Source organism: Undibacterium sp. Di24W (genome assembly GCF_049340325.1).
Classification (GTDB): domain Bacteria; phylum Pseudomonadota; class Gammaproteobacteria; order Burkholderiales; family Burkholderiaceae_D; genus Undibacterium.
The window spans coordinates 288,357-519,042 of the sequence record NZ_JBMPOP010000003.1; the positions used below are offsets into that span (position 1 = coordinate 288,357).

Consider the following 230,686-nt stretch of genomic DNA (forward strand, 5'->3'; position numbering starts at 1 on the left):
TCGCTCTTTCTCCCGAATACATTTTTGCTGGTCTGGGCGGTTCCCCCGATCAGCGCGGCTTTGGCGTGTTTTGGGTCGATAGACGCTCTCTTGCGGCGGCCTATAATATGGAAGGTGCCTTCAATCAGGTGGCTGTGAGGCTGAGCCCCGGTGCAAGCGAAGGTGCGGTAATTGATCAGTTGGACCGTCTCTTGAAGCGCTGCGGCGGTACCACAGCACATGGTCGTGATTTGCAGATGTCCAATGCCATGCTTAGTTCGGAAATTTCTCAGCAACGGGTGATGGGCACTGTGTTGCCGACGATCTTTCTTGGTGTCGCTGCCTTTTTGCTTAACGTCGTGCTGGGACGACAAATTGCCACCCAGCGCGGGCAAATTGCGGCACTCAAGGCCTTGGGCTATGACAACCTCGCTATAGGTTGGCATTACTTGAAGCTTGTGTTGATTATTGTGGCCGTGGGCTTGGTGCTGGGGCTGGCCTTGGGCACCATCATGGGCAGGCTGTTTGTCGGCATGTATGAGGATAGTTTTCGTTTTCCTGACATGCGTTTTCGTTTGCGGCCCGATCTGGTGCTAGTGGCGGTAGGTGTGGCTCTGGTGGCAGCGGTTTTGGCCACACTTAACGCCATTCATGCCGTTGTAATTCTGGCTCCTGCCGAGGCCATGCGAGCACCATCTCCCGGGATTTTTAAACCCATGCTGATAGAACGCTGGGGCTGGCAAAAGTGGCTTTCACCAGCGCTGCGCATGGTTTTGCGCAGCATGACCCGGCGCCCTTTACGTACCAGCCTGACGGTGTTTGGCGTTGCCATGGCGATGGCCATCGTGGTGACGGGTTTGTTCATGCGCGATTCGGTGGCAGTGTTGATGGAAACCCAGTTTCATCAAGTATTGCGTGGCGATGTGGTGGTGTCACTGCTGGAGGCGACGCCTGCTAATGTCTTGTATGCAGCAGGCAGATTGCCGCATGTCAGTGCGGTGGAGGGGACTCGCAGCGTGTCGGTGCGACTGACGCACGATAATCACAACTGGCACGGCTTGATCATGGGCAAGCCTTTGCATCCACAGTTGCAGCGCATTGTGAATCTCCAAAATCAATTCTTTAGCACCCCTCGCGACGGCTTGCTCTTGACGGACCGCCTCGCTAGCAAGCTGCACCTGCAAGTGGGCGATATGGTAAGGGTAGAGGTCCAAGAGGGGGAGCGGGCTGTACTGGAATTGCCGATCACCGGTACAGTTCAAGAAATGCTAGGGATGAATGCCTACATGGAACGGAGTAGTCTCAACAGGCTGTTGCGTGAGGGGGATTTGGTCAACAGTTTTACACTCGCGGTTGAGCCCGGCTTTGAGTCAGTTCTGCTCGAACGACTCCGAGGTTTTCCAAGGATTGGCGTGGTCATCAGCAAATCAACCATGGCAAAAAATATTGAGGAAGTTACCGTCGGCAACCTTTTGATGGTGAGTTCGGTATTGACCGCCTTTGCCATCGTGATTGCGGTGGGCGTGGTGTATAACAATGCGCGTATTGCCCTAGCTGAGCGCGCTTGGGAGCTAGCCAGTTTGCGCGTGCTAGGTTTTACCCGGACCGAAGTCTCGGCCATTTTATTAGGTGAGCTGGCGATAGAGATTGTGTTGGCCATGCCAGTGGGTATGCTGCTGGGTTACCGGTTAGCAGCAGGCATTGTCAGTGGAATACAAACAGACGACTTTTATTTTCCTTTTGTGATCGCGCCAGCCACTTACGCTTTTTCTGCCATTTGCGTGAGCTTGGCAGGGCTTATCAGTGCCTTTATCGTGCGTCAGCGTGTCGATGGACTGGACATGGTCAGTGTGCTCAAAACACGTGAGTAATTGGCTGATCCGACACTACCCCGATCTCTGCCGACTGTGCATCAAACTAACTTGGATACAACATGACCGATAGCCCACCCCCAGTAAACGCAGCAGAGCCGGCATCAACTACTGACACTATATCGCCGCCGTCAGCAGTGCCGCCCTCGGGGGCGAACAAACCAAAATCCAAACTAAAACGCAATCTGCTCATTGCTGCTGGGAGCTTGTTGCTCATTGTGCTGCTGGTGTGGGCATTCAAACCCAAGCCGCTGAGTGTGGAAGTGGCCAAGGTGACTCAAGGGCGCTTTGAACGTGCGGTTCAGGAGTATGGCAAAACTCGCGTGCGTAACCGTTACATCATCTCTAGTCCACTGACCGGTCGGGTAGGGCGAGTACTACTCAAACAGGGCGATAGCGTCATTCAGGGTGACACCGTAGCAATACTGTGGCCTTTGGCACCAGTGCTGCTTGATGAACGCAGTCGTGCTGAGCAAAACGCCCGCGTTGCCAGCGTCGCGGCATTGCTGGCGCGCGCCCAAGCCAATGTAGTGCGAGCTATTGCGGCCAAAGAGCAAGCCCAAGCAGATCTAAGTCGCAGCGAGGCTTTGGCACGACAAGGCTTTGTATCACCGAACCAAAATGAAAGTGGTCGACTTAATTTGCGGCTGCGCATTCAGGAACAGGAAACTGCAAGGCAGGAAGAAAACGCTGCACGCCATGACTTGGAGCAGTCCCGCGCTGCGCTCAAACAGTTTGCGCAAGCGCCTTTGGGCGGCGCACAGCCTAGTTTTGCCATTAAGGCTCCGGTCAGCGGCAAGGTACTTAAGATCTTGCAACAAAGCGAAGCCACTGTAGCTGCAGGTACCGGTCTGCTTGAACTGGGAGACCCGAGCAAACTGGAAGTGGTAGTAGACCTGTTGACTGAAGATGCAACCCAAGTGCGTCCCAATGCTCCAGTACAGCTGTTGAACTGGGGCGGTGCAGGAGCAATCAACGGTCAGGTCCGCTGGGTAGAACCGGCCGCCTTTACCAAGGTGTCAGCCCTTGGCGTGGAAGAACAACGCGTGTATGTGCTCATCGACATTATCAGCCCCGTCTCGCAATGGCAGATGTTGGGTGATGCCTTCAAACTTGATGTGCGGGTGCTGGTGCAAGTGGTGGACAATGCCATCATGGTTCCGGTCAGCGCCTTATTTCCTATAGGTTCGCGCTCGAGCGTTTTTGTGCTTGAAAAAGACCATGCCATTCTGAAGGAAGTCAGTGTTGAAGCCCGCAATGGCGTCAGCGCTTGGGTTAAAGACGGGCTGACGGTCGGTACTCAGGTGATTGTGTACCCTGACAGCAAACTCAAGAATGCGGAAAAGATAAGGGTAAGGTAGCTATGTGTTGAAAGAGAATATGGGCTATGGCACAGACAAGTCGCAGACCGACCACCAGTACCAAGAATTGAAAGAGGATTGACGCTGAAGGATAAAAATCCGCAGAAAACCTAAAATCAAGGCAAAGCTAGGGCTTACTGGGCATTGCCTCCAGCGGTGCTCAGCAATGCCAAAACATAGCACGGTCGTTTTCTTGCCAATGGTAGATATAAAACTTTGCAAGCGCATGCGTAAGTCGTTGGCAAGCGGTCATCAAGTTATAAAACCTATTTACTATGATGTGTCAGAGTCACTTTGGTTGATAACAGTGCAGCAGTAACAGGCGGCGGAGCGGCGAAGTTCGAGCAGCGTTTTCAATGGAATCGTAGGCTCTATTTTCTGTTTTTTTTCATTACTTGAATAGGTATTCAAGAAGAAAGTAACTTTCCGGTCACATTAATTTGTTAACCTAAGGCGCTCGCATTTTATGGTTCGCAAGCAACTAAACCTATTGAAGATACTTAGAGAATGATTATGACTCATGATGTAGAAAACCGAAAATTCGAAAGATCTTCATTCTTTCTGGTACAGATTGAGCGAGATTTCTTGCCAATTTGGGTTTTTCAACCTCACGATGACAGTGCTGGGTTACTAGGCGTGCTGGTAGATGCAAGTGAAGGTGGGCTCCAGATACTCTTACAAAAAAATATTTTGGTTGTAGGGCAACAATTCGAAATGTTCATAATCAACCAAATTGGCGGGGATGACTTGCCTCTCCCGCCGGCTCATATTCAATTAGTTTGGAGCGAAGATATTGCCAACACTTATACCAAGTGCGGATTCACTTTCCAGTCATACAGTAGAGGCGAAATTCATCAGCTTCATGCGCAAGCCCATAGCGGCGAACACAAATTTTTGCGCTGCGTTTTACGAGAAGTTGAGCAAGTAACGTTAAGTATCGAGCAAGATTAAATCTAATTTTCTCGAGAGATATCTCTCAATCTGATCAGAAAAATCTACCTTTTGATTCGTTTTGGTTTTAGGCTCTAAGTCGAATTGAAAACATACTTGATTTATCCACATTATTCGACGTGCATTAAATCGATAATGTTATACCTTATACATTCCAAATTAGCGCATTCGTATAAATTGGTTGAAACCAGAAATATACTGATTCAATTGTTTGTTTTTTTAGTCACTTTCAACTCCGATTTCACATAGGTATTTATTCTGGTAATGAGTGGATATAGACCTCGCGTTCTTTTCAATATCCTTTTTCGCAAGGCTAGCTGGTAGTGGTGCATGTTAAAATCAACCACTCTATTAGTCACGCCATTAATGAGAAATAGAACGAATCATGATGCAAAATAAATTGACATCATTGTTTTCAAAATGGGGAACCGGGCTTTTGCTCTTGAAAAAGAGCTACCCTGCAATCCTAGTATGGCCGGCTATCTGTGTAGTGATCATAATTTCTATATGGATGTACACAAGCGCTCAACTTGCTCAAGAAAAAAAACAAGCTCATGAGGATGCTTTAAAAGACGCCGCCGCGCTCTCAAGGTCGTACGCCCAGTTTCTGAATAGATCTATTGAACAAATTGATCAAATTAGTATGCATGTCAAATACGATTGGGAGAATTCAGACAAGAAGTTTAGTTTGGAAAAGCTCAGAGCACAGGGAATGTTCACGGCCTCACAATTTGCAGTACTTGCTATTATCAACTCGAGTGGTAAGCCGATAACGTCCACAGTTCAGATCGACAACTGGCGAGACACAACGCTACAAACGCAGTTCAATTTTCATAAAAATAATATTTCCAGTGAACTGCAAATAAGTCTTCCGCCTATCGTCAATACTTCTGGCAATCCTGTGATTCATTTCACGCGTCGACTCGACAATATGGACGATTCATTCGCCGGCATGGTGGTGATTTCTATCTCGCCTAGTTACTTCTCCTCGTTTTACGATTTTCAGAGCTTAGGATTAAACGGTTTTCTTGCGATTATCGGCGACAATGGGAAAATAGGTGCTTCTCGTATCGGCGATAAAATTCCGTTTGGCCTGACACAAGCTGTGAAACGAGAACTGGAACTCAAATCGCTGGAAGGAACAAGACTATTTGAAAACGGCGAAATTTTTATCGATGAGGAATCCCGTTTCTTAGGCTGGCAGAAATTGGAATCTTATCCTTTTCTTGCTGTCGTCGGTCTTTCGGTGACCGAACAGATGGCCTCACACTTTGCCATCTTTGATCGTTACAGTAGCTCCGCAATTGAGGCGACAATTTTCGTACTTCTGTTTGGAATCATTGCAACGATTATGGCAACCCGCCTTGCTTGGAGAAACCATGAAGCGCGCGTAGTGAGCGATACCTATCGACTAGCCACTGAAGGAACTGACGAAGGTTTTTATATTTTGAATGGAATAATGGATAGAAAAGGAAACTTCGTCGATTATCAAATTGCAGACTGTAACGTTCGAGGAGCAAACTTTTTTGGACTAGGCCGAGAAGACCTTATCGGTATGAAAATATCGAGATTACAAGGTGAAAGCTACTTTAGTTCGCTCATGGAAATCTATTCAAAAGCAATGGCGACCGGGTTTTACGAAGATGAATCTAAGCTCCCTGAGAACAGCCCACTCAATATGGTCTGGGCTCGACGTCGACTTGCCCGGTCAGGTTTAGGCTTAGCCGTTACCATCAAGGATATCAGTGCAAAGAAGGAAGCGGAAGAACAGTTATCGGCACTGGCGAATCAAGATAGTCTGACAGGCTTAAACAATCGAAACTGGTTTTTGACTTACCTGCCAAAAGCGATAGAACGAGCCAAGCTCGAGCAATGTCGGTTGGCTCTGCTATTTATCGATTTGGATGGTTTTAAAAATGTCAATGACACACAGGGACATGCTGCCGGGGATCAGCTCCTCAAATCGGTGGCATCGAAACTACAGTCGGTTTTGCGCCCAACTGATAATGTTGTGAGATTAGGTGGTGACGAATTTGTAGTGCTTTTAGAGCCAGTGGTGGGCGAGAATAAGCCAGCCAAAGTTGCCGAGAGAATCACTGAAGCCTTCCGCCAACCCTTATGGTTAGGGGGGCAGAAGCATCTTATCGGTGCTTCTATCGGCATTAGCCTTTATCCGGACGATGGCGCCGATACTGAGACTTTATTAAAAAATGCAGACATCGCTATGTACTCGGTCAAAGCATCGGGGAAAGGACATTTCAATTTCTATAAACCAGAATTGTATGCCAAGATAAAGAGCCGATTTGAATTAGAACAATCGCTGGTTCAGGCGCTCGAACTTGATCAATTTGTTTTGCATTACCAACCAAGGGTTAATACTAATTCAGGTCGATTCACAAGTATGGAAGCCTTACTTCGCTGGATACACCCGAGCAAAGGCATAATTCCACCTTCTGAATTTATTCCTATTGCCGAGGACACGGGGCTCATCTTAAAACTCGGGGAAATGGTGATGGAAAAGGCGTGCCGGCAAATCAGTGAATGGAGATCTTTAGGACTACGACCAATTCCAGTTTCAATTAATGTGTCTGCTAAGCAGTTCCACGCGGGGGGATTGCAAAAAAAACTAATTCAATATTTAGAGAAATACGATATTCCTCCGAGTTTGATTGAAGTAGAAATCACAGAATCGGCCATGATGGGCGAAGACGGTACTATTATGGCAGAGCTGGCTGAAATTCGGTCTCTCGGTATTCAGTTGCTGGTTGATGATTTCGGCACTGGCTATTCGTCCCTTTCGCAATTACAGCGTTTGGACATGGATGTATTAAAGATTGATCGCGTTTTCACTAACGAACTGACCAATTCCAAAGAAGGCGGTATTTTCTTTAAAGCGATTGTCTCTATGGCCCATGCGTTGAATATGACCGTAGTTGCAGAAGGTGTTGAAACGCAGGAACAGCTTGATATTCTTCGCGAGTTACTTTGCGATGAAGTTCAAGGCTTTTTCGTTTCGCGTCCAGTTGCGCCTGACTTGATACCTGCATTAATCCACAAAGAGTTTCTTTTTTTATAGAATGCCGCGACGATATGAGCCGCTAGAATTTGGCCGACTCAGAACATCGTCTGGCTTGCCAGCACAGCCGACGACAGATGTAGACAGGCGCTGAACATAGTGAAACGCAAAATCGATTTTCAGCAGAGACCAAAGGGTCAACAACTCGGACTAACCTTTGTGAACTAAAGCTCGGTTTGACTTGATAGCTGATACTGCAAGGATCCTATTTTCGACGAATTATCGCAAATTCCTGTTCAATACGAAGAGAGAGTTTATTTGTTTTTCCCCGAAACAGTCATTACAAGTCTCAAACCTGCTCGAACTTTCGTCGTCGTGAAATGAAGCATCTTCATTGAAATGGATGTGCTGAGTTTGTTTATTTGATGCAGTTGAGGCGAAAATAAGGTGTCAGCTTACAAAAGAGAGAATTTCAGGGACACTCTCCTTTTTTAATTTATTCCAAGTAAAAATTTCATCAATTGGCTTTGGTTTTCCGATGTAATAACCCTGTGCAAAGTCTACGCCGAGGTCTTCCAATAGTTTTAAAATGTCGGCATTTTCGACAAACTCAGCTATGGTTATTTTCCCGGTTAAATGCGCAATTTCATTGATACTTCGCACCATCGCACAATCCACTGCGTCAGTCACCATATCTTTCACAAACTGTCCATCTATCTTCAGATAGTCGACCGAAAGATGTTTGAGGTACGCCATTGACGACATGCCGCTACCAAAATCATCGAGAGAAATTCGCGCACCGCGTTGATGTAATATCGCGATAAGTTCTGTTGCAATGTCCAAGTGCCCGATAGCGGCCGTCTCCGTAATTTCAAACGAAATTTTGTGTACGGGAATCTGTTCGCGATCAAGTATCTCAATTAAGAATTGATGAAAATCTTTATCGCCGATGGATTTGCCAGACAAATTGATAGCGATGGTATGTATATTGTCCAGCTTATCTGTATTTATTTTTATCCACTTAAAAACAGAATTAACAACCCAACGATCAACTTGCTGTGCTAATCCAAAGCGTTCAGCGGAAGGAATAAAAACGCCGGGCGACACTAAGGTGCCATTCGTCTCACGTAAGCGTAACAAGACTTCGAAATGTAGTCCTTGTTCAATACGAGCGCCCAATGCCATGATTGGCTGTGCAAAAAGCTCAAAACGATTTTCATCAATCGCTTGTTGCAAACGCGTTGCCCATTGCATCTGATTGTGTTGCGCCATGATTGTTCGATCTAAATCCACATACATATGAACTCGACCGCGGCCTTCATCTTTCGCCGCGAAGCAGGCGCCGTCGGCAGCCTGTTGCGCTGCCTGCGCATTCTCCCACCTTGCATCCAAAGGCACGACTCCAATGCTGGCGCCGATACGAAAAAAATTACCCCCGTGCTGAAAACGAATTTGTGCCACCTTTTCGCAAATTTGTTGAGTGATGCGTTGTGCTGCATTTAAATCACATCCTTCAAGCAAAAGCGCAAATTCGTCTCCACCTAAGCGGGCGACTAAGTCTTTGGCACGAACAGATTTAAGAAGTAAGGCCGAGACTTCTTTCAATAATGCGTCACCCGCTGAGTGGCCGCAACTGTCGTTGACAATCTTGAATTGATCCAGATCGATACAGCATAAAGCATGCGAAACGCCTGTGGAAATTGAAGATTCGAACATCTCAAACAGTACGCGTTCAAACTCCGCTCGATTTGCGAGCCCAGTCAAATGATCATGACTCGCCCGACGTTCAACTTCTTGCCTAAGGATTCTCTGACCAGTCACATCGCGAAAAACCATAACAACGCCGGTAATGACATTGTCAGTCGTAAAAATCGGTGCAGCAGAATCTTCCACCGCATATTCTTTGCCATCTTTGCTGATCAACACGGTGTCCCGCGCTAAACCAACGATTGCACGTTCATCCAAACAGTGCGCGATGGGGTTTTTTGCGACTAGCCTGGTATGCTGATTAACGATGTTAAAAACCGTCGTGATAGGCCTGCCTACCGCATCGCTTAATGACCAGCCAGTTAGCTGTTCTGCTATTGGATTAAGGTATTCGACTTCTTCGCGTTCATTGGTGGTTATGACGGCATCGCCGATAGAACTTAGCGTCACTCGTGTGCGCTCAAATTCATTCGATAGTGCAAGTTCTAATGCTTTTCGCTCTGTAATATCTTTGATATAGCCATGCCAAAGTGTGCTGCCATCGGCACGTGATTCTGGTGTTGCGTTGCCTTCGAGCCAGCGGGTACCGCGTTTTGGCAAAATCACGCGATATTGTAGATGCCAACCAGTAAGATTTCTCGCCGAAGCAGCAATCGTTTGATTCAACGCATCAAGATCATCTGGATGAATGCGCTTGAATACCAAGGTCGCATCTTTTTGTAGTTGGAGTGGGCTAAGCTCGTAAACGTTGCGCACCCCTTCACTTGCGTAGGGAAAACGTGAGCTGCCATCGGAACAAAGGAGAAATTGATAAATAGCGCCAGGTAATTGTTCCGTGGCTTTTTTTACTCGAAACAATTCATCTTCGAGACGCAGACGTTCGTTCATGCGAATAACTACGCATTCAGTAATTGCCTGACCATCAATTTCTCGTCGCACAGCATTTAAAATGACAGGAATTGTTTTGCCATTTGCTGCAGCGAGAAAAATTGCGATCTCTTCAACGTGCCCATGAATATGCAACATAGTCATCACTTGCATATGGAACATTAGTCGATTGGCAGACGTCAGCAAATCATCCAAACTTTTTCCATTGAGCTCGGCCAATGAAACCCCCAGCATGGTCGCCAAAGTTTGATTGGCTGCCACGAGCTTCAGGTCGCTGTCAAAGACAAACAATCCGCAAGGTGCTTCCTGAACATTAAATTTTGAAATATTCATTGCATGAGTCATTCTTCGACTAGCTAGAAAGGTAATTCTTCATTAGCTTAATCGTTTCGTCAGGGTGACTCATGTGAGGGCAGTGCCCGGTCGCTTTCATTTGTTGCAAAGTGCTATTTCGCAAATGTTGATGCAAGTATTCACCGACGGCTTGTGGCGCAACAGAGTCTTCCTGGCATTGAAGCAGCAAGCATGGTTTATCAAAATCGACTAAATCAGATCGATTGTCGGCCAAGAAAGTGGCTTCGGCGAAACGCTTGGCGATCGGTGGATCCATCGCACAAAAGCTCTCCTCCAGTTCTTGCGCCAACTCTGGTTGATCAGGATTTTTTGCCACAACACCAGCGAGATAACTCGCCCAGCCTGGTTGATTGCGGGAGATCATATCAAGTAGGCCTTCTATGTCTGCTCGCTCAAAGCCACCGACATAATCAGGTGCCTCGTTCAAATAGCGCGGCGAGGGACAAATCATGATTAATTTAGATATCCGGTCAGGTATTTTATTGGCTGCCAACAAGCAAATCATGCTGCTGACAGAATGGCCCACCAATACCGCATCATGTAAATCAAGCGCTTCGCAGACATCAACCACATCGCTAGCATAGCCTGCCAAACTTGAGTAACGCTCCATGTCGTATGCGTCAAGGTCAGACTTGCCTGCGCCTACATAGTCAAATACGACCACCTTATAGTCTTTCTCAAAGGATGGAATAAGCTTGCGCCACATCACTTGATCGCAGCCATAGCCATGCGCGAAAACGATCGTTTGGGAGCCTGTTCCGCTGATTTTGACGTTGTTTCTAGAAATGATATTCATCTTGCACCCTATATATCTGCCACATTAAACCAGTCACTTTTTTGTCCGAGGTATTGAATTGTTTGAAGCAAAAACATTATCTAGCCATTATGCAACATTCTGCTCTGAGTAAGGCAAAAACTGCATGCTGCGTCCATCTGTATAGCATTCAAGCGGTTACGCAGTTTTGATATTAAGTACATTTGTTTTTCCTTGTATTAACAATCGACCATGTAATCGATGAACGCTCTGATCTTTAATGGCAAATGTTTACCTGGTTGATACACCGCATAAACGGCACCTGAGTAGGGCTCAGTCAGTTCCCAGTCTGAGAGAATCTGTAATGCTGAACCTGCTTTGATGGCTTCGATTGCTGTGAATTCGGGAACCAAACCTATGCCAGCATCGGCCAATACGCTTGCTAAAATTGCGCTGCTGTTATTTATCGTGATGCGACTACTGACTTTCACTTTTTCAATTTGGCCATGATCTTTGTGTTGAAGTGTCCATTGCTCGCGAAATCTGGCGTATCCGAGATAGATACATTGATGGCTAGTGAGTTCATTCGGATTTCTTGGCGTGCCATGTTGTTTAAGATACTGCGTTGATGCAACCAAAATATAACGCATTGGACATAGTGGCCGTGCGGCTAAGCCGGGCGCCAATTCGCGCGCGATACGTATCGCCAGATCAATGCCTTCATCAATTAAATCGACGTTTCTGTCTATTAAAGTGAGTTCTATATCGACTTCCGGATATTTTTTGAGAAAACCGGGAAGCTTCGGTGCTAACCATACCTGTCCAAACACGACAGGCGCGGTGATTCGAATGACGCCATTGGGTCTGGTGCTATAGCTCCCCGCAAGCGCATGGATGTCGCGTGCAGTACTTAGCATACGAACGCAGGCTTCATGGACTTGTTGCCCCAATTCCGTTAGCGCAATAGATCGCGTAGTGCGTTGCAATAGTCTAGCACCCATGTGTTTTTCTAGGCGAGAGACATGGCGACTAACGGCCGAAGTAGTTAAGTCCAAATGCCGTGCCGCGGCAGAGAAGCCACCACTATCGACCACTTGCGCAAAGATTGCCATTTCTTTCAACATTTCCATAAAATCTTTCGAATCGATTATTGTTGATTTAGGTGCAATAATTCTTTGTTTTTTTGACTCATTGTGTTTATTTTAGTCTTAATTGATACTTCGTTCCATGCAAATCAAACCAAAATTGCGATTAATGTCTGCGAGGAAGATGGCGGCACTCTTGGAGGGCATTTTGATGCGAGTAAGCTATACCGGGAGCTTCTTAAAACCCGTTATCTCTAAAAATTTAGTAAGGAGTGGAAAATGAATTCGGAAAAAATGCAGCAAGGGTTAAATTCAGAGGCAATAGCGAATGGAAAAATTCAGATCGCACAACGCCAACTTGGAACACAAGGGCTTAGTGTTTCTGCCTTAGGTCTGGGCTGCATGGGGATGAGTGATGATGCCTATGGCCATGCGGATGAAAGTGAAGCGATTGCAACCATCCATAAGGCCATCGAACTAGGCGTCAATTTCTTTGACACAGCAGAGCAATATGGGCCCTATGAAAATGAACGCCTGTTGGCTCGCGCATTGAAAAACAAACGAGACCAGGTCGTACTGGCAACAAAATTTGGTTTTCGTATTGAGGACGGTGTAACGACTGGCGTAAATAGTCACCCAAAGTACATCCGGAGTGCGGTGGAAGGTTCCTTGCGTCGTTTAGAAACGGATTATATTGATTTGTTATATCAGCACAGAGTCGATCCTTTGGTGCCTATCGAAGACGTGGTTGGTGTGATGGCTGAATTGGTACAAGAAGGTAAAGTGCGTTTCCTAGGTTTGTCTGAAGCAGGAGTTTCGAATATTCGCAAAGCACATGCCGTTCATCCCATAAGTGCATTACAAAGTGAATATTCCTTATGGGAGCGTAATCTGGAGCAGGATGTATTGCCCGTATTGCGTGAACTTGGGATAGGATTAGTGCCGTTTGGCCCCTTGGGGCGTGGTTTTCTAACTGGCAGTGCGAAACGTGCGGAGGATTACCCTGAGTCAGACTTTCGTCATCTTGATCCGCGTTTGCAAGGAGCGAACTTTGATTTGAATATGCAAGCGGCCACCTTGGTGAAGCAGATAGCAAAAGAACGCAATTCGACACCGGGGCAAATCGCACTTGCTTGGGTACTGCATCAAGGTAAGGATATCGTACCGATTCCAGGCACCAAGCGCCGCACCTATCTTGAGCAGAATATGCAGGCTCTGAGCGTGTCTCTCGATGCAAACGAAATTCAGCAGTTGAATTTGGCTTTGTCACAGGTGGCAGGTAAGCGATACAACGATCAAAGAATGGCGATGGTAGATCGATAGTTGAATTTTCAGATGTGAGGACATAACGTCAAAGTCGTGCGGATATTCCCGGCGCTAAGTCGATAGCAAAGACTTATTTGTAGACTGTGGCTGGGAGTATAAAAAAGATGAAATTTTTCTTAAGAAAAACGGTCATTTGGACGGGGTATGCGGTTCAGATAGCTGCGTTCTATTCGTTCATGGTTTGGGTTCAGTTGAGTGATCCAGATTGTGTTCTTGAGACAATCAGCCTCGTTTCTCAGATTCGATTCTGTGACCCTAGATACAGTCCTGAGTTCGATCCACCTAGTTTGATTTTTCTTGTGATGATTTTGGCTGTATTTATGCTTGGGAGAATAATGGTCTATTGGGGCAAGACTCAACAAATAATGGATTAACATCAATCAAGTAATGCAAGGTCAGAATCCTAACGAGTTGTATTTTTTATCGGCAGTATTTTTTTGTAATTTTCGAAGGTCTTCTAACTGCTGGTAGAGCGCATGCGTCTTATTAAAAAAAGCGTGTTTTGCTTCTGGTTTTGGGTCTCCATGAAAAGATTGATACGGATATTTTGAGTGGCACTCTGAACGGGCTTTCATTTGCTCTAATTCGTTTGTACTAATCTCAATTTTTAGCTGCAATATGAGTTGTTCCCAAATTACTTTCGGTAATTCTTGATAGTTGATGAGCTGGAGCTGGTCAAGATCGCGCTGTTTAATCGCGGTAGAGTAAAACTGGTCAAGTACTCGCAAACCATAGCCGTCAAAGTCGCCAGGTGATAAATCTTTCTGATCTACTTTCAAGTTTCCCATGTCAACAAAGTTAGGAATCATTTGCGGCCCACGTTGGCGCTGATGTGAGGCGAGTACCTGTTCTGGATCTCGATATAAAAAAAGCATAGGCGTTTGCGGAAATGCTTGTCGAATAAAATCAAATCGTCCTAAATGCCAGCTATCCAATTTGATGAGGAAATGTCTTTCCGTAGCAAAGCGCCGCTGTCCTAAAGTGCCAATTAATTGTTGAAAGAGGCGGATGTTTTTCTCGGTAAGTTCGTTAAACTGACGAAAGAACGAGTCAATTACTGGCGGTTCGGATAGCACAATGCAATGTTGCAAAGTACTAAGTATTTGTGTCAGTAAAGTCGAACCACAGCGTGAGACATGAAATACAAACGCGCTCGGTTCGACGGAGTCAGTAAATTGAGCAAGTGTTGAAATAGGTGTCCTGCAAACGCGACGTTGATCTGGAGTTTGGTCATTCAATGTATTTTGAAAAAAAGAAGCATGAAATCTTTGTGCCCCCATGTCGCGCCAAAATATGTCCGAAGTTTTATCGCAGATGCTTACTGGATACCAGTTTTTTAGAGACGGGAGTTGCTGTGCATCTATCCATTCACCTCGAGCGAAAGAGCGTTCTTCCACTGCAAATCCATGTTGTGATTGCATAAAATAACTGAAGTGAAAATAATAAAAATTTTAACATTTTATCGGGTAAGACCTGTAATTTTTTCGTGAGTTCAGATAGCGCTATGAGCTATTTGGAGAGCGCACTTGGAGTGATTAAAATGCAACGGCCAAAAAATATTTTAAAAGATGCTTGCATAAACCACTGATTTTTTATACAGTGCCGACATGCAGTGATTTGAGCAGCTTTTAAAAAGTTGCCTCATATCCGAATTAATTTCAATGTCATTGGCATTTACTTTATTTGGCAATTACTTTAGTACTCACTTGGAAGAGATCATGGACGATAGAAAATCTGATAACGGCACCGATAAAAGTAAGGCATTGGCTGCTGCGCTTGCACAAATTGAAAAGCAATTCGGTAAAGGCTCCATCATGCGTCTGGCAGATGGCGCAACGGTAGAAGAAGTGCAGGTCGTATCCACGGGTTCTTTAGGATTGGACATTGCACTCGGCGTTGGTGGCTTGCCACGTGGCCGTGTTATTGAGATTTATGGTCCCGAGTCTTCAGGTAAGACAACCATGACCTTACAAGTGATTGCTGAAATGCAAAAACTAGGTGGTACTTGTGCGTTTATAGATGCCGAACATGCATTGGATGTCGGCTATGCGCAAAAATTGGGTGTTAACTTAAATGATCTATTGATTTCTCAGCCAGATACAGGTGAACAAGCACTAGAAATCACCGATGCCTTGGTACGTTCTGGTAGTGTTGATTTGATTGTTATTGACTCTGTAGCCGCTTTAACACCAAAAGCTGAAATTGAAGGTGATATGGGCGATTCTTTACCTGGTCTGCAGGCTCGTTTAATGTCGCAAGCACTACGTAAATTGACAGGCAGTATTAATCGTACCAACACCACAGTTATTTTCATTAATCAGATTCGTATGAAAATTGGCGTTATGTTTGGTAGTCCTGAAACCACAACAGGTGGCAATGCCCTCAAATTTTACGCTTCCGTCCGCTTGGATATTCGTCGCACCGGTTCAATTAAAGCGGGTGATGAAGTCATCGGTAACGAGACTAAAGTTAAAGTCGTCAAAAATAAAGTTGCACCACCATTTAAAGAAGCTCATTTTGATATTCTTTATGGAGCAGGTACATCTCGTGAGGGGGAAATCTTGGACCTAGGTGCGGATTGCAAGATTGTTGAGAAATCAGGTTCTTGGTATAGCTATAACGGTGAAAAAATTGGACAAGGGAAGGATAATGCGCGTAACTTCCTGATTGAACGTCCTGCTTTGGCACATGAGATAGAAAACAAGGTACGGGCGCAGCTAGGTGTGCCTCTCTTGCCGGCCTTGGCTGTAGAATGATTTTTTGTTGGATAGTGCTTCGATCCGACGTTGCGTTAAATAGATCACGGTAGTCTTAAGTCGACCTGCTTGGCAACAAGCGGTCGACTTTTTTTATGAGTTCAATACCTCCCTTCAATTTGTAGAGCCTATGATTAAACCAAAACTAAGTTTAAAGGGACGAGCTCTTCGTTATCTTTCTATGCGCGAGCACAGTCGACACGAGTTAGCGCGAAAATTGCTTGCTTACGTGCAAGAAGGTGATGATTTGGAAGCGCTCTTGAATTTTTTGGAAGACTCAAAATTCTTATCTGATCAGCGGTTTTCTGAAGCACTGGTGAATAAGCGTCAGGCAAGGTTTGGCAATCGAAAAATTATGGCTGAGTTACAGAGTCACAACTTACCCAAAGAAGACTTGGAAGATTTGAAGGATGTACTTCGAGATTCTGAAGAAAAGCGTGCGATTGATGTTTTACATAGAAAATTCTTGAATCCACCAATCGATCATCGCGAAAAAACGAAACAAATGCAATTCTTAGCACAGCGTGGATTTTCTAGTGGCGCGATTAGCACTGCGATACGTGCATCGCGTCTTTCAGCGGAAGATTTTGAGGGTTAATTTAAAGAAGATAATTCAATTGATTTTTATTTGTGACAACATTTTTCCTTCAAGTCCTCTATAAATCGACCATACAGGGATCTAGAGTCTGATCTCAAAATTCAATTTATGATTCGAATCGCAGAAATTGGTCTAACCAAAAAATGGAATTAGTCGTTGAGCTGTGCTAGAATCCACAGGTTTTTTGCAATGCCGCAAGAGCGGCTGTTACCGTAGAAGCTACGATAACGCACGCAATTGTGGCTTTTTATGTTCGAATTGCCGCCAGTAGGCATGATGCCCTTAACAATACTAATTACTTTTATTACTCAGATCTCTGAGTGTGAACATGCCATCCAAGCTGCAATGCGAGCTTTGGTAGTGCGTGTGTGTAATTGTCTGCATCGTGTTTTGGCTAGCACTCAGCTGGTACAAGCAGATCTTTTTACTGATATTTCAAACGTACGCTAACAAAACGTAACGCCAAAATTGTGGTTGTTGCGTTTTTTTGCATGGGCTTTAGTTTTTTTGTCAGCACTGAGAGTTTGTGGTTTCGCTTTATGAGTTGCTCTCGAGCTCAGCATTAATTTGTTTTGTTTTGTTCCTGTTTTGTTTTACTTTTTAACCAATACCTCAGTGTCTGAAGGGAAGTCGTATGAAAATCCATGAGTATCAGGGTAAAGAAATCCTCCGTAAATACGGAGTGACCGTACCGCGCGGTATCCCATGCATGTCCGTTGAAGAAGCAGTCAAGGCTGCAGAAACTTTAGGCGGCCCAGTATGGGTAGTCAAAGCACAAATTCACGCCGGTGGCCGTGGTAAAGGTGGTGGCGTTAAAGTTGCTAAATCCATCGAGCAAGTACGCGAATACGCTGATGCGATCATGGGTATGCAGCTGATTACGCACCAAACTAGTCCAGAAGGTCAAAAAGTACGCCGCTTGTTGATCGAAGAGGGCGCGGACATTAAGAAAGAACTGTACGTAAGTATGGTGACTGACCGTATTAGCCAACGAGTCGTATTAATGGCGTCTTCTGAAGGCGGTATGGACATTGAGGAAGTGGCTGAGTCACATCCAGAATTGATCCACTCTATCGCAATCGATCCGACAGCGGGTCTGCAAGACGCAGAAGCGGATGACATTTCCCGCAAAATCGGTGTACCAGAAGGTTCTATCGAAGACGCACGCGTTCAGTTAAAAGGCTTGTACAAAGCTTTCATGGAAACAGATTGCTCTTTGGCTGAAATCAATCCTTTGATCTTGACAGGCTCAGGCAAAGTGATCGCTTTGGATGCTAAGTTCAACTTCGACGCGAACTCATTGTTCCGTCAACCAGAAATCGTGGCTTATCGCGATTTGGATGAAGAAGATCCAGCTGAAATCGAAGCGTCGAAATTTGATCTCGCATACATCTCTCTTGACGGTAACATTGGTTGCTTGGTGAATGGTGCTGGTTTGGCGATGGCAACCATGGATACGATCAAATTGTTTGGTGGCGAACCAGCAAACTTCTTGGACGTAGGCGGTGGCGCGACTGCAGAAAAAGTGACCGAAGCCTTCAAGATCATGTTGAAGAATCCAGGTTTGAAAGCAATCTTGGTCAACATTTTTGGAGGCATTATGCGCTGCGACGTGATCGCAGAAGGCGTTATTACTGCATCCAAAGCTGTGTCCTTGCAAGTACCTCTGGTGGTACGCATGAAAGGTACAAACGAAGAAATCGGCAAGCAAATGTTGGCTGACTCAGGTTTGCCTATCATCGCTGCAGACACGATGGAAGAAGCGGCGCAGAAGGTTGTTGCCGCTGCTGCCGGTCAAGCTTAATTTTCGCAAGGAATCACTATGTCCATCCTGATTAATAAAGACACTAAAGTCATCACCCAAGGTATCACTGGCAAAACTGGCCAGTTCCATACACGTATGTGCCGCGATTACGCGAACGGTCAAAACTGTTTCGTTGCTGGCGTCAACCCTAAGAAAGCGGGCGAAGATTTCGAAGGCATTCCAATTTTCGCGAATGTCTCTGAAGCTAAAGCAGCAACAGGTGCAACGGTTTCTGTGATCTACGTTCCACCAGCGGGTGCAGCAGCTGCGATCTGGGAAGCGGTTGAAGCGGATCTAGATTTGGCGATCTGTATCACCGAAGGTATTCCTGTTCGTGACATGATGATGTTGAAAGACCGCATGGCAAAAGCTGGTAGCAAAACAAAATTGCTTGGCCCTAACTGCCCAGGTTTGATCACACCAGACGAAATCAAGATCGGTATTATGCCTGGTCACATTCATCGTAAAGGTCGTATTGGCGTGGTTTCCCGCTCTGGTACATTGACTTACGAAGCGGTTGGTCAATTGACTGCACTCGGCTTAGGTCAATCTTCTGCGGTTGGTATTGGAGGCGATCCAATCAATGGCTTGAAACATATCGACGTGATGAAGATGTTCAACGATGATCCAGACACTGACGCTGTGATTATGATCGGTGAAATCGGTGGTCCAGATGAAGCGAATGCTTCTTACTGGGTACGCGATAACATGAAGAAACCAGTAGTTGGTTTCATCGCTGGTGTGACTGCGCCTCCAGGCAAACGTATGGGCCACGCTGGTGCCTTGATTTCTGGTGGTGCCGATACTGCGCAAGCCAAATTGGATATCATGGAAGAATGCGGTATCAAAGCAACTAAAAACCCGTCAGAAATGGCGCGTTTGTTGAAAGCGATGCTGTAATTTTTTAAATGATTTGTAATAAATTAAAGAGGGAGCTTCGGCTCCTTTTTTAATTCCCGCGTGCTAGAGGTGAAGTGTGTTTATGTTGCCGTTGCGCTATTGAAACATAATTTTCTTATTGGAACGTCAAAATTTCCAGCAATAATGTTAAGCTAAAGTAGTTTCTGAAATTTTGCTTGTGGCACATATTAGTGTTTCACCAAAATGTCGGGCTCCTAGTTTTTTGTTGATTGATTTTTCGATTGTTTCTGATCGACACTACAAGAAGTTCTTTATCCATGTTTGTACAAACAGTTTTGGAATTTGCCAGTCATACCGATATAGGATTGGTGCGTAGTCACAATGAAGATGCTATCGAGATCAATGCAGAGATCGGTTTAGCGATCTTGGCTGACGGTATGGGCGGTTATAACGCGGGAGAAGTGGCTAGCAAATTGAGTGTCGACCTAGTACGCGAACAAATACTACAAAAACAAGCCGCAAGTTGGATGCCTAGATTGCCTTGGCAAACTTCAACCCCCGCTAAATGGATAAGTGAGGCCATCACATTCGCGAATCAGGAAGTGATAGAGCAGGCAAACAAGAACCCTGATAATTTTGGAATGGGTACGACTATCGTTGTTGCTCTTAGTTATTTCGATCGTTTGTTAATTGGACATGTAGGTGATTCACGCGCTTATCGTTTTCGAGATAACTTCATCGAACAAATCACACGCGACCATTCAGTTTTGCAAGCTCAAATAGATGCGGGTTTAATTTCCATTGCCGACGCACATCTTTCGCCAATTAAGAACCTAATCACACGCGCTGTCGGTTCTCATGAGGAAATCGATGTAGAAGTCCATGAGCATCAGATGAAAGAGGGCGATATTTATCTGCTTTGTTCAGATGGCTTGTCTGATATGTTGGATCAAATTCATATTCAAAGTGTGCTACGTGAGCAAGCGAATGATTTAGATACCTGCTGTAAAACTTTAGTTTATCTGGCGAATCGTCAAGGCGGGTCAGATAATATTTCTGTTGTTTTAATACGAGTCAAAGAATTGCACGAAAGACGCTTTATGGAGTATATTTTTGCTAGCTAAAAGACAATAAGAATAAATGTGAATTTTCCATGTGATACGGTTAATAGTCGAAAATTTGAAGAGCTGCTTCATACAATAGCTGTTTTTTATAAAATTCGAATCTCCTTGAAAAATATTTGGTTTTGGTGGGATTGATATGGCGAAAGTTGTGGTGATGTTTAATGGGCAAGCTCAAAAAGAGCAGGGCATAGATCGCGCGCGTTTGAACATTGGCCGCAGGCCAGGAAATGATCTAGTGCTTGATCACTTGGCAGTGAGTGGTCGTCATGCAGCCATCGATACGACCTCAGAAGGGTCTTTTGTTTTGGACTTGGGAAGTACCAACGGGACGTCGGTGAATGGCCAGCCCATCAAGAAGCATCTTTTGCAAAACGGCGATGTCATCGAGCTCGGTAAGTATCAACTAAAATTTGTTGTCGAGAATGACGATGATCAAATTTCTACAGATGAAACTTTAAAAATAGGCAAAATCAAGGTATTAACGGGTGCAAATGCAACTAAGGAGATGATACTTTCTAAGCCTGTGACTCTCTTGGGTAGTCCAGGGATTTTAGTTGTGTCGATTACTCGTGAGGGGAACCGCTTCAAAATCGCATTTGTTGAAGGTAAGGTATTTCCAAAAATCAATTCTGAGACAATTGATGCTCGCCCTCGCTTATTAGTAGATGGTGACGAAATTGATTTGTCAGGTACAAAAATGTCATTTTGCATTTATTGAAAAACATTTCCTATCTGATTTCTGTTGATTCCAAGCGTGCGAATGCCTAACACGCTTGCCGGGTTGGCATCCTCTAAGACACCTAAAGGACTGTTTGTTCGAATTACCCGGGTGTTAAATGACTGTGGTAGTGGTTCAGATAATTTACCAAGGTAAGTGCGACTACTAACTATATTGGTTTGAGCGTCTCTTCAGAAAGTGTGCTTACTTGTCTAAGTGCAGCAAGCTTGTCAAACGGGATCGCATTGGCCTTAATATAAGTCTCTTACTATCCATCTTCATCAGATGCGTACATGACATAGTTGATGACCACAGCCGTTGACGTCGTTTGAGATGCGGCACTTGGGCTTAACGTGCTGCTTGTTGCGCATAAATCGCCATTCGCTGAATTCCACAAATATTTTAAGGCTATTAATTGAGAGGATATCGTGTTTCCCCATAGGAACACGGTTCAGCTTAATTCAAAAAACCTATTATTCAAAGTCGTTTGAATTGAAACATGGCACGCTAATTGCGTGCTGGAGTTGAGTGATCACCGAATGATAAATTTTGGCGTCAACAAGATTTCATTTCAAAATAGGGCTAAAAATGAAAACAATTAAGATGTTTCAAAAGGCGCAGCAAGGTTTTACCTTGATTGAGTTGATGATTGTTGTAGCAATTATTGGTATTTTGGCAGCTGTTGCAATTCCTCAATATGCTAATTACACCTCACGTTCACGTGCGGCATCATCCTTGTCAGAATTAGCGCCATATCGGACAGCCGTTGGCTTGTGTGCGCAAGAAAAAGGTTCATTGGCGGGGTGTGGCAGCGGGGCTGGTGGTGTTCCAACGGCTGCTACATCAACTAGTAATACCGCTCTTGCTATTGCTGCGGGCGTCATTACTTTTACAAGTGCTGCGACTGATACTGCGGGTGTCGCATTAACTGGCGCTTATACGCCAACTGCACCAGCTACTTCTGATGCGCGTATGCCTTGGTCTATGACTGGTACAATTTGCAACATTACACGCGGTCTTAAAGGCACTGCAGGTTGCCCATAAATTGTCATTTGCGCAAAAAATTTTGGTTTCTATTCTGCTAAACGATTGAATGGCGTGGTCTCTAGGTAAACACGTTGTTAGGTTAATTCAAAAAATTGACTATTTGAATCTGTTTGAATTGAAGTGTGGTAGGGTGGTTGCTTCGGTTTATGCTGTTATGCAAAATGATGAATTTGGTATCAATAAAACTTTACTTTAAAACAGGTATTAAAATGAAGGCAGTTCAGATGTTTCAAAAGGCGCAGCAAGGTTTTACATTGATCGAACTGATGATTGTCGTGGCGATTATTGGTATTTTGGCGGCAGTTGCTATCCCTCAGTATGGCAACTACACATCGCGCTCACGTGCAGCAACATCATTGGCAGAGTTGTCACCGTTCCGCACGGCAATTGGCTTGTGCGCGCAGGAAACTGGTGCTTTGTCTGCTTGTGGTAGTGGTACAAATGGTGTTCCAACAGCTACTACGTCGACTAGCAATACTGCTCTTGCCATCTCAGCAGCCGGCGTTATTACTTTCACGAGTGCGGCGACTTCGTCCACTGGGGTAGCATTAACTGGTGCTTATACGCCAACTGCACCCGCAACGTCTGATGCGCGTATGCCTTGGTCTATGACTGGTACAATTTGTAATGTAACACGGGGTCTTAAAGGCACGGCAGGTTGTCCATAGCGAATGATTTGCCTTCCACGATTAAGTTTATCGGGTTGACAAAAAATGGCAAATTTTATTGAAACTGACAAAAAGTGTCGGTTTTCTGTGCGATATCGGGGTAATTGTTTAATTCGAGTTGTGGCATAGTAATTGCATTGGAAGTAGTTGCAGCGATTAGGTAGTAAATATAGGTATTAAAAGCGTTCTTAACTAACTGGAGTATGAAAATGAAATCAACTAAGATGTTTCAAAAAGCGCAGCAAGGTTTTACATTGATCGAATTGATGATCGTTGTTGCGATTATTGGTATTTTGGCGGCTGTTGCAATTCCTCAATATGGTAACTATACATCACGTTCACGTGCTGCAACTTCGTTGGCAGAGTTGTCACCGTTCCGTACAGCAATTGGCTTGTGTGCGCAAGAAACAGGTGCTTTGTCTGCTTGTGGTAGTGGTACAAATGGTGTTCCAACAGCTACTACGTCGACTAGCAATACTGCTCTTGCGATCTCAGCAGCGGGCGTGATTACTTTCACTAGTGCTGCGACTGATGCTGCTGGTACAGCATTAACTGGTGCTTATACGCCAACAGCACCAGCAACTTCTGATGCGCGCATGCCTTGGACTATGACTGGTACAATTTGCAATGTGACTCGCGGCCTCAAAGGTACTGCTGGTTGCCCATAATTGTATGAGTTTTACTGGCTAGGCATTCGTGCCAAGTTGAAGTAGTATGAAAATAAGGGCGCGTGAGCGCCCTTATTTCGTTTTGTTATATCGGTAATTTTTATTTATTTTATTTTTATTTAGATAATTTATATGAAAACACGATTAAAAGCCGCGGGCATTCATTTTTTATTAAGTCTTTTGATTGTTTCTGCTGTACTCTGTTTTTTTGCGTTTGTATGGTATTCAGCACCACTATTTGTGCTGCAAGATTTACATAAAGTGGTTATAACTTTGGTTGCTGTAGATATTGTTTTGGGCCCTTTGTTAACACTGATTGTTTTTAATCCTCAAAAGAAATCAATAAAATTTGATTTACTTGTTATTGGAATCATTCAAATTTCTGCACTTTCATACGGAATCTACACCAGCTATATTTCTCGTCCCATTTACGTGGTTTTTTGCGACGGCAGATTTAATAGTGTCACCGCAAACGAATACGCCTATTTAAATTTAAAGAAAATACCGCCAGATAATCCCTACTTGAAGCTTTCGGTAACAGGTCCATTGTGGCTGGGGGCGGTTAAGCCCGATAAGCTTAGCAAAGCTGATGAAATGGATTTGGATTTTGCGACGGTTTTGGGCGATGGATTGCGAGTTATGCCTCAGTATTACGTCCCATATGAAAAAGTTAAGTCCGACGTAATAAAAGCCAGTAAGCCAGCGAGCTCACTTGATTTGTCTGAGGAAAAGCTTATTGAACGCTTAAAGACCTCGAAAAAGCTTGAAAAAGGAGAGCCAAGTCTTGAGCAAGTGCGCTCCCTTAAACGATGGTTGTTAAAATTAAATCTTCCCTTAGAAAAAATTGGTTTAGTAACCATCAAGGGGCGTGAGAATTATGCAATAATTGCCGTTGATCTTGGTACTGCCCAAGTCATTGACTCTGTATCTATAGATCCTTGGTGGTATCAGTAAAGCTTGCACTTTAAAATGAATGGATTAAGTATTTGGAAAGAACACAAATACTTAGTCCATTTTTTACGGACAAAATTTGACTGGAGAAAACTTGTATAGGTATATTCTTCAGTTCCAAATACTAAATACATAGGGAATATTATGGGTTTGAATTGGTTCAATACGTCTGAGGAAGAAGCGTTCGCACAAACGCTAGCGGATATGGTTATTGCAGGGTTCCCAGGAAACGAGCGAAAGAATGCAAAAAAGAGCTTGTTGGCACGTGCTAAATTAATTGACAATATATTTTCAAAAGCAAGTGAGTATCAAAAAGAGAAAAAACCTAATTTTTATAAGAAAGCAAAGTTAGGTAACGTCTTTAGGTGGAAGCTTTTGGAGAATGATTTTGATGCCGAATTTGTCGACGATATTACCCATCAAATTTTGGTTTCCATGAAATAGATATTCTTCTCAAGATCTTGTAAATCACCCTATTTTTTTTCAAGGCATCGCTATGTTTGGCTTACTAAAAAGAGCACTAACCTCCCACCAAAATCCACCTCAAATTAAGAGGGTACTCAATGTTGGCGGTAATTCAAAAGAGATTCCGATTCCAAGCGAGTTTGATGGTTGGGATCATGTTTTATTAGATATTGACCCAAAGGGGTATCCTGATGTGGTTTGTGACGCGCGATTATTAACCACACTTGCTCCAGACGAATATGACAGTGTTTATTGCTCACATAATTTAGAGCACTATTATGCTCATGATGTGACTAAGGTTCTAAATGGTTTTTTGCATGTGTTGAAAAGTGATGGTTTTGCGTGTATCCGCGTCCCTGACATGGCAGAAGTCATGAAGAGATTTGTCAATGAGGGCCTGGACATTGAAGATGTTCTTTATCAGTCTCCTAGTGGCCCCATTACCATTAAAGACGTGATGTATGGTTATGGAATAGAAATTGAAAGAAGTGGTAATGAGTTTTATGCGCATAAAACCGGTTTTACTGAAAAATCACTAAAGGCTGTTTTACATCGAACTGGGTTTACACACGTCTTTATTGGCACGAGTCATTTAGAAGTCACTGCATTTGCGTTTAAAAATAAACCGACGGAAGAAAACTGTGCTTTGTTAAATTTATCGTTTGATAATTCTTAATTCAAAGTCTTTTATTCACTGATACTTACTGCATTTTTATTGCTGTTACATGAGATTTGAGATTGATGGTATGAGAAATTGGTTAAAGCGGGTTTTAGCTGGTAAGAGCAATATCACAGGTTCAAATCAAGAGTCGATATCAACAAGTAGTGTCGTATCTACCGTATTGGCTGACGCAGAAAATCTCAATAAAGCTGGAGATGATTTTTTTGAAAAGGCAGACTATGTCAATGCTGAAAATTATTATCGGCAAGCCTTGTCTCTTGATCCAAATTATTTTGACGCATACATCAATTTAGGTCTGTCGCTTGACGAACAAAAACGATATCAAGAGTCAGAAGTTTGCTTTAAGGACGCCATTGTCTGTAAACCAAATTCTGCATTGGCCAGATTCAATTTAGGTGTGTCATTAAAAAATCAACGACAGTTAGTCGAGTCATCTGAGGTGTTACGTCAAGCCATAGAGATATGGCCGATTTTTTTTCAGTGCCACAATGTACTGGGGGAAGTACTTCTTGCCCAAAATAAGTTAGATGAGGCAATAAGCTCTTTTAAAGAATCAATTCGCCACGCGCCTGAATATTCGCCTGCACATAGAAATTTAGGGGAAGTTTTTATTTTGCTTGGCAAACTTGAAGAAGCTGAATCTTGTTTTGTTCATGCAATAAGCTTGATGCCCACTTATGCTGAGGCCTATTTTAGTCTGGCGTCTTTGCAATCTTCGGCTAGACGCTTTGTAGAATCTGAAAAGAACTATCGACGTGCGATCGAACTGCGTAAAGATTTTTCCCTTGCCTACTGTAATCTTGCGCATGTTTTAGTCTGCGTAAGCCGTAATCATGAAGCCAAATTACATCTGAAAAAGGCGATTGAAATCGATCCTCTCTTGGTCGCTGCATATTGCAATCTCGGCATTATCTATAATGAGGAACAAAATTTTAAGGACAGTGACGAGTGCTACCAAAAAGCATTAATGATTGATCCAAACTCGGCTCACGCGCATTCCTGTTTAGGCGTGTTATTGATGCGAAAAGGGAAATTTGAACAGGCGATCGAAAGTTATAGGCGTGGTATAGAGCTTGCCCCAGATGACTTGGTTTCATATAGTAATCTGTTAATGACGCTTTCCTTTTACGGGAAATGCACGAAAAAACAATATCAAGATGAGCTGCAATTATTTGCACAGCAAGCCTTGAAAATCGCCAAGCCATATAGTAATTGGGTGGTTGCAACGGTGGATAAATCCAAACCTAAGATGAAGATAGGGTTTGTCTCCGGAGATTTTCAAATTCATCCTGTTGGCTTTTTTTTGGAAAGCGTTATATCCCAAATTGATTTAGAAAAATTTGAGTTATATGCCTACAGTAATCGACCACATGAAGACCGTCTGACGGCCAGAATTAAGAGATCCTTTAAAAAATGGACACAGAGCGTTTACTTGACGGATGAAGCCCTCGCTCAAAAAATTCAACAAGATGGTATCCATATACTCATCGATTTAGCTGGGCATACTGCTCACAACAGGTTGCCGGTTTTTGCATGGAAGCCTGCCCCGATTCAAATCAGTTGGTTGGGGTATTTTGCCAGTACGGGCGTACCCGGAATGGATTATGTTATTTCAGACCCTGTCGCGGTTCCCCCTGAGCACCATGATCAATTTACCGAGGCGATTTGGTATGTTCCCAATACAAGACTTTGCTTTACTGCTCCTGAAAATGCAGAAAAAATAAACGTGTCGGCCTTACCAGCATTGAAGAATGGCTTTATTACCGTTGGCTGTTTTCAAGGTATGGCAAAACTTACTGATGAAGTATTGGCCTTATGGGGTAAGGTATTTCAGCAACTACCCACTGCAAAATTAAGACTACAAAATAAATACATGGCGCTTGCTAGTGCCAAGGAAGAAATGCTGGCACGACTAGCTTTAGTGGGTATTGATGCTCATAGAGTCGAGTTGGTCGGGGCGGTAGATAGAGAACAGTATTTATTAGATCACGCAAAAGTCGACATGATTTTGGATACCTTTCCTTATACCGGCGGCACTACAACCTGCGAAGCCTTATGGATGGGCGTACCGACGTTGACACTCAATGGTTCAACGATGATTTCCAGACAAGGGACGAGTATGTTGACTTGCGCGGGACTAACAGATTGGGTTGCAGAGGATGAAGATGACTATTTAAAGAAAGCGTTAGGTTTTGCAAGCGATCTTCATCATTTGAGCACTTTGCGAGGTGGATTGAGAGAGCAAGTGTTGGCATCCCCTTTATTTGATGCAAAGCTGTTTGCCCGCAATCTAGAAATTGCACTGACCGAAATGTGGTTTTCGAAAAATCGTGAATAATTTCGTATTATTCAAAAAACTTCCTGAATAGTAAATCTATGCAAAATTGGATCAAGCGTCTTTTAAGATCAAAATTGGAAAATGCATCAATTCAAAACCAAATGGGTGATGAATTTTACGAAAAACTAGACTATGCCAATGCTGAAATTCACTATCGTAAAGCACTTGCAATTAAGCCAGATTATTTCGATGCATTGATCAATTTGGGTTTGTCTCTTGACGAGCAAAAACGATACCAAGAATCAGAGGTATGTTTCAAACAAGCGATTGCTTGCAAGCCAAATTCTGCATTAGCAAGATTTAACTTGGGCATCTCGTTGAAAAATCAATATTTCTTAACGGAAGCCGAAGACATGCTGCGTCAAGCGATTGACATTTGGCCTGTTTTTTTTCAATGTCACAATGTACTAGGAGAGATACTTTTATCTCAAAACAGAGTTGATGAGGCAATTGTATGCTTTGAAGAATCCATTCGTTTATCTCCAGAATACTCGCCAGCACACAAAAATTTGGGTGACTGTTTGATGCATTCTAGAAGATTTGATGAGGCGAAATTATGTTTTCTACGTTGCATCGAACTAACGCCTCATTATGCGGAAGCATTTTTTAGGTTGGGTTTTTTATATCTTTCCATTAATGATTTGTCAAACGCTGAAGAAGTTTACAGATATGGAATAAAATTGAAATCTGATTTTGCGCCAGCGTATTGCAATCTAGGTCTCATCTTAATGAAGCTACGGAAGTATGGTGAAGTTGAATACAATTTAAAAAAAGCAATCGCGTTGGATTCACTTTTTGTAGCTGCATATACAAATTTAGGCCTTTTTTATAATGAGGAAAAACGCTTTATTGAGGCAAGGGATTGTTTTTTAAATGTTATCGCTATTGATCCTAATTTCGCAAACGCCTATTCCGGATTGGGTGTTTCTTTAATGGATACTGGAAAAATAGATGAGGCAATTGAAAAATATAGAAAGGCGCTCTCGCTTGATTCAAGTAATCTCGTTGTTCATAGTAATTTATTGATGGCAGTCTCATCCCATAATGAAATTGGGCTGAATCATTATCAATATCAATCTGATCTAAAAGTGTTCGCGGAGGAAACGCATAAAGTCGCAAAGCCTTATACCAGTTGGGACCTTATAACGCAGCACAAGGATACTGGTAAATTAAGGATAGGGTTTGTTTCAGGAGACTTTCATATCCATCCGGTGGGATTTTTTCTTGAAAGCGTCATTGCACAGTTAAATTTAGATAAATTTGAATTATTTGCATATGCTAACCGTGATTACGACGACGCTTTGACGCACAGAATTAGACCTTATTTTAAAGAGTGGCGTCAAATTACTCGATTGGCAGATGACGCGGTTGCGCAAAGAATTTATCAAGATGGTATCCATATCCTCATCGATTTATCCGGACATACAGCGGACAACAGGTTGCCGGTTTTTGCATGGAAGCCTGCCCCGATTCAAGTCAGTTGGTTGGGGTATTTTGCCAGTACGGGCGTACCCGGAATGGATTATGTTATTTCAGACCCTGTCGCGGTTCCACCTGAGCATCATGATCAATTTACCGAGGCGATTTGGTATGTTCCCAATACTCGACTTTGCTTTACTGCTCCTGAAAATGCAGAAAAAATAAACGTGTCGGCCTTACCAGCATTGAAGAATGGCTTTATTACCGTTGGCTGTTTTCAAGGTATGGCAAAACTTACTGATGAAGTATTGGCCTTATGGGGTAAGGTATTTCAGCAACTACCCACTGCAAAATTAAGACTACAAAATAAATACATGGCGCTTGCTAGTGCCAAGGAAGAAATGCTGGCACGACTAGCTTTAGTGGGTATTGATGCTGATAGAGTCGAGTTGGTCGGGGCGGTAGATAGGGAACAGTATTTATTAGATCACGCAAAAGTCGACATGATTTTGGATACCTTTCCTTATACCGGCGGTACTACAACCTGCGAAGCCTTATGGATGGGCGTACCGACGTTAACACTCAATGGTTCGACGATGATTTCTAGGCAAGGGGCAAGTATGCTTACTTGTGCAGGATTAGCAGATTGGGTTGCAGAGGATGAAGATGACTATTTAAAGAAAGCTTTTGGTTTTGCAAGCGATCTTCATCATTTGAGCGCTTTGCGAAGTGGGTTGAGAGAACAAGTGTTGGCATCCCCTTTATTTGATGCAAAGCTGTTTGCCAGAAATTTTGAACTTGCACTAACCAAAATGTGGTCGTCAAAAAAAAGTGGGAGTGGCAGTCAATAAGCTTGCTGTTATGGTGTTTTTTTAGGCAATTTCAGCATGTTTTTTATATTTCGAACAAAGCTTGGTGCTCGAAATTCATTTAATCAGTCTCAATGACATCGTCACAAAAAATGTTTAATTTATCGCTGTTCGGGTTCCTGTTTTTAGTTTCCAATATTCTCTCAATTCACGTTCATCCATTTCGCACCTTTTACCACGAAGCTGCACTGGTTTTGGCAGTGCTCACTGTTTTGCTAGGGTTTTCTGGCTCGACAAGCCTCAAAATTCGTGTTCCTCAAATAGTAGTGATCCCCCTTTTTTTGATTACACTTCTACTGCTTCAGGCCGCGTTTAAGCAGACTCAGCTCCAATACGTTATTTACCCCGTGTTCTATTTTGCCTTGGCGGTGCTTGCACTAGTCATAGGGGCGAGTTGGGCTACACAACCAATAGGTGCAGAGAAGCTTTGCTTCATGTTTTCATCGACGCTGCTAATCGCTTCTGTGGCTTCCGTATTAATGCAATGCGTACAGATCGTTGGCATTGATCTAAGCCCAATGGTGATGTACATGACACATAACGCAGACACGCCCATGCGCGCTTTTGCAAATGTGGCGCAACCAAATCAACTAGCATTGCTGTTGTGCTTTGGGCTAGCCTCAATTTGGTGGTTAGTTCAAACGAAGCGTGTTAACGGATATATTGCTTTTGTTTCTTCACTCTTTTTATTGTGGGGACTGGCGCTAACGCAATCTCGGATTGCCTGGATTATTTTGCCTGTTTTTGCTCTGTTAGCTTGGTTAAGAGTGATTGGTGAGCTGCCTATACGTCGAGCTGTTTTGCTTCTATTTTTATTTGTTTATGTCGGCTTTGTGTGGTTTTTGCCTTCCATCGCAGAAACCTTAGGTTTTTCCAGTGCATCGATTGCGGAGCGAGTAGGTGGGCGATCCGAACGCAGCGGTTTATTACAACAAGCCTGGTTCATGATTAAACAGCATCCTTGGTTCGGTGTGGGTTGGTTTGGTTTTGGTGCTGAGCAAGTCAAAATTGCAGCTGATTTTCCGTCCACCATTTATGCCGAGCATTCGCATAATTTAGTGTTGAATTTGATGGCTGAGCTGGGTGTACCAGCTGCGGTGCTGATTTTTACGCTTTTGTCATTTTGGTTTTATCAGACTTGTGTCGCGCGTTCTGCTGCGAAAAACAATCAAATCGCGTTTGCCATGTTGAGTTTGATTGCCGTTGGTGTTCATAGTATGGTGGAATTCCCATTGTGGTATGCCTACGTTTTGCTCCCCATTGCGGTGCTTATGGGGATGCTACATCAGCTGCGTTGGCCGACTCAAACTCGGGTGCTGGTGCTCCCCCGAGCTGTACCAGCTGTGATTTCAGTGGTGGGTATGGCAGTGTTGGTAATGGTCACTTTGGATTATCAACGCGTTGTGCATGGCTTTAAAGCTTTTCGTCAGGCTGAGACGATAGCGACCGTGCCTCAAGACGCGATTGCTCGTCCCTCCTTTACTCTACTGCCTGATTATTTTGACTATTTTCAATTAATGAAAATAACGCCACAGGAAAAAATGTCGGCGCAGGAGATCGCTTTTGTTGAACGTATGAGCTTGCGTTTTGGGTATGTCCACGTACTCAATAAGCTGGCCGAAGTGTATATACTCAATCGACAAACGACGAAGGCGCAGCGTACATTATTGACCTTGCAACGTCTGCACCCAGTGGCTTATCCTGGTTATTTTGATTATTGGCAAAGTCTGGCGCAGCACGATGAGCGATTTGCTGCAGTGTTTCTCACTATGCCGAAGCGGGATGCGCAGTAATACACGATGTAGATCGAATTGCGCATCTAAGACATAGTTTTTATTGCGCTTGTCAGTCGATACTAATCGATTGTCGAAACCCAATCGCCCGATTTGCCACCATGCTTTTCTAAGACCCTAATGTCGCTCATGACCATGCCTCGGTCAACCGCTTTGCACATATCGTAGATGGTTAGTAAGCCGATTTGTACCGAGGTCAAGGCTTCCATTTCCACCCCGGTTTTGCCTATGGTTTCTACTTGCGCCGTGCAACTGATGCTGTGACTCTCTTCATGCAATTCGAAATCAACCGTAACACGTGTGATAGCAAGCGGATGGCAGAGGGGAATTAAATCGCTGGTGCGCTTACTCGCCATGATTGCCGCAATCTTTGCAATGCCTAGTACGTCGCCTTTTTTTGCATTGCCTTCTTGAATGAGCTTGAAAGTTGCAGCTTGCATACTTATCTTACCCTTGGCGAGGGCAATCCTATGACTGTCAGATTTCGCTGAAACATCTACCATGTGTGCTTGTCCGCTTTGGTCAAAATGGGTGAGTCCGCCATTGACGAGATCCTTGGTGTTGTTTGAAGTAGGGCTTGTCATAAAATGAACGCAGTAATAAATTGTGGGTTAAACTAGTTTTGTTTAAAAACCGAGTAGTGATGATATCACCGTGAAAAAAGATTTCCTGCAATTTCGTAAAAACTTGACGCAGTTCATGCTGATGACAACGCTGAGCTCGGTTGTCGCTTTGCCGCACTCTGTGTTGGCGCAAGGCGTAAAAAATAACCAAAGCTTACCGACTTTAGGCGATACAGCGCGTGGCGATTTGTCGCCCGTGATGGAGCGTAAAATTGGTGAGCAAATCATGAGCAGCGTACGGCAAGATCCAGATTATCTGGAAGATGGTCCGGTGATTGAATACCTGACCAAGCTCGGCAATAGTTTGCTCGATAAACGTCCCGATGCACGGGGTGAGGCAGTCTTTGAGTTTGAGTTTTTTGCGGTGCGCGATCCGGTGTTGAATGCGTTTGCTTTTCCAGGTGGGTTTATTGGATTTCATTCTGGTTTGATTTTGGCTGCACAGTCAGAATCCGAGTTGGCTTCGGTGATGGGCCATGAAATCGGCCACGTTTCTCAACGACATATTGCACGTATGCTGGGTAATCAAAAACAAGACTTCTTAATTCCGATTGCTGCCTTGATATTGGCGGCATTGGCTGCGCGCTCCAGTCCTGATGCTGCAATGGCGATGGTGATGGGTGGGCAGGGCTTGGCGATACAAAGGCAGTTGAGTTTTAACCGTGATGCAGAGCGCGAGGCTGATAGGATAGGTTTTCAAATCCTACGTGAGGGTGGTTTTGATACTGCGGGTATGTTGGCGTTTTTTGGACGTATGCAAAATGCTTCGCGTAATTATAGCGATAATGGTTTGTCGTATTTGCGTAGTCATCCTTTGACAAGTGAACGTATGGCGGATATTCAGGGACGTTTGTTTGGTGAGCGTTACCGTCAACGTACTGACGGATTGGATTTCTACCTGACGCAGGCTCGCGTTCGAGTGCTGCAAGATAGCAAAGCACAAGGACTGATTGATGCGACGACTTTCTTTGAGAGTCAGGCTAAAAATGGTAACGAAGAAGCGCGTTTAAGCGCAAAGTATGGGCTTGCATTTGTCGCCTACAAACGAAGTGATTTTATGACTTCAGAAAAATTGCTTAGTGAATTAGTTGCGCAAATTGGGCAATTACCGAATCAGAAAAAGTGGTTAAAAGAGACCAGTGCATTTGCCAGTTTAGCGATTGATATAGAAATGGGTAAGAAGCGACCTGATGTGGCGATGGCCAAAGCCAAAACCGCAATTCGTGAGTTACCTTTAGCACGTGGCCTGGCGCATCAATATGCGGAAGTCATGATTGAAGCGAAAAATTACTCTGACGCTGAACAATTCTTGCGCGAACAAATTAACCTGTATCGTCGCGAAGCAAAGCTGCAGCATTTGTTGGCCAAGACCTATGCGGCTTCAGGAAAATCAGCACTTCAACACATTGCCTTGGCTGAAGCTTATGCGATAGAAGGTGCTTTGCCAGCCGCTTTGCAACAATTGGAAATTGCCCGACTCGACCCTGATGTAAAGTATTATGATCTTTCAGTGATTGATGCTCGCGAGCGCGAATGGAAAGAGAAACATCGCGAAGAATTACAGGATGAAAAAAAGGGTAATAAGTAAACGCAGGCTTTAATTCATGTCGTCGAGCGTGGACGCGAACAATAATTTTCTTCGCGCATAAGCGCCTCTAAGCTGCTTTTTTCTAAGGTGAGCTGTTGACCTTGAATGCTGATTTGAATCCTGCAAGCGGTGGCCTTGTTATCCGACATATCCATGAATTCAAGTAATCGTGTATCCGAGAGTGCTTGTTGGTTTTCTCGACAATCTTCAATTAATAAACTTAAATCTCTGTCGTCTATTTGGCACAAATAATTCTCAGTCTTACAGATGATATTGCCATCATCCAACATCCAAACTTGTTTTACCTGCGACATGGTTCCGCCTGTGTGAAGCCGCCAGCTTTTGTCTGGTAAAAGCTGCGCGATGTAAGGCGTAGCGAGTAGATCGACATAGACCTTTTGTGGTCCATTTTGGAAGTACCAATTACCGCTTACGTCACATAGATAATTACGGTTGATAAAGCTAAGTAAAGTGGCATTGCGAATTGGGTCACCAGGCAAACTGAGTGCCTGAGCACGTTCATCACGCATGCGCCACACACCGCGTGCGTCGAGCGCTAGCCAGCCATAGCAATGCGGTACATTAGGCCATTTAGCCATCGCTGCTTTGACGATCTCGTCCATGAATTTTTAATCGCCTTTTATTTGTTACTAAGTAGCTATTTAGTAGTTGCTTAAGTGACCGATAATTCTGTTTGGTAGCCAATCGAGTGAGCCAGGAAAACTTCCTGTCGCAAAACCAACGTGTCCACCTTGCCTTGGAAAATCCAGTGTCACATAGGACGAAGCTGATTTAGGTAAAAAACGTGCTGGCATGAAAGGATCGTTTTGTGCATTCAAAACTAGACTGGGTACGCGAATGTCATTCAACACCAAACAGGCACTGGCGCGATGCCAGTAATCCTTGACATCGCGGTAGCCATGTAAGGGCGCGGTGACCACATCGTCAAACTCATACAGGTTTTTCGCCCTCAGCATACGCTCTTTATCAAAAAGTTTTGGAAACTGCTCAAGTTTGTGCAGACATTTTGGTTTGAGCGTTTGCAAGAAATTCTTGGTATAGATACGGTTAAAACCGCGCGACAAAGTAGCACCACTATTGGTCAGATCAAGCGGCGCGGAAACTGCGCATGCAGCATCGACCAGACTGGCTTCATGTTGAGATTCGCCTAGCCAACGTAGTAGCGCATTGCCACCTAATGAAACACCACTGGCGTAAAATTTTGCCTCTGGATATTTTGCCTTGAACTCGCTATGCAAGCGACGAATGATCCAATTGATCTCTTGCGTATCGCCCGAATGGTAAAAGCGTGGTGCCTGATTTGGTTCTCCCGAGCAGCCACGAAAATGTGGTATCGCCCCTGACCAGCCCAGTTGTTTTAGCTTCGCCATCAGCGCACGGGCATAGTGACTATCGCTGGAGCCTTCTAAACCGTGAAACAAAACCAGAAATGGCTTGCACGCATCGCCATCAAGAAAGTCAACGTCAACAAAGTCTTGATCCGGAGCAATCCAACGCTCCCGCCGCAGTTCGACGATCGGCTTTGCCATTAATGTTGCTGGATAAATTGTTTGAGCATGACCGCCAATCAGCCACCACGGGGATGAAAAATGCATTAGTGTAAAACGCTGGCTTTAAATGAGTCGAGCGGTGCCTGACCAGATGCTACCGATGCATGGTGTGCTGCGATGCGCCAGCCTCGCGGTGTTTTTACATAAATATTTGTCGCGATAATGTGTACGTCTTGATCGATAGCATCTTTTTGATGAAACTCTTCGATGACGTTATGCACAGCGGTCAGCAAATTGTGAAGAGCATGCAATTGTCGGATGTGAATGTGAACGCTGCCATTTTCAAAAATGGTTTCCCAAGACGCACGAATCTCCGCATGTCCGATCAGGCGCGAAGAATTGGGATGAACGCAAACAATCTCTTCATCTTCTGCCCACAGGGCCATTAAGCTATCTAGGTCGCCACGTGAAATCGCGTCGTAGAATGCGGCTTCGACTTCATCGGCACTGCCGTTGTGTTGTTTCTTAGCGGACATAATATGAGTGACTTCTAATCTGTCTTAACTTGTTCTTAAGTTCTTAAAGTGGCGATCACGGAAATTTAATGCGCTTTTAATACCGTCCCAGGTGCCAAGGTGTACACCGTTCCACAATATGAACAGGTGGCTGAGCCGCCATGTGATAAATCTAAATAAACTCGTGGATGTGAAGACCACAGCGGCATTGCCGGATTGGGGCAATGAGCAGGTAAGTCTTTTGCTTGTAATTCAACCGCGGGTGTAGTTGGCTTATTTGACATGATGCGCTCCTGAATGGAAGAATTTTTCATAGAGCGTGATTTTAACGGATTCCTTTCGGTTTGCGTGGGCTCTTAGAGAGACATTGATATCGATCACCCATGAATCATCAATGCGCTTTCCGCATTGGGTTCAGGCGCGATACAAACTTGCATTTTTACGTGCATTCTGCGCACTTCGACTTGGTTTTAAGTAAATATTGGCCTTGGGCAGTACAATATCGCTTTTACTTCGCGGCTCAAATGTGGGCGCCATTAAAAAACGCCACCTCTTTCTTCTATGCCCACTACGCGATCACTATGTTAAAAGACTGGAATTCTCCCCTTTATCGTGAAGGTTTCAAAGCTTCCGCACCTTCTTTATTCGGGATGGCGGCTTGGGGCATGGTGGTCGGTATCGCCATGATTAAAGCGGGCTTGAGTTTGCCTCAAGCTTTGGGTATGACGCTTCTGGTGTTTGCAGGTTCTGCACAGTTGGCGGCGCTGCCTTTGATTGTGGCTAATGCACCGATATGGGTGATTTTTGCGACGGCATTGATCGTCAATTTGCGTTTTCTGATTATGTCCGCTTTAGTCGCACCTCGATTTGCGCATTTGCCTTGGATGCATCGTACTTGTTTAGGTTTTTTGACTGGCGATATTTCGGCCCCTTTGTTTATGCAACGATTTCCAATAATGTGGCAAAACGCAGAGGAAGAGCGTGATCAAGTATTGTATTTAAAAGGCTTAATTGTACCGAATTGGTTTGTCTGGCAAGCAGGGTCAATTTTAGGAATCTTAGCTGGAAGCCAAGTGCCTATGCATTGGGGATTGGGGTTTGCTGGCACTCTTGCAATTCTCTGTATTTTGCTGCCATTGATGCGCAATCGTCCTGGCTTTATCGGTGTAGTCGTCGCAGGAGTTATCTCCGTAGTGGCGTATACGATGCCGTATAAATTAGGTTTGTTACTTGCAGTGTTGGTAGGTATGACTGTCGCAATGTGGGTGGAAGAGCATTTTGAACCCGTTGCTCCGGTGGTTCCGCAGGAGAAACACGATGAGTGATATTGAAATCTGGATCGTCATTATTCTACTGACGGTCGCGACGATTATTGATCGCAGCGCTTTTTGGGTAGTCGGCCACCATATTAATTTGCCAAAACGTGTGCAGGAAGCTTTGCGTTATGCACCTAGTTGCGCGTTGGCGGCGATTGTGGTTCCGGATTTTTTCATCAACGACAACCAACTTATCACCAGCTTGCATAATCCAAAGTTAATTGCCGGAATCGCCGCAGCTATTTTTTATCTGTGGAAGAAAGACATGCTACTGACCATTATTTTTGGTATGGGGATGTTTACCTTGGCGAGGCTGTATTTTTAACTTCGGCTATTTACTTAAAGAAATCTTGTTATAAGCCTTAGCTGGCACGTCGGACAATTATCATCAGATGTGAGCCTAGTAATAATGTGGCTTTTTTAATCATAATGATCCATACTCGCGACTTAAATAATCATTTTTCTCGTAACTTAGTAAAGGAGTCATCTTGGAAAATATCTATTCGGCACCCAACGCAGATTTATCAAACGCGCCTGAAGATGAAGATACTTATCAGCCTAAAATGTGGGCTTTATCTGGTCGTCTGGGACGAATTCGTTACCTTGCGTATTTGAACCTTACGATGATCATGTTAATGTTTCCAATTGGAATTCTCGCTTCGGTGATGCTTCCATCATTGGCCAGAAATGGTTCTGGTTCTCCGATGTTTATTTTCGCGCTATATATCCCGATCTTTGCTGTTTCTATCATTTACGCAAAACGCCGACTGAATGATCTTGATCATTCGGGGTGGTGGAGCATTTTGATATTTATTCCTTTAGTAAACATTCTTATCGGTTTGTATTTGGTATTTGGTCCAGGCACACCAGGAAGCAATCGCTTTGGAAAACAAGCGAACAAGAATCCGACTTGGTTATTTTTAGCGATCTTTTTCCCAATTATGTTGATCGGGGTTCTTGCAGCGGTCTCAATACCAGCTTATCAGAAATACACAGAGAGGGCGAAGGCAGCTGCAGCTCGGACGGAGATGCCCATGCCATCCAATCAAGGCGTACCGGAAGTGCCAGGAAATCGCTAATCTACGAAGTAAGAAACAAAAAGGCGCTAAAAATTAGCGCCCTTTTTTTACGTCTAGAGCCACCTACAAAGCACCACTTTCTTTAATCTCTAAGTAGCGGTTCACCAGACTGAAACTCAGCCGTTCCGGAAGAATATCAATCAGCTGGGTCGCACGCACCCCCAAACGTTTGATGGCTTGTTCCCGTTGTTGTAAATAATGTGTGCTTGCCGCAAAGCGTAAGGCATCAGGAAATTGCTGTACAGGCGTGCTTAAGGCCTTATCCAATGATTTTTCTCTTAAGCTCGCGCACAACACCAAATGCTTAGTTGAGAGTAGCTCGCAGGCAGTACGCATGGCTTGATCGTCTTCGTCGCGCAAATTGGTAATGAGTACGACGAAAGCGCGTTTGCTCAATTTATTTAACAGCGTACTTGCGGCCAAGGTATAGTCGGGCGCGACTTCACTTGCTTGCAGATCGTAAACGCCGGCCATCATTCTATCCAAACCCACGCGTCCTTTGTGAGGCGCTAGCCAACGAATGTCGCCACCAAAGGTCATCAGCCCAATTGCATCGCCTTGTTTTTGTGCGATAAAGCTGAGTGTTAGTATCGCATTGAGCGCGTGGTCAAAATGATTGGTAACGCCATCTTGTGCCAGCATGCGCCGCCCGGTATCGAGTAAGAAAATAATTTGTTGGTCACGTTCTTCCTGGTATTCACGACTGATCGGTTTTTGATAGCGCGCGGTTGCTTTCCAATCGATAGAGCGTTGGCTATCACCTTGGCGATAATCGCGCAATTGTCGGAAATCGGTTCCTTCGCCACGACGACGCTTGCGTATCGCGCCTACGGTCGGAGAGCGTCTATCAGTTGCGTGCAGGCTATTACCCAATAAATTAGAAAAATCAGGAAACACTTTGACAGCATGCGTTTCGCCGATGCGAAATTGGCGCTCCCATAATTGATAGAATGCGCGCACACGGACAAAGGGCTGGCCGAATTGGGCATTGCCCCGGCTATTTGGACGTAGCCTATACGTGATTGCAGTAAAGCTGTTAGCGGCGATCACGGTCGTATGTGGTAAACCTTCTAGCTGCCAAGCGGTCGGGTAATCATCGATGAGGTCCAAATGTACTTTGTACTGACTATGGTTGTGTATTGTTAAAGTGACGCTGTTCCAAACATCGACGGGCCAAACACCTTGTAAAGTACGAGTAATAGTTAGATCCGGCGCGCGCCTCAGCTCCCAAATATCGGCCAGTGTGTATAAAGTCAAAAGGCCAAGTGGTGCCCAGACATAAGTCGCGATTTGCGGTAACACTAGCTGAAAAAAGCCTAGCGCTACTAACGCAAAAAAGATCAACAATAAGCGACGTGAAGGCGTCATACGATAGGTCTTTCTACTTCTTTAGATTTTTTAGGCGCGCGGCGCAGGAATTTGTTCGATCAGATTGCTTAGAATATTATCGCTACTCAAACCGTCGAGTTCACTCTCTGGTGACAAGGCAACGCGGTGACGTAATACTGGCAAACAGGCTGTCTTAATATCATCTGGCGTTACGAAATCACGTTTGTTGAGCAGCGCGAAAGCGCGAGCAATACGGATTAAGGCAATACTGCCTCGAGGTCCCGCACCGATAGAAATTCCCGGACAATCGCGAGTCGCACGAACGATACGCACCGCGTAGTTGGCGACCGCATCGTCCACGCTGATTTGTGCCACGATTTGTTGGAGGGCGATAATGGTTTCTGGTTTGATGACCGTGCTCACTTGCTTGACGTCTAAGCCATCACCAATTCGCTTATGGGTGACAATATGTAACATCGCCAATTCTTCTCTTTCGTTAGGGTAGTCGATGTGGCATTTCACTAAAAAACGATCCAACTGCGCTTCCGGTAATGGATAGGTGCCTTCACTTTCCAGTGGATTTTGCGTTGCCAATACCATGAACGGTGCATCTAATCCATGCGATTCATTTTCTATTGTTACTTGGCGCTCTTGCATCACCTCCAGCAAGGCTGACTGTGTTTTGGCTGGTGCACGATTAATCTCGTCGGCGAGCAATAGATTGGTAAAAACTGGCCCTTTACGCACGCTGAAAGTCTGATTTTTAATATCGTAGATGGCATGTCCCATCACATCCGCAGGCATCAAATCGGGAGTGAATTGCACTCGTGAGAATTGTCCAGAAAAAGTCTTGGCTAAAGCTTTTACCAATAGAGTTTTACCTAAACCGGGTACGCCTTCCAATAAAATATGACCTCCTGCCAAGCAGCAGGCTAAGACTTGATCGACTACCTCATGTTGACCAACCACAGCGCGTTGTATTTCTTCGCGCATACGACTGACTATATCGCAAGCTTGTTGGTATTTTTCTGGTGCGATGCCTGAGGCATTTGTGGCAGCAGCGTTTTGGATTTCAACAGAATTAGGATTAATGCTCATAATGCGCTCTCAATTGTTGGAGGTGTTGAATCTGGCGGGTGAATAAATGCGGATTACTGGAAGCTGCATCGTGCCATGCATGTGCCAGGTGCTCATGATCGAGTTGGCAAATTTGCGCTAAGTGCAGTAGTTGATCGTTGACGGACAGGTTGAGTAATTCGGGGGCACGTTTTTTGAGCACCTGCATGGTGGATATTCGCACCGCCGTCAGCAATAAATCACGCCCAACTGCTGTGCTCCATGCCCAGCGACCGCTTGCTTCGATGTGTTCCATTAATGAGCGGCGTTCCCAATTTGTCTCAGGTAAAAGTGGGCCAAAGCGTGTGACTGCGCGCCAAAATAGGAGCGCAATTGCGACCACAAGTAAGCATAGTGCGACTGGGAATGCATTCCATAGCAATTCATACCAGCTAGGAATTTTTAGTCTCTGAACTATCGTGACGCCTGGATTTTTTTGATTCAGGTTTATTAAAGCTAAAAGTAATTCGGCATGGTCGTAATGCCGCAAGCCCTGCAGCTCAAAGATATTTTCGGAGAGCACTGCAATATGCCCTTTGCCGACGGCATAAACCTGTAATACATCGTTGTGCTCATCAGTAAATAATGGTGTGCGGCTATTGGCGCTTGATTTTAGTTTTAAGAAACTAGGCTTGCGCAATTTTAAAGGATACGAAACATCCGGTATGTTTACTAGGACGCTGTGAAAGTATTTAACGCCGGCCCGTTCGTCGTAGAAGCTAGAGACTCCTAAATAGTCACCTATCGGGTCGCGAATTAATGGCGTCGCTATCCGTTTACTTTTTTGATTTGAATTTTTTTCAGTTGCATCTTCTTGTGCATTTGGTTCTACTTCATCAGTTTTCTCAGGATCTTTTTTTGCATCGCTATGATTGTCCTCTTCATCATCTGGATCGATGTCCTTTCTTGCTTCCGCAGCAGGTTTAGGCACAGTTTGGGTCGACAACTTGGGAAAAGTAATTAAGGTATTTCCCTGCGCTATCCAGGCAAAGAGGGCGTTAGTTTGAGCCTTACTCATGTAGCCGTCGTTGTCCGCAATAATCAGTGTGCCTTTGCGCGCGCTTTTGATCAGATTTTCAGTCAAGACTGGCGCTAGCTGCACTTGATACTGACGCTTTTCTAGTAAGCGAGTTGCCGCAATCATAGGGTTTTTGATGAACTCGGTTGACGGGTTTTCTCGTGCGATCCAGGTTTTTTCTAGTGTCGATAACCACCATGCGATGCCACCAATGAGGATGGCAATTAAAATTATCCAGACAAGGCTTACCGCACTCATCCCATTCGATAGGCGCAACGATTTGAGATATTTACTCATATCGACACTCCGTTTTTTGCCGCTTGGTTAGGTGTGGTATGTTTCGAAAAATTCGTCTTGTTGGCCGCAAATTCTTGGTTCCAATCTTGGCAAAGCAAAGCAATATTATCTGGAAAACGATGTGCGTAAGCTGCACTCAGCCAGATTGCGGTGCAGGTCTCTGTGATCCGCAGTCGTGGTAGATCTAGCTCATGTAAGCTATGCGCTATTTTTGCTAAACGCAGGCAATCATTTTCGGTTGCGCCCTGACTAATTAGCATTCCATGTTCATTCACTAGACGTGACAGCGTGGCGCGATACAGAAGCGCAATAGCTGCACGCTGTTGCCCATTTTTCCAGAGATTCAGTGCACTGGAACTGATGTCGTCAGGCAGAGATTCTGGTCGAATATCTAAGCCACCGACTTCAGTGGCGAAGCGTTTTCGTTCAGGTAAAGTAAAGCCGAAAATTTGCGTACGATAACGAAATAAGAGCCAGCCAACAAAAAACAAGCCAGCGATAATCGCGATGTATTTAAGCACTATGGCGAGTAAACTAAGATCAAATTTGTCTCGCTTGGGTGCCGTTTTGTCGGGGCGCTTCCATATTTCTTGACACAAGTAAGGGCGCAACTCTTCCGCTTGATAGATCGTATCAATATCATTTCTGATCTCTTGTTGTTGTTTACTTTGTGGCTCGCCGCGTTCCCCCGAGCTTGCTTTCAGCCATTTTGGTTTTTCGCATTTTTCCGCAGAATTTGGTTTGCTAATCGTCGCTTGATCAGCTGCATAGACATCCTTAGGTGGTAGCAGTAAATTGGAAAAACAAAGGATCAAAATTCCTGCAAGTTCTTTTATGTGGGAGCTCTTTCTTTCAAGCTGAGGTGCTTCAATTTGTCGCAGCATGATTTCTATATCCCATGCTTCAATACATGCCCGACGATTCAAGTACAAAGTAAAGCTACAGGCGACAAACACAGGTCCTATGACGCCAGCTGAAATAGCATAAGCTGCAAAGCTTAAAAACAGCCATAGCGATGAGTTGGGGCCAGTTAGACTAGAAGTAAAGAAACTGAGTGGATTGACCATTTGATCGTCACTCATAAATAATCCAATGCAGGCAAATAGACCAAGCTGCAACAAAGCTTCAAAATGTGCGCAGGCGATACCAAACCAGGTTGCCGAGCCTATCGTTTTGTTGCCGATGATGCGAATGCGATTCGCCGCTACTTTTCCGCGCGCGCCTTCTAGTTGCCAGATTGGTTGATATAAGCCGCGACCGCCCGAGAATAGTCGCCACCATACTAATAAACGAAACCAACCACCGCCGCATTGACTTGGCCATGCCCTAAGCGCCTGTTGCCAGCTCACACTTTCGCCAAACACTCGACGCGACAATATGTACAATGGTGCGCGTTCCAGCAAAGGTCGTATCCACCAAGCGATCACCAGCCACCAGGCGCCACCAAAGAATCCTAAGTGAGGTATAAAGTAAGCCGCTAAACCACACAGGAAAATTGTCGGCAACCAAAGCATTAACCACGTGATGTAAACTACAGCGGCATTACTACGCAATAGCGCAAAACCGAGGTCCAAGGCCTGAGCATTGGGGCGTGGACGTAAATCGATTTGTAATTGGTCGAGTTGCATCGCCTTAGCTCCTGACCCGACCAGCGAAAATAAAAAAAACTATTACTAGCAACCAACATAGCGCGCCGACGGCATATTTAACTGAATGTGGAATGACAGGGCTAGCGCTCCAAAAAGCTTCAAAGAACGCCGCGATGAAAGTCAAAATTGAGGCGCCAACTAAGATAGGGAACATACGCTGGCTGGCGGCATACAAAGCGCGTCTGCGACTGAGGCGTCCCGGTTGAATTAAGGATAAGCCCAAACGCATACCCGCCACGCCGGACAGCAACATACCAACAATCTCGAAACTACCGTGGGTAATCACAAAAGACCAAAAATTATGGCGCGTGGCAGGATCGGCGCTCAACCAGCTAGCTACAACGCCCATACCTAAACCATTGACACCCATGATATAGAGTGCGGGGATCCCACCAAAGACGCCCGCGCCAAAGGTGCGAAAATCGATAGAGATATTGTTCCAAATATACATGCCAAACATCGTAAAATCGCCTTCAGCGCCGCGACCAACACCAATCTTGTCGGACATGTACATTTGTCTCATTTTTTCAAGCTTGTCGGCAGATGAAAAACTATAAGCCATCTCTGGATTAAACCAGACCAATACACCAACCAACAATCCAACTCCCCAAAATGCCAGGCAGACAAACAGTAACAAACGCCATTCTTCGCGCACTCTCTGAGGGAATTCACTCAACAACCAACGGTGTAAAGTCATAGGGCGTTCGACCGCCTTGCCGTACAAAAGTTGATGACAATCGCTTACCATTTTTTGTAAGTAATCGGTGAGTGCTGGTGAGTAGCCACGTTGCAGTGCTAATGCCAGGTTTTGACATAAACGTCGATACAAAGCAGGGAATTCCTGCAATCCTGCTGGCGCAGGCGTATTCTTTTTTTTATGTCGTTCCTCAAGTATCGTTTTAATCTGATCCCACAAGGCTACATTTTGTATTTCAAATTGCTTTTGCTTCATAGCCTCATTCCTGCAACGTAGGCGCGCAAACGAGCCAGTGATGCTTCACCGGTTTGACCAGTGAGAGCTTGCGCTAAGCTCGCCAGTTCTAGCATACGAGCTCGGGGTAGGCTTTTTTCGCGTTCAAACATCTCGATCAAGGTTCTTTGCTGGTCGGGAGTAAGTGGATAGGGTAAGACCGCCATGTCTTTATCGTCATTACCTGTCATTTGAAGGGTGGGACGCAGCAGAGTTGGGGCGCGATAAACAACCTGCGTGCCAGCAACCATGTCGCCCAAGCGCCGGAATTGGGTGTCAAATAACATGCAAAGTAAGCCTGTTAAATAGAAAAAGGGAAGAAAGTCGCCAACTAATAACAAATTGCGCAAAACTGATTCGCGCCATCCGACCGGCAGTCCATCGGCACGTAAGACCTGCAATCCAAACAGACGTTTTCCTAAAGTTCTCCCGTCCCAATATACTTCACAAATAATCGCGTAACCCCAGTACAGGATAAAGCCACCTATCAGTAGCATTCCGGTACCTAGTTTGAATTGGCTGAGCAAAATCGAAAGCAAAGAAATTGCAACTAGGTAGATAAAGAAATCAATAGCCCATGCCCAAGCACGTGGAACTGGACCGGCTGGAGTGAGTAATAGACGTACGCCTTCCGGAGTGATCAGAGATAGGCGTCCATTCAGCATGTGTTTTTTTTCATATTGATGGATGATGTGCAGCTTGCATTAAATGGATTCAATTAGGTCGTTTATTCGTATTGTTGATCGACCGGGCTCCAGAAATAATCTTAGAAATTTTGACGAATTAGCAAGATGTCGATTGTAGCAAGAAAATATGACGAATGTCCCTGTTTAGTGGCATATCGCTAGTTGATTTTTAGATACTGATGTTCTCGTTTTGCAATTAAGGTGCGTTGTGTGCAATATCATAAATAAACTATTTTTTTATTGCTTTGTTTGCATCTTGGCGGTCTGCATAATTTGTTAGTTAAAGTAATAAGGTTTTCTATGTAAATGAGCGGCACATAAAAAACAATCGTTTCGGATTATTTGAGATATTGATACTGCGAGAGAGGGGCTTGCTAGGCTGTATTCAAAAATAAGTGCTTCAGCTCGCATATTCATGAGAAAAATCGCGAATCATCCTTGTGATTTGGTAAAATGCGCGATTAATTTAGAAATTTCACAGGATTTTAGGTTTTCTTGCTTTCGAGTTAATTCTAGTTACGCTGTGACACTGTGAAAATACCTACCCCCCGATTTGATTCGTTCTCAACTTAACTGGTCCTGCTATGCAATTTAATCGTCTGAGCGATCTCATCGCTGCTAATAAACTCCAAGGTCAACGTGTCTTTATTCGTGCAGATTTGAACGTTCCGCAAGATGATGCTGGCAATATCACCGAAGACACGCGTATCCGCGCCTCGGTTCCTGCGATTCAACAAGCTTTAAAAGCGGGCTCTGCCGTGATGGTGACATCTCACTTAGGCCGTCCGACTGAAGGTGAATTTAAGCCGGAAGACTCTCTCGCGCCAGTTGCTAAACGCTTGTCAGAGTTGTTAGGCGTGACAGTTGAACTCAAACAAAACTGGGTTGATGGCGTCGAAGTTGCTGCAGGTCAGGTTGTCTTGTTGGAAAACTGCCGTGTCAACAAAGGCGAGAAAAAGAACGATGACGCGCTCGCGCAAAAAATGGCAAAGCTGTGCGACATTTACGTGAACGATGCTTTCGGTACTGCGCATCGCGCTGAGGCGACGACACACGGTATCGCGAAGTATGCGCCTATCGTCTGCGCTGGCCCTTTGTTGTCGGCTGAGCTCGATGCTTTAGGTAAAGCACTTGGCCATCCATCACGTCCTTTGGCGGCGATTGTGGCTGGCTCAAAAGTTTCCAGTAAATTGACCATCTTGAAATCGCTCGCAGAAAAAGTCGATCAATTGATCGTTGGCGGCGGTATTGCGAATACCTTCATGTTGGCAGCCGGTTTGAAGATTGGTAAATCCTTGGCAGAAGCCGATCTAGTCAATGAAGCAAAAGCCATCATGGACATGATGGCAGCACGTGGCGCTATTGTGCCTATCCCGACTGATGTCGTATGTGCAAAAGAATTTTCTCCAACAGCTGTCGCGACAGTTAAAGCGGTTGCTGATGTACAAGACGACGATATGATTTTGGACATCGGTCCAGAAACAGCGCAGGTTTTAGCAGCGCAAATTCGTCAAGCTGGCACCATCGTATGGAATGGGCCAGTTGGCGTGTTTGAATTCGATCAATTTGGTAATGGCACTAAAGTATTGGCTGAAGCGATTGCAGATTCCAAGGGTTTCTCCATTGCTGGCGGTGGCGATACTTTAGCCGCAATTGCCAAGTACAACATCACAGAAAAAATTGGTTACATCTCGACTGGTGGCGGTGCTTTCCTTGAATTCTTGGAAGGCAAGACATTGCCAGCGGTAGAAATTTTGTTGCAAAGAGCTGCGCAGTAATCTGTGCAGAAAACTGCGGAAAAGCATTAGCCGTAGAGGCGCAGAGAGCGCAGAGTTTTAGTGTTGAATTTCTCTGCGTACTCTGCGCCTCTGCGGCGAAAAAATAAGTTTTGAACGTTTAAGCCCGACCTTGTAAAAATTATCCATCAGGAGATTCAATGTTACGCGGAACCAAAATTGTAGCGACAGTAGGCCCGGCATCCAATGATTTGGATACCTTAGTGAGAATGTTAAAAGCTGGTGTGAATGTGGTTCGATTGAACTTCTCACATGGTAAAGCTCAGGATCACATTGATCGCGCAAATATGGTGCGCCAAGCGGCCGAAGTTTGCGGCATAGAAATCGCGATTATGGCGGATATGCAAGGCCCGAAAATCCGTATTGGTAAGTTTGAAAATAGCAAGATTCAAATCGAAAATGGCGATAAGTTTATTCTCGATGCCGATTGCACCTTAGGTAATCAAGAGCGCGTTGGCCTCGACTACAAAGCCTTGCCTCGCGATGTTAAGCCAAAGGACGTATTGTTGTTGAATGACGGTCTGATTGTGTTGATCGTTGATAAAGTCATTGGTAATGAAATTCACACGACAGTAAAAATCGGCGGTGAGTTATCGAATAACAAGGGTATTAATCGTCAAGGTGGTGGCTTGACCGCCCCAGCATTAACCGCAAAAGACATGGAAGACATCAAGACAGCGATGTCATTCCAAGCCGACTATTTGGCGATTTCTTTCCCGAAAAATTCAACGGATATGGAAATGGCGCGTCAATTGGCAAATATTGCTGGAGAGCCGTTTAACCATAAACCGATGATGATCGCGAAGATCGAGCGTGCGGAAGCGATTCCTGCGTTGCAAGAAATTTTGGATGCCTCCGATGGCATCATGGTCGCACGTGGAGACCTGGCAGTTGAAGTCGGCAACGCGGCCGTTCCAGCTTTGCAAAAACGCATGATTAAAATGGCACGTGCATCGAATAAATTGGCGATCACAGCGACCCAAATGATGGAGTCTATGATTGTGAACGCGGTGCCAACCCGTGCCGAAGTGTCAGATGTGGCGAATGCGGTATTGGATGGTACCGATGCGGTGATGTTGTCTGCCGAAACTGCCTCCGGTAAATATCCGATTGAAACGGTAGAAACCATGGCAGCGATTTGCCTGGAAGCTGAGAAGTTTCAAGAATGCAAGCTCGATGCTGACTTTTTGAATTTGCAATTCACGCGCATCGATCAATCCATTGCTTACGGCGCTTTGTTCACAGCCCATCACCTGCGCGTGCAAGCGATTGCGGCCTTGACTGAATCTGGTTCGACTGCTTTGTGGATGAGCCGCCAAAGTATTGATGTGCCTTTGTTTGCTTTGACACCAAGTGTAGCGACTATGCGTAAAGCGGCTTTGTACCGCAATGTGCAGACATTCAAATTACCGTACAACCCAGACCGTGATTTGGTGTTGAAAGAAGCGGAAAATGTCTTGCTTGATAAAGGCGCCGTGAAGAAAGGTGATTTGATCGTGGCAACTTGGGGCGAGCAAATGGGTAAAGTGGGTGGCACGAACGCAATGCGAATAGTAAAGATCGGCGAGTAAACTGAATTGTAGGGCGAATTGCGGCGTTGCAAATGCTCGCAATACTAGTGTATTGCTGTGCTTTGCGCCTTGCACTGCATCCCTAAAATTCAGTTTCTAGAGGTGCCGAGTAAGAAGAATAACGAACAAAATTCAAAACTGGCGAAGTCTTAAGGCCACAAGCTTAAAGAAGTGCTGAGTAAGCGTAGCGAGCGGTCACAGTTTGGATTGAGAAGCGCAGCTCTACTCGAGTACAGCGAGCATCGCCAATTCAAAATGTGGTCGCGCAGTAGCTTAATCAGCATTTCGACTGAAGATTTTTTTATTTGGAGTTAAAACTATGTCTCTCGTATCTATGCGTCAATTGTTGGACCATGCAGCTGAAAACGGCTATGGCATTCCAGCGTTTAATGTCAACAATTTGGAACAAGTCACAGCGATCATGGAAGCGGCCAATGAAGTCGGCGCGCCGGTGATTATGCAAGCCTCTGCTGGTGCGCGTAAGTACGCCGGTGAAGCTTTCTTGCGTCATTTGATTTCTGCTGCGGTTGAAGCTTATCCGCATATCCCAGTGGTGATGCATCAAGATCACGGCCAATCTCCTGCAGTTTGTATGGCTGCGATCAAGTCTGGTTTTACATCCGTGATGATGGACGGTTCCTTGATGGAAGACGGTAAGTCTGTCGCCAGCTATGAGTACAACGTCGCCGTATCAAAAGAAGTGGTGAAGTTTTCTCACTCTATCGGTGTAACGGTTGAGGCGGAATTGGGCGTATTGGGTTCTTTGGAAACCATGATGGGTGACAAAGAAGACGGCCACGGTGCAGACGGCAAGATGACACGTGAACAATTGTTGACGGACGTTGCGCAAGCGGCTGATTTCGTCAAGCAAACTCAGTGCGATGCTTTGGCGATTGCGATTGGTACTTCTCACGGTGCGTATAAATTCTCTCGCAAGCCAACCGGTGATATTCTCGCGATTGACCGTATTAAAGAAATCCACACACGTATTCCGAACACGCATTTGGTGATGCACGGTTCTTCCTCCGTTCCACAAGAATTGCTCGAAGAAATTCGTCAATTCGGTGGCGACATGAAGGAAACCTATGGCGTGCCAGTCGAAGAGATCGTCATTGGTATTCAAAACGGCGTACGTAAAATCAATATCGATACCGATATCCGCTTGGCGATGACTGCGGCTATTCGTCGTTACATGTTTGAAAATCCAAGTAAGTTTGATCCACGCGATTATTTGAAACCAGCACGCGAAGCAGCGAAATTGGTTTGTAAAGCACGTTTCTTGGCATTCGGTTGCGAAGGCCAAGCGGCAAAGATCAAGCCTTTGACCTTGGAAAAAGTTGCAGAGCAATACAAGTCTGGTGCTTTGGCGCAGCTTGTGAAATAAGCGTTCTTGATTGAATTTAGATTGAAGTAAACCGGGCGCGTGGTGCGCCCCGCAGGGAGATTCAAAGCTTGTTTGTTGATGCGTTTAACGTATTGATGAAGAACTGATGAATCTCCCTTCAGCATTTTTTTTGAGACCACATTATGACTACGCAAATAAACTCCACTTTACATTCGCTACCACTGTTAGGTCGTGGCAAAGTCCGTGATAACTATGCCGTTGGCGAAGATAAACTGCTGATCGTGACAAGTGATCGCTTGTCCGCATTTGACGTAATCATGAATGAAGCGATTCCTGATAAAGGTCGTGTGCTCAATCAAATGGCCAACTTCTGGTTTGAAAAACTTGGACACGTCGTGCCAAATCATTTGACGGGTATTGATCCAGTATCCGTTGTCGCTGCGGACGAAGCAGAGCAAGTGCGTGGTCGCGCAGTGGTCGCGAAGCGTTTGAAGCCTATCATGGTCGAAGCGGTAGTCCGTGGCTACATCATTGGTTCAGGTTGGAAAGATTATCAGGACACAGGCGCGATCTGCGGTATTCAATTACCAGCGGGTTTGCCACAAGCCGCCAAATTAGACGCTCCGATTTTCACACCAGCTGCAAAAGCTGAAATGGGCGAGCACGATGAGAACATCAGCTTTGCTGACATGGAAAGTCGCATAGGCGCGGAGCTCGCAGCCAAGATGCGCGACATCAGTATTCAGCTCTACACCGAAGCGGCAAACTACGCTGCGACACGCGGCATCATCATTGCTGATACGAAGTTTGAATTCGGTCTCGACGACAATGGCGTATTGCATTTGATGGATGAAGTGTTGACAGCAGATTCTTCTCGTTTCTGGCCTGCAGATTCCTATGCAACGGGCATTTCGCCACCTTCATTTGATAAGCAATTTGTGCGTGATTATTTAGAGACGATTACGACTTGGAATAAGACCGCGCCTGCGCCAACTCTGCCGGATGATGTTGTGCAAAAAACTGCCGCTAAATACCGTGAAGCCTTAGAGCGTTTAACCGGTGAAAGCTTGAAGGCCTAATCATGAGCGACGTAAAATTAAATGCAACACCTGTTATCGGTGTAGTGATGGGTTCTTCATCCGATTGGGATGTAATGCAACATGCAGTTAGTGTGCTCAAAGAATTTGGTATTCCTTTTGAAGCAAAGGTCGTCTCTGCTCACCGTATGCCAGATGATATGTTTACGTACGCCGAAACAGCACGCAGTCGCGGCATTCGCGGCATCATCGCAGGTGCTGGCGGCGCTGCTCATTTGCCAGGCATGATCGCGGCAAAGACCATCGTGCCGGTATTTGGCGTACCGGTGCCATCTAAGTATTTACGTGGCGAAGACTCATTACTATCTATCGTGCAAATGCCGAAAGGTATTCCAGTGAATACATTCGCCATTGGTGAGGCGGGCGCCGGTAATGCTGCCTTGGCTGCGATTGCGATGTTAGCGACGACAGATGATGCGATGGCAGCAAAGTTAGAAGCCTTTCGCGCTAAGCAAACACAAGTCGCGCGGGATATGCATTTGCCTTTGTAGTCGAAGCACAATTTCAGCATAAAAAGAAATCTATCGCATTAGAAGCGCACTGTATTCTGCACCGTTATTCTGAAGCGATGGCCATTCAGGCGTCATTTCTGCGTAGGCAGGGATCCAGTGTCTTTAGGCTTTTACGCCGCTGAATTCCCGCCTCCGCGTGAATGACATTGAGTAACAAGCGCTCTAGATTTTTAAAGTTCGTATTGGCATTAAATCTCGTTTCAAATCGCATTTTATTTGTACCGCACTAGCATGGAAAAAACAATAATGTCCACTTCATTAATCAATACCTCTCCGCAATTCCCGAATTCAAAAGCCAGCATGTTAGGCATGGTTGGCGGTGGACAATTGGGACGCATGTTTGTGCATGAAGCACAGGCTTTGGGTTTTAAAGTGACGGTATTGGAACCGGAGGCGGGCAGTCCAGCTGCACATGCAGCCGATTCGCATATCCAAGCGGCGTACGACGATGCAAACGCGTTGCAGCAATTAGCGGCAAGCTGTTCTTCGTTTACTACTGAATTTGAAAATGTCCCGGCAGCGAGCTTGGCTAAGCTCGCAGAAACAGGCTTTGTTGCCCCAAGCGCCGCTTGCGTCTCAATAGCACAAGATCGCATCGAAGAGAAAGCCTTCTTCACCCGCTGTGCACCACAAACGGGCATTTTGCCAGCACCACACGCGATTCTTCGTACTGCAGATGATGTAGAAAAAGTCAGTGCCGATTTATTCCCGGGGATTTTGAAAACAGCACGCATGGGCTATGACGGTAAGGGCCAAGTGCGTGTCAAAACTATAGAAGAATTGCGTACAGCGTTCGCCGACCTACATGGTGTAGTGTGCGTATTGGAAAAAATGCTGCCACTCGCTTATGAGATTTCAGTGTTGGTTGCACGTGGTGCGGATGGTCAGGCGGTGGTGTATCCGATTGCAGAAAACGTACACAGGGACGGTATCTTATTCACGACCACAGTACCGAGTCCGCATGTCTCAGCAGAAGCCGCTCTAAAGACACAAAACGCCGCATTGAAATTGATCGCGGATATCAATTATGTTGGTGTCCTTTGCATAGAATTTTTTGTATTGCAGGACGGTTCCGTGGTCGTCAATGAAATGGCGCCGCGTCCGCATAATAGCGGGCATTACACGATTGATGCTTGCGTCACGAGTCAGTTCGCACAGCAAGTCAGAGCGATGGCGCGTTTGCCTTTGGGTGATGTGCGTCAGCATTCGCCTTGCGTGATGTTGAATATTCTCGGTGATATCTGGTTTGAGGATGGAACTGCACAAGATTTAGAACGACAACCAGCATGGGATAAAGTCTTGGCCCTGCCATCAGCCCATTTGCATTTATACGGTAAAGCAGAAGCGCGCCGTGCTCGTAAAATGGGACATATCACTTTTATCGCCGCGACCTTAGAACAAGCGCAAGACGAGATGCATCAGGCTTGCGCCATCCTCGGCATTGCAGTCTGATCTTCGCTGAGGTAAGTGTGAGTTCCTTAAAACAAATTGAAGCAGCTGCTCGCGCCTTAGAGCAGGGCGCATTAGTCGGCTTTCCAACCGAAACTGTGTATGGTCTTGGTGCCGACGCCGAGAATGTCGATGCGGTCGCCAATATTTATAAAGCCAAGGGTCGTCCATCAAATCATCCTGTGATTGTGCACGTCGCACCAGAGGCGGATATTGCTTACTGGGTCAAAGAGATTCCAGCGCCAGCTCAAGCATTGATTGATGCTTTTTGGCCGGGCCCATTAACATTGATTTTGAAGCGCGCCGATCATATTCCCGATGCGGTCTCTGGTGGTCAGGATTCGATTGGGGTTCGCTGCCCATCGCACCCAGTTGCTCAAGCTTTATTACGCGCCTTTAAAGGCGGCAAGGGCGGTGTGGCTGCGCCATCCGCCAATAAGTTTGGACATGTCAGTCCTACCAAAGCAGAGCATGTTCTAGAAGAATTTCCCGTAGAAGTGGCGAGTGGCATGATTGCCGCCGTGCTCGATGGCGGACAAAGTGACGTAGGCATAGAATCGACGATCGTGGATATGAGTCGCCTAGCGACGCATGGCCCAGTTTTGCTGCGCCCAGGCCATATCACTACATTACAATTGGAGCAGGTGTTAGGTATGGTTGTGAAAGCACCAGATCAAGCCGCACCACGTGCATCCGGAACTTTGGAGGCGCATTACGCACCGACTACACCAGTGGCGATGGTTGCGGTGGAAGATCTAGAACCGACCATTTCGCAATTACTTGCGGCTGGAAAACGTGTTGCTGTCATGGCATACGAATCGCATACAACCGATCCTCGATTGCAAGGCTGGCGTCAACTCAATCCTGATCCGATCGGCTATGCCCATGATCTGTACGCCGATCTGCGCGAGCTCGATCATGTGGATGCCGATATTATTTTGGTGGAAGCGCTACCAGAAAAAAGAGAGTGGCAGGGCGTAAGTGATAGATTACGCCGTGCCGCTTTTGACTCGCAGGGCATACTTGAACGTATGCTCATAAAGAAAACCTAAACTTTATTTTTGCAAGCTAAACCACGCGGAAATGAGCGATTTCTTCCTGTAAGACCTCTGCTTGTTGTGTTAACGCCCCTGATGCTGCGCTAGTTTCCTCGACTAGTGCCGCATTGGATTGGGTGTTTTCATCTAGTTCGCTAATCGAGATGCCGACTTGTGCCACACCAGTAGCCTGTTCTCTCGCTCCGACCGAGATGTCACTTAAAAACATACTAATTTGTTTCGCATTGGTGACCATGGTATTCATGGTGACGCCTGCTTGTTGTACCACCGCCGAGCCACTCGCAATTTGACCAACGCTGGCTGAGATAAGATCTTTAATTTCTCTTGCAGCATCGGCACTCCTATGTGCCAGAGTTCTGACTTCACTCGCTACAACTGCAAAACCTCGGCCTGATTCGCCTGCACGAGCTGCTTCTACGGCGGCATTCAAGGCAAGAATATTGGTTTGAAAAGCGATACCGTCAATCACCCCGATAATGTCGCTAATCTTGTGTGAGGAGTTGTGAATGTTTTCCATGGTTTGCACTACCGAATGAATGATCTTGCCACCACTCTCTGCCACTTGCGCATTTTCACCGGCGAATTTTGCTGCCAATGCTGCTTTGTCTGCAGACTGCCCGACGGTGGCACCGATCTCTTCCATTGCGGCAGCTTGTTCCTCCAGCGAGGCTGCAGCCGCTTCGGTGCGTGCTGATAAATCCAGGCTGGCGGTAGCAATTTCTGCACTGGTCGCATGCAAAGCGCGCGCTGAATGTCTGACCGTCCTTATTAATTCGTGCAGTGCATTGTAGGTCTGCTGTAGATCGTGCAGGACTTCTGCGGTTTCGTCGCTGCCGAAAGGCTTGCCCGGGATGTTGCGCAAATCGCCTTGTGCCACTTCGCCAAGGTGCACGCGCATGAGTTTAAAACCACCGTCGACCACTAAAAAGAAAGAATAAAAGAAATACAGTGCTAACAGCACGCTAACAAGGATTAATGCGCTGATCAGGTATAGATGACGTTCTGATGCTTTAATTCTTTGTTCTATCGTCTGATCTAATTCCTGTATGACGCGTGAGGTCAGGAGATAGAGATCTTTAATCGTAGTATTGGCCAATGTGATAAATTTACTTTGTGTTTCGGCGCCAAATACCTGGGTATCAATGACGTTTTTTAGCGCAAAATCATAAAATTCATTGCCTTCCTTAACTACCTCGTTAAAGTTTAGTTTGGATTTCAGATTTGAGCTACCGACAGACGCCTTGGTCAGGCTATCGTTCAAATTGCGAAACTGAAATTCGGCGACCGGAATCCATTTATTTAAGGATTTTTGTTGTGCTGGGCTTATTTCACCCGACTTCAAAACGGCATTACCCGTACCGCGTAGCTTACCGGAATACTCCAAAATATCCGGCAATCTAAGAAAAGCGGCATCCATTAGGTAGTAGGAATCGACTTCTGGATCTAATGTGAGGTTTGAATTATCCGCCACGTTTGTCATTAGCGTGATCAGAGAGGCGATGAAGTCGCTGTGAACTTGAAAGATATCGGGAGCACCAGTCGCATTATTGGTTTTTTCAAAAGCCGATCTTGTGGCCGCGTAGTCTTTGTCTACACCAAGTACTCCCCCTAATTGTTGATGCGTTGCTTCGAGCTTGGTCAGCGCCGCTTGCAACTTCTCTTTAGTGGCAGTCGCAGCACTGGCAGCGCTAGGGTCAACACTGGCTGCCAATGAATCGCGCCTAAATTGTTGCGCGAGATCCATGACGGGAAAAATTTCTCGATTATAGGCAATGCCAATTCGTTCTTTTTTAGCAAATGAAATCTGCGTTATTTGATCGGAGTAAAAATACCAGCTTACGGTGCTGAGTGGTAGGGCAAGAAGCAATAGTATTAATGCCGCTTTCGTGCGAAATTTCATTTTCGCCATGATGCTCACCCCTAGACGCCAAATGGGGTTGGTATAAAAATCACTCGCATCCATCTCAGCTGATTTTGGCGCTGCTAGAAATTCCTTCATAGCAGGGCTTACACGAACAATCTTACTCATAGTATCCAAGCCTTCAAAGAATTTTAAAATAGGGTAGCCAACATCATTGAGTATCAATATACAGCAAAGGCATTTTTTTTTTTTGAAATAGAATTTCTTAGGAGTAATATATTCTAAGGAGATGTTTTAAAACAACTTTTTATTCGCCTATTATGTAAAAAATCGTGAAATTTCAGCTTGTATTTGTTCTTTTTTAACAGGTTTAGCGATGCAGGCATCGGCGCCCAGTGCTTTGAGTTTGCGTATGTCTTCTGGTTCTGAATGACCACTTACCATGATGATAGGTAAACGAGAGGTCGTGTGAGTTTCATTTTTTCTGATTGCGATCAGTGCTTCTAGACCGTCCATCTCGGGCATTACGACGTCAAGAAAAAGTAGATCAAATTTTTGTCTTTTTAACGCAACTAAAGTGGCTTTCCCATCATCCACCGTGGTGCAATTATGACCCATCGATTCCAGATGGATAACGAGCATTCTTTGCATAAAGAAATCATCATCGGCGATCAAAATATCGAGTTTGCTCTTTGATTTTGGCGCGTATCCAAGGGGCATGATGGTTATCTTTGAAAGATGGTAGTCAAGGTCGAAAGCGCCTGGCTGCTCCCGACGACTTAAAGTTAGGCATGTTTTAGCTTCGATACCAATAAGAATGTATCAGACCTTGACTGACTCGGGGTAATTGCCGAGTATGAATTTTTCGGTCGTACGGATTTAAGTGTGGGTTGTACGTTTCTGATAGGGTGATTTATCCAAGCCTATTTGTACGCTATTTGTAGCAAATATCGACAGGCAGTTCTTTACTTATAAATGAGCTTCATTGCCAAAATGAATGCAGATAAAGAGAGTGAAATAACATTGGCCACAATAATCGGCCAGGCACTCAGCATCAGGCCATAAATCAGCCAGCCAATCGTGCCCGTGACCATTATGCAATACATGCCAAGTGAAACGCCTTCAGCGCGCTTGCGACGCCAGGTTAGCCAGGCTTGTGGAATGAAGGCGCTAGTGGTTAGAAAGGCTGCAATATAGCCGACCAAGTCTAATGGAGTTATAAATTGAGTCATAAAATAGGTTAAAGCGCTTTGCTAGTCCAGAATTGACCGTGATGAAATACTAAAGGCGCTTGATTGTTTGCCGCACATTGCTCGACTTCGCCGACGAAGATCACGTGGTCACCTTCAGGGTAGCGACTGCGATTAAAGCATTCAAACCACGCCGACGCGCCTTTCAATATCGGTAAGCCGGTACGAGACAATGTGAATTCGACACCCTCAAAACGATCTTCAACACGACTGGCGAATTGTTCTGCCAGATGGCGCTGTTCAGCGGCCAAGACATTGATCACATAATGAGAATTTTGCGCAAATATTGGCATGCTTTGTGCGCGATCACCGAGACTCCAGATTACCAAGGGCGGGTCAAGTGAGACAGAGTTAAACGAACTCGCAGTCAAGCCTAAAAACTTACCATTAGGCATGCGCGTCGTAATTACCGTAATGCCAGTGGCAAATTGCGATAGCGCGTGGCGGAAGTGTTGACTATCAAAATCAGGTGGGAGTGAGGTGCTGGCTGGCGTTAGCATTGGTTTTCCAAAAACATTTTCCATCATTATCCCAGATTTTTCCTCAATGCATGATATTCCCAATCCACGTATATCGGTGCATGCGAAGAAAGTACTTGGCTGTGTTAAACTGTCGCCCTTATTGCTAGTCAATTTGTTTTGTAACTAATTGATTTTTAAGAATATTTAATCGAGAGTTTGCCATGTTTAATAGTAAAAAATTACGCTTTCTCGTTTTAACTGGGCTTTTAGCCTCTCTCAGCCTGAGCTTTAGCGCGAATGCGATGCAAGTAGAACGTATGTTCCCCGAAGGGATTAAGCGCGGCAAATTGAGCACGACAGCTTTAGCCGAATTGGTGATTGACGGTAAGTTACGACAAAGCGCAGTCGGTATTCGCATCTATAGTGAAGACAATCTCACTGTCACGCCAGCCAGTGTTGATGTTAGAAATGTCATTATTTATTATCAGGAAAACGAGTTTGGCGAGATCCAGAAAGTGTGGATACTAACCGCAGAAGAAGCTAGCAAGCCTATTCCTAAGCGTCTTTGATTGACTTGATCTTAGGTCGGTTTAATTGATTAATTTGTATTTTGAAATGAAGAAGTAATGTTGCCCCCAGATTCCACAGAAGATAAGAGCGCTATGCAGAAGAAAGTATTCATCAAGACCTTTGGTTGCCAAATGAACGAGTATGACTCGGACAAAATGCAAGACGTGTTAGCGGCAACTGATGGCATGATTAAGACCGACAATCCGGAAGATGCCGATGTGATTTTGCTCAACACCTGTAGTGTGCGTGAGAAGGCGTCGGAGAAAGTGTTTTCCGATCTCGGTCGTCTGCGTGAACTGAAAAAATCTAAACCCGATTTGCTGATCGGTGTCGGCGGCTGTGTCGCATCGCAAGAAGGTGAAGCCATCATCCGTCGCGCTCCTTATGTTGACGTCGTCTTTGGACCGCAAACTTTGCATCGTTTGCCGCAGTTGATTAAAGATCGCCGTGATTCTGGCCGGTCACAAGTCGACATCAGTTTCCCTGAAATTGAAAAATTTGACCATTTACCGCCAGCGAAAGTCGAAGGTTCAACCGCTTTTGTATCGATCATGGAAGGCTGTTCTAAGTATTGCAGTTATTGCGTAGTGCCTTACACACGTGGTGAAGAGGTTTCACGTCCATTCAATGATGTCTTGGTCGAAGTGGCCGGTTTGGCAGAGCAGGGCATCAAAGAAATTAGTTTGTTAGGTCAAAACGTTAATGCCTATCGCGGTCTGATGGAGGATGGTGAGATTGCTGACTTCGCTTTGTTATTAGAATACATTGCTGAGTTTCCGCAAATTGAACGTATCCGTTTCGTGACTAGCCATCCTAAAGAATTTAATCAGCGTTTGATCGATGCTTACGCCAAGATCCCTAAATTAGTCGATCACGTGTATTTGCCGGCGCAGCACGGATCTGATCGCGTGTTGGCAGCCATGAAGCGCGGTTATACTTCATTGGAATACAAATCAGTTGTGCGCAAATTGCGCGCTGTACGTCCGAATATGCATATCTCCTCCGACTTTATCGTCGGCTTCCCTGGTGAAACGGATGAAGATTTTGATGCGCTAATGAAGCTGATTAACGATGTGGAGTTTGATAATAGTTTCAGTTTTATCTTCAGTGCTCGTCCAGGTACACCAGCGGCGAGTTTGGAAGACACTACACCTGCGCCGCTAAAGCTCAAACGCCTGCAATTTTTGCAGGCTGTGATTGATGCGAATACGAAAAAATATAGCAATGCGATGATAGGCACGATACAACGTATTTTGGTCGAAGGCCCGTCGGTGAAAGACCCTAATGAATTGCAAGGCCGTACCGAGAATAATCGTGTTGTGAATTTTGCGGGCAGTAAAGAATTGATTGGTACGTTGGTGAACACGCGCGTTACTGAGTCCTATAATTATTCATTGCGTGGTGAATTGGTCGATTAATTTTGCTTAGGAATAAAACTAGGGCGGGTGCAACCCGCAACAGAATGCTATTTGATACCGAAGTTTGATTAGTAAAAATTGTTTTATAAGCCATCAAGAGAAATCTCAAAATAAGATCTTCATTTTAAGAAAATAGAAAATTTTGAAAACGAAAACGCCTGTCCCCGTTTTATATTTTGTTCCTCAGCCCTTAGATAATCTGCGGCTTGCGCATTTGTGCGGGCCTTTGGATGAAAATCTTCGACAAATTTCTGCAGCTTTGGATCTTAGTATCTTCCGTCGCGGTGAGAAGTTTATCGTGAGCGGACACAATGCTGAAAAAGGCTTGGAGTTACTCGAAAAGTTTTATACCCTGGCGAAAAAGATCATCACCATCGATGAAGTGCAACTAGCTTTAGTTGAACAACGTGCCGCGACCAGCTTGAAAAAGACCGCAGAGACCGCCTTTGAACCGGAAGCTATTACCGAAGAAACTTCGACCGTGAAACGTCGCAGCACCAAATCAGCGGCGTCCAGTACAGCAAAAGCCAAGATCAAAGAAGTCGCCCCTGTCGAAGTCGAAGAGACGATTGAAAGCCCCATTCTCAAGACTCGACGCAGCGATTTACGTGGGCGTACCCCGCATCAAAATGCCTATATCAAATCTATCCTCGAACATGACATTAGTTTCGGCATAGGACCAGCGGGTACTGGTAAAACTTACTTGGCTGTCGCTTGTGCAGTTGATGCGCTGGAACGTGATGCGGTCAAGCGTATTGTATTGACGCGTCCAGCGGTGGAGGCCGGTGAGCGTTTAGGTTTCTTGCCAGGTGATTTGGCGCAAAAGGTCGACCCTTATTTACGTCCTTTATACGACGCTTTGTACGATTTGTTAGGATTTGATCGCACCCAAAAAATGTTTGAAAAGCAGGTGATTGAAATCGCACCGTTGGCTTACATGCGGGGCCGCACCTTGAATCACTCGTTCATCATTCTGGACGAAGCGCAAAACACCACGCCTGAGCAAATGAAAATGTTCTTAACTCGTATAGGCTTTGGCAGCAAAGCGGTGATAACAGGTGACGTGACTCAGATAGATTTGCAACGTCATCAGAAGAGTGGTCTGGTCGATGCCTGTCAAGTTTTACGCAATGTGCGTGGCATCGCTTTCAATCAATTTACCAGTGTTGACGTGGTGCGACATCCTTTGGTTGGTCGTATTGTCGATGCTTACGAAGAAGCGACCCAACATCAAGATCAGCAAGACGCCGAGATCGTCAGCTTGAAACATGCAACCGCGATGAACAAACCTCGACGTAGATAATGTAAATAATTATGGCAACTAGTTCCAAACCTAAATTAACACTGTCCGTGCAATACGCCGATGAGCGTTTGAAAGACGTAATGACACGTCCCTTGCTGCGCAAAACCATACAAGCGGCATTATTCTTCCCCGCAGAATTAACCCTGCGCATCGTTGATGCGGAAGAAGGACAAGAACTCAATCGTGATTATCGCGGCAAAGATTACGCGACCAATGTATTGACCTTTGCTTACACCGAAGACAGCGATGCGGAAGTCACGCAAGCTGATATCATTTTGTGTACCGATGTGCTTGAAAAAGAAGCCAAAGAACAAAAGAAAACCGTGCTCGAACACGCCCAGCATTTGGTTGTACATGGCGTTTTGCACGCGCAAGGCTACGATCACGAAACTGATGAAGAAGCGGAAGAAATGGAAGCTTTGGAAATTGAGATTTTGGCTGGTTTAGGATTGGCAAATCCTTATCAAGAATAAACCATAGCCTCATCTCAATACCGAATAGATGAGGCTATTTAGATGAGGCTATTCATTCTCAAGCAGCTTTATTCCGCACTACTATCCTCGGATAGCTTTCCATCAAAAGCCAGAATTTCTCCTGGCTGGCATTGCAATACATGACAAATTTTTTCCAGCGTGTCAAAGCGTATCGCCTTCGCACGCCCAGATTTGAGCACCGATAAATTTTGCGGCGTAATATCGACTAATTCCGCCAAGGTGTTCAGGCGCATCTTACGCTGCGCCAACACCACATCTAAGTTCACAATGATAGGCATGGGTTTCCTTAGATGGTGAGTTCGGCTTCTTCGTTGAGATTGGTGCCGATTTCTAAGGCCCAGAGGATGAGACTGAGGAAGCCCAGTTCTATGAGAAAGGCAATTGAATCCCATATCCAGTTGAATCCACGATCGTAGTTTTCGTTTGTAGTTAGGATGCAGTATACAAGTATGATAAATGAACTTGCTAACCAAGCTAGGCCCCAATATAAATTGAGTTTGTAGGCTTTTCTGGCATGAGAAAGTGCTCGTGCATTGAATATGTCACCATTGTAAAAACATTGAATAAGCCTTTGTACGTGGAAGAGAATGTAAACGATTGGTATAAATAACGAGAAAAATACTAATGCGAAAAAAATTTTGCTACCGAGGCTTAATCCTTGCTTAGCGAACTCCTTAAATTCGAGGAGGCCATGGTCGGTAAAATAGATAATTGATTGGTGGATGTCGACCTCCCCAGTTTGAATCGACGAGATGTAAATGAAACCGCTAAGCCCACATAGACTAGTGATTAACAAAAGCGGCATCGAGACCCAAAGCAAATACCCACTAACTTTACGAAATGCGGCGATACGCTGATTGCGTTCTGAAGTCATAGTCAGCTCCTTTGATGTTTTGTATTTTGTTATGTTAATTAAGATCGAATTGAAATGCAGTCAAAAATTATCGAATATCGATAAAAATAAATTGAAATTCATTTTATTGTCATTTCTGTTGCCAATTTTTTCTGCGCGTCGTTTTAGACTGCAATATCAGTGTCACTCCAGTACAATTGTTATTTAGTCTTCTACTAAACACCGACCCCTATATGAGCAAAAACTCTCCCAAAGAACATAAACGCATTATTCAAATGAGTGGGCGAAAGGTGATTACCTACGGCATGCGTACGCACTTTTGGCAGGATATTTACTATTACGCAATGACTTCTAGCTGGCCGGTTTTCTTCTTGGCTTTTGCAGTCTTGTTTGTGGTCATGAATGTCGTGTTCGCTGGTCTATATTTAGCAGGTGACAATGCAATCGGGAATTTGTATCCGCAAGGCTTCCTAGGCGCTTTCTTTTTTAGTGTTGAGACTTTGGCGACAGTTGGCTACGGTGATATGCATCCGCAAACCGCTTATGGGCATTGGGTGTCGACATTCGAAATTTTTATAGGCATGTCGGGGCTGGCGCTCATCACGGGTTTGATATTCGCCCGTTTCTCTAGACCACGTTCAAGTATTGTGTTTGCTGAGCATCCAGTCAGTCATGTGTCTGAGGGGAAAAATCTCTTGATGATACGTATGGCCAATGCACGTATGAATGTCATCAGTGAGGCTGCAGCAAAATTGCGCCTGATCTGGAATGAAGAATCACCGACTAACGGCAAATTTAGACGTATCTACGATCTCAAGCTAGAACGCGACCAGCATCCGATTTTTATCTTGGGTTGGACGATTTTTCATGTGATCGATGAGCATAGTCCCTTGTTTGGGATCAGCCCCACGGTCTTACTGGAACGCCAGGCCGCATTGATATTGAGTGTCGATGGCATCGACGAAACCACGAATCAAAATCAGCGTGCGCGCCATTACTATCCCTGTGAATTGATACGTTGGAATCACCGGTATGTTGATATCTTCGAAAATCAGGCGGTGACGACGAGCAAAGAAAAGCAAGATATTCAAGAAATCCATTATTCACGTTTTCATGATTCAGAAGAGATTGATAACGCCTTAGCCGAACAAAGTGAGGAAACAAGAGCATGAAAAAGATTATCACCATATTGAGTTTGTCAGTGGGTTTGTTGAGCTCCTCCGCATGGGCATTTCAGACCATAGTGCTTGTGCGACATGCAGAGAAGGTCGATGAAAGTCGTGATCCACTGCTAAGTACACAAGGTCAGAAACGGGCACAGGATTTGTCTCGGGTGCTGCGCGATGCCGACATCGGACAAGTGTATGTGACGGAATTTCAGCGCACACAAGCAACAGGAAAACCATTGGCAGATTTGCGTCAATTGCCTTTAACACCTTATTCAGCTAAAGAATCATTGGCACTTGGGGCGCAGCTTCGGGACTCAAAAAAAAACACCTTGGTCGTAGGGCATTCGAATACGATTAATACAGTGCTGAAGGGATTAGGTATCGATAATATGGCGCCTGTCGCTGATGATGAATTTGATCGCCTAGTCATCGTCACTTTGTCTAAAGATCGGGTGCCAAGCGTGACTCTGTTGCGTTATTGAAGCTCATCCTGGAGAAATGATATAGATCCATAGCAGCAGATGTAGCAGGCAAGCTATGATTGCGACCCATCGGAAAACAGGTTTCTGAGTCTTGTGTCGAAAACTTTGTTGTGCCAAGAGCGCAATGATGCCACCTGAGAGTAGGGTCCAGACGAGCAATTGTCGTTCGCTGATGCGTTGACTATGCCGGCGCGCTGCGGCCTTATCCCAAGCGTATAAAAAAAGGCAGATCGCATTCACAAGTCCATAAAATAAGGGGACGCCGAGTTCTGCGGCACTAAGTTGTGCATGTAATTGAGAGAAGTTCATGCCGTAGGTTCACTGATGAATTCTTCATTCTAGGTGAGGTAGTCACGATAAGCGCTTGAATTATTAGTCTTTTTTACTTAAATTTTTTTTGTGCCAGAGATTGCCGCAGGCTCAATCGATAATCTGCTCGTGGTTTTCCTGAGAAAATAGAGTCAAAATTTGGGAAAATCGCCCAGATGTTGTATCCTGTAGGATTGAAACAACGGCGTTAAGCCCATTATGCAAGAGCATTCTAGTAAGGTCAGGCCATCTGACCTTAAACCACATAGGTCATTGTTTGAACGATTGACCGCCTTAATTTCTCCCGAACCCGAAAACCGCGAAGAGCTGTTAGAAGTCTTGCACGACGCGCAAGAACGTAATTTGATCGATGCTGATGCTTTGGCCATGATCGAAGGGGTTTTCCAAGTCTCCGATTTATCCGCCCGTGACATCATGGTGCCGCGTTCGCAAATGGACGTCGTCGACGTGTCCAAGCCGATTGCTGAATGGATGCCAGAAGTGCTGGAAACCGCCCACTCGCGTTTTCCAGCAGTCGATGGTGATCGCGATAAAGTCGTGGGTATTTTGCTTGCTAAGGATCTGCTGCGTTACTACGCTGAAGACAGCTTTGATGTGCATCAGATGTTGCGTCCTGTCGTGTATATTCCTGAGTCCAAACGTCTGAACATTTTGCTGCGTGATTTTCGTGCCAATCGCAATCATATGGCGATGGTGGTCGACGAATATGGCGCAGTTGCAGGTCTAATCACGATTGAAGACGTGTTAGAGCAAATCGTTGGCGACATCGAAGATGAATACGATTTCGATGAGGAAGAAGACAATATTATTGTTCTGGAAAATCAAGGGAATGGTAAGCGCTGGCGCATCAAGGGTTTAACAGAGATTGCACAATTTAATGACGTCATTGGTACTGATTTTTCGGATGCAAACGCGGATACCTTGGGCGGCTATATCACAAATCATTTAGAGCGCGTGCCACATAAAGGGGATGAGTTTGAAATTGGTCAATTGCATTTTGAAGTCTTGCGTGCTGATGCACGTCAGGTGCAAATGATCTTGGTGGAAAAACGCAGTGCTGTCTATAGCTCGGAAGATTAATCGGGCATGCTGGTTTTAAATTCTTGGTTGCAAAATAGTTCTTTGCCACGAGCCAGTCTCGTGGCAGTGTTGTTAGGGGCGTCGAATGTCTTTTCATTCGCGCCTTTTTTTGTTTGGCCTCTGCAATTTTTTAGCTTGGCTGCTTTGTTTTTGATTTTTGTTGCACATTCAGAATGGAATAAGAAGCAGGTATTTTTGCTGGGCTTTAGTTATGCGTTCGGGATGATGTTTGGCGGTGTCAGTTGGCTTGTGATCGCGATGACCCGTTACGGAGGAATGGCTTGGCCATTAGCGTTGATCGCACTCGGCCTGTTGGCGTCTTATATGTCGCTATTTTCTGCCTTTACTTTGTTGCTAGCGCGCAGCCTTCGTCAACGCTGGCGTCTATCAAATGCCGTGTTGCTACTGGCTGTTTTGCCTGCGCTATGGGCATTGTTCGAATACCTGCGTGGTTACCTGATGACTGGTTTTCCTTGGCTGACATTAGGTTATGCCCATGTTGCCAGTCCCTTGGCAGGGCTTGCGCCTGTGCTCGGTGTCTATGGCTTGAGTGGCGTCGTGGCATTCATTGCTGGCGCGATAGCTCTGAGCTTGTCTTCGGAACAGCGTCAACAACAAGTGTTCGGAATTGGTCTGATAGCGGCCGTATTGGTGGCGGGTTTTGGTTTACGTCAATTGACGTGGACCGAGGCCCAAGGTCAGCCTATCAGCGTGCGTCTGGCGCAAGGGAATATTGATCAAGGCAATAAATTCAATTCAGAATTTATTGATAGCACCTTGTCGCTCTATCATGGCATGGTGACGCAGCAAGCGGCGGATTTGATCGCGGTTCCTGAAACCGCGTTACCGATTTTAAGCTCGCAATTGCCGCAAGATTATTTGTCTGACTTGCGCCGTTATGCCCAAAGTTCGGGAAGCAATTTGTTCATTGGCGTCGCGGTCGATGATGGTGATAATCGTTATTCCAATAGTGTCCTGGGCTATTCAGCAAAAGCGGCGAATGTATACCGTTACGATAAACACCATTTGGTACCATTCGGCGAATTTGTGCCGTATGGCTTCCGCTGGTTTGTAAACATGATGAAGATCCCTTTGGGCGAATTCGCCAGCCCGGGTGTTTTGCAGCCGAATATGCAGGTCAAGGATCAGCGCGTGATGCCAAATATCTGCTATGAAGATTTGTTTGGTGATGAAATTGCTCAGCAATTGCGGGCTCAAGCGCGCACGCCTCAAGGTGCTGCCAGTATTTTATTGAATGTATCGAATTTGGCTTGGTACGGAGACTCAATCGCGATTCCTCAACATCTGCAAATCTCGCAAATGCGTAGTTTGGAGACTGGACGTCCTATGCTACGTTCTACCAATACCGGCGCAACCGCAATCATTAATTCGAGGGGCGAGGTTGTCTCTCAGCTACCAACCTTGACTTTGGGAACGCTGGCAGGACAAGTGCAGGGCATGCAGGGGTTGACGCCTTATATTCGTTTTGGTGACAGTACGATGGCGGGCGTTTCTGGTTTAGCTTTGCTTGGCGCTTACCTATCTGGTCGACGCCGTCGCAACTTAAAAAATAAAAATAGTAAGATTAATTCTTAATATTTTTTGGTTGATGCGTTGGTCGCTTCAATATCTGCCAAGCATTCTAGTCCACGTGCAGTGATAATATTTTTACCGCTGGCGGCATCCACTTCAATATGCGCTTTTTTACCCAAGAAAGTCGCGACTGGACCACTTAAAATGAATTCGGGATTAGCTGCAATAGCACGCAATCCATCAATACATTGTTTGATAAATAAAACTTGTTTGCCAGTGTCGGTTAATTCAAAACTACCATCACGCTTATGCGCAATTAATTTGATCCCGACTAAACGCTTGGAATTACGCGAAATGCACGCACTCGGGCGAGCGCCTCTCGGTAACTTGGTAATTTGTTCCAGTGCATCATATTCGTCGATGCTGAGATTTTGATTCATTGTTGTTTTCTTATGAAGAGATGTTTTACAGACGACAGTTTAACACTCTTAGCACGTGTCTCAAATTACTAGCCTAGTTCTTTTGGCGTATCCCTAGTCTAATTTAGCTAGTCTTGTGCCTACTTCAGACGAATTTATCATTTTATGGAATACCCCTAAGCTGAGAGCACTGATAAAAGTTAAGGGAGTAAATAATGACTACGCAGGTAAATAGTTCTGGGAAAGCAAATTCGGTACTGGGCGCCAGTACCTTGGCTTTCACCATCTGTTTTACGATCTGGATGATGTTTGGTGTGATCGGGATTCCGATTAAAAAGACCTTGGGCTTGAATGAAACCCAGTTTGGTTTGCTGACTGCGATGCCAGTGTTAACTGGTTCGTTGATCCGCGTGCCGCTTGGGATTTGGACTGACCGTTTTGGTGGTCGTATTGTTTTGTTCTTATTGATGATCAGTACCGTTCTTCCCATTTATTTGATCAGCTACGCGACGGCTTATTGGCATTTTTTGGTCTTAGGCCTATTCGTCGGTCTGGCAGGTGGCTCTTTCTCGGTCGGTACACCGTATGTCGCACGCTGGTTTAAGAAAGACCGCCAGGGTTTGGCGATGGGCATTTTTGGTGCAGGTAACTCCGGTGCTGCGGTGAACAAATTTATCGCGCCTGCGATTATTGCCTCCGCTGGTTGGGTGATGGTACCCAAAGTGTATGCTGTGATGATGTTAGCGGCCGCCTTGATTTTCTGGACATTCTCTTCCACAGACCCAAGTCATAACGTGAAATCTACCGCGAGTTTTTCCGCTCAATTAAAGATGTTGAAAGATCCCAAAGTGTGGCGTTATTGCCAGTACTATTCCGTGGTGTTTGGTGGTTACGTGGGTTTGAGTTTGTGGATGGTGAAATACTACGTCACTGAATACAATTTCGATATGAAAGATGCTGCTTTGTTGGCTGCCTGTTTTTCTTTGCCGGGTGGTGTGTTGCGCGCCTTCGGCGGTTGGTTGTCGGACAAATATGGTGCCTACAAAGTGACGTGGTGGGTGATGTGGGTGTGCTGGGTTGCCTTCTTTTTGCTGTCTTATCCGCAGACTGAATTCATTATTAAAACAGTCAGTGGACCGCAAACTTTTAATATTGCTTTGACGCCAGTTATCTTCACCTCCATCTTATTCGTAGTCGGCGTTGCGATGGCAGTGGGAAAAGCCTCGGTGTTCAAATTTATATCTGATGAGTACACGCATAACATTGGCGCGGTATCGGGGGTAGTTGGGTTAGCGGGTGGCTTGGGCGGCTTTGTGTTACCGATTATGTTTGGTGCGATGGTTGATTTGACTGGCGTGCGTAGCTCTTGCTTCATGCTGTTATATGGCACGGTGTGCGTTTCCTTAGTTTGGATGCATTTCCAATTCCGTAAAGAGATTATGCAATCGGCGCAATCTGCATTGGCTACCGTATGAATTTTTAAGTAAACTGCACATAGAGGTTCATCTATACAAGCTAAGAAAGCGTCAAGAGAAGCCAATTCTATTGACGCTTTTTTGTGGGTTTCTAGAACGGCGTATTTTATGTGACTAAAGTTGGTAGATAATGAAGGTCAGAGGGAACTAGAGTATCGATTTTGACTCTAATTTTTCTGTACTTTTCATCATCGTAAACACATTAGGAAGGCTATACCATGTCGTTTCGCCCAAAATTCTCTTTGCTCGCTAGTTCCATTGCTTCGGCGATGGTTTTAATTGCAACGTCGCAAGCATCAGCGCAATCCTCGCCAGCTTCATTAACTACAGAACAAAAGCAATTGCGCTCTATCTATCAAGAGTTAGTGGAAATTAATACGACGGATTCGGTCGGCAGCTGCACGGCAGCATCGAAGGCAATGGCAGCACGTTTAAAAAAAGGTGGTTTTAGTGACGCCGAAATGCAAATCATCGTGCCACCAGGTGGCCCTAAAAAAGGTAATTTAATCGCACGTTTGAAAGCAAACGGCCCAGCAACGAAAAAGCCTTTGCTTTTGTTGGCGCATATCGATGTGGTGGAGGCAAAACGTGAAGACTGGGTGCGCGATCCTTTTAAACTGGTAGAAGAGAACGGATTCTTTTATGCACGCGGCGCTTCTGATGACAAACCAATGGCGGCAATTTTTGTCGCGAATATGATTCGCTACAAACAAGAGCAATTAAAGACTAATCGGGATTTAATTTTGGCCTTAACGTGTGACGAAGAACTGGTGCCGGCGAAATATAATGGCGTTGAGTATTTACTCAAAAATCACCGCGCTTTGATTGATGCTGAAATTGCCTTGAATGAAGGTGGTGGCGGTTCTTTGGATAAGTCAGGTAAGCCAGTGCGCCACGGCATACAAGCCGGCGAAAAGATTTTTCAAACTTTTAGTTTAGAAGTCACTAACAGCGGTGGGCATAGCTCAGTGCCGCGCAAAGATAATGCGATCTACAAATTGTCGGATGGCTTGTCGCGCTTGGGTAAATTTGATTTTGCTTTCCGTTTGACGCCGACTACGCGTGGTTTCTTTGAAACCATGTCGACGCTTGAGACGGGACAATTGTCGGCGGATATGAAAGGCATTTTGCGTGATCCTGTCGATGCCGATGCTCTGGCGCGTTTGAGTGCCACAACACCTTTTTATAATGCTAGTTTGCGCACGACATGTGTTGCCACCATGGTGAATGCCGGACACGCCGCGAATGCCTTGCCACAACGCGCGCAAGCGAATGTGAATTGCCGTATTTTGCCGGGTGAAACGGTGGAGCAGACACAAGCCACATTGCAAACGGTGATGGCCGATGCCGATATTAAAATCACACCAGTAGGAACCGCGACAGTATCGCCAGCACAACCGCTGCATCCTGAGTTAATGAAAGCCGTGACGGATTTAACGAATCAAATGTGGCCGGGAATACCGGTAGTGCCAACGATGTCGCCAGGAGGTACGGATGGACGCTTCTTGAACAATGCCGGTATATGGACTTATGGAGTCAGCGGCATATTTCATTATCCAGATGGCAGCAATGCGCATGGTTTGAACGAGCGTTTGCCGGTGAAGTCACTATATGAAGGACAGAAATTTTTGTATGACTTGGCTAAACGTTTGAGTCAGTAAGTCAAACTAACCAACCGATATTGGGTCGCGAATGCGCCAAACCTTGTTCGAGGTTGGCGCATTTTTTTGTGTTGATATAGATTTTTGTGAGGTCTATTTTCTCCATAAAAGTTTCAGTTTTAAGCGGTATTTTTCGTCGATGAAGTATCAAATTGCTTTTCGCAACTTACACTTGCCGCGAGTCAAGAGAACTTGTACTTACAGAATTTTCATATACAAGCGCCAAGTGATGCTGGTAAAATAATCGTGTTGGTGCTCGCTGTATGGTTCACATGCAGCAGTTCAACGGGAAGCAGGAAGTAAATTTTCTCTATTTGCGCATAGCGTAAATACAGGGTAAAAATACCAACCTGCGCTGCCCCCGCAACGGTCAAACGGACGAGCCTCTAAGGCTCCGCTTTTGTCACATAGCCACTGATTACCTTGAACAAGTGATTGGGAAGGCGACAAAGGTAGTTTCCGCCAGCCCGGATACCGGCCAACAAGGTAGTAGTGCGCTTGCGTGCTGCATTTTATGCTTATGCACTGTCGGGGATGGCAGTGTGAGCGTGTCGAAAAATCTCAAATTATTTTTTGGTTATCAATGAGTCGCTGCGCTTTTGCGTGGTACTTTTTCCTTGGCTGCGTGTCTTGTTCGTAAGATTTTTCTTACCTACTTTGATGCGATGTTTTGCTGCGGATTGTTGACTGAGAAATTGTACTTTGAGGCTTTTTCATTCTTTAGCTGCTTCATATGAAAAACCAGTTCTTTTGCAAAAATACCCGCCGTTTACCTTTGTTGGCGGGCTTCCCGCTTTTGTCTTTATTCTCTATGGTAAGCACCGCGAGTCACGCTGATACATCGACTGACCCATCTCTGCCGGCGGTGGTCGTGACAGCGAATCGCATGCCGACCAAGTTGAGTGATGTGATTGCCGATGTTAGTGTGATTAATCGTGCTGAAATTGAATTGGCCGGACAAGGTTCGCTCATCGATGTTTTAAGTCAGCAAGCTGGCATTCAAATGGCGCGTAGTGGGGGCTATCGTTCTTCCACAGGCGTATTTTTGCGTGGGGCATCGAGTTCTCAAGTTATCGTGTTAATTGATGGTGTGCGCATAGGCTCCGCGACGTCGGGTGGTGCGTCTATAGAGAATATTCCCTTAGAGCATATAGAACGTATCGAAATTTTGCGCGGTGCGGCGTCGGCTTTATATGGCCCGGATGCGGTGGGTGGTGTGATCCAGATATTTACCCGCGAGCCTGAAGCGCGCCAAAAAATCAGCGCTAGTATTGGTGCGGGTAGCGATGGACAAAAACAAGCTAAGGCGACGATCAGCGGCAATGCTGCTGGCGTAGGTTATAGCTTCGCGGTAGCGACAGAGCGTGCCGATGGTTTCTCAGTCATCGTGAATCCAAATGCCTCAGGTTTTAATGTCGATGCCGACGGTTTTAAATCCACTAGTTTTAGCGGGAAATTGAATAGCAAGCTTTCAAAAGAACATCAACTGACTCTGAGTGTCTTACATAGCAAAACCGACTACCAGTTTGACTCTTTGCCGTCACCCAATCCTCTTAAATTGAGTAAAGCGACCAGTGATGCCTGGAGTCACGCTAATTTAAATAGTGTGAATGCACAGTGGCGAGCACAATGGTTACCGCAATGGAAATCGTCTGTCGTCATCGGACAGAGTGATGACAAATCAGTCTCAGACTATTTCCGTATCAGCGATCATGCGTTTGCCGGTATGTCTAGATTTAATACGCAACGTCAACAAGCCAGTTGGCAAAATGATGTGAGTATTGGCGAGGATCAATTATCGTTCACCATCGATCAGCGGAAAGAAGAGGTCGATAGTACGACCAGCTATAGCGTCAAGCAACGCGATTTGCGTGCGGCTGTGCTTTCCTACGGTTTACAACGTGGCGATTGGGATGCATTAGCAGTGGTGCGCAATGATCATAACTCTCAATTTGGCTCCTTCAATAATTGGTCTTTGTCGGGTGCTTACAAAATATTGCCAGCTTGGCGTGTCATTGCGAATGCGGGTACGAGCTTTCAGGCGCCGTCATTTAATCAATTGTATTTCCCCGGTTTTGGTAATACAGCGCTGACGCCGCAACGTAATCGCTCGAATGAAGTGGGCGTGAAATACCAAGAGGGCGTTCGGTCTTTCTCTGGCATCGTTTATCAGAATGAGGTGCAAGGATTCATCAATCCATCGACCAATGTGCAAAGTGCTTTAGCCACTTTGCGAGGAACGACCCTGAGCGCGGCATGGCAAGATGGCGCGACTCAATATAGTGCTTCATATGACTATGCTGATCCTCGTACCAAGCCAAATAATTTACGTTTAGTACGTATCGCTCGGAATACGTTGAATTTCCGCGTTCATCATCAATTACAAGACGTCGCAATTTTTAGTGAGCTTAAATTGTCGAGTGATCGCGAAGACAGTAATTTGAGCTTTAATGGTCGTGACAAGTTAGGTGGCTATGCGCTGGTGAACCTAGGCGCAAATTGGAAAATTACTCAGGATTTTTCTCTGTTGATGCGCGCAAATAATATTCTGGATAAGCAGTATGCGTTGGCAAATACTTACTCGACACCGGGGCGTAATCTGTTCGTTTCTTTGTCCTGGCGTAATTAGTGATCAATTTCCATCAATTGAAATTGATCTAAACCGACCTGGTGAAAAAGTATTTTTTAGCAGGTCAGTTTTAATGAAAGCTTAAATATCGGTGAATCTCAATGAGCACAAGTAATTTAACTATCGCTGCTAGCGAGTTATTGATCGGCGGACAACGAAGCGGCAAATCTGCTCGAGCCGAAACCATTACTGCAGCATGGCTCACGCAAAACGATTCCAATGCGGCGGTGATGATTGCGACGGCTACGGCATGGGACGACGAGATGCAGCAACGAATCGCGCGACATCAATCGGATCGTGCGGCTCGAGTCCCGCGCATGCGGACGATTGAAGAGCCCTTGCAATTGGCGCGATGTTTGCACGCGCATAGCCAGCCGAATACTTTAATTGTCGTGGACTGTATGAGCTTGTGGTTGACGAACTGGATGATGCCCGCTGATCAGGGAAGTCCTGATTCTAAGTTGTTGGAAGAAGAAATAGCCGATTGCCTCACCGCTATTGCTCAAGCGCAGGGGCCTGTGGTGTTTGTGACTAATGAAATCGGCTTGGGTGTGATTCCTATGGGACGTGATGTACGAGAATTTGTTGACGCCTTGGGTCGTTTAAATCAATTGTTGGCTGGCGCTTGCCAGCGTGTCACCTTGATGGCAGCGGGTTTGCCATTGACTTTGAAAGCGCCTTTATGAAAAATATTTTTGGTCAACCATTGCAATTATTGAAATTGTGTCTGATCTTTTTGCTGTTTGCTTTTTGTAACGCTAATTCTTATGCTCAGAGTATAGAGATTGAAGATGATCGCGGACATAAGGTTCAATTTGCCAAATCACCGCAACGTATCGTCAGTATTTTGCCGTCCTTGACCGAAACGGTTTGTGCCTTGGGACATTGTCAGCGCTTGGTGGGTGTGGATCGCTATTCGAATTTTCCAGAGAGCGTAACGAAATTGCAGCAGGTGGGGGGCGGTTTAGATCCTAATCTTGAAGCGATCGTGGCATTAAAACCCGATGTGGTATTGATGGCGACTTCGTCGCGAGTGGCCGAACGTTTGCAAGGATTGGGCATTAAGATTGTAGCGCTAGAGCCTAAGACACATGCCGATGTGCGTCGCATCTTGGGTAAGATAGGACAATTATTAGAAGTTAAAGACGCCGACAAAGTATGGCGTGAGATCGATCATCAAATGGAAACCACTGCGCGTACCTTGCCACCTGCCGTAAAAAAGTTACGAGTGTATTTTGAAGTCAGTAATGCGCCATATGCCGCGGGGGAAAGTAGTTTTATCGGCGAGATACTACAAAGGCTGGGCGCGGGAAATATCGTGCCTGCCTCCTTAGGGCCGTTTCCAAAATTGAATCCGGAATTTATCGTCAGGGCAAATCCTGACGTGATCATGGTAGGGCAACGAGGCTTTGCTTCTATGGAGACACGTCCGGGCTGGCAAGCGATTCGTGCCATTCGTGAAAAGCGTATATGTGTTTTTACTCCAGCAGAATCCGATATCTTGGTGCGCCCCGGTCCACGTATGGCGGAGGCGGTGAAGATCATGGCAGATTGTTTGAGTAAGCATGCATTATGACTACCGCAGGTTTGACTTTGGGCCAAGGCGATCAGAACGAAGATAGCCGTACCGACAAGATGGTAGCAAGTAACTCGCCGCGACTCGCGCAAACGTCGCGCGTCTGGCGTTTCGGCTTTGCCTTAATTTTGTTGAGTGTTGCCTTAGTGTTGCTCGGCGTGGGTGTCGGCAGCACAGGATGGGAGAGTGTCGCTACGATGTGGGAGCATTCATTGGCGATGCAAATTGTTTGGGATATTCGTCTGCCGCGCACCCTCGGTGCATGGCTCGCGGGCGGCTTGCTTGGCTTATCCGGCGCCGTGGCGCAAGGACTGTTTCGTAATCCTTTGGCAGATCCTTATTTACTCGGCAGTGCTTCGGGCGCCGCATTAGGTGTCAGTACTGCTTTGATTTTGTTTGGCGTCTCGCCGTTTGCTACTGCTTGGTTGGTGCGACTGGGCTTAACCGGCGCTGCTTTTATTGGAGCGGTGTCTGCAGTCTTATTAACGCTGCTGCTAGCACGTGGTGTGCAACATACTTTGCGCTTGTTATTGGCCGGTGTGATTGTCGGTGTCGTGCTCGGTGCGGTGGGGTCTTTGGTTACGATGTTACGTCCCGATATCGTGCAAGCGATGCAAGCTTTTATGCTGGGTAGTACGGGTTTCATAGGCTGGTCAGCTTGTATGGTGATGTTTTTTGTAATGGCATTATGTACGCTTGCGAGTGTGGTCTTAAGTCACGCCTTAGATGGTCTTTCTTTGGGAGAAGCGACCGCTGCTAGTTTAGGTTTGCCATTGCCACAAATGCGGGCTGCCTTGGTGGTGGTGATCGCATTATCCGCAGGGACGGCAGTCGCACAGGCTGGTTTGATTGTTTTTGTGGGCTTGGCGGCGCCGCATTTGGTGCGTTCCGTGGTGAAGACTACCCATGCTAGTTTGATTGTTCTCGCTAGCTTAATGGGGGCAGTTTTATTAACGACAGCAGATATTCTCAGTCGTTGGCTGATCGCGCCACAAGAATTGCCTGTTGGCGTATTGACAGCGATTTTGGGCGGTGGCTATTTATTGCGTCTGATGCACAGTCAACGTCGCTATGAAAGCGGTGGAGGTCTGTAATGCTAGAAGCTATAGAGAAAGATCTGCTAGTAAATGACAGCGCATTCAATATGAATGAGGTATGCGCCAGCCTAGGTGGCACGGAGATTTTGCATCAAATTAATATTGCGATCGCGGCAGGTACCTGGACCAGTATCGTTGGACCAAATGGGGCAGGTAAGTCTAGTCTCCTCAGAGTGTTGGCGGGGCTATTAAGTCATCGTGGCAAGCTCGCTTTATTTGGGAAAACATTAGAAGACATTCCACGTCGTTTGCGTGCTCAGCAGATGTCCTGGTTGGGCCAAAACGAAACTAGTGGCGAAGATATGACGGCGTGGGATGTCGTGATGTTAGGTCGATTACCGCATCAGGCTTGGTTGGCAAGCCCGAGCGCTTTCGATCATATTGCGGTAGAACACGCATTGCGCAGCACTCAGGCTTGGCAATGGCGTAGTCGTAGCATAGGGCAATTGTCGGGCGGTGAGCGGCAACGTGTTTTGTTGGCGCGTGCTCTGGCTGTCGATGCGCAAGTTATCTTGATGGACGAGCCTTTGGCGAATCTTGATCCACCGCATCAGGCAGATTGGTTATTGCTCGTACGTGATTTGATTGCGCAGGGAAAAACCGTGGTCAGCGTTTTACACGAAATTTCGTTTGCCTTACAAGCCGAACAGATGTTGATCGTGGATCAAGGTAAGGTTTTGCACTATGGCGCGAGCCAGGATGCTACAACGCACCGAATGTTAGAAGCGGTGTTTGAACATCGCATACAAATTCATGCGGTACAAGGACAATGGATCGCTTTGCCGAAGTAATGATTTTTGTGACGATAGCTGGCATTGAATTAGGGATTAAGAATTGTAGGGCGGATTTTTTTAAATATTTCAATTGGACAAAAAAATGGAAATCGAAACACCACCAAGTGAGAAACCGTATGACAAAGCGGAGGGCGAGCGTCGTGGCCTGATTATTGTCAACACCGGTGACGGTAAAGGCAAGAGCACTGCCGCTTTTGGTTTGGCTCTGCGTGCATTCGGGCGCGGTAAACAGGTAAAGATTTATCAGTTCATGAAAGTACCTACCGCACGTTTTGGCGAACACCGCATGTTTGAGCAACTGGGTTTGCCTATCGAAGGTTTGGGTGATGGCTTTAGTTGGAAAAGTCAGGATTTAGAACATTCTGCACAGCTGGCTCGTGACGGTTGGTTGAAAGCCAAAGCGGCGATTATGAGTGGTGAATTCTTTATGGTCACTTTGGATGAAATCACCTATCCCTTGATTTATGGTTGGATGCCGCTGGATGATGTTCTGGAGACTTTGCGTAATCGGCCCAAGGAGGTACATGTCGTCTTGACTGGTCGTCGTTGCCCGCCAGAGATTATCGAGTTGGCTGATACGGTGACTGAAATGACTTTGGTCAAACATGCTTTCCGTGCCGGAATTCCTGCGCAACGTGGTATTGAAGACTAAGTCGGGAATCGTTCAATGTGGCTGCCAGAATTGCAATCGCTATTCATAGCGCCTATGAGCGTGCCGTTGGTCATGTGGCTTTCAGTGGGAATTGATCGCTATCTCGGCGAACCAGTTGCCGCGCTTCATCCTGTGGTGTGGATGGGTAAATACCAGCAAGCCTTGGACGTGTGGATTGCACCTGAGTCAAGAGCTGAGTACGCTGATGCCGCGATGCCTTATTTTGTCTTTGGTATTTTGGCTTGGTTACTTGGTGCTATTTTGGTGCTGACGCTAAGCTTTGGTTTCATTTTTTTACTCACTACTTTACCTGACGCTTATTTGTGGCTAGGTACGATGTGTAGCGCTTATCTTTTGAAATCTTTATGGACTTGGTCTTTGTTAGCGCGTGAAGTAGCAGCGGTGGAATCCGCGCTATGTCAGTCTTTGGCAGCAGGCAGGGAGCGACTGTCTTATCTGGTAAGTCGCGATGTCACGCAATTGGATGCGGTCACGGTGCGCGAAAGTGCGATTGAAACTTTAGCTGAGAACTTGAATGACTCCGTTGTTTCGCCTCTGCTTTGGTTTGCTATGGCGGGATTGCCAGGCGTCGCCTTGTATCGTTTTGCAAATACCGCGGATGCCATGTGGGGATATCGCGGTGAGCGCGGTGGGCGAGTGTGGACATGGGCTGGTAAATGGGCGGCGCGGACGGATGATGTCCTGTCTTGGCCAGGCGCACGTCTTACCACTGCCTTGTTATATCTGGCGGCATGGCATCTACCCCGACCCAATTTATTGGCAGAGGTGACCAAAACAGATTCACCCAATGGCGGTTGGCCGATGGCGGCGATGGCTTTAATTTTGAATGTGCGCTTGGCAAAGCCCGGTGCCTATGTTTTGCATACGACTGGGAGTTTGGTTGAGCCGAAAGATACTGAACATGCGATACAGCTGGGTCAAAGAACGACTTATTTGTGCTGTGCTTTAATCAGCGCGCTTTTTTGTTTATGAGCGCGTTTCATAGTCGGCCACAGTTTATTTTGGCTTTATGGAGCGCCTTATGAGTGCAGGCGTTATTAGCATTGTTCAAGCCAGAGTGCACGGTGGTACCGATGCTTTGGGTAAGGCACGTTACGATTTTTCGACGAATAGCAACGCGCTTGGCCCTTGTCCCGATATGCTCGAATTACTGCGGGTTACGGATTGTTCTTCCTATCCCGATCCTGACTATCACGAACTGCGAGCGTCTCTGGCGCTATGGCATGGTGTGAATGCTGAGCGTATTGTGGTCGCAGCGAGCGCCAGTGAATTCATTTTTCGCATCACACAAACTGTCGCGGCTAATTCACTTGGAAGGACACGTGCGTGGTGGCCTGCTCATAGTTATACCGACTATGCGATGGCAGCGCGGGCGCACGGTCTCGCACAAACAGCTAACCCCGCTCAGGCAAATTTGATTTGGGCATGTGACCCAGCCAGTCCTCTGGGGTGCTCGCAAGATAATTTGTCAGCGCAACTTGAGCAACTGCAGGCGCGTCAAACCATGGTATTGGATTGTGCGTATCAGCCTTTGTGTTTGCAAGTTCAGCCAACACTTAGTGTTCAGCAAAAAGATCAAATCTGGCAGCTATGGTCGCCGAACAAAGCCTTAGGCTTGACTGGCATACGAGGTGCATACGCTATTGCTCCGCTGGGGGCAGAAGCATTGGTATCGACGTTGCGCCAAAGCGCATTCTCTTGGCCCCTGGGTGCGCATGCAGTCACGATGTTGCAGGCGTGGACGACACCGCAAGTGCAAGCATGGTTGGCGCAGAGTTTGTTATCGCTCAGTGAGTGGAAAGAGCGGCAGATTGATTTGTGTAGAAAATTGAATTGGACTGTGTTGCCTAGTGTCGCGAATTTCTATTGTGCGACGCCGCCATTGTCTGATCGAATTGATAGCGCGGAATTGTTGAAGAGGTTGCGATTGGATGGGATTAAATTGCGTGATACGACGTCGTTTGGTTTGCCGGGGAGTTTTCGGTTGAGGGTGATGCAGCCTGAGGCGCAGGATGCTTTGTATCTGGCTTTGAGTAGATAGAATTTATGTGAGGTGGCGTAGGGTGAGCACGGGTCTTGTGCCCACGCGTGAATTGTGTATCTGGTTGGCTTTTTTTCGTCAGATGGCTAAGTGTTGTAGTAATTTTTGAGTCTGTAGGTCGGGGGTAGCCCGACAGCTAGTTACCTTTTTTGCTTCGCCAAAAAAGGTAACCCAAAAAAGGCGACCACGCTGCCACTGCCCTTCGGGTTCCCAATTGAGCAGGACAAAAAATGGGAAAGTGTCGAAACTCGCTTCGCTCAGACAACGACACTTTCTTTATCCATTTTTCGTCTCGCACAATTGGCAGTGTCAGAAGTGGATGTAATTCAAAAGCAGGGTCAAAAGCAACGACCTATAACGGCAAATAGATAATTGAGTGATCGTCGATTCTGATTGTTTTGATGTTGTCGTTGCTTTTGATCTACCCCCGTTAGAGACGATGTAATTTGTGCGTCACAGAAAATGGATAAGAAAGTGTTGCTGTCTGAGCCGGAGGCGAGTTTCAACACTTTCCCATTTTTTGTGATGCACAAATTATGCTGAAGCGAAGCGTAAGCACCCGAAGGGCGAGTCTACGGTCGCCTTTTTTGGAGCACCTTTTTTGGCGAAGCAAAAAAGGTGCTTGGCTGTCGGGCCACACCCGACCTGTAAACGCAAAGTGACGTAGAAGTGTGGGCACCAGTTTTTTGCCCACGCGTAATTTGTGGGTTGTCATTTTTCTTGTCTCTTGACGAAGTGTTGTGGTGATTTTTGAGCCTGTAGGTCGGGGGTGGCCCGACAGCTAGTTACCTTTTTTGCTTCGCCAAAAAAGGTAACCCAAAAAAGGCGACCACGCTGCCACTGGCCTTCGGCTTCCCAATTGTGGAGGACAAAAAATGGGAAAGCCTTGAAACTCGCCTTCGGCTCAAACAGCAAGGCTTTCTTTGTCCATTTTCTGTCCTCCACAATTGGCAGTGTCAGAAGTGGATGTAAGTCAAAAGCAGAGTCAAAAGCAGAGTCAAAAGCAGAGTCAAAAGCAGAGTCAAAAGCAGAGTCAAAAGCAGAGTCAAAAGCAACGACCTACAACGGCAAATAGACAATTGAGTGATCGTCGATTCAGATTGTTTTGATGTTGTCGTTGCTTTTGATCTACCCCCGTTAGAGACGATGTAATTTGTGCGTCACAGAAAATGGACAAGAAAGTGTCGTGTTTGAGCGAAGCGAGTTTCGACACTTTCCCATTTTTTGTGATGCACAAATTATGCTGAAGCGTAGCGTAAGCACCCGCAGGGCGAGTCTACGGTCGTCTTTTTTGGATTACCTTTTTTGACGAAGCAAAAAAGGTAATTGGCTGTCGGGCCACACCCGACCTGTAAACGTAGAGCAACAGGAAAAGAAATTAGATTTCTAGACAAAACACTTAAACACGAACAAGGAAAAAATATGGAAAACAACTCAAACCAAACCCCAAACAACATCACCGACCTAAACAACCCCACCTTACGTGAACGCCTAGAACACAAAATCAACAACAAAACCAAACCGCCTGGTTCATTAGGTCGCATAGAAGAACTCGCCGTGCAACTAGGCTTAATTCTTCAAACCGAAACACCACGATTGACATCACCACAAATGATCGTGTGTGCAGCCGATCACGGCATTGTCGCTCACGGGGTATCTGCATTCCCTAGTGATGTGACTTGGCAAATGGTCGAGAACTTTTTGAGTGGCGGCGCGGCGGTGAGTGTGCTGGCGCGTCAGCATGGGATAGGTTTGACTGTGGTTGATTGTGGTGTAAAACACGATTTTGTTCCGCGTGAAGGTTTGTTGTTGCGCAAAGTTGCTTATGGTACTGCTGACCCTTTGCGAGCACCCGCAATGAGCGCCGAGCAATGCGACCAGGCCTTAGAGAATGGGCGCGATGTGCTAAGAAGCTTGCCGGGTAACGCTGTGCTCTTGGGGGAGATGGGTATAGGTAATACCTCATCTGCGTCCTTATTATTAGCGCGCCTGACGGGATTAGATATTGCAATTTGTACTGGCGCAGGCACAGGGCTTGATGCGACGGGTATCGATAAAAAAACCGACGTATTGCGTCGCGTCTTGGCGCATCATCCTGAGGTGAGTGCGCCTTTGGATGTGTTGGCTTGCTTTGGTGGTTTTGAAATCGCGACCTTGGTCGGGATAGTGTTGCAGGCAGCTTTAGAAAATCGTGTTATCGTGGTTGACGGGTTTATAGCTAGTTCTGCGGTATTAGTTGCAAGTCGTTTAGCGCCAGTCGTATTGCAGCGTTGCGTATTTGCACATCGCTCAGGTGAGCGCGGACATCAGCATATGCTGCAGGCATTGCAAGCACATGCTTTGCTAGATCTGGGTTTGCGTTTAGGCGAAGGTTCTGGTGCTGCGATGGCGTGGCCATTATTACAGTCGGCGTGTGCGATCATGGCCGAGATGGCTAGCTTTGAAGATGCAGGAGTGTCGCGTAGCGAAGATTGAATTGGGACATAAACTAAAAATAAGTTTAAAGGACGAAGAAGATACAAGTATGAAATTTATTCGACACTATCTACTCGCATTGCAGTTCTTTACGCGCATACCGGTCACTGGAAGATTAGCCGCATGGGTTGGTTATAGCCCCGCGATGTTGCGGGCGAGTGCGGCACATTTTCCTGGTATTGGTTTGCTGGTTGGCGCTTGTACTGCATTTTGCTTTTGGGGTTCTTATCAGTTATTGCCGCATTACAGTGCAGGAGTCTGGGTCGCTGCGTTTTTAAGTACCGTTTTTGGTGTGATGTTGACGGGCGCTTTTCACGAGGATGGTCTGGCGGATTTGAGCGATGGTTTGGGTGGTCACGTTAGTCGTGAAAAGGCCCTAGACATTATGAAGGATTCACGCATCGGTACATACGGGGCCGTGGCTTTGGTCTTGGCATTATTTGGCAAAATAGCTTTGCTCACTTTATTGGGGCAGGTAGATATTTTGATTGCGGCACTTGCTTTGTTTGCAGCGCATATTGTGTCGCGATTGATGCCACTATTTTTAATTCTCTATTTGCCGCATGTCGGCGATACGCCGCAATCGAAATCGAAACCGCTGGCTGAGAGTATTAGTCAAACCGCTCTATTCGTAGCGATGTTATGGTGTCTGGCAGGGTGGGGCTTGGTGTGTTATCTGCAACCAGATTGGATCTGGCTGGCGGGTATGCTGGGTAGTGTGTTGGCGCTGTTGTGGATGTGGCGCTTTTTGAGGTCGCGTCTGCAAGGCTTCACCGGTGATGCGCTCGGTGCTACGCAGCAGTTGTCTGAGCTGGGTTTCTATCTTGGTGTATTGCTCAGTCTAGGGAAATAAGATGGCGGGGCAAACTAGACGATTATGGTTGGTACGCCATGCGCAGCCACTGATTGCTGGTGGAATCTGCTACGGACGTTTAGATGTTCCCGCTGAGCCTGAAGCGACACAACAAGCGGCAAAGTCGTTTGCAAAAACATTGGCAGAAACACTGGCGCAAGCGCGAGAAAATAGCGTACTTAGCTTGAACACTAAGTCGATTCATATCTATGTATCTGGTTTGCAGCGTGCGCAACAGTTAGCCGATGAATTATGTTTAGCACTCAACAATGTCAAAGATTTGAGTCAGGTGCTTCGACAAACCGATCGTCGTTTGAATGAAATGGATTTCGGAATTTGGGAAGCTAAAGCTTGGTCAGATATTCCCGAGACCGCGGTAGAACATTGGAGTGCCGATTTTGCGCAGCATAAGTTTGGAGGAAAGGAGAGCAGTCAAGACGTGATAGATCGCGTGCTGGCAGCCTATCAAGCGACCTTGGAGCAAGCGCAAATCAGCCATAGCAGCGACGTGATATGGATTACGCATGCTGGTGTGATACGAGCTCTGAACTATTTACACAAGCATGGAATACATCCGATAGCACGAGCAGAACAATGGCCACGTGAAGCACCTGGCTTTGGTCAATGGCAATGCCTTGATTTAATGTCGCTGCAGGCTAAAAATTAATCAAGCGATTGTCGTACGTGGCAATTGCAAAGTAAAACAAGTCAAATCATCTTGTGATCGGACACTGATTGTTCCTTGATGTCCAAGCACAATCGCTTGCACTATCGCTAGTCCCAAGCCTGAACCTTCGCCATCGGCATGCTGGCGCGCATGGTCGGCACGATAGAATCGTTCGAACAAGCGATGTATATGCTGTTCGGGAATGCTTGGTCCCGGATTGCAAATGCGCATAGTGAGAAAATTGGGGTCGGCTTCGATATAGACTGTGATTTCTTGACCCTTGGCGGTATGTCGTAGCGCATTGGATAAAATGTTGCTGAGTGCTCTGCGCAACATCAGGCGGTCGCCAGACAGGGTAAATTGTTCGCTAGTTGATTTAGTGGATGCAGCCTGGTCATCTTGGCATTGTAAGCGCAGACGTATTTGTTTTTCTTCCGCCAGTGCTTCATAGAATTCAAACAGATTTTGAACCTCTTGCATTAGGTTAACTTGTTCGCGATTAACTAGACTAAGGCCATTCTCTGCTTTGGCGAGAAATAACATGTCTGCGATCATACGCGCCAGACGGCTATATTCCTCAGCATTTGACTCCAGGATTTCACGATAGCTGCTAGCATCGCGCGCTTGTGATAAGGAGACTTGAGTTTGTGTCATTAAGTTACTGATCGGTGTACGTAGTTCATGCGCGAGATCAGAAGAAAAATCTGACAGACGTTGAAATGCTTCCTCCAAACGCTCCAGCATTTGATTCAAACTATGCGCCAGATCTGCCAGTTCTGGCGGCACAGCTTCCAACGATAAACGTTGATCAAGTTTGTTGGCGGTGACACTCGATGCGCGGTCGCGCATTGCGCGTAAAGGCCTTAGACCGCGGCTGGCGGCCACCCAGGATAATGCGCCAGTGAATAACGCCGCTACGAAGACGAATAACCACAGACTGCGCATAAAGTTGCGCATAAAATCCAAATGATGTGCGATATCGGTCGCGATTCCCACCGTAATGCTTGGTAATTCTGGATTTTTAGTCGCATATATACTGACCAAACCGCGATAAGTTTGTCCGTCCTGAGTCCACGAAAATATTTCATGTTGCGGCTGATTCGTACGCGGATGTAGGTAAGTTTCGGGAAACTGTATTTGACTCGAATTGAGTAAAACTTTGCCTTTGGTGTCTTGCACTATGATCGCCAAATCATGATGCCCGACTAGAGCATCGCTAAGTTGGTCAGATAGATTTGCCACATCTTGCGCTGTGTTGACACGTTCTATGATGTGCTGAGCTAATTCTAGTTTGCCGCTCAGTGCGTGGTGATCTTGCTCTTCAAAATGTTTTTCGATAGAAGCGCCGATGAACCAGCCCAATGCCAGTAAGACCGCACATGACAGCGTAGTAAATAGCAGGCTCAGTCGCGCTGTAAGTGAGAGTTTTTGTAGCAGCGCTATCATGAATTTTTGACCTCTAGCACATAGCCCATACCACGCAGAGTATGTATGAGCTTAGGCTCAAAGTGATCGTCAATTTTGCTGCGTAGCCGGCGCATCGCTACTTCAATCACGTTGGTATCGCTGTCAAAATTCATATCCCATACTTGCGACGCAATCAGCGAACGCGTTAAGACTTCACCCTGCCGGCGCATTAAGAGTTCAAGTAAGGAAAATTCTTTCGCCGTTAATTCTATGCGCTGACCATCCCGACTTACGCGGTGCTTGAGTAAATCTACCTCTAAATTGGCGGCGCGCAATACGCTAGATTCAATTTGATTTTTACCGCGGCGTAGTAAGCTACGGACGCGCGCGACTAATTCAGAAAAAGCAAAGGGTTTGACCAGATAATCATCTGCGCCTAATTCTAAGCCTTTGACCCTATCTTCTACCAGATCTTTTGCTGTCAAAAAGAGCACAGGGATTTGTAGACCATGCTTGCGCAGCGCATCCAAGACTTGCCAGCCATTGAGTTCAGGCAGCATGACATCTAAAACAATTAAATCAAAATCGCCATTTTTTGCCAGATGCAAGCCATCAAGGCCATTGCGCGCTAAGTCGACCGTGAAGCCAAATTCGGTCAGACCTTGCTTCAGGTAGTCACCGGTTTTTTGTTCATCTTCGACTATCAGGATTTTCATTTTGGCGTGTATGGATTGAGTTGATTTGCAGATCGCTGCTAAAGGTCACTAATTTTACCCGCGAAGTTTGCTCAAGAACGAAGGTATAGCCTCCACATTACAGAATTGTAATCTTGTTGTCAGCTTGGTGTTCGGCGCTACGACGCATAATGCAAGCTATCTTTTTTTGCGCGGGAGCCCGTTTTGAAGTATCTGCCAGCTTTCATTATTTATTTTCTATTGGTATTGTCTAATTTTGGCCTTGGCCAGAATGCGTATGCGCATGGCGCAGACGATCATGAACATGCTGCGCCGGCTGGTTTAACCAATCAAGTCGCACCACGTACCAGTGCGCAAACGGAGGATTTTGAACTACTGATGGTACTTCAAGGCCGACAATTAATTCTTTATCTGGATCGTTTTGCCGATAACCAGCCCGTGATAGATGCACAATTGGAGTTGGAAAGCGCTGGGCTTAAAGCTGTTGCAAAACAAAGTAGCCCAGGCGTCTATGTCCTTGATTTGACTAAAGGTTTGTTGGAGAAAAGCGGTAAGTATGCTTTCTCTATTAGTGTGGAAGCAGGGGATTTAGGCGATGTGATGACAGCTAGCCTAGAGATTCCTGAAGTGACCTTAAACCACGAAGATGAACATGAGCATCCAAGCGGTTTTGCCACTTGGTGGAAATGGCTACTTGCGACGGTCGCGCTGGTGATCTTAGTGACTCTCGCCTTTGCGATGTGGCGTCGCAAGCAGCGTTCTGGTTTTGCGGCGTGAGGAGATAATAGGATGATACAAACTAAAAATATGATCACAGCACCGCGTAGTATGAAACTAGGCTTTTTGACACTGAGCTTGTTGAGTATTTTTGTTTGCCAGTTGGTGCTTGCGCATGGCGATGAAGACCACAGCAAAAAGCCATCTGCAAAAGCGACTGCAAAGTCTAATTCAACATTGACATTGACCGATGCTAGCGCAGCGCAGCGTCTCGCCGATGGTAGTTTGTTTGTGCCAAAGATCGTGCAACGCCAACTAGTGCTGCGTACTATGCTCAGCGAAGTCGCCGATCTGCCACAAACGATAGAGCTGAACGGCAAAATCATCGCTGATCCCAACGCAGGTGGCCGAGTTCAGGCGAGCCAATCTGGGCGAGTCGAGGCAAGTTCAGCAGGATTGCCCAATCTCGGACAGAAAGTAAGTAAAGGGCAAGTTTTGGCTTATTTACGCCCGGTGATGACGAGCTTGGATAGAGGTAATAGTCAGGCGACTTTGGCTGACCTTGATGCTCAGTTGGATATCGCGGCGCGTAAAGTACAACGCTATGAACAGTTAGCAGACGCATTGCCAAAAGCGACCGTGGAAGCAGTACGTTTTGAGTATGAAGGATTGAAAAAGCGTAAGGCTTCAGTGGAGGCGAGTTTGTCCAAAAGTGAGGCCTTGATCGCGCCTGTGTCCGGTGTTATCAGTGTCGCCAACGCAGTCGCAGGACAAGTGGTTGATGCTAAAGAGACCTTGTTCGAGATTATTGATCCTTCACGTTTGATGGTAGAGGCCTTGGCCTACGATCCGGTGTTGACCAACGATATTGCCAAAGCCAGTGCGAAAGTGGGTAGTGCCGATCAGAGCTTGGCGCTGAATTTTATCGGTGGTGGTCAGCAAATGCGCGAACAGGCGATTCCTTTGTTGTTCAAGGTAAATCAGGTCAAGGGTAAAGATATCGCTGCCGCAGTGGGTCAGCCTGTGAAGGTAATTTTGCAAACCAAAAAGCAATTCGCTGGCGTCGCATTACCTAATGCTGCAGTGATTAAACTGCAGGGCGGCGAATCCGTCGTTTGGATCCATACTGATGCCGAACGCTTTGTACAGCGTAAAGTTAAGACTCAGGCTCTAGATGCCCAGCGCACGTTGATATTGTCTGCTGCTGCGGGTGGTTCAAGCGAAATCAAAACGGATGAGCGTGTTGTCATCTCCGGGGCAAGCCTGTTGACGCAAGTGCGCTGAAGTTAAATCCTTGCCCCAAGTTCGCTAAATTTAAATCATCTCAGCTCAAGGAAAAATTTCTGCATGTTTCAATGGATTATTCACACTAGTTTGCGGCAGCGTTTGATCGTTCTGGCGGCATCCTTATTATTGGTTGTTTACGGCCTAATGAGCATACGCCAGATGCCGGTTGATGTGTTTCCCGATTTGAACAAACCCACCGTGACTTTGATGACGGAAACCGGCGGTATGGCGCCGGAGGAAGTTGAGCAGCTTGTTAGTTTTCCTATCGAATCTGCGATGAACGGTATGTCGGGTGTGACTCGGGTGCGTTCGGTGTCGGGTATAGGTTTGTCCATCGTGTATGTGGAATTTGATTGGGGTACTGATATTTATCGCAATCGCCAGCAAATCGCAGAGCGCCTGAGTTTGGTGCGTGAGCAATTGCCAGCTGGGGTCACACCGCAGATGGGACCGATCTCCTCGATTATGGGCGAGATTTTATTGATTGCTTTGCCCATTAGTTCGGTTGATAGCGGCACAAGCGATCCACAAACGCAAAGCACTTCTATGCAAGCCCGCGAATATGCCGATTGGGTCATGCGTCCGCGTTTGCTCAACATTCCTGGCGTGGCGCAAGTGACGCCTATCGGTGGTGAAGTGCGCCAATATCGAGTCGAGATTAAACCTTCGCAATTACAGGCCTTAGCGATAGAGCGTGAAAAAGTAGAAGCTGCGCTGAAAGATTTTGGTGCGAATACTAGCGGTGGATTTTTGGAAGCGAATGGCCGTGAGTATTTGATTCGTCAGATCGGACGTACGAGTCGCATCGAAGATATACAAAACATCGTGGTCGCGATGAAGCAAAATCAAGCGATACTTTTAAAGCAGGTAGCAGACGTCAAATTAGCGCCTGCCTTTAAACGTGGAGACGGTGGCTATCAAGGTACGCCTGCTGTCATCTTATCGGTGCAAAAACAACCCACAGCTGATAGTGTCAAACTCACACGGGAAGTCGAACGTGCGATCGCTGAGTTGAGTAAGAACTTGCCAGCGGGTGTAGCACAACCGCAGTTTCTATTCCGTCAAGCTGACTTCATTAAAAACTCTCTGGACAATGTTAACGACGCTTTGCGTGATGGCGCCATCATGGTGGCGATATTGTTGTTTCTATTTTTGCTGAATGTACGTACCACGATAATTTCTTTGGTGGCGATACCTTTATCTTTGCTGGCGACGGTGTTGGTGTTCCGTTACCTCGGCTTATCCATTAATACGATGACCTTGGGTGGCTTAGCGATCGCGATTGGTGAATTGGTCGATGATGCCGTTGTCGATGTAGAAAATGTGTTACGACGTCTGAAAGAAAACAGCGTCTTGGCGCAACCACTGCCTGTATTACAAGTCATCGCCAACGCATCGAGTGAGGTGCGTAGCGGTATCGTGTATGCGACTTTGATTGTGGTCTTGGTGTTTGTGCCCTTGTTTGCGCTGCCGGGAATTGAGGGCAGTTTATTTACACCTTTAGGTATCGCCTATGTGGTGTCAATATTGGCGAGTATGGTGGTAGCGATGACGGTGACACCTGTCTTATGTTATTTCCTACTACCGAAAATGAAGCAATTAGGACATGGCGATAGCCGTTTGGTCAAACGATTGAAACAATGGGATACACAGTTGCTGAATTGGTCATTTGAACATGCGCGTAGCTTATTGGGTGGGGCTGTGATTGCGGTACTAATCGCTGCAACGGCGGTACCATTTTTTTCACGAGCTTTTTTGCCTGCATTTAACGAAGGTACATTGACTGTGAGTCTGGTGCTCAATCCGGGGACTTCCTTGGGGGAATCGAATCGACTCGGTAGCTTAGCTGAGCAATTGATAGCTAGCGTGCCCGAGGTAACACAGGTTGGACGTCGTACAGGGCGTGCTGAGTTAGATGAGCATGCGGAAGGCGTGCATTACACCGAGATGGATGTTGACCTCAAGAAGTCTACACGTAGCCGCGAAGCGATTATCCAAGACATACGTCAACGCTTATCTATCTTGCCTGCCGCGAGCAATGTTGGGCAACCGATTTCACATCGACTGGATCATTTGTTATCCGGTGTTCGTGCGCAAATTGCCCTGAAAGTGTATGGCGAAGATTTGGATAATTTACGCAATATCGCGGGTGATTTGCGCGAGCGTTTGATGAAAATTCCAGGCGTCACCGATTTGCAAATTGAGAAGCAAGTCTTGATTCCACAGATTAAAATTCATATCGATTATGAACAGGCAACGCGTTACGGGATCGCACCCGGTGTTTTGCTGCGCTCCTTGCAACAGATGATAGAAGGTGAACGGATTACCCAAGTCATAGAAGGTAATCGCCGTTTTGATCTGTTACTGCGACTACCCGAAAAAGGGCGTGATATGCAGGCCTTGCAGCAGGTTTTGATAGAAACCCCGCGCGGCCATATTCCTCTGTCACAGCTGGCGCGCATAGAGGAGAGTGATGGTCCTAATCAAATTAGTCGAGAAAACTCTCGTCGACGTATCGTATTGTCTGCAAATACGGATGGTCGAGACATGCGCAAGGTAATACAAGATATCCGCGATGAACTGGCGACCAATAAATTGCCGGTTGGTTATTCCACCGCACTAGAAGGACAATTTCAAGCGCAAGAAAAAGCGGCTAATTTGATCGCACTGCTGTCACTGGTTTCATTGGCATTGATGTTTTTAGTACTGTATAGTCGTTATCGCTCTATCGCTTTGACCATGATTATTATGGGTAATATTCCTCTGGCGTTAGTTGGTAGCGTGCTGGCGCTGTGGATCGCGGGACAGACCTTGTCGGTTGCTGCCTTGGTCGGCTTTATAACGCTAGCGGGTATTTCCACGCGTAATGGTATTTTGAAAATCAGTCACTATATTAACCTGTGTATTTTTGAAGGTGAGCAATTCGGTAAAGCGATGATTATTCGTGGCTCATTAGAGCGATTGACGCCTGTGTTGATGACGGCATTGGTGGCGGCATTTGCGTTGTTGCCTTTGTTAGTGTCCGCCGATGCGCCTGGTAAAGAAATTTTGCATCCGGTTGCTGTGGTGATTTTTGGTGGCCTGATCAGTTCTACTTTATTAGACACGATATTGACGCCCTTGATGTTTTGGTTGTGGGGTGAAAAGCCTTTGCAAAAATTATTGACAGCGCGCGATGAGATGCAAAATGATCTGCAAGCCGAAGGGCAAAAGCAGGAAAGTTTTTAGATCGTACTGAAAAAATTTAGTGATTAAACTCTATGAAAGGGAATACGATGAAAATCGCAAAAATAGCATCCAACTTGTTATGTGTGGGAGCCTTAAGTGTTGGCGCAATCACGACCGTCAATGCGCATGACAACGCCTATTTTGATTCGATCAAATCAGCAAACGGCGGGCAAACTCGTATGGCTGGTGTGTATCACTTTGAACTAGTGTTGGCGAAGGACAGTAAAGAAGCTAAGGAAAATTCGATCACAGTCTATGTGACGGACCACGCCAGCAAAGCTTTGGTAACTGCCGGTGGCACTGCGAGTTTGACGATAGTCCAAGGTAAAAACAAATCCACCGTTACTTTGCTGCCAAGCGGGACGAATCAATTTACCGGCAAAGGCGTGTATGCATCGAATGCCAATTTTAAAGGTGCATTAACCGTAACGATGGCGGGCAAACCTGCTGAACAAGCACGCTTTACACCATTTGCACCTGTTAAAGCTGTGCCAGTGAAAAAAGATGAAGGACATGAGCATCACCATTAAATCCATATGTAAAATTAACACTCGCGCTGGCTCGAACAAGTGCAACTATTAAGAAATAGTTAGGGAGTTTTTTTGAAAAAAATAATTAGAAATAGTTTCGTCGGTTTGGTGGCGCTCACTATCATGGGCACGGCATCTTCAGCACATGCAAGTTTATTGGAACTTAAATGGAATGAGCAGGGCGAGTTCCGTCATCAAGGTCAGATTAAAGCCGGAGGCATACTAGAAGTTTGTGGTAAGTTGCCGAATAAATTGAGCATTGATTGGGACTTTAAAAGTGATCAAGCCTTGGAATCGAATATCCATTTTCATCTGGGGAAAAAAGTAAAATTACCAGTGAAATTGGCGCCTAAGTCAGAATGGAAAGATAGATTTGAAACCAAAGTTGCGCAAGACTATTGCTGGATGTGGAGCAATCGTAGCGATCAAGTTGCCGAGATCACTCTGAGTTTGACTAAGCTTGATAACAACGCTGACAAAGCGTCAAAGTGAAATCGTGAACTGACGTACCATTTATCCGAAAATTTTTAACTGATACGGATGAATCAAAAAGAAAAAAATAGAAGGCGAGATTTGTTACACTCAAATCTTGCCTTCTTTGTTTTTTTCCTTAGGAAATTAGATTATGTCGGTTTCTGTTTTCAAGCATTGCGTTCGAAATAAATCATTCGCATTGACCCTGTTATGTTGTGCAATGCTATGCACTAGCATGCCTGTTGGTGCAGAGAAGTTAGTTAGAGCTAGCGAAAGGCAGAGCTCAGTCAGTTATCCGCACGCCAAGGAGACCATAGGCAATGTGCGGCAAATCTATGATGGCGTTTTAAGTCCAGAAATAGCGGTTAATACTTTCCGCAATATCGACCGACTATTTCCCAGCGCCTTGGTGCGTAAGTCCAAGCAACCATATGCACTGCCTCTTGATGCTAAGCCAATGAAGCAATTTAGTTTTATCGATCGTGGTCAACGTATCGAGTTGGAACAGTATCTGGAGTTAAATCGTGTCGCGGGAATATTGATTTTGAAAGATGGCAAAATCAAGCTGGAAAAGTACCGCTATGGGAATACACCACAAACACGTTGGATGTCGATGTCGATTGCTAAGTCGATTACCTCAAGCTTAGTGGGGGCCGCCTTGCAGCAAAAAAAGATCACGAATTTGAACGACGCTGTTAGTCGTTACGTGCCGGAGTTGAAAGCGAGTGCTTATCAAAGCATCAGCCTGCGTGATGTCTTAATGATGGCGTCTGGCGTGGCATGGAATGAAACTTACTCGGATCCTAATTCCGATCGCCGGCATTTGTTAGAGGCGCAAATATCTCAAGTGCCGGGCGCGACTATGCAGGTGATGAAGAAACTTACAGCTGCTTATCCACCTAACACCTTCATGAACTACAACACCGGCGAAACGCAGGTCGTCGCACAAGTGTTAAGAAACGCTATTGGGCAGTCATTAGCGACTTATTTATCAGAACGTGTTTGGGAAAAATTTGGTATGGAAGCTGATGCTTACTGGTGGTTAGATTCTGCAAAAGGCGTAGAAATTGGTGGCAGTGGCTTTAGCGCTACTTTGCGCGACTACGGACGTTTCGGCTTATTCATGTTAAACGGTGGATACGCTGGGGCAGAGCAGATCTTGCCTAAGGGTTGGACCTATGAAGCGACCACGCCCAAACAACTAGCGAATGGTAAGTTGATACCTTATGCTTATCTATGGTGGCCGGGCACCAGTCCTGAGGCCTTAGCGGATGGTGCTTACTCTGCCATTGGTATACATGGGCAATATCTGTATATTAATCCGCGTCAAAATATTGTCATCGTCGTGTGGGGCGCACAGACCAAACCAACGGGGGCAGCCGTGATAAATGACCGCGCGTTTTTTGATGCGATTAGTAGAGAGTTCGCGACCAAGCCTTGAGCGAATTGACTTGGTCGAATTGACTTGGTCGAATTGATCGATTTGGTGGACTTGAATCAATAGGCTGCAATCTTCTCTTCTAAGTCACTTAAGAGCTTGCGTGCATAAGTCTTTTGATCTTCCGGCGCATCTCTAATGACATCTTCTAAGAGCAAGCAAGCACCTTCGCTGTCTCCCATATCGATGTAGGCCAAGGCGAGTTTTAGACGCACTTCATAGGCTGGGAGAGTTGGTTTTTCTTCCTGCGGTTCGCTAGCGTGCGGAACCTGAACACTGGTTTCCTTAAGTTCTGTGTCATGCGGGTAGCTGATTTTTTGGCTCGTTCTGGCCAATTTTTCTTGCTCGCCTTGAGTATGTGCTGCAGCAAGTACATAAGCAGTTGAAATGTTTTCTGGTATTGAACTCGTATCAGAAATTGATAAAGCTTGCGTTGCGACGTCACTAGAGTTTGCCGCGCTTATATTTGTTTTTTTGGTGATTGCGGATTGGTTTGTCTGGGCTGGCTTAGCGTGTTTAGTCTGGTTGGCGCTTGCGTTTGCAGCCGAGTTCGCATTGGCAAATAAGAATGCAGCTAAAGGATGCTTTTTAAGTTGGTCCAAGTCGCGCGGACGATTTGGATCATTTGCCAATTTCATTAGATTTTCTAAATGTTCATAGAGCGTAATATCGAAGCCCTGACGCCCATTGATACGTGAGTTGGCCAATAAACGTTCTAAATAGGTTGCGATGTTATCTCCATGCCAGAGCTCTAAAATTTTGTTTAGCACGTGCGGGTAATCTGCGATTTGTTTTTGACCTTCGTCATTCAGATCGTTCCAAGACGGGACATTGATATTGAACAGTTTTTTAATTTCTTTACGTATAGACTCAAAATTTGATTGGTCATTTTCTTGACGAAATCCCTTGATCATTGAGAGCCAAGGTAATGGAGAGCTAGGGCGATTTTTTGTAGTTTCTACGTAGCGATCATGGGCGGATGAGCCAGGTGTATAAACATTGAGCCAAGCATCGACAAAGTTCTTTACCTGAGACATTTCTTGCTCAGTATTGGGATTGAGATTTGTTTTGGTGATGGTCGCAGTTTGCAAAGTTTCTGGACCTTGTTCCATCACGCTAGAATGAAAGGATGAAACCACGCTATGTTGAGCCAATTGGCGAGTGTCAATAAACGAGAGTATCGAGTCCTGAAATTGTCGCAAGCCGGTAGATAGTTCAGCCAAACCATTATTAAATGCGGCTTTCGCATGAAGACGCCAAAATGAAAACAGCGAAATCAGCATAAATAAACTCATCAGTCCGACCAGACATTGCGTCCAGAAAATCTTTTGTGCATCGCTTTCTAATAAGAACTTTTTCTCTTGATTGATACGACTATTTTCGGCGAGTAGCGCATTCACTTCCTGATGTAAATTGGAGTGTAAGCTGGTATTCGGATTAGCTGGTTGCACCTCTTTGATTGTGGATAGGAGGGCGTTCGATTCAGTGGAATTCGGTGACGTGGACTGGGCGAATGAACTAGTTGGATAGTATGCAAATAGAACAAATGGCAAAGCAATTGTACTTAAGAAACTAAGATGTTTTCTGGTATGGGCGCGCAGTTTGGTCATAGTGAGTCGATAAAGAAATGCCGCAATCGGATATTGAATCCAAGACTTCGAATGCGTCGTAGGCGACACGCGCTTCAACTAGTTATGGTTCAACTTTGAATATGCAGATTTTAAAAGATAAAAAATTTATCATGATTGGTACAGTAGCAATTGTTTGTATAAATCAAACACTATTTCAATGCTATTTTCAGGAATCTATTGGGCTCTGGAAATAAGGATGCCTCAAGGCACTAAAATAGCGATCTAATTGGGATTTGTTCGAAATTTAGAGAGGAAATATTCGTGATATATCAAGGCGCATGCCATTGCGGCGCAGTGCAATTCGAAGTTGAGGCGGGCGAGAGCGTGGAAGTGGAAGATTGCAATTGCTCGATCTGCCGCATGACGGGATTTTTACATTTGATCGTGCCGCTAAAGGCATTTCGCTTATTGTCTGGCGCCGACAACTTAACTAGCTATCGTTTCAATACGGGTGTTGCCGAACATAAATTTTGTAAGATCTGCGGCATCAAACCATTTTATGTGCCGCGTTCGAATCCAGATGGTATGGACGTGAATTTACGATGCTTAAAAACGCAAGCTAAGCAAGTTAAGATCGTAGCATTTGATGGACAGAATTGGGAGCAACATGGGAATACTTTAGCGTCTAAAAGCAGTTAGCTAAATAGCCCAACTAAGGTCTAAGCAAGGCCGCTCGTGTAGCGTGCGCATGTTTTTCCCATGCCCGACTTTTCCAGCGGCGGTACATCAAGATTCCGCGCACCCATTCATCAATCGCAAAAGCGCACCAGACACCGACCAGACCCCAGCCAAAATAAATACCAAATAACCCAGCGAGACTGACTGCAATTCCCCACATAGAAAAGATGCCGACGTAAAGCGGGAAGTAGGCGTCGCCCGTGGCTCGCAGAGAGTTGATGACAACCAGATTGAAAGTACGTCCAGGCTCTAATAGTAGCGATACGCGCAGCAAAATAGCACCGCTGGCAATGATCGCAGGATTGCTACTGAATAGACTAAATAAATTTGACGCAAACAGCACGACGATGCCTGTCGTTACGATAGTCACCGCAATACCAACTCGCAGGCTGCGCAATAATTGACGGTAAGCCAGCTCAATTTCACCCGCGCCGATAAAATGCCCAATCATGATTTCAGTGCCTATGCCGATCGAGATACTTAGCATCATCATGATCATGGATAACTGCATCGCGTAGGTGAACGTTGCCATGCTGGTTTCACCCATTTGCGCAATGAAATAGGTGATCACCATAAAGCTGGTCCACCAACTTAGATTCTCTCCCGCAGAAGGAATCCCGATATGTAAAATCTTCTTGATGATATCGCTGGAGAATTGCCAAAACGCGCTGAACGGCACACGTAAATGCAAGCGTCGTTTCAGCAGCCAAATGAACACTAGACAAGCTAGCGCACGACTAATAACGGTCGAAAGAGCCGCCCCCACCACGCCTAACTCTGGAAAACCAAGGTGGCCAAAAATTAAGACAAAATTTAATCCTATATTCAATAGATTCATTCCTAGCGCGACACCCATCGCATCACGTGTATGCCCATGCGCACGCAATACAGAACCAAAAATGATATTCAATGCTTCTAAGAATAAGGTGCCACCCATCAACGCCAAGAAGGGTTGTGCATACGGAAGTAGTGCCGTCGGCAACTGCAATAGACCCAACATCTGATTAGAAAAGGCAAAGGTTAATGCACTAATGATCGCACCTAGCCAAAAATTAACGCCTACCGCGGTCGTCGCCACTCGTTCCGCTCCAGTTTTGTCTTGTGCTCCCAAGTAATGGGTAATCACCACGCTGCAACCCAAGCCCACAAATGAGAAGAGCACAATAAAAAACACCACAATCTGATTCGCCACTGAAACGCCGGCCGCAGCAGCGTCACCCAAATGGCTAATCATGAAAATATCAATCATGCCAGGCAAGATGTGTGATAGCTGCTCGATAAAGATAGGCCAAGTGATTGCGAATAGACCGAGTTTTTGTAACTTGTTGGTGTTCATGGTGGGGGGGCGGTGCGATCCGAAATGGGCGAGAGCAAAGGCGCATTATAACGGGAACTTTCAAAGCCCTTTGGACGTCCTAGATTGACGCGAATAACAAAAGAGCGATCAAACACAACACTCGCATAGGAAAGCCAGTGCCAAACGGGTATGATCGATTGCCCTTCGTAGCTTGTCTCAAGCTTACTCACATCGGAAAATAATATGAAGAAAATGCTTCCTGTATTGACAATCACACTGATCGCCACATTGCTGAGTACGAGTTCGCCTGCCCAGACACCCACTAGCATTTTACTAAAACCCGATCGCGTATTCGATGGACAGCAAATGCACAATGACTGGGTGGTACTGGTACAGAACAATAAAATCGTCGAAGCGGGCGCTATGCGTTTCAAACTGGCGGCAGACACTAAAGTTATTGAGCTAAAAGGTATGACGCTGATGCCTGGTTTGATTGAAGGACATTCGCATTTGCTTTTGCACCCCTATAACGAAGTCAGTTGGGATGATCAAGTATTGAAAGAAAGTCGTGCCGAACGAGTTATTCGTGCAGCGAATCACGCTAAAGCCACATTAGCAGCGGGCTTCACCACCGTACGCGACTTGGGCACTGAAGGCGCGGAGTATGATGATGTCGGCTTGAAGAAAGCGATAGAGAAGGGCGTGATCCCCGGGCCACGCATGATTATTGCTACCAAGGCTCTAGTTGCTAAAGGCGCTTATGGCCCTAAGAGTGTCAACCCTGATCTTGATTTGCCTCAGGGGGCTGCAGAAGTGTCAGGAGTGGAACAAATTGCTCACGAAGTGCGCACCCAAATCGGCAAAGGTGCCGACCTCATCAAAGTTTACGCTGATTATCGTGCTGGCAGAGATGGTGAAGCCGCGCCCATTTTTTCTACTGAAGAGATGGCTGTTATGGCAGCCATCGCAAAAAGCGGTAACCGCCAATTGGTAGCACATGCTTCAACGCCAGAAGGGATGCTACGTGCAATCAATGCGGGAGCGTCGACGATAGAGCATGGCGATAGTGCTACTGAAGAAGTATTTAAACGTATGAAAGAAAAAGGCGTGGCCTTGTGTCCGACTTTGGCGGCTGGTGATGCGATAGAACAGTATCGCGGTTGGAAAAAAGCAGTCGATCCCGAACCAGCACGTATCCTTGCAAAACGCCAGAATTTTGCCTTGGCATTAAAATCCGGTGTCAACATCTGTATGGGTGGCGACGTCGGCGTCTATGCACATGGTGACAACGCCCGTGAAATGGAATTGATGGTCGATTATGGTATGAGCGCAATTGATGTCTTGCGCTCCGCTACCTCAATTAATGCGAAAGCCTTTGGTTATGCCGAGAAAATCGGCAGTATTAAAAGAGGCTTAGTGGCAGATCTGGTTGCGGTAGAAGGTGATCCTTCGATGGATATTAAAGCAGTGCGTAAAGTGAAATTGGTGATGAAAGACGGTAAGCCAATCCAGATACCGTAATTCAGTTTGTTCGCCCATGAGTCGCGCCTAAACATTAAGCCATGAGCGAACAAACATTCATCGTATTATCAAATTACCGTTAAAGCCAAACGCGGTGCCGCTTCCTGATAAGTGTCGTTTAAGAACAAAGCTAAGAAATACGTGCCCGCAGCGAGACCGCTAAAGCTAATGCTGCCCTCGCTTGTGGTTACATAGTTCCATTTAATCGATGGCGTGGGGCCAGGGCTTGTGCCTGCTCTATAGACGCCTACCCAGTTTTTGGCATTCGCTGAAAGATTCTTCCAACTCACAGTGGCAGCTTCTGTAGTACGAATCTGACTTACAGGGCAAGTAAAACTCAAAGCATCAGGAGGCGTTGGTCCACGATTAATGCCATTTAGGATCGGGTCAGTAAAATCGAGACCAGCACCTTCCAAATGTCCTGCATAGCGTCGTAAAAATGTATTGTCGCCTTCGATACTTATACCCAGATCATACCAACCATGACTACCATCCATTGTCTTTGACATTGTCTTGGTTTCGCCAGGAAGTGTATCGAAAGTATAGATCGTACGGTCACCGTAGGCTTTATCAATGAGTTTAAAGCGACAAGATGCTTTACTGTTGTTTTTAAAGTTAATCCGAACAACACGTGATACTGCATCTTCGACCAAGCTCACTTCAGCACCACGGGAGCTGTTAGTAAAACTGCCAGCATATTCACGGAGATATCCATTAACGCTGTGTACAGCCAGGTGGTACTCGTTACCTGACCAGTTAAAAACTTCGTTGTCAATGCGCTTGCCAACTTCTACCGCGTAGTGCCATGGGCCATCGTTGCGCAGCTTTGAGTAAACACGAAAGGGTGCTGCCATATTGCCTGTGTTTGCAAAGCTGAGGGCAAACTGTGAGTTGCTGGCGTGAACTAGACCCTCTGTGACTAAGCGATACGCGAGTGGACAAGCGGCACGCGGAATGGTGCCGAGCACGGCTTCTTGTTTTGCCATGGACTGGTTTGCTGGCGGCAAGGCGTCAGCACTGCCCCAACCTTTGAAGTAAGTTGCAGTTCTTGGGATGCTAGTGACCCAGTCGGTGTTGGTCGCTGCAAAATTGAATGCACGCGTCATATCGCCGCAAACCGCTCTGCGCCAAGGGGAAATGTTGGGGCATTGAACATTGCTACGCGCGTAGCCCAAGCCTTGTACCAACCATTCTTCCATGAAGCGTAGGAGAGACGTATGGTCGAATAACTCGGAGCAAACCTTGCCACCTTTACTCCAAGGCGATACTACTAAGACCGGAACGCGTGGACCAAGACCGATAGACTCATTGTTGTGGAGTTCGCCTTGTGTTGCATTCACTAAGGTGGTTCTGCCACGATCGGCATTGAGTGGCGGCACGTAGGAGGGCATATGATCGAAGAAACCATCGTTTTCGTCATAGGTCAGGATCAAGGCAGTTTTAGACCAGACGTCTGGATTATCGACCAATGCGGATAGTAACCTCGCAGAGAAGTTTTCCCCGGCATTCGGCGTTGCTTCTGGATGTTCGCAATACTCTGTCGGTGCACATATCCACGATACTTTTGGTAGTGTATTGTTTCTGACATCGGCGGCAAATTGATCAATCAACCATTGACCGGTCGTACCAGTGGCATTGCTTTGCGTTGACCCTGGTGAAATTGCCCTTGCTTTTTGGTAGAGTGGTGAACTGGCTGTGAGTTGCTTGCCATTGGCATCGACACGGAAATTTTTGAAATATTGCAGATAATTGTCGCCGTAGTTGTCCCATTCTTGATACACCTTCCAACTGACGCCATTGCTTTCCAGAATTTCTGCGTAAGTCTTCCACTCAATACCTTTTGAAGTTTGCTTGTCGTTGGCTATATCCGCGTTGTAAATTCCGTTGGTGACATTGTATAAGCCGCTGTCTGCCAAACCAGTAATGTTGTTGGGCGCATGTCCACTTAAGGCGTAAAAGCGATTGGGGTCGGTGGGCCCAAATACAGAGCAGTGATAGGCATCGCAGGTAGTAAAAGCGTCGGCCAATGCATAATAGAATGGCAGGTCGCCACGATTAAAATAGCCCATGCAACGCACCGTTTTTTTTGCAATCCAGACGTTCCAGTCTTTCCAAGTAGCCTCAGTGCCTTTCCAGGAATGATCTAAACCTATGCGTAAGGCTTTGGTATTCCGTACATCAAAATGATACGGCAAAGTATAACTGCTGCCGTTGGGTTGATACCAAACCGCTTTGCCGTCCGGTAGCGTAATGGCACGCGGATCGTTGTAGCCACGAACCCCAGCCAGCGTTCCAAAGTAAGAGTCAAAAGAGCGATTTTCTTGCATCAAAATGACGATGTGCTCAAGGTCCTTGATGCTATTGGTTTTGCTGTTTGCCGGAATAGCTAAAGCCCTCGTGATGGCTTCTGCAAAACTGGGAATGCTGGCAGCACCTGCGGCTGCACCAGTAAGGAAAGTACGGCGAGATAGTTTGTTCATGTTTAAATTCGATTCTAAATGAAAGTAAATGAGTTAAATAATCAAAATGATCTTCCGCAACTTTCACCTGGTAAGTGAGATTTTTATCGAAGCGAAAATATCGACGCACAGCGGACGTAAGAGCTACGATTGCTGGTTTGTTGAGATGCCAGAAATGTCGTGACCTAAGTCGCGACGCTAAAACCATGCAATTTTGAATATCAAAAATGACGTTTTTATGACATAAACAGCGAAATTGGTATGGCAAAGAAAATTTTCCCGGCGATTTTCCTAGTGCAAAATTTCAGTAGACTGTATGGCAACAGGAAAACAAAGTGTCAATGTGTCGATAGCCTAGACTATGTGTACATGTCGCGGATTCAGAACGTAGCGGTGAGATCGGTGTCTTTTTATCTCCACAATGAGTCGATTAAGATAAAATAAAGAGGCAAGGATTGAATCTGATGATCGCGATTGTGATAAAGAATATTGAGATCTACCGCTGACCTATTAAATGCGATAGTTAAAATCCGCTGAACGTATTGATCAAACAAAAGGCTGAGAAATGATTTCTAGAACCGCGACAATACGAAATAGCATGCTAAGTGCTTTATTGGTTTCCATGATTTCGCCCACAGTAGTCGATCTGGCGCATGGAAAGAGCGCGAAGATTGATGCACCGAAGACCCCCTCGATGGAGGCCAAAGTTGATCAGAATGCCTATGCCAGCTTGGTCAACTTATTCAAGGATTGGCGTAGCTTCGAACGCCCAGCGATGAAAGACGGTGCGCCCGACTACACAGCCACGCGCCGTAGCAAAGATTATAAAGCTTTTAAAAAGTATCGCGCACGGCTCAAATCCTTAGACAACAGCAAATGGGCTATCGATCAAAAAATCGATTTCCAAATCGTTCAAGCCGAAATGAACGGCTACGATTTTAATCAACGCATTTTGCAACCTTGGGTGCGCGATCCAGCTTTTTATCAGAGCATTTATACCGAAGCGAGCGATACCCCAGCACGCGAAGGTCCGACCAATCATGCTACCGTCGAAGTTTGGAAATATCGTTTTCCACTGTCCGCCGAAGATCAGCTCAAACTAGCAAAAGAGCTGGCAGTCATTCCTCCCTTATTAAAGCAGGCTAAGGGCAATCTCACCGGCAATGCTCGAGATTTATGGATTGCGGGTATCAATACTTTTGAGCTGCAGGCTGAGGAATTAAAGAATATAGAAAAGGATTTGGCCAGCTATGCTAATCCCGCACTAAAACAAGCGTTAACAGCTGCGCAAACCGCCAATGCCGATTTCATCAAATGGCTGAGCGCACAGGTCCCCAACAAGACCGGTCCCTCAGGCATAGGTAAAGAGAATTACACTTGGTATCAACAAAATGTCCATTTGGTGCCAATGACCTGGCAACAAGAAGTCGACTTATTGCAGCGCGAATTAGACCGCGCTTGGGCGAATCTGAAGCTGGAAGAACAGCGCAATAAAGATTTGCCAGCTATGCTTGCTGCAAGCACGGAAGCCGAATATAAAGCGATGGCTGATCGTGCCGCCAGCAAGCTCATGCGCTTTTTGAGAGACAAGCAAGTGATGCCAATCAAAGCTAACATGGAACCCGCAGTGCGCGAGCACCTGCAATCCTTTGTGCCAGAAGACAAGCGCAATTTCTTTAGTATTACACTGCATTACGACCCGGTTGCTTTGTACTGCCATTGGTACCATTGGTTCGATCTGGCGCAAATGCGCGATGAGCCACATACTAGTTTAATCCGACGTGGACCTTTGCTGTACAACATCTGGGATAACCGCAACGAAGGTGTGGCGACCGGGGTCGAGGAAATGTTCATGCACATGGGCTTACACGATGACAGTCCACGTTCACGTGAGTTAGTGTGGATATTATTAGCGCAACGAGCTGCCCGCGGTCTCGGCTCGCTGTATGCGCATGCCAATCAAAAAAATATGGAAGAGGCTAGTCGCGTTCATCTCGATTGGACACCACGCAACTGGATGCGGCGCGAACCACATTTGATCAAATTTGAGCAGCATTTGTACTTGCGTCAACCTGGTTATGGCACTAGCTATATCGTCGGAAAATATTTAATCGAACGCTTGATGGCGCAACGTGCCAAACAGATGGAGCTGGAAAATAAACCCTTTGTAATGCAGGATTTTTTCAAAGCGTTTAATGACTACGGCAATATTCCGGTGATGTTGAGTAGTCAGCGAATATTGAATCAGAAATAGGCTTTTCGATTCAAGGTGGCGAAGAAACCATTTAAAGGAAAAAACCTCGTTAAATCAAATAATTTGACGAGGTTTTTTCTTTTTATCGAACCGCAAATTTTGTACGGAACAGCGCAGACTTCGGATGATCTGGCAATAAAGTGACAAACTTTCGAATCTCTTCTTTCGCACGCTCAGGGTTACCAGTTTTTAGATAGGCTTCAGCTAGGTTCTGATGAATTTCGCCAAAACCGCTAGCGAGGCTCTGAGCTCTTTCTAAGCTCGTAATGGCCTTGCGATAGTCTTGCTGACTCATCGCGTACATACCCAAGCCTATCCAATAGTGTGGGTTTTTTTCGTTGTTCGTTTGAATCGCTTTCTTAAATGTTTCTGCCTCTACGTAACGATGTTGTGACAGTAGCAGGTTTTGTAGGCTGCGCATTCCAATGGCATCATCATCGTTCAATGTCAGTGCCTGCCGTAACACGGTTTCGGCTCGGCCTTGGTCTCCGGTGGATAGATAAAGTTGAGCGAGATTGCTGTACGCTGGCGCGTTGTCCGGCGAAGCTAAGATAGCAGCTTGGTAGTAGGCGTAGGCTTTCTTTTGATCTTTCTTTGCGAAATATTCTGCGCCAAGATTATTATAAAAACGCGATACGATTTGGTTTTCGCTTAATACACGGCCCTTACTCAAAATCATGGTTTGCGGCTCAAAATCTATGATTAGATAGCCGCGATTATCGCTCTCCCGATCAAACCAAAAGTCTTTATGTAGGATGACTGCATTGACATGTGCATTAAGATATTCAAGATTGCCACGTCGATCGAATTGAACTGGTATATCCACATCCTGCATCACAATCGGCAAATTCAAAGTTCGTCCAATCGAGTAAGCCAAGATGGTCAGTGAGATGCAATTGCCGCGCTTGTCTGCCCATGTTTTGCTGGCAGTGGTTGTTTCGTTGATGTTATATACAAAAGGGGATGTGTCTTTTGTATAAACCAAATCTAAAAAATATTTGATACGTTCATGGGTCGAGAGATTTTGTATTTGTGGCTTCAGGAGCGTTTGCTTAAACTCTTTCTCGAGTTCAAATATCTCATCTCTACTTACAATGTGTACCGCTTTTTCGTCCTTGAAAAATTGATCGTTCCAGGGGATGTCTCTTACCGCAATGGTGGCTTTTTGTGTGCTACATGCGTTCAGCAAGATAAAGGTGATCAGGAGAATTAAGTAGCGCATACGGCCTCCATCGTTCTATAACATGTTTTGATAATGGTTTTTCTTGTGAACTTTACGCTGATTTTATCGATCTAAACACGGGTTTGAACAGAAATTTTTTCTGCATGATTCGAGTTTTCTGAATATTTTCTGAGTATTCTCTGTATATTGTCCACATCCAAAAGATACCGATTGTTTAAGAAGAGCCTTAAAATTTCTGGTAAGTACTAGAAATTTTAAGAATTTTTCTTCATTTATCCATGAGAGAAATAAATATGGCAAATCAAGAAGTCAAAAGCGATCTCGAAATCGCACAAAGCGCAAAACTTAAACACATCAATGAGATCGCCAAAGTATTAGGCGTCGATATCGATGATCTTGAACACTATGGGAAGTACAAAGCTAAACTCCCGCTGCATTTAATCGATCCAGAAAAAATCAAAAAGAATAAATTAATTCTGGTGACAGCAATTACGCCAACGCCGCCTGGGGAAGGTAAAACCACCACATCGATAGGATTAACCGAAGGTCTGAATCGCATCGGCAAAAAGACGACGGTTGTGTTGCGTGAGCCATCGCTAGGCCCAGTCTTTGGCATCAAAGGCGGCGCAGCAGGCGGCGGCTATTCGCAAGTGGTACCGATGGAAGATATCAATCTGCATTTCACTGGCGACTTTTCCGCCATCGAAAAGGCGAATAATCTATTAGCAGCCTTGATCGACAATAATATTTACTTCCAAAAAGAGAGCCTGAGCATCGACCCACGCACAGTGAAATGGAAGCGCGTGATGGATATGAATGATCGCTCGCTACGCAGTATTATCACTGGCCTTGGTGGTCGTCCCGGCGGGAATCCACGCGAAGCGGGTTTCAACATCACGGCGGCTTCTGAGATTATGGCGATTCTCTGTCTCGCAGAATCCTTTCAAGATTTGAAAACTAAGCTCGGCAATATCTATGTCGGCGACACGTACGACAATAAAGCGATCTATTGCCGCGATCTCAAAGCACAAGGCGCGATGGCGGCTTTGCTGAAAGATGCAATCAAGCCGAATCTGGTGCAGACTTTGGAAGGTAATCCAGCCATTATCCACGGCGGTCCGTTCGCGAATATCGCCCAAGGTACTAACTCAGTATTAGCGACCAAGCTCGGTTTGTCCTTGTCCGATTACGTGGTTACTGAGGCAGGTTTCGGTGCGGATTTGGGGGCCGAAAAATTCCTCGATATTAAATGCGGCTATTCGGGTTTGAGTCCTTCCGCGGTAGTGATCGTAGCGACGGTACGTGCACTGAAATATCATGGTGGACAAGATCTAAAAACCTTAACCACGCCCAATGTTGATGCCTTAAAAACCGGTTTTGCAAATCTGCAAAAGCATTTGGAAAACATCGCGCAATTTGGTTTGCCAGCGGTCGTATCGATCAATCGTTTTAACAGCGATAGTGATGAAGAGCTGGCATTCTTACGACATGCCTGCGAAGCACAAGGCGCAAAAGTCGCCCTGTCTGAAGGTTGGGCTCTAGGCGGTGAAGGTACAACGCAACTGGCTCGTGCCGTGGTCGACACTGTGGAGAATTTCCATGGCCGCTACACGCCTATTTACGATTGGAACAGCGACATCAAAACCAAGGTGGAGACAGTTGCGAAGAAAATCTACGGTGCTGGCTCAGTGGTATTCCAAGCCAAAGCCTTGGCTGACATCAAACATATAGAAGGTTTGGGCTTAGGGCATCTGCCAATTTGCATCGCCAAGACGCAAAAGTCTTTTTCGGATAACGAGGCTTTGATTGGCAGGCCAAGCGGCTTTGAACTTACAGTGCGTGAATTTGAGATCGCTGCAGGGGCGGGATTCCTAGTGCCGATTACTGGCGCGATTATGCGCTTGCCGGGCTTGCCTGCTGTGCCTGCTGCGTTGCATATTGATATTGATGATAATGGTGTGATTAGTGGTTTATCATAATCTCGTACTAGTCTGTATTGATTTGACTTTTTTATAGGTTTGATAGAGCTTGACAAAAACATCTGATAACTTCGAAGAAACCATCGCACGATTCCATAAACTTTTGGAACGTGAAGGTAGCGTCATCACATGGAACGATAAAATTCCAGACCCTGATAATGCTAGTCGATTACGTCAAATTGATATTTCGATTCGTCAGGATAACTTGCTCACGATAATTGAATGCAGAATTCATAAAAAGATTCAGGATGTAAAGTGGATTGAGGAATTAATTGGTCGTCGGATGAGTTTAGGTGCCGATACGATTATTGGAGTTTCGAATTCAGGTTTCACCGCAGGTGCGATCGCGAAAGCAAAAGCTTACGGCGTTATTTTACGAGACTTAAACTCACTTTCTGATTTTGAAATAAGTGCTTGGGGATTGGGTTCTCGAGTGTATGTAACGTATTTGGAGTTTCATGACATTTCTTTGCAATTTGAGATGCTCACTTCTAATGATTTAGAAAAAAAGCTTTTAAGTGCTGAAAGGTATGTTCGCAATAATGCGTCGAGTTTAGTCGAGCTCTTCCAGCAGTTTGTTAATTCTTTAGATGATAAACTCAAGATAGATTTTACTTGTCCCTGCAAGGCTAGATTTTTGAGAAATTCCCCTTTGTTGATTGATAAATATCAGGTTGATGCTGTAAATTTTTCAGCAAACGTAACTTTAAAGAGTGTTGATTATCATATGGCGTCAGTACTGGCATATGGAGAGCCTGGAATTGAGTTAGAAGAAAGAAGTGTTTTTTGCGAGAAGGTTCAAGGGATAGGTGTAGAAATAACGAAAGCGAAAAATAGCGCATCTGGTACTGTTGATGTTTCCTAATTACCCATACTGCGAAATGGGATTCTTAGAGATTTAAGGATCGATTTTGGTCAAATAATGGACGCAAATGTTGAAGTAGTAGGGATTCCCGAGTTTGAGATCCCTATCGACGAATTGAGCGTTGGGGTTTTAGTTATTGTTTAAACATATATTTATTCGAGAATACTAAAGCAGCTTCGGCGCTCTTATAAAAGCGTTGTCGTATGCATGTTGTGTATTCTTGTTGATCTTCATTTTTATCATCCCATTCATATTGCGAAAAAGACTAATTTCCCGACAGTGACAAATTCGAGCGATGAGCTCCGCAGATTCCGAGTTCCAGCGCATCATGTCTCGTCCAATTTTGAGTTAAGTCAAAATCCAGCACTAAAATTCCCTCCACCTAGTTCCAAAGAACTATCCCACCCTAGTGCCAATGCTTAGCTTCAGGCTCCGCTCTGAAGAATGGGCGACTCTCTCTCAACTCTCTAAACTTTGATCATACCAAAGTGGCGTGAACATCAGGTTCATTCCACCTCTAAATCATCCGTGTCGTTGTTGCTTTCGGCTCGTCGTGCTGGAGCACTGTCTTCGCCTCGGCGCCTAGACACGAATGATTTAGAAATGGAATCTAACAACAAGGAGCTTGAGATGAGTCATTTTCTGGATAGATTGAAGTTCATGTCTAAGGTGAAATCCACCTATTCTGACGGACATGGTGCGGTGGTGGATGAGGATAGACAGTGGGAGAATGCGTATCGCAGCCGCTGGCAGCATGACAAAATCGTGCGTTCTACCCATGGTGTGAACTGCACAGGTTCTTGTTCGTGGAAGGTGTACGTCAAGAACGGTTTGATTACTTGGGAAACCCAGCAAACAGATTATCCACGTACTCGTCCGGATTTGCCGAATCATGAGCCACGTGGTTGTCCGCGTGGTGCTTCATATAGCTGGTATGTGTATTCTGCACAGCGTGTGAAATACCCGATGATCCGCGGTCGTCTGATGGAGATGTGGCAAGAGGCGCGTAAGACCATGGGGCCGATTCAGGCTTGGGAATCCATTAGCCAAGATCCCGTCAAAGCTAAACGTTATAAATCCGTGCGTGGCCTGGGCGGCTTTGTACGTGCCGATTGGGATACAGCACAAGAGATCATCGCCGCTGCAAATGCCTTTACTGTGAAGAAATTCGGCCCAGACCGCGTGATTGGTTTCTCGCCGATTCCTGCGATGTCGATGGTGTCTTACGCAGCTGGTGCGCGCTACTTGTCTTTGATCGGCGGTGCATGTTTGTCTTTCTACGATTGGTACTGCGATTTGCCGCCAGCGAGTCCGCAAATCTGGGGTGAACAAACCGATGTACCGGAATCCGCTGATTGGTATAACTCCACTTACTTAATGGTGTGGGGTTCTAACGTACCGCAAACACGTACACCAGATGCCCACTTTTACACCGAGGTGCGCTACAAAGGCACTAAGACGGTGGCTGTGTCTTCTGACTTCGGTGAGATGGTGAAGTTTGGTGATATCTGGATGGCGCCTAAGCAAGGTACGGATGCGGCTTTGGCGATGGCGATGGGCCATGTGATTCTGAAAGAATTCCATCTCGAAGGTAAATCTGATTACTTCCGCAGCTATGTGAAACAATATACCGACATGCCTATGTTGGTGCGCTTGGTCGAGCGCAATGGCTGCTTTGTGCCAGATCAAATGCTGCGCGCATCGCAATTGCCTGGCGGTTTAGATGAAGCCAATAATGGCGATTGGAAGACACTGGCGATTGATGCGACAACAGACGAGATCGTCGCACCGAATGGCTCTATCGGCTATCGCTGGGGCGAAGGCAAAGTCAACGATGGTGAGAAAGTCGGTCGTTGGAATCTGGAACCAAAAGACGGTGGCTCAGGTCGCGAGATTGATCCGCAATTGAGTCTGGTGGCTAAGCATGATCAAGTAGTGAGCGTAGGCTTTAACTACTTCGGTGGTGCAGATGCCAACGATATGGTGATGCGCAATGTGCCAGCACGCAGAGTGCAATTGGCAGATGGCTCTGAGATTTTGGTCGCTACCGTGTATGACCTCTCGATGGCGAACTATGGTGTGGATCAAGGCTTGGGCGGTGCGGTTGCTACATCGTATGACGACGACATTCCTTACACACCAGCATGGCAAGAAAAACATACGAGTGTTAAGCGTGATTTGGTGATTCAAGTCGCACGTGAATTCGCCCAAAATGCGCACGACACCCATGGTAAGAGCATGGTCATCGTCGGTGCGGCATTGAATCATTGGTACCACAACGATATGATTTATCGCGGCATTATCAATATGCTCATGATGTGCGGTTGCGTTGGTCAATCGGGTGGTGGTTGGGCGCATTATGTCGGCCAAGAAAAGCTGCGTCCACAATTTGGATGGGCTCCACTTGCCTTCGCGTCTGATTGGACACGTCCTCCACGTCAAATGAACGGCACCAGTTTCTTCTATGCGCACACCAGCCAGTGGCGGCATGAGAAATTGCATATCGATGAAATCCTTGCGCCAACTGCGGATAAATCTAAAGTCAGTCATATGAGTATGATCGATATGAATGCCAAGTCGGAACGCATGGGCTGGTTGCCATCAGCACCGCAATTAGAAACTAATCCGCTTGATGTTTGCGATGCAGCTGCAGCAGCGGGTTTAGAACCAGCAGAGTACTTGAAGCAAAGCTTGAAATCTGGTGCAGTCAATATGAGCTGTGATGATCCAGATAATCCTAAGAATTTCCCACGCAATATGTTTGTATGGCGCTCCAACATTCTTGGTAGTTCAGGTAAAGGTCATGAGTATTTCTTGAAGTACTTACTCGGTACACAAAATGCCTTGTTCGATGATCCTGATGAAGCGGTGAAACCATCGGAAGTGAAATTCCGTGAAGAAGCTGCTGAAGGTAAATTAGATTTATTGACGGTGCTTGATTTCCGTATGAGTACGACTTGCTTGTACGGCGACATCGTCTTGCCAACAGCGACTTGGTATGAAAAAGATGATTTGAATACCTCGGATATGCATCCTTTCATTCATCCATTGAGTGAAGCTGTGCAGCCTTTGTGGGAAAGCAAAACCGACTGGGAAATCTATAAAGGCATCGCCAAGAAATTCACCGAAATCGGTGGTGAGTATCTCGGTACACGCAAAGACATCGTCTTGCAACCTTTGATGCACGATACACCGGGCGAACTCGGTCAGGCGTTTGAGCCTAAAGATTGGAAAAAAGGTGAGTGCGATTTGATCCCGGGTAAGACTGCGCCAAACTTTGTGGTGGTAGAACGTAACTACAAAGAGATCTACAAAAAATTCACATCGATTGGGCCTTTGTTAGATAAGCTCGGCAATGGCGGTAAAGGGATTAACTGGAACACCGAACATGAAGTCCATGAAATCGGTGGTATCACCAAAGTAGTGACAGAAGAGGGCGTATCGAAAGGCCGTCCACGTTTGGAAACTGCGATTGATGCTTGCGAAATGATTTTGACGTTTGCACCAGAAACCAATGGTCATGTGTCGGTCAAAGCGTGGGAAACCTTAGGTAAGATTACTGGCCGCGATCACACCCATCTGGCAGTTGGTCGTGAGCATGACAAGATCCGCTTCCGTGATGTACAGGCACAGCCACGCAAGATTATTTCTGCACCAACGTGGTCTGGTTTGGAATCAGAAGAAGTTAGCTACAACGCCGGTTACACCAATGTACATGAACTGATCCCATGGCGCACACTCACTGGTCGTCAACAGTTCTACCAGGATCACCGCTGGATGCTCGATTTCGGTGAAGGTTTGTGCGTGTACAAACCAGCAATTGATACCAAGACGGTGGCACCGATGCTGAACAAGCATCCGAACGGTGAGAAAGAGATCGTGCTCAACTTCATCACACCGCATCAGAAGTGGGGGATTCACTCAACCTATTCTGACAACTTGCGTATGTTGACGCTCTCACGTGGCGGTCCACATGTGTGGGTATCGGAGATCGAAGCGAAAGAAGCTGGCTTGGTGGATAACGATTGGGTCGAAGTATTCAACAGCAACGGTACTTTGACAGCGCGTGTGGTGGTTAGCCAGCGTGTGCCAAAAGGCATGTGTCTGATGTATCACGCACAGGAAAAAATTATCAATACACCGGGTGCGGAATTGTCTGGTAAACGCGGCGGTATTCATAATTCGGTGACCCGTGCGGTATTAAAACCTACCCACATGATTGGTGGTTATGCGCAGTTGGCGTACGGCTTTAATTACTACGGCACAGTTGGTAGTAACCGCGATGAATTTATCGTCTTGCGTAAGATGAAAAAAGTGGATTGGTTGGAAGGCAAGCTGGAAGAGGCAGAAGAAGGAGCAGCGTCATGAAAATTCGCGCACAAGTAGGCATGGTGTTGAACCTGGATAAATGTATCGGTTGCCACACCTGTTCCGTGACCTGTAAAAACGTCTGGACCAGTCGTGATGGCGTTGAATATGCCTGGTTCAACAACGTCGAAACTAAGCCGGGTATCGGTTATCCGAAAGAATGGGAAAATCAAGCCAAGTGGAAGGGCGGCTGGAATCGCAACGAGGCAGGTAAATTAGAGCCAAAACAAGGCGGTAAATTGCGCATCTTGGCGAATATTTTTGCCAATCCGAATTTGCCATCGATCGACGATTACTACGAGCCATTCACCTTTGATTATGAGCGCCTGCAAAATGCGCCCTTGTCACAGACACCACCGACCGCACGTCCTATCTCTGTCATCACTGGCAAGAAAATGGATAAGATCGTTTGGGGTCCGAACTGGGAAGATGACTTAGGTGGTGAGTTTAGCTCACGTAGTCGTGATGCTTTGTTCGAAGGCGTGCAGAAAGAAATGTACAGCACTTTCGAATCGACTTTCATGATGTACTTGCCACGTTTGTGCGAACACTGCTTGAATCCGGCTTGCGTGGCGTCTTGCCCATCTGGCTCGATTTACAAACGAGAAGATGACGGTATTGTTTTGGTCGACCAAGACAAGTGCCGCGGCTGGCGTATGTGTATCTCCGGTTGCCCTTACAAAAAGATTTATTACAACTGGAGTTCAGGTAAAGCAGAGAAATGCACATTCTGCTATCCACGTATTGAAGCTGGTCAACCAACGGTGTGTTCAGAAACTTGCGTAGGCCGTATCCGTTACCTCGGTGTCTTGTTATATGACGCAGATAAAATCGAGGCAGCGGCATCGACACCGAATGAACAAGATTTGTATCAGGCGCAGTTAGATTGCTTCTTAGATCCGCACGATCCAGAAGTGATAGCCGAAGCGCGTAAGCATGGCATTCCAGAGAGCTGGATTACTTCTGCGCAAAAATCGCCAGTGTATAAAATGGCGATGGAGTGGAAGATTGCTTTCCCGTTGCATCCAGAATATCGCACGCTGCCTATGGTTTGGTATGTACCACCGTTGTCACCAATTCAAAAAGCGGCAGAAGCAGGCCACATGGGCATGAACGGTATTATTCCTGATGTGAAGTCTTTGCGGATCCCGGTGCGTTACTTGGCCAATCTTTTGACGGCCGGTAAAGAAGAACCAGTCTTGAAAGCCTTAGAGCGTATGTTAGCGATGCGTGCTTACAAGCGTTCCGAAGTCGTGCATGGCGAGCTCGATCATGAAGTGTTGAAACAAGTTGATTTGACGGCGGCACAAGTCGAAGACATGTATCAAACCATGGCAATTGCCAACTACGAAGACCGTTTTGTGATTCCTTCTTCGCATAAAGAGATGGTGGAAGACAGCTTCAACGAAAAAGGAAGTTGTGGATTTACGTTTGGCAATGGATGCTCGGGCGGTACTTCTGATGGTGCGCTGTTTGGTAAGAAGCCGCAGGGTAGTGTGATTTTTGTGGATATGCCGAAGTCGAGGAAGAAGTTGTCGACGACCGAGTAGTTTTTAGCTCTCTTCTCCCGCAAGCGGGAGAAGGGTCGGGGATGAGGGATGTAAAGCGAGCGTGATGTGTTTTGTCGGGATACTTTAAGCCTCCCACCAAGCATTTCGGATTACTCAACGCCCCTCACCCTAACCCTCTCCCGCTTGCGGGAGAGGGAATATTAAAGCATAAAACGACGCCATAAACGCCACAAAGAATAAAGGAAATCGTATGCAAATTTATCGCATTTTATCCGCACTACTGAGTTACCCGCAGCCAGATTTGATTGCTGCTTTGCCAGAGATTCATACTGAATTAGCTGCCGATCCAGAGGTTTTAGAAGCAGTACAGCCCTTACTCAACTATTTGCAAAACAACAGTCTAATCAGCGTGCAAGAAAATTATGTGGGCACGTTTGATCGCACCCCTTCGGTAGCTCTGCATTTGTTCGAACACATCCATGGTGAAAGCCGTGATCGTGGTCAGGCGATGGTGGATTTGATTTCCGAATATCGCCGTTATGGTTTTGAGCCAGAAGCCAGCGAATTGCCAGATTATGTGCCGCTGTTCTTAGAATTTTTAAGCTTGGTCGATGCTGAAACCGCAGAGAAGTTGTTGGGCGAAGCGATCCATGTATTGGCTGCGATTGGTATCCGTTTGCAACGCAAAGACAGTCCGTATGCCAATGCCTTCCTATTGTTGACTTCGTTCACCGATGTGGTACCGCAAGAGCAAGGTGAACCACCAGTACGCGACATGGATGATGCGATGGAAACCTTTGGCCCAGGCGCAGATGGTGTTGAGCCTTTGTTGAAGCCAGGTTTGTCTTGTTCATCTGGCGGGGCATCTGGCGGTGCGCAGACGGTCAATTTTTATCCACGTCAACCCAATGCTGCAAATCAAGCAGCTGCAAATTAAACCTTTTGGGAGTCAGTGATGGACTACTTACATCAATTTATTTACGGGATCTATCCCTACATCGCATTGGCGATTTTCCTGTTCGGCAGCTTGGCACGTTTTGAGCGCGAACAATATACGTGGAAGAGTGATTCTTCGCAGATGCTGCATGCTGGCAATCTGCGGGTCGGCAATATTTTGTTTCACATTGGTGTCCTCGGTTTGTTCTTCGGTCACATGGTTGGATTGCTGACACCAGTAATCGTATGGGATAGCTTAGGCATTTCACATGGTTTTAAACAAATGATTGCGATTGTCATGGGTGGCGTGTTTGGGTCTTTGTGTATGGTCGGTTTGCTGATTTTGATGCATAGGCGCTTCACTGATGCTCGTATCTCAGCAGTGACAAAAGCGGGAGATAAACTCTTGTTGTTATGGATTTTCATCACCTTGGGTTTGGGCCTATCTACGATCTTTGAATCTTTGAACCACAGAGACGGCCACATGATGGTGTTGTTGATGACATGGGCGCAGCACATCGTGACCTTTAAAGGCGATGCCGCCAGTTTCATTGTTGGCGCACCGTTTTTGTTCAAGGCGCACTTGTTTATGGGCTTGAGTTTGTTCGTGATCTTCCCATTCACTCGTCTGGTACACGTGTGGAGCGGCTTTGCATCGGTTGCTTATTTAAGCCGTGCTTGGCAGTTAGTACGTCCGCGCTGATTTCCATTGCGATAGCAAGAATCCAGTGGCGTTGCTTGATCAACGAACGACGCTGGGCTCCTGCCTTCGCAGGAGCGACGACTACTAGGTGCAGGCATGCGGTTGCTAGTTGCTGACAGATTTTGAAATAGTGAGCATAGATTCAAACGACAAATTTTGGGGAGGCCATCATGCCCGTCATAGTCAATGGTTACGAACTCAGCGATTCTGAGATGGAAAAAGAACTGCCAGAGCATCAAGGTGCTGCTGATGCGATGAAAAGTGCGATGACCGCTTTAGTCTTGCGTCGCGTTTTGCTGGATAAGGCCAATGAATTGGGTTTGTCAGGTGAAGATGAAGACAAAATTGAAGCCTTGCTGGTACGTGAAGTAGTGGTGCCTAAGCCTAGCGCTGAAGAATGCTTGCGTCACTATCAAGCTCATCCGCAGCGTTTTACGGTCGGTGAATTAGTCGAAGCTAGTCATATTTTGTTTCAAGTTACCGCTGCTTTAGATTTAGATAATCTACGTAAGCATGCAGAAATCGTGTTGCAAGATTTGTTGGACAATCCAGCGAATTTTGCTGCGATGGCAAAAGCGAATTCGAATTGCCCATCGAGTGATGTTGGCGGTAGCCTTGGCCAACTGACGCGCGGCGACACGGTTCCTGAATTTGAAAAAGTCATTTTTTCAGCGGAAGAACACAAAATAGTGCCACGTCTAGTGGAGACGCGATTCGGCCTGCATATTCTGCAATTAGGTCGAAAACTGGTGGGAAAATTACTACCATTCGAACAAGTAGAAAGCAAGATCGCCGACGCTATGCAAAGAGCCAGCCACGATCACGCGTTGCGTCAGTATCTGCAACTGATGGTCGGGCAAGCCAAGATCAGCGGTATTGAACTCGAAGGTGCTGATACGCCTTTGGTGCAGTGATAAATTTAAAAGAGAAAGTGAGCAAGTCATGTTGCAAGTCATGTTGCAAGCTATGATGAGTATGGTGAAACAATACCAAGAGTGCGACGATCAATTAAATCGCGTCGAAGCCGCTTTACGTAAAGCAGATCTGGTATTAGCGGGCAGAAATTTTCGTTTATTCGACGAGTAATTGGAACACCATATCCGTTTGGAAGAAGAACGCCTGTTCTCCGCTTTTTTAAAAAGCCACAGGCATGATCAATGGTCCTACCGTGGTGATCCGTAGTGCGCACGCAGAGATTCGTCAATTGCGCGATTTGGCTATGGACGAAATTGAAAAAGGACAAGTTGAATCTGCCTTAGCGACCATTGATACCTTGGATGTCTTGATTCAACAGCACAATGTGAAGGAGGATAATATTCTTTGCCCTATGCGCGGTGGCAGTATTCCTCATTTAATGCCTGTGTTAGGCATGGGTGGTGGCGCCTGCTCTTGCACGGCATAAGATACTGTTCTGCTGATGGACGTAGGTTGGCACTGAGTCTTTATTGTTGTCGCGAGGAATCGAGGGCAAGCTCGTCTTGTTTTCTACAGCACCATCCCAGTCGCGGTAGACATTCCCTTGTCGTAAAATTTGAAAAAAATTAAATTCAAATTGAGCTAAAACCTTGAAGCAGGGTAAAGTATCTTAATTGAATACTTTTTGTCTGTTATAGTTGGCATCGAGTCAGGCTTTGCGCCCATGGTGTACATCTTCGGGGGAGTAATTGTTTTGCATGTTTTCATTGCATTAATTTTGAAGTTGCCCTCAACGCTTCTTGGGTACCTCACCCATTTTCCGACTCTCCGCGTCCCTTCTTTATTTTTCTTGGTTTTTCTTCTATCTGGCTTGTTCGATGCTGCACAAGCAGGCGCTTTGCATCGTCTTCGTTTTGATCACTTTAGTGTGGATCAAGGCCTGCCAAGTACTGGGGTTATGAACATCTATCAGACCCGTGATGGCTATATTTGGATTGCGACCGCGAATGGATTGGTGCGCTATGATGGTCGGCATATGCAGGTGTTTTCCAGTAGTCCAGATAATCCTGGCAGCATTAGCCATAACCGCGTTTTTAGTTTATTTGAAGATTCACAACAAAATTTGTGGATAGGTACACGCCGTGGCTTGGATCGACTGGATCTGAAAACGGATGTTATTCAACGTTTTCCTGTTGCAAGCGATATCAGTGAAAAAGATAAAGTGGTCTATGGCATCGCACAGGCTGGGCCGAAACAATTGTGGGTGGCGACCTCGGGCGGTTTGAAGTTACTTGACGTGCAGAATGGGCGTTATAGTAGTTGGCAGCCTGATATGAGCGAAGCTGCCTACTTTAGCGGCGAGGTTCGAGCCATGCTGAGTGATGGTGCTGGCGGGGTTTGGATAGGGCAGGGACATAGGGTTGCGCATATCAGTCAAAGTGGCCGTTTGTTGCTGCAATTTCAAGCGGTGAGTGACAGTACAAGCCAAAAAATGCGACCTGTGGATAATTTGGTTCGTAGCTTAGCCTTTGATCCTTCAGGACAATTATGGGTGGGTTTGACGGGCGGTTTAAGTTTGTGGAGCGTCGAGAATAAAGTCGCTGAACCAATTGCTTTGCCGATCGGATTGAACCTTCCTAAGGCTACGATAACGGCGATCGTGCAAGATCAGGAAAAATCGATGTGGTTGGCACTGAACGATGAGCAGGGGCTATTTCGCTGGCGTTCACAACAAAAAAGACTAGAGCGATTTGTGAATACGCCGGCAGTTGAGAGCAGTTTAAGCGGTAATTCGCTAACTTCACTGATGCTCGATGCGACTGGCGCATTGTGGGTAGGCACCTCTGACTTCGGCGTTAATTTGATTGATTTGAATGGGCGTGGTTTTCAAACCTATTTGAATGTGCCAGGTGATCCACGTAGCGTCTCAAATCGTCTGGTATCGGCGGTAATACCCGATCAGAACGATTATGTGTGGCTGGGCACCTTGGGTGGGGGGCTCAATCGACTGCATCTGCCCTCTGGAGATACGGAGCGATTTACTAAAAAGCAAATGGGTGTTGAGTATATACGCGCCTTGTTATTGGATAGTAAGAAACAGTTGTGGGTCGGAGGTGAAAGTTTAGAGATATTTGATCCCAAGAAGCAAAGCAGTCGGACAGTCTTATTAGATCCAAACTTTCCCATCGGTGCTCGGGTTAACGCACTGAGTAAAGACGATAAAGGAAATGTCTGGGTCGGAACCAGCGCTGGACTGTATCGAGTCAGCACCGATATGAAAATTACTGCTTACCGTGGCGGTCTACATAGTGTGGGTAGTTTTAATGACGATGTGGTTGATAGTCTCTTGTTCGATTCCGAAAAGCGTTTATGGGTGGGTACTAAAGGCGCCCTATTTATCTGGCGCGATGCCGACGCTACTTTCGAGATGATAGGTAAAGCCTCGAAAGAAATTGCTAATCCGGAAAAATTGGGAGTAACTGGTTTGCGGCAGGACGTGCATGGACGAATTTGGGCTGCGACTTTACAAGGTTTATTGGAAGTGCAACCAAATCAAAAAAGCACAAGCGTTGCGCCTACCTCAGATGATTGGAATTTGGTGTCTTGGGCCAAATTACCTGGTTCGCCAGATGACGTGATTGAATCGATACAAGATGCAGATAACGGTGAAATTTGGTTAAGCACCGAACGTGGATTGATACGGGTCGATCCAGAGCGAAAGCTTGCACGTAGTTTTCTTTCATTTGGACGATTTGAAGGTGCTTTCAATTTTGGTGCAGCGGCCCGCACCTCAGATGGAGGACTGCTTTTTGGTGGTGTTGGTCTGGTACATTTTCACCCTGAAAATATTCGGGATAATTCGATTCCACCGCGAGTCATCGTCAGTGATATTTTATTGTTCAATAAATCTTTGATGAGTTGGAATAACAAAGGCGTATTTGATGTTAAGAAGAATAATGGTGCTCGACAAACTACGGAAAGCAAAAATTCCTACGATCTAAAAAGCGTAGGTGTGACGGGCAATTTGGGTGCGGCACGAAAGATAAGCTTGAATCATGAGCAGACGATGGTGAGCTTTGAATTAGTCGCTCTACATTTCTATAACCGCACTCAGAATCGTTATGCATGGAAATTAGAAGGTTACGATAAAGAATGGATCGTTGGACATGCTGATCGGGGCTTCGCCACGTATACCAATCTAGACGCAGGTAATTATCGCTTGTTGGGGCGCGCTGCCAATTCTGATGGAATATGGAGCGAAAGTACGGTTTTATTGGAAGTCGTCGTATTACCACCCTATTGGAAAACTCCTTGGTGGTATGGTCTTTGGACCTTGGTGATTCTGGGGCTGTTTGCCTTGTTTTATCAGAGGCGGGTACAGGGAATCAGGGCAAGCCAACTGTATCTGGAGCAACAGGTTAAACGCCAGACACAAGAGGTACTCGAGCAAAAACGTTTGGCGGAAATTCAGCGAGAAATCGCCGAGCGTGCTCGTAATGATATTGGTCGTCTGAGTGAAATTGGTCTGCGAATTACCGCCTCGTTAGATGTCAACGAAATCTTGGGTACTTTGTATGACAACATCCGTACCTTGATCTCGGCGTCGACCATAGGCGTTGGTTTTGTCGACTGGGAAAAACGCCAGATTAATTTTGATTACACCTTGCAAGGCAATCTTCGCATCTTGCCCTACTCACGTAGTTTAGATGCACTGGAGCAGCCAGCAACGCAATGCGTACTCAAAGGTCAGGAAGTGATCATTGATGAAATTATGCATGACAGCCGGAAACTCGATGCGATCACCGCAGAAAAAGTAGGTCAAGCTGATACTTTTTTAGAAAATGGTCTCAGCACCGAGAACTCCCGTTCGGGTATTTATGTTCCTCTGACTTTGTCTGGTCGTGTCATGGGATTAATTGGCGTGTTAAGCATGAAGCCTCGTGCGTTTGGTTTAGACGATTTAAATATTTTGCGCACACTTGCGGCGTATACCGCGGTCGCGTATGACAATGCAGAAGCCTATCGTCGTTTGCAATTGACGCAGTCAAAATTAGTCGAGCAAGAAAAATTAGCCGCACTTGGTTCTTTGGTCGCCGGTGTGGCACATGAATTGAATACACCAATAGGGAATAGCTTATTGATGGCAAGTACCATGTTGGATATGAATCGCCAATTTTTAAAGCAAGTGCAGACCAACCAATTACGTCGTTCGGATTTAGAAAAATTTTGTGAGAATACCAGCGCGTCGTCAGACTTAATGATTCGTAATTTGACGAACGCCGCTAATTTGGTGAGTAGCTTCAAACAGATTGCAGTAGATCAAACTTCGGATCAACGACGGACTTTTGATTTGCTGAATTTCTGCGAAGAGGTGGTTTTGACTTTGTCCAACCGAATTAAGCGCGACGGTCATGCCTTGCAAATGGAAGTGGAAGCAGGATTAGAGCTCGATAGTTATCCGGGATCATTGGGGCAAGTGTTAAGCAATTTAATTATCAATGCGATGGTGCATGGCTTGCAAGAAAAGGCAGATGGTCTGATTCGTATCGGGGGCCGGGCCTATGGTGTGGATAAGGTGATTCTGACGGTGGAAGACAATGGGCAGGGCATTGCAAAAGAGAACATCGATCGTATCTTTGAACCTTTCTTTACCACGCGATTAGGCAAGGGCGGTAGTGGCTTGGGTCTGCACATCTGCTACAACATGGTGAGCTCTCTATTAGGCGGCAGCATTAAGGTTGATAGCGAGATTGGACATGGTGCGCAATTTACTATTATTTTGCCTAGAGTGGCGCCGCTCGAACAGACGAACTAATATCATCGGCCCGGTTCGCTAAATTAAGTAACTTCAAATATGCATCCAAGTCAATTGAGCCCGGTTGGGCGGTGATGGTGGCTCAACACGACATTCAATTTCCTTTATCTAATTTTAATTTGTGCGTTAGCAAAGCGTGTTTCTAGCTAATTTTGCTATTAAATTGGCGCACAAATTTGATCTGGAACAAGTTTTATCCCCCAAAAGAACTAGTTGTCATTAGCTTGGGGGAGAATTGTGTCGGTGCTGGAAAACATCCACAATGACTTCATGAAAAATTCTATTCCATCACTGTTCACCAAACATGACACCAGGCTGATTGATCGTTTTGGACGTCAACTCAATTACTTGCGTGTGTCGGTTACGGATAAATGTGATTTGCGATGTAGTTATTGCATGCCCGCGGGATTTACTGATTTTGAAGAGCCCGAAAACTGGTTGAATTTTAATGAGATAGAGCGGGTGGTGGCAGCTTTTGTGCGTCTTGGCGTAGGTCGCGTGCGTTTGACTGGTGGCGAGCCTTTACTTCGGAGACATTTGCCACAACTGGTGGAACGTTTGGCCGCTTTGCCTGAGATTCAAGACATTTCTTTATCGACAAATGCGACGCAATTGCATAAACATGCGGAAGCATTTTTCCGTGCTGGCGTTAGCCGCATCAATGTGAGTCTCGATAGTTTAGATAAAGCCTGCATGAAAACGATTACCGGACGCGATAGTTTTTCCAGCATCATGGCTGGTTTGCAAGCGGGAAAACGGGCAGGATTTAAGCCTATTAAATTAAACATGGTGGTGATGGCCGGTGTCAACGATCATGAAGTACAACGAATGGCGGAGTTTTGTTTTAACGAAGGCTTTATTTTGCGCCTGATTGAGGCTATGCCTATGGGTAGTACAGGACAAAATACCCAGTATCGTGATATCGGCCCGATTCGCGAAGAATTGGTGCAAAAATTTGATTTAGTCCCCGCTGCCGAAGAGTTGGGCGGTGGTCCCGCCAGATATTGGCGCAGTCGTGACGGACTGGCAACAATAGGATTTATTTCACCTTTGAGTCAACATTTCTGTTCTACCTGTAATCGCGTGCGTTTGGCCGTCGATGGCACGCTGTATATGTGCCTTGGGCAAGATGAGAAATTTGAATTACGTCCATTGTTAAGAGCAGGTATTAGCGATGAAGAACTAGAGCAAGCGATTCGGCAAGCGATAGAACTCAAACCAGAAAAACACGAATTCACGACGCAAAGACATAAAGTAATTCGATTTATGTCACAAACCGGCGGATAGATTAAATGATGTGGAGAAAGACATGGAAGTGCGAAATATTCACCAATTTATTGAAGGATTTCAACGTTTTCAAAGCAAATATTTTTCTGGCGAAAAACCTCTGTACGACAAGCTTAATAACGGACAAAATCCGAGTACGCTTCTAATCGGCTGTTGTGATTCGAGAGTTGATCCTGCCTTATTGCTGGACTGTGATCCTGGCGATATTTTTGTCATACGCAATGTGGCCAATTTAGTACCGCCGTGTAATGAATCAGGTAATCAGCAAGGCGTCAGTGCAGCGATACAATTTGCGGTTGAAGCCTTAAATGTCAAACGCATCATCGTGATGGGGCATGAAAAATGTGGTGGTATTCGTGCTTTAATGCAGGGCTACCAGCCGAGTAGGAAAATAGATTTTATTGGTCGTTGGATGCGTATTGTTGAACCAGTAAAACAACAAGTTTTGAATCAATTAGCGAATTGCACTGTCGAGGTTCAGAATCATGCTTGTGAACTAGGCGCGATTATTTTGTCTTTGAATAATTTACGCAGTTTCCCCTGGGTTGCCGAACGTGAGGCACGCGGTCAGATTGCTTTGCACGGCTGGTATTTTGATATGACCAATGGTGCGCTTTTAGCCTACTCCGATCGTACCGATACTTTCTTGCCTATGGTCTGCCCTTTAGGGGTTCCGCATCCTCATGCGGAAACATTTGAAGCATCTAAAGCCGAATCTCAAGAACTGGCGACTAGCCTATGACCCGACCTGATTACGTCTTAAGGCCTAGCTGAAATGATGACCCCCAACATGCAAGCACCTATCCTTCTACCGATGGGGAAACGTTTGACCTTCCGTATCCTGGTTACGACAGTGATAGGGCTTGCCTTGACCTTGATGGCGATTGCTTACACCTTGCTACTATCTTGGCAGTTAGAGGGCGGCGGCGCTGCGATCAATGAAGCGGGTAGCTTGAGAATGCGCTCCTATCGCATGGCAATGATTTTGGAACAGACGCCGACGAATGGTATTGTGGAACAGGAGCTACTCGATTTTAATCGCACGCTGGCAGAGTTGCAGGCCGGTGATCCTAAGCGTCCTTTGTTTTTGCCACAAACCCAGCTGATTCGTGAACAAATGAAAAAAGTGCAGGATGAGTGGTCACGCAATATACAACCGAATGCGAAAAACGCTTTACGTGCCAACGATGCAGCAACTCGTCGTCTTGCCCTAAGTCAGTACGAACAGGAATTGCCTACTTTTGTACATAACATTAATCAATTAGTGATATTGGTAGAAGTCGAACTGGCGGAAAAAACCACGTGGTTGCGACTATGTCAGACCGCTTTGATTTTTATGTCATTGGCCGCCAGTATTGCGCTGCTTTATCTTCTCTACTTATGGATAGTTGGACCCGTCACGCGTATGCAGGCGGGTATTGCACGCATGAGTAAAGATGACCTGAGCGTTCGCTTACCGATAGAAACAGAAGATGAATTTGGTGTACTGGCGCAGGCCTTTAATCAGATGGCGGATCATGTACAAACGGTACACCGCACACTGGAAGTGCGGGTATCTGAAAAGACCGCTAAATTGCAGGCGCAAAATCATGAGATGAGCACCTTGTATGAGATTGCCGGATTCTTGGCAGGGCCGCATGCGATAGAGGAACTATGCCGTGGCTTCTTGCATAGAATCATGCAGCGCATGCAAGCTGATGGCGGCACGGTGCGAATTCTCGATGCTAAGAATGACAATATGCATATTACCGTGCATGAGGGAATTTCTGAAAAAATGATAGAGGAAGAGCATTGCATCAAGAAAGATGATTGCTTGTGTGGTGGTGCCACTCAGCAGGGCATAATTTTGGTTCGGGATTTTCGCTTACTAGATCAACAAAAAACTTATCGCTGTCAGGAAGAGGGCTATGTCTCTTTGGCGGTATTTCAAATTGTGACACGCGAGTTGGTGATTGGCAGTTTTTCGTTACATTTTTCAAAAGAGCGTGTGGTAAGCAGCGAGGAACGGCGCCTATTGGAAATTCTAGGAAAAAATTTAGGATCGGCGATAGAAAATCAACGATTGATTGCAAAGGAAAAAGAGTTTGCAGTGTCGCAGGAACGTAATTTGCTGGCGCAGGGTTTGCATGACAGTATTGCGCAGGGCTTAAACTTCTTAAATCTGCAAGTGCAGATGCTAGAAGATTCTCTACATCGTAACGAGGTTGAAGAAATCCGCGAGATCGCGCCTTTGTTACGCGCTGGTGTGCAAGAGAGTTACGAAGATGTACGCGAACTCTTACTGAATTTTCGCACTCGCTTGCAAGACAGTAATCTGGAGTCAGAAATGCGCAATGTCGTCGCGAAATTTCAGCGCCAGACTGGTGTGCATAGCGAGATTCAATTTGCGGGTAACGGTGCGCCTTTAGCACCGGAACAACAGTTGCAGATACTGTTCATTTTGCAGGAAGCTTTATCGAATGTGCGTAAGCATGCACAGGCAAGTGAGGTGCAGGTCAGAATCGATAATGAGCGTGATTTTGAGATGACTGTGCACGATGATGGTTTGGGTTTTGATATGGGTACCGTAGAGGAAAAAGGCGAAGGACATGTTGGACTTAGAATTATGAAAGAACGAGCTGAGCGACTATCGGCTCAATTCTCGATTGAAAGTAACGACGGTCATGGCACAACGATTTCCTTGCATTTGCTAAGGCAAGAACGCTTAGTGGCTTAAAACTAGCCTAAAAAAGAGAAAGTAGAGACATGAGTATTCGTATTTTGCTGGTCGATGATCATAGTTTGTTTCGCAGTGGCATTCGTTTGCTATTGCAACGCAATCCCGAGTTTGAAATCGTAGGCGAAGCTGCTGATGGTTTGGAGGGCGTGAAACGCGCTAAACAATTAAAACCCGATGTGGTACTTATGGATCTCAATATGGCAGGCTTGTCGGGATTGGAAGCGATGCAATTGATCGTTGAGGATTTGCCCGATACTGCAGTGTTGATGTTGACCGTGTCGGAAGAAGCTGAAGATCTGACTACGGCATTAAAAAACGGTGCTCGTGGTTATTTGTTGAAAAACATAGAAGCCGACTATCTAACCCAATCTATCAAACGAGCGGCAGCGGGTGAACCGGTGATCGCAGAGTCCATGACCGCAAAATTGGTCATGCAATTTCGTGCGGGTCATAATGTAAATACTGCTCCTGAACGCGAAAAACTCACCCCTCGTGAACGTGAAACTATGGTTTGTTTGGCGCGGGGTGAAAGTAATAAAGAAATCGCCCGCAATCTTGATGTGGCGGAGAGCACCGTTAAGATTCACGTACAGAATATTCTGAAAAAATTGAATCTGACAAGTCGTGTGCAAATTGCGGTGTACGCGGTGGAACACGGTATGGATAAGTCTTAAGTGGACTAGTCGCTGCGAACTGAGTCATCATTCTCGGTCTTTTGCAGCAACTATCTACGCCGAATGGTGGATAGTCGTTTCATTAATCGTGTCTTACACTTCAAGCCTATTTGATTAGGATAGGGAGACATGATGAGTAAGATTAATCTGGATGGCTTATTGCTTAATCAAGCTTTATTTCGCCATATTTCGCCGTTTGAATTAGATAGCCTGAAAAAAGAAGTGGTGAAGCTGGAGCTGGAAAAAGGCTTAAGTTTATTCCAGAAAGGCGATTTGGCGGATGGGTGTTTTATTCTGGTGTATGGCTTGATAAAACTGGCGATCCCCGCCTCGAACGGTAGCGATAAAATCGTTGAGTTGATACGCCCAGGGCAATGTTTTGGCGAAGCAATGATGTTTCTTGAAGAACCTTATCCGTTTTATGCGGAAACCTTAGAGCCTTCCTTATTATTACGTTTGCCAAAAAACGCTCTATTTAAATTGCTAGATCAATCGCCCGCAATTGCGCGTCAGATGATGACGGGTTTATCGTATCGTCTCTTAGGTTTTGTACGAAATGTTGAACGTCAATCTTCGCATAATGCGATGCAACGTGTGGTTGACTATTTAGTGCAAACCGCCTTGTCGCAAGAGAGTAATGAGATTCGACTGGAGTTGAAGAAAAATGTGGTCGCGTCCTTACTAAATTTAACACCCGAAACCTTCTCGCGTATGTTGCATCATTTGAGTGAGCTAGGCCTGATCAGCGTCAGTGCTTCGCGCATTTCGATTAGTTCTTTGCCGTCCCTTAAAGCCTATCCGCAAATTCATTGTGAATCTGAACACGGCAATGTTAAAACGTCTGTGCAGGGATCGCACCACAAAAAACACGGCACTATTAGCTTGCAAGCCTAAAGTCATCATTAACTCCGACGTTTTTAAAGAAAGTACGCGCCCTAGTTCTTTTGGCTAGTGCATACCTACTTCTGCAGTCACATTTCCAACCATACGAGGAATTTTCAAATTTAGGGCGACTCCGTATTCTGTCAGTCACGCTAAATGGCATCTAAGTTTCAACGATATGCATTTAGCTTTGCGGGCATTAATTTTTTAGGGAGATGAAAATGAGTCACGTATTAAGTCGATGGGAACCGGAAGACGGTGCGTTTTGGAGCAAGGAAGGGAATGGCATTGCTAATCGCAATCTGTGGATTTCGATTCCTTGTCTGATGTTAGCGTTCTCGGTGTGGATGCTGTGGAGTGTGGTGGCTGCGAATTTGGATAAAGCAGGTTTTAAATTCAGCAAAGATCAGTTATTTTTTTTGACAGCATTGCCAGCGCTATCAGGCGCTACTTTGCGTATCTTTTATTCCTTCTTGGTCCCTGTGTTTGGCGGACGCCGTTTTACTGCTTTCTCAACCGCTAGCCTGTTGATTCCTGCTATCGGTATGGGCTTTGCATTGCAAGATCCAACGACCAGCTATTCCACTTTATTGATCTTGGCTTTGTTGTGCGGATTAGGTGGTGGTAATTTTAGTTCCAGCATGGCGAACATCAGTTTCTTTTTTCCTAAATCACGCAAAGGCTATGCCACAGGTATGAACGCCGGCATCGGCAATCTGGGTGTATCAGTTGTTCAATTTGTGACACCTTTGGTGATTTCTTCCGCCGTATTCGGCGCGGCTTTGTCAGGTGATGGATTTTTGTATCACAACGTCAAAACCAATTCGGATAAATTGTTTTGGCTCGCGAATGCGGGTTTTATCTGGGTGCCATTTATTCTGGCTGCGACGATTGCGGCGTGGCTTGGTATGAATGATATCGCGTCTGCAAAAGCATCATTTTCTGATCAAGCGATTATTTTTAAACGCAAACACAATTGGCTGATGTGCTGGTTGTATATCGGTACATTTGGTTCCTTCATCGGTTTTTCGGCGGCCTTTGCGATGTTGATCAAAGCGCAGTTTCCTGAAGTGGATGTCGCTAAGTTTGCTTTTCTTGGACCTTTGGCTGGCGCTTTGGCACGTCCAGTTGGTGGCATCTTGTCGGATAAATTAGGTGGCGCACGTTTGACCTTCTGGGTGTTTGGTGCCATGGCAGCAGTAATTGCGTTGGGAATTTTACCCGCTTTACATGCACACCAATTTAGCGTGTTTTTGTTCTCCTTTATAGGCATGTTTATTTTGACGGGTTTGGGTAATGGTTCGACCTTCTGCATGATCCCTATCATTTTTCAAACCGAGAGAGAACGTGCCAGTGCGGGCAAAGGTGAGGCTGCGATTAAGCAAGCGCGCTTGGATGCAGCTAAAGAGTCTGCTGCCGTTCTGGGATTTTCTGGCGCGATTGGTGCTTATGGTGGCTTCTTTATTCCACAAAGTTTTGGTACCTCGATCAAGATAACTGGCGCACCTGATATGGCTTTGTATACTTTCATTGGTTTCTATGTCAGCTGTATGATTATTACTTGGTGGTTCTATTCTCGTAAAAATGCTGAGATGCCTTGTTAAGTGAGATCCGTTAAGAAATATTATCCAAGTGTTAGTAATCAGATGCCAAAAAAGCCCCGCTAGATAGTGGGGCTTTTTTTAAGTTTGAGACTTGATTTTAGTCGCTGAGTGCAACTTTCGCGGCTTCTTCAGGCGTCAAGCCGTCATAAAATTGGTCGGTTAAGAATTCAATTTCTTCTTCAATAAATTCCTGCGCCTGAGTTTGAGTTGCGCCGCCTTTGACCAGGAAACCCTCAACTTCTATGCACCAATTGATCACAGCCATGGTTTCTTCATCGAGTTCTTCATTTTTCTTTGCCATGATGTTTCCTTTTGCCTGGTTAGTTATATTGTCTGCAAATTCGTTGTCTTTAACTGCATCGTTTTGCATTGTTGCGTTTATTTTGTGCCACTTTAGAGCTACTTCAGCGATGAAGTATTATCATGTTACTTGATCTGCACTAGCGCCGCATCATTCTAGCTAAATTATGTTAACTCGCACTAATTAAGGTATTAGGTTATGGATTTTCATTACCGACTTGTAAATGTGTTTGCCGAATCGACTTTTGGTGGCAATCCACTCTGTGTATTTGAAGATGCCCGTGGTTTAAGCGATGCGCAAATGCAGGCGATTGCCTTGCAGTTTAATTTATCTGAAACCGTATTTATTTTACCATCGGAGCGAGCAACAGCCCGTATGCGGATTTTTACCACGGGTTATGAAATGCCGTTTGCTGGTCATCCTACTTTAGGGGCCGCCCACGTTGTGCGTCATTTGTTGAAGACAGGGGATGCGATTAGTTTGGAGTGTAAAGCGGGGATCGTACCGGTTCAATCGACACCGAATGATTCAGATATCTGGACATTTACAGCGCCTGTGCAAGGACTACCTGAGACCGTGAAGTGTGCTTTGCCGGGAACTGCAGTCGCGGCGATGTTGGGTTTGCAAGTGAGCGATTTGCTTGACGAACCCTTATGGGTGAATACTGGCACCGACCAATTATTAGTGCCACTTCGCACGACAGAGGCGGTGCGGCGTGCTCAACCTGATAGTAGTCGCTTGGCAGATTGGCCACCGAGTAGCTTAGGACGAAAAACGGCCTACGTATTTGCCTGGGACGATCATGTTCCAAGTGCAAATGAACGCTTAGCGATTACTTCCCGTTACTTTTTTACGAAACAAGGTGGTGGTGTTGCCGAGGATCCAGGCACCGGATCAGCCTGTGCGAATCTCGGCGGTTGGTGGATTGCCCAGAGAAGATCCTTGCCAGTGAGCATACAAATTAATCAGGGCGAGCAAGTACAAAGACCTAGCTGCTTATATCTAGACGTCAGTCCAGAATTTGACATATGCGTAGGTGGTCGCGTGATCGAATTGGGACGTGGAGTGATAAACTTAGGGTAAGCCTTAGGTTAATTTTTACTTTTTACTTAAAAGAACAAAAGCAAATGACGACTGAGAAAAAACCGATGTTAAGCGTCGCAGAAGCCTTGCAGACTTTGCTGCAAGCAGTGCGGCCTATTTGTGTGAATGAAAATGAAGTAGAACAGATCAACACGCTGGCGGCCAATGGCAGGATTCTGGCGCAGTCACAAAGATCAAGTTTGCATGTGCCGCCTATGGATAACACGCAAATGGATGGATATGCGGTGCGCGCTGCCGATTGTGTGAGTGGACTTGCGCGTTTAAGAGTTTCGCAACGGATACCGGCAGGTGTGCTTGGGCGCCAGTTGGAAGCAGGTACCGCCGCGCGTATTTTTACGGGAGCGTTTATACCTGAGGGTGCAGATGCGGTCGTGATGCAAGAACAATGCACGGTCGAACACGAAGGCGATCAGATTTTTGTCACCATCGCGCATGCACCGAACAGCGGTGAGTGGATACGTAGGCAAGGCGAGGATATTCGCGCGGGTGCTGAGATTTTGAGTCCGGGTACGCGCTTGCGGGCGCAGGAGCTGGGCTTGGCAGCCTCCGTTGGTTTAGCCAGTTTGCCAGTGTTACGCCCTTTGCGTGTTGCGGTATTTTTTACGGGTGATGAGTTGACTATGCCGGGCGAGGATTTGAAGCCCGGTGCCATCTATAACTCGAATCGTTTTTTGCTCACTGGTTTGTTACAAAATTTAGGTTGTGCCATCACTGACTATGGCATCGTGCCGGATAGTTTAGAGGCAACTCGCGCCACTTTGCGGGTGGCTGCACGTGAACATGATTTGATTATCACTTCGGGTGGTGTCTCGGTTGGAGAAGAAGATCATATACGTCCAGCAGTAGAAGCCGAGGGTAGTATTAATATGTGGCAGATAGCGGTCAAGCCAGGTAAACCTTTGGCGTTTGGTGAAGTGCGGCGCTCAGTTGTTGATGTTGCTAATGCAGGCGATGCTTCAGACACGGCATTCTTTCTTGGTCTTCCTGGCAATCCTGTTTCCAGTTTTGTGACCTTCTTGTTGTTCGTTCGTCCCTTTATTCTCAGATTGCAAGGCGTACAAGATGTGACGCCACAGGCTTATTCTATGCGTGCCGATTTTGATATAAGCAAGGCAGATAGGCGCAATGAATTTTTACGCGCCAAAATCAATGCACATGGTGGCTTGGATTTGTTTCCAAACCAGAGTTCAGGTGTTTTGACATCGACAGTGTGGGGCGATGGTTTGATCGATTTGCCTGCAGGTGCAACGATAGTTCGAGGTGAGTTGGTAAAATTTATTCCGTTTAGTGCTGTGCTCAATTAAATAAGTTAAACATGAAAATTCAATTACGTTTTTTTGCCAGCGTGCGTGAAAAATTAGCGAGCTCAGGGGAGCTATTAGCAATCTCCAATGAGATCACAAACGCCAGCCAGGTTCGCGCTTTATTGATCGCGCGGGGCGGCGTCTGGGCCGAGGTGTTGGCACCGGATCGTGCCTTGCGCATGGCGTATAATCAGCAGATGATACACGGTGATACGCCATTGCAAGATGGGGGCGAACTTGCCTTTTTCCCGCCAGTGACGGGCGGTTAGGAATGAGTATGTTGATTTCAGTACAGACTGAGGATTTTGATTTAAGCACAGAGATTGCGAAGATGCGTGCGGACAATCCTACGATCGGTGCGGTGGTGAGTTTTGTGGGCTTGGTTCGCGACTTAAATGAAGGACTGCAAGTGAGTGCGATGGAACTGGAACATTATCCTGGCATGACCGAAAAATCCTTAGAAATGATTGCGACGCAAGCCAAGCAACGCTGGAATTTAATCGACTGTCTGATCATTCACAGAGTTGGTGCTTTACTCGCTTTAGATCAAATCGTCTTGGTGGCTGCTGCTAGCGCACATCGCGGTGAAGCCTTTGCTGCCTGTGAATTTATGATGGATTACTTAAAAACAGAAGCACCGTTTTGGAAGAAGGAAACCACGCCAGAAGGTCAGCGCTGGGTTGATGCGCGCGTGACCGATGAGAGCGCCATGCGTAAATGGCGCAGCAGCGAGGAAGCGACATTATCATGAACGGCCTTGCTGTCATCGCGGTGGGTGTTGGCGCAGCATTCGGTGCTTGCGTGCGCTGGCTGCTCGGGCTGTGGTTAAATCCGGTCATGGCTAGTTTGCCTTTAGGTACTTTGCTGGCGAATTTGGGTGGTGGTTATGTGATCGGCATTTGTGTAGGATTTTTCTCGGCGAATCCGCAGTTGTCACCAGAGTGGAAGCTTTTGATTGTCACTGGTTTTCTTGGAGGCCTAACTACTTTCTCGACTTTTTCCGCTGAGGCTATGGGTTTATTGCAAAAAGGGGAGTGGATGTGGGCTTTTAGTCATAGCGCTTTACACTTAATTGGCTCTATCGCTTGCTGTTTCGCCGGATTTGCTAGCTGGCGTTTTCTTCAAAATCTCTAAGTAAAAAAATATGTCAGAAAATACATTAATGTTCCCCCCGGTAGAACCATATCGTCAGGGCAGGTTAGAAGTTGATGCTTTGCACACCTTGTATTGGGAAGAGTGCGGCAATCCGGCTGGCCAACCAGTGTTGTTTTTGCATGGCGGGCCAGGTGGTGGTACTTCGCCTACTCATAGGCGGTTTTTTGATCCTGCGCATTATCGTATTGTGCTGTTCGATCAGCGTGGCGCAGGGAAATCGACACCACTAGGCGAGTATAGAAATAATACGACCGCGCTCTTGATAGAAGACATAGAAAAAATCCGCACCTTGCTGGGCATAGAGCAATGGCTGGTGTTTGGTGGTTCTTGGGGTTCTACTTTGGCTTTGGCTTACGGAGAAGAATTTCCAGATCGTTGCCTAGGTTTTGTGTTGCGCGGGATCTTTTTGTGCACCAAAGCAGAAGTGGATTGGTTTGTGAATGGTATCAATCATTTCTATCCTGAGGTTCATCAACGTTTCACCGAAGCGATTCCACATTCGGAACGCGGTAATTTATTGCAAGCTTATGTGAAACGCTTGTTCTGTGACGAGCCAGCGATCTACAAGGAGGCGGCCCGCAATTGGAGTCGCTATGAAGGCTCTTGTCTATTTTTGGAGCCACAGGCTCAGGCAATAGAAGATTTTGAATCGGATGAAGTCAGCTTAGGTATTGGACGCCTAGAAGCACATTACATGTTAAATGGCGCATTCATGGATGAAGATCAGTTGATCAAAAATATCCATAAGATTCGCCATTTGCCAGCTGTGATCGTTCAAGGACGTTATGACGTAATTTGTCCTCCTTTGTCTGCTTATCGATTGCATCAAGCCTGGCCATCCGCCAAATTGCATATGATCGTCAACGCAGGCCATGCCGCCATGGAGCCGGGTATTGTGACTGAACTGGTGCGTGCTACTGAACAATTTAAAGTGCATGGGAAATTTTTGTAGAAAGGACTAAATTCACTTTCGTTTGTAGTTCTGCTCCATTGCATCTACAATGCGCAACTGTTTGCGACGACTGAGCTACTTTGCTTTTGAGCTATTTGTGCTTTTCCTTGCTTGTTTTAACCTCAGTTTCTAGCTTAGTTTCTAAATAGTTTCTAACTTAGTTTCTTATTACATAAAGAAAATTATGACCCCATCCAATAAATCCCGTAACGCTCGTCAACGTAAGAAACTGCACGTTGATGAATTCCAAGAATTCGGTTTTGAATACAAAGCAGAATTGACTAAGGAACTAGATTCAGACCAAGAAGCGCAATTAATTCATACATTTTTGGAAGAGTTAATTGAAGTACGTGACCTAGCTTTGAGTGGCTGGTTGACGACGGGCTTTGTCTGCAAATTTGGCCCTGGTTCTACTACCGATCAAGATCGTGAAGCACTGAAAGCATGGATGACTGCACGTCCTGAGTTTAAAAACGTACAAGTTGGTGCATTGAAAGATGCGTGGTACTCACCGATGGATACCGAATTTGCAGAGTAAGGCATTTGAGATTGCCTCAAACCGTTTCTGTACAAGGTTTCACAAAAGAGAGCTTAGTCTCTCTTTTTTTTAATCGACGTCCGCATCACAAGTGATTGATACGATTTGGTACGTCACAAAAAACAAAAAAGCCGAACAATATGTTCAGCTTTCTCGTCAATAGCAAACTAAACGCAGATAATTAAATTACCCACCACGACGCATCATTTCAAAAAACTCTGCATTGTTCTTAGTCGCCTTCATCTTATCCAAGATGAATTCCATTGCTTCGATCTCGTCCATGCTATACAAGAGCTTACGCAAGATCCAGATTTTTTGCAGCTGATCAGGCTTAATCAATAATTCTTCACGACGTGTGCCGGATTTGTTGAGGTTGATTGCTGGGTAAGTACGCTTTTCTGCCAAACGACGTTCCAAATGCACTTCCATATTGCCTGTGCCTTTGAATTCTTCGTAGATCACGTCATCCATACGGCTGCCGGTTTCGATCAATGCAGTTGCGATGATCGTTAAGGAACCACCTTCTTCAACATTGCGAGCTGCACCGAAGAAACGTTTCGGACGTTGCAAGGCATTGGCGTCAACACCACCAGTCAAGACTTTGCCTGAAGCTGGAATCACGGTGTTATAAGCACGTGCCAAACGGGTAATGGAGTCTAACAAGATCACCACGTCTTTTTTCATTTCAACCAAACGCTTGGCTTTTTCCAAGACCATTTCAGCGACTTGGACATGGCGTGTGGCTGGCTCATCGAATGTTGAGGCTACGACTTCACCGCGCACCGAACGCTGCATTTCGGTCACTTCTTCTGGACGTTCGTCGATCAGCAAAACGATCATCGTCACATCTGGGTGATTGGTCGTAATTGCATGCGCAATATGTTGCAACATCACAGACTTACCAGATTTTGGCGAAGCGACCAATAGGCCACGTTGACCTTTACCGATAGGCGCGATCAAATCGATGATACGACCCGTGGTGTTCTCTTCGCCGCGCATATCGCGCTCGAGCTGCAAGATCTTATTCGGGTGCAGTGGTGTTAAGTTTTCAAACAGGATGCGGTGCTTGGACATTTCTGGCGCTTCGCCATTGACCTTGTCTACTTTGACCAGGGCGAAATAACGTTCGCCGTCTTTGGGTGTTCTGACTTCACCTTCGATTGAATCGCCCGTGTGCAAATTGAAGCGGCGGATTTGAGAAGGAGAGATATAAATATCGTCGGTGGATGCCATGTAACTAGCATCGGGCGAGCGCAAAAAGCCAAAGCCATCAGGCAAGACTTCGAGTGCACCATCGCCAAAAATTTGTTCGCCGCCTTTGGCGCGCTTTTTCAAGATCGCGAACATCAATTCTTGCTTACGCATTCGCGCGGCGTTATCGATATCGAGACCAATGGCCATTTCTAACAGTGCGGAGACGTGTAAGGCCTTTAATTCAGATAAATGCATGTTGTGAGTGTCCCGGGATGGGAGTGTGAGGTGGGGGAGTGAACAGAAGTGAAAAAACGAACTACTGGATGATTAGAAAACTGCAGAGCGGGTTTGATTCCGGTCGCTACTTATATTTTATGGTGGTACACCAAATTCAGCGTATTGTAAGACTTAATTCAGACGATGTAAAAACTTTCTTGTAACATCGCCTGAAATTATGATCAACAGTCGAATATTAGCTTAAATATTGCCATCGATAAAGGCAGTTAATTGGCCTTTTGCCAGAGCGCCGACCTTTTGTGCTGCTGCTTCGCCGTTTTTGAACAAAATCAGCGTTGGAATGCCACGAATACCAAATTTTGCTGGAACCGCTTGATTCGCATCAACGTCCATTTTGGCAATAGTGATTTTGCCGTCATATTCTTTCGCAACTTCTTCTAAGATCGGTGCAATCATCTTGCAAGGACCACACCATTCAGCCCAGAAGTCCACCAGGACTGGTTTGTCAGATTTTAATACATCAGCTTCGAAGGATGCATCGCTTACATAAATGATATTGTCGCTCATAGAATTCTCGTTAATCTCTAAAAGAGGGGGAGTGTTGAAATAAATTAAATCAGGGATTGAACTTTGGGGTATTTCCGCCTATTTCAAGTGCGCCGTTTTGTCATTTCTCTAGGACGAAAACACTTTTATGAATAAATGCGGCATCGACAGTGATAAATAATACCCTATTTTTAAAAAAGTGGCTTATTTACTGATTTTTCCTCATTCCGGCTGCATTTTGCGACGGTGCTCGCATAAAATGATTGATCGGTTTTTTTTCTTCTCGCTATTAAGCTTAATTATTAAGACTTTTTAGCAGTGATGACTATTCACAATTAAACTCCATGGCAAGAATCACCCGACTTATCCCCATTTCTGCGCAGTTCTGGAACCATGTTGCACGCGAATTTATACAGGCGCGTCGTTCAGCGCAATTACCTATGGATTTGTTTTCTACGCCAGCGACAACACAAATCAATGATTTTTCTGATGTCAGGGTTGTTGTGCCGACCTTTGAACATGCGCATCTATTGTTGCGCGCTCTAGGTCAGGAGTTAGGTAGCCACTTTATCCCCCCGCGCATACAAACGATGTTCGCCTGGTTGGGAATGCAGCCGCCGCATAGTGTCGCGGTGACCGCAAATAGTGAACGATTGATGCGCTTGTATTCTGAATTGCGCCAGCATGCATGGCTAAAAAAATTATTTGGTGCAAAACGCAATACTGACCTGCTGCCTCTGGCGCAGACCTTATTGACTTTGTCCGATGAGTTGACGCAGGTTTGGCTACCTAAAGTTTTAGACGGCAAACAGGAAATCCATACTGAAAAAATGCAAGCTACCTGGCATGAGGCGCTGGCGCAATTACCTTTGCCTGTGCAGGACATGGTTTCAGAAGAAACACAATTGGTGTGGACCTTGTGGCAAGGACAGCTCGATCAGCAGGATAAAACGGTACAAGAATTTCAGCAGATGATGCGTCTCGCGCAAAATGCTAATACTGAGTTATTTTGGATTGCGCCAACCATGCCGAATGCGCTGGAAGGCGCTTTCCTGCAAACTTACCAGAGGCACCAGCAGGTTCATCTGTACAGCATAGATTGGCACGCATCTGCCGTGCCTGAATCTATGCGCTTAGCATGGAATGATTTGTGTTCATCAAATGCGCCTGATACGAAATCTGTCGCGCCCGCATCTTTTGATTGGCAGCGTCTTCGTTTATGTGAGCTTCATAGCTTAGAACAAGAGGCTGAGCAAGCAGCGCAAACTATCGTGGAATGGATACAGACGGGTAAACAAAAAATTGCTGTGATTGCCCAAGATCGCGTGGTCTCGCGTCGTTTGCGTGCCTTGTTAGAACGGGCAAACGTGATTGTTGCAGATGAAACAGGCTGGAAACTTTCAACAACACGCGCTGCGGCTGCTTTGGCAGCTTGGTTTGAAATGCTGGCAACACGCGCCGATACTATTGCTTTATTGGATTTTCTTAAATCCCCTTTTTTGCCGTGCCAAATTAGCGGGATAGATTCGGTCGATACTGGGTTATCCGGCGCAATTGATAAAGCCGATCTGATTATGGATATCGAGCTTGCATTACGCAGAAATAATGTCGTCGGAGGGTGGGATGCGGTGCTGTCCACTTTGGAACGTCAACCGCAGGCGCGGGCATGGGTAGCAGCGACTGCGCGTCTGGCCCATACTTATGTCAGCAGTTCCGGTGCGTCGCGTCGTAGCCTAAAGGACTGGACAACGATCAGCCTGCAAAGTTTTGATACGCTTGGTATGCAAGCCTTGTTGCAACAAGATGTGGCTGGCGCGCAGGTGCTGAATATGTTGCAGAGCTTGGGTTCAGATTGTCACGGCTTGGACATGCATTTTAGTTTCTCTGAGTGGCGAGCTTTCATTAATCTGCAAATGGAAGCCACACCGTTTAAATTGGAACAAGTCGATCAGCGTGTCGTGATGTTGCCTCTAAACGGCGCACGCTTGCGTCATTTTGATGCGGTGTATTTGGTTGGCGGTGATGCCAAACATTTGCCCTCTAAGGCACAAGAGACGCTGTTTTTTACCAATGCTGTGCGACGCGAGTGTGGGCTGGTGACGCGCGAGGAGCGGCAATTGCAACAGCAGCGTGATTTTGCCGAGTTGATTTTGTCGAATGCCGAGGTGGTTCTCTCGTGGCAATCCCAAATTAATGGAGAGCTCAACGCTGTCAGCCCTTGGATAGAACAAGTTAATTTGGCTTTGGCGCGTCAAAACCTTCCCGCGTTAAACAATAAGGCATTGCCTTTGACGGAACATCGTTTACAAGTTCAAGTGACTGCGCAGCCTAAACCTAGTGCAGCAGCATTAATGCCGACTACTTTATCGGCCAGTGGCTTGAGTAGTTTGATTGCTTGCCCTTATCAATTTTTTGCTGGACGCATGCTGAAGTTAGCAGCGATTGATGAATTGTCGGATATGCCAGAGAAACGCGACTATGGTGATTGGTTGCATGCGATTTTGAAGGCTTACCACGATCAATTGCAGAAGGATGAAATCCCTTTAAACAGTGACCGGATAGGATTGCTAAATGCCATCTCCGATACTTGGTTTGCCCGTGTCTTAAAACATAGTCCTGCCGCTTTGGGCTATAGCGTACGTTGGCGCAAAGTGATTCCTGCCTATGTGGAATGGGCCAATCAGCATGAGGCAGATGGTTGGCAATTTGCCTTTGGCGAAGTCTGGGCAGAAGCACAATTGCAATGGGATGATGGTGAGATTAAATTACGTGGTCGGGTCGATCGTATCGATGAACGGCATTTGGACAATGGTGAAGTGGAACGAGTGGTACTCGACTACAAAACCAAAACGAAGAGCTCACTCAAAACGCGTTTAAAACATTTTGACGATCATCAGCTTGCTTTCTATGGCTTATTGCGACCCGTGATTGAATCAGTTGTAGACGGTGACGAGAACGAGACTGGCGCCACTGAGCTCTTGTTAGATGCGCCCGATACAGCAAGTTATGTGGCCTTAGAACTAGAGCGTGAAAAAACAGGCGCTGTCGAGGCGCAAGAATATAGCTTATGGAAAATCGAATTAGAACAAGCGATACGAAAAAATATGCAAGCGATACAGCATGGAGCAGCGTTGCCGGCGCAGGGCGTGGAGAGTGTTTGTCAATATTGCGATGTACGCGGCTTGTGTCGTAAAGGAGCATGGTAATGAATTCGCTCTTGGACATGAATACAGCACAAGCCTATGAACTCAATGGGCAAGCAGTAGATGCTGCACAGTTCACAGCAACCGCGTGCGACCCGCATCGTTCGGTGGTGGTAGAAGCCTGCGCTGGTAGCGGCAAGACCTGGTTATTGGTTGCCCGTATGTTGCGGCTGTTATTGGATGGCGCAGAACCCGCTGAGCTCTTGGCGATTACTTTTACTCGTAAAGCTGCGCAAGAAATGCGACACCGACTGATGGAGTTGTTAGCCGAATTGGCTTTGGCGGATGATGCACATGCCTCGACTATTTTGCGTGAACGCGGCGTATCGGAACACGAGTTATCGACTTGTTTGCCCCGCGCCCGTGAACTCTATAAAAACATGTTGAACAGTCCGCAAGGCTTGTCTATGGATACCTTCCATAGTTGGTTCGGACGCCTATTGCAATTGGCGCCATTGGCCTCTGGTGTGCCGCATGGATTTACGCTGGTTGAAGCGACCGGTAGTTTACAGCGTGAAGCATGGGGACAATTGATGCAACAGATTGGGGTGCAGCTTGTCCCTGAGGTGGTTGGTGCTGCCATTGAGACTGGTGAAGTAAGTGAGGATGACGATGCTGTGCCCTCTAAGATTAAGCAACAACTCTTGTATCTGTACGAAACACTCGGTGATTTCACCGCAAAAGTGATGCTTGACGCTTTTATTGATAAGCGCGCTGAATGGTGGGCAGTGACACAAGATCGTTCCGCGCAAGCACCTCTACAGCAGTTGCTGGATTTGATGGGCGACGATGCACAATACGATGCTCGGCTTCGCGTATGGCAGGATCATGCATTGTTAGAGCGCATACAGCAAGTTGGTATTTGTTTAGGAAAAGGCAGTCCAGATAACCAAAAGCGCGGTGTCACGATAGAAACTGCGCTAACGACAGCGCGTCAGGCATTAGCACAGGGAGATGATGTTACTCTCGAACATTTCGACGCTTTAAAGAATGAGTTTTATGGCGCAGACGGAACGAATCGAAAGAATCGTAAAACCAAAGCCTTAAGTCTGGCTATTGCCGCTTGGCTAGGTGCCGACAATGAAGATGCGTTTCACGATGAGTGCAATGCCATTGCAGAAACGCTTAAGGTCTTGGAGAAACGCAGCAAAGAAGCATCTGTGCTACGTTTGAATGAAGCCTTATTCAATGTCGGACAGGCCTACCTGAATTGCTATCAAAGCTTGAAAGCCGAACAGCGCGCGCTCGACTTCGCCGATCTTGAATGGCAAGCCTATCGTCTCTTGAGTCATGAAGCGTTTGCTGCATATTTACATGGTCGTCTGGACGCACGCTACAAACACATTTTGTTAGATGAGTTTCAAGATACCAATCCTCTGCAGTGGAATATCATCAGTGCCTGGCTTGATGCGTATGGTGCGGATACGGCTCGACCTACGGTGTTTATCGTGGGCGATCCTAAGCAATCGATTTATCGATTTCGACGTGCTGATCCGCGTGTTTTTGTCGCGGCACGAGAACTATTGGCGGCACAAGGTGCGGCGATCTTACGCACTAATCAAACACGCAGAAACGCGCCTAGAATTGTGGAAGTATTGAATCAAGCGATGGTAGGTAATCCGATTTATTCGGCACAGACTACTGCAGCGAATATGATAGGAAGCGTATTGCGCTTACCTTTGATTCGTGGCCAACTATCTGAAACAGAAGAGGACGGCTCAATCAATCCTTTTCCTTTGCGCGATCCTTTGATAACGCCTGCCGAGGAAGAAGATGATGTGCGGCGGTACCAAGAAGGACAGCAATTAGCACAAGCCTTATTGCAACTGCGTGCTGAATCTAAGCATCAAAACGAAGCCGATTTACGCTGGTCAGACGTGATGTTATTAGTCCGACGTCGTAGCAATTTAGCCTCCTATGAAAAAGCATTGCGCGAAGCTGGCATTCCTTTTGTGTCTAATCGTCGCGGTGGATTGCTGTCAACCTTAGAAATCGCGGATTTGATCGCTTTGCTGAACTTTTTGATGACACCTGGTGACAATCGGGCACTGGCACATGTCTTGAAATCCCCCATGTTTGCTGCCAGCGACGAGGATTTGATTACCTTAGCGCAGCGTAGTGAAGCTTCTTGGTGGAAGCGGCTCTTGGGTTTTATCAGTGAAATTGGTGAGGGGCACGTTGTATCGCACGCTTTGCTGCGCGCCGCGCCTTTATTGCAAACCTGGATGCAGGCTGCGCATGACGTACCTGTACATGACTTGCTGGACAGGATATTGCATCAAGGGGGTCTGGTGCAACGCTATGCGCAAGCGGCTCCTGCGACGAATCGTGCTCAGATCATCGGTAATATCACTGCATTTACCGAGTTGGCATTAAATATCGATGGCGGGCGTTATCCTAGCCTCCCTAAATTTATCGCTGCTTTAAAAGAATTTGATAAGGGGGCAGAAAATGACGCGCCAGATGAGTCGAATATTGGCAGTGGTATTGACGCAGTGCGTATTTTGACTATTCATAGTGCCAAAGGTTTGGAAGCTAAAGTGGTCGTAATGCTTGATTCTAATCACAGCGATGCGGCCAAAGATCATATCGGCATTCTATGTGCTTGGCCCTTACATGAAGGTGGCGAAAAACATTTTTCCGCCTTCGGCAAGAAGGAGGAACGAGGTGCTGCACGCGATGATTTATTCAAAGCAGAGGAGGAGCAAGCTGAGCAAGAAAATTGGAATCTGCTCTACGTAGCGGTCACTCGTGCCAAACAAGTCTTAATCGTGAGTGGCATTGCTAGTGACAAAGCTGTAGATAGAATGAGTGAGCATCCAGGTGTACAACAAGGAAGTTGGTATCAACGCTTTACGCATTTGGATGAAGCGGAGGTGCTTGCGCAAAACTCAAGTGTATTGAGTGGTGGAGAGGAGACTTTTTCACTACAGATGTTTGCTCCACCAGATTTGACATTGCCACATTTAGCGCCGTTAGCTATGCAAACCGCAGAGCAGATCGAAGGCATTGCTCTACATGCTTTAATGGAACGTTTGACAGATAGTGGCAATAAGGGTTGGCCGATAAAGATCCCGGCTGCGGAAGTAATTTCTTCTTGGTTACCCTGTGCTTTGTCTGTGGCAAAAGTAGTGCGAGAACAAGCTGCGGCGATTTTTAATAATCCGCATCTACAGGATTTTTTTGATGCACGTCAATTTGATTACGCCAGGAATGAGATGGATATCGTGTTTCAACAACAAATTTTGCGCTTGGATAGGCTAGTTGTATTGCCAGACATAGTATGGATTTTGGACTACAAGCGTCAATTGCCGGAGCAACAACAAGCTGGCTATCAAGCGCAATTAGAGACCTATCGAGAAGCACTGCAGGCGATTTATCCTATGAAAACAATTAAGACTGCTTTGATATTGGGCGATGGTAGTTTTGTAGAATTTACTGATCAGGGATTGCTTGTCTAATGTTGCCTGATGTTGCTTAAGGGCAGTTTATTAGCATATGAATGAAGCGGCTCAATTACGCAGCATAATTAAGCAGCACAATTGTATGAAAATACCCCTTATAATTAAAGACGTTTTACTTTTGAAGCTGATGTCGCTTTGACCCGATTTAACTAATTTTCGTAACGTTTCGTACTATTTGCCAAGAATTTGCCAAGATGATTTCTGAATTTGAAATACTCGCAGAAAAGGTCAACCGCTTAGCGGAGCTGACTCAAACCCTGCGCCTGGAAAACGCAGCATTGCGTCGTACAGCAGTTGATCTCGCCTCCGAGAATAAAGATTTGCGTCAACGTGTGCAAGAGGCGCACGGTCGGGTGGAAGCGATTCTTGCTCAATTACCAGCTGATGATATGAAGGATGTAGCATGAGTGAAGCTAAAGCGATTCAAATCGATGTAAACATCATGGGACAATCTTATAAGTTGTCGTGTAAAGAAGGCGAAGACCGTGCGTTGCAGCAAGCAGCTTCTTATTTAGATGAAAAGATGTCCGGTATTCGTGATGCATCTAAAGTAAAAGGCACAGACAGGATCGCTGTCATGGCAGCTTTAAGTATGGCGATTGATTTGCTGGCAACTAAGGCGCACGATGGACCACTCTCAGGTTTGAGTATAGGTGAAGTGAAGCAAAAAATTGTTGCGATGAGTGACATTATTGATCAGGCCTTAACGCCACAAGAAAATCTATTTTAAGCAAGACACTTATTGTTTAATACAATGAAAAATTCAGAAAAAATAATGAGATTTTTCTGAATTCGGAATAAATAAGGAGTAAACTACGTTCTCCTACCGTGTTCGCCAGTGCCATATATTCCTTGAACCATTTATGTGCATAGGCTGTGGAAATTGTTCAATGGCGTGAGCGTCGCTTATGTCCGATGAACCCGATTTGAACTGACCATGGCCGACTTGAACCGCCAGGTTCAGGATGCCGGCATAGCGGCACTGGTGGGAACTAATTTTAGATTGAGATCCAGACAGGGTTTAAGGTTTGTTTGTATTTTCTGTTTGTTTTGTCTTAGAAAAAAGCACTTGTCAATTATTGATAAGTGCTTTTTTTTAGCACTAGATTGAAGCAAAGTAGGCGCAAAAAAATGCGTTCTTGAAAAATTGTTTTCCTTTCTTGTCGTTTAATTTGATATGATTTTGGCGTGAAACTTATGCACGTTTTGTAAAGACGCTAGTACGTAGACTGTGCCCTCTCTATGAGCTTTATCGATTCCTTCATCTAATGAGATTATGAGCATAATGAATGCTACTGATTAGCTTAAGTCTTCGCATCAATTTAGATCTATTTTTTTTGCATACAGAAAGTTCATTTATGAAGATAGCCGGGGTATTTAGATTTAACTGCGCACTTTTGATGCTCACCTTGAGCTCACTGTCTATTTCAAATTCAACTCAAGCCCAGGATCGCGTTAATCGTGCGCCAATGGAAATGAAACAAATAAGTAATTTAAATGATGCCGTTGGTTGGGTTCAAAATAAAGCAGGGCAATGGGAGTCGAAAAAGAAAACTATCCCATGGCGCTTGAATGAGGATCAAAAAATTCTTCATACGGTACCTGAATATGCTTTAGGGATTGATAACTTTGACGAATATGCTTTTTACTTCGCGACCTACGAAGGAAAGCAGTTTGTGATTTTTGCGAAGCACTTTATGGAGGGAAGTTATTATTACCCAAATATTCGCAAGGATTGGCTGCCAAAATATGTTACCGATGCCTATGCTTTTAACATTGAAGAATTGAGTAAACTTAGTAAGTTAAATGATGGAGAAGTTAATCACATTGCAATTGACGCCTTCGATTTTCAGCGCGTAATGTATTCGTCGAAAGCAGCGGAATTAGCTGTTATCGCAAAGACGATAGGGCCGTTGAATCAGAAACCAGAAAAAATTCGACTGTATATCGATGTTCAACCATTTTCTGAAAAGAAAATAACTCGTTTTCAAATCTATAATGACGATAAATCTGGGAATGCATTTCATTACGGTGGCATTCGAGATAACCCTTATGTTGATAGTAAACCCTTGTATGGTTCAGGCTTTGCTAAGTTATTTGAATATTGTTACTATGAATTAGGGTATGACGAGTTTACTAGGTTCTTGCAAACTACATTGAAACTTTTAGCTACCAAGGAGACAAACTAGTGAAATGGTGAATCAAACAACTTGCTTGATTCACCCAAATATCGTTGCCACCTTTCACATTGGCAAAGTAAGTCGTTTCTGTAATTGAGGAAGAGCGCTTGAAGCTATACTTGCACTTTCAACTTTTTGTACAGCATGACTTGCGTTATGTTCCAAATTAAACACTGATAAGGCTTTGACCAAGGTTTTGGTCTGTGCCCTCATGCTTCCTGCAGTAACGGCAGCTTCTTTAGCCAGGTTAGCATTTTTGGATGACCTATCCATTAATGTTACCGCCAAATTTACTTGAATGATTCTAGCCTTATGTTCGCGAGACGCTGACGCTATTTAGTTCATAATGCCACTGATCTGGTTGGGCTAACTCAAAATCTCTTAAATAGCATTCTCAGTTTGGGCAGTGAGGCTAGTGCCAGAGAGAATTTTGTCAACCGAGTTATCAATTAATTGTTCAGTTTCTTTGGCGGGAGCACTGCGTTAAGCCACGCTGCGTACTTCTGAACACTCGACTACAAAGGCACTGCTTTGCTTAACAGCACGAGCAGCTTCTAGCACTGCATTAAGTACCAAAATATCGGTTTGGAATGCAATGCCTTTGATTATGCCTTTAGTATCGATCATGCGTTTTGAATAGAGATTAACTTCTACCGTGATTTCCGCCATTTGTTTGGTAGTGATGTCGCCGTGATTTACGATACGAAGTACGTCGTGCACCATATTTCAGGCGATGTTGGCATTATCTGTATTCTGCTATATTGTCGAAGCATATTCTTCCATGCTCGCAGCAGTTTCTTTTGAAGACGATCCTTGTGATTCTGTTCTGTCAGATAATTCGATATCGCCCGTTGCGAGTTTTTGCGTCGCGATTCGTATTTGCTCTGAATTTTGCAGACGTCATCGACAATGAAATGCAAATTGACCTTAACTTGGCGTAACGTTCTTAATATTTGGTCTTGCTCATAGGTACAATTGGTTTCGATCTTCGCGGTGAGATCGCCGTCTAGCATGAACTCACTAGCTGTATGCGCATGTTGGCTGGGAATGATGGTTGTCACATGGAAACTGTGCCAACGATAAAGAATGTTAAAGAATGCTTGGCCAGTATTAGTTCCATTGCAGTATCGCTAATGAATGGTTTTTCTTTGGAAAAAAGAGTAGGTTGCTCAATATGTTGGCGATTGCCAAAAAGAGTAGGCCAAGGTTCATTTCAATTCGTTAGTTAATGCTGAAATTTATCAGTGATTTGAACTTAGTGAGTGGGTCGGTTAGGGCTCGCCGCATCGACGTAGTTTCACATTGTTGAGATTGCCATTTTTTGAGTCTTTGTAAAGCTGCTCTGCTTCACGTACTTGTGCGATGCTTGGTTTGGTTTGAACCGACATGTAACCTGTTGCTTTGCCATTTTTTACCAGTGGCAGTGTACTATAAGTCAATATACGCCTTCATCAACATCTCAGAATAACGGGTAATGTTTTGTGGTGTGTCGATCAACTCTTCTTCCGTAAAATCACTGACTTCGATGAAATATGGATTTACGTGAGTAATATTGCCTTGTAAGTCAGCGGTTGCAACGATGGAATCGGAATCACTAATAAAATGTTCCATTTGCGTTACTGGCCTGTTTAGTCTTATTTAGAGCTTTCTCTGCCATTGCTATTTGAAATTTTAATTATGAGACAATAGTATTTGGAAGTGAACATCTCTTTGATTTAACCGAGAACTTCAATCCTCGCTCTTTGATGTATTTTGATCGACTACTGGGGCAGGCTGAAAATGCGGGTAGTACTCAGTTTCTCGCGTACTTCAAGTAGGAGGGAGGGGGAAATCTAGAACGATATTTACTTCTGTTCAAACGAGGTTACGCTGACTTAATTTAGGCGTACAGTTCAATTCAAATCTGCTGTCATCTTGAAGTGCCTGAAGTTTTGCGTATTTGATTTAGAGTAAGTTTGATGTTCGGGGTTTGTTACTAAACTGATTTGCACCATAAATTCAAGCAATGACAGTGCAAGAATTGGCTGTGGTCATGTCTTTCAAGACACTGACGGTATAGCCCGAAGGTACTCGCTATTTCTAGAAGTATTTTGGTATTGTTGTTCCGAAGATCCTGTATTAAATAATTAATAGCAAAAATTAGGACTAACAAAACAAGTAAATATGAATTCCGTTAAACTTAGCTGACTAAGTAAATTCGAAAGTCTGCTATGACCGACCAAACGAGAAAATTAAATTCTCCCGATTTAACGACCGTTTTGTTTGCGACGGGATTTGTTCTTACCTTGTCTATGGGCGTGCGTCATGGATTTGGTTTTTGGTTACAGCCTATTTCACAAGAATACCATTGGACGCGCGAGACATTTTCCATGGCTATCGCGATACAAAATTTGATGTGGGGGGTATTTGGTCCATTTGCAGGGATGGCCGCAGACAAATTAGGGACGGCAAAAGTAATTGTAGTTGGGGCGATTTTATTTGCTCTTGGCTTACTTTGGATGGCCCTTGTTAAACAACCTCTGGCATTTATTGCAGGTTCGGGTGTCTTGATAGGCGCTGCGCTAGCCTGTACTACCTTCGGCGTAGTAAGCGGCATCATAGGACGTACTGCGCCAGAATCAAAACGTTCATGGGCTTTTGGCATGTCATCTGCCGCTAGCTCTTTCGGTCAATTCTTTATGATGCCAGTCGATCAGCAATTGATACAACACGCTGGCTGGCAGAATGCCTTGTACGTGCTGGCTGCACTCATGCTAGTGGTGATGTTGCCAATGGCGTGGAAACTACGAGAACCACCGCGCGTAGTAGACAATGGCCCGCAACAAAGCACCATGGAAGCGGTGCGCGAAGCCTTTGCACACAAACCGTTTTTACTTTTGTTGGCTGGTTATTTCGTGTGTGGATTTCAATTGGTATTTATTGGTATGAATATGCCGGCCTATTTGAAAGATAAGGGCATCATCGATCCAAGTGTCGCGGTTATTGCTTTGTCACTAATTGGCTTATTCAATATTTTTGGTTCGTATGGTGCTGGAAAATTGGGTGGCTTGTTTCCCAAACGTTACCTGTTATCGAGCATCTACCTTAGTCGTAGTATCGTAATCGCTTTGTTTGTTCTCGCTCCTTTAAGCGCTTACAGCGTTTACATTTTTGCTGCTGCGATGGGCTTACTTTGGCTGTCGACAGTGCCGCTAACCAATGGTGTTATCGCAGGTATTTTTGGTTTGAAATATCTATCCATGTTGTCTGGCTTCGTCTTCTTCTCGCATCAACTTGGTAGCTTTATTGGTGCCTGGCTAGGCGGATATATGTACACCAAAAATGGCAATTACGACGCGGTCTGGGTGATCGTGATTGGCTTGGGCATTTTCGCCACACTGATTAATCTCCCAATTAACGAAGCTGCAATCGAGCGTGATGCAAAATTAGCTGCGGCCGTTTAAGTAGAATCTCTATGAAACCTACACCAAGAATTCGCCAAGTACTGGTATCGCTCTTTACCATAGCGATATTGATTTTGGTGTTCTTGGCTTATCTACAGCCGACCTTTATTGTAGATCTGGCGAATCGCTATGTGTTTTGTTGATCTTGAAAATTAGATTTGAATGCAATCAAGAATCAGAAATCAGAAATCAGAAGTCAGAAATCAGAAATCAGAAGTCAGAAGTCAGAAATCAGAAATCAGAAATCGAAATAGTCATCCATGTAAGTCCAGCTTGTTTTTCAACATGAATTGTGTCGCCATCGAGACGATACGATAAGTGACAGCAATGGCGCGGATCGGATAACACATTTGGGTTTAAGATCACATAGCAATGGCCAGATGGGTTTCGTACTGAGTTTGTGATTAATCCCGGATGTCCTTCACGATGTAATCTGGTGCCTATTGCTTGTGTGTAGCTATAATCAGTTTTGTGCATCAGGCCTGCTTGGTTTTTGTGGAAAGGGCGTAAATCGAGTAACGCTGCATCGCAGGCGACTGTGTATACCTTGCGTTCGACCTGTACGTTTTTATCTTGAAAACCGGCGTCCACCAATATGCCGCAATACCAGTGATAAGCTGTTTCGTATGCGGTTGTTGTTATGGATTCCGCGCCGTACCAGACCCCGAATTGACCATCAGAATATCGACTCGCCTGCCAACGTTGAAAAGGCCAGGTGATCGCATTAAACCAATGCGCGTCTTCAAATGGGCGGTGGATGATAGGTGTTGCGGATATAAACGTTGGCGGTTTTACTTCATCTTCCACTTGCTGTGCCAAGGCCCAATCTTCTGGGGCGTCACTTAAATCATCGAACAGATCCTGTGAGATTTGTAGTGAGACGATATTTCGAAAAACGTTTTCATGAACATCATGGAGTTTTACTTTGGAAAATAAAGAGTGCATGTGAGCGGTATTTCAAATGAGGGAGGGAAAATTTGTTGCAAAAAACAAGTTTGAAAAGCTACATCCCACGAGCACGATCAAGATATGAGCGCACCATCAACAGCCCGGTAAATCCCCATTCACGAACGACATGCACTGGAGATAGATTATCGAAAGCGCGGTTGCGGGTCGTCATCCAACAATAAGCCAGCTCACGATTTTGCGGGAATAGAAGTCGCAAATTCTTGTGAATGCCAAGTAAATGGCCGACGCGTTCATATTGATCGCGATTAGTTCCTATTGCTTCGCCTTTACGATAACGTGTCAAGGTAGCGCGATTGCTGGCAGCAATGCCCAGTAAAGCTGCTTGATCTTCGGTAGATAATTGCCAGTGATCCATTAAAGTCATCACCATCTTAGCCAAGGCGCCACGATCTTCAGACGCGGGAATATGCGGTTCTGGATGGCGTAATAGGATAGACATTGATGTGCTCCTGCCTCAAAAAGAAGTTAAAGTCAAAAATAAGAATAGATAAGCTACTATAGCACTTCGTTTTGATAGAAACAAATTTTGTTTCATAAAGTACGTTTTTTTCATTGGTCACATTATTTTTTTCGTATGCTAATGCTTAGTTCGAGTTGGTGATGTGAACCATATCGTGCTCTTTCTCGATACTGAATTCGCTATAATTGGCCTTTAGAAGTTCCTAACGTGAAGAAGCGCTCGTTTAAACTTAGTCGATTTTTTTCTGTCTTGTTTGGAGTATTTAATGAAATACTGGTTAATGAAATCAGAACCTAGCGAAGTCAGTATTGACGATGCTTTACGGATAGGTGCGGCTCCTTGGTTTGGCGTGCGTAACTATCAGGCGCGGAATTTTATGCGCGATCAAATGCAGCTTGGTGACGGGGTTTTGTTTTATCACTCTAGCTGCGACGAGCCTGGCGTGGTCGGAATTGCGGAAATCGCTAGTACAGCTTATCCGGATGCAACGCAGTTTGATACCAAGAGTCATTATTACGATCCTAAGGCGACCGTAGAAAATCCGCGCTGGATTTTAGTGGATGTGAAAGCAATTCGTAAAACGCGCATATTGAGTTTGACAGAAATGCGAGCCAACGAAGATTTGGCGAGTATGGTGGTGCTGCAGAAAGGGAGCCGTTTGTCGATTACTCCCGTGACTGCAGCCGAATGGAAAGCGGTAGTGAAACTCTTGGATAAAAAGTAAAATTTAATTTTGAAACTGTTGCCTGAGCACGTTTTTCTGTACTTTCCCCATTGTGTTTCTTGGCAATTCATCGATGAAGAAAATCTGCTTAGGTACTTTGAAATTGGCGATTTGTGATTTCAAACGTGTGATAACCGAAGCCGCGTCGAGCTTCGCTGCCTTCTTTAACACAAGCACCGCGCAAACTGCTTCACCAAAATCTGCATGTGCTAGACCGATAACGGCAGATTCTGAAACTTCAGGCATTTCGTCAATCACGCTTTCGATTTCTTTTGGGTAGACATTATAGCCACCTGAAATGATTAGATCTTTGCTGCGCCCGACGATGCTGAGATAGCCGTCACGATCAAATTTTCCGACATCGCCGGTGCGAAAAAAGCCATCGTCAGTAAATTCTTCCGCGGTTTTTTCGGGCATGCGCCAATAGCCTTGAAAGACATTAGGGCCTTTGACTTGTATAACACCAATTTCTTCAACGCCTGCTAAGTTTCCTAGGGTGTTCAGTACGCGTACATCGACACCTGGCAAGGGCAGTCCGACCGTGCCAGCTTTTCGTTCTCCTTCATAAGGATTGGAAACCAACATGGTAGTTTCGCTCATGCCATAGCGCTCTAAGATGTTGTGACCGCTACGTTGTTTGAAATCATGGAAGGTTTCCATCAGCAGTGGGGCGGAGCCTGAGATAAACAGGCGCATATTGGCACATAGGTCTCGGTTGAAACTGCTGTCTTGTAAGAGGCGCACATAGTAGGTTGGTACGCCCATCATTACAGTGGATTGCGGCAGAAAATGAAGCACTTGATCCGTATCGAACTTCGGCAGAAAAATCATCTTGCTGCCATTTAAGAGCGCCCCATGTGAGGCGACAAATAAACCGTGGACATGGAATAAAGGCAGGGCATGCAACAAGACGTCGCCATCTTGCCAAGCCCACGCATCTTTTAGCACTTTTGCGTTAGAAGCGAGATTGTCGTGACTTAACATCGCGCCTTTGCTACGACCGGTCGTACCCGATGTGTATAGTATGGCCGCCAGATCGTTGGCTTGACTTTGAACGGTAGTGAATTGATCTGACATGAGCGCGGCGCGATCCAACAGACTGCCACGATTGTTTCCACGTGTTGGTGCATCTAAGGTGAACACATGTTGACTACCTGCTCGAAAGGCGATTTGAGAAACCCACCCAAAATTTTGCGGGGAACACACGACGAGTTCTGGTGCAGCATCTTGCACAAAGTAAGAAATTTCTGCGTGTTGATAGGCGGTGTTTAATGGAAGAAATACATAACCGGCACGTAGTGTTGCGAGATATAAAATCAAGGCTTCTGGCGATTTTTCGACTTGTACTGCGATTCTTGCGCCAGCGCTTAAATGTAAACTGCATAGCAAATTCGCCAACTTTGCGCTGGCACGCTCTATATCTAGCCAACTGTAGTAGCGTTGATCATGGGTTTCTATGCAGCAGCGGTTGAGGTCGGAAGGGAAATTTTTTGCGAAGAGTGCGTAAAGATTGGCGTTCATAGTGAATCGTTGGTACTAAGTTAATGCTACTAGATCATTATTTTCCAGTGAACTCAGGCGTTTTCTTAGCCAGAAAGCCAAGTATGCCTTCTTGATAGTCATTGGTTTCGAGGAAGGAAAATGCTTCAAGCTGCTCCTGCTGATTAAGTGGCTCAGGAACGAAACTGAGGCGACGAATAACTTTCTTATTGATACGAGCAGCTAGTGGCGCGCCACTAGCGATTCTTTCTGCTGTCTCTAAAGCTTCTGCGGGGACGTTATCTGAGAGCCGTTGTACCAAGCCCTTATTTTTCGCCTCTATGGCATTTAAAATTCGGCCTTCCAATAAAATCTCAAGTGTGACCGCCTTGCCGACTAAGGACAGCAGGCTTTGCATTTCTTGAGGTGCTAAAGGAAAGCCTAGTTTATTCGTGGGAATGCCAAAGCGTGAATTAGGTGCGGCAATCCGAATGTCGCACGAGATGGCGATTTCTAAACCACCGCCAACGCACACGCCTTCAATGGCGGCAATCACAGGGTGCTGGCATTCAGCAATGGCTTTAAGTGCAGCCGCGATCACCTGGTTGTGATAGCGCATACCATCCGCTAACGTATTTCTTACCGTGGCAAATTCCTGGACATCAGCACCCGCGGCAAAATTACGATTCGCGCCACGGATAATCACGCAGCGTAATTCAGTATTTTGATCAAGAGCGATGAAATGCTTGGTCAGGAGACCCCACATACCCATGTTGATAGCATTGAGCCGATCAGGGTTAGAGATCGTAACGTAGGCGATTTTGCCGACAATCTCACATTGGATTTCACCCTGTATTTCGTCGGGGGCGTCAGCATCCATCCCATTTTGAGTATGGTACATTGTTGTCTCCTGTTTTTATTCTGAAAAGCTCAGACAATGACAAGAACCGCGCTAATTATTCATGTTTAGAGATCCATCCATCTACAATGCTTAGAGCGATGATCTGTAATCAGTAACCTACTAATTTCCCGCTCATAGGTAAATCGCAAGTGGCTGGTACAAGTTCTATTTTTAGTCTCTTTAATTACACTTTATCGCATACTAAGCTACTCTTAGCTTACTTCGTCTTTTTTCTTTTTGGCTTCTCTTGAGCGGGTAAGTCGATCTTGGGTTCAAATTTATTCGCATAGGCTAGCCAGAGCAATAACAGACCGCCAAGTATCATGGGCAAAGATAACATTTGTCCCGCTGAAATTGTCATACCTAGCAAATTGACTTCATAGTCTGGCGTGCGGAAATATTCAGTGAAGAAACGTGCGCAGCCGTAAAGGCAGACGAATAATGCACCTACTGCTAACGCTGGACGAGCTTTGCGAGCGTAAATCCAAACTAAAATAAATAGCAAAAGGCCATCGACCAGTGCTTGATAAAGCGGTGAGGGGTGAACTGGATCGGCGATGCCGGGCCATTTCATCGCCCAAGGCAAATTACTGGTTACAACGCGGCCGGGCAATTCATGATTAATGAAGTTACCAATGCGTCCCGCTGCATAACCCAGTGGAACCAACGGGGCGATAAAATCATACACATGGGCCAGCGGCATTTTTGAGTTGCGCGCCCATAACCACATCGCGAACAACACGCCGATAAAACCACCATGAAACGACATGCCGCCTTTCCACACCATGAAGATTTCTAATGGATTGGCCAGATAGTAAGAAAGGTTGTAAAACACGACTTCACCCAAGCGGCCGCCAAGTACGACGCCTAACACACCATAGAACAGCATGTCGTCTATATGTTCTTTGGTCCAGCCAAGTGCTGCGATATGGTTTTGGCGTAAGCGCAATCGGCCTAATGCGACAAATTGTGCAAAAGCGACCAAATACATGATCCCGTACCAATGTATGTTGATGAAGCCGAGTCGAATAGCGACCGGGTCGAAGTTGGGATGTTCCAGCATAATGAATTCTATAAAAGATCTAAAAAAGCCTGCAGTACAGGCGAAGGGTTATCTTTGCGCCAGGCGACGCCTATTTCTATGCCCGGGTGGTTCTGATTGAGCGGATAGTAAGTCACGCCAGGACGCTTTAAATTAGACACAGATTCTGGCACCAAAGCCATACCCATTGCTGCAGAAACCAATGCAATTATGGTTTGCATTTGTATGGCTTCTTGCGACACGATCGGTGTCAAGCCAGCGTTACCGAAGCAAGACAAGATACTGTCATGCAGAGCCGGCGCAATTTTGCGCGGAAAAAGTATTAAAGGCAAATCTTTATACGTCGCTAATTCGTTTGGATTGTCACGTTGCGCTTCAGATTCTGGAATCGCTAAAATCAGTGCTTCACTGCGCACTTTCTTGTAATGAATTTGATTGCTCAAAGCGCTAGGAATAGGCGGAATCAAGAAACCCAGATCAATTTCAGATTTTTCAAGCAAGACTAGTTGCTTATCGCTGGTGGCTTCGTTTAATTCGATTTTGACAGCATGGTGATCTTGTCGGAATTTGCGGAGCGCAGGTGGCAAAATACTGTAGTCTGCAATTGAAATAAATGCGATGCGTAGTTCTCCTGTTTGTCCGCTGGACGCACGTTTAACAATGTCGGGAAGCAGCTCAGCTTGCGCCAATAGACGTTTAGCTTCTGGTAATAGCGCTCTGCCGGCAGCACTTAATTGAATCTGCCTGGTTGTACGTATGAAGAGTTGCACCTCCAGTTGCGCTTCCAATCCCTGTATTGATTGAGACAGCGGCGGCTGGGTCATATGCAAGCGAAGTGCAGCGCGGCCGAAATGCTGCTCCTCAGCGACCGCTACAAAGTATCTGAGTTGACGCAGTTCTATCTGCATGACTTGATATGAAAGCTCATCGACTCAACGAAAAGATAATTGAAATAATATAAAAGGTCATTGAAAAGGCTAGGGGGTTTGAAGTCTATTTTTTTTTGCCTTCTTTGAAGCTTCGTTTCATGCGCTCTGCGTGCATTTTTTTATGATGCATGTCATCTTTACGCTTGTCTAGTCCAAACATACGTTCTAAAAATTCAAACCAGATAAATGCTGCGAATGCAAGGCCATTGATCCACCACCATGACACTTGTTCCATAAAACTTACTTCCAAAAGTTTTAGCGCATAGAGGATAACGATAGGAATAATCAGGAACATAGTTTAACAATCTTCAGTGAATGATAGAACTGCGACGGCTTAGATCTTGGGAGTGTTCATCATAGGCACAATCTCGATTTAGGTCAACCAAGCGAAATTTAGCCACGTTGGAGGACTCGGGCTATCGCAAAAAGCGGTAAAATATTTAAACCTCAAATTTAACTAGGAGATTTTAATGAAAACAGCACTCATGATGATTGGCAGCGTAGCTTTGTTGGTATCTGGTTCTGCAATGGCAAGTGCGGATTTGGCCAAGGCAAAAAATTGTATGACTTGTCATAGCGTTGATAATAAAATCTTAGGCCCAGCATTTAAAGACGTGGCAAAAAAATATGCGGGCGATAAAACCGCAGAAGCTAAATTGATTACCAAAGTCATGAAAGGCGGTAGCGGCGTTTGGGGTGCTGTTCCCATGCCAGCGAATGCACAAGTGTCTCCGGCAGAAGCGAAGACTTTAGTAACTTGGATCTTGTCTGTGAAGTGAATTGGGCATATATAGGAAAAAGCTCGGCGTGCCGAGCTTTTTTATTTGTCGTGCTATTTGAAGCTGATTTTGTTCAAACCGTGCTTCGACTAAACAAAGTTTCTCATTATTATGGCTAAATTTCATACGCTTGATAAAGTAGATCGTAAACTACTGAATTTACTGCAGAAGGATAATCAGACTGCGACACGTGTTTTGGCAGAAAAATTGCACATCTCGCAACCGACCTGTTTGCGCCGAATTAAGGCTTTGCGTGACGCTGGTGTGATTAGTGCTGATGTCGCTATGGTAGATCCATTTTCTCTTGGCTATGGCATGCTTGCTTTCCTTGAGATATCTTTAGCAAATCAGTCAGACGAACATATGCGAGATTTTGAAGCCTGTATGAATCACGAGCCTGAGGTAATGCAGTGCTATTTCGTATCAGGTGAGATTGATTACTTTTTGGTCATTCATGTCGTTGATATGGAGGCGTACTACCAGTTTGTACGCCGTGCTATTTCAGGCTCCGGAAATGTGCGTCATTTCCATTCGCGCTTTCCTATGAAACGGGCAAAATTTTCTACCCGGATCGCGTTCGACGAAAAAATGCCGGAGTTATCGGTACGAGTTGCTAAATAGTTACTGCATCAAGAGCGCAAGCTTTAGCGCGGAAGGTAAGTCCTATCTTAGGATTTATGACTCTTTAATTTAGTCAATTCTTGAGCTACAGCGCGGGTAATAACTTCTTCCAAGCTTTGGCGCAGACCTGCACGGATATCATCAGCGAGTTGATCAACGGCACTTTGTAAGACTTCAGCGAGACTGTCACGCACTCTGTGTTCGAGCACGAAATCGACACGCGCCAAAACCTGGCGCAGCACGTTCTCCCGTACTGTTTGTTCCATTTGTTGAAATACGTCGGCACTCATTTCACTGTTGTCGAGACTTGCTGGAATGTCGTCTTTAACTGCGCTTACGAGCTTTACTTGACTGACAGGCAAGGGTGCTGAAGTTATGGGGTTTTGAGTTTGCATTGCCTTTGGGGTTACGGAGGTATTTGTTATTGCAGGGAGGGGCAAGGCACTTTTGATTTCCGGTGCGGCTGGACGCAATGGCGGCACCGTAGTGCTTTGAGCCGGTTTGGCAACTACGTGCTTACTCTCACCGCTAGTTGGCGTTACTGTTGTCGGTTCTATGATCTCCGTTAAAACGGGAATGCTGGAATCTATTTGATCATTCATGATGCTGTCGCGACAGTGTGTGAGGGCCTAATGCCCTGCTGTTGATAGAGACGAAAGCGTTGACGCCCAGCGTCGGCGTCTTGTGCTTCGCTTGAAATAATTTCGATGACGCGTTGAAAATTTTGGAATCCATCTGGCAATGATTGGCTAAGATTAATTAACAAGTCTTGATGCGGCAATGCCCTATTGAGATCAGAGGCAATTAGCACGGGTGTTTGTGCCGCCAAGGGATCTTCGATGAGTACATGCGGTAAAAAATCAGTCGCAGAAAAATCCCATAGTGCCTTATTTAAAATCTGTGCTTGCTCCGCATTTTGACTCAGCACCAGAATTTGACAATCTGCTGCACGTGCTTTTCTGATAAGGCGGCAGGTGTAGTGAATTTTGTCGCTTACCTGGCTGTGAAAATCAACTCTGGTCATATTTATTTATTCACACTTTGTTCATTTAATTAGATTTAAGCAAACCAGATTTCATCCGTGCGGCTGAGTTGCGCGCACGTACTTCACAATTAAAAACGAATACCTGTAGGTGACGCGGTTCTGGGCTTTACTTGTTCGCTTGGCTTTTCCGTTTTTTCTTTGTTTTCAGTTGGTGCTGGCGGGGCGGCCGGCTCTGGTGCTGGATAACGATAATCTTTTGGAAGTATGCTCGTTTCTGGGTAACCAGCTGTACTCAAGGCAGTACGCCATTCGATACCATCAAAACCAGCAAATTTTGCGCGACCGACTAGCATTAGTGGTAATTGTGTATCACCACTGACCTGACGGAGTTTCTCAACATCGTCTTTAGTGTCTATAGTTTTTTCTACGAAAGGAATGCCATTTTGTTTCAGCATCGCGCGCGCTTCATTGCATGCAGCACATGGGGTGCTAGAGACCGTAGCGAAAAGTGTTACCGGATTTTTGCGTACAGCAACTTCTAGATCAGGAGGGTATTTAACACTTGGTTGCTGCCCCGCACCGTCCATCGATTTGCTGACGAGTTTTTTTGCATTTGCTGGCGGTGGGGTGTCGCTATAGACCATTTTTCCGTCGGGGCCTATCCATTTGTATGTTTGCGCTTGGGCTAGGCTGGTGAGAGATGCCAAGCTTACCATAGCAAAAATGCCCAGCGTAAGTTGCAGACGATTTGGCTTTGTGAAAGTCGATTGTTTAACGGTGATTTGCATTGCGATAATCTCCAAAGCAATTATTTATTGATTCATGCCATTATGGCGCAATAAGGCGTCAATAGATGGTTTTCTGCCACGAAATGCAACAAAGGATTCGAGTGCAGGACGCGAGCCGCCCATTTCCAAAATCTCGGTTTGGAAAGCTTGACCGATAGTACGAGAGAGGCTGCTACCTTCGGTTTTTGCGACTTCTTCAAATGCTGCATAAGCATCAGCCGACAGGACTTCTGCCCACTTGTAACTAAAATACCCAGCGGAATAACCACCTGAAAAAATATGGCCGAATGAATGTTGAAAGCGATTGAACACCGGCGGTTGTATGACCGAGACCTGGTCTCTGACTTGCTGTAGAACTTGAGCAACGCTAAGATTGGCAGCACGCGAACTGCCATCATGCAGACGCATATCAAACAAGGCGAATTCGACTTGACGTAAAGTTTGTAATCCTGACTGGAAGTTTTTAGCGGCAATCATTTTGTCGTACAGGCTGTGTGGTAAATGTTCAGCTGTATCGATATGCGCTGTCATTTGTTTTAAAACATCCCATTCCCAGCAGAAGTTTTCCATGAATTGCGATGGCAATTCCACCGCATCCCATTCGACTCCAGAAATGCCAGAAACGGAAATGTCATCGACCTTCGTCAGTAATTGATGCAGACCATGTCCAAATTCATGGAATAGAGTGATCACTTCGTCGTGGGTAAATGTGGCGGGTTTCGTCAGGCCATCCACCACGACCGGGGCATTAAAGTTACAAGTTAAGTAGACTACCGGGGTTTGAACACCGTTCGCTTTACGGCAACGTGCGCGCGCATCATCCATCCAGGCACCGCCTTGTTTGGCTGCGCGTGCGTACAGATCTACGTAAAATTGTCCGACCAGTTCTCCATCACGCTCGACGCGATAAAATTTCACATCTGGATGCCAGGTCGCTGCGCTATCGCTTCTAATAGTCACCGCAAACAGCGTTTGAATGACATTAAATAATCCAGCGACGACTTTGTGCTCAGGGAAATATTGTTTTACTTCTTGCTCAGAAAACGCATAGCGTTGTTCACGCAATTTTTCAGAAATGAAGGTGGTGTCCCACGCTTGCAAGTCTGCAATGCCAAACTGGTCTTTGGCGAATTGATGTAGTTCAATCAAATCCTTTTCGGCGTAAGGTTTGGCCTTATTCGCCAGATCCAATAAAAAGCTTTCGACTTGCGTTGCGCTCTCAGCCATTTTCGGCAACAACGATACTTCGGCGAAATTCTGGTAACCGAGCAATTCAGCTTCTTCTTGGCGCAGGCTTAGTAATTCGTCGATGATGCTTGTATTATCCCATTCAGGATGACCACCCAGCTCCGATGCTTTTGTCGCATTTGCGCGATAAATGGTTTCACGAAGCTTACGGTTTTCCGCATATTGTAGGAGCGGAAAATAAGAGGGAAAATGGAGGCTGAATTGATAGCCCGTTTTACCATCTTGTTCTGCCGCCTGTTTAGCAGCCTGTAAAACTTCTTCCGGCAAACCTTTAAGTTCCGTAACGTCGGTGATCAATAATTTGTAATCATTGGTTGCGTCTAGAACATTTTCAGAAAATTTGGTCGACAGGGCAGCTAGTTTTTCTTGTACTTCAGCGTAGCGCTTCTTTTTGTCGTCAGCCAGCTCTGCACCGCCAAGTTTGAAATCACGTAAGGCATTGCTAATGATTTTTTTGCGGGCAGGACTTAATGTTGCGTAGTCTGTGCTCGTATTTAAGGCTTTGTAGTGTTGAAATAAATGTAGATTTTGACCAAGCTCAGTCCAAAATTCAGTGACCTTAGGTTGGTTCTCATTGTAGGACGCACGCAGTTCAGGCGTATCACGTACTGAATTAAGATGACTAACGATGCCCCAAGCGCGTCCCAGTTTTTCAGTCGCTGTTTCTAGGGGTGTGACGAAATTATCCCATTGAATATTCGCAATTGGGCCTTCAAATTGGGTTACCACTGCGCGACATTCCGTCAGCAAAATATCAATCGCTGGGCTGACATGCTCAGGCACAATCTGATCGAAATGCGGCAAGTCGCTAAAGTCGAGCAGGGGATTCACTGGAGTCATCATTTCGGTCATCTTATTAAGTTCTTTCTGCAGCTTCTATCGTGTTGACTAATAACATTGTGATCGTCATTGGGCCGACACCGCCTGGTACTGGCGTGATGTATCCAGCCACTTCTTTCACATTCGCATAATCCACATCGCCACATAATTTGCCTTCATCGTCGCGGTTCATGCCGACGTCAAGCACCACAGCGCCAGGTTTTACCATATCGGCAGTCACGATGTTTCGTTTGCCCGTAGCCACGACAAGGATGTCAGCGTTGCGGGTATGTGAACCCAGATCACGGGTCTTAGAATTACATATGGTGACGGTAGCGCCTGCTTGCAAGAGCAACATGGCCTGCGGTTTGCCAACTATATTTGAAGCTCCCACTACCACTGCATTTGCACCGCGCACCGGGTAATCGATGGACTCTAGCATCTTCATTACGCCATACGGTGTACAAGGGCGGAATAAGGGCTGACCTGTCATCAGCAAGCCTGCGTTGCTAATATGAAAACCATCCACGTCTTTTTCTGCCGCAATCGCTTCGATCACCTTATTGGCATCAATATGCGCAGGCAAAGGTAATTGCACCAAAATGCCGTTGATCTTTGGATCCTTATTTAAACGGTCTATATGTGCTAATAGCGTCGCTTCACTGAGGTCAGCGTCGTATTTTTCAAGGACGGAATAAAAACCACAATCTTCACAAGCTTTGACTTTGTTACGAACATAGACTTGAGATGCTGGATTTTCACCGACCAAAATCACCGCCAGACCAGGTTGCTTGCCTTGCGCGGTCAATGCTGCAGCGCGTTTAGTGACGTCTTCACGGATTTGTTGAGAAAGTTGGGTGCCGCTGATGATTTGTGCCGTCATGATGTGGACTCGGAAAGGTGGCTGACGTGGAAGTTAATGAATTTCTAAACTTCTATTTAGCCAGGTTTGCAAAGAAAGGATAAGTCGTGATTATAAAGGATGGCAGGCTTTTGCATTTCAAATAGCCCTCAAAAAACTCTGTTGGGAGTAGGTAAGGCAGGTACAGATCATTTCAAATTTACTTTAGTTTATCTTTAACTTCTAGGTTTTTTACTTGTGATGATTGTCTACGGAATCATTGTTGGGTGTTCTTGGAATAAAAGAGATAAAAAACGACGATCAAAATTGCTCGATAAATGCCACTTTTTTGAACAGGTAGGTTCTTGCTCTAGTTAAGTTTGTTGAACAAATCTGGCTGGGTAGATTTGGGAATTTGCTTTCCAGCTGTTGATAAGGTGGCTTGGACAATAATCACAAAAAGTAGCAATAAAACAGCAATAGCGTATGTTGCGCTGCCACACAAATCTCACATTATGAAATTGCATATCGTAATTTGAAATTTACGAAAACTGCTGTTAGAATGCTTCAGTTTTAAAATTCAGATCCAAAATTCATTGAGCTTTTGTCGTATTTCAGACAAGCTAGAAAATTGACGCTGGAAGTCGAAGCACCTAAAAATGCTTTCGTCTGAAATAATAAAAAAGTAGCAATGAATGCAGGTGAATTCAGCGAATGTAGTTTGCGAACTTAAGATTGATCAACGAGGAGACCGTATGTCACAAATAGACCAAATTTTGGCGCAAGCCGTGAATGATCCTGACGTGATCGAGACCAATGAATGGCTCGATGCTTTGGAATCAGTAATCGATACGGAAGGTCCGGATCGTGCGCACTACCTGATGGAACGTATGATGGATCTGGCGCGCCGTCGTGGTGCGAATATCCCATTTTCAAGCAATACAGCATACGTTAATACGATTCCTGCAGACAAAGGTGCACACTGTCCAGGTAATTTGGAAATCGAAGAACGCCTGCGCTCTTATATGCGTTGGAATGCGATGGCAATGGTGGTTAAAGCCAATCGTGTTGATGGTGACCTCGGTGGTCACTTATCGAGTTTCGCGTCTTTGGCGAATATGCTGGGCATAGGTTTTAATCACTTCTGGCATGCGCCGACAGCGGATCACGGCGGTGATCTCTTGTACATCCAAGGCCACTCATCTCCAGGTATTTATGCTCGCGCTTTTCTAGAAGGTCGTTTGAGCGAAGATCAATTGATTCACTTCCGCCGCGAAGTCGATGGTAAGGGCTTGTCTTCTTACCCTCACCCAAAATTGATGCCAAGTTTCTGGCAGTTCCCGACAGTGTCTATGGGCCTCGGTCCTTTGATGGCGATTTATCAAGCGCGTTTCCTCAAGTATTTGCATGCACGTGGTATTGCCGACACGGAGAAGCGTAAAGTCTGGGCGTTCTGCGGTGACGGCGAGATGGATGAGCCAGAATCCATGGGCGCGATCGGCATGGCGGGTCGTGAGAAGTTGAATAATTTGGTGATGGTGGTCAACTGTAATTTGCAACGCCTCGACGGTCCAGTACGTGGCAATGGCAAGATCATTCAAGAACTCGAGTCTGATTTCCGTGGTGCTGGCTGGAACGTGGTCAAAGTGATCTGGGGTTCAGGTTGGGATGAGCTTCTGGCTAAAGACAAAGAAGGCGCGTTGCGTAAGATTATGATGGAAACCGTCGATGGTGAATATCAGAACTATAAAGCCAAAGATGGCGCCTATGTTCGCGCTAACTTCTTCGGTAAAGATCCACGCACCTTGGCGATGGTCGCGCACATGTCGGACGACGATATCTGGCGTTTGACACGCGGCGGTCATGATCCGCATAAAATTTACGCTGCATTTAAAGTCGCCCAAGAAAGCGTTGATCAACCAACAGTGATTTTGGCGAAGAGTATCAAAGGTTTTGGTTTCGGTAAATCTGGTGAAGCGCGTAATACTGCACACAATACTAAGAAGCTTGACGACGAAGCGATTAAGGCTTTGCGTGATCGCTTCCAATTGCCAATCGCTGATGAGCATTTGCCAGCGATTCCATTCTTTAAACCTGCAGACGACACGCCAGAAATGAAGTATCTGCAAGAGCGTCGTGCAGCTTTGGGTGGCTACTTACCACAACGTCGTCAGCAAGCTGACGAACAATTAGTGGTGCCGCCATTGTCAGCGTTCCAAGCGATGTTGGAGCCAACTGCTGAAGGTCGCGAGATTTCTACGACCGCTTCGTATGTTCGTGTGTTGACTTCCTTGTTGCGCGATAGCAGTCTCGGTCAACGCGTCGTGCCTATCATGGTCGACGAATCCCGTACTTTCGGTATGGAAGGTTTGTTCCGTCAAATCGGTATTTTCAGCCAAGTCGGCCAGTTGTACGAGCCAGTCGATAAAGATCAGGTGATGTACTATCGCGAAGATAAGGCTGGCCAGATCTTGCAAGAGGGTATAAATGAAGCCGGTGGTATGAGTTCATGGATTGCAGCAGCGACTTCCTACTCGACCAATAATCGCGTGATGGTTCCGTTCTACACTTACTACTCTATGTTCGGTCTGCAACGTATCGGCGATTTGGCCTGGGCTGCTGCGGATATGCGCGCTCGTGGTTTCTTGATCGGTGGTACTGCTGGTCGTACAACCTTGAATGGTGAAGGTCTGCAACATGAAGATGGTCATAGCCATGTTATGGCATCGACGATTCCTAACTGCGTACCTTACGATCCGACATTTGCGCATGAAGTGGCGGTCATTATTCATGACGGCTTGCGTCGCATGGTCACTAATCAAGAAGACGTCTTCTACTACATCACCGTGATGAATGAGAACTACGCGCATCCAGGTTTGGTTGCTGGTCAAGAAGAGGGCATCATTAAGGGGCTGTATTCTTTCAAAAAATCCGAAGCACAGACTAAACACCGCGTGCAGTTGTTAGGCTCGGGTACGATCCTGCGTGAAGTGATTGCTGCTGCAGATTTGTTGATGAATGATTGGGGTATTGCTTCCGATATCTGGTCCGCACCATCCTTCACCTTGTTGGCACGTGATGGGCAAGATGCTGAGCGTTGGAATATGTTGCACCCAACCGATACACCACGTGTTCCCTACATCGCTGAATGCTTGAACGATACGGCGGGTCCTATTGTTGTCGCCACCGATTACATGCGTACTTATGCAGAACAAGTTCGTGCTTTCATTCCTAAAGATCGTAGTTATAAAGTCTTGGGAACTGACGGTTTTGGTCGTTCTGATAGCCGTGCAAAATTGCGTGAATTCTTTGAGGTCAATCGTTATTTTGTAGCGATCGCGGCATTGAAAACATTGGCGGACGAAGGCGCGATTTCCGCTTCTGTTGTGGCACAAGCGATTGAAAAATACGGCATCAATCCGAATAAACCTAATCCGGTGACTGTTTAATTGAAAATTGCGTTTAGTGCGAATTTGTAGGGCGGTCGCAACCCGCGCCGCCTGCCCATCGATCATCTGAGCAGCGCGGGTTGCACCCGCCCCACAAGAGCTTCAAGAACGTTTAATTTATTAGCCCTGACCCCAGCCTTCCCCTTGAAGGGGCGGGAGTAAATGGAGAAAATGATGAGTACAGTAGAAGTCAAAGTCCCGGATATCGGCGATTTCAAAGAAGTTGAAGTGATTGAGTTGATGGTAAAAGTCGGGGATACGATTAAGGTCGATCAGTCTTTGATTACCGTTGAATCTGACAAAGCCAGTATGGAAATTCCTTCGAGTCACGCTGGCGTGGTTAAAGAAATTAAAGTAAAAGTCGGCGATAAGGTCGCGCTCGGGTCTTTGGTGGTGATCGTTGAAGCCGATGGCGCAACAGTGTCTGCACCAGCTGCATCCGCACCAGCTCCGACAGCTGCTCCGGCTCCATTGCCTGCTGCAGCCCCAGCACCTGTTGCTGCTCCAATTCCTGTAGCAGCGACCCCAGCGATCGCAGGTGTCGCTACGGCAGCTGCAGGTAAATCACACGCGTCACCGTCCATCCGCAAATTTGCACGTGAACTCGGCGTCGATTTAAGTAAAGTGCCAGGTACCGCACCTAAAGGGCGCATTACCCAGCAAGACGTACAAAATTACGTTAAAGGCGTGGTGGCGGGCGCTGCCAATGCACCCGTTGCTGCAGCCAGCACCAACGGCAGTGGTTCAGGCATGAATCTCTTGCCTTGGCCTTCCTTGGATTTCAGTAAGTTTGGCACAACAGAACTGTTGCCATTGTCTCGCATCAAGAAACTCAGTGGTCCGAACTTACATCGCAATTGGGTGATGATTCCACATGTCACACAATTTGACGAAGCCGATATCACGGGACTTGAAGATTTCCGTAAATCGTCGAATGATGCGCTGGTCAAATCTGGCGTTAAATTGACGATGTTGGCTTTCGTAATCAAAGCCAGCGTTGCCGCTTTGAAGAAGTTTAAAGCTTTCAATGCGTCTTTGGATGCAACGGGCGAAAATCTGATCTTGAAACAGTACTACAACATCGGTTTTGCAGCGGATACGCCGAATGGTTTGGTGGTGCCTGTTATCAAAAACGCGGATCAAAAAACACTGTCGCAAATCGCAACAGAGATGGGCGAGTTGTCGGCACAGGCGCGTGATGGCAAGTTAAAGCCAGCCGATATGCAAGGTGCAACCTTCACGATTTCTTCTTTGGGTGGCATCGGTGGTACAGCTTTCACGCCGATTATTAATGCACCTGAGGTGGCGATTCTTGGTTTATCCAAATCTTCTATGAAACCAGTCTGGGATGGCAAACAATTCGTGCCACGTTTGATGTTGCCTTTGTCTTTGTCCTACGATCATCGCGTGATTGATGGCGCTATGGCTGCGAAATTTACTGCCTATTTGGCGGATGTTCTTGCAGATTTGCGTAAGACGATGCTTTAAAAAAAACTAGGGTGGGCGCGATTTTGTGCTCACAACTAAGTTAAAGCTTGGCGGACAGCGGTGGGCAAGTGCCCACGCTACGAAGAATAAAATTGGAGCAGAAAATATGAGCACAATTGAAGTCAAAGTCCCGGATATCGGCGATTTTAAAGAAGTCGAAATTATTGAAGTGATGGTGAAAGTAGGTGATACGATCAAGGTCGACCAATCGCTGATCACAGTTGAATCTGATAAAGCCAGTATGGAGATCCCCTCTAGTCACGCTGGCGTGGTAAAAGAAATCAAAGTCAAAGTCGGCGATAAAGTGGCTGAAGGTAGCTTGATGATTATCGTGGAAGCCGCCGGTGCGACCGCCTCAGTCGTAACACCAGCTGTTGTTGCGCCAGTTGCTGCTGTAGCCGTAGCAGCTACACAGGCGCCAGTTGCTGCAGCACCTGCCCCCGTCGGCATCATCGAAGTTAAAGTCCCCGATATCGGCGACTTCAAAGAAGTTGAAGTGATTGAATTAATGGTTAAAGTCGGTGACACGGTCAAAGTCGATCAATCTTTGATCACCGTGGAATCCGACAAGGCTAGTATGGAAATTCCTTCTAGCCACGCTGGCGTGGTGAAAGAAATCAAAGTTAAGGTCGGTGATAAAGTCGCTGAAGGAAGTTTGTTGGTATTGGTGGAAGGTGCAGGTGTTTCTACATCAGTCTCTACAACTACTGCTGTATCTGCAGCAGCGCCGGCTTCTACCACGGTAGCCGCTGCACCGGCACCAGTGGCATCAAATTACAGTGGTAAAGTCGATATCGAATGCGACATGATGGTCTTGGGCGCAGGTCCTGGCGGCTATTCAGCTGCTTTCCGTGCTGCTGATCTCGGGATGAATGTGGTTTTAGTTGAGCGTTATGCGACTCTGGGTGGTGTGTGTCTGAACGTCGGCTGCATTCCATCCAAAGCCCTATTGCACGTCGCCGCCGTCATCGACGAAACTGCGGCGATGTCGGGGCACGGTGTGACTTTCGCTAAACCACAAATTGACCTTGATGCTTTGCGTGCGCATAAAGATGGCGTGATCAAGCAAATGACAGGCGGCTTGGCTGGCATGGCGAAAGCGCGTAAGGTCAATGTCGTGCAAGGTAACGGTCAATTCGTCAGTCCTTATCATATTGAAGTGACTGCGGCTGACGGTAGCAAGAAGACCGTACAGTTCAAGCAAGCGATTATCGCAGCGGGTTCTTCTGTCGTGAACTTGCCATTTGTGCCTGAAGATCGACGTATCGTCGATAGCACAGGTGCCCTGGAGCTACGTCAGATTCCTAAGCGCATGTTAGTGATTGGCGGCGGTATCATTGGTTTGGAAATGGCCACTGTGTACTCGACGCTAGGCGCACGCATCGACGTTGTTGAAATGATGGATGGTTTGATGCAAGGCGCTGATCGCGACATGGTCAAAGTCTGGCAAAAGCATAATCAACATCGTTTCGACAATGTGATGACGAAGACCAAGACAGTTGGGGTCGAAGCACTTCCTGAAGGTATTAAAGTTACGTTTGAAGCGGCAGAGACGGGCGCTACAGCACCAGCACCTCAAGTCTATGATCTGGTCTTGGTCGCGGTCGGACGTAGCCCGAATGGTAAAAAAATTGCGGCTGACAAAGCCGGTGTGACAGTCACGGATCGTGGCTTCATCAATGTCGATAAGCAAATGCGCACGAATGTCCCACATATCTTCGCGATCGGTGATTTGGTCGGTCAACCCATGTTGGCGCATAAGGCTGTTCATGAAGCCCATGTGGCGGCAGAGGCGGCAGCAGGTCATAAGGCTTATTTCGATGCGACGGTTATTCCCTCAGTTGCTTACACCGATCCCGAAGTGGCGTGGGTGGGTGTGACTGAAGACGAAGCCAAAGCCAAGGGTCTGGCGATTGAAAAAGGCGTATTCCCTTGGGCAGCATCTGGTCGCGCAGTAGCCAATGGTCGTTCTGAAGGCTTCACTAAGTTGATCTTTGATGCCGAAAGCAAACGCATTATCGGTGGTGCTATCGTTGGTACGCATGCCGGTGACATGATTGGTGAACTGGCGGTCGCGATCGAAATGGGCGCAGATGCGGTGGATATCGGTAAGACTATTCATCCACATCCGACCTTGGGTGAGTCTATGGGGATGGCTGCAGAAGTGTATAAAGGCGTGTGTACGGATTTACCTCCGCAACGCAAGAAGTAAGTTAGAAGTTTAATTTGCTAAAAAGTCCCTGCGAACAAATTGTTTGCAGGGACTTTTTTTATATTGTGAGGCATTTAGACTATGACAATCGGTTCGTGATGTTTGCGACAATGAATTTAGCGTGCCCAGAGGAAACTCCATTTGATTTGGCATCTAGCATAAGATAAATCTCGATAAATTGAGAAAGACACTACAAGTTGCTAATCGTTTATTGGGAGAGTTAGATCTACAGCAACTTGGTGCCCTAAGAAAAGACTGTAGGAGACACAAAAGAGTCCATCGCAAAACTTGTGAGCGCATTGTTGCTAGTTGAGGGTGTGCCAGTTTTCTGTGTTTGCAATAAAGAAGCCGCATTGTTTAAGTGCCAGCTCAAACCTGCCATTTTGTGATTGTTTTTGTAGTTCTGGAAAAATATTTTCAGCAATTGCTTGCCCTTGTTTTGTCGCGCTGCTCGCAAAATGGCGAGAGCCCTGTAAGGCAATACGTAGATTTGGAATGGGTATTAACTGACAATCATCTAATTGAATGTTCATATGCTGCCCCATACTAAATGGCGCCAGCAACGCATCAACTTCCTCACTGCTAACCATGTACACCATTTGTCGCCACGTCTTCACATCGAGACAGTGGGAAATGCCTAGTTGTTCTAGCGTATTCCAGTCGGCACTCCAGTCTCGATTGGAAACAAATCTTAACTGTTGGATATCGGTGAGCGTTTGGCAGGTTAAAGCATGTTGATTTTGTGGGTAAGTGTAAATGCCAACTAGTGATTTGCCCTCTGCGATCATCGCTTCAGACATATGAATCTCTTCAGAATAGGCTTCCAGGTCTGAACGCCAGCAAGTAGTCGCTAGCGCAGCGATTGAGGAAGAACGAAGTTGTTCAATACCAACTGCATAACTGTCGACTGCAATAATTTCATACTTAGTATCAGGCCAAACGGTCTGCAGAGCGCAAATAAAAAAAGCGAGTTCCACGACGTCCCTCCGACTATACTCACCTGAGAAGTCTGAGATGGAAGTAAGCTGACGCCCCTCCAAAAACAATTGATAATCTTCGACGACATCTTTAGGTGCGCCAATTTTTACCAGCGTTTGATCTAGTTCTGGCGCGATTAGCGGCAACACCATACATATACTGGTGCCTTCACCTGGAATAGATTCGATATCAATTTTTCCGCCGAATATCTGTGTTACCACGGTATGTGCTAAATGCATACCGAGACCACTTCCTCCTTTACCGAGCTTGGTCGTGAAGAAAGGTTCAAACACCCGACGTAACACATGAGCAGGTATGCCATTGCCGTTATCGCTAAAGACGATTTCTACCTTGTTTTCTGGTACTAACTTGGCTGTGAGCAGCATATGTCCTTGCTCAATGTCTTCAAACGCATGTAATAGGGCATTGTTAATAAAATTGATGAGTATTTGACTCAATGGACCCGGATAAGCTTGCATTACAATCGTAGGATCAATGTCTGTTTGAAAAATATGTCGTGCTTGACTGATCGTTGGCGCCATCGCCAAACGTGTTTCTTCGACTACTTGATCTAATGAAAATTCTCTTCTTTGCTCCGAATGCTGGTCTGCAGATAATTGTTTAAAACTGCTAATAAGTGCGGCAGCGCGTTCTAGATTTTGTTGCAAAATTGTGGTGCCGCGATACGATTCGATGAAGAAATCCTTTAAAGCTTTCCGTGTGAATTTGGTTTCGCTGACAATCTCTAGTTCTTTTATCTTGTCGGACAAGGTGGTGCTGACCAAGAGTGCATTTCCTATTGGTGTATTCAATTCATGTGCTACACCAGAGACCAGCGCGCCTAGTGCAGCATTTTTTTCATTTTGCACCAGTTCGTGCCTCGTGCCTTCAAGGTTTTGTAAGGTATCTATCAGGCGTGAGTTACTGCTAGCTAATGCGCGGGTTCTTTCTTCAACACGCGATTCGAGAATTTCATTGGATAGTTTTAGGGCTTCTTTTAATCGTTCAGATTCGAGTAACTCTTGTCTTGATCTGCGCCAGGCTAGTGTCAAGTAGAGTAAAAAAGCGACAATCCAGACAAATATAATTCCGAGTCGAAAATTCCCCGCAGAAATCCACAAACCAACAAATTCCGCTGATTCTAAACTGATGTTATGTGTTCCCGGCGTGACATTGCCACCTGTGGTCAGGCTCATCGCGACAACGTTATCTAATTCAGGTCCTAAATGATCGATAGTGGTAGGGTGATCTTGCACCCACCAAGATGCCACCATGAATTGACTGAGTTTAAATTCGACCGTTGCCGTAGTTTGATTAGGATCGTATACGATCTCGTGCGGCTTCAATGTACTGCCGAGGGAAGGTTTGGAATAGGCGGAATTAAAGTTTCGTAAGAAAATGCGCAGGGCGTGTACTTTCTCTGGACCATCACTGCGCACCTTGATCCTCAGCGAGTCATATTGACTTAAATTAATCCCTTGGATGGTTTTATCTGCTTTGTTACCTGCTTTGTCTTCAAAACTGATTTCTAACTCGCAAAAGGGCCACTGATAACCAGCCTGAATTTCACAATCTACATGTAAGCCTTTGCTATCTTTACGCAGTTTTGCGACACTATTTCCTCCCTCTGGGCGGTCGTCAATTACCGTAATGGGTAATTTTGTGAGTGCGTCAATTCGTAGACTGCGAGTCATCCAATTTTCATTGGCATAGAGTGCGATTAGTGTGAGTAACACCAAACCTAGCATCAGCGTATTCGCTAATCGGTCAATAGGAAATGCGCTGATTTTAGAATTCATGATGGCTTGATACTTTAGCTGGGTAGCATAGACAACATAGAATACAGAAACTATAGGGACAATTTATTCTACTCGTATTTTTTGCAGCGTCATTAACAAAGCCAATAATAGAATTATCAATCGCCTAGAGTGTTGCTGATTTCATCTAAATATGGGAAAAAGCTTGCTTTGATTCGCATTCGCAATGGATACTTTTACATATTTTTTAGATATATTAAGTTTTTAAACTCTTTTCTTCGGACGCTACATGAAAACAATCGAAAAAATTTGGTGTACTGCGAGTTTGTCTATTGTGCTGACCGGATGTGAACTGCAAAGCTCGGACTTAAGCCAGGGTTTGCTCCTCGCTTTTGCGTTATTAGCTTTGCTATTTATCTTTGTGTGGGCAAAACGATTGCGGCAAATGCGACAAACTGGGCAAGTATGGAGCTGGCCAAAACCAATAGAAATTGTGATTGGTGTGATCACTGACTTTTTCGATACTTTGGGCATAGGTTCATTTGCGCCGAGTACCGCATTTTTTAGACTATTTAAGCTGGTGCCAGATGAATTAATTCCTGGCACATTAAATGTCGGACACACCTTGGGAACCATTGCACAAGCGCTGATCTTTATTCAAATAGTGCAGGTTGCACCGGCAACTTTATTACCGATGATACTGGCGGCGGGACTGGGTGCGGCGATTGGTACCAAAATGGTAGGGCACCTTCCCCGATTTCAGATTCGTATCGGCATGGGACTCGCGTTATTGATAGCCGCCGTTATTATGTTTTTGTCGATGCGAGGAATCTTGCCGGCAGGTTTAGATGCACTATCATTGACGGGATGGAAGTGGTGGGCGGGTGTGATCGGTAATCTCCTATTGGGTGTCTTGATGCCATTAGGCATTGGATTGTATGCGCCGTGTATGATTCTGGTTAGCCTGCTTGGTATGAGTCCGCTGGCAGCGTTTCCCATCATGATGGGCTCGTGCGCATTTTTGATGCCGATTAGTAGTATAGGTTTTTTTCAAAATGGCAAATACCTGCCGTCAGCAGCACTTGGTATCGCGATCGGCGGAGTGCCTGCAGTTTTGGTTGCAGCTTATGTGGTGAAGTCACTGCCTTTAGATTATGTACGTTGGATAGTGCTAGCCGTGGTGCTGATTGTTGCAATGACCCTATTGCGTGCGGCGTGGCGTGAGCGCTAGCTCTATCGATTTCTGGTTTTTTAGCACTGCCCTTTTCACCAATGGCATCACGTAAAAATACGTGGTGCGATTTTTTTGTGTTTTGCAAACGCATCTTGCGCTTTAAGCGGCCTTTGAACTAGAAGTTGAGCTCCCACTTCACCTTGAGCAGGTTTACGTGAATGTTATTGGTTCAATATAGTTGTTATAGGTTAGTATGCCGATTTGTGATTAGCCACTCAATAAAGGTGTATAAAATGGAAGTCGATCCACTAGAAACAGTCGAAACTTTAGAAGAAAATCGCGGAGCTGATAAAGCGTCATTCTCCTTGAATATGATGGTCGCGATTACTGTCGCTTTACTCGCTACTTTTATGGGTATATGCAAAGTGAAGGACGACAATATCGTGCAAGCGATGCAGCAATCGCAAGCCAACAAATTGGATCATTGGGCTTATTACCAAGCGCGAAACTTACGGGAAGAGGTGGCGAAATCAACTGTGGTTCAGCTCAAGTTAGCGGCAATGGAACGTAGTGATGCGGTGAAGCAAGCGTATGCTGCGGCGATTGCTGATTACGAAAAGCTAGCTGAGGATCAGGCGCGCAAGAAAAATGAACTGAAAGCGCAAGCGGAACAAGACCAACTTGATTACGATGCCGCTAACTACAAAGATGACCAATTTGATTTGTCCGACGCTTTACTAGCGGTTGCCATTTCACTGCTCGCGGTTACCGCGTTGACGAAACAAAAATGGTTGTACTTTACAGCTCTGATACCAACTGGTTTTGGCTTTTACATGGGCTTGGCGGGTTTGCTAGGCTGGAAAGTACATCCTGACTTGCTGATCAAATTGTTGTCGTAATTTTCGTCTTGGCGCAGCCCCACTTTATCTGTGCAAGCGCAGGAGGTGAGTTGATTTTCTATTGCTTCAGATAATCTCATTTTCTATCTAGTTAAATCAAACGTTTGATTTATGTGCTACACTGCTGCGCATGATAAAAACACCGAATTCCACATCAAACAGCCGCGCGTCGCGAGCGGATGGTCAAGAAGCGCGCGATCGTCTGTTTGCTTGCGCTCTGCGCCTGTTTGCTGAAAAAGGCTTTGCGAAAACCTCAACCCGCGAACTCGCGCAAGCTGCTCAAGTCAACATATCTGCTATCAGTTATTACTTTGGCGATAAGGCCAAGCTTTACCGTGACGTCTTTAATGACGCGCGCTGCAATCCCAATATCGAGCCTGTTTTTTTTGATGACGCCGAATTAAGCCTGCATGATGGTATCGCCGGCATGATGCGGGTATTCGGCGACAGCATGAAGCAGGGAGAGTTGGCACAGAATTGTCTCAAGCTCCACATCCGCGAAATGTTAGAGCCGACCGGGCTCTGGATTGAAGAAATTGAGACACAAATCAAACCGGCGCATCAAGCTTTCGTCCGCTTTTTGGCGCGACACATCGCACATCAACATATTGACGATGATATTCATCGACTTGCCTTTGCCATTTCTGGGCTGGCATTGACCATGATGGTCAATGGAGACGTGATTATGGCTGTGCGTCCGCGCCTAATTAGTAAAGACAAAGCGATTGACGAGTATGTCGAAAGGCTCACCGGCTATGCCATTGCCATGTGCCACAGTGAGTCTGCGCGACGAGATATATTTGTTTGATCGTTAGCGAAATGCGATAAAGATCAACTCAACAGCAAAGATTTTTGATATTTAAGATAAGGAAATGATGATGAAGACAAAAGCGTATCAACTCCGTTCGCTCCCTGTTTCATTGATGCTCAGCGCAAGTCTGGCATTCGTCAGTATGATTGTCGTTGGGTCTTCTGCGGCGCAAAGTTCAGCGAGTGCGAGTGCCTCGGCAAAGATTGTTCCTAGTAGTAAACCAGCGTTGACTGTGACCGCCACCCAAGTTGGTAGCGGGCAGATGGCCACACGTTTGACAGCCAATGGCAGCATTGCAGCGTGGCAAGAAGCGAGTATTGGTTCTGAATCAAATGGACTGCGTATCGCAGAAATTTACGTCAATGTTGGTGATGTGGTAAAGCGTGGTCAACGGCTCGCTAGCTTTGCTAGCGAATCAGTGCAAGCCGATGTAGCACAAGCAAAAGCAGCACTGGCAGAGGCAGAGGCGACAGCAAGTGAAGCGGTGACGAACGCCGATCGCGCTCGTGGCTTACAAGCGAGTGGCGCCATTAGCAAACAACAAATCGGGCAATACCTGACTGCCGAAACGACCGCTAAGGCGCGCGTGAATGCTTCTAAGGCCGCACTCGATGTGCAGCAATTGCGGATGAAATACACTCAAGTCGTGGCGCCAGATTATGGCGTTATTTCAGGACGCATGGCCACCGTCGGTGCAGTGGTTAGTGGCGGTGCTGAGTTATTTCGTATGATTCGTCAAGGCCGCTTGGAATGGCGCGCTGAAGTCACTTCGTCAGAATTAAGTAAGTTGTCGGTCGGTATGCCGGTCACGGTAATTGCACCGAACGGTGAGCAAGCGCAAGGTAAAGTGAGAATGGTAGCACCGACCGTGGACGTCAATAATCGTACTGGTTTGGTGTATGTCGATGTGATTCAGACTAAGGAAAAAAATAACGCGAATGCATTTAAGCCAGGCATGTTTGCACGCGGGGAATTTCAACTTGGGAGTTCGCAAGCAACCACGATCCCCCAGCAAGCCGTGGTGGTGCGAGATGGATTTAGTTACGTATTTAAATTAAATTCGGATCAGCGTGTGACCCAAGTAAAAGTACAGACGGGACGTCGTATGATGTTCAATGGTGTCGAACAGATTGAAGTTTTATCGGGAATTAATTCGGGCACACATATCGCTGCGAGCGGTGTTGGCTTCTTGAATGATGGCGATCTCGTTAAATTGGTGGGTGCGACAACTGACTCAAGCGCGGTGCCGACAGGCAATCCATCCGCGGTAAAGAAATAGGGAGCGCACGATGAATTTTTCTACGCTTTCCATTAAGAACCCGATTCCGGCGATTATGCTTTTCGTACTGCTGAGTTTGGCCGGAATATTGGCGTTTCGAAGCACGATAGTGCAAGATTTTCCAGACATTGAGCTGCCTTTGGTCACGGTTAACGCGAGTTTGCCCGGTGCGGCTCCGGCCCAGCTGGAAACGGAAGTCGCCCGCAAAATTGAAGATTCGGTCGCGACTTTGCAGGGTGTTAAAAATGTTTATACCAATGTGCTTGATGGAAATGTGACCATTACGGTCGAATTTGTACTGGAAAAAGTGCTTTCGGACGCGGTGAATGAAGTGCGTGATGCCGTTGCTACCGTGCGTGCTGATTTGCCGAGCGAGATGCGTGATCCTACGGTGACGAAAATGTCGACAGCAGGTCGCGTAATCATGACCTATACCATAGAGGCGGCACCTGCAGAAAAAGGGCATGCACAAGTTGCAGGCGAAAACTCGACACCGGATGTGCAAGACCTGAGCTGGTTTGTCGATAACACAGTCGCCAAACGGATACGATCTGTGGCTGGCGTCGGTGCGGTAAAACGCATGGGCGGCGTGAATCGTGAAATTCGTATCGAATTGAATGCCGACAAAATGGCAGCTTTAAACGTATCGGCCGTTGATGTGTCGCGTCGTTTGAAGATCGTACAAAAAGAAGCCCCTGGTGGTCGCGGTGATATTAGTGGTGCTGAACAAGCAGTGCGAACGATTGCGACCGTTAAGACCGCTGAGGAGTTGGCGCAACTCGATATTCCTTTACCTGATGGCCGACACCTACGTTTAGACCAAGTGGCGACCGTCAGCGATACAGTCAGTGAGCAGCGGTCTCGTGCTAGTTTCAATGGTCGTGATGTTGTTGGTTTTGAAGTTTTTAGAACCAAGGGAGCGTCCGAAGTTGATGTTGCTCAAGGGGCGCGTGCTGCAGTTGCCGAACTGCAGACAAATCACCCGCAGTTCTTGTTTAAACAAGCGATAGATAACGCGCAACCGGTTGAAGAAAACTTCAGAGGATCGATGGAGCTATTGTACGAAGGCGCTCTGTTGGCGGTATTGGTGGTGTGGTGGTTTTTACGTGATTGGCGTTCAACCTTGGTGGCTGCTGCTGCTTTACCGTTGTCGGTAATTCCTACTTTCCTTGGGTTGAAATATTTTGGCTATACCTTAAACACTGTGACGCTTTTGTCGTTGGCATTGGTGGTTGGTGTGTTGGTCGACGATGCCATTGTCGAAATCGAGAACATCGCGCGACACTTGCGGATGGGGAAAACACCGATGCAGGCGGCAACCGAAGCTGCGGACGAAATTGGGATGGCGGTGATCGCCACGACCTTTGCCTTGGTTGCTGTATTTTTGCCGACCGCTTTTATGGGGGGAGTACCAGGACTTTTCTTCAAGCAGTTTGGTTGGACGGCGGTGATCGCGATTTTGGCATCGCTCGTGGTTGCACGTTTGCTGACACCGATGATGTCTGCCTATATTCTTAAGGCCGTGGGGCCCGGGGAAGATGGCGGACATCATGCACCGAAAGACAGTCGCATTATGCAGATGTATATGCATACCATGCAATGGTGTTTGCGTCATCGTTTTACGACCGTCGCTTCTGCAGCATTGTTCTTCGTGGCCTCGATTGCATTGGTCGGTTTGTTGCCAACAGGCTTTGTGCCACCATCTGATCGCGCGCAAACGCAAGTGAATGTTGAGCTGCCACCAGGTAGTACCTTGGCAGAAACGTCCACAATAGCAGAGCAAGCACGGATTCAAATTATGGCGGTGAAAGGCATTACCGGCGTGTTTAGTTCTATTGGTGGCGGTTCAAGTGGGGATGCTTTCGCCCCTGGTGCCGCAGCGGAAGCGCGACGTGCGGTTTTGACCGTAACTGCAGTTCATCGTGATCAGCGTAAAGAGTCGATGTCTGATATCGATAATTTGATTCGCAGCAAATTGAGCGAGCTTCCAGGTGCGCGTTTCTCAGTCGGTCCCTTGGATACTGGGGTTAAATTGCAGTTGGTACTCAAGAGTGAGGATCCAGTTGCCTTGCTCGATACCGCGAAGAAAGTGGAAAGGGAATTACGGACCTTGAAGGGCGTTGGTAACATCAGCTCAAGTGCTTCTTTGGTGCGCCCTGAAATTATCGTTCGTCCGGATATGGCGAAAGCTGCTGATCTTGGGGTAACTGCTGAAAGCATAGGCGAAACTGTGCGTGTTGCTACCGCGGGAGATTACGATATGGCTTTGTCCAAGATGAATCTAGCGCAGCGACAAGTGCCGATACGCGTCAAACTGCCCAATGAAGTGCGGGCTGACTTAGCTGCAATCGAACGCTTAACGGTGCCGGGTAAACACGGACCAGTGATGTTGGCGAGTGTAGCGACAGTAACGATGGAGTCGGGCCCCGCGCAGATTGATCGCTTGAACCGTAGTCGTAATGTGACGCTCGATGTGGAGCTCGGCGGTCGTCAATTGGGCGAAGTGAATGAAGAAGCGCGTGCATTGCCAACCATGAAGAACTTGCCACCATCAGTCAGTATTGCTGAGCTTGGCGACGCGCAAGAGATGCAAGCCTTGTTTGCAAGTTTTGGTATCGCGATGCTCATCGGTGTGCTGTGTATTTATGGCGTCTTGGTCTTATTGTTCAAAGATTTCTTACAACCAATGACGATCTTGGCCGCATTGCCACTCAGTATTGGTGGCGCCTTCGTCGCCTTATTAGTCACTGGCCGCGCACTTTCTATGCCGTCTATGATTGGCTTGATTATGCTAATGGGCATCGTAACAAAAAATTCGATTCTGCTGGTCGACTACGCCATTATCGCGCGTAATGAAGGCATGGAACGCTTCGCAGCATTGGTCGATGCTTGTCATAAACGTAGTCGTCCTATCATCATGACCACCATTGCCATGGGCGCCGGTATGATGCCATTGGCATTGGGGTGGGGCGCCGATCCGAGTTTCCGCTCACCGATGGCGATTGCGGTGATAGGTGGCCTGATTACCTCCACCTTGCTGAGTCTTTTGGTAGTACCGGCGGTGTTCACCTACGTTGATGACTTTGAACATTGGATGAAACGTATGTTCAGAAAATCTAAGTAAGTATCTGAAAAATTTATATCTCTAGCTAAGGTATTTTTTTTTCGATAAAAAGCTGGTTAAATGTGATCCGACATTTGCCAGCTTTTTCATTTGACTTTGAGGGCGTATGTGAAAGCAGAACGTCTAGTTACGAATTTCTTGTATCGCCCATTTGATTTTAGATACCACGTCTGGATCGCTATCTTGCAAGTGTGCTTGCAATGCAGGAAGACTGCGTGGATCTGCTAAATCACCTAAGGCATGCGCCACTTGTTGTCTGACGTAAGGCGAGGTATCGGATAATAAAGGCAATAATTGTGTTGACCAGTCGCGTTCACCGCAGTCACCAATGGCGCGTGCCGCTTCTGCGCGTACTAAGTGATTCGGGTCCTTCAGCATTAAGGCAATAACGGGAATGGTTTCGTAGAAACGCATTTCACTTAAGCCCCATAATGCCAGACGGCGCACATTGGCGTCATCGTCATGTAGTGCCAAAATCAAGGGGGCAATTGCACGTCGCTGTTTGAATGATGCGACATCGCTCGCATGACGTACCGCAAAATCGCCACTACGTAATGCATTTGCTAATGCATTGAAATTCGGATTATTCAAAGCTTCTAATGCAATGGCTGCACGCTTGCCAGCATCTCCGTGACTACTTCCATTCGATTTAGTATCAACAAAAAGTTCTTGTGGCCACCTGGTTTGCTCGCCGACTAAGCTGATACTGCTGGTAACGACGATCAATACCAAAGTGATGAGGCTAGTGAATGTCCAGTCGAGCGAGGAAACAGGTTGTCTGCTTTTATGCGGATCGAGAATCGCTAGTATGCGTTGATATAAAGTTTTGCCGCGGGCAGCCAAGGCTGTCGCAGCATCGTGCTTTGCCTGCGATTTGGCGTTTGCAGCTTGAGAAACCTGAACTAACATTTCGGCGTAATGAGAAGGGCGGCCTCCCATGCGTATCACGGTGTCGTCGGCGGCACATTCCATATTGAAACGGAGTTGCTTTTGCATGGTCCAGATCAAGGGATGAAACCAATACAAGGCTGTAATTAATCTTGCCAGCATCAATGTGAGCCAGTCGCGATTCGCAATATGCGCCAGCTCATGGCGCAAGATGTCGTCGGGCTCTTGATATTCGTAGCTTTTGAGATCAACGATAATGCACGGTCGCGATAAACCCCAGCTAATAGGCGCGGTGACCTGTGCGGAAAAGTATAGATCGACCGGACGGTTAATTTTGTATTGTTGGAGTAGGCTTTCTAATCGTGTATGCCAACGCTGATATTTTTCCTCATTTTCTTTTTTTGTTGGTTTGCTTGAAAGTGAAAGCTTTAGTTTTTGTTGCAAATTTGCGAGGCGCCATAAGTCGAAGATCAGTTTGCTAATAAACAGTAAGGCGATAAGCACATACGTAGCAATGAACATCTGGCTAGAATTCGGCTCGCTATCTGTCAGTTGTTGATGAGCTGCGATGTAGCCTAGTTTGGGTAGATTAGGCAAATTGAGCGCGGCGTCACTTACAGCAGACCAGGCAAGTGGTGCATTCACAGCAAGGGTCGGGAGTATTTTCCAATCGAAGACCAGTGAGATGGGGGCAAAGAAAAGCCCCGCCAAAGTCAAATAAGCTGCTAATGCACGCTTGGCCGCAGACAACTTCTGCAAACAAGCGAGTACCAGCAGGACGACTATCAAAATCAGGCTTATCTTTCCTAGAGCATTGATACTGTCAAGTAGTGTGATGCTATATGTGGAGCCAAACAATGCATTCAAACTACCTGTTTGCATTAACGTCCTTCCTTCTTGGCTTTATCAATTATGGCTTGGAGTTGATCGATTTCCTGTTCACTTAATTTCCCCGACATGCCGAGCAATGCAGTGGCTGCACTGGCGGGCGAATTATCGTAGAAAATACCAACCAATTTCTTTAAAGCCGAGTTGGCTACCTTTTTCTTTGCTTGCACCGCCCTATAGAGATACCGTTGGCCTTCTTCTCTATGGCATAAAACGCCTTTGTCTTCCAGACGCGCCAACATGGCACGGATCGCTGAATTACTGGGTGGATCTTCTAGTGCTTCTTGTATCTGCGCAGCGGTTGCTTCTTGCAGGCGGTAAATGATTTCGACAATTTGACGTTCACGCCAAGGTAAATCTTCGATGCCAATGCTATCCATATGGTTTGAATACTTAAGAAAGTAATGCGATTGATTATTTGATAGAACTTACGCAAAACAGAAGCGGGCGTTGTTGTGTTCACCTCGGCTTGCAATTGCACTGTATTTGGCTCCGCGCCCCTACCCAAGCTTCGCGGTAGGGTTCTAGCCAACGCAATTCTGCGTAAGTCCTATTTGATTAATTGGTTTATTTTTGCTGCAGCGCTTGTTCCGCTTTTTGTAAATTATCTTGGTAACCCTGCAATGCTTTAGGACTACGTTGCGGATTGGCTTTGCCCAATGTTAACGCTTTTTGAAACTGTTTGCGAGCCTCTTCGTAGCGCTGCAAATTAAGTAAGGCTTCGCCATGACTGTCGTAGGCATTATCAGATTGTGGGAATTGCGTCACGTTGTACGCTAAAACTAATTCCGCGAGTGTGCCTTGTTTGGCCTTGAGCATCAGATCAAAACCGAGCTGATTGATCTCCGCTTCAGAAAACTGCGATGCTTTTAATGCTGTATTGACGCTATTAGTCGCACTAGCAATCTCATTGGCAGAGATCTCTTTCCCTGCTTTTTCCAAGTCTTGCATCAAGGTTTGCTTTGCTTTTTGTTTTGCTAATCGTCTAGCTTGTTTTTGCGCTTCTTTATCGAGTTTTATAATCACATCTTCAATCGCTCTGGTCACCAGATGTGGCTCATCTAATTGAATATGATGGCCGCTGTTCGAAGTCACTACATGTGCGCCGTTTGTGAATTGTTGGAAAAGCTTGGCATGTAAATCACGTTTAACTTGTAAAGCTGGCGCAGTTTCTTGGTAAAAAGGATTGTTACGCGTTGCTTGTACTGAGGTCAGGATAACCATAGGCACATCAGGGAGTGCCGCTGTATTTGGTAATTTCGCCTGATCAAAAATTTGTTGAACTAAGGCCAAATCAGCTTTCGCGGCAGGCGGTGCCATATTTTCTAAGCGTTTTTGATCTTGCAGCACTTTTTGTGCGTCGAGTTTTTTTAACTCCGATTCTAAAGTCTCATTCGCTGGATCAACCAATACCAGTCCCGCAATTTTTTGTGGAAAACGTGCTGCGTGTTGGCGGACTACCCATCCACCATAGGAGTGTCCAACCAAGATAATCGGTGTTTTGATTTGCAATGCTTCTATCAGTTGTTGTAACTCGTCGGTATGTTGAGCCAAATTCATAGCCTGGGGACGGGCTGGAGATTTTCCAACGCCCGCACGCGAGTAGACAAGAATCTGTGCATGTTTAGTAATTTCGGGTGCGACTTTGTGCCAAACACTTAAATCGCTCATGAAGCCCGATTCGAAGACGACGGTGTAAGGCCCGTCTCCAGCTAATATCGCATGTAACTTACCATTGGCGACATCCACCATTTTCTCGGTGTTCTGCGCATAGGCTATTGAACTATCGAGCATTGTGCTTAAAACAAGCAGCAGGCTTAAGAAGATTTTTTTCATGATATTTTCTAGTAGAGTAGGGCCGCGTCTTTACATTATGTGATTATTAATAGATCGGCTTTACAGTTTCGTTTATTTGCTACTTTTGTAGCATGCTGCAAGTGTAGCACTATTATTTTTGAAATGTCAAATCCAGACAATGATAGTGATGATTTAAAGTAAGAATGATGAATGTGTTGCCATTGCTTGCTAAGGACAAATGCTTTAGATGGGTAGTGAGGCGGGATTGGGTAGCTACTAAAATTAAAGTGTGCTTTTTGAATTTAGATTGGAGTAACGTACTTTTTTGTAAATTACCCCAAGTAATTAGAGCGAATTATTTGACAGATTTCAGCTATTTTATTGCTTGTTTTAGTTTTTTATCCTTCATGAACCGTTATATGCCGCTTCTAGCACAGCGACTTCGATTTTGCCCATAGCCATCATCGCTTTCATCACGCGGGCAGAGCGCTCTGCATCGTCGTCTTGCAACATCGTGACCAAACTGCGTGGAACGATTTGCCATGAAAGCCCAAATTTGTCTTTGAGCCATGCGCAGCGACCTGGACTGCCACCTTCCGATAATTTCTCCCAATAATGGTCGACTTCTTCTTGTGTTTCGCAATCCACAAAAAGCGAAATTGCTTCCGTGAATGGAAACTGTGGACCGGCATTTAAGGCTAAAAATTCTTGACCTTCTAATTCAAAACGCATGGTCAATACTTTGCCATTGAGCTCAGGTACAGCATCTCCATAACGAGATACATCAAGAATTTGACCAGTTTCAAAAATGCTCAGATAGTAATTGACCGCTTCTTCTGCGTCGAAGTTAAACCACAAGCAGGGCATAATTTTTTTCATCTAGCTTCCTTGTTAGATTTTCAGAGTTCTACTAATTTTTCGAAACCACCGTAGATCAAACGTTTGCCATCAAATGGCATAGGCAAGGTTTCTTGTGCGAAGCGTGGATCAGCCATTATCTTTTCCCATGCGGCATCGCGAACCTCTTTGGATGGCCAAGTCATCCAAGAAAACACGACGGTTTCATCGTCCTTGCACATGACGGCTTGCGGAAATGAGGTGAGTTTACCTGGCTGCACGTCATTGCCCCAGCATTCAACGATACTGATAACCCCGAATTCTTTGAAAAGGGCGGCCGACTTTTTTGCGTAAGATTTATAAATCTCTCGGCTTGCGGTCGGTACAGGGATAATGAAGCCGTCTATGTAGTTCATGTTAGAGCTTTCCAAAAGAATGTATATCTTCAATTAATCGCGTCTACAAAATGTTGGGAGGTATGACAAAAAAGCTATCATCAGCCTTTCGCTCAGATTTCATCGCTGAACTCTAATGAAATTAATCATAAATAAAGTAAGTTTATTGAGTGTAAATATCTCAAGTTGATCAAGCAAGGCAAATATTTGGTTTGTTCCAGATTAACGACTTACGGTACCGCTAATTCCAGCGATAAATCGAAAAAATGCTGAGAACATGACATTTAATCTGCCGATATTGTGTCAAAATATGTGCTTCGTGAAATCTCGCTTTATTCGTCTTTTTTGCTGTTTTGGCTCTTAAAATGAGCGCAAACTTCTTGGAAAACATCATTTTCCCTTCGCACTGAGACTTTGTATAGGCAATAACAAGTTGCTTGCATGATCGCTGTTTAGTGTGTTTAACCACTTATCCGTACGATCCGCGCAGATACTTTGGTCAGGCAAACTAACGAATAGTCGGATTTAGGTTGAGTTACTTTTGGCCTGTTTTCTTGTATTCTTACCAATAGACTAGTACTCCCGTAACGTTTTTGTTTGTTTATGATTTATCTCACATTGGAGTTTTAACATGTTTCAGCACGTCGAAGCCTATGCAGGCGATCCTATTCTCTCCTTGAATGAAGCGTTCGGTAAAGATACCCGCCCAAACAAGATTAATTTGTCGATTGGGATTTATTTTGACGATAACGGCAAGATTCCTATGTTGCCGTCCGTTCGTGCAGCGGAATTAAAAGTAGTGGCAGCAGCTGGTGCGCGTCCTTATTTGCCGATGGAAGGTGCTGCGAATTTCCGCACTGCAGTTCAACATTTGTTGTTTGGTGCCGATCGCCCAGCGGTCAAAGAAGGCCGTGTCGTGACTTTGCAAACTGTCGGATCGAGTGGCGGATTGAAAGTCGGTGCTGATTTCGTTAAACGCTATTTCCCTGAAGCGACGATGTTGGTAAGTGATCCAACTTGGGATAATCACCGTGCGGTATTTGAAGGCTCTGGTTTGCCAGTTAAAACTTACCCTTACTATAATTCTGAAACAGGTGGACTGCGTTTCGACGAAATGCTGGCGAGCCTGAAACAAGCGGAAGAAAAATCGGTGGTCTTGTTGCATGCGTGCTGCCATAACCCAACTGGCGTGGATTTGACTAAAGCCCAGTGGGAGCAATTGGTACCAGTTTTGAAAGAACGTAACCTGATTCCGTTCTTGGATTTGGCTTATCAAGGTTATGGTGATGGTATTGAAGAAGATGCTTTTGCGATCCGTTTGTTGGCTGATCAAGGTTTGAGTTTCTTCGTCGCGAATTCATTCTCCAAGAGCATGAGTTTGTATGGTGAGCGTTGTGGTGCTTTGAGTGTGGTGTGTCCAGATGCGGCACAAGCTGTGAACGTTTTGGGTCAAATGAAAGCCATCATTCGTCGTAACTATTCTAATCCGCCTATGCACGGTGGCCAGTTAGTCGCGACGGTATTGACTGATCCAGAATTGCGTCCTATGTGGGAAGCAGAAGTGGTAGCGATGCGCGACCGTATTCAAACGATGCGTAAAGCTTTGCACGATATGTTAGTTGCCAAAGTACCTGGTCGTGATTTCAGCTATTTCTTAACTCAACGCGGCATGTTCAGTTACACCGGATTGACAGCAGCACAGTGCGATCGCCTGAAAGAAGAATTTGCTGTGTACCTTGTGCGTTCCGGTCGTATGTGTGTTGCTGGTTTGAATACGCGTAATGTAGAAGCAACAGCAGCGGCAATGGCAGCGGTTTTGGCTTAATACCAGCTTGCTTTTGTAACGATCTGAAGTAAAAAGGACAGAATTTTCTGTCCTTTTTTTATTGTTTGTTCGATGTGAATTTCAGATTTTCAATGTCTTTGCGATCGTACTGTTTTTAGATTCTGTGATAAATCCTAATGCCATCTGCAAGGTACTTGCCTCACCAGTTGTCCAGGCTTGGAAGATTTTTTGTGATTGTGTACTCAAGTTGCGTAAATGTTGTTTTTCTAAAAGATCGGATAAGCGCCGCGCCACTGCTTCGCCAGTATCGATGATATGAATTGGTTTTACTTGATCGGCCTGATGATCGCGAATTATCTGGCGTATCTGCTGTTCGATGAAGGGGTAGTGCGTGCAGCCCAATACTAGGGTATCCACACCTTGATCGAGTAAGGGGGGAACATAGCGTTGCAATAAATCCAAAATGGCAACGGACTCTAGGTCACCTTGTTCAATTTGATTCACTAGGCCGACACAGGCTTGCGGAATGAATTTTGTTTGTGTTTCGCGTCCAAGCTGCTCACTAAGTCGATTAAATTTTTCACTCTGTAAAGTGCTGCGGGTTGCTAGGACACCGACAATCTTACTCGCGCTGCGTGCCGCTGCTGGTTTGATACCAGGCTCCATGCCGATGATGATCAATGTAGGATAACGTTCGCGCAAGGTGCTAACGGCTGCGGCTGTGGCCGTATTACAGGCGATAACCAAGGCCTTAATACCTTGTTGTATGAAGAATTCAGTAATCTTGAAGCTGCGGGCAATCAATTCTTCATTGCTGCGTTCGCCATACGGCGCGTACGCCGTATCAGCAATGTATAAGAAATTTTCAAGCGGTAATTGCTCGCGCAAATGCTTGAGCACCGACAAACCGCCGATGCCAGAGTCAAACACGCCAACAGGCGCATTGCTGTCGGCGTCATTTGTTTCTGGATGCGTATTTACGGCATTAGGCAACTGGAATAATCCCGATTTTTGCTTGCCATTCTTTTGGACCCGTATTGTGAACGGAAGTACCCGTAGAGTCGACCGCGACAGTCACAGGCATATCAACCACGTCAAATTCGTAGATAGCTTCCATACCCAAATCGGCAAAGCCAACCACTTTTGCAGTCTTGATTGCTTTGGATACGAGATACGCCGCGCCGCCGACTGCCATCAAATAAGCTGATTTATGGTTCTTGATCGATTCAATTGCCGCAGGGCCTCGTTCCGCTTTACCGATCATAGAGATCAAACCAGTTTTCTCTAACATCATGTCGGTGAATTTATCCATGCGCGTTGCTGTTGTTGGACCCGCTGGACCAACTGCTTCGTCGCGCACTGGGTCAACTGGACCGACGTAGTAAATCACTCGATTAGTGAAGTCAACTGGCAAAGTTTCGCCTTTTGCCAGCATGTCTTGAATACGCTTATGCGCGGCATCACGACCCGTCAACATTTTGCCATTTAACAGCAAAGTTTGACCTGGCGTCCAGGATGCGACTTCTTCTTTCGTCAAAGTATTGAGATCAATACGTTTGGATTTTTCTGTATCCGCTACCCAATGTACATCAGGCCAGTTTGACAATGATGGTGGCTCCATGTAGGTTGGGCCAGAGCCATCTAAGACAAAGTGTGCGTGGCGTGTTGCTGCGCAGTTCGGGATCATCGCGACTGGCTTTGATGCCGCATGAGTTGGGTACATATTGATCTTCACGTCCAAGACCGTCGTCAAACCACCCAGGCCTTGTGCTCCAATGCCGAGCGCATTGATCTTGTCGCAGAGTTCGATACGGAGTTCTTCGGTTTTATTTTGTGGCCCACGCAATTTGAGTTCGTGCATGTCGATGTCTTCCATCAAGGATTCTTTCGCCATCAGCATCGCTTTTTCTGCCGTGCCGCCGATACCGATCCCGAGCATGCCCGGCGGACACCAGCCAGCACCCATAGTCGGTACGGTCTTCATGACCCAGTCAATCAAAGAGTCGGACGGATTGAGCATGACGAACTTCGATTTGTTTTCTGAACCGCCACCTTTAGCGGCTAATTGCACATCGACTGTATCGCCTGGCACCAGTTCCATGTGAACGACTGCTGGCGTGTTGTCTTTGGTGTTTTTACGATCGAACAAAGGATCCGCAACGATAGAGGCGCGTAAGACATTGTCTGAAAAAGCGTAACCACGACGTACACCTTCATTCACAGCGTCAATAATCGAGCCAGAGAAGCCTTCAAAACGCACGCTCATGCCAATTTTTAAGAATACATTGACGATACCAGTGTCCTGACAAATTGGGCGTTTGCCTTCAGCGCACATGCGGGAATTGGTCAAAATTTGCGCAATCGCATCTTTCGCTGCTGGGCTTTGTTCGATCTCATAAGCACGCGCTAAGTGCGCGATGTAATCGGCAGGGTGGTAATAGCTAATGTATTGCAAGGCTGCTGCAACGGATTCGATGAGGTCATCTTGTTTAATTATGGTAGTCATTGTTGGCTCTTGGCTTAGGAATGAAAAAGAAAATTAATGTTTTTGTGATTGTTGCTGTGTTCTAGTCATCAATTGATCGCAATACGCGATGGCTAATGCTGACAATAGGAACACCACGTGTATAACGGTTTGCGCAATAAGGTCTTTGGAATCGTAGGACTTGACGTTGATAAAGGTTTTAAGCAAATGAATTGATGAAATACCGATGATCGCCATGGCTAACTTAACTTTGAGTACCGTTGCATTCACATGTGATAACCATTCTGGCTGGTCAGGATGATTTTGCAATCCCAAGCGAGAAACGAAAGTTTCATAGCCGCCGACGATTACCATGATTAACAAGTTTGAAATCATGACTACGTCGATCAAGCCGAGCACCACTAACATGATCGTGGTTTCATTGAGTTTAGTCGGTCTAGCTATGGCTTCAACACCTTCTTTGCTGTGATTTGCCGCTACAGAAACTGCATCGAGCAGATGCTGCAGCGCGGTGGCGTCACCCATCGCAGCGCGAATAAGGTCAACGAGCTCAACCCAAAAATGAAAAACATAAACGCATTGCGCCAAAATCAATCCCAAATACAGCGGTAATTGCAACCAACGGCTGGCAAAAATAAACTTGGAAATAGGAGATAGTTTTTGTATTTCAGTAGTTTGTGGAGTATGGGGCATGCATAGCCTTTTTAACTATAGATAAAGAATACATTGTTCACGCCAAATAGGTCATTTCTTTAATGCAAACGATCTTTAAGACGAATATAAAATTTGCCCGCATTTTACACCGATGACCGGGTAATGTCTGCGGCTAAGCCTAATTGAAGTTTGCTTGCGTTAAATCAAGTTGGTCTGTCGTATGGGGCTCTAATACCACTCATTAAAAAATAGCTTTTTTGTGTAGCTAGCCTTAGAATCAACGTCAAAATACGGTAAGTGGTGAATATCAAAAAGCCTTAAGGTCAGTTTGGCAAATATTCGTCGAGAGTTTCGATGAAGGAATCGTCTATGCATCTGTATACGCTGCGAGGTTTTTTGATATTCACAACAGCACGGAGACAACATGTCGGATCACGAATTAAAGACTGAATCACGTATATTCCCCCCGCCCGCAGATTTCGTAGCTAAGGCTGAGATTTCAGGTATGGATGCTTACAATGCACTCTGTGCTGAGGCTGCCGCTGATTATGAAGGATTTTGGGCCAAGCTCGCCCGTGAACACCTGCATTGGCATCAGCCTTTTACTAAGACTTTGGATGAATCCAATGCGCCATTGTATAAATGGTTCGACGATGGTTTGCTCAATGTGTCCTACAACTGCCTTGATGTGAATCTGCAAAAAGGTCTGGGCGATAAGGTTGCGGTCATTTTTGAAGCTGATAGCGGTGAAGTCACCAAAATCACCTATAAAGATTTACATGGCAAAGTCTGTCAATTCGCCAATGGCTTGCGCTCACTAGGTATAAAAAAGGGTGATCGTGTTGTCATTTACATGCCTATGTCAGTTGAAGGCGTGGTTGCGATGCAAGCATGCGCCCGTATCGGTGCAACGCATTCGGTCGTGTTTGGCGGTTTCTCGGCTAAATCCCTGCAAGAGCGTATCGTCGACGTTGGTGCGACATTAGTGATTACTGCCGATGAGCAAGTACGAGGCGGCAAACATTTGCCTTTGAAAGCGATTGTGGATGAAGCTTTAGGTCTCGGTGATTGCGAAAAAGTTTCCAAAGTTGTTGTGTATAAACGTACTGGCGGCAATGTACCGTTTAATGCAGCGTGTGATTTGTGGATGCATGAATTGGTTACGAATCAAGCGACCGAATGCGAACCAGAATGGGTCAATGCCGACCACCCACTGTTCATTCTTTACACGTCGGGGTCGACGGGGAAACCGAAAGGCGTACAACATTCTTCCGGTGGCTATTTATTGTGGGCGATGCTCACGATGAAATGGACTTTCGATATTAAACCGAACGATGTGTTCTGGTGTACGGCAGATATCGGTTGGGTGACTGGTCATACATACATTACGTATGGTCCATTAGCGATGGGAGCCACAGAAATCGTTTTCGAAGGTATTCCAACCTATCCAAATGCTGGCCGTTTCTGGGACATGATACAGAGGCACAAAGCAACGATTTTCTATACTGCACCAACTGCGATTCGTTCTTTGATTAAAGCAGCCGATGGCGATGCGGCGATTCATCCGAATAAATACGATTTAAGTTCATTGCGTTTGCTTGGCTCGGTTGGAGAACCCATCAATCCAGAAGCATGGATGTGGTACTACCGCAATATCGGTGGTGAGAAATGTCCTATCGTGGATACATTTTGGCAAACCGAAACGGGCGGTCACATGATCACACCATTGCCCGGTGCAACGCCCTTGGTGCCAGGTTCATGTACTCTGCCTTTGCCAGGTATTATGGCGGCAATTGTCGATGAAACTGGTGCTGATCTGCCAAACGGGCAGGGCGGTATCTTGGTGGTAAAACGTCCATGGCCTTCAATGATACGCAATATCTGGGGGGACACGGAACGCTTTAAGAAGAGTTACTTCCCAGAAGAATTGGGTGGTAAGACTTATCTGGCGGGTGACGGCGCGATTCGCAATAAAGATACGGGTTACTTCACCATTACCGGTCGTATTGATGACGTTTTGAACGTCTCCGGTCACCGAATGGGTACAATGGAAATCGAATCCGCTCTGGTAGCGAATCCTATGGTTGCAGAAGCAGCGGTAGTTGGTAAACCTGACGATACAACTGGCGAAGCAATTTGCGCTTTCGTCGTGTTAAAACGTAGCCGTCCAACTGGCGATGAAGCGAAACAAATTGCTTTGGAATTGCGTAATTGGGTAGCTAAAGAAATTGGCCCAATCGCAAAACCTAAAGAAATTCGTTTTGGCGATAATTTACCGAAGACCCGCTCTGGAAAAATTATGCGTCGCTTATTGCGCGTGTTGGCAAAAGGTGAGGAAATTACGCAAGATATCTCGACTTTGGAAAATCCTGCGATTTTGGAGCAATTGAAACAAGCCCAATAGTTGTATCGCGATCATAGTGCATCAAGTAGTGCGCATTACGCAAAACCTCCCAGCTTGATCGGGAGGTTTTTTTATTTAGATTTTCTATTGGGGGTAAAGAGTAGCGTGCATAGTCAAAAATGCTCAGCACTCAAATAGCACAGCAGGTACGTCTATTGGACAGTCTAAATAGGAACATCCTTGTGTTCGTTTGAGAACTGATAGTTCAGAAAAATTCAGTCAGTTTATGACGTTGAAAATCTCATTTGATTCGACTTATATCACTTCAAACGAGCGTCACACATAAAAATGATGGTAGCTTATTTGGGATTGGCACATTGAACTGTACAAGTTCAAGCAACAAGGGAAAGTCATACGATTCTTAATCGGGCTTGCAGCATGTATGAAGCCGGTAAGTTGCATTATTCAATTAAAAAAGCCGATCAGTCTCTGGAATGCATTGAAAACAAGGTGGCGAGAACCTCTATGCCTTGTCAAGACTGGTGTGGAATAGGGCTGATAGTCGCTCGCGATTTGAGTTTTCTTTTATGGCAGATGCGTTTGTCTGCGGCCGCCTTTAACCTTTAAATTGATTTTCGTCGAGGCGTTTCACGGTTATACTTGAGAAATTCCAAACTGTGTACTTAGGGGTTTTTCCTGAGAAAACGCGACAACTCAGTTTTTTTGCTCAATTTCCAAATTAAGAATCAGCATGACGCCAGTTAAAGATCGTAAGCCTAAGGGCAGTTTTAAGTTATTCCCACGCGGCGCGAGAAAAAATAATGGTGAACTTCTTGGCGCACCACGCAAGCCTTCTCGTGGCATTTATTTATTGCCAAATGCTTTCACTACAGCTGCATTGTTTTGTGGCTTTTATGCCATAGTGATGGCAATGAATCAAAAATTCGAGCACTCTGGCCTCGCCATATTTGTAGCCATGGTGTTGGATAGCCTCGACGGTCGCGTTGCTCGCATGACCAATACGCAAAGCGAATTTGGCGCGCAATACGATAGTTTGTCGGACATGGTGTCGTTCGGTGTGGCGCCGGCTTTGATCGCCTATGAATGGGCTTTGAAAGGCATGGGTAAATTAGGGTGGTTGGCGGCATTCGTCTATTGCGCTGGGGCTGCTTTGCGTCTCGCACGATTTAACGCAAACATTACCGTGGTGGATAAGCGTTATTTTCAAGGTTTGCCAAGCCCTGCAGCTGCGGCTTTGGTGGCGGGTTTCATTCTATTAATGGATGATTTGGCGATACCGGGCCTAGATGTGCGCTGGTTTGCTTGGAGCGTGGCTTTATTCGCAGGTTTGACGATGGTGACGAATGTGCCATTTTATAGTTTTAAAGATTTGAATCTGAAACGCTCGGTCCCTTTTATCGCACCATTCTTAATCGTGCTAGCCTATGTTGCTGTGGTCAGTGATCCACCTAAAGTTTTATTTGCATTGTTTGTGATTTATGCGCTCTCTGGCTATGTCTTGTTGCTCTGGCGCTGGCGCAACGGACGTCCTGTGAGTTTGATGCAGTTGACGTCGGAGTCTCATGAAGGCAAAAACGACGACATTAAGAAATAATTGAGGCTGGGCTATTGCGCTTTTGTGGAATCCCGCTTATAGTCTTTCTCATGAAATTCCCATCCACGACATCACATGCTCAAAAAGCATTCATTGAAGCAGATCGCTCCGGTCTGCTTTTGTCGTTGGCATTACCAGCTGCCGCTATCCTGGCATCTCTACTAGCTTTGTCTCTAGCGAACACGCTACTAGCGCTCGCGCGCTAAATCCCATTACCCCACAACTTGAGTAGTCTCTCACCCGTGTGCGTCTTGCAAGGGGCGGGAAAGCTCTATTCAAGTCATCGAGTTTTACTCGACAGTTTCAAGCAATTTCACTATCTTATTTCGGTATTTTCGGAGGCAAACATGGCAGACAAACTCATCATATTCGACACAACTTTGCGTGACGGCGAACAATCCCCTGGTGCATCTATGACCAAGGATGAAAAGGTGCGCATCGCTCGTCAACTAGAGCGTTTAAAGGTCGACGTGATTGAAGCGGGTTTTGCTGCTGCGTCTCCGGGTGATTTTGAATCGATTAAAGCGATTGCTGCGGCGGTGCGTGAGCCGATAATCTGCTCATTGTCACGCGCGAATGACAGAGATATTTCACGTGCTGCTGAAGCTTTAGAAAAGGCCCAACGCAAACGCATTCACACTTTCATTGCGACTTCACCCTTGCACATGGAAATGAAGTTGCGCATGAGCCCGGACCAGGTGCTTGAGCAAGCAATTCAAGCGGTTCGTTTTGCGCGCAAATTCACCGACGATGTGGAGTTTAGCCCAGAAGATGCGAGTCGCTCAGATTTTGATTTCCTCTGCCGTGTGATTGAAGCAGTGATAAAAGAAGGTGCGACCACGATTAATTTTGCAGATACGGTTGGATACGGTGTGCCGGAGTTGTATGGAAATACCTTGAAGCGCTTGCGTGAAACGATACCGAATTCCGATAAAGCGATCTGGTCTGTACATTGCCATAACGATTTAGGTATGGCTGTCGCGAATTCTTTGGCCGGCGTCATGATTGGTGGTGCGCGGCAAGTCGAATGTACGATTAACGGCCTTGGTGAGCGTGCAGGCAATACTGCCTTGGAAGAAATCGTGATGGCAGTTCGCACCCGTAAAGATCATTTTAATTTGGACATTGGTGTCGATACCACGCAGATCGTCGCGACTTCGAAAATGGTTTCGCAAATCACAGGCTTTGCCGTGCAGCCGAATAAAGCAATTGTAGGCGCAAATGCTTTTGCTCACGCATCCGGTATTCACCAAGATGGTATTTTGAAAGCGCGCAACACCTATGAAATCATGCGTGCTGAAGATGTAGGCTGGAGTGCGAATAAAATCGTTCTCGGTAAGCTTTCAGGTCGGAATGCATTCAAGCAACGCTTGCAAGAACTCGGCATTGCCTTGGAATCTGAGACGGAAATCAATGCGGCCTTCGCCCGTTTCAAAGAACTCGCCGATAAAAAATCTGAAATTTTTGACGAAGACATTATGTCGGTCGTCGCGGATGAAGAGCATTCACATGATGCGGATCATTATCGTCTGGTTTCTATTAGTCAGCATTCAGAAACTGGCGAACGTTCTTCTGCAGTGGTTGTGATGACTATAGGTGATAAAGAGAAATCTTGTATTGCGCAGGGTAACGGTGCTGTGGATGCTATCGTTAGCGCAATTGAATCGGAAGTGAAGAGCGAAGCAGAACTGTTGCTGTTCTCAATAAATGCAATTACGGCGGGAACGCAATCACAGGGTGAGGTAACGATACGCTTGAGCAAAGCAGGGCGCATCGTGAATGGCGTGGGCGCAGATCCTGATATCGTCGTGGCTTCTGCCAAGGCGTATATTTCTGCTCTGAATAAATTGCATTCTAAGGTTGAGAAGCTGAATCCGCAGATTTAGGAATCTCTTTATATTATTAAAACACCTCCCTCTGCAGAATTCAGGCTGAGGGAGTTGTTTCATGTTTTGCCTTGAGTTTTCACTATTTTTCATGCTATAGTGGCAGTCTCATCAAATTCTGATGGGGTTTATTAATGGTATTTCACGATATCGACGGTGTTGGTTCAAATACCTAACTCTTGATATCGCATGTAAAGGAAATAAGATGTCTATCGAAAAAAGTGCAAAAGCCGCTATCGTTGCGGATAATGCCCGTGGTCAAAACGACACAGGTTCTCCAGAAGTGCAAGTTGCTTTGTTGACTGCACGCATCAATGACTTGAACGGTCATTTCAAATCTCACTCTAAAGATCACCACTCACGTCGTGGTTTGATTATGATGGTTAACCGTCGTAAGAGTTTGTTGTCTTACCTGAAAGGTAAAGATTTGAACCGTTATCGTTCATTGATCGAAAAACTCGGCTTGCGTAAGTAATCTACTCATCAGAGTATTTTGCTAAACACAGCAAAGAATTAAAGTAAAAAGCCTGCGTCAGTTTGACTGATGCAGGCTTTTTGCCTTTAGGGCATCTAAATTTGCTTAAAATTTGGACGCCATTGGCAGTGGTAGTAGTAAAAGTGTTGGAAATAGTTAAGACTTACGCAAAATTGCGCTAGCTAGGCGCGTCGCCGAAGACAGTGCAATTGTACGGCGAGGTGACAGCAACGACGCTAGCGTCTGTTTTGTGTAAGTCCTAACAGTAAGGGTGATTCGAAGCTGAGTTGCTTGTGGTGAGGTGAACGACAGCCCCTGGAAATCTGTCGGAAAATAGTGAAAGGACACATTGTGTTTAATAAAGTTACGAAAACATTCCAATACGGTCAACATACAGTGACCTTGGAAACAGGTGAAATCGCACGTCAGGCTTCTGGCGCGGTATTGGTATCAATTGAAGATACCGTTGTATTGGCAACAGTTGTTGCGAAAAAAGATGCCAAGCCAGGTCAGGACTTTTTCCCATTGACCGTCGATTACTTGGAAAAAACCTACGCAGCTGGTCGTATTCCAGGTGGCTTCTTCAAGCGTGAAGGTCGTCCATCAGAAAAAGAAACATTGACGTCGCGTTTGATTGATCGCCCGATTCGTCCATTGTTCCCAGAAGGTTATTTGAATGAAGTGCAAGTGATCGTGCACGTGTTGTCTGTGAACCCAGAAATCGATCCTGATATCGCAGCAATGATCGGTGCGTCTGCAGCGATTTGCGTATCTGGTATTCCATTCAGTGGTCCAGTTGGTGCGGCGCGTGTTGGTTATATCGATGGTCAATATGTATTGAACCCAACTGCAACGCAATTAAAAACTTCCGCTATGGATTTGGTGGTTGCTGGTACAGAATCCGCTGTGTTGATGGTGGAGTCTGAAGCGCAACAATTGTCCGAGGAAGTCATGTTGGGCGCGGTTGTGTATGGTCACACACAAATGAAAGCAGTCATCGATGCGATTCATGATTTGGTGCGTGATGGCGGCAAGCCAGAAGTGCAATGGGCACCAGCGGCTAAGAATGAACCTTTGATTGCTGCAGTGACTGCAGTAGCAGAGCCATTGTTGCGTGCTGCTTATCAAACTAAAGAAAAACAAGCGCGTACTGAGCAGCTGAAAGCAGCAAGTGCGGCGGTGAGTGCAGCTTTGGCTGAGCAAGCGGCCGCGGCTGGCTCAGCAGCGCCGGATTCCGGTGATGTCGGTAACATCATGTTTGATCTGGAATCAAAAATCGTTCGCTCTCAAATTTTGGATGGCGAGCCACGTATCGATGGCCGTGACACACGCACTGTACGTCCTATTACGATCCGTACTGGCGTATTGCCACGTACGCACGGCACAGCCTTGTTCACGCGCGGTGAGACACAGGCCTTAGTGATTGCGACTTTAGGTACTTCACGTGACGAGCAAAAGATTGATGCTTTGATGGGTGAATACTCTGACCGCTTCATGTTGCATTACAATATGCCTCCATTTGCGACAGGTGAAACTGGTCGCGTTGGTACACCTAAGCGTCGTGAAATTGGTCATGGTCGTTTGGCAAAACGTGCATTGCAGGCAGCATTGCCTTCACCGGAAGATTTCAGCTACTCAGTGCGTTTGGTTTCTGAAATTACAGAATCCAATGGTTCCTCTTCTATGGCGTCTGTTTGTGGTGGTTGCTTGGCATTGATGGATGCGGGTGTGCCGATGAAAGCGCACGTTGCTGGTATCGCGATGGGCCTGATTAAAGATGGCAATAAATTTGCTGTATTGACGGACATCTTGGGTGATGAAGATCATCTCGGCGATATGGACTTTAAAGTTGCTGGTACAGCAGAAGGTATCACTGCTCTGCAGATGGACATCAAGATTCAAGGTATCACTAAAGAAATTATGCAAGTCGCTTTGGCGCAGGCTAAAGAAGGCCGTGATCATATCTTGGGTGAAATGCAAAAAGCAGTTCCAGTCGGTAAAGTGGAATTGTCTGATTTTGCACCACGCTTGATAACTATCAAGATCAACCCAGAAAAAATCCGTGATGTGATTGGTAAAGGCGGCGCGGTTATTCGTGCATTGACTGAAGAAACTGGTACGCAAATTGATATTAGCGATGAAGGTGTGGTAACGATCGCTTCGGTTGATGCGGCTGCTGGTCAAGAGGCTAAACGTCGTATCGAAGAATTGACGGCGGAAGTCGAAGTTGGCAAGATCTACGAAGGTACAGTCTTGAAGTTGTTGGACTTCGGTGCGATCGTGCAAATCATGCCAGGTAAAGATGGTCTGTTGCACATCAGTCAAATCGCCAATGAGCGCGTGAATGCTGTTGCTGACTACCTCAAAGAAGGTCAGCAAGTGCGTGTGAAAGTCTTGGAAACCGATGATCGCGGTCGCTTTAAGTTGTCGATGAAGGCAGCTGCTGAAGCTGCAGCGCCAGTTGCTGATGCTGCTCCTGTGGAAGCTGCGCCGGAAGCCTAAGAACTTTCCTTTATTGTTTGGCGATCTATGATTGCTGAAAATAAATCAGCGTAGAATGAAAACCGTTCGGGGGAAACTTCGAACGGTTTTTTTTATTGAGTGTCGGCATACTTGTAGCGCAATTTTGTTTGGAAGATAAATAATGCGAGCAATCGAAATTACCCAATTCGGCAAGCCCGATGTTTTGCAAGTCTGTGAGCGGCCGATCCCGGTTCCTGGTACTGGGGAGGTGCTGATACGTGTTCGCGCCGCTGGCGTCAATCGCCCCGATGTCTTGCAGCGTATGGGGTATTATCCAGTACCGACTGGCGCTTCTGATTTGCCTGGTCTGGAAGTGGCGGGTGAAATTGTTGGTGGTGATTTGGCTGATGCTGAGTTTGCTATTGGCGATTTGGTGTGTGCCTTGGTGCAAGGTGGTGGATACGCTGACTACTGTGTGGCACCCGTGGTGCAATGTTTGCCTGTTCCAAAAGGCTTGAGCCTGATTGAGGCGGCGTCTCTTCCAGAGACTTTCTTTACTGTATGGTCAAATGTATTTGATCGTGCCGAGTTATCTGTTGGTGAGACTTTGTTAGTGCATGGTGGTACTTCGGGAATTGGTGTGGCGGCAATACAGATCGCGAAGGCTTTGGGGGCTAAGGTGTTTGCAACGGCTGGATCTGATGTGAAGTGTCGAGCGGTAGAGGAGCTTGGTGCGCTTCGTGCAATCAATTATCGTACCGAGGATTTCCTTGAGGTTGTACGAGCGGAAACTGCAGGTAAGGGCGTGGATGTGATACTAGATATGGTAGCTGGAAAATATCTCGCGAGAAATATCGATAGTCTGGCTGATGATGGGCGTTTGGTGGTCATTGCGCTCTTAGGTGGGGCAAAGGCTGAGCTCGATATGTCACAAGTATTGCGCCGTCGTTTGCATGTAACTGGTTCAACTTTGCGTCCGCGTTCAATTGAATTTAAAGCTGGGATTGCGCGAGCCTTGCGCAATAGGGTTTGGCCTCTATTGGAAAATGGTAGGGTTAAACCCATTATCTACCAGGTTTTTCCTTTGTCTCAAGCAGCAAAAGCGCACGAAATGATGGAGGAGAGTCAACATATTGGTAAGCTTGTGCTTGAGTTGTAATTCATGTATTGGTTTCGGCGGTTAAGGCTGACGATCCTTGATATTGCTTATGGTTTTGGCTAATTTGGCACGCTTACGTGACAAAATAAAGTAATCATCTTCAAACTTGTGCAGGGAAAATTGACCCCCTTGGCCTTGCCGCGATACAATAGACAGTTAATTAAATTTTTAAGCTTATGTCACTACAGCGACGCACATTAATAGCGGGCAATTGGAAAATGAATGGCAGTCTTGCATCAAATGCGAGCTTGCTTGAGAATTTGCTGGCGGCCCCCGAAATTGCAGTTAGTGGTTCAACTTGTGAGGTATTGGTCTGTGTGCCAGCAGTTTATTTGCCTCAATGTGAATCCTTGCTCAAATCTTCAGCAATTGCACTTGGCGCGCAAGATATCTCGGCCCACCAATCAGGTGCTTATACAGGTGAGGTGGCGTCTGCCATGTTGGCGGATTTTTCATGTCAATATGTGATCGTTGGGCACTCTGAACGCCGCGCTTATCATCATGAGTCGAATGAGTTGGTGGCGCAAAAGGCCTTGCAGGCCTTGCGCTCTAGTATTTTTCCTATCGTCTGTGTGGGTGAGACTTTGGAGCAGCGTGAGGCGGGTAGGACTAATGAAGTCGTGGTGACTCAACTGCGCGCGGTGATGGATGTTTTGGATGATGGCGCTTTGGCGCGCATTGTGGTTGCATATGAGCCAGTTTGGGCGATTGGTACTGGTAAGACAGCGACGCCTGAAATGGCGCAAGAAGTTCATGCGGTGCTGCGTTCTGTTTTGGCGGAGCGTAGTGGTTTTGCTGCGAATAAGGTTCGTATTTTGTACGGTGGCAGTATGAAGCCTGATAACGCGAAAGAGTTACTGGCAATGCCCGATATTGACGGTGGTTTAATTGGTGGTGCTTCATTGAAAGCTGCTGATTTTCTCGCAATTATTGGTGCGGTTTAAGGTTTTTTGCTGCGCTCGGTTTTGGAATGTTTTTGTTGTAACGATTAATTTTACTTGGATGTTTTAAATGCAAACTTCTTTATCTACTTTGGTTATGATTGTGCAGGTATTGTCTGCGCTGGTTATTATTGGTCTAGTCTTGCTGCAGCATGGCAAAGGCGCAGATATGGGGGCTTCTTTTGGTTCGGGTGCATCTGGTAGTTTATTTGGTGCGACAGGCTCTTCTAACTTTTTGTCAAAATCCACAGGTGTTGCTGTTGCGGTGTTTTTTATTGCGACTTTGATTTTGACGTCTTTCGGTGCTAATAAAGCGCCATCTGTTGGCGTAATGGATAATTTGCCTGCTGCGAAAACGGCTCCGGCTAATGCTGCGCCGACCACGCCTGCGGTGGTGCCGGCAAATGCGGCGGCAAGTGCTTCGGCGGGCGCGGCAAGTAAAGCTACTGAAATTCCAAAGTAAGTTAAGCGAAATCAATTTGTCCAGTAAAAAAATCTTGAATTACTGCAATTGTGCGTTGAACAATTTCAGTGAAGAGAGTAAAATGCTGGGCTTATGCCGACGTGGTGAAATTGGTAGACACGCTATCTTGAGGGGGTAGTGGCGAAAGCTGTACGAGTTCGAGTCTCGTCGTCGGCACCAAAGAATAAGTCAGTTTTTCTAACTGGCTTGATCGAGGAAGTGGTTGTGGATTTAAACGTCATTCAATCATGCATTAAACATCTCAATGTTACGTTTTTATATGGGTAGCCTAACGTGAACCTCGAAAATTATTTCCCAGTTCTTCTCTTTATTTTGGTTGGTATTGCTGTGGGTATTGTTCCGCAGATTTTGGGCCGTTTAATTGCGCCACACCGACCTGATAGTCAAAAAACATCTGCTTATGAGTGCGGCTTTGAAGCCTTTGAAGATGCGCGTATGAAGTTTGACGTGCGTTATTATCTCGTTGCAATTCTCTTTATTTTGTTCGATCTCGAAACTGCATTCTTCTTTCCCTGGGCTGTCTCCATGAAAGAGTTGGGGTGGACTGGTTTCTTGGTGATGCTAGGTTTCATCTTGGAATTTGCGGTCGGATTTTGGTATATCTGGAAAAAAGGCGCCCTTGATTGGGAATGACCTGATAGGAAAAGCGTATGTCAATTGAAGGTGTATTGAGCGAAGGCTTCGTTACGACCAGTTTGGACAAGCTGATAAATTGGACTCAGACGGGTTCTATGTGGCCAATGACGTTTGGTCTTGCTTGTTGTGCGGTTGAGATGATGCACGCAGGTTGCTCTCGTTATGATATGGATCGCTTTGGCGTGATCTTCCGTCCTTCTCCACGTCAATCGGATGTGATGATTGTGGCGGGTACCTTGTGTAACAAGATGGCGCCAGCCTTGCGTAAGGTATATGATCAGATGGCTGAGCCGCGCTGGGTGGTGTCTATGGGGTCCTGTGCAAATGGTGGTGGTTACTATCATTACTCTTACTCCGTGGTGCGTGGTTGTGATCGCATTGTTCCAGTCGATATTTATGTGCCGGGTTGCCCTCCAACTGCTGAGGCACTGATCTACGGCATTATTCAATTGCAAAACAAAATTAAGCGCACCAATACGATTGCACGCTAGTGCGATTTGTCAGTGAAAACTACAACATAAAGCAAAATGACTACCAAATTAGAAAATCTTGAGTCGGCAGTGAGGGGTGTTATCGGCGAGCGACTCATGCAGTCGCAATTGGCGCTCGGTGAGTTGACTGTCATTGTCTCTGCAAAAGACTACTTGTCAGTGATGCGTGATTTGCGTGATAACGCTGCAACCCAATTTGAAGAATTGATCGATTTGTGTGGTGTGGATTATTCGACCTATGGTGATGGTGTTTGGGATGGGTTGCGCTTTGCTGTTGTGTCGCACTTGCTCTCAATTAAGCACAATTGGCGCTTGCGTGTCCGTGTCTTCGCTGAGGATGATGAGTTTCCAATAGTCGCTTCACTGGTGGACGTATGGAGTACTGCGAACTGGTATGAGCGTGAAGCGTTTGATTTCTTCGGCATACTTTTCGATGGGCATAACGATTTGCGCCGTATTTTGACCGACTATGGTTTTATTGGTCATCCTTTCCGTAAAGATTTCCCAGTTTCTGGTTATGTCGAGATGCGTTATGACGCTGATCAAAAGCGTGTAATTTATCAACCAGTAACTATCGAACCGCGTGAAAATACACCGCGTATTATTCGTGAAGAAAATTACGGGATTAAGGGTTAAGGATGCATCATGGCTGAAATTAAAAATTACACCTTAAACTTTGGTCCTCAACACCCTGCTGCGCACGGTGTTTTGCGTCTTGTGCTTGAGTTGGATGGTGAAGTCATTCAACGTGCGGATCCGCATATTGGCTTGTTGCATCGCGCAACAGAAAAGTTGGCTGAACAAAAAACCTATTTGCAATCAGTGCCTTACATGGATCGTCTCGACTATGTGTCGATGATGTCTAATGAGCATGCCTATGTCATGGCGATCGAGAAAATGCTCGGTTTAGAAGTGCCGTTACGTGCTCAATACATACGTGTGATGTTTGATGAGATCACGCGGTTGTTGAATCACTTATTGTGGATAGGCGCACATGCACTCGACGTCGGCGCAATGGCGGTGATTTTGTATGCGTTCCGCGAGCGCGAAGATTTGATGGATTGTTATGAGGCCGTCTCGGGTGCTCGTATGCATGCTGCATATTATCGTCCGGGCGGTGTATATCGCGATTTGCCTGATGAAATGCCTAAGCATAAAGCATCGATTCTGAAGAATGAAAAAGCGATGCGCTTGTTGAACGAAGACCGTCAAGGTTCTTTGTTAGATTTCATCGAAGCATTCACGAATCGCTTCCCAAAATACGTTGATGAATACGAGACTTTGTTGACAGATAATCGTATCTGGAAGCAGCGTTTGGTTGGTATTGGTGTGGTTTCGCCTGAGCGCGCTATGGCGATGGGCTTTACAGGTCCGATGTTGCGAGGTTCTGGTGTTGAATGGGATCTGCGCAAAAAGCAACCTTACGAAGTTTATGATTTACTCGATTTTGATATTCCTGTTGGTGTGAATGGCGATAGTTACGATCGTTATCTGGTGCGTGTTGAAGAAATGCGCCAGTCAAATCGTATTATCAAACAGTGCGTTGAATGGCTGCGGAATAATCCAGGGCCAGTGATGTCGACTAATCATAAAGTCGCGCCGCCAAGTCGTGTGAATATGAAGTCGAATATGGAAGAGTTGATCCATCATTTCAAATTGTTTACCGAAGGTTTTCACGTTCCTGCAGGTGAAGCTTATGCCGCAGTTGAACATCCAAAAGGTGAATTTGGTATCTATCTGATGTCAGATGGTGCAAATAAGCCTTATCGTATGAAAATTCGTGCGCCTGGATTTCCTCATTTGCAAGGTTTGGATGAAATGGCCAAAGGTCACATGATTGCTGATGCGGTCACGATTATTGGTACGCAAGATATCGTATTCGGCGAAATTGACCGTTAATTGATTTTTGGTAGAAATAAATATTGATAGATGATCGGCTCTTTTTGAGAGTCGATATTTGAGGCAAAAGCGATGGTCTTATCAGAGCAAGCATTAAAAAAAATTGATCGCGAATTGGCGAAGTTCCCAGCGGATCAGCGTCAGTCTGCCGTGATGGCAGCCTTGGCGATTGCCCAGGATGAAACCAGTTGGTTATCTCCTGAGGTGTTGCAGTTTGTCGCCGATTACATCGGTATGCCTGCCGTTGCGGTGCAAGAAGTTGCGACCTTCTACAATATGTACAATACCAAGCCTGTCGGTAAACATAAAATTACTGTTTGCACCAATTTGCCATGTGCTTTGTCTGGCGGCGAACGTGCTGCCCATCATCTAAAACAAAAGCTTGGTCTCGATTACAAAGAAACAAGTGCAGACGGCAAATTTACCTTGATGGAAGGTGAGTGCATGGGGGCCTGTGGCGATGCACCAGTGCTGTTGGTTAACAATAAACGTATGTGCAGCTTTATGTCGAATGACAAAATCGATGCCTTGGTCAGTGAATTAAGCCAAACAACAGAGGCAGGTAAATAATGACGAGTCTACATAATCGCCATATCAAGCCACTGATTCTTGCTGGCTTAGATGGAAAAAACTGGCACCTGCAGGACTATGTCGCGCGCGGTGGCTACCAATCTTTAAAGCGTATTTTGGATGAAAAAATCCCACCAGAGCAAGTGATTGCGGAGCTGAAGGCTTCCTCGTTGCGCGGTCGTGGCGGTGCGGGTTTCCCAACTGGCTTAAAGTGGAGTTTCATGCCACGTCAATTTCCAGGTCAAAAATATCTAGTCTGTAATACCGATGAAGGCGAACCAGGTACATTTAAGGATCGCGACATCATTCGCTACAATCCTCATGCCCTGATCGAAGGTATGGCGATTGGTGCCTATGCAATGGGCATTACCGTAGGCTATAACTATATTCATGGTGAAATTTTTGCTGACTATGATCGTTTTGAAGAAGCTTTAGAAGAAGCGCGCGCAGCGAATATGTTGGGCGATCGTATTCACGGTTCTGACTTCTCATTCCAATTACATGCTTTCCATGGCTACGGTGCTTATATCTGTGGTGAAGAAACAGCCTTACTGGAATCTTTAGAAGGCAAAAAAGGGCAGCCACGTTTTAAACCACCATTCCCAGCGAGTTTTGGTTTGTACGGTAAGCCAACGACGATCAATAATACTGAAACCTTTGCTGCTGTACCATTTGTCTTGGCGATGGGCGGCGAAGCTTATGCTGCGCTTGGTAAGCCAAACAATGGTGGCACCAAGATTTTCTCTATGTCGGGTGACGTGGCGAAGCCAGGTAATTACGAAGTGCCAATGGGTACACCGTTCGCAGCTTTATTAGAGTTGGCTGGCGGCATGCGCGATGGCAAGAAGATTAAAGCAGTTATCCCGGGTGGCTCCTCTATGCCAGTCTTGACTGGTGATGTCATGATGGCGACTGATATGGATTACGACTCTATCGCTAAGGCGGGTTCTATGCTCGGTTCTGGCGCGGTGATCGTGATGGATGAAACGCGTTGCATGGTCAAATCTTTGCTGCGTTTATCTTATTTCTACTTCGAAGAGTCTTGCGGTCAATGTACACCATGTCGTGAAGGCACAGGTTGGCTGTATCGGATGGTGCATCGTATTGAGAACGGCCAAGGTCGTCCAGATGATTTGGACATGCTAAATGCGGTTGCAGACGGAATTCAAGGTCGCACGATTTGCGCTTTGGGTGATGCTGCTGCGATGCCAGTTCGTGCATTTATTAAGAATTTCCGTGAAGAGTTTGAATACCATATCGAGCATAAACATTGCTTGGTTCCGACTTATTTATAAACAAGGCTGTAGTTTGTTCTTGAATTGAGAATTCATTCAAGTCTGAATATTTATTCGCTTAGCGTACCCAGAGCACACCATGGTTGAAATTGAAATAGACGGCAAGAAAGTAGAAGTCCCTGCGGGCAGCATGGTGATGGACGCTGCCAATAAGCTTGGCACCTACATACCTCATTTTTGCTATCACAAAAAATTGTCGATTGCTGCGAATTGCCGCATGTGTTTGGTTGAGGTTGAAAAAGCACCTAAACCTTTACCTGCTTGTGCAACGCCAGTGACGCAAGGGATGATCGTTCGTTCCAATAGTGATAAGGCGGTCAAGGCACAAAAAGATGTGATGGAATTTTTGTTGATTAATCATCCACTGGATTGCCCAATTTGTGACCAAGGTGGTGAATGTCAATTACAAGATCTGGCGGTGGGTTACGGTAAGACAAGCTCACGCTACGAAGAAGAAAAACGCGTCGTCTTCCATAAGAATGTCGGTCCTTTGATCTCAATGGAAGAGATGAGCCGCTGTATTCATTGCACACGCTGTGTACGTTTCGGCCAAGAAGTTGCTGGTGTAATGGAACTTGGTATGCTGGGTCGTGGTGAACACTCAGAAATTACTTCCTTCGTTGGTAAAACGGTTGATTCAGAATTGTCTGGCAACATGATCGACTTGTGCCCAGTCGGCGCCTTGACTTCTAAACCTTTCCGTTACTCTGCTCGTACTTGGGAATTGTCGCGTCGTAAATCCGTTAGTGCGCACGATGGTTTGGGTGCTAATTTGATCGTTCAGGTCAAAAATAACAAAGTCTTGCGCGTCGTTCCTTTGGAAAATGATGCAGTCAATGAATGCTGGATATCAGACAAAGATCGTTTTGCTTACGAAGGTTTGAATAGTGACGATCGTTTGACTAAGCCGATGCTGAAGCAGGGCGGTCAATGGCAAGAAACCGATTGGCAAACTGCTTTGGAGTATGTCGCACATGGTTTGAAAAATGTGAAACATGAGCATGGTGCTAATGCTATAGCTGGTTTGGCCTCTGCCCATTCCACTTTGGAAGAGTTAAGTTTGTTGTCACGTGTGGTACGCGGCTTGGGTTCTGACAATATCGAAACACGCTTGCGTCAATCTGGTTTTGCATTAACTGGCAAAATCAAACCATGGTTGGGCATGTCTATTGCCGCATTTGCGCAATTGAAACAAGTCTTTGTAATTGGTTCTTTCCTGCGCAAAGATCACCCATTGTTGGCGGCTCGTTTGCGTCAAGCGGTCAAATCTGGCACAAAATTAAATGTCTTGCATGCGACAGATGATGAGCTCTTGATGAAGGTCGCGAATAAAGCGGTTCTCGCTCCATCCGCATGGCTGTCTTTCTTAGCCGAAGTTGCAACTGCTGTAGCGACTGCAAAACAAGTTGCGAAGCCAGCTGGGTTGGTTGACGTAACTGTATCTGACTCGGCGCAAGCAATTGCAAACAGTTTATTGTCTGGCGTTGAGGCGCAATCAGCTGGTGTGTTCTTGGGTAACACAGCAGCGCAACATCCTGATGCTGCAAAGATTCACGCCTTGGCACAATGGATAGCGCAAAATACGGGTGCTGGTTTCGGTTATCTTACAGAAGCGGCCAATACCGTTGGTGCCTACCTTGCGGATGCGGTTCCATCAAATGCTGATACAGCGACCAATGTTCTAAGTAATGCACGTAAAGCAGTGGTGCTGTTGAACGCCGAACCGAGCTTTGATTTTGCGGATGCGAATCAGACACAAACGGTGTTGGCGCAAGCAGACATGGTTGTCGTGATGTCCGCGTTCAAACACGGTATGGAATACGCGGATGTCTTGCTGCCTGTTTCTCCATTTACCGAAACAGCGGGTACCTTCGTCAATTGCGAAGGTCGCGCACAAAGCTTCCACGGTGTGGTGAAACCATTAGGCGATACGCGTCCAGCATGGAAAGTACTACGTGTGCTGGGTAATCTGTTAGGCCTAGATAACTTCGAATTTGAAACAGCAGAAGCGATTCGTGATGCCGTTTTAGGTCAAGGTCAAACCGATTTGTCGTCTAAGCTAAATAACATTGCAGATATTACTGACGTCGCGATTTCTTCCTCTGTCCAGCATACAGGCTTGGAGCGTGTTTCTGACGTGCCTATCTATAGCACCGATGCGATTGTGCGTCGTTCTGAATCTCTGCAGCGTACTGCGGATGCAAAAGCAACTGCTATTAGTTTGAGTGCTGCAGAGTTTGCGCGTCTCGGTATCGCCGATGGCGATTTCGTGAAATTGACGCAAGCGGGCGCTTCGGTATTGGGTTCAGCCAAACTTGATAAATCTTTGCCTGCGACTGTGGTACGGGTGGCTGCCGGTGTTTTGGCAACGCATCAACTGGGTGCGATGTTCGGCCCAATTAATGTGGAGCGTGCATAATGAATTTCTTAGATACGGTTCAATCCTATGGCGTGCAATACCTTGGTGGTTTGTGGCCTTTAGTCTGGACTTTGGTCAAGATCGTTTGTATCACCTTGCCAGTCATGGGTTGCGTTGCCTATTTGACTTTGTGGGAACGCAAAATGATAGGTTGGATGCACGTTCGTCTTGGTCCAAATCGTGTCGGTCCTGCCGGTTTGCTGCAACCGATTGCTGATGCCTTAAAGTTACTGCTTAAAGAAATTATCATCCCTGCAAAAGCTAATAAAGTTTTGTTTGTGATTGCACCAATTATGACGATCATGCCAGCCTTGGCTGCTTGGTCTGTGATTCCTTTTGGACCTGAAGTGGTGCTGGCAAATGTCAATGCTGGTTTGTTGTTGATCATGGCAATTACGTCAATGGAAGTGTACGGCATCATTATCGCGGGTTGGGCATCTAATTCTAAGTACGCATTCTTGGGTGCGATGCGTGCTTCAGCACAAATGGTTTCTTATGAGATCGCCATGGGTTTTGTGCTGGTGATCGTGTTGATGGTTTCTGGTAGCTTGAATTTGTCCGATGTCGTCAATGGTCAGATGAAGGGCTACTTCGCCGATCATGGTTGGAATTTCTTGTCATGGAACTGGCTGCCTTTGCTGCCTATGTTCGTGATCTATGTCATTTCGGGTATCGCTGAAACTAACCGTCATCCATTCGACGTGGTTGAAGGTGAATCTGAGATTGTTGCTGGCCATATGGTTGAGTATTCAGGCATGTCCTTTGCGATGTTCTTCTTGGCAGAATATGCCAACATGATTTTGATTTCTGCATTAGCTTCATTGATGTTTTTGGGTGGGTGGAATTCACCAATAGGCCACGCGGTGCCTGTGTTAGGTCTGTTGGCTTATTTGCCTGGCTGGATTTGGTTAGGCTTGAAAACTTTTGTTGTGGTGTCGATGTTCATTTGGGCACGTGCTTCTTTCCCACGCTATCGTTACGATCAAATTATGCGTTTAGGTTGGAAAGTGTTTATTCCTTTGACCTTGGTTTATTTGGTGATCGTTGCAGCATGGATGCAAACCTCCTGGAATATTTGGAAGTAATCAGCTAAAGAAAAATGGAAGCAAATAATGGAAGCAATTAAGGATTTTTTTGGCAGCTTAATGCTGCGCGAGTTGATCAAAGGTTTGGCTTTGACAGGTCGCTATATGTTTGCACGTAAAATTACCGTGCAATTTCCAGAGGAAAAAACACCACAGTCACCGCGTTTCCGTGGTTTGCACGCTTTACGCCGCTACCCGAATGGCGAAGAGCGCTGTATCGCTTGTAAGTTGTGCGAGGCAGTTTGCCCGGCAATGGCGATTACGATCGAATCTGATCAACGTGAAGACGGTTCACGTCGCACGACTCGTTACGATATCGATCTGACTAAATGTATCTTCTGTGGGTTCTGTGAAGAGTCTTGCCCAGTTGATTCCATCGTCGAAACACATGTTTTGGAATATCACGGTGAAAAACGCGGCGATCTGTATTTCACTAAAGAGATGTTGCTTGCAGTCGGTGACCGTTATGAACCAGAAATTGCTGCGGCTCGCCAAGCCGATGCAGCGTACCGTTAAACTGGAAGAGCTGAATTATGGATTTTGTTACTGTCTTATTTTATGTGTTTTCGGCGATTTTGATTATCGCTGGAACGCAAGTTATCACTGCTCGTAATCCTGTGCATGCGGCTTTATTTCTGGTGCTGGCATTCTTTAATGCGGCCGGAATTTGGATGTTGCTCAAAGCGGAGTTTTTGGCGATTGTTTTAGTGTTGGTGTATGTTGGTGCGGTCATGGTCTTGTTCTTATTCGTGGTCATGATGTTGGATATTAACATGGACAAGTTGCGAGAAGGCTTCTGGGGACGTTTGCCACTGGCTGCCATCGTTGGTGTCGTTATCGCTCTTGAGATGTCTGCAGTATTGTTCCGTGGCTTCTTGCGTACGGACAACAGCGTTCCTGCTGCAGCCTCAAAAATTGGAGATACGAAGGCTTTAGGTATCGAGATTTTTACGAACTATGTGTTCGCGTTTGAAGTTGCTGCTGCGATTTTATTGCTGGCGATTGTTGCTGCCGTGGCTTTGACATTGCGTAAGCGTAAAGACAGCAAGTATTTTGATCCAGCCGCCGCTGTAAAAGTGAAACGTGCAGATCGTGTTCGTATTGTAAGCATGAAGGCTGAGTCTGAACGCGCAAATGCAAAAGCAGATACGCAAACAAATGCAGAAAACACAGGTGTATAAATGGCTTTGACTTTGACACATTTTTTGATTTTGGGCGCGATTTTATTCGCTATCTCTATAGTCGGTATTTTCATGAATCGCAAAAACATCATTGTGCTATTGATGTCGATAGAGCTGATGTTGTTGGCGGTGAATATGAATTTTGTCGCATTCTCACATTATTTAGGTGATGCAGCAGGGCAGATATTTGTCTTCTTTATTTTGACTGTGGCAGCTGCTGAATCGGCCATCGGCTTGGCGATTTTGGTGGTGATGTTCCGTAATTTGGATACGATCAATGTCGAGGACTTAGGTACGCTCAAAGGTTAATGTAATAACAGTCTTCTTGGTTTGAATGCAGTTCGAGAATTTATAAGAATTAAGATAACAAAGGGTCATTATGGCGGGGCAACTTAACCCACATTTATTGCTGGCAGTACCATTGGCGCCACTCGCTGGCGCAGCGATCGCTGGTCTGTTAGGCACGAAATTTTTCGGCAATCTCGTTGGTCGCAAGGTGTCGCACTCTGCGACTATTCTTGGTGTACTGATTGCGTTCATCCTTTCTTGTATGACCTTGTCACAAGTACTTGATGGCGCGAAATACAACGCCACTCTGTACCACTGGATGACGGTTGGTAGCCTGAAGCTGGAGGTTGGTTTTTTGGTGGATAGCTTGACTGCCATGATGATGTGCGTGGTGACCTTCGTGTCACTGATGGTGCATATCTACACCGTTGGCTATATGGCTGAAGACGAAGGCTACAACCGTTTTTTTGCTTATATTTCCTTGTTTACTTTCTCGATGTTGATGCTCGTTATGAGCAATAACTTCTTGCAATTGTTCTTTGGCTGGGAAGCTGTCGGCCTGGTCTCTTACTTGTTGATTGGCTTCTGGTACACCAAGCCAACTGCTATTTACGCAAACATGAAAGCCTTCCTGGTGAATCGTGTTGGTGACTTTGGTTTTATCTTGGGCATCGGTTTAATAGTGGCCTACACAGGCTCTATGGACTATGCGGAAGTATTCGCGAAGAAAGCGGAACTTGCTCCTTTGATGTTGCCAGGTACTGACTGGATGTTGATTACTGTCGCCTGTATCTGTTTGTTTATCGGTGCGATGGGTAAGTCGGCGCAATTCCCGTTACACGTTTGGTTGCCTGATTCTATGGAAGGTCCAACCCCGATTTCTGCTTTGATTCACGCTGCAACGATGGTGACAGCAGGCATTTTCATGGTGGCACGTATGTCACCCTTGTTTGAAATGTCTGATACCGCGTTGAATTTCATCATGGTCATTGGCTCTATAACAGCATTATTCATGGGTTTCCTTGGCATCATCCAAAACGATATTAAACGCGTGGTGGCATACTCAACCTTGTCTCAATTAGGTTATATGACTGTGGCTTTAGGCGCATCCGCTTATTCAGTCGCTGTATTTCATTTGATGACGCATGCCTTCTTTAAAGCTTTGCTGTTCTTGGCGGCTGGTTCAGTGATTATTGGTATGCACCATGATCAAGATATACGCAACATGGGCGGTCTGCGCAAGTACATGAAAGTGACTTGGATTACCTCATTATTAGGTTCTCTGGCATTGATCGGTACACCATTCTTCTCTGGTTTTTACTCAAAAGATTCGATTATCGAAGCTGTTATGCTTTCGCATTTGCCTGCGGCAGGTTTTGCAAAATTTGCGGTACTGGCTGGTGTCTTCGTGACCGCTTTCTATTCTTTCCGTATGTATTTCTTGGTCTTCCATGGTAAAGAAAACTTTGGACATGCCCACGATGCCCATGATGCGCACGGTCACGACGATCATCATGATGATCACCATCATGGCTTGGCACCAGGACAAAAACCGCATGAGTCTCCAGCGGTGGTTTGGGTTCCCTTGGCTTTGTTGGCAATTCCATCGGTCTTTATCGGCTTGTATGCGATCGAACCTATGTTATATGGTGACTTCTTCAAAGATGTGATTTTCATCGATCATCACGCACACCATGCGATGAGTGAGTTGAAGGAAGAATTCCATAGCTGGCAAGCAATGGGCGTCCATGCTCTGATGACGCCACCATTCTGGTTAGCCTTGGCTGGCGTGGCATTGTCTTACTTCTTCTACATGGTCAAGCCTGCAATCCCAACTATGATCAAGCAGAAGTTCAGTGCGGTCTACACTTTGCTCGACAACAAATACTATATGGATAAATTCAATGAAATCGTGTTTGCCGGTGGCGCACGTTTGTTGGGTGGCGGTTTGTGGCATATCGGCGATAAAGGTTTGATCGATGGTCTGGTCGTTAATGGTAGTGCGAAGTTGATAGGTTTGTTCTCCAAGTTGGTTCGTTTGTTCCAGACTGGTTTCATCTACCACTATGCGCTGGTAATGATTTTGGGTGTATTAGGCTTCTTGATTTATTTCATGCCTATCCCGTTTGCTAAATAAGTGACCATAATAAGATAATCATGATGCTGTCAAACTCTCCATTATTAAGCCTGTCGATTTGGTTGCCAATCGTATTTGGTATCATTGTATTAGCCTTGGGACGCGATAAAAGCCCAGGTTTTGTGCGAACACTTTCTTTGGTCGGCTCACTGCTCAGTTTTGCGGTAACGCTTCCAATTGTTGACGGGTTCAACAACACTGCCCATGGTATGCAATTCGTAGAAAGTTTTTCTTGGATTTCTCGCTTTAATGCTTTTTACGCTTTAGGTGTCGACGGTATTTCCATGTGGTTGGTACCTTTGACGGCCTTCATTACCGTCATCGTAGTGATTGCAGCTTGGGAAGTCATCGAGAAAAATGTCGCGCAATACATGGGCGCTTTCCTGATCTTGTCTGGATTGATGATAGGTGTTTTCTGCGCAACTGATGGCCTATTGTTCTATGTTTTCTTTGAAGCGACTTTGATCCCTATGTACATCATTGTCGGTGTTTGGGGTGGACCAAATCGTGTTTATGCAGCGTTCAAGTTTTTCTTGTATACCTTGCTTGGTTCATTGTTGACATTGGTTGCGATTATTTATCTCTACCTCAAATCTGGTAACTCTTTCAATATTCAAACTTGGCATCAATTGCCTTTGACTTTGCATGAGCAAATCCTGTTGTTTGTCGCCTTCTTAATGGCGTTCGCGGTGAAAGTGCCAATGTGGCCTGTACACACATGGTTGCCTGATGCCCACGTGGAAGCGCCGACTGGTGGTTCCGTTGTATTGGCTGCGATCATGTTGAAGTTAGGTGCTTACGGCTTTCTGCGGTTCTCTTTACCTATCGCACCAGATGCTAGTCATTACTTGTCCGGCATGATGATTACCTTGTCTTTGATCGCGGTGATTTATATTGGTTTGGTCGCATTAGTTCAAAAAGATATGAAGAAGTTGGTGGCGTATTCTTCGATTGCTCACATGGGCTTTGTGACGCTCGGTTTCTTCATGTTTAATGAATTGGCAGTACAGGGCGCCATCGTACAAATGATTTCTCACGGATTTATATCCGCTGCGATGTTCTTGTGTATCGGTGTTTTGTATGACCGCGTGCACTCACGTGAAATCGCTGATTACGGTGGGGTGGTCAATACCATGCCGAAGTTTGCTGCTTTGTTCGTGTTGTTCTCTATGGCCAACTGCGGCTTACCAGCGACCTCAGGTTTCGTCGGCGAATTCATGGTGATCATCGGTGCGGTGAAGTTTAATTTCTGGATTGGTATGCTGGCCGCAACTGCGTTGATTTTCGGTGCAGCCTACTCTTTATGGATGGTAAAACGCGTGGTATTCGGTGCGATTACGCATGATCACGTTGCAAAATTGACCGATTTGAATAAACGCGAATTCTTTATGCTGGGCGTCCTGGCGATTGCCGTGATTGCGATGGGCTTGTATCCAGCCCCATTCACTGATGCGATGCAAGTGTCCGTTGCCGATTTATTGAAACATGTTGCAACATCTAAAATTGCTCCATAGTAGCCATTAGAAATTAGAAATCAATAATATGAACCTGATTATTCCACCATCACTTTATCCAGAAATATTTTTGCTGCTGTCGATTTGCGCTATTTTGCTTATTGATATGTTTCTCGGCGATGCAAAGCGAAATATTACTTACGCATTGAGCCTGTTGGCATTGGGTGTTTGTGGTGTGCTGACGATCAACGCAACGACGGGTACTTCAGTCTATCTGAGTAATAACATGTTCGTTTCTGATGCCATGTCGAATTTGCTGAAAATGTTTAGCTACATTGCGGTGGGTGTGACTTTTATCTATGGACGTCAATACGCGACTGATCGCGGTATGACGAGTGGCTTGCTCGGTGGTGAATTCTACACATTGGCCTTGTTTGCTTTGTTGGGTCAAATGATCATGATCTCCGGTAATAATCTTTTGATTATCTACCTGGGTTTGGAATTGATGTCTCTCGCTTTGTACGCGTTAGTGGCTTTGCGTCGCGATAATAATGTATCGACCGAAGCCGCGATGAAGTATTTTGTCTTGGGTGCTTTGGCTTCAGGTTTCCTGTTGTACGGTATTTCTATGCTTTACGGCGCGACAGGTACTTTGAATTTGAATGAAATGTCTAAGATGGCGGCTTCTGTGACTGCGAATAAGACTATTCTGGTCTTTGGTATTGTTTTCTTGGTCGCTGGTTTGGCATTCAAACTCGGTGTTGTGCCTTTCCATATGTGGGTGCCAGACGTTTATCAAGGCTCACCAACGGTCGTTACTTTACTGCTGGGTGGTGCGCCAAAACTGGCGGCGTTCGCAATAACGTATCGTTTATTGGTCGAGGGTTTGTTTAGCTTGGCGGTGGATTGGCAGCAAATGTTAATGGTGTTGGCAGTGATGTCGATGGCAGTTGGTAACATCACGGCGATAGCGCAAACCAATTTGAAACGTATGTTGGCGTATTCTACGATTTCGCAAATGGGTTTCATGTTGTTAGGTTTCTTGTCTGGCGTGTCAAACGGAAATGCTGACCTCGCAGCAGAAGCGTATAGTGCCTCGATGTTTTATACAATTACATATGTCATGACGACATTAGGTACTTTCGGTATTATTTTGATGTTGTCACGTGCAGGTTTCGAGGCTGAAAACATCGCCGACCTCAAAGGTTTGAACAAACGTAGCAAGTGGTTTGCCTTCATCATGTTATTGCTGATGTTCTCATTGGCAGGTATTCCGCCATTGATGGGCTTCTACGCAAAATTATCTGTGTTGAGCTCAGTAGTTGCTGCTGGGCAGATTTGGTTGGCTGTCGCTGCCGTATTGTTCTCACTGATCGGTGCGTTCTACTATTTGCGTATCGTGAAGGTGATGTACTTTGACGAGCCAGTTGATACTTCACCAATCGCGGCACATATGGATTTGAAATTGGTATTGAGTGTCAATGGTTTAGCAGTTTTAGCCATGGGCTTGATGCCAGGCTCATTGCTGCGTAGCTGTGTTGATGCGGTGAAGAGCGCTTTAGCCTCTTAATCCTTTCATCCCCTATCTTACAAGAGAGAAGTGCCTTGAATACATCACTATCAAGTTGGCTTGTGATTTTCGTGGCACTTTTCGCCGCAAGTTTACCGTTCGTTTCTGAACGAGTCTTTGGTATCGTTCCCTTAAAATCTCCGATTAAAAAGTCAGCATGGTTGCGTTTAGCTGAGCTGATTGTTTTGTATTTCATCGTTGGAGCATTAGGTTTCTTTTTAGAATCCAATGCCGGCAATCGCTTCGAACAGAAATGGGAATTTTTTGCGGTAACTGCCTGCTTGTTTATCGTATTGGCCTTTCCAGGATTCGTTTTTCGCTACTTGCTTAAAAGTCAAAAAACTAACACTAAGCAATAAAACTAAGCGCCAAATCTAAGTGACCAAAAAACAGCATGAATATTCTAGAGCTCGGTCCAGATCAAAACCCTCAATTAGCCGAAATTAAAGTTGACAGCCAGCATGTCTATCAAGGCAATTTCCTTCAAGTAGAAAAAGACACCGTCAGACTACCAGATGGCAATCTGGTCACGCGAGAATACATCAAGCATCCTGGCGCCGTCGTTATTCTGCCCTTGTTTGAAGATGGTACTGTCTTGATGGAACGGCAGTTCCGTTACCCTTTGAATCAAGTCTTTCTGGAATTCCCTGCTGGAAAAATCGATCCAAATGAAGATTCTTTAGTTTGCGCAAAACGTGAACTCAAAGAAGAAACTGGCTATACCGCCAGCGATTGGCAATTTCTCTGCACGATCCATAATGCGATCGCTTATGCCGATGAACATTTGGATATTTATCTGGCACGAGGCTTGGTCGCTGGCGAGGCAAAGCTTGATGAAGAAGAGTTTTTAGAAACCTTCACGGCACCAGTTTCTGAGGTATTGGAATGGGTGAAATCAGGAAAAATCACCGATGTCAAAACCGTCATCGGTGCATTTTGGCTAGATAAAATTCTCAAGCAAGAATGGCCGCTGTAAAATAAAAAACCGCTAAAAGCGGTTTTTTTGCTTAAAGAATGTACCGATAGACTGGTTAATACATTCGAGAAGAATCACATACTAGGGTAATTCGGCCCACCACCACCTTCAGGCGTGACCCACACGATGTTTTGCGTCGGATCTTTAATGTCGCAAGTTTTACAGTGCACACAATTCTGCGCATTGATTTGCAGGCGATCTGCACCTTCATCGGTTTTCACAAATTCATACACACCCGCAGGGCAGTAACGGCTCTCTGGTCCTGCGTATTTCGCCAAATTAATGTTGACTGGAACGCTGGCATTTTTCAAAGTCAGATGAATAGGTTGATCTTCGGCGTGATTGGTGTTGGAGATAAATACGGAAGACAAACGATCAAAAGTCAGCTTGCCGTCTGGCTTAGGATAGTTGATCGGAGTGAACTCAGAAGCAGGGCGCAGGCAGGCATGATCTGGCGTGGAATGACGCAAAGTCCATGGCGCTTTGCCACGCAATAAAACTTGATCTAACCAAACGAAAGGCGATCCATAAGCGCCTTTTTTCAGCAAATTCTTGACGTTACGAGCGACGTGTAATTCTTCATGTAACCATGATGCTTCAAATGCGCTTGTATAGGTCGTCAGTTCATCATGTTGACGGTCCGCACCCAAAGCCTCAAATGCAGCAGTGGCGGCCAGCATACCCGTTTTGATCGCAGCGTGACTACCTTTGATACGGCTCATGTTTAGGAAGCCTGCATCGCAGCCGATTAAAGCGCCACCCGGGAAGGTTAATTTAGGCAGTGATTGCAAACCACCTGCAGTGATCGCACGTGCACCGTAAGAAATACGTTTGGCACCTTCGAAGAAACCGCGGATCGTTGGATGTGTTTTGAAGCGCTGGAATTCTTCAAACGGAGAGATATAAGGGTTCTCGTAAGCGAGGCCCACAACATAGCCCACTGCGACTTGATTGTTTTCTAAGTGATACAAAAAAGAGCCGGCGTAGTCACTCATCATTGGCCAGCCTGTGGTGTGTACGACTAAGCCTTCTTGATGTTTAGACGGATCGATCTCCCATAACTCTTTAATGCCGATGCCGTAAGACTGTGGATCTTTGCCTTTATCTAGCTCGTATTTCGCGATCATTTGTTTGCCCAGATGGCCACGTGCGCCTTCTGCAAATAAAGTGTATTTCGCATGCAATTCCATGCCGATCTGGAATGAGGGGGACGCTTCACCTTCGCGGTTTACGCCCATATTGCCAGTTGCAACACCTTTGACTGAACCATCCTCATTGAACAGAACTTCGGCAGCGGCGAAGCCCGGGAAGACTTCTACACCTAATGCCTCGGCCTGTTGCGCTAACCAACGTGTGACGTTGGCCAAAGAGACGATGTAGTTACCTTCATTATGAAAACATTTTGGGACTAACCAATTCGGTGTTTTGAATGCGCTATTCTCCGTCAGAACATAGATTCGGTCTTCGGTAACTGGCGTATTTAATGGTGCACCAAGTTCTTTCCAGTCGGGGAAAAGCTCAGATAAAGCGATAGGATCCATGATCGCGCCAGAGAGAATATGCGCGCCAGGTTCTCCACCTTTTTCCAACACGACAACGGACACTTCTTTGCCACCTTCTGCGGCCAATTGTTTGAGTTTGATCGCCGCAGACAAGCCAGCTGGACCAGCGCCAACGATGACAACGTCATATTCCATCGCGTCGCGTGGACCGTATTCTTCTAGTAATTTTTGTGAAGTAGTCATAATAATCAGGGCTTTCTAATTTGGATGCAGAGACTAGCAAAAGTTGATGCACGATCTTATGGGCACGCACACAAATGCGCAAGGCGATCGACTAGTGGTGGATTTCTAATGTCGGATTCTTGTTGTATTTTGAATTGCTATTTATAGCGGGATTATCCCAGATTTTTGCGCACTTGCCTTTATGCTCTGCTCGGAAAAGCAGTGATTTGACCCGCGAAAATGCGTTTTTCTGACGAAAAAACGATTTGCTTGAAATCTCCTTAGTCGCATTTTCCCATCATAATGTTGATTGCGAGTATGATTCGAGCAATTTGCTGAGTTGAATTGTCTTCGGATAAGACACTTGTTAGGCACTGTTAAAGCGGTTTTTAGATCGAAGTTTTAGATCACAATTTTGTTGGAGATAAATATGGGTATAGAAGTCAATTTTGAGGGCAAAGTCGCTCTCATTACCGGTGCATCGAGTGGTTTGGGCGCACGTTTTGCGAAGGTGCTGGCGATGGCTGGCGCGCAGGTCGTATTGGCATCACGCCGCATCGATCGTTTAAAAGAGTTACGTGCGGAGATTGAGGCCGAAGGCGGCGCTGCGCATGTGGTCGCTTTAGATGTGACCGATTATGCGAGTATCAAATCAGCAATTGCTCACGCAGAAACCGAAGCGGGTCCTATCGATATTCTCATTAATAATTCGGGTGTATCGACTCAGCAAAAATTAGTCGACGTGACGCCAGAGGAATACGCTTTCGTGATGGATACCAACCTACGAGGTGCTTTCTTTGTTGCCCAGGAAACCGCGAAGCGTATGATTACTCGCTATAAAGGTGATCATAAGAAGCAGCATAGAATTATCAATATTGCCTCTGTCGCTGGTTTGCGTGTGATACCGCAATTAGGGATTTACTGCATTAGCAAAGCTGCGGTAGTGCAAATGACCAAAGCAATGGCGGTGGAGTGGGGGAAATTCGGTATCAATGTTAATGCGATTTGTCCGGGCTACATCGAAACTGAAATCAACTCGGAACATTTTCAAACCGAGCAGGGCAAGAAATTGATCGATATGCTGCCACGTAAGCGCGTTGGGACGCCTGAAGATTTAGATGGGCTATTGCTGCTGTTGGCCGCAGAGGAGTCACGCTTTTTGAACGGTTCTATCGTCGCTGCTGATGATGGCCTGAGTGTGACTTAAGTCTATTTCTGGCTGCGAAGCTAGTTATTCGTCGCTCAGATCCGTGGAATCGTGGCCTCGGTATTTAGTAGATGTGCCGAGTCAAAAATTTCACAAGCTAAAGTCGAAATAAGCATCATCCCTGCATGTGCGGGGATGATGCTGCCACAATTTTAGTTGACTTTTGTCAGTCTAAACCAGTTCAAATTCCAGCCGCCATTATTCACTTTAATGCCAAACTTATGTGAGCCTGCGGTGAGACTCACGTTATGTTTGACTGTGGTCCATGTTTGCCAGCCACCAGTCGCGGGAATATTGATCGCACCGTAAGAAGGTGTGCCGCCAGCTTCTTCGAATATTAAATTGCCGCCGCCACTCAAACTCGCGACACGGTATTCCACTTGGTAAGTGCCAGAGCTTGGAATGTTGACGGCAGGGTAAGACATCCAGTCGCCGGCATCGATGTAACCGACATTCATGCCGCCACCCGCATCGCTGGTATTTTCTAGCTTTACGCCATTCATCACGAGGTAGTCTTCAGCTTGAATTGTGATGCCATCGACGGGAGGCAAAGAACTTGATTCAAACTTGATCCAGTTTAAGTTGAATCCGCCGCTCTTCGCTGAAATCGCCAAGTTCTGTTTGCCCGCTGCAAGGTTCACCGTGTGACTCACATTAGTCCAGGTTTGCCAGCCTCCAGTAAAGGGCACATTCACGGTGCCATAGCTTGGTGTGCCGCCTGCTTGTTCGAGTTGAAGTACTCCTGTACTCGTAGCACTCGCCACTCGATAAGTGATCTTATAACTGCCAGCAGCGGGTACGTCGACGCTATAGCTCATCCAGTCGCCGGTATCGATATAGCCGACGTTTTGGCCCCCACCCACATCACTGGTACTTTCGGTTTGTACACCAGACATATTGCAAAATGCTTCCGCTTCTAACGTGCCTGGGGCGGTAAATGTTGTGCACGTCGTTGTAGTACTTGGCCAAGACGAGATTATGCTTTTGGCGAGATTGCCTGATGCTGTCAATTGTGAAGGACTCCAATTACCTGTGGCGCTGGCACCAGGAACCAAGGCGGAGGAACCTTCATTCTTATCATTCAAAGCCCAATTCGCATTGCTGATATTGTTGCGTTTCATGAAGTCAACCCAGGCTGCAGTCTCACCAGCATTGACGCCGCCATCCCCAGAGGCGCCGACTGAACCCCATTCGGTGACGAAGAGTGGAATTCCATTGTTCAAGGCGGTGGTTGCCCAATCGCGCAAGTACTGACCATGGCTACCCGCGTAGAAGTGCAGGGTGTATGCGATGTTTTTATACCCCGTGATCGGATCGCGTGATGCCTCATCCACTCTTTGTGACCATTGAGGCGTGCCAACGATGATTAAGTTGTTCGGGTCAATGGCACGAATTGCCGCGATCACCGCGTTGGCGTAGGGCTTTATGGTCCCACTCCATGAGATTTGCAAGGGCTCATTGTAGATCTCGTAAATCACGTTTGGATAGCTTTTATAGGTGCGCGCCATCTCTTGAAAAAACGCAATCGACTGTGCTTGGTAGTCCTCAGCATGGTGCGTATGCCAATCGATGATGACATACATGTCGTTCGCGATGGCAGCATCGACGACAGCTTTCACCCGCGCCTTGTTACTGGCTGGATCTTGTAGGTAACCGCCATCATCATTCACGCCCATTGCCGCGCGAACGATGTTCGATTTCCAATCACGTTTTAAAGTGCCAACCACGCCAGCGTTATAGAATTTTTCTCCACCCCAATTGTTGTTACTCCAAAAAAGACTATTACCAGAAAAACTTGCTACTTGACCACCCGCGAGCACCTTATTACCGCTTGTGCTTAGTGGCTGCACTGCTTGCGCATTGATGCCATACATGAGTGCTAGGCTACAGATGCAAAATTTGAATAGTCTGGAGATGGCCGAATCTGTGTGCAACAAGTCTGACTGTGACCGTGACTCCAGTGGTGAAGGGAATTGACTAAGTATGTTCATATCGTCTCTCTTTATAGTTGGAAAAATAGATTAACAAACCAGCGGTTGTGAACCCTTTACAAGCTTGTAGTGATCAATTTAAGCTAACAACATAGAGCAACCAGTAATAACGGTCCGGACGACATTGCCACACTCTACAAAGCAAATTTGATCACTTTGTTTTCCTACCACCAAGTGCTGAGCAAGATGGTAAGCGAAAGCGTTTTTTTGGAGCGGATATCAGTTGATAGTCGTGTTCCGATAGAAACCAAGGTGCAACGCCAATTCCGCTTTCGCTGGAAAGTTAAGCATGTGCTCCTGGTTACTAACTTCACTTGAATCCCATTCAGACTTCTCAAATAAATTCTTTTGAAAACGATTTCATGTGTGAGATTAGCATGCTTTTTGGGTGTTTGGAATCGTTTCCACATGGCTTCGAGAAATATTTTCTTGGTGCAAAGCAGCATTCTGAAAATAGTGAAGATCCGTGTTTGATGGTCTTATGGGAGTTAGCTAGATGAGCTAAAAGCGGAGGGCTTTGCTATTGGTTTCTAGGTCTTACTTGAACACTCGCAACGGCGGACTTGGCGTCAATGTCGATGTCGACGTACATGAATTTTCCAATATCAATTGGCGATGCGTAGTAGTTTATTGATGAGCTCGCTCGAACTTGCTGCATTCAACTTTTTCATCAGATTTGCTCTATACATTTCTACGGTTCTTGGACTGAGTTCAAGCTGTCGTGCGATCAGTTTGCTGGTTTTTCCATCGACGATGAGTGCCGCAATCTCACGTTCTCGTGCTGTCATCTCGGGCGAAACCGAGCGCTTAGCACTGAGGTCATCAAAAGTCCAAATGCCGGCGGCGTGTGGGTCTTCAGGATGTAGTGAGCGGCCCGAAACGTGGCACCAAAACAGTTCTTGGGTGGAGCGCTTCATGATGCGCTCGTCGGAGTACCAACCGGTGGCGTTCAAAATTGGCACGATGCGCGCTCCCATGCGTTCAAATTCGTCAGAACTAGGGTATAACATCAAGAATGACTCACCAATTAAGATCTCTTTGCTATACCCAAACATCATCGCCATGGCATCGTTGCAGGTGATAATGCGTCGATTTTGAGAGACGCACATGCCAAGTGGCGCCATGCGAAAAATTGCTTCAAAGTCGATTGTGAGAGTGGGGGCCATGTAGCAAGTAACCTAGGAGAGTTTGCGGTCATCAGTGCGCAGCCTAGCATAGCGCCGACGAGAGTCGAAGCATACCTTGATGTTGGCAACTTGGCGAGCCTCTGTCTCAAGTGAAATGGTCTGACACTTGAGGAAATCATAGCAAATGAGTCCAGACTAGTAGTTCTACGGTATTGCGTTCAAGCAGCGGCAGTTCTATGCTTGATTGTTCTAAAAATCAGTTTGACTATGCTGTTGAATATTTATTGCAATTTCTAACCAGAGGGAGACGTATGAATAAGCTCTATCCAGATGCCGTATCCGCATTAGCAGACATCGTTCAAGATGGACAAACGATCGCCGTGGGCGGTTTTGGTTTGTGTGGTATTCCTGAAGCCTTGATCGCTGCTTTACGCGACAGTGGCAAAAAAGATTTAACCGCTATTTCGAATAACGCCGGTGTCGATGGTTTTGGTCTTGGCCAATTGTTAAATACACGCCAAATCAAAAAGATGATTTCTTCTTATGTCGGTGAGAACAAAGAATTTGAACGTCAATATCTGGCGGGCGAATTGCAATTGGAGTTTACGCCACAAGGTACTTTGGCTGAAAAATTGCGTGCTGGTGGTGCAGGCATCCCTGCATTCTTTACCAAAACGGGTGTCGGTACGATAGTCGCAGAAGGCAAAGAAGTACGTGAATTTGATGGCGAGCAGTATGTGATGGAACGTGCTCTGGTGGCTGACGTGTCTTTGGTGAAAGCGTATAAGGCGGACAAAGCAGGTAACTTGGTCTACCGCAAAACAGCGCGCAACTTCAACCCGAATGTCGCGATGGCGGGCAAGATTACCATTGTTGAAGTTGAACACTTAGTGGAAATTGGCGAGATTGATCCCGATGAGGTTCACACTCCGGGCATTTACGTACATCGTATCGTTGTCAATGCGAATCCAGAAAAACGCATCGAGCAACGCACTGTAACGCCTAGCTAATTAGATAACAACAAAGAGGATATCATCATGGCATGGAATCGTGACGAAATGGCTGCACGTGCAGCACAAGAATTACAAGATGGCTTTTACGTGAATTTAGGAATTGGCTTGCCGACTTTGGTCGCAAATCATGTTCCAAGTCATATGGAAGTGTGGTTGCAATCTGAAAATGGTTTGCTCGGTATCGGACCTTTCCCGACGGAAGATCAGGTCGATCCAGATTTGATTAATGCAGGTAAGCAAACCGTTACGACTTTGGCGGGTTCATCGATTTTCAGTTCTGCTGATTCGTTCGCCATGATTCGTGGTGGCAAAATTAATGTGGCAATTTTGGGCGCGATGCAAGTCTCCGAAAAAGGCGACCTTGCGAATTGGATGATTCCAGGAAAAATGGTCAAGGGCATGGGCGGCGCGATGGATTTGGTGGCTGGTGTAGGCCGAGTCGTGGTCTTGATGGAGCATGTTGCCAAGGGTGATGCGCACAAAATTTTGAAGAGCTGTAATTTGCCATTGACTGGGGTTGGCGTGGTCGATCGCATCATCACCGATTTAGGTGTGATAGACATTACCACGAATGGCTTGAAACTAGTGGAACTGGCACCTGGTGTGACGAAGGAAGAAATTCAAGCCAAAACTGAAGCTGTCATTGATATGAGTCACATCTAAAATTTAGCTTGTGCCGATAAGAGAACCTGAAGTGCTAGCTTCAGGTTTTTTTATTTGTGGGGGCCGTGTTTATTGTGGCCGACAGTTTGTGTCCATTTTAATCCGCACAAAAAGAACAGGCTTAGTCTATTTCTTTGGCACTGCCGCATAGGGCTTAATATCGCCACAATCCGCACTCAACCATTTTCCGGTTGTTTCAATATGTTGGTTAACAGGGCGATTATTTGACTCGCCTTTGAAATCGTAGACCGATTGTAGGCTTTTGTCGCTATAAGTTGCTTTGACTATCCCCGTTCCTTTTAGTCTAGGGCCATCACATACCATTTCCACTGTAGAAGTATTTCCAGTGCGGCTGCTGCTTTTTTCCTTGCAGTCGCCAGGATTGTTTTGCAAGGGATTCTTACCAACTTTGTCTGTCATTTCTGCAGTTACACACATTTTCTGTATTGCAGCGCCATTTCCCATCGCTGGCATTTTAATTCCACGTTTTTTTAATTCCTCCAGTTGGGCTGGAGGGATTGCGGGCATGCTTTTTAGCATATCTGAACGTACCGTCATTTCCCAAAGACCTGGTTTCATCTTCTCTTGCGCATTCGCTGTTAGAGCCATTGCACATAGGGCTATAGACATCGCTATTTGGCGACATGTTGATGCCGAGCTTGCAGGGTTGTAATGCTTCATGTGTTTCTCCAAAGTTTGATTTAATGGGAAATGAAGGTACATCGGTTTATCTTGCTGTGAATTATTGTGCGACCCAACCGCCATCCATATTCCACGCAACGCCACGGATTTGTGTCGCTGCATCACTACAAAAGAATACTGCTAATGCACCTAACTGTTCGGGCGTAACAAATTCGCCAGATGGCTGCTTCTCTGAAAGTAAAGATTTTTTTGCCGCTTCATTGCTGATGCCATCACGCTCCGCGCGTGCATCCACTTGTTTTTGTACCAATGGTGTTAATACAAATCCCGGGCAAATGGCGTTGCACGTAATTGCTGTGTCGGCTGTTTCTAACGCGGTGGTTTTTGTGAAGCCGATTAAACCGTGTTTTGCTGCAACGTAAGCTGATTTTTGTGCGGATGCGACCAAGCCATGAACTGAGGCGATATTGATAATGCGCCCCCAATTTTTGGCGCGCATGCCTGGTAAGGCGAGACGCGTAGTATGAAATGCCGAGCTCAAATTAATCGCGATAATCGCATCCCATTTTTCAACCGGGAAATCTTCAATCGCAGCAACGTGTTGAATGCCCGCGTTATTGACCAGAATATCAACCCCACCAAATTCGGTTTGAGCCTGTGCCATCATGTCTACGATTTGCGTTGCCTGAGTCATGTCTGCATTCGAGTACATGGTCTTGACTTGAAATTCTTGTTCTATGGCTGTTCTTAGTTGTGCGATTTCTTGCGCATCACCAAAACCATTCAGGCAAATGTTCGCGCCAGCTGCCGCCAGTGAACGTGCAATGCCTAATCCGATTCCCGAAGTCGAACCGGTAACTAAAGCTGTTTTTCCAACAAATGCAGGTGTTTGCATACTATTTCCTAGTGAAATATAAAATATAGTGAGAGAAAAAGCGTCATTGCAGCGATTTTATGCCAAAGCCTCGGTAAAATGGCAGCTAACTTGTTCAATCTTGTAAAGAAATTTTCTATGGCCTTCACTCGTCAAACCGTGCAATGCATTTCTCCTGCTGGCCTGCATCATATGTCATATAAAGAGTGGGGCGATCCGCAGAGTGCGAAGGTTTTAATTTGTGTGCATGGTGTGACCCGTGTTGCTGATGATTTCGATATGTTGTCGCAAGCTTTGGAGAGTGACTATCGTATTATTTGCCCAGACGTCGTCGGGCGTGGGCAGTCTGGTCGTTTGCCGAATCCCCAGCTTTACCAAATTCCACAATATGTGAGTGATATGGTCACTTTGCTGGCCCGCGTCAATGCCGAGACGGTTGATTGGTTTGGGACATCGATGGGCGGTTTGATCGGCATGGTGCTGGCCTCGATGAAAAATAGTCCGCTTCGTAAATTGGTATTGAATGATGTCGGGCCAAGTTTGAATTTCGATGGTTTAAAGCGAATAGGTGACTCGATTGCGCAAGATGTGCGTTTTGATACTTTCGAGGAGGCTGAGCGATTCATTCGCGAAGTTTCTATCTCGTTTGGCCCGCATTCCGAAGCGGAATGGCACAAAATCGCACGCGATGTATTAAAACAAGATGCTGATGGTAAATGGGTGCGTCATTATGATTTGAGTTTGGCGATTCCCGTACAGGCGACCACAGCAGAAGTCGCTGCTATTGGCGAGAAAATGTTGTGGGCAGCCTATGATGCAATCACTTGTCAGACTTTACTGGTTCGTGGTGCGGAGTCCGATTTGCTGTCGAAAGCAACCGCGGCTCAGATGCAAGAGCGCGGACCTCATGCAGAGGTAGTGGAGATAGCGGGTGTCGGACATGCGCCGACTTTCGTGCAACCGGATCAGATCGCCATTATTAGAGAATTTTTATTGCGGTAACTTATTCGAGATAATTTGTATGCGTTTTTTTTAGGGAGTTTCTTTATTATGTTGCAACGTTTTCATGTGGGGCCGCGCTTGTCCGAATATGCGATCTTTAACCAAGTGGTCTATCTTGCTGGTCAAGTGCCTGAAGATACTTCGCAAGATATCGTCGGTCAAACACAAAATGTGTTGGCACAGATCGATCGCTTGTTGCTGGAAGCCGGTAGCGATAAGACTCGTATTTTAATGTGCCAGATTTTTATCACGGATTTGGCAAATATGGCAGGAATGAATCAAGCATGGGACGCTTGGGTCGCCGCTGGCAATACTCCACCGCGCGCCACGGTTCAAGCGGCATTGGCAAATCCCGATTGGTTAGTTGAGATCGTTGTGACAGCAGCACAAAAATAATATGGTTTCTTTATCAGCGACAATTTCTGAAGCAGCTTTGGTTGATGGCTTGTCAGAGGCCGATGCCGCACGTGTGATGCAGGCGCTTGAGTTCGTAACGCCTTTTTACGAAGATCATTGCATTTTAACTGAACAAAACACTTTGCAATTTGTGGTCGGTGTGACCTCTACTTTGGCTTTGCTTAGAACGGACGTTGATACGCGCATTGCGGGCTTATTGTTTGAATTGTCCGAAGTAAATCCACTTGCTGCCGCTAAGATTGAAAGTAAATTTGGAAAGGAAATTGCTGAGTTGGTTGCGGGCGTGCGGCGACTGATGCGCCTGCGCGAAGCGACCTTGACTCAACACGATGTAGGACGTGGTAAAGATGATGCCGAACGTACAGCTTCGCAGATGGAGGTGTTGCGTAAAATGGTGTTAGCCATGGCTAACGATATGCGCGTTGTTTTGGTAAGGTTGGCATCTCGTTTGACCAGCCTGCGTTATTTTGCCGAATGTAAGCGCGATGATGGTGCGGTTCAGCAATTCGCGAGTGAAACGATGGACTTGTACGCGCCTTTGGCAAATCGTCTCGGTGTCTGGCAGCTGAAATGGGAATTGGAGGATTTATCGTTCCGCTTTTTGGAGCCTGAGCAATATAAACGCATCGCCAAAATGCTGGAGGAAAAGCGAGTAGAGCGCGAGAGTTTCGTTGTGTCTGCCATCGCTCGTTTGGAAAAGGAATTAGCCGCTGTTGATGTTAAAGCTGAAGTCAGCGGTCGCCCCAAGCACATCTTTAGTATTTGGAAAAAGATGAAGGGGAAGAAAGTAGACTTTGATGAGCTTTATGATGTGCGGGCGTTTCGCGTCATCGTCGATGATATTAAGGATTGCTATACCGTATTAGGCATTTTGAATAACTTGTGGACGCCGATTCCCAAAGAGTTCGATGACTATATTTCTCGCCCTAAACCGAATGGCTATAAGTCTCTGCATACAGTCGTGATTGTCGACGATGGTCGCCCATTAGAAGTTCAAATCCGGACTAAGGAGATGCATCAGTTTTCAGAGTTTGGTGTTGCAGCGCATTGGCGTTACAAAGAATCGGGCGGGTCGAATTTTTCTGCGCATGAATACGATGAAAAAATCGCATGGCTGCGTCAGTTATTAGCTTGGAAAAATGAAGTTTCTGATGTCGTGGTAGATCAGGAGCAGTTGCAGCGTGAGTGGGTGGAGAAAGTTAAAGCTGCGACCTTGGATGATAGGATTTACGTGTTGACGCCTCAGGCCAGAGTGATTGAATTGCCGACTGGCGCAACACCGGTTGATTTTGCTTATCAGTTGCATACGGATGTGGGACATCGTTGTCGTGGTGCTCGAGTTGACGGTGTAATGGTGCCGCTCAATACGAAGTTAATGAATGGGCAAACCGTAGAGATCATTACCTTGAAAAGCGGCTCAATTCAGACGGGGCCTTCGCGTGATTGGTTGACGCCTGAGTATACAGTTGGAACCCGTACCCGCAGTAAGATTCGTGCATGGTTTAATGCTATTGATCAGGAAATGACGCTGTCCAGCGGGCGAGGTATGATAGAGAAAACCTTGCAACGCGAAGGTAAAACCTCTGTCAATTTAGAAGAGCTGGCGCGCAAGCTTAGTTTTGCTAATTTAGATGAATTATTCTTGGCGGTTGGTAAGGAAGAGTTTAGTTTACGTCAGGTTGAGATCGCATTACGGGATAATCCTGATCCAGAAGAAGAGACTGAGCTTTTTGTCGCGAATAAAAGTCGTGCCTCAAGTGTGGTGCAGGGTGCAAAATCGGGCGTCTTGGTGGTTGGCACTGATGGCCTGATGACGCAATTGGCACGCTGTTGTAAGCCGGCACCGCCGGACGATATTGTTGGTTTCGTCACTCGCGGTAAAGGCGTTTCTATCCATAGGCTGACGTGCAAAAATTTTGCAGAAATGCGCAACAAGGCTCCCGAACGCGTGATTCAAACGACTTGGGGTGACGGTGGTAAGGATAGTTTATATCCGGTCGATATCTTCGTTATGGCGCAGGATAGACAGGGTTTGCTGCGCGATATTTCAGAAGTATTTTCGCGCGAAAAAATCAATGTGATAGGCGTCAATACACAGAGTGCAAAAGGCCATGCGAAGATGTCATTTACGGTGGAAATCAATGGCACGACGCACCTTCAAAAAGCGATAAAGGTGATTCAAGAAGTGGTTGGTGTGCAGGAAGTTCGTCGCGCTTAATCCCATTATGAGACTAAGCGTCTGCTTAGTTATTTAGCTAAGTACCTTACAGGGCGAGTCAGCTTTAGTGCTGAGGATTGCAGTGAGAGTCATCAAATTCGTCATCGCGCAACACCTCAGCTTGTAAGGTAATGTGATCAATACCATGCTTTTCTAAGAGCATTTTTTTGATGGTTTCTAAAATTCGTGGCCAGGCACTGAGGTCGTCGATTTCTAAATGCCCAATTAATGCCGGTTGGCCTGGTGACATATCCCAAATATGTAAGTCATGAACGGCGGCTACGCCAGGAGTTGCCTCTAAATCCTCACCGATTTTGATGAAGTTAATGTGGTGAGGTACGCCTTTCATCAAGAAGTGGAACGAGTCTTTGATGACGCCAAATGTCGACTTCAAGATAAGTAAGGAGACAAAGATCGACAAGATAGGGTCGATCGGCATCCATCCGGTGTATGCAATAATGGCGCCAGAAACGATCGCTGCTACGGAGCCTAATAGGTCACCCATGACATGAATCAGCGCAGCTTTAGTATTCATACTTTCTTTGTCGTGTGAAAGTACCCAAGCGACGATAATGTTGATGGCTAGGCCAATCGCCGCGACCAACATTACCATGCCACCTTGCACGGGTTCTGGTTTGAAGAGGCGTTGAATCGCTTCAAAGCTAATCCATGCCACGACTCCTAACATCACTAAGCCATTGACAAAGGCGGCGAGCGCTTCTGATCGGCCAAAGCCAAAAGTATGCTTGGAAGTAGGCGGGCGCTTCGCAATCAATTGTGCTAACAGTGCTAAGCCCAAGGCCGCTGAATCCGTCACCATATGTCCGGCGTCAGAGATTAAGGCGAGTGAATTTGATAGAAAACCGAAGACAACTTCGACCATCGCAAAGAAGAGCGTGAGACCAAGCGCCCATGCCAGCAAAGACTGACTGCGATCCGCAAAATAATGTTGATGCTCAGCGTCGCCATGACGATGGGCGTGCAGATGAGCAGTTTTGTGATCGTGCGAATGAATGTCGTGTGGCATGTCTTTTTGGAATTGGATTGGATGCTGAATTGCAGATTGTTATCATTGTAAAGTATTTAGGTTACTGGCATATTTCGAAATTCGTTTTGTCAGTCGATTTGTTTCAGTGAGCACGTAAGTAAGTAGAGAGTTTTTTTATTACGCGAAAAAGCTCTTTACGAAAGAGATTGTATTTGCTATAGTCTCGGCTCTTCGGGCGGTTAGTTCAGCTGGTTAGAATACTTGGTCGACATCCAAGGGGTCGCAGATTCGAATTCTGCACCGCCCACCAGAATTTTTAGTAAAAATAAGTAGTACTTTGTAAGAGCGAGAAAGGCATCATGGTTATGACACCGCGAACTACGATCACATTCCATTGTGAGCGACGCTAGTCGAGGTGTTTTTTCGTCTTCAAGTATGATATGAAAAACGCGGCTAGTCCGCGTTTTTTTTCGTCTATAGATTTTGTTTCTTTAACTTTTGTTTTTTTCTTCGGCTAAATGCCCGTATGGAGATGAATATGATTTCAATTCGATTGCCCGATGGTTCGCAACGACAATTCGAGTCCGCTGTCACTGTAGCGCAAGTCGCAGCCAGTATCGGTACGGGTTTGGCGAAAGCTGCGCTTGCAGGTAAGGTCAACGGCAAGTTGGTCGATACTTCACATTTGATTGAATCCGACGCCGATTTGGCGATTGTCACAGATAAGGATGCGGATGGTTTGGACGTAATCCGCCACTCGACAGCACATTTGTTGGCGTATGCAGTCAAAGAATTATTCCCGGATGCGCAAGTGACTATCGGTCCTGTGATCGAAAATGGTTTTTACTATGACTTTTCATACAAGCGCCCATTTACTCCAGATGATCTGGTGGCGATTGAAAAGAAAATGATGGAATTGGCGAAGAAAGACGAGCCTGTTACTCGTAAGGTTTTGCCTCGTGATGAGGCTGTTGCTTACTTCAAATCGATTGGCGAGGCTTATAAAGCTGAGATTATTGAGTCTATTCCTGCAGACCAAGATGTGTCGCTGTACACAGAGGGTAGTTTTACTGATTTGTGTCGTGGTCCTCATGTGCCATCTACAGGCAAACTCAAAGTGTTCAAGTTGATGAAGTTGGCGGGTGCGTACTGGCGCGGTGATTCGAAAAACGAGATGCTGCAGCGTGTTTATGGCACAGCATTCGCGAAGAAAGAAGATCAAGAGCAATACCTGCATATGCTGGAAGAGGCAGAAAAGCGTGATCATCGTAAGTTGGGTAAAAGTCTTGATTTGTTCCACTTCCAAGATGAAGCACCGGGTTTGATTTTCTGGCATCCAAAAGGCTGGACAATTTGGCAACAAGTTGAACAATACATGCGCAAGGTCTATCAAGACTGCGGCTATCAAGAAGTCAAAGCGCCACAAATTTTGGATCGCACATTGTGGGAAAAAACAGGTCACTGGGAAAACTATCGCGAGAATATGTTTAGTACCGAATCTGAGAATCGCAATTACGCATTGAAGCCGATGAATTGCCCGGGTCACGTACAGATTTTTAATTCCAATATGCGTAGCTATCGCGAATTGCCGTTGCGTTACGGTGAGTTCGGTCAATGTCATCGTAACGAGCCATCTGGTGCGCTGCACGGCATCATGCGTGTGCGGGGCTTTACGCAAGATGATGGCCATATCTTCTGTACTGAAGATCAGATTCAAGATGAAGTGATGGCCTTTCATCCGCAGGCGATGAAGGTCTATGACGATTTTGGTTTTGAAAATATTCAAATTAAGCTGGCATTGCGTCCAGAAAACCGTATCGGTTCAGAGGAAATCTGGGACAAAGCAGAAGAAACTTTGCGCGCTGCTTTGCGTAATTGCGGTATGACTTGGGAAGAGTTGCCGGGTGAGGGGGCGTTTTATGGTCCTAAAATTGAATACCATTTGAAAGATAGCTTGGGTCGTCCATGGCAAGTTGGTACGATGCAGGTTGATTTTTCTATGCCGGGACGTTTGAGCGCCGAATATGTATCCGACGACAATTCACGTAAAGTGCCAGTCATGTTGCATCGCGCGATTGTTGGTTCAATGGAAAGGTTTATTGGTATTTTGATCGAAAATCACGCTGGTGCTTTGCCAACTTGGTTGGCTCCAGTGCAAGTTGCGGTACTCAATATTTCCGAATCTCAGGCTGAATATGCAAAATCTGTCGCAGAAAACCTGAAAAAACAAGGATTTAGAGTGCATACAGATTTGCGTAATGAGAAGATTACCTATAAAATACGCGAACATTCCATGCAAAAATTGCCTTACATCATCGTAGTCGGTGATAAAGAACGGGATGCAAATACAGTGGCTGTGCGTACGCGCGGTAATCTGGACTTGGGTGTAATGACTCAGGAAGCCTTCTTGGATCGCCTCAAAAACGACTTGGAAACCAAGGCTTAACCAGTGTTTGCCGGCGAAAAAGCGCAGCCTGTTTATTTAAATTTTTGAAGGAAACTAAGATAGCTACCGATAAGTCACATCGCATCAACGGCGAAATTA

At 46.0% G+C, this 230,686-nt stretch carries 198 protein-coding genes, 2 tRNA genes, 1 other RNA gene and 1 riboswitch (2 of these 202 only partly in view); of the genes, 139 read left to right on the forward strand and 62 right to left on the reverse strand.

Annotated features, from left to right (window positions below):
• The 4 genes from ACO0KZ_RS07545 to ACO0KZ_RS07560 all read left to right on the forward strand — a co-directional run.
• Positions 1 to 1,850, forward strand: partial view of an ABC transporter permease gene (locus tag ACO0KZ_RS07545; RefSeq protein ID WP_422994334.1) — the 3' portion only. It extends 514 nt beyond the left edge of the window; the window shows 1,850 of its 2,364 coding nt (coding positions 515–2,364); the start codon falls outside the window, past its left edge; the stop codon is at positions 1,848 to 1,850.
• Between the two features lie 62 nt (positions 1,851 to 1,912).
• Positions 1,913 to 3,211: an efflux RND transporter periplasmic adaptor subunit gene (locus ACO0KZ_RS07550; protein WP_422994336.1), complete on the forward strand. Its 1,299-nt coding sequence runs from the start codon at positions 1,913 to 1,915 to the stop codon at positions 3,209 to 3,211.
• Between the two features lie 513 nt (positions 3,212 to 3,724).
• Positions 3,725 to 4,162: a PilZ domain-containing protein gene (locus ACO0KZ_RS07555; RefSeq protein ID WP_422994338.1), complete on the forward strand. Its 438-nt coding sequence runs from the start codon at positions 3,725 to 3,727 to the stop codon at positions 4,160 to 4,162.
• Between the two features lie 385 nt (positions 4,163 to 4,547).
• Positions 4,548 to 7,238: a bifunctional diguanylate cyclase/phosphodiesterase gene (locus ACO0KZ_RS07560; RefSeq protein WP_422994340.1), complete on the forward strand. Its 2,691-nt coding sequence runs from the start codon at positions 4,548 to 4,550 to the stop codon at positions 7,236 to 7,238.
• A 390-nt stretch (positions 7,239 to 7,628) separates the two neighbouring features.
• On the opposite strand, the gene ACO0KZ_RS07565 is transcribed toward ACO0KZ_RS07560, so the two are convergent.
• From ACO0KZ_RS07565 to ACO0KZ_RS07575, 3 genes are all read right to left on the reverse strand, one after another.
• Positions 7,629 to 10,106 (reverse strand): EAL domain-containing protein, encoded by a 2,478-nt coding sequence (locus ACO0KZ_RS07565; RefSeq protein ID WP_422994342.1) that lies wholly within the window; start codon positions 10,104 to 10,106, stop codon positions 7,629 to 7,631.
• Positions 10,107 to 10,125: 19 nt separating this feature from the next.
• Positions 10,126 to 10,923 carry an alpha/beta fold hydrolase gene (locus ACO0KZ_RS07570; RefSeq protein WP_422994344.1) on the reverse strand — a complete coding sequence of 266 codons (798 nt, stop codon included), beginning with the start codon at positions 10,921 to 10,923 and terminating at the stop codon, positions 10,126 to 10,128.
• A 197-nt stretch (positions 10,924 to 11,120) separates the two neighbouring features.
• Positions 11,121 to 12,011, reverse strand: coding sequence for a LysR family transcriptional regulator (locus tag ACO0KZ_RS07575; protein ID WP_422994346.1), 891 nt, complete (start codon positions 12,009 to 12,011; stop codon positions 11,121 to 11,123).
• 249 nt (positions 12,012 to 12,260) lie between these two features.
• Between ACO0KZ_RS07575 and ACO0KZ_RS07580 the strand changes: the two genes are divergently transcribed.
• Positions 12,261 to 13,289 (forward strand): aldo/keto reductase, encoded by a 1,029-nt coding sequence (locus ACO0KZ_RS07580; RefSeq protein WP_422994861.1) that lies wholly within the window; start codon positions 12,261 to 12,263, stop codon positions 13,287 to 13,289.
• Positions 13,290 to 13,687: 398 nt separating this feature from the next.
• On the opposite strand, the gene ACO0KZ_RS07585 is transcribed toward ACO0KZ_RS07580, so the two are convergent.
• On the reverse strand, positions 13,688 to 14,368 hold the full coding sequence (locus tag ACO0KZ_RS07585) for a hypothetical protein (protein ID WP_422994348.1): 681 nt from the start codon (positions 14,366 to 14,368) through the stop codon (positions 13,688 to 13,690).
• Positions 14,369 to 15,010: 642 nt separating this feature from the next.
• On the opposite strand from ACO0KZ_RS07585, the gene recA reads away from it, so the two are divergent.
• From recA to ACO0KZ_RS07660, 15 genes are all read left to right on the forward strand, one after another.
• On the forward strand, positions 15,011 to 16,048 hold the full coding sequence (gene recA / locus ACO0KZ_RS07590) for a recombinase RecA (RefSeq protein ID WP_422994350.1): 1,038 nt from the start codon (positions 15,011 to 15,013) through the stop codon (positions 16,046 to 16,048).
• A 130-nt stretch (positions 16,049 to 16,178) separates the two neighbouring features.
• Positions 16,179 to 16,646 (forward strand): recombination regulator RecX, encoded by a 468-nt coding sequence (gene recX / locus ACO0KZ_RS07595; protein WP_422994352.1) that lies wholly within the window; start codon positions 16,179 to 16,181, stop codon positions 16,644 to 16,646.
• 619 nt (positions 16,647 to 17,265) lie between these two features.
• Positions 17,266 to 18,450 (forward strand): ADP-forming succinate--CoA ligase subunit beta, encoded by a 1,185-nt coding sequence (gene sucC / locus ACO0KZ_RS07600; RefSeq protein WP_422994862.1) that lies wholly within the window; start codon positions 17,266 to 17,268, stop codon positions 18,448 to 18,450.
• A gap of 18 nt (positions 18,451 to 18,468) precedes the next feature.
• Entirely contained in the window at positions 18,469 to 19,350 is an 882-nt protein-coding gene (gene sucD / locus ACO0KZ_RS07605; protein ID WP_186940955.1) for a succinate--CoA ligase subunit alpha, read from the forward strand.
• Between the two features lie 278 nt (positions 19,351 to 19,628).
• Entirely contained in the window at positions 19,629 to 20,435 is an 807-nt protein-coding gene (locus tag ACO0KZ_RS07610) for a Stp1/IreP family PP2C-type Ser/Thr phosphatase (protein WP_422994355.1), read from the forward strand.
• Positions 20,436 to 20,571: 136 nt separating this feature from the next.
• On the forward strand, positions 20,572 to 21,153 hold the full coding sequence (locus tag ACO0KZ_RS07615) for an FHA domain-containing protein (protein WP_422994357.1): 582 nt from the start codon (positions 20,572 to 20,574) through the stop codon (positions 21,151 to 21,153).
• 588 nt (positions 21,154 to 21,741) lie between these two features.
• Positions 21,742 to 22,197 carry a pilin gene (locus ACO0KZ_RS07620; protein ID WP_422994359.1) on the forward strand — a complete coding sequence of 152 codons (456 nt, stop codon included), beginning with the start codon at positions 21,742 to 21,744 and terminating at the stop codon, positions 22,195 to 22,197.
• 212 nt (positions 22,198 to 22,409) lie between these two features.
• The gene (locus ACO0KZ_RS07625; RefSeq protein ID WP_422994361.1) at positions 22,410 to 22,868 is read left to right on the forward strand and encodes a pilin; all 459 of its coding nucleotides are present in this window, start codon (positions 22,410 to 22,412) and stop codon (positions 22,866 to 22,868) included.
• Between the two features lie 209 nt (positions 22,869 to 23,077).
• Positions 23,078 to 23,536 carry a pilin gene (locus ACO0KZ_RS07630; RefSeq protein WP_422994363.1) on the forward strand — a complete coding sequence of 153 codons (459 nt, stop codon included), beginning with the start codon at positions 23,078 to 23,080 and terminating at the stop codon, positions 23,534 to 23,536.
• Positions 23,537 to 23,668: 132 nt separating this feature from the next.
• Entirely contained in the window at positions 23,669 to 24,490 is an 822-nt protein-coding gene (locus ACO0KZ_RS07635; protein WP_422994365.1) for a hypothetical protein, read from the forward strand.
• 141 nt (positions 24,491 to 24,631) lie between these two features.
• Positions 24,632 to 24,931, forward strand: coding sequence for a hypothetical protein (locus tag ACO0KZ_RS07640; protein ID WP_422994367.1), 300 nt, complete (start codon positions 24,632 to 24,634; stop codon positions 24,929 to 24,931).
• A 52-nt stretch (positions 24,932 to 24,983) separates the two neighbouring features.
• Positions 24,984 to 25,628 (forward strand): class I SAM-dependent methyltransferase, encoded by a 645-nt coding sequence (locus ACO0KZ_RS07645; protein WP_422994369.1) that lies wholly within the window; start codon positions 24,984 to 24,986, stop codon positions 25,626 to 25,628.
• 70 nt (positions 25,629 to 25,698) lie between these two features.
• A complete protein-coding gene (locus tag ACO0KZ_RS07650) occupies positions 25,699 to 27,972 on the forward strand; it encodes a tetratricopeptide repeat protein (RefSeq protein WP_422994371.1) in 2,274 nt (757 codons plus the stop codon).
• A gap of 38 nt (positions 27,973 to 28,010) precedes the next feature.
• Positions 28,011 to 30,242 carry a tetratricopeptide repeat protein gene (locus ACO0KZ_RS07655; RefSeq protein WP_422994373.1) on the forward strand — a complete coding sequence of 744 codons (2,232 nt, stop codon included), beginning with the start codon at positions 28,011 to 28,013 and terminating at the stop codon, positions 30,240 to 30,242.
• Positions 30,243 to 30,694: 452 nt separating this feature from the next.
• Positions 30,695 to 32,053 (forward strand): Wzy polymerase domain-containing protein, encoded by a 1,359-nt coding sequence (locus tag ACO0KZ_RS07660; protein WP_422994375.1) that lies wholly within the window; start codon positions 30,695 to 30,697, stop codon positions 32,051 to 32,053.
• A 62-nt stretch (positions 32,054 to 32,115) separates the two neighbouring features.
• Here the strand turns inward: ACO0KZ_RS07660 and moaC are convergent, their stop codons facing one another.
• A complete protein-coding gene (gene moaC / locus ACO0KZ_RS07665; RefSeq protein ID WP_422994377.1) occupies positions 32,116 to 32,637 on the reverse strand; it encodes a cyclic pyranopterin monophosphate synthase MoaC in 522 nt (173 codons plus the stop codon).
• Positions 32,638 to 32,707: 70 nt separating this feature from the next.
• Between moaC and ACO0KZ_RS07670 the strand changes: the two genes are divergently transcribed.
• Positions 32,708 to 34,264: a M48 family metalloprotease gene (locus ACO0KZ_RS07670; protein WP_422994379.1), complete on the forward strand. Its 1,557-nt coding sequence runs from the start codon at positions 32,708 to 32,710 to the stop codon at positions 34,262 to 34,264.
• Between the two features lie 14 nt (positions 34,265 to 34,278).
• Here the strand turns inward: ACO0KZ_RS07670 and ACO0KZ_RS07675 are convergent, their stop codons facing one another.
• The 4 genes from ACO0KZ_RS07675 to ACO0KZ_RS07690 all read right to left on the reverse strand — a co-directional run bounded on the left by ACO0KZ_RS07675 (position 34,279) and on the right by ACO0KZ_RS07690 (position 36,574).
• The gene (locus ACO0KZ_RS07675; protein ID WP_422994381.1) at positions 34,279 to 34,887 is read right to left on the reverse strand and encodes a DUF2946 family protein; all 609 of its coding nucleotides are present in this window, start codon (positions 34,885 to 34,887) and stop codon (positions 34,279 to 34,281) included.
• Between the two features lie 39 nt (positions 34,888 to 34,926).
• Entirely contained in the window at positions 34,927 to 35,880 is a 954-nt protein-coding gene (locus tag ACO0KZ_RS07680) for a YheT family hydrolase (RefSeq protein WP_422994383.1), read from the reverse strand.
• Positions 35,880 to 36,311: a YybH family protein gene (locus ACO0KZ_RS07685; protein WP_422994385.1), complete on the reverse strand. Its 432-nt coding sequence runs from the start codon at positions 36,309 to 36,311 to the stop codon at positions 35,880 to 35,882. Before ACO0KZ_RS07685 ends, ACO0KZ_RS07680 begins: the two co-directional genes overlap by 1 nt.
• A 65-nt stretch (positions 36,312 to 36,376) precedes the next feature.
• Positions 36,377 to 36,574 (reverse strand): zinc-finger domain-containing protein, encoded by a 198-nt coding sequence (locus ACO0KZ_RS07690; protein ID WP_422994387.1) that lies wholly within the window; start codon positions 36,572 to 36,574, stop codon positions 36,377 to 36,379.
• Between the two features lie 99 nt (positions 36,575 to 36,673).
• Between ACO0KZ_RS07690 and ACO0KZ_RS07695 the strand changes: the two genes are divergently transcribed.
• From ACO0KZ_RS07695 to ACO0KZ_RS07705, 3 genes are all read left to right on the forward strand, one after another.
• On the forward strand, positions 36,674 to 37,615 hold the full coding sequence (locus ACO0KZ_RS07695; RefSeq protein WP_422994389.1) for an AzlC family ABC transporter permease: 942 nt from the start codon (positions 36,674 to 36,676) through the stop codon (positions 37,613 to 37,615).
• A complete protein-coding gene (locus ACO0KZ_RS07700; RefSeq protein WP_422994391.1) occupies positions 37,608 to 37,931 on the forward strand; it encodes an AzlD domain-containing protein in 324 nt (107 codons plus the stop codon). The genes ACO0KZ_RS07695 and ACO0KZ_RS07700 overlap by 8 nt, the downstream gene beginning before the upstream one ends.
• 163 nt (positions 37,932 to 38,094) lie before the next feature.
• Complete coding sequence (locus tag ACO0KZ_RS07705) at positions 38,095 to 38,685, forward strand: DUF805 domain-containing protein (protein WP_422994393.1); 591 nt, start codon at positions 38,095 to 38,097, stop codon at positions 38,683 to 38,685.
• 63 nt (positions 38,686 to 38,748) lie between these two features.
• Here the strand turns inward: ACO0KZ_RS07705 and ACO0KZ_RS07710 are convergent, their stop codons facing one another.
• The 6 genes from ACO0KZ_RS07710 to ACO0KZ_RS07735 form a co-directional block, all read right to left on the reverse strand.
• Positions 38,749 to 40,053: a DUF58 domain-containing protein gene (locus ACO0KZ_RS07710; RefSeq protein WP_422994395.1), complete on the reverse strand. Its 1,305-nt coding sequence runs from the start codon at positions 40,051 to 40,053 to the stop codon at positions 38,749 to 38,751.
• Positions 40,054 to 40,083: 30 nt separating this feature from the next.
• On the reverse strand, positions 40,084 to 41,007 hold the full coding sequence (locus ACO0KZ_RS07715) for an AAA family ATPase (RefSeq protein ID WP_422994863.1): 924 nt from the start codon (positions 41,005 to 41,007) through the stop codon (positions 40,084 to 40,086).
• Between the two features lie 94 nt (positions 41,008 to 41,101).
• Complete coding sequence (locus ACO0KZ_RS07720; protein ID WP_422994397.1) at positions 41,102 to 42,445, reverse strand: DUF4350 domain-containing protein; 1,344 nt, start codon at positions 42,443 to 42,445, stop codon at positions 41,102 to 41,104.
• Positions 42,442 to 44,073: a hypothetical protein gene (locus ACO0KZ_RS07725; RefSeq protein ID WP_422994399.1), complete on the reverse strand. Its 1,632-nt coding sequence runs from the start codon at positions 44,071 to 44,073 to the stop codon at positions 42,442 to 42,444. The genes ACO0KZ_RS07720 and ACO0KZ_RS07725 overlap by 4 nt, the downstream gene beginning before the upstream one ends.
• Positions 44,074 to 44,077: 4 nt before the next feature.
• On the reverse strand, positions 44,078 to 45,046 hold the full coding sequence (locus tag ACO0KZ_RS07730; protein WP_422994401.1) for a stage II sporulation protein M: 969 nt from the start codon (positions 45,044 to 45,046) through the stop codon (positions 44,078 to 44,080).
• A complete protein-coding gene (locus ACO0KZ_RS07735) occupies positions 45,043 to 45,729 on the reverse strand; it encodes an RDD family protein (RefSeq protein WP_422994403.1) in 687 nt (228 codons plus the stop codon). Before ACO0KZ_RS07735 ends, ACO0KZ_RS07730 begins: the two co-directional genes overlap by 4 nt.
• Before the next feature lie 605 nt (positions 45,730 to 46,334).
• Here ACO0KZ_RS07735 and ACO0KZ_RS07740 point away from each other — a divergent pair.
• The 7 genes from ACO0KZ_RS07740 (at position 46,335) to ACO0KZ_RS07770 (ending at position 54,572) form a co-directional block, all read left to right on the forward strand.
• Entirely contained in the window at positions 46,335 to 47,528 is a 1,194-nt protein-coding gene (locus tag ACO0KZ_RS07740; RefSeq protein ID WP_422994405.1) for a phosphoglycerate kinase, read from the forward strand.
• A 158-nt stretch (positions 47,529 to 47,686) separates the two neighbouring features.
• Positions 47,687 to 49,117 carry a pyruvate kinase gene (pyk, locus tag ACO0KZ_RS07745; RefSeq protein ID WP_422994407.1) on the forward strand — a complete coding sequence of 477 codons (1,431 nt, stop codon included), beginning with the start codon at positions 47,687 to 47,689 and terminating at the stop codon, positions 49,115 to 49,117.
• A 319-nt stretch (positions 49,118 to 49,436) separates the two neighbouring features.
• Entirely contained in the window at positions 49,437 to 50,501 is a 1,065-nt protein-coding gene (gene fba / locus ACO0KZ_RS07750; RefSeq protein ID WP_395007200.1) for a class II fructose-bisphosphate aldolase, read from the forward strand.
• Between the two features lie 143 nt (positions 50,502 to 50,644).
• A complete protein-coding gene (locus tag ACO0KZ_RS07755) occupies positions 50,645 to 51,541 on the forward strand; it encodes a phosphoribosylaminoimidazolesuccinocarboxamide synthase (RefSeq protein WP_422994410.1) in 897 nt (298 codons plus the stop codon).
• Between the two features lie 2 nt (positions 51,542 to 51,543).
• The gene (purE, locus tag ACO0KZ_RS07760; RefSeq protein ID WP_422994412.1) at positions 51,544 to 52,050 is read left to right on the forward strand and encodes a 5-(carboxyamino)imidazole ribonucleotide mutase; all 507 of its coding nucleotides are present in this window, start codon (positions 51,544 to 51,546) and stop codon (positions 52,048 to 52,050) included.
• Between the two features lie 267 nt (positions 52,051 to 52,317).
• Positions 52,318 to 53,523, forward strand: coding sequence for a 5-(carboxyamino)imidazole ribonucleotide synthase (locus ACO0KZ_RS07765; protein ID WP_422994414.1), 1,206 nt, complete (start codon positions 52,318 to 52,320; stop codon positions 53,521 to 53,523).
• Positions 53,524 to 53,540: 17 nt separating this feature from the next.
• Positions 53,541 to 54,572 carry an L-threonylcarbamoyladenylate synthase gene (locus tag ACO0KZ_RS07770; protein ID WP_422994416.1) on the forward strand — a complete coding sequence of 344 codons (1,032 nt, stop codon included), beginning with the start codon at positions 53,541 to 53,543 and terminating at the stop codon, positions 54,570 to 54,572.
• A 16-nt stretch (positions 54,573 to 54,588) separates the two neighbouring features.
• On the opposite strand, the gene ACO0KZ_RS07775 is transcribed toward ACO0KZ_RS07770, so the two are convergent.
• The 4 genes from ACO0KZ_RS07775 to ACO0KZ_RS07790 form a co-directional block, all read right to left on the reverse strand.
• On the reverse strand, positions 54,589 to 56,607 hold the full coding sequence (locus ACO0KZ_RS07775; RefSeq protein ID WP_422994418.1) for a methyl-accepting chemotaxis protein: 2,019 nt from the start codon (positions 56,605 to 56,607) through the stop codon (positions 54,589 to 54,591).
• 150 nt (positions 56,608 to 56,757) lie between these two features.
• Positions 56,758 to 57,159: a response regulator gene (locus ACO0KZ_RS07780; RefSeq protein ID WP_422994420.1), complete on the reverse strand. Its 402-nt coding sequence runs from the start codon at positions 57,157 to 57,159 to the stop codon at positions 56,758 to 56,760.
• A gap of 245 nt (positions 57,160 to 57,404) precedes the next feature.
• Positions 57,405 to 57,671 (reverse strand): SemiSWEET family sugar transporter, encoded by a 267-nt coding sequence (locus ACO0KZ_RS07785; protein ID WP_422994422.1) that lies wholly within the window; start codon positions 57,669 to 57,671, stop codon positions 57,405 to 57,407.
• Between the two features lie 8 nt (positions 57,672 to 57,679).
• Entirely contained in the window at positions 57,680 to 58,189 is a 510-nt protein-coding gene (locus ACO0KZ_RS07790) for a flavin reductase family protein (RefSeq protein WP_422994424.1), read from the reverse strand.
• A gap of 182 nt (positions 58,190 to 58,371) precedes the next feature.
• Here ACO0KZ_RS07790 and ACO0KZ_RS07795 point away from each other — a divergent pair, with 182 nt between their 5' ends.
• From ACO0KZ_RS07795 to ybeY, 4 genes are all read left to right on the forward strand, one after another.
• On the forward strand, positions 58,372 to 58,719 hold the full coding sequence (locus ACO0KZ_RS07795) for a hypothetical protein (protein ID WP_422994426.1): 348 nt from the start codon (positions 58,372 to 58,374) through the stop codon (positions 58,717 to 58,719).
• A 93-nt stretch (positions 58,720 to 58,812) separates the two neighbouring features.
• Positions 58,813 to 60,138 carry a tRNA (N6-isopentenyl adenosine(37)-C2)-methylthiotransferase MiaB gene (gene miaB / locus ACO0KZ_RS07800; RefSeq protein WP_422994864.1) on the forward strand — a complete coding sequence of 442 codons (1,326 nt, stop codon included), beginning with the start codon at positions 58,813 to 58,815 and terminating at the stop codon, positions 60,136 to 60,138.
• Between the two features lie 142 nt (positions 60,139 to 60,280).
• Entirely contained in the window at positions 60,281 to 61,441 is a 1,161-nt protein-coding gene (locus ACO0KZ_RS07805) for a PhoH family protein (RefSeq protein ID WP_422994428.1), read from the forward strand.
• An 11-nt stretch (positions 61,442 to 61,452) separates the two neighbouring features.
• Positions 61,453 to 61,914: an rRNA maturation RNase YbeY gene (gene ybeY / locus ACO0KZ_RS07810; protein WP_422994430.1), complete on the forward strand. Its 462-nt coding sequence runs from the start codon at positions 61,453 to 61,455 to the stop codon at positions 61,912 to 61,914.
• A 68-nt stretch (positions 61,915 to 61,982) separates the two neighbouring features.
• Here ybeY and ACO0KZ_RS07815 read toward each other — a convergent pair whose 3' ends face one another.
• The gene (locus ACO0KZ_RS07815) at positions 61,983 to 62,213 is read right to left on the reverse strand and encodes a helix-turn-helix domain-containing protein (RefSeq protein WP_422994432.1); all 231 of its coding nucleotides are present in this window, start codon (positions 62,211 to 62,213) and stop codon (positions 61,983 to 61,985) included.
• Between the two features lie 8 nt (positions 62,214 to 62,221).
• The gene (locus tag ACO0KZ_RS07820; protein WP_422994434.1) at positions 62,222 to 62,809 is read right to left on the reverse strand and encodes a hypothetical protein; all 588 of its coding nucleotides are present in this window, start codon (positions 62,807 to 62,809) and stop codon (positions 62,222 to 62,224) included.
• Between the two features lie 212 nt (positions 62,810 to 63,021).
• Between ACO0KZ_RS07820 and ACO0KZ_RS07825 the strand changes: the two genes are divergently transcribed.
• Both ACO0KZ_RS07825 and ACO0KZ_RS07830 read left to right on the forward strand, forming a co-directional pair.
• Positions 63,022 to 63,960, forward strand: coding sequence for an ion channel (locus tag ACO0KZ_RS07825; protein ID WP_422994436.1), 939 nt, complete (start codon positions 63,022 to 63,024; stop codon positions 63,958 to 63,960).
• Positions 63,957 to 64,439, forward strand: coding sequence for a histidine phosphatase family protein (locus ACO0KZ_RS07830; protein WP_422994438.1), 483 nt, complete (start codon positions 63,957 to 63,959; stop codon positions 64,437 to 64,439). Before ACO0KZ_RS07825 ends, ACO0KZ_RS07830 begins: the two co-directional genes overlap by 4 nt.
• 3 nt (positions 64,440 to 64,442) lie before the next feature.
• Here the strand turns inward: ACO0KZ_RS07830 and ACO0KZ_RS07835 are convergent, their stop codons facing one another.
• The gene (locus tag ACO0KZ_RS07835; RefSeq protein WP_422994440.1) at positions 64,443 to 64,748 is read right to left on the reverse strand and encodes a DUF1294 domain-containing protein; all 306 of its coding nucleotides are present in this window, start codon (positions 64,746 to 64,748) and stop codon (positions 64,443 to 64,445) included.
• Positions 64,749 to 64,967: 219 nt separating this feature from the next.
• Here ACO0KZ_RS07835 and ACO0KZ_RS07840 point away from each other — a divergent pair, with 219 nt between their 5' ends.
• Positions 64,968 to 65,849 carry an HlyC/CorC family transporter gene (locus ACO0KZ_RS07840; protein ID WP_422994442.1) on the forward strand — a complete coding sequence of 294 codons (882 nt, stop codon included), beginning with the start codon at positions 64,968 to 64,970 and terminating at the stop codon, positions 65,847 to 65,849.
• A gap of 6 nt (positions 65,850 to 65,855) precedes the next feature.
• Positions 65,856 to 67,445, forward strand: a complete 1,590-nt coding sequence (gene lnt, locus ACO0KZ_RS07845) for an apolipoprotein N-acyltransferase (RefSeq protein WP_422994444.1) — start codon at positions 65,856 to 65,858, stop codon at positions 67,443 to 67,445.
• On the opposite strand, the gene ACO0KZ_RS07850 is transcribed toward lnt, so the two are convergent.
• Positions 67,442 to 67,822, reverse strand: coding sequence for a hypothetical protein (locus ACO0KZ_RS07850; protein WP_422994446.1), 381 nt, complete (start codon positions 67,820 to 67,822; stop codon positions 67,442 to 67,444). The genes lnt and ACO0KZ_RS07850 overlap by 4 nt on opposite strands.
• A 194-nt stretch (positions 67,823 to 68,016) precedes the next feature.
• Between ACO0KZ_RS07850 and ACO0KZ_RS07855 the strand changes: the two genes are divergently transcribed.
• The 13 genes from ACO0KZ_RS07855 to ACO0KZ_RS07915 all read left to right on the forward strand — a co-directional run bounded on the left by ACO0KZ_RS07855 (position 68,017) and on the right by ACO0KZ_RS07915 (position 83,742).
• Complete coding sequence (locus tag ACO0KZ_RS07855) at positions 68,017 to 69,276, forward strand: MFS transporter (RefSeq protein WP_422994448.1); 1,260 nt, start codon at positions 68,017 to 68,019, stop codon at positions 69,274 to 69,276.
• Positions 69,277 to 69,494: 218 nt separating this feature from the next.
• Positions 69,495 to 70,937, forward strand: coding sequence for a M20/M25/M40 family metallo-hydrolase (locus ACO0KZ_RS07860; RefSeq protein WP_422994450.1), 1,443 nt, complete (start codon positions 69,495 to 69,497; stop codon positions 70,935 to 70,937).
• Positions 70,938 to 71,170: 233 nt separating this feature from the next.
• Positions 71,171 to 71,434: riboswitch (cobalamin riboswitch) on the forward strand.
• 236 nt (positions 71,435 to 71,670) lie between these two features.
• Complete coding sequence (locus tag ACO0KZ_RS07865; protein ID WP_422994452.1) at positions 71,671 to 73,566, forward strand: TonB-dependent receptor domain-containing protein; 1,896 nt, start codon at positions 71,671 to 71,673, stop codon at positions 73,564 to 73,566.
• A 101-nt stretch (positions 73,567 to 73,667) separates the two neighbouring features.
• A complete protein-coding gene (cobU, locus tag ACO0KZ_RS07870) occupies positions 73,668 to 74,252 on the forward strand; it encodes a bifunctional adenosylcobinamide kinase/adenosylcobinamide-phosphate guanylyltransferase (protein WP_422994454.1) in 585 nt (194 codons plus the stop codon).
• Positions 74,249 to 75,142, forward strand: a complete 894-nt coding sequence (locus tag ACO0KZ_RS07875) for an ABC transporter substrate-binding protein (protein ID WP_422994456.1) — start codon at positions 74,249 to 74,251, stop codon at positions 75,140 to 75,142. Before cobU ends, ACO0KZ_RS07875 begins: the two co-directional genes overlap by 4 nt.
• A 59-nt stretch (positions 75,143 to 75,201) precedes the next feature.
• The gene (locus ACO0KZ_RS07880) at positions 75,202 to 76,236 is read left to right on the forward strand and encodes a FecCD family ABC transporter permease (protein ID WP_422994865.1); all 1,035 of its coding nucleotides are present in this window, start codon (positions 75,202 to 75,204) and stop codon (positions 76,234 to 76,236) included.
• On the forward strand, positions 76,236 to 77,030 hold the full coding sequence (locus ACO0KZ_RS07885) for an ABC transporter ATP-binding protein (protein WP_422994458.1): 795 nt from the start codon (positions 76,236 to 76,238) through the stop codon (positions 77,028 to 77,030). Before ACO0KZ_RS07880 ends, ACO0KZ_RS07885 begins: the two co-directional genes overlap by 1 nt.
• Before the next feature lie 85 nt (positions 77,031 to 77,115).
• Positions 77,116 to 77,685: a cob(I)yrinic acid a,c-diamide adenosyltransferase gene (cobO, locus tag ACO0KZ_RS07890; RefSeq protein ID WP_314860897.1), complete on the forward strand. Its 570-nt coding sequence runs from the start codon at positions 77,116 to 77,118 to the stop codon at positions 77,683 to 77,685.
• A 15-nt stretch (positions 77,686 to 77,700) separates the two neighbouring features.
• The gene (gene cbiB / locus ACO0KZ_RS07895) at positions 77,701 to 78,678 is read left to right on the forward strand and encodes an adenosylcobinamide-phosphate synthase CbiB (RefSeq protein ID WP_422994460.1); all 978 of its coding nucleotides are present in this window, start codon (positions 77,701 to 77,703) and stop codon (positions 78,676 to 78,678) included.
• Between the two features lie 49 nt (positions 78,679 to 78,727).
• Complete coding sequence (locus tag ACO0KZ_RS07900; RefSeq protein ID WP_422994462.1) at positions 78,728 to 79,747, forward strand: aminotransferase class I/II-fold pyridoxal phosphate-dependent enzyme; 1,020 nt, start codon at positions 78,728 to 78,730, stop codon at positions 79,745 to 79,747.
• A 1,422-nt stretch (positions 79,748 to 81,169) separates the two neighbouring features.
• A complete protein-coding gene (gene cobT, locus ACO0KZ_RS07905; RefSeq protein ID WP_422994464.1) occupies positions 81,170 to 82,222 on the forward strand; it encodes a nicotinate-nucleotide--dimethylbenzimidazole phosphoribosyltransferase in 1,053 nt (350 codons plus the stop codon).
• Positions 82,223 to 82,271: 49 nt separating this feature from the next.
• Positions 82,272 to 83,075 carry an adenosylcobinamide-GDP ribazoletransferase gene (locus ACO0KZ_RS07910; RefSeq protein ID WP_422994466.1) on the forward strand — a complete coding sequence of 268 codons (804 nt, stop codon included), beginning with the start codon at positions 82,272 to 82,274 and terminating at the stop codon, positions 83,073 to 83,075.
• 1 nt (position 83,076) lies between these two features.
• Positions 83,077 to 83,742: a histidine phosphatase family protein gene (locus ACO0KZ_RS07915; protein ID WP_422994468.1), complete on the forward strand. Its 666-nt coding sequence runs from the start codon at positions 83,077 to 83,079 to the stop codon at positions 83,740 to 83,742.
• Here ACO0KZ_RS07915 and ACO0KZ_RS07920 read toward each other — a convergent pair whose 3' ends face one another.
• Both ACO0KZ_RS07920 and ACO0KZ_RS07925 read right to left on the reverse strand, forming a co-directional pair.
• On the reverse strand, positions 83,743 to 85,188 hold the full coding sequence (locus tag ACO0KZ_RS07920; protein ID WP_422994470.1) for a heavy metal sensor histidine kinase: 1,446 nt from the start codon (positions 85,186 to 85,188) through the stop codon (positions 83,743 to 83,745).
• Positions 85,185 to 85,865 (reverse strand): heavy metal response regulator transcription factor, encoded by a 681-nt coding sequence (locus ACO0KZ_RS07925; RefSeq protein ID WP_422994472.1) that lies wholly within the window; start codon positions 85,863 to 85,865, stop codon positions 85,185 to 85,187. Before ACO0KZ_RS07925 ends, ACO0KZ_RS07920 begins: the two co-directional genes overlap by 4 nt.
• A 183-nt stretch (positions 85,866 to 86,048) precedes the next feature.
• On the opposite strand from ACO0KZ_RS07925, the gene ACO0KZ_RS07930 reads away from it, so the two are divergent.
• The 6 genes from ACO0KZ_RS07930 to ACO0KZ_RS07955 all read left to right on the forward strand — a co-directional run bounded on the left by ACO0KZ_RS07930 (position 86,049) and on the right by ACO0KZ_RS07955 (position 93,521).
• Positions 86,049 to 86,621, forward strand: a complete 573-nt coding sequence (locus tag ACO0KZ_RS07930; RefSeq protein ID WP_422994474.1) for a hypothetical protein — start codon at positions 86,049 to 86,051, stop codon at positions 86,619 to 86,621.
• Positions 86,622 to 86,633: 12 nt separating this feature from the next.
• A complete protein-coding gene (locus tag ACO0KZ_RS07935) occupies positions 86,634 to 87,845 on the forward strand; it encodes an efflux RND transporter periplasmic adaptor subunit (RefSeq protein ID WP_422994476.1) in 1,212 nt (403 codons plus the stop codon).
• Positions 87,846 to 87,908: 63 nt separating this feature from the next.
• Positions 87,909 to 91,076: an efflux RND transporter permease subunit gene (locus ACO0KZ_RS07940; RefSeq protein ID WP_422994478.1), complete on the forward strand. Its 3,168-nt coding sequence runs from the start codon at positions 87,909 to 87,911 to the stop codon at positions 91,074 to 91,076.
• Positions 91,077 to 91,123: 47 nt separating this feature from the next.
• Complete coding sequence (locus ACO0KZ_RS07945) at positions 91,124 to 91,606, forward strand: hypothetical protein (protein WP_422994480.1); 483 nt, start codon at positions 91,124 to 91,126, stop codon at positions 91,604 to 91,606.
• Between the two features lie 72 nt (positions 91,607 to 91,678).
• Positions 91,679 to 92,098: a hypothetical protein gene (locus tag ACO0KZ_RS07950; RefSeq protein ID WP_422994482.1), complete on the forward strand. Its 420-nt coding sequence runs from the start codon at positions 91,679 to 91,681 to the stop codon at positions 92,096 to 92,098.
• A 133-nt stretch (positions 92,099 to 92,231) separates the two neighbouring features.
• Positions 92,232 to 93,521: a serine hydrolase domain-containing protein gene (locus ACO0KZ_RS07955; protein ID WP_422994484.1), complete on the forward strand. Its 1,290-nt coding sequence runs from the start codon at positions 92,232 to 92,234 to the stop codon at positions 93,519 to 93,521.
• Positions 93,522 to 93,577: 56 nt separating this feature from the next.
• On the opposite strand, the gene ACO0KZ_RS07960 is transcribed toward ACO0KZ_RS07955, so the two are convergent.
• Entirely contained in the window at positions 93,578 to 95,128 is a 1,551-nt protein-coding gene (locus ACO0KZ_RS07960) for a FimV/HubP family polar landmark protein (protein WP_422994486.1), read from the reverse strand.
• A 282-nt stretch (positions 95,129 to 95,410) separates the two neighbouring features.
• Here ACO0KZ_RS07960 and ACO0KZ_RS07965 point away from each other — a divergent pair, with 282 nt between their 5' ends.
• Complete coding sequence (locus tag ACO0KZ_RS07965; RefSeq protein ID WP_422994488.1) at positions 95,411 to 95,788, forward strand: GFA family protein; 378 nt, start codon at positions 95,411 to 95,413, stop codon at positions 95,786 to 95,788.
• A gap of 13 nt (positions 95,789 to 95,801) precedes the next feature.
• Here the strand turns inward: ACO0KZ_RS07965 and ACO0KZ_RS07970 are convergent, their stop codons facing one another.
• A complete protein-coding gene (locus ACO0KZ_RS07970) occupies positions 95,802 to 97,163 on the reverse strand; it encodes an MATE family efflux transporter (RefSeq protein ID WP_422994490.1) in 1,362 nt (453 codons plus the stop codon).
• Positions 97,164 to 97,367: 204 nt separating this feature from the next.
• Here ACO0KZ_RS07970 and ACO0KZ_RS07975 point away from each other — a divergent pair, with 204 nt between their 5' ends.
• Positions 97,368 to 98,645, forward strand: coding sequence for an amidohydrolase family protein (locus tag ACO0KZ_RS07975; protein ID WP_422994492.1), 1,278 nt, complete (start codon positions 97,368 to 97,370; stop codon positions 98,643 to 98,645).
• Between the two features lie 68 nt (positions 98,646 to 98,713).
• On the opposite strand, the gene ACO0KZ_RS07980 is transcribed toward ACO0KZ_RS07975, so the two are convergent.
• On the reverse strand, positions 98,714 to 101,125 hold the full coding sequence (locus tag ACO0KZ_RS07980) for a phosphocholine-specific phospholipase C (protein WP_422994494.1): 2,412 nt from the start codon (positions 101,123 to 101,125) through the stop codon (positions 98,714 to 98,716).
• Between the two features lie 544 nt (positions 101,126 to 101,669).
• Between ACO0KZ_RS07980 and ACO0KZ_RS07985 the strand changes: the two genes are divergently transcribed.
• Entirely contained in the window at positions 101,670 to 103,358 is a 1,689-nt protein-coding gene (locus ACO0KZ_RS07985) for a hypothetical protein (protein WP_422994496.1), read from the forward strand.
• Between the two features lie 82 nt (positions 103,359 to 103,440).
• On the opposite strand, the gene ACO0KZ_RS07990 is transcribed toward ACO0KZ_RS07985, so the two are convergent.
• Positions 103,441 to 104,580, reverse strand: a complete 1,140-nt coding sequence (locus tag ACO0KZ_RS07990) for a tetratricopeptide repeat protein (protein ID WP_422994498.1) — start codon at positions 104,578 to 104,580, stop codon at positions 103,441 to 103,443.
• A gap of 254 nt (positions 104,581 to 104,834) precedes the next feature.
• Between ACO0KZ_RS07990 and ACO0KZ_RS07995 the strand changes: the two genes are divergently transcribed.
• From ACO0KZ_RS07995 to ACO0KZ_RS08070, 16 genes are all read left to right on the forward strand, one after another.
• Entirely contained in the window at positions 104,835 to 106,520 is a 1,686-nt protein-coding gene (locus ACO0KZ_RS07995) for a formate--tetrahydrofolate ligase (RefSeq protein WP_422994500.1), read from the forward strand.
• Between the two features lie 49 nt (positions 106,521 to 106,569).
• Complete coding sequence (locus ACO0KZ_RS08000) at positions 106,570 to 107,385, forward strand: restriction endonuclease (RefSeq protein ID WP_422994502.1); 816 nt, start codon at positions 106,570 to 106,572, stop codon at positions 107,383 to 107,385.
• 630 nt (positions 107,386 to 108,015) lie between these two features.
• On the forward strand, positions 108,016 to 111,753 hold the full coding sequence (locus tag ACO0KZ_RS08005) for a nitrate reductase subunit alpha (protein ID WP_422994504.1): 3,738 nt from the start codon (positions 108,016 to 108,018) through the stop codon (positions 111,751 to 111,753).
• On the forward strand, positions 111,750 to 113,303 hold the full coding sequence (gene narH / locus ACO0KZ_RS08010; RefSeq protein WP_422994506.1) for a nitrate reductase subunit beta: 1,554 nt from the start codon (positions 111,750 to 111,752) through the stop codon (positions 113,301 to 113,303). The genes ACO0KZ_RS08005 and narH overlap by 4 nt, the downstream gene beginning before the upstream one ends.
• Positions 113,304 to 113,514: 211 nt before the next feature.
• Entirely contained in the window at positions 113,515 to 114,201 is a 687-nt protein-coding gene (narJ, locus tag ACO0KZ_RS08015) for a nitrate reductase molybdenum cofactor assembly chaperone (RefSeq protein WP_422994508.1), read from the forward strand.
• An 18-nt stretch (positions 114,202 to 114,219) separates the two neighbouring features.
• On the forward strand, positions 114,220 to 114,903 hold the full coding sequence (narI, locus tag ACO0KZ_RS08020) for a respiratory nitrate reductase subunit gamma (RefSeq protein ID WP_422994510.1): 684 nt from the start codon (positions 114,220 to 114,222) through the stop codon (positions 114,901 to 114,903).
• 170 nt (positions 114,904 to 115,073) lie between these two features.
• Positions 115,074 to 115,817 (forward strand): peptidylprolyl isomerase, encoded by a 744-nt coding sequence (locus ACO0KZ_RS08025; protein WP_422994512.1) that lies wholly within the window; start codon positions 115,074 to 115,076, stop codon positions 115,815 to 115,817.
• Between the two features lie 28 nt (positions 115,818 to 115,845).
• Positions 115,846 to 115,989: a hypothetical protein gene (locus tag ACO0KZ_RS08030; protein WP_422994514.1), complete on the forward strand. Its 144-nt coding sequence runs from the start codon at positions 115,846 to 115,848 to the stop codon at positions 115,987 to 115,989.
• 64 nt (positions 115,990 to 116,053) lie between these two features.
• Positions 116,054 to 116,305, forward strand: coding sequence for a hypothetical protein (locus ACO0KZ_RS08035; protein ID WP_422994516.1), 252 nt, complete (start codon positions 116,054 to 116,056; stop codon positions 116,303 to 116,305).
• A gap of 198 nt (positions 116,306 to 116,503) precedes the next feature.
• A complete protein-coding gene (locus ACO0KZ_RS08040; RefSeq protein WP_422994518.1) occupies positions 116,504 to 120,634 on the forward strand; it encodes a two-component regulator propeller domain-containing protein in 4,131 nt (1,376 codons plus the stop codon).
• Positions 120,635 to 120,904: 270 nt separating this feature from the next.
• Positions 120,905 to 121,921 carry a GTP 3',8-cyclase MoaA gene (moaA, locus tag ACO0KZ_RS08045; RefSeq protein ID WP_422994520.1) on the forward strand — a complete coding sequence of 339 codons (1,017 nt, stop codon included), beginning with the start codon at positions 120,905 to 120,907 and terminating at the stop codon, positions 121,919 to 121,921.
• Positions 121,922 to 121,943: 22 nt separating this feature from the next.
• Positions 121,944 to 122,663 (forward strand): carbonic anhydrase, encoded by a 720-nt coding sequence (locus ACO0KZ_RS08050; RefSeq protein ID WP_422994522.1) that lies wholly within the window; start codon positions 121,944 to 121,946, stop codon positions 122,661 to 122,663.
• 33 nt (positions 122,664 to 122,696) lie between these two features.
• Positions 122,697 to 124,637, forward strand: coding sequence for a type IV pili methyl-accepting chemotaxis transducer N-terminal domain-containing protein (locus tag ACO0KZ_RS08055; protein ID WP_422994524.1), 1,941 nt, complete (start codon positions 122,697 to 122,699; stop codon positions 124,635 to 124,637).
• Between the two features lie 29 nt (positions 124,638 to 124,666).
• Entirely contained in the window at positions 124,667 to 125,314 is a 648-nt protein-coding gene (locus ACO0KZ_RS08060) for a response regulator (protein ID WP_422994526.1), read from the forward strand.
• A 129-nt stretch (positions 125,315 to 125,443) separates the two neighbouring features.
• On the forward strand, positions 125,444 to 126,208 hold the full coding sequence (locus tag ACO0KZ_RS08065; protein WP_422994528.1) for a Crp/Fnr family transcriptional regulator: 765 nt from the start codon (positions 125,444 to 125,446) through the stop codon (positions 126,206 to 126,208).
• Between the two features lie 209 nt (positions 126,209 to 126,417).
• Positions 126,418 to 127,800 (forward strand): NarK family nitrate/nitrite MFS transporter, encoded by a 1,383-nt coding sequence (locus tag ACO0KZ_RS08070; protein WP_422994530.1) that lies wholly within the window; start codon positions 126,418 to 126,420, stop codon positions 127,798 to 127,800.
• A gap of 97 nt (positions 127,801 to 127,897) precedes the next feature.
• Here the strand turns inward: ACO0KZ_RS08070 and ACO0KZ_RS08075 are convergent, their stop codons facing one another.
• Positions 127,898 to 128,101: a hypothetical protein gene (locus ACO0KZ_RS08075; RefSeq protein ID WP_422994532.1), complete on the reverse strand. Its 204-nt coding sequence runs from the start codon at positions 128,099 to 128,101 to the stop codon at positions 127,898 to 127,900.
• 198 nt (positions 128,102 to 128,299) lie between these two features.
• On the opposite strand from ACO0KZ_RS08075, the gene ACO0KZ_RS08080 reads away from it, so the two are divergent.
• The 7 genes from ACO0KZ_RS08080 (at position 128,300) to ACO0KZ_RS08110 (ending at position 133,154) form a co-directional block, all read left to right on the forward strand.
• Positions 128,300 to 129,184: a PhzF family phenazine biosynthesis protein gene (locus ACO0KZ_RS08080; RefSeq protein WP_422994534.1), complete on the forward strand. Its 885-nt coding sequence runs from the start codon at positions 128,300 to 128,302 to the stop codon at positions 129,182 to 129,184.
• Positions 129,185 to 129,228: 44 nt separating this feature from the next.
• Positions 129,229 to 130,509, forward strand: a complete 1,281-nt coding sequence (gene glp / locus ACO0KZ_RS08085; RefSeq protein WP_422994536.1) for a gephyrin-like molybdotransferase Glp — start codon at positions 129,229 to 129,231, stop codon at positions 130,507 to 130,509.
• Between the two features lie 11 nt (positions 130,510 to 130,520).
• Positions 130,521 to 130,778 (forward strand): MoaD/ThiS family protein, encoded by a 258-nt coding sequence (locus ACO0KZ_RS08090; RefSeq protein WP_422994538.1) that lies wholly within the window; start codon positions 130,521 to 130,523, stop codon positions 130,776 to 130,778.
• Between the two features lie 8 nt (positions 130,779 to 130,786).
• The gene (locus ACO0KZ_RS08095; protein WP_422994540.1) at positions 130,787 to 131,260 is read left to right on the forward strand and encodes a molybdenum cofactor biosynthesis protein MoaE; all 474 of its coding nucleotides are present in this window, start codon (positions 130,787 to 130,789) and stop codon (positions 131,258 to 131,260) included.
• On the forward strand, positions 131,257 to 131,643 hold the full coding sequence (gene crcB, locus ACO0KZ_RS08100; RefSeq protein ID WP_422994542.1) for a fluoride efflux transporter CrcB: 387 nt from the start codon (positions 131,257 to 131,259) through the stop codon (positions 131,641 to 131,643). The genes ACO0KZ_RS08095 and crcB overlap by 4 nt, the downstream gene beginning before the upstream one ends.
• Before the next feature lie 10 nt (positions 131,644 to 131,653).
• On the forward strand, positions 131,654 to 132,616 hold the full coding sequence (gene pip / locus ACO0KZ_RS08105) for a prolyl aminopeptidase (RefSeq protein ID WP_422994544.1): 963 nt from the start codon (positions 131,654 to 131,656) through the stop codon (positions 132,614 to 132,616).
• Between the two features lie 184 nt (positions 132,617 to 132,800).
• Positions 132,801 to 133,154, forward strand: coding sequence for a YggL family protein (locus ACO0KZ_RS08110; RefSeq protein WP_422994546.1), 354 nt, complete (start codon positions 132,801 to 132,803; stop codon positions 133,152 to 133,154).
• A gap of 186 nt (positions 133,155 to 133,340) precedes the next feature.
• On the opposite strand, the gene rho is transcribed toward ACO0KZ_RS08110, so the two are convergent.
• On the reverse strand, positions 133,341 to 134,603 hold the full coding sequence (gene rho, locus ACO0KZ_RS08115; RefSeq protein WP_314859372.1) for a transcription termination factor Rho: 1,263 nt from the start codon (positions 134,601 to 134,603) through the stop codon (positions 133,341 to 133,343).
• Between the two features lie 222 nt (positions 134,604 to 134,825).
• The gene (gene trxA, locus ACO0KZ_RS08120) at positions 134,826 to 135,152 is read right to left on the reverse strand and encodes a thioredoxin TrxA (protein ID WP_422994548.1); all 327 of its coding nucleotides are present in this window, start codon (positions 135,150 to 135,152) and stop codon (positions 134,826 to 134,828) included.
• A 323-nt stretch (positions 135,153 to 135,475) separates the two neighbouring features.
• Here trxA and ACO0KZ_RS08125 point away from each other — a divergent pair, with 323 nt between their 5' ends.
• From ACO0KZ_RS08125 to ACO0KZ_RS08150, 6 genes are all read left to right on the forward strand, one after another.
• Entirely contained in the window at positions 135,476 to 138,337 is a 2,862-nt protein-coding gene (locus ACO0KZ_RS08125) for a PD-(D/E)XK nuclease family protein (RefSeq protein WP_422994550.1), read from the forward strand.
• Positions 138,337 to 141,795 (forward strand): UvrD-helicase domain-containing protein, encoded by a 3,459-nt coding sequence (locus ACO0KZ_RS08130; protein WP_422994552.1) that lies wholly within the window; start codon positions 138,337 to 138,339, stop codon positions 141,793 to 141,795. Before ACO0KZ_RS08125 ends, ACO0KZ_RS08130 begins: the two co-directional genes overlap by 1 nt.
• A gap of 197 nt (positions 141,796 to 141,992) precedes the next feature.
• Entirely contained in the window at positions 141,993 to 142,205 is a 213-nt protein-coding gene (locus tag ACO0KZ_RS08135; RefSeq protein WP_422994554.1) for a DUF904 domain-containing protein, read from the forward strand.
• Positions 142,202 to 142,528 carry a cell division protein ZapA gene (locus ACO0KZ_RS08140; RefSeq protein ID WP_422994556.1) on the forward strand — a complete coding sequence of 109 codons (327 nt, stop codon included), beginning with the start codon at positions 142,202 to 142,204 and terminating at the stop codon, positions 142,526 to 142,528. Before ACO0KZ_RS08135 ends, ACO0KZ_RS08140 begins: the two co-directional genes overlap by 4 nt.
• Positions 142,529 to 142,615: 87 nt before the next feature.
• Positions 142,616 to 142,794: non-coding RNA, 6S RNA (gene ssrS / locus ACO0KZ_RS08145), on the forward strand.
• Between the two features lie 293 nt (positions 142,795 to 143,087).
• Complete coding sequence (locus ACO0KZ_RS08150) at positions 143,088 to 143,987, forward strand: hypothetical protein (RefSeq protein WP_422994558.1); 900 nt, start codon at positions 143,088 to 143,090, stop codon at positions 143,985 to 143,987.
• 474 nt (positions 143,988 to 144,461) lie between these two features.
• Here the strand turns inward: ACO0KZ_RS08150 and ACO0KZ_RS08155 are convergent, their stop codons facing one another.
• The 3 genes from ACO0KZ_RS08155 to ACO0KZ_RS08165 form a co-directional block, all read right to left on the reverse strand.
• A complete protein-coding gene (locus tag ACO0KZ_RS08155) occupies positions 144,462 to 144,701 on the reverse strand; it encodes a methyl-accepting chemotaxis protein (RefSeq protein ID WP_422994560.1) in 240 nt (79 codons plus the stop codon).
• Between the two features lie 548 nt (positions 144,702 to 145,249).
• Positions 145,250 to 145,417: a hypothetical protein gene (locus ACO0KZ_RS08160; RefSeq protein ID WP_422994562.1), complete on the reverse strand. Its 168-nt coding sequence runs from the start codon at positions 145,415 to 145,417 to the stop codon at positions 145,250 to 145,252.
• Positions 145,407 to 145,589 carry a hypothetical protein gene (locus tag ACO0KZ_RS08165; protein ID WP_422994564.1) on the reverse strand — a complete coding sequence of 61 codons (183 nt, stop codon included), beginning with the start codon at positions 145,587 to 145,589 and terminating at the stop codon, positions 145,407 to 145,409. The genes ACO0KZ_RS08160 and ACO0KZ_RS08165 overlap by 11 nt, the downstream gene beginning before the upstream one ends.
• A 599-nt stretch (positions 145,590 to 146,188) precedes the next feature.
• Between ACO0KZ_RS08165 and ACO0KZ_RS08170 the strand changes: the two genes are divergently transcribed.
• Positions 146,189 to 147,421 carry an MFS transporter gene (locus ACO0KZ_RS08170; protein ID WP_422994566.1) on the forward strand — a complete coding sequence of 411 codons (1,233 nt, stop codon included), beginning with the start codon at positions 146,189 to 146,191 and terminating at the stop codon, positions 147,419 to 147,421.
• Between the two features lie 11 nt (positions 147,422 to 147,432).
• Complete coding sequence (locus ACO0KZ_RS08175) at positions 147,433 to 147,564, forward strand: hypothetical protein (protein WP_422994568.1); 132 nt, start codon at positions 147,433 to 147,435, stop codon at positions 147,562 to 147,564.
• Between the two features lie 88 nt (positions 147,565 to 147,652).
• Here the strand turns inward: ACO0KZ_RS08175 and ACO0KZ_RS08180 are convergent, their stop codons facing one another.
• Together ACO0KZ_RS08180 and ACO0KZ_RS08185 are read right to left on the reverse strand one after the other, a co-directional pair.
• A complete protein-coding gene (locus tag ACO0KZ_RS08180) occupies positions 147,653 to 148,366 on the reverse strand; it encodes an RES family NAD+ phosphorylase (protein WP_422994570.1) in 714 nt (237 codons plus the stop codon).
• A 58-nt stretch (positions 148,367 to 148,424) separates the two neighbouring features.
• Positions 148,425 to 148,829, reverse strand: coding sequence for an MbcA/ParS/Xre antitoxin family protein (locus ACO0KZ_RS08185; RefSeq protein WP_422994572.1), 405 nt, complete (start codon positions 148,827 to 148,829; stop codon positions 148,425 to 148,427).
• 286 nt (positions 148,830 to 149,115) lie between these two features.
• Between ACO0KZ_RS08185 and ACO0KZ_RS08190 the strand changes: the two genes are divergently transcribed.
• The gene (locus tag ACO0KZ_RS08190) at positions 149,116 to 149,574 is read left to right on the forward strand and encodes an EVE domain-containing protein (protein ID WP_422994574.1); all 459 of its coding nucleotides are present in this window, start codon (positions 149,116 to 149,118) and stop codon (positions 149,572 to 149,574) included.
• A 3-nt stretch (positions 149,575 to 149,577) separates the two neighbouring features.
• Here the strand turns inward: ACO0KZ_RS08190 and ACO0KZ_RS08195 are convergent, their stop codons facing one another.
• The 5 genes from ACO0KZ_RS08195 to ACO0KZ_RS08215 all read right to left on the reverse strand — a co-directional run bounded on the left by ACO0KZ_RS08195 (position 149,578) and on the right by ACO0KZ_RS08215 (position 154,220).
• Positions 149,578 to 151,095, reverse strand: a complete 1,518-nt coding sequence (locus ACO0KZ_RS08195) for a malonate--CoA ligase (protein ID WP_422994576.1) — start codon at positions 151,093 to 151,095, stop codon at positions 149,578 to 149,580.
• 37 nt (positions 151,096 to 151,132) lie between these two features.
• On the reverse strand, positions 151,133 to 151,954 hold the full coding sequence (locus tag ACO0KZ_RS08200) for an enoyl-CoA hydratase/isomerase family protein (protein ID WP_422994578.1): 822 nt from the start codon (positions 151,952 to 151,954) through the stop codon (positions 151,133 to 151,135).
• Between the two features lie 217 nt (positions 151,955 to 152,171).
• On the reverse strand, positions 152,172 to 153,017 hold the full coding sequence (lgt, locus tag ACO0KZ_RS08205) for a prolipoprotein diacylglyceryl transferase (RefSeq protein WP_422994580.1): 846 nt from the start codon (positions 153,015 to 153,017) through the stop codon (positions 152,172 to 152,174).
• Positions 153,018 to 153,025: 8 nt separating this feature from the next.
• Entirely contained in the window at positions 153,026 to 153,904 is an 879-nt protein-coding gene (locus tag ACO0KZ_RS08210) for a LysR family transcriptional regulator (RefSeq protein ID WP_422994582.1), read from the reverse strand.
• A gap of 85 nt (positions 153,905 to 153,989) precedes the next feature.
• Positions 153,990 to 154,220: a TIGR04438 family Trp-rich protein gene (locus ACO0KZ_RS08215; RefSeq protein WP_422994584.1), complete on the reverse strand. Its 231-nt coding sequence runs from the start codon at positions 154,218 to 154,220 to the stop codon at positions 153,990 to 153,992.
• A gap of 175 nt (positions 154,221 to 154,395) precedes the next feature.
• Between ACO0KZ_RS08215 and ACO0KZ_RS08220 the strand changes: the two genes are divergently transcribed.
• Together ACO0KZ_RS08220 and ACO0KZ_RS08225 are read left to right on the forward strand one after the other, a co-directional pair.
• Positions 154,396 to 154,704 carry a c-type cytochrome gene (locus ACO0KZ_RS08220; protein WP_422994586.1) on the forward strand — a complete coding sequence of 103 codons (309 nt, stop codon included), beginning with the start codon at positions 154,396 to 154,398 and terminating at the stop codon, positions 154,702 to 154,704.
• Between the two features lie 111 nt (positions 154,705 to 154,815).
• Positions 154,816 to 155,325, forward strand: coding sequence for an Lrp/AsnC family transcriptional regulator (locus ACO0KZ_RS08225; RefSeq protein WP_314859410.1), 510 nt, complete (start codon positions 154,816 to 154,818; stop codon positions 155,323 to 155,325).
• Positions 155,326 to 155,372: 47 nt separating this feature from the next.
• On the opposite strand, the gene ACO0KZ_RS08230 is transcribed toward ACO0KZ_RS08225, so the two are convergent.
• The 5 genes from ACO0KZ_RS08230 to folD form a co-directional block, all read right to left on the reverse strand.
• The gene (locus ACO0KZ_RS08230; protein WP_422994589.1) at positions 155,373 to 155,927 is read right to left on the reverse strand and encodes a hypothetical protein; all 555 of its coding nucleotides are present in this window, start codon (positions 155,925 to 155,927) and stop codon (positions 155,373 to 155,375) included.
• Positions 155,924 to 156,349, reverse strand: coding sequence for a DNA polymerase III subunit chi (locus tag ACO0KZ_RS08235; RefSeq protein WP_422994591.1), 426 nt, complete (start codon positions 156,347 to 156,349; stop codon positions 155,924 to 155,926). The genes ACO0KZ_RS08230 and ACO0KZ_RS08235 overlap by 4 nt, the downstream gene beginning before the upstream one ends.
• Positions 156,350 to 156,438: 89 nt before the next feature.
• On the reverse strand, positions 156,439 to 157,098 hold the full coding sequence (locus ACO0KZ_RS08240) for a glutaredoxin family protein (RefSeq protein ID WP_422994593.1): 660 nt from the start codon (positions 157,096 to 157,098) through the stop codon (positions 156,439 to 156,441).
• Positions 157,099 to 157,122: 24 nt separating this feature from the next.
• Positions 157,123 to 159,198 carry a M3 family metallopeptidase gene (locus tag ACO0KZ_RS08245; protein WP_422994595.1) on the reverse strand — a complete coding sequence of 692 codons (2,076 nt, stop codon included), beginning with the start codon at positions 159,196 to 159,198 and terminating at the stop codon, positions 157,123 to 157,125.
• A 4-nt stretch (positions 159,199 to 159,202) separates the two neighbouring features.
• Entirely contained in the window at positions 159,203 to 160,048 is an 846-nt protein-coding gene (gene folD / locus ACO0KZ_RS08250) for a bifunctional methylenetetrahydrofolate dehydrogenase/methenyltetrahydrofolate cyclohydrolase FolD (RefSeq protein ID WP_422994597.1), read from the reverse strand.
• A 713-nt stretch (positions 160,049 to 160,761) separates the two neighbouring features.
• Between folD and aceE the strand changes: the two genes are divergently transcribed.
• From aceE to lpdA, 3 genes are all read left to right on the forward strand, one after another.
• Positions 160,762 to 163,455 carry a pyruvate dehydrogenase (acetyl-transferring), homodimeric type gene (aceE, locus tag ACO0KZ_RS08255; RefSeq protein WP_422994599.1) on the forward strand — a complete coding sequence of 898 codons (2,694 nt, stop codon included), beginning with the start codon at positions 160,762 to 160,764 and terminating at the stop codon, positions 163,453 to 163,455.
• A gap of 174 nt (positions 163,456 to 163,629) precedes the next feature.
• Positions 163,630 to 164,943 (forward strand): dihydrolipoyllysine-residue acetyltransferase, encoded by a 1,314-nt coding sequence (gene aceF, locus ACO0KZ_RS08260; RefSeq protein ID WP_422994866.1) that lies wholly within the window; start codon positions 163,630 to 163,632, stop codon positions 164,941 to 164,943.
• Between the two features lie 106 nt (positions 164,944 to 165,049).
• Positions 165,050 to 167,155, forward strand: a complete 2,106-nt coding sequence (lpdA, locus tag ACO0KZ_RS08265; protein WP_422994601.1) for a dihydrolipoyl dehydrogenase — start codon at positions 165,050 to 165,052, stop codon at positions 167,153 to 167,155.
• Between the two features lie 305 nt (positions 167,156 to 167,460).
• On the opposite strand, the gene ACO0KZ_RS08270 is transcribed toward lpdA, so the two are convergent.
• Complete coding sequence (locus ACO0KZ_RS08270; RefSeq protein WP_422994603.1) at positions 167,461 to 169,932, reverse strand: ATP-binding protein; 2,472 nt, start codon at positions 169,930 to 169,932, stop codon at positions 167,461 to 167,463.
• Between the two features lie 247 nt (positions 169,933 to 170,179).
• Between ACO0KZ_RS08270 and ACO0KZ_RS08275 the strand changes: the two genes are divergently transcribed.
• The 5 genes from ACO0KZ_RS08275 (at position 170,180) to ACO0KZ_RS08295 (ending at position 177,177) form a co-directional block, all read left to right on the forward strand.
• Positions 170,180 to 171,121, forward strand: coding sequence for a sulfite exporter TauE/SafE family protein (locus ACO0KZ_RS08275; RefSeq protein ID WP_422994605.1), 942 nt, complete (start codon positions 170,180 to 170,182; stop codon positions 171,119 to 171,121).
• Between the two features lie 236 nt (positions 171,122 to 171,357).
• Positions 171,358 to 171,963, forward strand: a complete 606-nt coding sequence (locus ACO0KZ_RS08280; RefSeq protein WP_422994607.1) for a DUF4337 domain-containing protein — start codon at positions 171,358 to 171,360, stop codon at positions 171,961 to 171,963.
• A gap of 130 nt (positions 171,964 to 172,093) precedes the next feature.
• Positions 172,094 to 172,771, forward strand: coding sequence for a CerR family C-terminal domain-containing protein (locus ACO0KZ_RS08285; protein WP_422994609.1), 678 nt, complete (start codon positions 172,094 to 172,096; stop codon positions 172,769 to 172,771).
• Between the two features lie 64 nt (positions 172,772 to 172,835).
• Entirely contained in the window at positions 172,836 to 174,053 is a 1,218-nt protein-coding gene (locus ACO0KZ_RS08290; RefSeq protein WP_422994611.1) for an efflux RND transporter periplasmic adaptor subunit, read from the forward strand.
• A 10-nt stretch (positions 174,054 to 174,063) separates the two neighbouring features.
• On the forward strand, positions 174,064 to 177,177 hold the full coding sequence (locus tag ACO0KZ_RS08295) for an efflux RND transporter permease subunit (protein WP_422994613.1): 3,114 nt from the start codon (positions 174,064 to 174,066) through the stop codon (positions 177,175 to 177,177).
• A 123-nt stretch (positions 177,178 to 177,300) separates the two neighbouring features.
• On the opposite strand, the gene ACO0KZ_RS08300 is transcribed toward ACO0KZ_RS08295, so the two are convergent.
• From ACO0KZ_RS08300 to ACO0KZ_RS08320, 5 genes are all read right to left on the reverse strand, one after another.
• The gene (locus ACO0KZ_RS08300; RefSeq protein ID WP_422994615.1) at positions 177,301 to 178,947 is read right to left on the reverse strand and encodes a HEAT repeat domain-containing protein; all 1,647 of its coding nucleotides are present in this window, start codon (positions 178,945 to 178,947) and stop codon (positions 177,301 to 177,303) included.
• Positions 178,947 to 179,333: a BlaI/MecI/CopY family transcriptional regulator gene (locus ACO0KZ_RS08305; protein ID WP_422994617.1), complete on the reverse strand. Its 387-nt coding sequence runs from the start codon at positions 179,331 to 179,333 to the stop codon at positions 178,947 to 178,949. The genes ACO0KZ_RS08300 and ACO0KZ_RS08305 overlap by 1 nt, the downstream gene beginning before the upstream one ends.
• A 187-nt stretch (positions 179,334 to 179,520) precedes the next feature.
• Entirely contained in the window at positions 179,521 to 180,789 is a 1,269-nt protein-coding gene (locus ACO0KZ_RS08310) for an alpha/beta fold hydrolase (RefSeq protein ID WP_422994619.1), read from the reverse strand.
• A gap of 366 nt (positions 180,790 to 181,155) precedes the next feature.
• The gene (locus ACO0KZ_RS08315) at positions 181,156 to 181,629 is read right to left on the reverse strand and encodes a VOC family protein (protein ID WP_422994621.1); all 474 of its coding nucleotides are present in this window, start codon (positions 181,627 to 181,629) and stop codon (positions 181,156 to 181,158) included.
• A gap of 20 nt (positions 181,630 to 181,649) precedes the next feature.
• The gene (locus tag ACO0KZ_RS08320; protein WP_422994623.1) at positions 181,650 to 182,003 is read right to left on the reverse strand and encodes a DUF1428 domain-containing protein; all 354 of its coding nucleotides are present in this window, start codon (positions 182,001 to 182,003) and stop codon (positions 181,650 to 181,652) included.
• 610 nt (positions 182,004 to 182,613) lie between these two features.
• Between ACO0KZ_RS08320 and ACO0KZ_RS08325 the strand changes: the two genes are divergently transcribed.
• Positions 182,614 to 183,807, forward strand: a complete 1,194-nt coding sequence (locus tag ACO0KZ_RS08325) for an aromatic amino acid transaminase (protein WP_422994625.1) — start codon at positions 182,614 to 182,616, stop codon at positions 183,805 to 183,807.
• Positions 183,808 to 183,888: 81 nt separating this feature from the next.
• Here ACO0KZ_RS08325 and murI read toward each other — a convergent pair whose 3' ends face one another.
• From murI to ACO0KZ_RS08340, 3 genes are read right to left on the reverse strand one after another with little or no spacing between them, the layout of a single operon-like run.
• The gene (gene murI, locus ACO0KZ_RS08330; protein ID WP_422994627.1) at positions 183,889 to 184,761 is read right to left on the reverse strand and encodes a glutamate racemase; all 873 of its coding nucleotides are present in this window, start codon (positions 184,759 to 184,761) and stop codon (positions 183,889 to 183,891) included.
• Positions 184,754 to 186,274, reverse strand: coding sequence for a fumarate hydratase (locus ACO0KZ_RS08335; protein WP_422994629.1), 1,521 nt, complete (start codon positions 186,272 to 186,274; stop codon positions 184,754 to 184,756). Before ACO0KZ_RS08335 ends, murI begins: the two co-directional genes overlap by 8 nt.
• A 33-nt stretch (positions 186,275 to 186,307) precedes the next feature.
• The gene (locus tag ACO0KZ_RS08340) at positions 186,308 to 186,946 is read right to left on the reverse strand and encodes a TIGR00645 family protein (protein ID WP_422994631.1); all 639 of its coding nucleotides are present in this window, start codon (positions 186,944 to 186,946) and stop codon (positions 186,308 to 186,310) included.
• A gap of 385 nt (positions 186,947 to 187,331) precedes the next feature.
• Here ACO0KZ_RS08340 and acs point away from each other — a divergent pair, with 385 nt between their 5' ends.
• From acs to ACO0KZ_RS08470, 26 genes are all read left to right on the forward strand, one after another.
• The gene (gene acs / locus ACO0KZ_RS08345) at positions 187,332 to 189,311 is read left to right on the forward strand and encodes an acetate--CoA ligase (protein WP_422994633.1); all 1,980 of its coding nucleotides are present in this window, start codon (positions 187,332 to 187,334) and stop codon (positions 189,309 to 189,311) included.
• Between the two features lie 691 nt (positions 189,312 to 190,002).
• Entirely contained in the window at positions 190,003 to 190,866 is an 864-nt protein-coding gene (gene pssA / locus ACO0KZ_RS08350; protein WP_422994635.1) for a CDP-diacylglycerol--serine O-phosphatidyltransferase, read from the forward strand.
• 50 nt (positions 190,867 to 190,916) lie between these two features.
• Entirely contained in the window at positions 190,917 to 191,072 is a 156-nt protein-coding gene (locus tag ACO0KZ_RS08355) for a hypothetical protein (RefSeq protein WP_422994637.1), read from the forward strand.
• A 141-nt stretch (positions 191,073 to 191,213) separates the two neighbouring features.
• Positions 191,214 to 192,752 (forward strand): 2-isopropylmalate synthase, encoded by a 1,539-nt coding sequence (locus ACO0KZ_RS08360; protein ID WP_422994639.1) that lies wholly within the window; start codon positions 191,214 to 191,216, stop codon positions 192,750 to 192,752.
• A gap of 205 nt (positions 192,753 to 192,957) precedes the next feature.
• Positions 192,958 to 193,227 carry a 30S ribosomal protein S15 gene (gene rpsO, locus ACO0KZ_RS08365; RefSeq protein ID WP_186889867.1) on the forward strand — a complete coding sequence of 90 codons (270 nt, stop codon included), beginning with the start codon at positions 192,958 to 192,960 and terminating at the stop codon, positions 193,225 to 193,227.
• Between the two features lie 351 nt (positions 193,228 to 193,578).
• Complete coding sequence (gene pnp, locus ACO0KZ_RS08370) at positions 193,579 to 195,729, forward strand: polyribonucleotide nucleotidyltransferase (RefSeq protein WP_422994642.1); 2,151 nt, start codon at positions 193,579 to 193,581, stop codon at positions 195,727 to 195,729.
• Between the two features lie 142 nt (positions 195,730 to 195,871).
• A complete protein-coding gene (locus ACO0KZ_RS08375; RefSeq protein ID WP_422994644.1) occupies positions 195,872 to 196,849 on the forward strand; it encodes an NAD(P)H-quinone oxidoreductase in 978 nt (325 codons plus the stop codon).
• 176 nt (positions 196,850 to 197,025) lie between these two features.
• Positions 197,026 to 197,793: a triose-phosphate isomerase gene (gene tpiA, locus ACO0KZ_RS08380; protein ID WP_422994646.1), complete on the forward strand. Its 768-nt coding sequence runs from the start codon at positions 197,026 to 197,028 to the stop codon at positions 197,791 to 197,793.
• 67 nt (positions 197,794 to 197,860) lie between these two features.
• Positions 197,861 to 198,253 carry a preprotein translocase subunit SecG gene (gene secG, locus ACO0KZ_RS08385; RefSeq protein ID WP_422994648.1) on the forward strand — a complete coding sequence of 131 codons (393 nt, stop codon included), beginning with the start codon at positions 197,861 to 197,863 and terminating at the stop codon, positions 198,251 to 198,253.
• Positions 198,254 to 198,348: 95 nt separating this feature from the next.
• Positions 198,349 to 198,433: transfer RNA gene (locus ACO0KZ_RS08390), tRNA-Leu, on the forward strand.
• A gap of 114 nt (positions 198,434 to 198,547) precedes the next feature.
• Positions 198,548 to 198,907: an NADH-quinone oxidoreductase subunit A gene (locus tag ACO0KZ_RS08395; RefSeq protein WP_422994650.1), complete on the forward strand. Its 360-nt coding sequence runs from the start codon at positions 198,548 to 198,550 to the stop codon at positions 198,905 to 198,907.
• Between the two features lie 17 nt (positions 198,908 to 198,924).
• A complete protein-coding gene (locus ACO0KZ_RS08400) occupies positions 198,925 to 199,401 on the forward strand; it encodes a NuoB/complex I 20 kDa subunit family protein (RefSeq protein WP_315473244.1) in 477 nt (158 codons plus the stop codon).
• Positions 199,402 to 199,437: 36 nt separating this feature from the next.
• Positions 199,438 to 200,037, forward strand: a complete 600-nt coding sequence (locus ACO0KZ_RS08405; protein WP_422994653.1) for an NADH-quinone oxidoreductase subunit C — start codon at positions 199,438 to 199,440, stop codon at positions 200,035 to 200,037.
• A gap of 9 nt (positions 200,038 to 200,046) precedes the next feature.
• The gene (locus ACO0KZ_RS08410; RefSeq protein WP_422994655.1) at positions 200,047 to 201,300 is read left to right on the forward strand and encodes an NADH-quinone oxidoreductase subunit D; all 1,254 of its coding nucleotides are present in this window, start codon (positions 200,047 to 200,049) and stop codon (positions 201,298 to 201,300) included.
• A gap of 72 nt (positions 201,301 to 201,372) precedes the next feature.
• Positions 201,373 to 201,870 (forward strand): NADH-quinone oxidoreductase subunit NuoE, encoded by a 498-nt coding sequence (gene nuoE, locus ACO0KZ_RS08415; protein WP_422994657.1) that lies wholly within the window; start codon positions 201,373 to 201,375, stop codon positions 201,868 to 201,870.
• Positions 201,870 to 203,165: an NADH-quinone oxidoreductase subunit NuoF gene (gene nuoF / locus ACO0KZ_RS08420; protein WP_422994659.1), complete on the forward strand. Its 1,296-nt coding sequence runs from the start codon at positions 201,870 to 201,872 to the stop codon at positions 203,163 to 203,165. Before nuoE ends, nuoF begins: the two co-directional genes overlap by 1 nt.
• A 79-nt stretch (positions 203,166 to 203,244) precedes the next feature.
• Complete coding sequence (nuoG, locus tag ACO0KZ_RS08425) at positions 203,245 to 205,584, forward strand: NADH-quinone oxidoreductase subunit NuoG (RefSeq protein WP_422994661.1); 2,340 nt, start codon at positions 203,245 to 203,247, stop codon at positions 205,582 to 205,584.
• On the forward strand, positions 205,584 to 206,669 hold the full coding sequence (nuoH, locus tag ACO0KZ_RS08430) for an NADH-quinone oxidoreductase subunit NuoH (protein WP_422994663.1): 1,086 nt from the start codon (positions 205,584 to 205,586) through the stop codon (positions 206,667 to 206,669). Before nuoG ends, nuoH begins: the two co-directional genes overlap by 1 nt.
• Positions 206,670 to 206,696: 27 nt before the next feature.
• Positions 206,697 to 207,185 carry an NADH-quinone oxidoreductase subunit NuoI gene (gene nuoI, locus ACO0KZ_RS08435; RefSeq protein WP_315472925.1) on the forward strand — a complete coding sequence of 163 codons (489 nt, stop codon included), beginning with the start codon at positions 206,697 to 206,699 and terminating at the stop codon, positions 207,183 to 207,185.
• A 17-nt stretch (positions 207,186 to 207,202) separates the two neighbouring features.
• Entirely contained in the window at positions 207,203 to 207,850 is a 648-nt protein-coding gene (locus tag ACO0KZ_RS08440) for an NADH-quinone oxidoreductase subunit J (RefSeq protein ID WP_422994665.1), read from the forward strand.
• A complete protein-coding gene (nuoK, locus tag ACO0KZ_RS08445; protein ID WP_390209359.1) occupies positions 207,851 to 208,159 on the forward strand; it encodes an NADH-quinone oxidoreductase subunit NuoK in 309 nt (102 codons plus the stop codon). It begins immediately after the preceding gene.
• 70 nt (positions 208,160 to 208,229) lie between these two features.
• Entirely contained in the window at positions 208,230 to 210,275 is a 2,046-nt protein-coding gene (gene nuoL / locus ACO0KZ_RS08450) for an NADH-quinone oxidoreductase subunit L (RefSeq protein ID WP_422994668.1), read from the forward strand.
• A gap of 20 nt (positions 210,276 to 210,295) precedes the next feature.
• Positions 210,296 to 211,789, forward strand: coding sequence for an NADH-quinone oxidoreductase subunit M (locus ACO0KZ_RS08455; RefSeq protein WP_422994670.1), 1,494 nt, complete (start codon positions 210,296 to 210,298; stop codon positions 211,787 to 211,789).
• A 28-nt stretch (positions 211,790 to 211,817) separates the two neighbouring features.
• Entirely contained in the window at positions 211,818 to 213,299 is a 1,482-nt protein-coding gene (gene nuoN / locus ACO0KZ_RS08460) for an NADH-quinone oxidoreductase subunit NuoN (RefSeq protein WP_422994672.1), read from the forward strand.
• 35 nt (positions 213,300 to 213,334) lie between these two features.
• On the forward strand, positions 213,335 to 213,658 hold the full coding sequence (locus ACO0KZ_RS08465; protein ID WP_422994674.1) for a DUF2818 family protein: 324 nt from the start codon (positions 213,335 to 213,337) through the stop codon (positions 213,656 to 213,658).
• A gap of 35 nt (positions 213,659 to 213,693) precedes the next feature.
• Complete coding sequence (locus tag ACO0KZ_RS08470) at positions 213,694 to 214,275, forward strand: NUDIX domain-containing protein (protein WP_422994676.1); 582 nt, start codon at positions 213,694 to 213,696, stop codon at positions 214,273 to 214,275.
• A gap of 74 nt (positions 214,276 to 214,349) precedes the next feature.
• On the opposite strand, the gene ACO0KZ_RS08475 is transcribed toward ACO0KZ_RS08470, so the two are convergent.
• Positions 214,350 to 216,020, reverse strand: a complete 1,671-nt coding sequence (locus ACO0KZ_RS08475; protein ID WP_422994678.1) for a 4Fe-4S dicluster domain-containing protein — start codon at positions 216,018 to 216,020, stop codon at positions 214,350 to 214,352.
• A gap of 409 nt (positions 216,021 to 216,429) precedes the next feature.
• On the opposite strand from ACO0KZ_RS08475, the gene ACO0KZ_RS08480 reads away from it, so the two are divergent.
• A complete protein-coding gene (locus ACO0KZ_RS08480; RefSeq protein ID WP_314860655.1) occupies positions 216,430 to 217,206 on the forward strand; it encodes an SDR family oxidoreductase in 777 nt (258 codons plus the stop codon).
• Between the two features lie 152 nt (positions 217,207 to 217,358).
• Here ACO0KZ_RS08480 and ACO0KZ_RS08485 read toward each other — a convergent pair whose 3' ends face one another.
• The gene (locus ACO0KZ_RS08485; RefSeq protein WP_422994681.1) at positions 217,359 to 219,197 is read right to left on the reverse strand and encodes a carbohydrate-binding protein; all 1,839 of its coding nucleotides are present in this window, start codon (positions 219,195 to 219,197) and stop codon (positions 217,359 to 217,361) included.
• Between the two features lie 605 nt (positions 219,198 to 219,802).
• The gene (locus tag ACO0KZ_RS08490) at positions 219,803 to 220,363 is read right to left on the reverse strand and encodes a LuxR C-terminal-related transcriptional regulator (protein ID WP_422994683.1); all 561 of its coding nucleotides are present in this window, start codon (positions 220,361 to 220,363) and stop codon (positions 219,803 to 219,805) included.
• A gap of 272 nt (positions 220,364 to 220,635) precedes the next feature.
• Here ACO0KZ_RS08490 and ACO0KZ_RS08495 point away from each other — a divergent pair, with 272 nt between their 5' ends.
• Together ACO0KZ_RS08495 and ACO0KZ_RS08500 are read left to right on the forward strand one after the other, a co-directional pair.
• Complete coding sequence (locus ACO0KZ_RS08495; protein ID WP_422994685.1) at positions 220,636 to 221,334, forward strand: CoA transferase subunit A; 699 nt, start codon at positions 220,636 to 220,638, stop codon at positions 221,332 to 221,334.
• A gap of 27 nt (positions 221,335 to 221,361) precedes the next feature.
• A complete protein-coding gene (locus tag ACO0KZ_RS08500; RefSeq protein WP_422994687.1) occupies positions 221,362 to 222,000 on the forward strand; it encodes a CoA transferase subunit B in 639 nt (212 codons plus the stop codon).
• Positions 222,001 to 222,126: 126 nt separating this feature from the next.
• Here the strand turns inward: ACO0KZ_RS08500 and ACO0KZ_RS08505 are convergent, their stop codons facing one another.
• Both ACO0KZ_RS08505 and ACO0KZ_RS08510 read right to left on the reverse strand, forming a co-directional pair.
• Positions 222,127 to 222,681, reverse strand: coding sequence for a DUF3617 domain-containing protein (locus ACO0KZ_RS08505; protein WP_422994689.1), 555 nt, complete (start codon positions 222,679 to 222,681; stop codon positions 222,127 to 222,129).
• Between the two features lie 61 nt (positions 222,682 to 222,742).
• Positions 222,743 to 223,537 (reverse strand): 3-hydroxybutyrate dehydrogenase, encoded by a 795-nt coding sequence (locus ACO0KZ_RS08510; RefSeq protein ID WP_422994691.1) that lies wholly within the window; start codon positions 223,535 to 223,537, stop codon positions 222,743 to 222,745.
• A 117-nt stretch (positions 223,538 to 223,654) separates the two neighbouring features.
• Between ACO0KZ_RS08510 and ACO0KZ_RS08515 the strand changes: the two genes are divergently transcribed.
• From ACO0KZ_RS08515 to ACO0KZ_RS08525, 3 genes are read left to right on the forward strand one after another with little or no spacing between them, the layout of a single operon-like run.
• The gene (locus ACO0KZ_RS08515) at positions 223,655 to 224,518 is read left to right on the forward strand and encodes an alpha/beta fold hydrolase (RefSeq protein WP_422994693.1); all 864 of its coding nucleotides are present in this window, start codon (positions 223,655 to 223,657) and stop codon (positions 224,516 to 224,518) included.
• A gap of 48 nt (positions 224,519 to 224,566) precedes the next feature.
• Complete coding sequence (locus ACO0KZ_RS08520) at positions 224,567 to 224,914, forward strand: RidA family protein (RefSeq protein ID WP_422994695.1); 348 nt, start codon at positions 224,567 to 224,569, stop codon at positions 224,912 to 224,914.
• Between the two features lies 1 nt (position 224,915).
• Complete coding sequence (locus ACO0KZ_RS08525) at positions 224,916 to 227,153, forward strand: RelA/SpoT family protein (RefSeq protein ID WP_422994697.1); 2,238 nt, start codon at positions 224,916 to 224,918, stop codon at positions 227,151 to 227,153.
• A gap of 64 nt (positions 227,154 to 227,217) precedes the next feature.
• On the opposite strand, the gene ACO0KZ_RS08530 is transcribed toward ACO0KZ_RS08525, so the two are convergent.
• Entirely contained in the window at positions 227,218 to 228,180 is a 963-nt protein-coding gene (locus ACO0KZ_RS08530) for a cation diffusion facilitator family transporter (protein ID WP_422994699.1), read from the reverse strand.
• Positions 228,181 to 228,374: 194 nt separating this feature from the next.
• On the opposite strand from ACO0KZ_RS08530, the gene ACO0KZ_RS08535 reads away from it, so the two are divergent.
• From ACO0KZ_RS08535 to infC, 3 genes are all read left to right on the forward strand, one after another.
• Positions 228,375 to 228,451, forward strand: a tRNA-Val gene (locus tag ACO0KZ_RS08535).
• A 228-nt stretch (positions 228,452 to 228,679) separates the two neighbouring features.
• Positions 228,680 to 230,587 carry a threonine--tRNA ligase gene (gene thrS, locus ACO0KZ_RS08540; RefSeq protein ID WP_422994701.1) on the forward strand — a complete coding sequence of 636 codons (1,908 nt, stop codon included), beginning with the start codon at positions 228,680 to 228,682 and terminating at the stop codon, positions 230,585 to 230,587.
• Between the two features lie 44 nt (positions 230,588 to 230,631).
• On the forward strand, positions 230,632 to 230,686 hold the start of the coding sequence (gene infC, locus ACO0KZ_RS08545; RefSeq protein WP_314860632.1) for a translation initiation factor IF-3. It continues 482 nt past the right edge of the window; 55 of the gene's 537 nt are visible here — the first part of the coding sequence; it begins with the start codon at positions 230,632 to 230,634; its stop codon lies off the right edge, out of view.

Excerpts from the sequence above, each read along its gene's own strand:
- ACO0KZ_RS07955 (WP_422994484.1), top strand. The coding sequence starts at position 92,232 with ATGTCGGTTTCTGTTTTCAAGCATTGCGTTCGAAATAAATCATTCGCA.
- ACO0KZ_RS08505 (WP_422994689.1), bottom strand. The coding sequence starts at position 222,681 with ATGAAGCATTACAACCCTGCAAGCTCGGCATCAACATGTCGCCAAATA.
- ACO0KZ_RS08530 (WP_422994699.1), bottom strand. The coding sequence starts at position 228,180 with ATGCCACACGACATTCATTCGCACGATCACAAAACTGCTCATCTGCAC.
- ACO0KZ_RS07840 (WP_422994442.1), top strand. The coding sequence starts at position 64,968 with ATGCAAGAGCATTCTAGTAAGGTCAGGCCATCTGACCTTAAACCACAT.
- ACO0KZ_RS08405 (WP_422994653.1), top strand. The coding sequence starts at position 199,438 with ATGACTACCAAATTAGAAAATCTTGAGTCGGCAGTGAGGGGTGTTATC.
- ACO0KZ_RS08070 (WP_422994530.1), top strand. The coding sequence starts at position 126,418 with ATGAGTCACGTATTAAGTCGATGGGAACCGGAAGACGGTGCGTTTTGG.
- nuoK (WP_390209359.1), top strand. The coding sequence starts at position 207,851 with ATGGCTTTGACTTTGACACATTTTTTGATTTTGGGCGCGATTTTATTC.
- ACO0KZ_RS07925 (WP_422994472.1), bottom strand. The coding sequence starts at position 85,865 with ATGAAAATCCTGATAGTCGAAGATGAACAAAAAACCGGTGACTACCTG.
- recA (WP_422994350.1), top strand. The coding sequence starts at position 15,011 with ATGGACGATAGAAAATCTGATAACGGCACCGATAAAAGTAAGGCATTG.
- ACO0KZ_RS08320 (WP_422994623.1), bottom strand. The coding sequence starts at position 182,003 with ATGAACTACATAGACGGCTTCATTATCCCTGTACCGACCGCAAGCCGA.
- ACO0KZ_RS08110 (WP_422994546.1), top strand. The coding sequence starts at position 132,801 with ATGACCCCATCCAATAAATCCCGTAACGCTCGTCAACGTAAGAAACTG.
- ACO0KZ_RS08245 (WP_422994595.1), bottom strand. The coding sequence starts at position 159,198 with ATGACCGAAATGATGACTCCAGTGAATCCCCTGCTCGACTTTAGCGAC.
- ACO0KZ_RS08495 (WP_422994685.1), top strand. The coding sequence starts at position 220,636 with ATGAATAAGCTCTATCCAGATGCCGTATCCGCATTAGCAGACATCGTT.
- ACO0KZ_RS07680 (WP_422994383.1), bottom strand. The coding sequence starts at position 35,880 with ATGCATTTTTCATCCCCGTGGTGGCTGATTGGCGGTCATGCTCAAACA.
- ACO0KZ_RS08065 (WP_422994528.1), top strand. The coding sequence starts at position 125,444 with ATGATGAGTAAGATTAATCTGGATGGCTTATTGCTTAATCAAGCTTTA.
- ACO0KZ_RS08475 (WP_422994678.1), bottom strand. The coding sequence starts at position 216,020 with ATGACTACTTCACAAAAATTACTAGAAGAATACGGTCCACGCGACGCG.
- ACO0KZ_RS07920 (WP_422994470.1), bottom strand. The coding sequence starts at position 85,188 with ATGATAGCGCTGCTACAAAAACTCTCACTTACAGCGCGACTGAGCCTG.
- ACO0KZ_RS08090 (WP_422994538.1), top strand. The coding sequence starts at position 130,521 with ATGAAAATTCAATTACGTTTTTTTGCCAGCGTGCGTGAAAAATTAGCG.
- ACO0KZ_RS07675 (WP_422994381.1), bottom strand. The coding sequence starts at position 34,887 with ATGGACGAGATCGTCAAAGCAGCGATGGCTAAATGGCCTAATGTACCG.
- narJ (WP_422994508.1), top strand. The coding sequence starts at position 113,515 with ATGCAAATTTATCGCATTTTATCCGCACTACTGAGTTACCCGCAGCCA.
- ACO0KZ_RS07565 (WP_422994342.1), bottom strand. The coding sequence starts at position 10,106 with ATGAATATTTCAAAATTTAATGTTCAGGAAGCACCTTGCGGATTGTTT.
- moaA (WP_422994520.1), top strand. The coding sequence starts at position 120,905 with ATGAAAAATTCTATTCCATCACTGTTCACCAAACATGACACCAGGCTG.
- ACO0KZ_RS08135 (WP_422994554.1), top strand. The coding sequence starts at position 141,993 with ATGATTTCTGAATTTGAAATACTCGCAGAAAAGGTCAACCGCTTAGCG.
- ACO0KZ_RS08165 (WP_422994564.1), bottom strand. The coding sequence starts at position 145,589 with ATGGAACATTTTATTAGTGATTCCGATTCCATCGTTGCAACCGCTGAC.
- ACO0KZ_RS07685 (WP_422994385.1), bottom strand. The coding sequence starts at position 36,311 with ATGTCCGCTAAGAAACAACACAACGGCAGTGCCGATGAAGTCGAAGCC.
- ACO0KZ_RS07780 (WP_422994420.1), bottom strand. The coding sequence starts at position 57,159 with ATGCCCCTTGGATACGCGCCAAAATCAAAGAGCAAACTCGATATTTTG.
- ACO0KZ_RS07970 (WP_422994490.1), bottom strand. The coding sequence starts at position 97,163 with ATGAACACCAACAAGTTACAAAAACTCGGTCTATTCGCAATCACTTGG.
- thrS (WP_422994701.1), top strand. The coding sequence starts at position 228,680 with ATGATTTCAATTCGATTGCCCGATGGTTCGCAACGACAATTCGAGTCC.
- ACO0KZ_RS07580 (WP_422994861.1), top strand. The coding sequence starts at position 12,261 with ATGCAGCAAGGGTTAAATTCAGAGGCAATAGCGAATGGAAAAATTCAG.
- ACO0KZ_RS08305 (WP_422994617.1), bottom strand. The coding sequence starts at position 179,333 with ATGGATAGCATTGGCATCGAAGATTTACCTTGGCGTGAACGTCAAATT.
- ACO0KZ_RS08220 (WP_422994586.1), top strand. The coding sequence starts at position 154,396 with ATGAAAACAGCACTCATGATGATTGGCAGCGTAGCTTTGTTGGTATCT.
- ACO0KZ_RS07695 (WP_422994389.1), top strand. The coding sequence starts at position 36,674 with ATGAATCATCAATGCGCTTTCCGCATTGGGTTCAGGCGCGATACAAAC.
- ACO0KZ_RS08295 (WP_422994613.1), top strand. The coding sequence starts at position 174,064 with ATGAATTTTTCTACGCTTTCCATTAAGAACCCGATTCCGGCGATTATG.
- lnt (WP_422994444.1), top strand. The coding sequence starts at position 65,856 with ATGCTGGTTTTAAATTCTTGGTTGCAAAATAGTTCTTTGCCACGAGCC.
- ACO0KZ_RS07935 (WP_422994476.1), top strand. The coding sequence starts at position 86,634 with ATGATACAAACTAAAAATATGATCACAGCACCGCGTAGTATGAAACTA.
- ACO0KZ_RS07615 (WP_422994357.1), top strand. The coding sequence starts at position 20,572 with ATGGCGAAAGTTGTGGTGATGTTTAATGGGCAAGCTCAAAAAGAGCAG.
- ACO0KZ_RS08285 (WP_422994609.1), top strand. The coding sequence starts at position 172,094 with ATGATAAAAACACCGAATTCCACATCAAACAGCCGCGCGTCGCGAGCG.
- ACO0KZ_RS07575 (WP_422994346.1), bottom strand. The coding sequence starts at position 12,011 with ATGGAAATGTTGAAAGAAATGGCAATCTTTGCGCAAGTGGTCGATAGT.
- cobO (WP_314860897.1), top strand. The coding sequence starts at position 77,116 with ATGGAAATCGAAACACCACCAAGTGAGAAACCGTATGACAAAGCGGAG.
- ACO0KZ_RS07815 (WP_422994432.1), bottom strand. The coding sequence starts at position 62,213 with ATGCCTATCATTGTGAACTTAGATGTGGTGTTGGCGCAGCGTAAGATG.
- ACO0KZ_RS07650 (WP_422994371.1), top strand. The coding sequence starts at position 25,699 with ATGAGAAATTGGTTAAAGCGGGTTTTAGCTGGTAAGAGCAATATCACA.
- ACO0KZ_RS08025 (WP_422994512.1), top strand. The coding sequence starts at position 115,074 with ATGCCCGTCATAGTCAATGGTTACGAACTCAGCGATTCTGAGATGGAA.
- ACO0KZ_RS08335 (WP_422994629.1), bottom strand. The coding sequence starts at position 186,274 with ATGACTACCATAATTAAACAAGATGACCTCATCGAATCCGTTGCAGCA.
- ACO0KZ_RS08440 (WP_422994665.1), top strand. The coding sequence starts at position 207,203 with ATGGATTTTGTTACTGTCTTATTTTATGTGTTTTCGGCGATTTTGATT.
- narI (WP_422994510.1), top strand. The coding sequence starts at position 114,220 with ATGGACTACTTACATCAATTTATTTACGGGATCTATCCCTACATCGCA.
- ACO0KZ_RS07755 (WP_422994410.1), top strand. The coding sequence starts at position 50,645 with ATGACTACGCAAATAAACTCCACTTTACATTCGCTACCACTGTTAGGT.
- ACO0KZ_RS08275 (WP_422994605.1), top strand. The coding sequence starts at position 170,180 with ATGAAAACAATCGAAAAAATTTGGTGTACTGCGAGTTTGTCTATTGTG.
- ACO0KZ_RS08140 (WP_422994556.1), top strand. The coding sequence starts at position 142,202 with ATGAGTGAAGCTAAAGCGATTCAAATCGATGTAAACATCATGGGACAA.
- ACO0KZ_RS08470 (WP_422994676.1), top strand. The coding sequence starts at position 213,694 with ATGAATATTCTAGAGCTCGGTCCAGATCAAAACCCTCAATTAGCCGAA.
- rho (WP_314859372.1), bottom strand. The coding sequence starts at position 134,603 with ATGCATTTATCTGAATTAAAGGCCTTACACGTCTCCGCACTGTTAGAA.
- ACO0KZ_RS07715 (WP_422994863.1), bottom strand. The coding sequence starts at position 41,007 with ATGCGCGAAGAAATACAACGCGCTGTGGTTGGTCAACATGAGGTAGTC.
- ACO0KZ_RS07995 (WP_422994500.1), top strand. The coding sequence starts at position 104,835 with ATGGCAAATCAAGAAGTCAAAAGCGATCTCGAAATCGCACAAAGCGCA.
- ACO0KZ_RS07635 (WP_422994365.1), top strand. The coding sequence starts at position 23,669 with ATGAAAACACGATTAAAAGCCGCGGGCATTCATTTTTTATTAAGTCTT.
- ACO0KZ_RS07980 (WP_422994494.1), bottom strand. The coding sequence starts at position 101,125 with ATGAACAAACTATCTCGCCGTACTTTCCTTACTGGTGCAGCCGCAGGT.
- ACO0KZ_RS08290 (WP_422994611.1), top strand. The coding sequence starts at position 172,836 with ATGATGATGAAGACAAAAGCGTATCAACTCCGTTCGCTCCCTGTTTCA.
- fba (WP_395007200.1), top strand. The coding sequence starts at position 49,437 with ATGTCTCTCGTATCTATGCGTCAATTGTTGGACCATGCAGCTGAAAAC.
- ACO0KZ_RS08030 (WP_422994514.1), top strand. The coding sequence starts at position 115,846 with ATGTTGCAAGTCATGTTGCAAGCTATGATGAGTATGGTGAAACAATAC.
- ACO0KZ_RS07990 (WP_422994498.1), bottom strand. The coding sequence starts at position 104,580 with ATGCGCTACTTAATTCTCCTGATCACCTTTATCTTGCTGAACGCATGT.
- ACO0KZ_RS08195 (WP_422994576.1), bottom strand. The coding sequence starts at position 151,095 with ATGAACGCCAATCTTTACGCACTCTTCGCAAAAAATTTCCCTTCCGAC.
- ACO0KZ_RS08360 (WP_422994639.1), top strand. The coding sequence starts at position 191,214 with ATGGCAGACAAACTCATCATATTCGACACAACTTTGCGTGACGGCGAA.
- ACO0KZ_RS07830 (WP_422994438.1), top strand. The coding sequence starts at position 63,957 with ATGAAAAAGATTATCACCATATTGAGTTTGTCAGTGGGTTTGTTGAGC.
- ACO0KZ_RS07740 (WP_422994405.1), top strand. The coding sequence starts at position 46,335 with ATGCAATTTAATCGTCTGAGCGATCTCATCGCTGCTAATAAACTCCAA.
- ACO0KZ_RS07765 (WP_422994414.1), top strand. The coding sequence starts at position 52,318 with ATGTCCACTTCATTAATCAATACCTCTCCGCAATTCCCGAATTCAAAA.
- ACO0KZ_RS07820 (WP_422994434.1), bottom strand. The coding sequence starts at position 62,809 with ATGACTTCAGAACGCAATCAGCGTATCGCCGCATTTCGTAAAGTTAGT.
- ACO0KZ_RS07710 (WP_422994395.1), bottom strand. The coding sequence starts at position 40,053 with ATGACGCCTTCACGTCGCTTATTGTTGATCTTTTTTGCGTTAGTAGCG.
- recX (WP_422994352.1), top strand. The coding sequence starts at position 16,179 with ATGATTAAACCAAAACTAAGTTTAAAGGGACGAGCTCTTCGTTATCTT.
- ACO0KZ_RS07910 (WP_422994466.1), top strand. The coding sequence starts at position 82,272 with ATGAAATTTATTCGACACTATCTACTCGCATTGCAGTTCTTTACGCGC.
- ACO0KZ_RS07645 (WP_422994369.1), top strand. The coding sequence starts at position 24,984 with ATGTTTGGCTTACTAAAAAGAGCACTAACCTCCCACCAAAATCCACCT.
- ACO0KZ_RS07865 (WP_422994452.1), top strand. The coding sequence starts at position 71,671 with ATGAAAAACCAGTTCTTTTGCAAAAATACCCGCCGTTTACCTTTGTTG.
- ACO0KZ_RS08210 (WP_422994582.1), bottom strand. The coding sequence starts at position 153,904 with ATGCAGATAGAACTGCGTCAACTCAGATACTTTGTAGCGGTCGCTGAG.
- ACO0KZ_RS08525 (WP_422994697.1), top strand. The coding sequence starts at position 224,916 with ATGGTTTCTTTATCAGCGACAATTTCTGAAGCAGCTTTGGTTGATGGC.
- ACO0KZ_RS07625 (WP_422994361.1), top strand. The coding sequence starts at position 22,410 with ATGAAGGCAGTTCAGATGTTTCAAAAGGCGCAGCAAGGTTTTACATTG.
- ACO0KZ_RS08510 (WP_422994691.1), bottom strand. The coding sequence starts at position 223,537 with ATGCAAACACCTGCATTTGTTGGAAAAACAGCTTTAGTTACCGGTTCG.
- cobT (WP_422994464.1), top strand. The coding sequence starts at position 81,170 with ATGGAAAACAACTCAAACCAAACCCCAAACAACATCACCGACCTAAAC.
- sucD (WP_186940955.1), top strand. The coding sequence starts at position 18,469 with ATGTCCATCCTGATTAATAAAGACACTAAAGTCATCACCCAAGGTATC.
- ACO0KZ_RS07655 (WP_422994373.1), top strand. The coding sequence starts at position 28,011 with ATGCAAAATTGGATCAAGCGTCTTTTAAGATCAAAATTGGAAAATGCA.
- ACO0KZ_RS07560 (WP_422994340.1), top strand. The coding sequence starts at position 4,548 with ATGATGCAAAATAAATTGACATCATTGTTTTCAAAATGGGGAACCGGG.
- ACO0KZ_RS08310 (WP_422994619.1), bottom strand. The coding sequence starts at position 180,789 with ATGAAAAAAATCTTCTTAAGCCTGCTGCTTGTTTTAAGCACAATGCTC.
- pyk (WP_422994407.1), top strand. The coding sequence starts at position 47,687 with ATGTTACGCGGAACCAAAATTGTAGCGACAGTAGGCCCGGCATCCAAT.
- ACO0KZ_RS07985 (WP_422994496.1), top strand. The coding sequence starts at position 101,670 with ATGATTTCTAGAACCGCGACAATACGAAATAGCATGCTAAGTGCTTTA.
- ACO0KZ_RS07610 (WP_422994355.1), top strand. The coding sequence starts at position 19,629 with ATGTTTGTACAAACAGTTTTGGAATTTGCCAGTCATACCGATATAGGA.
- ACO0KZ_RS07900 (WP_422994462.1), top strand. The coding sequence starts at position 78,728 with ATGAGTGCAGGCGTTATTAGCATTGTTCAAGCCAGAGTGCACGGTGGT.
- rpsO (WP_186889867.1), top strand. The coding sequence starts at position 192,958 with ATGTCTATCGAAAAAAGTGCAAAAGCCGCTATCGTTGCGGATAATGCC.
- ACO0KZ_RS08410 (WP_422994655.1), top strand. The coding sequence starts at position 200,047 with ATGGCTGAAATTAAAAATTACACCTTAAACTTTGGTCCTCAACACCCT.
- aceE (WP_422994599.1), top strand. The coding sequence starts at position 160,762 with ATGTCACAAATAGACCAAATTTTGGCGCAAGCCGTGAATGATCCTGAC.
- ACO0KZ_RS07640 (WP_422994367.1), top strand. The coding sequence starts at position 24,632 with ATGGGTTTGAATTGGTTCAATACGTCTGAGGAAGAAGCGTTCGCACAA.
- nuoI (WP_315472925.1), top strand. The coding sequence starts at position 206,697 with ATGGAAGCAATTAAGGATTTTTTTGGCAGCTTAATGCTGCGCGAGTTG.
- trxA (WP_422994548.1), bottom strand. The coding sequence starts at position 135,152 with ATGAGCGACAATATCATTTATGTAAGCGATGCATCCTTCGAAGCTGAT.
- ACO0KZ_RS07875 (WP_422994456.1), top strand. The coding sequence starts at position 74,249 with ATGAAAAATATTTTTGGTCAACCATTGCAATTATTGAAATTGTGTCTG.
- ACO0KZ_RS07855 (WP_422994448.1), top strand. The coding sequence starts at position 68,017 with ATGACTACGCAGGTAAATAGTTCTGGGAAAGCAAATTCGGTACTGGGC.
- ACO0KZ_RS07835 (WP_422994440.1), bottom strand. The coding sequence starts at position 64,748 with ATGAACTTCTCTCAATTACATGCACAACTTAGTGCCGCAGAACTCGGC.
- ACO0KZ_RS08150 (WP_422994558.1), top strand. The coding sequence starts at position 143,088 with ATGCTACTGATTAGCTTAAGTCTTCGCATCAATTTAGATCTATTTTTT.
- ACO0KZ_RS07790 (WP_422994424.1), bottom strand. The coding sequence starts at position 58,189 with ATGCTAACGCCAGCCAGCACCTCACTCCCACCTGATTTTGATAGTCAA.
- ACO0KZ_RS07555 (WP_422994338.1), top strand. The coding sequence starts at position 3,725 with ATGACTCATGATGTAGAAAACCGAAAATTCGAAAGATCTTCATTCTTT.
- ACO0KZ_RS07730 (WP_422994401.1), bottom strand. The coding sequence starts at position 45,046 with ATGAAGCAAAAGCAATTTGAAATACAAAATGTAGCCTTGTGGGATCAG.
- ACO0KZ_RS08050 (WP_422994522.1), top strand. The coding sequence starts at position 121,944 with ATGGAAGTGCGAAATATTCACCAATTTATTGAAGGATTTCAACGTTTT.
- ACO0KZ_RS07960 (WP_422994486.1), bottom strand. The coding sequence starts at position 95,128 with ATGACCAAACTGCGCGCCCATACCAGAAAACATCTTAGTTTCTTAAGT.
- ACO0KZ_RS08300 (WP_422994615.1), bottom strand. The coding sequence starts at position 178,947 with ATGCAAACAGGTAGTTTGAATGCATTGTTTGGCTCCACATATAGCATC.
- ACO0KZ_RS07915 (WP_422994468.1), top strand. The coding sequence starts at position 83,077 with ATGGCGGGGCAAACTAGACGATTATGGTTGGTACGCCATGCGCAGCCA.
- ACO0KZ_RS07570 (WP_422994344.1), bottom strand. The coding sequence starts at position 10,923 with ATGAATATCATTTCTAGAAACAACGTCAAAATCAGCGGAACAGGCTCC.
- ACO0KZ_RS08155 (WP_422994560.1), bottom strand. The coding sequence starts at position 144,701 with ATGGTGCACGACGTACTTCGTATCGTAAATCACGGCGACATCACTACC.
- ACO0KZ_RS08280 (WP_422994607.1), top strand. The coding sequence starts at position 171,358 with ATGGAAGTCGATCCACTAGAAACAGTCGAAACTTTAGAAGAAAATCGC.
- ACO0KZ_RS08235 (WP_422994591.1), bottom strand. The coding sequence starts at position 156,349 with ATGACCAGAGTTGATTTTCACAGCCAGGTAAGCGACAAAATTCACTAC.
- ACO0KZ_RS07690 (WP_422994387.1), bottom strand. The coding sequence starts at position 36,574 with ATGTCAAATAAGCCAACTACACCCGCGGTTGAATTACAAGCAAAAGAC.
- ACO0KZ_RS07940 (WP_422994478.1), top strand. The coding sequence starts at position 87,909 with ATGTTTCAATGGATTATTCACACTAGTTTGCGGCAGCGTTTGATCGTT.
- ACO0KZ_RS07775 (WP_422994418.1), bottom strand. The coding sequence starts at position 56,607 with ATGAGTAAGATTGTTCGTGTAAGCCCTGCTATGAAGGAATTTCTAGCA.
- acs (WP_422994633.1), top strand. The coding sequence starts at position 187,332 with ATGTCGGATCACGAATTAAAGACTGAATCACGTATATTCCCCCCGCCC.
- lpdA (WP_422994601.1), top strand. The coding sequence starts at position 165,050 with ATGAGCACAATTGAAGTCAAAGTCCCGGATATCGGCGATTTTAAAGAA.
- tpiA (WP_422994646.1), top strand. The coding sequence starts at position 197,026 with ATGTCACTACAGCGACGCACATTAATAGCGGGCAATTGGAAAATGAAT.
- ACO0KZ_RS08400 (WP_315473244.1), top strand. The coding sequence starts at position 198,925 with ATGTCAATTGAAGGTGTATTGAGCGAAGGCTTCGTTACGACCAGTTTG.
- secG (WP_422994648.1), top strand. The coding sequence starts at position 197,861 with ATGCAAACTTCTTTATCTACTTTGGTTATGATTGTGCAGGTATTGTCT.
- ACO0KZ_RS08170 (WP_422994566.1), top strand. The coding sequence starts at position 146,189 with ATGACCGACCAAACGAGAAAATTAAATTCTCCCGATTTAACGACCGTT.
- ACO0KZ_RS08270 (WP_422994603.1), bottom strand. The coding sequence starts at position 169,932 with ATGAATTCTAAAATCAGCGCATTTCCTATTGACCGATTAGCGAATACG.
- ACO0KZ_RS07975 (WP_422994492.1), top strand. The coding sequence starts at position 97,368 with ATGAAGAAAATGCTTCCTGTATTGACAATCACACTGATCGCCACATTG.
- nuoF (WP_422994659.1), top strand. The coding sequence starts at position 201,870 with ATGACGAGTCTACATAATCGCCATATCAAGCCACTGATTCTTGCTGGC.
- pip (WP_422994544.1), top strand. The coding sequence starts at position 131,654 with ATGTCAGAAAATACATTAATGTTCCCCCCGGTAGAACCATATCGTCAG.
- ACO0KZ_RS08180 (WP_422994570.1), bottom strand. The coding sequence starts at position 148,366 with ATGCACTCTTTATTTTCCAAAGTAAAACTCCATGATGTTCATGAAAAC.
- ACO0KZ_RS08325 (WP_422994625.1), top strand. The coding sequence starts at position 182,614 with ATGTTTCAGCACGTCGAAGCCTATGCAGGCGATCCTATTCTCTCCTTG.
- ACO0KZ_RS08515 (WP_422994693.1), top strand. The coding sequence starts at position 223,655 with ATGGCCTTCACTCGTCAAACCGTGCAATGCATTTCTCCTGCTGGCCTG.
- ACO0KZ_RS08055 (WP_422994524.1), top strand. The coding sequence starts at position 122,697 with ATGATGACCCCCAACATGCAAGCACCTATCCTTCTACCGATGGGGAAA.
- folD (WP_422994597.1), bottom strand. The coding sequence starts at position 160,048 with ATGACGGCACAAATCATCAGCGGCACCCAACTTTCTCAACAAATCCGT.
- nuoE (WP_422994657.1), top strand. The coding sequence starts at position 201,373 with ATGGTCTTATCAGAGCAAGCATTAAAAAAAATTGATCGCGAATTGGCG.
- ACO0KZ_RS07785 (WP_422994422.1), bottom strand. The coding sequence starts at position 57,671 with ATGACTCAATTTATAACTCCATTAGACTTGGTCGGCTATATTGCAGCC.
- ACO0KZ_RS07850 (WP_422994446.1), bottom strand. The coding sequence starts at position 67,822 with ATGAATCAAAATCTCAGCATCGACGAATATGATGCACTGGAACAAATT.
- nuoG (WP_422994661.1), top strand. The coding sequence starts at position 203,245 with ATGGTTGAAATTGAAATAGACGGCAAGAAAGTAGAAGTCCCTGCGGGC.
- ACO0KZ_RS08480 (WP_314860655.1), top strand. The coding sequence starts at position 216,430 with ATGGGTATAGAAGTCAATTTTGAGGGCAAAGTCGCTCTCATTACCGGT.
- ACO0KZ_RS08500 (WP_422994687.1), top strand. The coding sequence starts at position 221,362 with ATGGCATGGAATCGTGACGAAATGGCTGCACGTGCAGCACAAGAATTA.
- ACO0KZ_RS07735 (WP_422994403.1), bottom strand. The coding sequence starts at position 45,729 with ATGCTGAATGGACGCCTATCTCTGATCACTCCGGAAGGCGTACGTCTA.
- ACO0KZ_RS08340 (WP_422994631.1), bottom strand. The coding sequence starts at position 186,946 with ATGCCCCATACTCCACAAACTACTGAAATACAAAAACTATCTCCTATT.
- ACO0KZ_RS08225 (WP_314859410.1), top strand. The coding sequence starts at position 154,816 with ATGGCTAAATTTCATACGCTTGATAAAGTAGATCGTAAACTACTGAAT.
- ACO0KZ_RS08240 (WP_422994593.1), bottom strand. The coding sequence starts at position 157,098 with ATGCAAATCACCGTTAAACAATCGACTTTCACAAAGCCAAATCGTCTG.
- cbiB (WP_422994460.1), top strand. The coding sequence starts at position 77,701 with ATGTGGCTGCCAGAATTGCAATCGCTATTCATAGCGCCTATGAGCGTG.
- purE (WP_422994412.1), top strand. The coding sequence starts at position 51,544 with ATGAGCGACGTAAAATTAAATGCAACACCTGTTATCGGTGTAGTGATG.
- ACO0KZ_RS07825 (WP_422994436.1), top strand. The coding sequence starts at position 63,022 with ATGAGCAAAAACTCTCCCAAAGAACATAAACGCATTATTCAAATGAGT.
- ACO0KZ_RS07660 (WP_422994375.1), top strand. The coding sequence starts at position 30,695 with ATGTTTTCATCGACGCTGCTAATCGCTTCTGTGGCTTCCGTATTAATG.
- aceF (WP_422994866.1), top strand. The coding sequence starts at position 163,630 with ATGAGTACAGTAGAAGTCAAAGTCCCGGATATCGGCGATTTCAAAGAA.
- ACO0KZ_RS08005 (WP_422994504.1), top strand. The coding sequence starts at position 108,016 with ATGAGTCATTTTCTGGATAGATTGAAGTTCATGTCTAAGGTGAAATCC.
- ACO0KZ_RS08215 (WP_422994584.1), bottom strand. The coding sequence starts at position 154,220 with ATGTTCCTGATTATTCCTATCGTTATCCTCTATGCGCTAAAACTTTTG.
- ACO0KZ_RS07720 (WP_422994397.1), bottom strand. The coding sequence starts at position 42,445 with ATGAGTAAATATCTCAAATCGTTGCGCCTATCGAATGGGATGAGTGCG.
- lgt (WP_422994580.1), bottom strand. The coding sequence starts at position 153,017 with ATGCTGGAACATCCCAACTTCGACCCGGTCGCTATTCGACTCGGCTTC.
- ACO0KZ_RS08035 (WP_422994516.1), top strand. The coding sequence starts at position 116,054 with ATGATCAATGGTCCTACCGTGGTGATCCGTAGTGCGCACGCAGAGATT.
- ACO0KZ_RS08455 (WP_422994670.1), top strand. The coding sequence starts at position 210,296 with ATGATGCTGTCAAACTCTCCATTATTAAGCCTGTCGATTTGGTTGCCA.
- ACO0KZ_RS08485 (WP_422994681.1), bottom strand. The coding sequence starts at position 219,197 with ATGAACATACTTAGTCAATTCCCTTCACCACTGGAGTCACGGTCACAG.
- ACO0KZ_RS08175 (WP_422994568.1), top strand. The coding sequence starts at position 147,433 with ATGAAACCTACACCAAGAATTCGCCAAGTACTGGTATCGCTCTTTACC.
- ACO0KZ_RS08490 (WP_422994683.1), bottom strand. The coding sequence starts at position 220,363 with ATGGCCCCCACTCTCACAATCGACTTTGAAGCAATTTTTCGCATGGCG.
- cobU (WP_422994454.1), top strand. The coding sequence starts at position 73,668 with ATGAGCACAAGTAATTTAACTATCGCTGCTAGCGAGTTATTGATCGGC.
- nuoN (WP_422994672.1), top strand. The coding sequence starts at position 211,818 with ATGAACCTGATTATTCCACCATCACTTTATCCAGAAATATTTTTGCTG.
- nuoH (WP_422994663.1), top strand. The coding sequence starts at position 205,584 with ATGAATTTCTTAGATACGGTTCAATCCTATGGCGTGCAATACCTTGGT.
- ACO0KZ_RS08095 (WP_422994540.1), top strand. The coding sequence starts at position 130,787 with ATGTTGATTTCAGTACAGACTGAGGATTTTGATTTAAGCACAGAGATT.
- ACO0KZ_RS07620 (WP_422994359.1), top strand. The coding sequence starts at position 21,742 with ATGAAAACAATTAAGATGTTTCAAAAGGCGCAGCAAGGTTTTACCTTG.
- ACO0KZ_RS08375 (WP_422994644.1), top strand. The coding sequence starts at position 195,872 with ATGCGAGCAATCGAAATTACCCAATTCGGCAAGCCCGATGTTTTGCAA.
- crcB (WP_422994542.1), top strand. The coding sequence starts at position 131,257 with ATGAACGGCCTTGCTGTCATCGCGGTGGGTGTTGGCGCAGCATTCGGT.
- ACO0KZ_RS08190 (WP_422994574.1), top strand. The coding sequence starts at position 149,116 with ATGAAATACTGGTTAATGAAATCAGAACCTAGCGAAGTCAGTATTGAC.
- ACO0KZ_RS07885 (WP_422994458.1), top strand. The coding sequence starts at position 76,236 with ATGCTAGAAGCTATAGAGAAAGATCTGCTAGTAAATGACAGCGCATTC.
- ACO0KZ_RS07880 (WP_422994865.1), top strand. The coding sequence starts at position 75,202 with ATGGTAGCAAGTAACTCGCCGCGACTCGCGCAAACGTCGCGCGTCTGG.
- ACO0KZ_RS07550 (WP_422994336.1), top strand. The coding sequence starts at position 1,913 with ATGACCGATAGCCCACCCCCAGTAAACGCAGCAGAGCCGGCATCAACT.
- glp (WP_422994536.1), top strand. The coding sequence starts at position 129,229 with ATGACGACTGAGAAAAAACCGATGTTAAGCGTCGCAGAAGCCTTGCAG.
- narH (WP_422994506.1), top strand. The coding sequence starts at position 111,750 with ATGAAAATTCGCGCACAAGTAGGCATGGTGTTGAACCTGGATAAATGT.
- ACO0KZ_RS08355 (WP_422994637.1), top strand. The coding sequence starts at position 190,917 with ATGAAATTCCCATCCACGACATCACATGCTCAAAAAGCATTCATTGAA.
- ACO0KZ_RS08125 (WP_422994550.1), top strand. The coding sequence starts at position 135,476 with ATGGCAAGAATCACCCGACTTATCCCCATTTCTGCGCAGTTCTGGAAC.
- ACO0KZ_RS08075 (WP_422994532.1), bottom strand. The coding sequence starts at position 128,101 with ATGGCAAAGAAAAATGAAGAACTCGATGAAGAAACCATGGCTGTGATC.
- ACO0KZ_RS08060 (WP_422994526.1), top strand. The coding sequence starts at position 124,667 with ATGAGTATTCGTATTTTGCTGGTCGATGATCATAGTTTGTTTCGCAGT.
- ACO0KZ_RS08315 (WP_422994621.1), bottom strand. The coding sequence starts at position 181,629 with ATGAAAAAAATTATGCCCTGCTTGTGGTTTAACTTCGACGCAGAAGAA.
- ACO0KZ_RS07630 (WP_422994363.1), top strand. The coding sequence starts at position 23,078 with ATGAAATCAACTAAGATGTTTCAAAAAGCGCAGCAAGGTTTTACATTG.
- ACO0KZ_RS07725 (WP_422994399.1), bottom strand. The coding sequence starts at position 44,073 with ATGCAACTCGACCAATTACAAATCGATTTACGTCCACGCCCCAATGCT.
- ACO0KZ_RS08230 (WP_422994589.1), bottom strand. The coding sequence starts at position 155,927 with ATGAATGATCAAATAGATTCCAGCATTCCCGTTTTAACGGAGATCATA.
- ACO0KZ_RS07795 (WP_422994426.1), top strand. The coding sequence starts at position 58,372 with ATGTTTAATAGTAAAAAATTACGCTTTCTCGTTTTAACTGGGCTTTTA.
- ACO0KZ_RS08185 (WP_422994572.1), bottom strand. The coding sequence starts at position 148,829 with ATGTCTATCCTATTACGCCATCCAGAACCGCATATTCCCGCGTCTGAA.
- ACO0KZ_RS07945 (WP_422994480.1), top strand. The coding sequence starts at position 91,124 with ATGAAAATCGCAAAAATAGCATCCAACTTGTTATGTGTGGGAGCCTTA.
- ACO0KZ_RS07860 (WP_422994450.1), top strand. The coding sequence starts at position 69,495 with ATGTCGTTTCGCCCAAAATTCTCTTTGCTCGCTAGTTCCATTGCTTCG.
- pssA (WP_422994635.1), top strand. The coding sequence starts at position 190,003 with ATGACGCCAGTTAAAGATCGTAAGCCTAAGGGCAGTTTTAAGTTATTC.
- ACO0KZ_RS08200 (WP_422994578.1), bottom strand. The coding sequence starts at position 151,954 with ATGTACCATACTCAAAATGGGATGGATGCTGACGCCCCCGACGAAATA.
- ACO0KZ_RS07700 (WP_422994391.1), top strand. The coding sequence starts at position 37,608 with ATGAGTGATATTGAAATCTGGATCGTCATTATTCTACTGACGGTCGCG.
- ACO0KZ_RS08080 (WP_422994534.1), top strand. The coding sequence starts at position 128,300 with ATGGATTTTCATTACCGACTTGTAAATGTGTTTGCCGAATCGACTTTT.
- ACO0KZ_RS08130 (WP_422994552.1), top strand. The coding sequence starts at position 138,337 with ATGAATTCGCTCTTGGACATGAATACAGCACAAGCCTATGAACTCAAT.
- ybeY (WP_422994430.1), top strand. The coding sequence starts at position 61,453 with ATGGCAACTAGTTCCAAACCTAAATTAACACTGTCCGTGCAATACGCC.
- nuoL (WP_422994668.1), top strand. The coding sequence starts at position 208,230 with ATGGCGGGGCAACTTAACCCACATTTATTGCTGGCAGTACCATTGGCG.
- ACO0KZ_RS08520 (WP_422994695.1), top strand. The coding sequence starts at position 224,567 with ATGTTGCAACGTTTTCATGTGGGGCCGCGCTTGTCCGAATATGCGATC.
- moaC (WP_422994377.1), bottom strand. The coding sequence starts at position 32,637 with ATGACAAGCCCTACTTCAAACAACACCAAGGATCTCGTCAATGGCGGA.
- miaB (WP_422994864.1), top strand. The coding sequence starts at position 58,813 with ATGCAGAAGAAAGTATTCATCAAGACCTTTGGTTGCCAAATGAACGAG.